We start from the raw sequence: 225,140 nt of genomic DNA on the forward strand, positions 1-225,140 counted from the left end.
TCGACGACTTCGGCCTGAAGACCCTCGACGAGCTGCCGCCGATGCACGAGCTCAAGGACTTCGAGGAGCCCGGGTGGATGAGCGAGGACGAGGCGCCGCCGCCGCCCCAGCACGACCTGCTGGCCCAGGCCGATGCGCCCCTCGACGATGCGCCCCTCGACGATGCGTCCCTCGACGATGTGCCGGAAGAGGGCGAGCAGGCGGCAGGCACTACCGATCAGGAGGCATCGGCCGCGTCCGGTGCCACCGACGCGACGGCCGGGATGGCCGACGACAACCACGCCGGGACGGCGTCAGAACGGTCCGGCCTGAGCTTCGCCGAACTCGAGGCTCGCCTGACCGAACGTGCCCGGAGCCGCGTCGACGATGACGCTGCCCCGGGGGCGGAATCCACACCCAGTGAGAACGACTCATGAGCACTACCAGCGAAAAACTTCAGAAGGTCCTGGCCCGCGCCGGGCTGGGCTCCCGCCGCGAGATGGAGACCGCCATCGCCGATGGGCGGGTCAAGGTCAACGGCCAGGTGGCGACCCTCGGCGACCGCATCGAGATGCGCGACCGGGTGCTCTTCGACAACCGCCCGGTGACCCTGCGCGGCGCCGATGAGGTGCCGCGGCGGGTGATCATGTACAACAAGCCCGAGGGTGAGCTGTGTACCCGCAAGGACCCGGAGGGTCGCCGCACCGTCTTCGACCGCCTGCCGCGGCTCAAGGGTGAGCGCTGGATCGCCATCGGCCGCCTCGACATCAACACCAGCGGCCTTTTGCTGTTCACCACCGACGGTGAGCTGGCCAACCGCCTGATGCACCCCTCCACCCAGGTGGAGCGCGAGTATGCGGTGCGCGTCATGGGTGAGGTGACCCGGCAGAACGTGGTTGCCATGGTCCAGGGCGTGATGCTCGAGGACGGGCCGGCGAACTTCACCGACGTGCAGGAGTTCGGCGGGGAGGGCATCAACACCTGGTTCCACGTGGTGATCCTGGAGGGACGCAACCGCGAGGTACGCCGCCTGTGGGAATCCCAGGGGGTCACCGTCAGCCGCCTCAAGCGGGTGCGCTACGGCAACATCTTCCTCGACAAGCGGGCCAAGGCCGGCGAGTGGGTGGAGCTCTCCCAGGCGGAGATCGATGACCTGGCCGAGTTGGCCGGGCTGGAGTCACGCAAGGTGCCGGATCTCACCCCGGACGAGAAGAACCGCTGGAGCCGCGACAAGCACAAGCGCAAGCCGGTGCAGGCGATGCGCAAGCCCAAGACGCGCCGCTGAGCCGCGGCGGCGACAAAAGGCAAAAAAGTCCTTGCCAGCCAGGGGGCGGATCAGTAATATCTGCCCCCGTTCGGAAGGGTCGTTAGCTCAGTTGGTAGAGCAGTTGGCTTTTAACCAATTGGTCGTAGGTTCGAATCCTACACGACCCACCATCCGGACCTGCAGGCTTGTACGCAAGCATGGGTCGTTAGCTCAGTTGGTAGAGCAGTTGGCTTTTAACCAATTGGTCGTAGGTTCGAATCCTACACGACCCACCAGATTCGACGCCCCGGCCTCCCAGAGGTCGGGGCGTTCTGGTTTCTGGCCCGGGTGCCCGGTGAGGCGCGTCGTGAGCCGAACGGTTCGGCCCGCCGCGCGTCCAAGCGGAGCAGCGGCGCGATTTCTTCACCAGCGATTTCTTCACCAATAGTGGCCACGAACCCGGCCTCCTGGTCTAGAATAGGGTCCTTGCCGACGGTGGCGACAGACGCCCCAGGCAGCCGGCGCATCGTCCGCGCGGAGCGCGCGAGCCGCGATGCACCCGATCACGCAGGGGGAGCCCCTGCCAGTCACAGTGGTAGACACGATGACGATCATGACTTCCCGTGCGGAGGTACGCGAGTACCTGACCCGCACCTATTGCCCCACCCGCATTCCCGCCGAGGACGAGGCGCGCGTCGAGGAGATCAAGCGGCTCCTTGAGGCCAACAATGCCGTCCTGGTGGCTCACTACTACACCGACGATGCCATTCAGCAGCTCGCCGAGGAGACCGGCGGCTGCGTGGCCGACTCCCTCGAGATGGCCCGCTTCGGCGCCCGCCACGCGGCCGACACCCTGGTGGTGGCCGGGGTGCGCTTCATGGGCGAGACCGCCAAGATCCTCTCCCCGGAGAAGCGCGTGCTGATGCCCACTCTGGAGGCGACCTGCTCGCTGGACCTGGGCTGCCCGGCCGACGAGTTCGCCGCCTTCTGCGACCAGCACCCCGACCGCACCGTGGTGGTCTACGCCAACACCTCGGCGGCGGTGAAGGCGCGCGCCGACTGGGTGGTCACCTCGTCGATCGCCGTGGAGGTGATCGAGGAGCTCCAGGCCCGCGGCGAGAAGATCCTGTGGGCCCCGGACAAGCACCTGGGCGGCTACATCCAGAAGAAGACCGGCGCCGACATGCTGCTGTGGGACGGTGCTTGCATCGTCCACGAGGAGTTCAAGGCCAAGGGGGTCGAGGAGCTCAAGGCGCTCTACCCGGAGGCCGCGGTGCTGGTGCACCCGGAGTCGCCGGCCTCGGTGGTGGCGCTGGCCGACGTGGCGGGCTCCACCTCCCAGCTGATCAAGGCCGCCCAGGCGCTGCCCAACGACAAGCTGATCGTGGCCACCGACCGCGGCATCTTCTTCAAGATGCAGCAGGCGGTGCCCGGAAAGACCCTCTTCGAGGCGCCCACCGCCGGCAACGGTGCCTCCTGCAAGAGCTGCGCCCACTGCCCCTGGATGGCCATGAACGCCCTGGACAACCTGGCCGACGCCCTGCGCCACGGCTCGGGCGAGATCCTCGTCGATGACGCCCTGCGTCAGGCGGCGCTGAAGCCCCTGGAGCGGATGCTCAACTTCCAGCGCTGATCCACGGCGCTGGGCGCTAGAATTTCTCCAGCGTCTCCCGATAGCCGATGAACGCCTCGCGGCGCTGCTCGATGCGAGCAGTGGCCGCGGCGTCTCCCTCCCGCTCGGCCACCTGCCGGGCCACCTCGAGCTGACGAATCCCCTCGCTGATGCGCCCGGTGAGCTGCAGCTGCTCGGCCCGGGCCAGGTGTCCCCAGGCCTCGCGTCCGCTGCGCCCGGCGGCTTCCGCCAGCAGGGTGAACACCTGCGGGTCCTCGTGGCGGCGCTCGGCGAGCTCGCGCAGTACCCGCCACGCCTCGTCGGGGTCGCGCTGCAGCAGCGCCTCGCCCAGGGTCAGGGTGGCGGGCAGGTGCCCCGGCATCAGCCGCAGCAGGCGGCGGCTGCGCTCGATGGCGTCGTCGTAGCGGCCGGCATCGAAGGCCACCTGGGCGGCGGAGGCGGGCAGCAGCCCCAGGTCGGGCTCCTGGCGGGCCAGGGCGTCGAGGGTCGAGAGGGCCGCCTCGACGTTGCCCCGGCGGGCCTCCACCAGGGCGCCCAGGTAGCGTCGGGCGGCTTCGGGCACGTCGTCCTGGGCGAGCCGGGTGATGGCCTGCTGGGGGTCGCGCTCGTGGATGGTCAGCAGGGCGCGGGCGCGCACCAGGTGGTACTGGAGGTCGTCGTCGCGGGGGGTGGCGACCGAGAGCTGGCCGGCGCGGTCCTGGGCGTCGCCGATGCGCGACTCGGTCACCGGGTGGGTAAGCAGGAACTCCGGCGGATTGCCGCCCTGCAGCCTGGCCATGCGCTGCATGGCCTGGAACATGCGCACCATGGCCTGGGGGTCGTAGCCCGCCTGGGCCATGGCCTGCAGGCCGATGCGGTCGGCCTCCTGCTCGAAGCGTCGCGAGTAGGCCAGCTGGTCCTGGATGAAGGCGGCCTGGGAGCCCATGGCCACGCCGATGCCGGCGTCGCCGCCGCCGGCGGCGGCGATCAGCATGCCGGCCAGCATGGCGGCCATGGCGGGCACCTGGGTCTGCTCGGTGCGGGCCTGGCCGCGGGCGTAGTGGCGCTGGGAGAGGTGGCCGAGCTCGTGGGCCAGCACCGAGACCAGCGCCGCCTCCTCCTCGGCGAAGGCGAACAGGCCGGCATTCACCCCGATGATGCCCCCCGGCACGGCGAAGGCGTTGAGCTGGCGGCTGTCGACCAGGGTCACCAGCGGCTGGCTGCCACCCAGCCCGCTGTGGGGCAGCAGGCGCGCGATCATCGACTCCACGTAGTGCTGGGCGATGGGGTCCTGCCACTGGGGGGCCCGCGCCTGGAACTGGCGCAGCCAGGCCCGCCCCAGGCGAAACTCCTCGCCGCTGGCGGCCTGGCTGTCGCCGCTGGCCAGGCTCGGCAGCCCGGCGGCGCTGTCCCACTGGGGCTGGGTCCACTGGGCGGCGGCGGGAAGGGCCAGCGCCAGGCACAGGGCGCCGGCGGCGAGTCGAGGAAAACGGCGCGGCATGCTCGGGGTCTCCTGTGGTGGGCCGGGGTGGCCCATGGTCTGACATTGATTCAGCCGGTAAAGTGCCTTTAAATCCCAAGGGTTTCCGTGTCGCGCGGCCAATCGTCGCCCGGCAGCAATCCGCCCCACCCCCATTGTTCCGGGAGAGATCATGGCTCTGCAACCCGATGACCTGCTCGACGCCCGCGGTCTTCCCTGTCCGCTGCCGCTGCTCAAGGCGAAGCAGGCGCTGGCGCGTCTGGCCCCGGGCCAGCTGCTCGAGGTGATGGCCACCGACGCCGGCTCCTGGCGGGACTTCGAGACTTTCACCGCCCAGAGCCCCCACGAGCTGCTGGAGCGAGAGGAGCGCGGCGACATCTACCACTACTGGATCCGCAAGGGCGGGGAGGGCAATTCATGACCCTGCGGGCGGTCTTCAAGAGCTGGATCGACCACTACTTCTCCGACGAGGAGGCGGTGATCCTGCTGGTGCTGCTGGTGCTCGGCTTCGCGGTGGTGATCCTCTTCGGCCGCATGCTGGCGCCCTTCCTCACCGCGCTGGTGATCGCCTTCCTGCTGCAGGGGGCGGTGGGCTGGCTGGAGCGGCGCCACGTGCCGCACCTGATGGCGGTGAGCCTGGTGTTCCTGGGCTTCATTGGCCTGCTGCTGGCGCTGGCCTTCATCCTGATGCCGCTGATCTGGAACCAGCTGGTGGGGCTGGTGCAGGAGACGCCACGCATGTTCGCCAGCGGCCAGCAGCTGCTCGACGACCTGCAGGAGCGCTACCCGCATCTGGTGACCCCCGACCAGATCCAGAACTGGATCGCCGTGGCCGGCCGCGAGATGACCCAGTTCGGGCAGCGCGCCCTGACTCTGTCGCTGGCGTCGCTGGGCAACGTACTGTCGCTGATCATCTACCTGGTGCTGGTGCCGATCCTGGTCTTCTTCCTGCTCAAGGACCGCGAGACGCTGGTGGGCTTCTCCCTTTCGTTGCTGCCCCAGAAGCGGGCCCTGATGACCCGCATCTGGCACGAGATGGACGCCCAGATCGCCAACTATGTGCGCGGCAAGTTCATCGAGATCATCATCGTCGGCACCGTCTCCTTCCTGACCTTTGCCTTCTTCGGCCTGCCCTACTCGGCGCTGCTGGCGGTGCTGGTGGGCTTCTCGGTGCTGGTGCCCTATATCGGCGCGGCGGTGGCCACCCTGCCGGTGGCGGCGGTGGCCGGCTTCCACTTCGGCATGACCAGCGAGTTTGCCTATGTGGTGGTCGCCTACGGCATCATCCAGGCCCTGGACGGCAACGTGCTGGTGCCGATCCTCTTCTCCGAGGCGGTCAACCTGCACCCGGTGTCGATCATCGTGGCGGTGCTCTTCTTCGGCGGCATCTGGGGCTTCTGGGGCATCTTCTTCGCCATTCCCCTGGCGACCCTGCTCAAGGCGCTGGTCTACGCCTGGCCCCGGGGGATACAGCGGCACAAGCGCGAGGAGGCCGAGGCCCTGGCGGAGAAGCAGGGGGGCAGCGGGGGCGGGGCGCGGGCGGCCCCGCCCGGGTAGCGCTCAGGCCTCCTTCAGGGTGCCGTCATGCAGCGCCTGGGCCGCCTCCAGCACCTCCTGGGCGTGGCCAGGCACCTTGACGCCGCGCCACTCCCTGGCGAGCCTGCCCTCGGCGTCGATCAGGAAGGTGCTGCGCTCTATCCCCAGGTGCTCCTTGCCGTACATCTTCTTGAGCTTGATGACGTCGAAGACCCCGCACACCGTTTCGTCCTTGTCGGAGACCAGCTCGAAGTTGAAGGCCTGCTTGGCCTTGAAGTTCTCCTGGGCGCGGATGCCGTCCCGGGAGACGCCGAGGATCACGGTGTTGGCGGCCTCGAAGTCCGCCTTGCGGTCGCGGAAGTCGCCCCCCTCGGTGGTGCACCCCGGGGTGCTGGCCTTGGGGTAGAAGAAGAGCACCACCTGCCGGCCCTTGAGCTCGGAGAGGGTGACCGTGGTGTCGCCGGTGGCGATGGCGGTAAAGTCGGGGACCGGCTGGCCTGTGCTCACGCTCATGGAAGTCTCCTGCGCGTTGGTGGGGGGAGCTTGATTACACGCAAGCGGCGCGGCGCTGTCAAAGTGGTGCGCCTCGCTGTACAGGCTCTGGCCGGCTGAGTACCATTTGACCCTTGATGCGGGCCACGGGCCCCACCCCCTGTCGACCCGGTGGTTACCGGGCCGTGGCGCAGCCGTCGAATCGAGAGGAAAGAACGGATGATCACTGGCAGTATCGTCGCCCTGGCGACGCCGATGAAGGTCAATGGCGACATCGACTGGGAGGCGCTGCGTCGCCTGGTGAACTTCCACCTCGACAACGGCACCGATGGCATCGTGGCCGCCGGCACCACCGGCGAGCCCACCACCATGTCGTTCGCCGAGCACTTCGACGTGATCCGCGCCGTGGTGGAGGAGGTCGATGGCCGCATCCCGGTCATCGCCGGCACCGGTGCCAACGCCACCTCCGAGGCCGTCGAGCTGGCCCGCTACGCCGGCGAGGTGGGGGCCGACTACTGCCTGTCGGTCTGCCCCTACTACAACAAGCCCACCCAGGAAGGTCTCTACCGCCACTTCAAGGCGGTGGCCGAGGGCAGCAAGCTGCCGGTGATCCTCTACAACGTGCCCGGCCGCACCGCCTGCGATCTCTACAACGAGACCGTGCTGCGCCTGGCCGAGGTGGAGAACATCGTCGGCCTCAAGGATGCCACCGGCAACCTGGAGCGCGCCGAGGACCTGATCTCGCGGCTCAAGGGCAGCGGGTTCATGCTCTACTCCGGTGACGACGCCACCGCCTGCGACTTCATGCTGATGGGCGGCCACGGGGATATCTCGGTGACCGCCAACGTGGCCCCCCCGGGCCATGCACGATCTGTGCGTCGCGGCGGTGGCCGGCGATGCCGACCGCGCCCACCAGCTCAACACCCGGCTGATGCCGCTGCACACCAACCTGGGCATCGAGTCCAACCCGATCCCGGTCAAGTGGGCGCTCTACCGCATGGGGCTCATCGAGCCGGGCATCCGCCTGCCGCTCACCTGGCTCTCGGAGAAGTACCACTCCACGATCAGCGAGGCCCTGCAGCTGGCCGGCGTGATCGAGGACTGATCATCGCTGTTCCGGCCCCCTGCGGTGCCGGAACCTGGAGAACTGGATGCAAGGTGGACGCATGAACTCTGCGCTGAAATGGCTGCCCCTGGTCGCGGCCATCGCCCTGGCGGGCTGTGCTCGCCCCGACGGCTACTACCACGACCGCAACGTCGACTACGCCGAGGCACGTATCGCCCCGGCGCTGACTCTGCCCGAGACCCGGGACCCCCAGCGCTACCGCGATGCCATGCCGGTGCCCCAGGCCGCCGGTGATTTCCAGGCCCCCGATGGCCGCTTCCGCGCGCCGAGCCCCCAGGCCCTGGGCGCCGGTCGCGCCGTGGAGCGCGACTTCGTCGAGCGCCGTACCATCGGCCGCGACGCCTGGCTGGTGGTGGGCGCCGACCCCGGCACCGTCTGGCCCCAGCTCGAGGACTTCGCCCGCAGCCGAGGCCTGGGCATCCAGGCCAGCGACTCCTCCCGCGGGGTGATCGAGACCGGCCAGGCGCGCCTGAGCGTGCGCCAGGGGCTGCGCGCCGGCGACAGCGAGGTGCGCTGCGACCAGGGCGGGGCCCCGGTGGGCGCCTGCCTGGACGCCCTGGAGTCCTTCTTCGACGCGCGCAGCGCCACCGCCAGCGCCTCGTCCCTGGCCGCCCAGCGCCTGGCCGGCGAGTCGCGCCTCAGCCTCGCGCAGCGTGGCGACGAGTGGCTCGTCGAGATCCCGCTGGAGCTCGATCGCACCTGGGCCGAGCTCGATCACCAGCTGCGCCAGGACTTCACCGTGGAGGAGCGCCGCGAACTGCTGGAGAGCGACCCGGCGAGTCACGAGTTCCTGATCAGCTACATGACGGTCACCGAGCGCAACCGCAATCCGCTGCAGATCGTCTTCAGCGCCGACGTGCGCCAGATGCACCAGCAGATCCGCCTGGTGCTGGAGTCCGAAGGCCCCCGGCAGACCGTGCTGCGGGCGGTGAACGCCAGCGAGCGCGGCTTCAGCCCCGAGGACCAGCGCGAGCTGCTCGAACGGGTATCGGGCCTGCTGCGCTGATGACGGAAGGGCAGCAGGCCGGGAGGCTGCGCTTCGCCTCCCTGGGCAGCGGCAGCAAGGGCAATGCGACCCTGGTCAGCGACGGCGAGACCCACCTGCTGGTGGACTGCGGCTTCGGCCTGTGCGAGACCGAGCGTCGGCTTGCCGACTTCGGGCTGCACCCGCGCCAGCTCGATGCGGTGCTGGTCACCCACGAGCATGGCGACCATATCCGCGGCGTCGGCCCCCTGGCGCGACGCCACGGCGTGGCGGTCTACCTGACGCCCGGCACCTGGGCCTCGGGGCGGCTCGGTGAGCTGCCGAGCCGCCACTGGATCACCCCCCAGGCACGCTTCGCGGTCAAGGGGCTGACCATCGACCCGGTGACCGTGCCCCACGATGCCCGGGAGCCGGTGCAGTTTCGCGTCCACGGCGGGGGTCGCAGCCTGGGGGTGCTCACCGACCTGGGCCACCCCACCGAACACGTGGCCGAGGCCTTCGCCGGCTGCGACGCCCTGGTGCTGGAGTGCAACCACGATGTGCAGATGCTGGCCGATGGCCCCTATCCGCCACGGTTGAAGCGCCGGGTGGGCGGCGACTGGGGGCACCTGGCCAACGTCCAGGCCGCCGCCCTGCTGCCGCGCCTCGGCCTGGACCGCCTGCAGCACATCGTCTGCTCGCACCTGTCGGAACACAACAACCGCCCCGAGCTGGCCCTGGCGGCCCTGGTGCCGCTGCTCGACGGCGACGACTCACGGCTCAGGGTCTCCTGCCAGGAGGCGGGCCTGGCGTGGCAGGCCATTGCCTGACCCTTGCCCTGCGCTTCCCCTACTACCACCTACCCCAAGCCTCCGGAGGCTTCCATGGAAAAGCGTCAAGAACTCTATGCCGGCAAGGCCAAGTCGGTCTTCGCCACCGATGACCCTTCCCGGGTGATCCTGCAATTCCGCGATGACACCAGCGCCTTCGACGGCGAGCGCATGGAGTCGCTGGCGCGCAAGGGCATGGTCAACAACTGCTTCAATGCCTTCATCATGGAGAAGCTGGCGGCGGCCGGCGTGCCCACCCACTTCGAGAAGCGCCTCTCCGCCACCGAGAGCCTGGTCAAGTCGCTGAAGATGATTCCGGTGGAGTGCGTGGTGCGCAACATCGCTGCCGGTGGCCTGGTCAAGCGCCTGGGGGTCAACGAGGGGCAGGCGCTCACCCCGCCCACCTTCGAGCTGTTCCTGAAGAACGACGCCCTGCACGACCCGATGATCAACGAGTCCCTGGCCGAGACCTTCGGCTGGGCCACGCCCGAGCAGCTGGCCGAGATGAAGGCGCTGACCTTCAGGGTCAACGAGGTGCTCAAGGCGCTGTTCGCCGACGGCGGCCTGCTGCTGGTGGACTACAAGCTGGAGTTCGGCCTCTTCGAGGGGCAGATCGTGCTGGGCGACGAGTTCTCCCCGGACGGCTGCCGGCTGTGGGATGCCAAGACCCGCGAGAAGCTCGACAAGGATCGCTTCCGCCAGGGGCTCGGCGGCGTCATCGAGGCTTACGAGGAGGTCAGCCGCCGCATCGGCGTCGAGTTCGACTGATCGCTCGGCGGCTGCCGCCTGAACGACGAAGGGCCCCTCGGGGCCCTTCGTCGTGTCTGGTGCCGCGCTCAAGCCGCCACGATCGCCACCACCTCCATGCGGGTGCTCTCGCCGGCGGCGAGGGCGCGGAACCGCACGTCCACGTCGCGCAGGCGCACGCCATAGGTGCGCGCTTCGCCCTCCTTGCGCCCAGTGCTGTGATAAGCGGGGCGCGGGTCCTGGGCCAGCACCTGGCCGATCAGCTCGCGCAGGGAGTCACCGTCGGGGCGTTCGGCCAAGGTCGCGGCTGCCTCGTCGTTGAACGCCACCGCCAGCTGTGGCGGGGCCTCGGGGGCGAAGCCGGCGCGGGCCTCGGGGCGAGACTCCGCCCAGGGCAGGTAGGGCTTGATATCGAGCACCGGCGTGCCGCTGACCAGGTCGGCGCCGGCCAGGGTCAGGCGCACGCCGCGGCGGGTGTCGATCGCGAGGAGCTCCACCAGCGACAGGCCCAGGCGATTGGGGCGATGGGTGCTGCGGCTCGCGAAGACCCCCACCTTGGCGTTGCCGCCGAGGCGCGGCGGACGCACCAGCGGCGTCCAGCGCTCGGGGCTCTCGTGAAAGACGAAGGTGAGCCACAGGTGGCTGAAGGCCTCGAGGCCACGCACCGCCAGCGGGTCGTCGAAGGGGGGTGCCAGCACCAGGCTGGCCCGGGCCGCCGGCGCCAGCCCCGGCTGGCGGGGAATGCCGAACTTGTCGGGGTAGTCGCTCTCGATGACGCCGATCGGCGACAGCGTGAAGGCGTCGGGGAGGGGGAGTTCGCTCATGGGCGGATTATGCCCGGCGCCGGCGCCGGCGGCGAGGGGATTGGCGCCCGGGGCCGGCTTGTGTAGTCTCCCCGCAACAGCCAGGTTTCGACAGGATCGCCATGAGCCAGATCGCCAGTGCCCCGACGGCCGCCACGGCCCCGCCCCGGGGGCCGCGCATACGCTACCGCCAGGCCCTTTCCCGTGATGCCGCCGACCAGGCCGAGGTCTTCCATCACGCCGTGATGCAGGGCGCCATGGCCCACTACAGCGTCGCCGAACGCGAGGCCTGGGCATCGGCCCTGCCGCGGGATGCCAGCGCCTGGGCGGCGCGCCAGGCGCTCTTTACCACCCTGGTGGCCGAGTGCGATGGCCGCTGCGTGGGGTTCCTGGAGCTGGACCTGCCGCGGGGTCGCATCGAGACGCTCTACGTCTGGCCGTCGCTCGCCCGCCGCGGCATCGGCTCCACCCTGCTGATTCATGCCGAGCGCCTGCTGATGGAGCAGGGCCATGCGCGGGCCCGGATCGAGGCCAGTCTGGTGCTGACGGAGCGTCTGGTGCGACGCGGCTGGCAGGAGGTGGGCGAGGAGTGGGTGGAGCGCGGCGGCGAGCGGCTGTGCCGCAAGACGCTGGAGAAGCGCCTCGCCGCCGTGGAGACCTGAGCGCCGCCTTCTTTCGCCTTCCTTCAGTCGATGATCCGCATCGAGAGGTCGATGGCCTTGACGTCCTTGGTAAGGGCGCCGCTGGAGATGCAGTCCACGCCGGTCTCGGCGATGGCGCGCAGGGTGCTCTCGTCGACGTTGCCCGAGGCCTCCAGGGTCGCCCGCCCGGTGGTGCGCCGGACCGCCTCGCGCATCTCGTCGAGGCTGAAATTGTCCAGCATGATGATATCGGCCCCCGCCGCCAGCGCCTGCTCCAGCTCCTCGAAGGTCTCCACCTCCACCTCCACCGGCGCCTCGGGCGCGATGTCGCGTGCCTCGCGGACGGCCGCCTCGATGCCGCCGCAGGCGGCGATATGGTTCTCCTTGATCAGGAAGGCATCCCACAGGCCGATGCGGTGGTTGTGGCCGCCGCCGCAGGTCACCGCGTACTTCTGGGCCAGGCGCATGCCGGGCAGGGTCTTGCGGGTGTCGAGCAGGCGCACGCCGGTGCCCGCGATCAGATCCACGCAGTGGCGTGTGCGGGTGGCGGTGGCGGAGAGGGTCTGCAGCAGGTTCAGCGCCGCACGCTCGCCGGTCAGCAGGCTGCGGGCAGGGCCCTCGAGCTCCAGGAAGGCCTGGCCGGCCTCGAGGCGGTCGCCATCGGCGGCGCCCCAGCGAAGCGTCACGGCAGGGTCGAGTCGGGCGAACAGCGACTCGACCCAGGCCACGCCGCACAGCACGCAGGCCTCGCGGGTGATCACCCGGGCCCGCGCCGTCGCCTCGGCGGGGATCAGTCGGGCGGTGATGTCGCCGGAACCGACGTCCTCGGCCAGCAGGCGGGCGGCGGCGCTGCGGATCTCTTCGTCGAGCTTCTGGCGGTAGGGCAGGGCGTCCTGGTAGTCCATGCGGGGCACTCTTGGGGTGGCAGCCGGCGCGGGGTGGCCGAGGTGAGCGGAGGCGTCCATTATAGGGAATCCATGCCGATCACGTCAGGGGAGAGCGATGCCGATCACACGGGGATGGCTTGAGGGCGCGCGGCGGGTGCCGTCACCCAACTGCGATGAGCGACCCGACGGTGAGGTGTCGCTGCTTCTGCTCCACTCCATCAGCCTGCCGCCCGGCGAGTTCGGCGGCGAGCATATCGAGCGCCTCTTCACCAACCGCCTGGACCCCGCTGCCCACCCTTTCTTCGCCGAGATCCACCAACTGCGGGTCTCCGCCCACCTGCTGATTCGCCGCGACGGCGAGTGCGTCCAGTTCGTGCCCTTCGATCGCCGCGCCTGGCACGCCGGGCGCTCCCGCTGGCGCGACGGCGAGCGGGAACGCACGGCGCTCAACGACTTCGCCATCGGCATCGAGCTCGAGGGCGACGAGGTCTCGCCCTACGCCCTGGCCCAGTATCGCGCCCTGGCGCGGGTCGTGGCCGAGCTCGTGGCCGCCTATCCGGCGCTGGACGAGACGCGCATCACCGGCCACGCCCGGGTGGCGCCGCTGCGCAAGTCCGACCCCGGCCCGGCCTTCGACTGGGCCTTCTTCCGGCAGCGGTTGGCACTGCAATGCACGGAAAGCAACGAACATTTCGCTTCCCGGCCCGCTGGCGTCGACCCTTTTTGAGAGTGTCGATAATCAAACGGTAGTTCGGCTACAAGTGGCTGTTATTGCCCGGGGTGGCGTCGCGCAGAGTGCGGCAACCCCTTGTGCTGCGGTGCAATGTCAGGTCTGTGGAATAAGCTTCCATTTAATCGTTAATTGGCACCCGCGGGTGTTTGCGGTATCTTTCGGCTACCAACGGCAGATCGATCGCGTCGTCTTGTAAAACTACTACACAAATCCCTGCGCACGGTGGATGCGCCTCTCCAGAAGAGAGGCCGTCGCGATCGCCGTATTGCGGGGCGCACGACACCCTATCGTCACTTGGAGAGACGTCATATGAGTCTGGAGGCAAGAGAGGATCTCGATCCGGTCGAGACCACGGAGTGGCTGGAATCCCTGGAGTCGGTGCTGGATCGCGAGGGCGAGGAACGCGCCCGGTTCCTGCTGACACGCCTGGCGGATCGCCTGCGCCGCGACGGGACCCAGGCTCCCTTCTCGGCAACCACGCCCCACCGCAACACCATCCCGGTGCACCGCGAGGCGCCGATGCCGGGCGATCTGTTCATGGAGCGCAAGATCCGCTCCCTGATCCGCTACAACGCCATCGCCCAGGTGATCCGCAACAACCGCGCCAATCCGGGGCTGGGCGGCCATATCGCCAGCTTCATGTCGGCGGCGACCCTCTATGACGTCGGCTTCAACCACTTCTTCCGCGCCCCCAACGGCGACTTCGAGGGTGACCTGGTCTATATCCAGGGCCACGTGGCGCCGGGCATCTACGCCCGCGCCTACCTGGAAGGCCGCCTGACCGAGGAGCAGATGGACAAGTATCGCCAGGAGGTGGACGGTGACGGCCTGTCATCCTATCCGCACCCCTGGCTGATGCCGGACTTCTGGCAGTTCCCCACCGTCTCCATGGGCCTCGGCCCGATCCAGGCCATCTACCAGGCCCACGTGATGAAGTACCTGCACTCACGTGAAATGAAGGACATGCACGATCGCAAGATCTGGTGCTTCATGGGCGACGGCGAGTGCGACGAGCCCGAGTCCCTCGGCGCCATCCACCTGGCCAGCCGCGAGAAGCTCGACAACCTGATCTTCGTCATCAACTGCAACCTGCAGCGCCTCGACGGCCCGGTGCGCGGCAACTCGCGGATCATGGACGAGCTCGAGGGCGTCTTCCGCGGTGCCGGCTGGAACGTGCTCAAGGTGGTCTGGGGTCGGCTGTGGGATCCGCTCTTCGAGAAGGACAAGAAGGGCGTGCTGCAGAAGATCATGGACGAGTCGGTCGACGGCGAGTACCAGAACTACAAGGCCAACGACGGCGCCTATACCCGCAAGCACTTCTTCGGCAAGTACCCCGAGACCGCCGAGATGGTCAAGGACATGTCCGACGAGGACATCTGGAAGCTCAACCGTGGTGGCCATGACCCGTTCAAGGTCTATGCGGCCTACCACCAGGCCACCCAGAACGCCAATGGCCGACCCACCGTGATCCTGGCGCACACCGTCAAGGGCTACGGCATGGGCAGTGGCGACGGCGAGGCGGCCAACGAGGCGCACCAGGTCAAGAGCATGGAGCTCGAGGCGCTGAAGAAATTCCGCGACCGCTTCGGCATTCCGCTGACCGACGAGCAGCTCAAGGAAGTGCCCTACTACAAGCCGGCCGATGACTCTCCGGAGCTGCGCTACATGCACCTCCAGCGCGAGCGCCTGGGCGGCTACCTGCCGCAGCGCCGCAGCGACTTCGAGGCCCTGCCGATCCCCTCGCTGGAGGACAAGACCTTCGCCTCCCAGATGGGTGGCTCCAAGGGGCGTGAAGTCTCCACCACCATGGCCTTCGTGCGTGTCCTCAACGGCCTGGTGAAGGACAAGCAGATCGGCAAGCAGGTGGTGCCCATCGTGCCCGACGAGGCGCGTACCTTCGGCATGGAGGGGATGTTCCGCCAGCTCGGCATCTACACCTCCGAAGGCCAGAAGTACGAGCCCCAGGACAAGGGCCAGATCATGTTCTACCGCGAGGACAAGAAGGGCCAGATCCTCGAGGAGGGCATCACGGAGGCCGGCGCCATGTCGGCGTGGATCGCCGCGGCCACCTCCTACAGCAACCACAACCTGCCGCTGCTGCCGTTCTACATCTACTACTCGATGTTCGGTTTCCAGCGCATCGGCGACCTGGCCTGGGCGGCCGGCGACCTGCAGGCACGCGGCTTCCTGGTCGGCGGCACCGCCGGACGCACCACGCTCAACGGCGAGGGGCTGCAGCACCAGGACGGCCACAGCCATCTGCAGGCCTCCACCATCCCCAACTGCCGCAGCTACGACCCGACCTACGCCCATGAGGTGGCGGTCATCGTCCAGGATGGCCTGAAGCGCATGTTCGCCGACAAGGAGAACTGCTTCTACTACCTGACGGTGATGAACGAGAACTACGAGCACCCCGAGCTCGCCGAGGTCCCCGTCGACGACATCGTCAAGGGCATGTACCTGCTGCGCGAGACCGAGGGTGACAAGGGCCGCGTCCAGCTGCTGGGTTCCGGCACCATCCTGCGCGAGGTCGAGGCCGCCGCCGAGCTGCTGCGCGACGACTGGGGCGTGGGCGCCGATATCTGGAGCGTGACCAGCTTCAACGAGCTGCGCCGCGAGGCGCTGTCGCTGGACCGCGAGGCCTTCCTCAACCCCGAGGCGGAGCCGGGCAAGCCCCACGTGACCCGCTGCCTGGAAGGGCGCACCGGGCCTGCCATCGCCTCTACCGACTACATGCGCCTGTTCGCCGATCAGGTGCGTGCCTGGGTGCCGACCGACTACCACGTGCTGGGCACCGACGGCTACGGCCGCTCCGATACCCGCCAGAAGCTGCGCCACTTCTTCGAGGTCGATCGCTTCTTCGTGACCGTGGCGGCCCTCAAGGCGCTGGCCGAGCGTGGCGAACTGGATCGCAAGGTGGTGGGCGAGGCCCTGAAGAAGTACGGCATTGACCCGTCCAAGCCCAATCCGCTGACCGACTGATCCGCGAGCGGCGGGCCCGCGGGCCCGCCCCAGGCACGAGTTTGAAGGAGCGCGACCTTGAGTAGCGAAATCATCAAAGTTCCCGACATCGGCGGCAGCGAGGATGTCGAAATCATCGAGATCGCGGTGTCCGAAGGTGACGTGATCGCCGCCGAGGACACCCTGATCACCCTGGAGTCCGACAAGGCCAGCATGGATGTGCCCTCGCCCAAGGGCGGCAAGGTCATCCGGGTGCTGGTGAAGGAGGGCGACACCGTCTCCGAAGGCGACGAGATCGTCGAGCTGGAGGTCGAGGGTGCCGGCGGTGGCCAGAGCGGCGGTGGCGAGAGCGAGGCCCCGGCGAAGGCCGAGCCTGCCCCCGAGAAGGCCGCCGAGCCCGCCGCCCAGACGCCCGCGGCCAAGGCCAGCGGTGGCGGCAAGCGCACGGTGGAGATCAAGGTGCCCGACCTGGGTGGCTCCGACAACGTGGAGATCATCGAGGTGGCCGTGGCCGAGGGCGACGAGGTCGAGGAAGAGGCGACCCTGATCACCCTGGAGTCCGACAAAGCCTCCATGGACGTGCCGAGCCCCCACGCCGGCCGGCTGGTGTCGCTGACGGTGAAGGAGGGCGATACCGTCTCCGAGGGCGACGTCATCGGCACCATGGAGATCGCCGGCGAGGGAGGAAACTCCGAGCCGGCCCCCGCCGAGCCCGAGCCTGCCGCGCCCGAGCCCGAGCCTGCCGCCGAGCAGGAAGAGGCCGCCTCCGGCGAGCCCGAGCGCCGCGAGATCCGCGTCCCGGACCTCTCCGGCTCCAGTGACGTGCCGATCATCGAGATCGCCGTCGCCGCCGGCGACGAGGTCAACGAGGAAGATCCGCTGATCACCCTGGAGTCCGACAAGGCCTCCATGGACGTGCCGAGCCCCTTCAAGGGCAGGCTGCTCGAGCTCACCGTCAAGGAGGGCGACACCGTCTCCGAGGGTGACCTGATCGGCTACATGGAGGTGGCGGGGAGCAAGCCGGCACCCAAGGCGCCGGCCAAGGAGCCGTCAAGGGCCGAGGCCCCGAAGGCCGAGAAGCCGGCGCCGACCCCGAGCGGTTCGCCGAGCCCCGAGGCCCAGATGGCCGCCCACAAGCCCCGTGACGGCAAGCTGGTGCACGCCGGCCCGGCGGTGCGCATGCTGGCCCGGGAGCTGGGCGTCGACCTGGCACTGGTCAGGCCCAGTGGCCCGAAGGAGCGCGTGCTCAAGGAGGACGTCCACGCCTACGTCAAGCAGGTGATGGCCAATCAGGGCAAGGCCCAGGCCTCCGCCGCGGCCCCGGTGGCCGGCGCCGGCATTCCGCCGATCCCGGACCAGGATTTCAGCCAGTTCGGCGAGGTGGAAGAGAAGCCCATGGGGCGCCTGATGAAGATGGGCGCCACCAACCTGCATCGCAGCTGGGTCAACCTGCCCCACGTCACCCAGTTCGACGAGGCGGACATCACCGAGCTGGAGGCCTTCCGCAAGTCGATGAAGGCCGAAGCGGAGGCCCAGGGCGCCAAGCTCACGCCGCTGCCCTTCCTGATCAAGGCCTGTGCCTTCGCGCTGCGCCAGTACCCGCAGTTCAACGTCAGCCTGAAGAGCGACGGCGAGACGCTGGTGCACAAGAAGTACGTGCATATCGGCATCGCCGTGGATACGCCGGACGGCCTGATGGTGCCGGTGATCCGCGACGCCGACAGGAAGTCGCTGATCGACCTGGCCAAGGAGTCGGTGGAGCTGGCCAAGAAGGCCCAGACCAAGAAGCTCAAGCGCGAGGAGATGACCGGCGGCTGCTTCACCATCTCGAGCCTGGGCTCCATCGGCGGCACCGCCTTCACGCCCATCGTCAACGCCCCGGAGGTCGCCATCCTCGGCGTCTCCAAGGCGTCGATGAAGCCGGTGTGGGACGGCAAGGCCTTCGAGCCGCGGCTGATGATGCCGCTGTCGCTCTCCTACGACCACCGGGCGGTCAATGGCGCCGATGCGGCGCGCTTCACCGCGCTGCTGGCCCAGCTGCTGAGCGATATCCGTCGCCTGCTGCTGTGACCCCGGCCGGGCCCTGCCCGGCGGCTTCGGCCACCCCACGACGGCGCCTTCGGGCGCCGTCGTCCTTTGCGGCGCGGCTTTCGCGTCATGCCCGGCGGGCGGGGGGGGGAAGGGTCGCCAGACCAAAGTGCTATTCGGCCCGAGGTGGTTGATCTCCAACGCCTTTTGGGCAGAAAGGAGGGGCGCGGCAGGGGGCGGCGCTTGTGCCCGACCCGGGCCGCGGTTATCGTTCCCCTCCAACCATTTCTTCACTACTGACAGCCACTTGTAATTGAGGACAACAACATGCGTTTGATCCTGTTGGGCGCCCCGGGTGCCGGCAAGGGCACCCAGGCCCAGTTCATCTGCGAGCGCTTCAATATTCCGCAGATCTCCACCGGCGACATGCTGCGCGCCGCGGTCAAGGAGGGCAGCGAGCTGGGGGTCAAGGTCAAGGAGATCATGACCAGCGGTGGCCTGGTGTCCGACGACGTCATCATCGCCCTGGTGAAGGAGCGGATCGCGCAGCCCGACTGCCAGAACGGCTTCCTGTTCGACGGTTTCCCGCGCACCCTTCCCCAGGCCGATGCCATGAAGGAGGCCGGCGTCAAGCTGGACCATGTGCTGGAGATCGCCGTGGAGGACGAGGAGATCGTCAAGCGCCTGGCCGGCCGCCGCGTGCACCCGGGCTCCGGCCGCGTCTATCACGTCGAGTACAATCCGCCCAAGGAAGCCGGCAAGGATGACGTCACCGGCGAGGCGCTGATCCAGCGCGACGACGACCGCGAATCCACCGTGCGCAACCGCCTGGCGGTCTACCACGAGCAGACCGCACCGCTGGTCGACTACTACCAGGCCTGGGCCGAGCAGGAGCCGGAGCTCGCCCCGACCTACCACCGGGTGGAAGGCGTCGGCAGCGTCGACGATATCAAGGGACAGGTGCTCAAGGCCCTGGAGGGCTAAAGTCGGAAGGCATCTGAAAGCTGACGCCGGTGGTTGCGGGGCGCCGGGGAAAGGTCTGGAGGGGGTCCTACGCCAGGGGTGAGGAGCACTGCTCCGAACGGGCTGGCTATGGATGGCCAGCACCGGACCTGCAAGCGGAGCGGGACGCGAGAGCGAAGCAGGGCGTCGGTAGCAATGGGATGGAGTCCTCCCCACCCTATATCGGCGTCATTGCGCCACACTGGTGGGCAGGAACACCAACCAGCCTGAGGGTGAGGAGAACTCGTCATGAACATTACCCGTGTCGGCGTCGATATCGCAAAGTCTGTTTTTCATGTCCACGGCGTCGATCGCCATGATCAGGTGCAGTGGCAAGGTAAGTACACCCGCGAAAAATGGCTGGATGAGGTCAGCAAGCGGGTGCCGGCGGGAGCCGAAATCGGCATGGAAGCCTGTGCCTCGTCTCACTACTGGGCGCGGGCCTTGCAGGAGCGAGGCTATCGCGTCAAGTTGATCGCCGCACAGTTCGTGACGCCCTACGTGAAGAGCAACAAGAATGACCGGGTCGACGCCGAAGCGATCTGTGAAGCCATGGGGCGGCCCAGCATGCGCTTCGTGGCCGTCAAGAGCGTCGCTCAGCAGGATACCCAGGCGGCACACCGCATTCGTGAAGAGCTGGTACGGCAGCGCACGGCCAAGGCCAATCAGATACGTGGGCTGGTGGGGGAGTATGGCCTGGTCGCTCCGGTGGGTATCGGTCAGTTGCGTGCCGCCCTGCCTCGCTGGCTGGAAGAGGCAGACAACGGGCTGACGGATGCCTTTCGTGTCCTGCTTGCCGGCCTTGCCGAGGATCTGCGACACCTGGATGAGCGCATCGCGACGGTCACGGCGAGCCTCGAGCGACAGGCCAAGGCAGACCCCGTGGCCAAGCGGCTGATGACGCTGCAGGGTATCGGTCCACTGACCGCCACCGCGCTGGCCGGCGCCCTCGGCGATGGCAAGAGCTTTCGGCGCGGGCGAGATTTTGCCGCCTCGCTCGGCTTGACGCCTCGACAACACAGCACCGGGGGGCGAGACCGCCTGCTGGGCATCAGCAAACGCGGCGACAGTTACCTGCGCAAGCTACTGGTGCATGGTGCGCGATCGGTGCTCCGGCATGTGGGTACCAAGGACGACGGCCTGAGCCAGTGGGTCAGGCACCTGGCCGAGCACAAACATGCCAATGTGGCGGTCGTCGCACTGGCCAACAAGACGGCACGTATCGCCTGGGCGGTAACCCGCCATGAGAGCGCCTATGATGCGTCGCTGGCGTCCCGGCTTTCGGCATGAAAAACCATTGGATTTAGCACGTTAATATAATATTGAGCACCGTCCACCACGATTGCTGAGCATGCTGCAGGATGGCGAACAGGTCGAACCGACGTCAGACAACCCCTTCTGGACGCTGAGCCTTTTGAGCTCGAGGTAGCGATTGGGAGCTGACGTGCGGATAGCCCATCAAGGTCCGATGTTCATGAGAGCATCATTACTGAGACCGGATATACGTGTGCAGTCGTACCTACCGACCATCGTGCCTCGTGCTTGCAAACGGGGAGGACTCCATATACGCCCAGGGAAGGGTTCACAGCGCCCCCGAACAGTCCTTTCGCCGGATCAGCCCCGTACCTGCCTGCCCAAGCGACGTCTGTACCCTTCTGATGGCCCGCCCCCGGCGGGCCATCGTCGTTGTGCGCCAGGCATGGCGCGTAGCACCGATAGGTGCTGTTCCCGAGGGTGGTGCCTCGGGATGACTTGGGGGTGAAAGTCCCCTGCGGACCCTGATAGCGGGAACCGCTAGCCGAACAGCAAGGGTGTCCGCCGCGAGGCGGAATCTGAAGGAAGCTGAAGGCAAACTCCCGGCCTGACGAACAGGAATCGCATATGAGGCAGCCACATCTGGGCGAGAGGGCAATGACACTCGAAGCCCAATAGCTATCCGGAAGATGTGGAGGTAAATGCGGCGGGTAGATGGGAGGAAGGTCGCGCGTCTTACCCTGGGAGGTCTGGTGGTCTGCCACGGTGCTACCGGCGCCGAGAGGCGACGGGATGGGCCACCAGACGTCAGCAGAGGCCATAGTAAGTGCTGGTTCACCGCGGCACCAAGGGCCGAACATGAAGAACCGCGAGTAGGCGATGATGTCTCGAGGATCGATCATGAAGGCAGAAAGTGGCGCTGATACCGCCACCCACCCAGAGGGGCAGGGGCGGAACCCCGAGTCCCAGCCGGTGGGCGTCGAGACGATCCCGGCGTCGTCATCGTGGACGAAAGCGGAGCCCGCCCCGCTCATGGAGGCCGTGGTAGATAAGGCCAACATGGAGCGGGCTTACCGAAGGGTGGTCGCCAACAAGGGGGCGCCGGGTGCCGACGGCATGACGGTCCACCAGCTGGCCGACCACCTGAAGGAATGCTGGCCAACGCTGCGCGAGCGGTTGCTGGCCGGTGAGTACCACCCCAGTCCAGTCCGAGCCGTCGAGATCCCCAAGCCCAAGGGCGGGACGCGACAGCTCGGCATCCCCACGGTCACTGACCGGCTGATCCAGCAGGCGCTGCTGCAGGTGCTGACGCCGATCTTCGATCCGGGGTTCTCCGCATCGAGTTATGGCTATCGGCCCGGGCGCAGTGCCCAGCAGGCCGTCTCGGCGATGAAGGCCCATGTCACCGCCGGCCACCGCTGGGTGGTCGACCTCGACCTGAAAGCCTTCTTCGACCGGGTGAATCACGACCTGCTGATGGCGCGGGTCGCGCGCCGCGTCCGCGACAAGCGAGCGTTGCGCTTGATCCGGCGCTATCTGGAAGCCGGGATGTTCCAGGACGGCCTGGTCGCGCCACGCCGGCAGGGCACGCCCCAGGGCGGACCACTCAGCCCGCTGCTGGCCAATATCCTGCTGGATGACGTGGACAAGGAACTGGAACGCCGCGGCCACCGCTTTTGCCGCTATGCCGACGACCTGCAGGTGTATGTCAGGAGTCGGCGAGCGGGCGAGCGCGTCATGGCCAGTCTGAGTGATTTTCTCGAGAGCTCACTCAGGCTGACGGTCAATCGCAACAAGAGTGCGGTGGATCGACCCTGGCACCGGGGGTATCTGGGCTACACGCTGACCCGGCACAAGCGGCCGAAGCTGACGCTGGCCAAGACCAGCCTGCAGCGCCTGATGCAGCGTGTCCGCGAGATCCTCAAGCGTGGCAGGGGGCGCAACATACGGCGCGTTATCGAAGAGTTGACCCCGGTCCTGCGGGGCTGGGCCAACTACTTCTCCTTCGTCGACGTAAAGCGCCCGCTGGAAGCGCTGGAGGGTTGGATACGTCGCCGACTGCGTTGCGTGATCTGGCGGCAATGGAAACGCCCGCGGACACGGCGCCGCAAGCTACGGGCGCTGGGTCTGGACGACCATCGGGCGTGGAAGTCAGCGGGAAACGGGCGAGGCCCTTGGTGGAACGCCGGCGCCTCGCACATGAATCAGGCCTTGCCACGGAAATGGTTCGAGCAGCAGGGCCTGATCTCGGTACTCGATACGGTCAAGAGGGCTTAGTCGTTCTTCGTGAACCGCCGTGGTACGGAACCGTATGCCCGGTGGTGTGAGAGGACGGGGGAGGCGACTCCCCCTCCTACTCGATTGTGGCCCCGGCGCGTATAATGGCTGCCACTTTTCTCTCCTGCGATGGTGCTGCCATGTCGATCCTGCTGGCCCTGGATGCCTCCTCGAGCGCCTGCTCCGCCGCCCTGCTGCGCCGCCGCGCGGGCGCCGAGGATGAGCTGCTCTCCCGCTTCGAGATGACGCCTCGCGAGCATACTCGGCGCCTGCTGCCCATGGCCGACGAGGTGCTGGCCGAGGCCGGCATTGCCCCCTCGGCGCTGGACGCGGTGGCCTACGGCCGCGGGCCGGGCTCGTTCACCGGCCTGCGCATCGCCGCCGGGGCCGCCCAGGGGCTCGCCTATGGCCTCGATCGCCCGCTGCTCGGGGTCTCCACCCTGGCGGCCCTGGCCCTGGGCGCCCACCGTCGCCATCACTTCCGCTGGCTGGTCACCGCCCTGGATGCCCGCATGGGCGAGATCTACGTGGCCGCCTGGCAGTGCCGCGACGGCCTGCCGGAGCCCCTCCTCGAGGAGGCCGTGATGCCTCCCGAACGGCTGCGCCTGCCGGTCGGCCACGATGACCACGACTGGGTCGGCATCGGCTCCGGCTGGGGCCTCTGGGAGCAGATGCCCGTCGAGGTGCAGGCGGGGATGAGCCAGCGCCTGCCGGAGGCCGAGGCCGCTGCCGCCGACATGGCGCTGCTGGCCATGGCCGAGCTGGAGGTGGGTGGCGGGCAGCCGGCGCATCTGGTGCAGCCGGTCTACCTGCGCAACGAGGTGGCCTGGAAGAAGGCCAGGTGAGCGCGCTGCCGCCGGTGGCGGTGCGCGGCGAGGCGCTCACCGCCCTGGCCGAGCGCCTGGGGCTGCCCGTCGAGGGCGAGGCCGAGCTTCATCTCGAGCAACGCGACGGTCACCTGGTGCTGGCCGGCGACGAGAAGCGCTACGGGCATCCGCTGGCCGTGGAGTTCACCTCCGGGAAGGCGGCCCATCGACGTCGCTTCGGCGGCGGGCGCGGTCAGCTCATCGCCCGGGCCTGCGGTTTCGCTCAGGGGGTAACGCCCTTGGTGGTGGACGCCACGGCGGGCCTGGGGCGCGATGCCTTCGTGCTGGCGAGCCTCGGCGCGCCGGTGCTGCTGGTGGAGCGGGTGGCGGCGATCTTCGCCCTGCTCGAGGACGGCCTGGCCCGCGCCCGGGCGGACGCCGAGACCGCCGAGATCGCCGCGCGCATGCGCCTGGTGCATGGCGATGCGGCGGCGGAGCTCGCCGCCCTGGTGGCGGCGGCCGATGTCCCGCCCCAGGTGATCCACCTGGACCCGATGTTTCCACATCGCGACAAGTCGGCGCTGGTCAAGAAGGAGATGCGCCTGTTCCGCACCCTGGCCGGGGACGACGCGGACGCCCCGCGCCTGCTGGAGGCGGCCCTGGACGTGGCCACCCACCGGGTGGTGGTCAAGCGCCCGCGCAAGGCGCCCCCCATCGCGGGGCCGGCCCCGCGTCACGTGATCGAGGGCAAGACCAGCCGCTACGACCTCTACGTGCACCGGGCGCTCAAGGCGAGCTGATCAGCCCCGCCGGGTGACCAGCTGCAGGCGGTGGCGCAGGGCCGGGTCGAACAGCCGGTGCGACTGCAGGGCCGCCTCGTGCAGCCGGTCGTCGAAGGCCAGGCGCCCCGCCTCCTGCCAGAGCCACCCCTCCCGCTCCAGGCTCTCCACCAGGCTGATGAACAGCCGGGTATCGAAGAACTCCGGGGCGTCCAGCCCCGATAGCAGGGCCAGTCGCTCGGCCAGCTGCCGGCTCTGGCTTGCCAGCTCATCGGCGGTGAGGCGGCCCGGCCCGGCATCCAGCAGCACGCTGAGCAGCAGGTAACCGCGCTCCAGCGAGGGCTGCATCAGCTGGCCGAGCAGGTCGAGGCACTCGCCGGCCTCCAGCGGCTCGTCCCTCCGACGCCAGCACTCCCCCTCGCGCTCCAGCAGGCCCAGGTCGCCCAGCACCGCGAGCATCTCGGCCAGGCCCGCCTGCAGCGAGGCCGGCGGCGCCACCATCAGCTCCCGGGTCAGGATCGGCCAGGCCGGCGCCAGCAGAGTCTCCAGCGCCTCCGGGTGGTGGCTGGCCTGGTGGCGGAAGGCGAAGGCGGTGAGGCCCGCCAGGGCGAACAGGTGCAGCACGTTGTTGCGGTACCAGCCGAGCAGGGCGGCCCGGGCGGCATCGGCGACGATGATGTCGCCGAGCGGGTGGGCACGGCGCTCGACCATGCCGAGACCCACCGCCTGGTCGATCCAGCCGGCCGGCTCGCCCTCGGGCAGGCTGGCATGGGCCCCGCCGGGGAGCCGCCGCTGCAGCTCGGCGAGCAGGGCCAGCTGGCGCTCCAGCAGGCTGGCCTCGATGGCGTGGTGGGGCGTGGCCAGCAGCGCCAGGGCCACCAGGTTGACGGGGTTGAGGGCGGCGGCGGCGTTGATTCGCCGGCAGAGGCTCTCACCGAGACGCGGCACCACCTCGCCAAGCCAGGCCGGGCGCGTCTCCCGGGCCTGCCGCCAGTCGCGGCCCAGCTCGTCATCCAGGAAGTCGGCCAGCAGCAGCGGCTCGCCCACGTTGACCGAGACCCGGCCGAAGGGCTGGCGCAGCTGGCCCAGCACCCGCAGCAGGGCCAGCGGGCTTTCCTTGCGCTTCCTGCCGCCGCGCAGTTCGCGCTGGTAGCTGGCGTTCTCGATGATCCGTTCGTAGCCGATATGCACCGGAATGAAGGCCAGTGGCTGGTAATGGCCGCCCGCGGCGCTGCGCAGGAAGGAGCGCAGGGTCATGGCCAGCATGCCGGGGCGCGCCGGCAGCATGCGACCGCTGCGCGAGCGGCCCCCCTCGATGAAGTACTCCAGCGGGTGACCCCGGGCGATCAGCCGGTGCAGGTACTCGTTGAATACCGCGCCGTAGAGGCGGTTGTCGCGGAAGCTGCGGCGCAGGAAGAAGGCGCCGCCGCGGCGCAGCAGCGGGCCGACCAGCGGCATGTCCAGGTTGCGCCCGGCGGCGATGTGCGGCGGCATGAGGCCGTCGCGATAGAGCACGTAGGAGAGCAGCAGGTAATCGATGTGGCTGCGATGGCAGGGTACGTAGACGAGGGTGTGGTCGCCGGCCAGGGCCTTGACCCGCTCAAGCCCGCGCACCTCGACGCCGTCGTAGAGACGATTCCACAGCCGGCGCAGCAGGCCGTCCATGAAGCGCAGCACCGGGTAGGTCATGTTCGAGGCGATCTCCCGCCCGTAGCGCAGCGCGCGGCGCTCCAGCCGCGCGGGGGAGGGCCGGCCGTCGGCGGCGAGTTCGCCGATCACCCGGCGCACCTCGGGGCTGGCGGCCACCCCCTCGATCAGGGTGCGGCGGTGGGAGAGGTCGGGGCCGAGCACGCGGGTGCGCAGACGGCGGAAATGGACCCGCAGCAGGCGGGCCGCCTTGCGGTTGGTCTGGGCGCTGTCGGGCGCCCCGTCGGCCTCCGCCAGGAGGTCGCCGAGGCGCAGCGGGGCGCCGAAGTGGATCTCCACGCTCTTGCCGTTGACCAGCACGGACAGCGCCCGGCGCAGCCGGCCGGTGAGCCGCCAGCTGTCGGCGGAGAGCATCTTCCAGAAGCCGAAGCGCTTGCCCGGTGCCCGGCCCCAGAAGATGCTCACCGGCACCAGCTGCACCTCCTGATGGGGGTTGGCGAGGCGCTGCTCGATCAGCGCCCGGAAGGGCGCCTCGGGGCGCTGCTCGCGCCGCCACAGCCGACGGCGCTGTGCCGGCAGGGCCACGCAGGCGGGCAGTGTCACCTCGCCGACCCGTCGTCGCCCGGCCGCGAGGGGCAGCTCGTGCCGGCGGGTCAGCGAGGCCAGCAGCCAGGCATCACTTGCGGCCGGGCGGGGCAGTACGTAGATCACCGGCAGGCTTGGCTCGAGCGCCAGCGCGTCGGGGGCGGGCTCGATCAGGCGCGGCCGGACCCAGGCGGCGATCAGCCGGGTCATCAGCGCGCGCAGGGGGGTGGTGAGTGGGTGGTGCAAGGCCATCCGTTTGCCCCGACGCAGGAAAGGAAAGGGAAAGGCCAGTATAGTCTCCGGGAAGGCCTCGGGTCAGGCCAGCGCCCCAGGACAGGGAGTCTGCCATGCACGGGATCTGGAGAGACGGCAATCACTTCGAGCTGCTGCCCGAGGCCAGCCGCTTCCTGCCGGCCATGTTCGAGGCGCTGGAGCAGGCCGAGTCGTCGATCCTGATCGAGCTCTACCTGATGGAGTCGGGGCGGCTGGCCTCGGCGCTGATCGGCGCCCTGGTGAAGGCCTCCGAGCGCGGCGTCACGGTGATGCTGCTGCTGGATGGCTACGGCGCCATGGGGCTCGCAAGCGAGGATCGCGAGCGGCTGGAGGCGGGCGGCGTGGCGCTGCGCTTCTTCAACCCACTGGGCTTCCACTCCCTGGCCCGGAACCTGACCCGGGACCATCGCAAGCTGGTGGTGGTGGACGGGCGGGTCGCCTTCACCGGCGGCTTCGGCGCCGTGGACGAGTTCCTCGACGCCTGGTACGAGGTGGCCCTGCGCATCGAGGGACCGGTGGTGGCCGACTGGGTGCGCCTGTTCTGCCGGCTGTGGGACTCGCCGCTGACCCGGGGCAGCGGGGCCGCGGGACTGGTGCATGGGCTGTTGACCGAGACCCGTCAGGCCGAGGGCTACCGGGGTATGACCGGGCGGGTGGTGTGGGGGCAGGGCTATCGCTACCAGGCGATACGCCATTCGCTCTATCGGCAGGTCTCCGGGGCACGCAAGCGCATCTGGATCTGCACCCCCTACTTCGTGCCCACCTTCAGCCTGCGCCTGCGCCTGGCCCGGGCGGCACGCCGCGGCGTTGACGTGCGCCTGCTGCTGCCCGGTGAGTCCCATGACCATCCCGGGGTGCGCTACGCCGGTCAGCGCTTCTACGGCCGTCTGCTTCGGGCCGGGGTGCGCATCCACGAGTTCCAGCCCACCTTCATCCACGCCAAGTTCTCGCTGGCCGACGACTGGGTCAGCCTCGGCTCCTGCAACTTCGACCACTGGAGCCTGCACTGGAACCTGGAGGCCAATCAGGAGGTGGCCGACCGGCGCCTCGCGACCGAGGTGGCCGAGCTGTTCGAGCGCAACTTCGCCGCCAGCCACGAGATCGACCGCGAGGCCTGGTCCCGGCGCCCGCGTTGGCAGCGACTCAAGGAGTGGCTGTTCGGCAGCCTGGACGGCATGCTGACGCGGCTGCGGTAGCGTTCGCTATCGCCGGCGCCCCTTGCCGGCGGGCTTCTTCTTGCGCGGCATCGGCTTGGGGGTCTCCGGCGGCACCCGGTAGTGCAGGTAGAGGTCCAGCACCAGCTCGGGGAGCTGGCGCACCAGCGCCTCCAGACGTGCCCCGTCGCCGATGAATTCGGCCATGTCGGGCTCGTCGTCGAAGAGCCCCGAGAGGGCCATGAAGGGCAGCAGCAGGGTGGCGGCGGCTTCCTCGTCCTCCTCGAACCAGGTGGCCTCGTCCAGGAAGACCCCCTCCATGAAGCCGGCGCACCAGTCACCGATGGGCGTCTCCTCGGCGGGCAGGCCGTCCAGGGTGAGCTCGAAGGGCAGCTCCGGCAGGAGCCCCTGCTCCAGGGCGGCGATGGCGTTGCGGCGCAGCTGGTCGAGCAGGCCGAGGATCTCCTCGCGCTCGCGGGCGTCATGGAACTCCGGCTCGCCCTGGAACAGCTCCGCCACCCAGGCGGCCGGGTCCGCCTCGCAGGGCGCCACCGCCAGGGCCACCAGGAAGCCGTGGCTGCTGATCAGGTCCAGGGCGTCCTCGCCGACCCGCTCGGAGGCCAGGAAGTCATCCAGGCGGTCGAGCTGATCATCGTCGAGCAGGGGTTCGGGCTGGGGGGTGTCGGACATCGTCACTCTCACGGACAGGAGGGCAGGAAGGGCGCTTTACGCCTGGCGGGCGAGAGGCCATTCTAGCACCCCATGAAACGACCCGCGCTGCCCACCCCGGATCCCGACCGCCTCGCGGCCCTCGACCGCGAGGCGCTGCTGGCTGCCCTGCACGCGCGGGTGGACGCCGCCTGGCGGCTCTGTCGCGAGGTGCATCCGACGCTGCCGCGCCCGGCGGTATGGTGCGACCTGCGGGGCAAGTGTGCCGGCCAGGCCCACTTCGGCCGCGGCGGCCTGCGCTTCAATCCGGTGCTCTATGCCGAGAACCGCCTCGACTTCCTGGTCGAGGTGGTGCCCCACGAGATGGCTCACTGGCTCGTTCACCACCTGGAAGATGGCCCCCGGGTACGCCCCCACGGCCGCGAGTGGCAGACGGTGATGCGCGAGCTGTTCGGCCTGGCGCCCCGCACTACCCACCGCTTCGATACCGGCCGTGCGAGCCCGGCGCCCCACCGCTACGCCTGTGACTGCCGCGAGCATGCCTTCAGCGCTCGTCGCCATGCGCTGGCCCGGCAGGGGCAGCGTTATCGCTGCCGCCACTGCGCTCAGACCTTGGTCTATCTTGGCCTGGAGGTGTTTGAAAGTGCCACTTAACCATATGTTTTTAAAAAGAAAATTGTTCATACCAATGTCTAAGGGGAAGTGGCGCCGGGCGAGAGTATGCTGAGTCCACCTTAAATGGCGTCGGGCGTCCCCACACAATCCCAACGTACGGTTGCCCGGCATCACTCACCTGACGGGGCCATCCCAAGGACAGAGGCACTTCCATGAGCGATCAGCAGAACGTCTATCCGGTGCGCGACGACATCGCCGCCAAGGCCTGGGCCGACAAGGCGAAGTACGAGGCGATGTACCAGCAGTCCGTGGACGACCCCGATGCCTTCTGGGCCGAGCAGGCCAAGCGCATCGACTGGGTCAAGGCGCCCACCAAGATCAAGCACACCAGCTTCGATCCGCACAACGTGGACATCCGCTGGTTCGAGGACGGCACCCTCAACGCCAGCGCCAACTGCCTCGATCGCCACCTGGAAACCCGCGGCGACCAGACCGCCATCATCTGGGAAGGCGACAGCCCCGATGAGTCCGCCCACATCAGCTACCGCGAGCTGCACGCGCGTACCTGCCAGCTGGCCAATGCCCTGAAGGAGCTGGGCATCGGCAAGGGCGATGTGGTCACCCTCTACATGCCGATGATCCCCGAGGCCGCCGTGGCCATGCTGGCCTGTGCCCGCATCGGTGCGGTGCACTCCGTGGTGTTCGGCGGCTTCTCCCCGGACGCCCTGGCCCAGCGCGTGATCGGTGCCAGCTCCAAGCTGGTGATCACCGCCGACGAGTCCGTGCGCGGCGGCAAGCATGTGCCGCTCAAGGACAACGTCGATGCGGCCCTGACCCGCAAGGGCACCGAGGTGTGCGAGAAGGTGCTGGTGGTCAAGCGCACCGGCGGCGAGATCGAGTGGAACGAAGGGCGTGACGTCTGGTACGGCGACCTAGTCGACAAGCAGTCCACCGACTGCGCGGCCGAGGAGATGAACGCCGAGGATCCGCTCTTCATCCTCTACACCTCCGGTTCCACCGGCGCGCCCAAGGGCCTCAAGCACACCACCGGCGGCTACCTGGTCTACGCCAGCCTCACCCACCAGTACGTCTTCGACTACCAGGACGGCGAGATCTACTGGTGCACCGCCGACGTGGGCTGGGTCACCGGCCACAGCTACATCGTCTACGGCCCGCTGGCCAACGGCGGCACCACCCTGATGTTCGAGGGCGTGCCGAGCTATCCGACCCATGGCCGCATGGGCGAGATCGTCGACAAGCACCAGGTCAACATCCTCTACACCGCGCCCACCGCCATTCGCGCCCTGATGGCCCATGGCGACAGCGTGATGGACTCCAGCCAGCGCGACAGCCTGCGCATCCTCGGCTCGGTGGGCGAGCCCATCAACCCCGAGGCCTGGGAGTGGTTCTACCGTGTGATCGGCAACTCGAACTGCCCGATCGTCGACACCTGGTGGCAGACCGAGACCGGCGGCATCATGATCGTGCCGCTGCCCGGTGCCACCCCGCTCAAGCCGGGCTCCGCCACCCTGCCGTTCTTCGGCGTGCAGCCGGCGCTTTACGACAGCGAGGGCAACACCCTCGAGGGCGCCGTGGACGGCAACCTGGTGATCACCGACTCCTGGCCGGGGCAGGCGCGCTCCATCTGGGGCGACCACGAGCGCTTCATCCAGACCTACTTCTCCACCTACAAGGGCGTCTACTTCACCGGCGACGGCTGCCGCCGCGACGAGGATGGCTACTACTGGATCACCGGCCGCGTCGACGACGTGATCAACGTCTCCGGCCACCGCATGGGTACCGCCGAGATCGAGTCGGCGCTGGTGGCCCACGAGGCCGTGGCCGAGGCCGCCGTGGTGGGCTTCCCCCACGACATCAAGGGCCAGGGCATCTACATCTACGTGACCCTGACCGGCGACGTGGAGCCCACCGACGAGCTCAAGAAGGAGCTGACCCAGTGGGTGCGCAAGGAGATCGGTCCGATCGCCTCGCCCGACGTCATCCAGTGGGCCCCGGGCCTGCCCAAGACCCGCTCCGGCAAGATCATGCGCCGTATCCTGCGCAAGATCGCCGCCAACGAGTGCGACGGCCTGGGCGATACCAGCACCCTGGCCGACCCGAGCGTGGTGGATGACCTGATCGAGAACCGCGCCGTGCGCTGATTTCCGCGCCAGCGCTGTACCGTCGAGCCGGCCTTCGTGGCCGGCTTTTTTGATCCGTTGGCCAATGTTGTCGACAATGTGGCCGGAGCGCTTGGGAATCGGCTCTGCCATGGGGTAACATGCCCCACAGTCATACAAGAGCCCGAGTGGCGGACGATGCCCGCTGCCAGAGGAACCGGAGGAGAATCCATGGCCTTTGCCCAGAAATTCATCGTCGCCGATGACCATCCGCTGTTCCGCGCAGCCCTCACCCAGGCGCTGCGTCAGCTGGCCCCCCAGGCCGAGATCGTCGAGTCCGACACCATGGAGGCGACCGCCGAGGTGGTCACCCGCCATCCGGATGCCGACCTGATCCTGCTCGACCTGCACATGCCCGGCGCCCACGGCTTCTCCGGCCTGATCCAGCTGCGCGGCCAGACCCCGGATATCCCGGTGGCGGTGGTCTCGGGCAGCGACGAGCCCTATGTGGTGCGCCGCGCCATCGACTACGGCGCCTCCGGCTTCATCCCCAAGTCCTCCTCGCTGCAGCTGATCGCCGAGGCGGTGGGCGAGATCCTCGACGGCGAGGTGTGGCTGCCCGCCGAACTGGCCGCGGCCATGGGCGAGGCCAACGAGGAAGAGACGAAGTTCGCCGAGGCGATCGCCTCGCTGACCCCGCAGCAGTTCCGCGTGCTCAACATGCTCACCGAGGGCCTGCTCAACAAGCAGATCGCTTATGAGCTCAGCGTCTCCGAGGCCACCATCAAGGCCCACGTCACCGCCATCCTGCGCAAGCTCGGCGTGCACTCCCGCACCCAGGCGGTGATCGCCGCCCAGAAGCTCGAGGTGGAGCCGCCGAAGGTGGAGTCCTGACGCCAGGCGCCAAGGCGCAAGCCTAAAGGAAACGCAAAAGACCCACCAATCGGTGGGTCTTTTGCGTTGGTGCCGTATTCAAATGGCTGGCGCAGGCGGCCGAGCTTTCGGGGCTGATCTGGCGGCAAGCCTGCGAGGAGGCGCTGTGAATACTTCCCTGTACGTATATGGAGTCCTCCCCGTTTGCAAGCACGAGGCACGATGGTCGGTAGGTACGACTGCACACGTATATCCGGTCTCAGTAATGATGCTCTCATGAACATCGGACCTTGATGGGCTATCCGCACGTCAGCTCCCAATCGCTACCTCGAGCTCAAAAGGCTCAGCGTCCAGAAGGGGTTGTCTGACGTCGGTTCGACCTGTTCGCCATCCTGCAGCATGCTCAGCAATCGTGGTGGACGGTGCTCAATATTATATTAACGTGCTAAATCCAATGGTTTTTCATGCCGAAAGCCGGGACGCCAGCGACGCATCATAGGCGCTCTCATGGCGGGTTACCGCCCAGGCGATACGTGCCGTCTTGTTGGCCAGTGCGACGACCGCCACATTGGCATGTTTGTGCTCGGCCAGGTGCCTGACCCACTGGCTCAGGCCGTCGTCCTTGGTACCCACATGCCGGAGCACCGATCGCGCACCATGCACCAGTAGCTTGCGCAGGTAACTGTCGCCGCGTTTGCTGATGCCCAGCAGGCGGTCTCGCCCCCCGGTGCTGTGTTGTCGAGGCGTCAAGCCGAGCGAGGCGGCAAAATCTCGCCCGCGCCGAAAGCTCTTGCCATCGCCGAGGGCGCCGGCCAGCGCGGTGGCGGTCAGTGGACCGATACCCTGCAGCGTCATCAGCCGCTTGGCCACGGGGTCTGCCTTGGCCTGTCGCTCGAGGCTCGCCGTGACCGTCGCGATGCGCTCATCCAGGTGTCGCAGATCCTCGGCAAGGCCGGCAAGCAGGACACGAAAGGCATCCGTCAGCCCGTTGTCTGCCTCTTCCAGCCAGCGAGGCAGGGCGGCACGCAACTGACCGATACCCACCGGAGCGACCAGGCCATACTCCCCCACCAGCCCACGTATCTGATTGGCCTTGGCCGTGCGCTGCCGTACCAGCTCTTCACGAATGCGGTGTGCCGCCTGGGTATCCTGCTGAGCGACGCTCTTGACGGCCACGAAGCGCATGCTGGGCCGCCCCATGGCTTCACAGATCGCTTCGGCGTCGACCCGGTCATTCTTGTTGCTCTTCACGTAGGGCGTCACGAACTGTGCGGCGATCAACTTGACGCGATAGCCTCGCTCCTGCAAGGCCCGCGCCCAGTAGTGAGACGAGGCACAGGCTTCCATGCCGATTTCGGCTCCCGCCGGCACCCGCTTGCTGACCTCATCCAGCCATTTTTCGCGGGTGTACTTACCTTGCCACTGCACCTGATCATGGCGATCGACGCCGTGGACATGAAAAACAGACTTTGCGATATCGACGCCGACACGGGTAATGTTCATGACGAGTTCTCCTCACCCTCAGGCTGGTTGGTGTTCCTGCCCACCAGTGTGGCGCAATGACGCCGATATAGGGTGGGGAGGACTCCATCCCATTGCTACCGACGCCATCCCTGGCGTAGGACCTCCTCTTCGGCTTGCCCCCAGCGCCCCTCCCAACACTTCGCCCAATAACGCTTGGTTGTGTCGCGACTACTGCGCCGCCCGGCTGGCCTGAAGCGTGCGGGTGAGCAGGGCGCGCAGGGCAGCGGGGCGTACCGGCTTGAGTAGCAGTTGGTAGCCGGCACGGCGGATCTCCTCGGCGACCTCCTCGGTGCGGTCGGCGGTAATCACGATCCCCGGCACCGCGCCCTCCAGCCGCTCGGAGAGCGCCTCCAGCGCCATCAGGCCGGTCACCTCGTTGTCCAGGTGGTAGTCGGCGAGTATCGCGTCCGGGTCGCCATCGAGGTGGCGCAGCACCGACTTGGCACCGCCGATGCTGGTGGCGGTGAAGACCTCACAGCCCCAGCCGGAGAGCATCGCCTTCATGCCCTCCAGGATCAGCGTCTCGTTGTCGATGCACAGGATCCGGGTGCCGACCAGCTTGTTGCCGGCGCGCTTGGGCGAGGCGGCCTCCTCGGCCTGTTGTGCCTCGCTGCGCGCCGCCACCATCGGCACACTGACCGAGAACATGGTCCCCGAGCCCTCCTTCGAGCGCACCGTGATGGGGTGGTCGAGCACCCGGCTCATGCGGTCGGCGATGGAGAGCCCGAGCCCCAGCCCCTTCTCGCTCTCCTTGTGGCGCGAGGCCTGGTCGAGGCGGCGGAACTCCTGGAAGATCTCCGCCTGCTTGGATTCGGGAATGCCGGGGCCCGAGTCCCACACCTGGATGGAGAGGCGGTCGCCGCGGCGACGGCAGCCTAGCAGCACGCGGCCCTCCTGGGTATAGCGGATGGCGTTGGAGAGGAAGTTCTGGATGATCCGGCGCAGCATCTGGGCATCGCTGTCGACCCAGGCCCGGGTCGGCACCACCATCAGGTCGAGGCCGCGGTCCTCCGCCATCACCTCGAACTCGGCGCGCAGCGGCCGGAAGATGTCGGCCAGCGCGAAGTGGCTGCGCCGGGGGGTGAGGGCGCCGGCATCGAGCTTGGAGATATCGAGCAGGGTGCCGAGCAGCTCCTCGGCGGCCTGCAGCGAGTTGTCGATATGGCCGATGGTGCGCTGCATGGTCTCGGGCTCCATCTCCTGGGAGAGCGCCGAGGTGAACAGCCGGGCGGCGTTGAGCGGCTGCAGCAGGTCGTGGCTGGCGGCGGCCAGGAAGCGGGTCTTAGAGGCGTTGGCGTCCTCCGCCAGCTGCTTGGCCTGGCGCAGCGCCAGCTCGGCCTCGGCGCGCACGAGGTTCTCCTGGCGCAGGGCGGCGTTGGCCTCGGAGAGCGCCTGGGTGCGCTCGCGGACCCGCTCCTCCAGGGTCTCGTTGGTCTCCTTGAGGGCAATCTCCGCCAGGCGCCGCTCGGTGATGTCCTGATAGAGGGCGAAGAAGCCCAGGATCGCCCCGCTGTCGCCGAAGTGGGGGGTATAGGTCACCAGCATGTAGCGGCGCCCCTCGGGCAGCCGGATCGACACCTCGAAGCTGACCCGCTCGCCGGCCAGCGCCCGTTCGATCCAGGGTTCGCGCTCGCGGGCCATCTCCGGCGGCACCACGTCCTGGACCTGCTTGCCGATCACCGCGTTGCGGTCGATGCCGAAGGCCTGCTCGTAGGCGCGGTTGGTGAAGAGGTAGCGGCACTCCTTGTCGAAGTAGGCAATCAGCGCGGGCACGTTGTCCGTGTAGATGCGGATGTTGTTCTCCGAGCGGATCAGCGCCTCCTCGATGCGCTTCTGCTGGGTGATGTCCTGGTAGGTGTAGACGAAGCCGCCGCCGGGCATGGGGTTGCCCTGCACCTCCAGCACGCTGCCGTCCTGGCGGTAGCGCACGTAGCGGTGGGGCTGGCCCTCGCGGATATTGTCGAGCAGCAGCTGGACGTGCTCTTCGGGGTCGCCGGGGCCGTACTCCCCGTTGTGGGCGTTGTAGCGGAAAATCTTGTCCATCGGCGCGCCGACCCGGATCAGGTGGTCGGGGAAGCGGAACAGCTCCAGGTAGCGCTGGTTCCACACCACCAGGCGCAGGTTCTGGTCGACCACGCTGATGCCTTGGTTGATGTTCTCGATGGTGGCCTGGAGCAGAGCGCGGTTGAACTCCAGCACCTGGGAGGCCTCGTCGACGATGGAGATTACGTCGGAGATGCCGATGCCGCGGCCCTGCAGCGCCGAGTTCACCACGATGCGTGCCGAGGAAGCGCCGAGCACCGAGGCGAGGAAGCGCTCGGTGAACTGGATGACGTCGATGGAGGCGCGGGTGCCGTCCTCCAGCGGCTTGCCGTTGCGCCGCGCGTAGTCGTCGAAGGCGCGCTGCACCTGGCCGGCGCCGAGGAAGCGTTCGCACAGCACCTTGAGGTCGCCGACCGTGGTGGCGCCGGTCCAGGGGCGGTTCACCGAGGTCTGGCGGGTTTCCACGCTGTCCACGAACAGCGAGGCCTGGATGCGTTCCACCACCCGCTGGGAGGTGATCTGGGAGACAAAGATGTAGCAGAAGAGGTTCACCCCCAGGGAGAGCATCACGCCGTGGGTGAAGCTGTCCCCCACGTTGAGGCCGAACAGCGAAGTGGGGGAGAGCCAGGCAACGCCCAGGGGGCCGCCGTCGATCCAGTGGGCGGGCAGTACCCCGGCGGTGATCATGGCCGGCATCAGCAGGCTGTAGGCCCAGATGGCGAAGCCGGCGTTCATGCCGATGATCACCCCCAGGCGGTTGCCGCGCTTCCAGTAGAGCCCGCCGATCAGCGCCGGGGCGAACTGGCCGGCGGCGGCAAAGGAGAGCATGCCGATGGAGGCCAGCGAGGTGAACTCGCCGATCAGCTGGTAGAAGCCGTAGGCCATGGCCAGCACCGCGGCGATGGTGAGGCGCCGGGCGCGCAGCACCAGGCGACCGTAGTCGCGGGCCTTGGTGTCGAACCAGCGCAGGCGGAACAGCGCCGGGATGACGATCTCGTTGGAGATCATGATCGAGACGGCCACCGCGGCCACGATCACCATGCCGGTGGCCGCCGAGAAGCCGCCGATGAAGGTGAGCAGGGTCAGCCACTCGCTGCCCGCTGCCATGGGCAGCGCCAGCACGTAGGTGTCCGGCTCGATGCCGCTGTCGGCGAACAGGGTCAGGCCGGCGGCGGCCAGCGGCAGTACGAAGAAGGCGAAGAGCACCAGATAGAGGGGGAAGAGCCAGCGCGCCTTGGCGGCATCGTCGCGGTGGGTGTTCTCCACCACCGCCACGTGGAACTGGCGGGGTAGGCAGAGCACCGCCAGCATCGCCAGCAGGGTCTGGGCCCAGAAGCTCTGGCCGAAGTCCTGCTGGACCAGCTGGCGCTGCAGCTCCAGCTGTACCTCGGCGTGGGCGAAGAGCTCGGCGAGGCCCCCGAACATGCCCCAGGTGACGTAGGCGCCGAGGATCATGAAGGCCAGCAGCTTGACCAGCGACTCGAAGGCCACGGCGTGGATCAGCCCCTCGTGGTGCTCGGTGGCGTCGGTGTGCCGGGTGCCGAAGAGGATGGCGAAGGCGGCCATCACCACCGCCACGTAGAAGGCGGTGTCGGCGAACAGCGGCGTATGGGTGGGGTCACCGGCAGCGGTGAGCACGCTGAAGGAGGTGGAGACCGCCTTGAGCTGCAGGGCGATGTAGGGCAGGGCCCCGATCAGCGCCACCAGGCTGGCGAAGGCCGCCAGGGACTGGGTCTTGCCGTAGCGCGAGGCGATGAAGTCGGCGATGGAGGTGACGTTCTGGTGCTTGGCGACGCGGATCATCTTGGCCAGCACCGGCCAGAACAGCAGGAAGGTGAGGATCGGCCCCACGTAGATGCTGGCAAAGGACCAGCCGCCGGTGGCGGCCTGGCCGACGGCGCCGTAGAAGCTCCAGGAGGTGCAGTAGATGGCCAGCGCCAGGCTGTAGATGATCGGCCGGCGATGGCTGGCACCGCGCTCCTTGGCCCGGCGATCGCCCCGCCAGGCGATGCCGAACAGCACGGCGATATAGAGCAGCGATATGGCAACCAGCAGCCAGCCTGAGAACATGGGCTTTCTCCCTCGAGTCTGGCGCCCATTCTAGGGCAATGTGACCCGGGAAGGCAGGCGGCGGGGCCTCAGGTCTCCCGGCAGAGCGCCTGGTAGAGGGCATCGTCCTCGTCGAGCGCTCGCATCGCCTCGAAGCGCGGCCGGCGCTCCTCGCCGATCAGGGGCAGCGTCTCGCGGGTGGCGCAGTTGATCAGCCAGGCCTGATGGGTGACCAGGTCCACGTGCTGCTTCTCGAAGCGGTAGCGGATGTACTCCACCAGCCGCTCGCCGTTTGCATCGCGCACGGCCATGCTGTCGCGATCCACCACGCTGAAGGCGTTGGCCATGGGGAAGGCGTAGGTCCAGGGGCGCCAGAACATCGAGCCGTGCTCGACCTCGACCACGCTGGCGGTGGCCGGCAGCTGCGCCTGCTTGTGGGAGAACCACGAGTACTCGTAGTGAATCTGGTAGCCGAGCATGCCGAGCCCGCCGAACACCGGGATGATCCAGGTCGGCAGTCGCTTGCCGCTGGCCATGCGCAGCAGCATGCCGATGCCGGCGGCGCCGAGGCCGGCGAAGACCGCCGCGATCAAGTGCCAAATCATGAAGTGTCCTTGCTCAAAGCGATCGGGCTTCCCTAGGGAAGCCCGATCGGTGGAGGTTGACTGGCCCGGCGAACCGGGCCAGGGGGCCATTATGGCCCAGAAAGCCTCGGGAGGTTAGTGGTCGACGGCGGTACCCGCACCCTTGGGATAGCGCACGCTCTCCACCAGGTCCTGGATCTCCTGCGGGGGCTCCTTGGTCACGCTGGAGAGTGCGAAGGCCACCGCGAAGTTCATGATCGCACCCACCGCACCGAACGACAGCGGGGAGATGCCCAGGATCCAGTTGTCCGGGGTGTTGGGCAGCATGTTGGTGCCCGGCACGAAGAACCAGCCCAGGTAGGTGAAGATGTAGAGCAGGGTGGCGATGAGACCGGTCAGCATGCCGGCGACCGCACCCACGTTGTTCACCCGCTTGGAGAAGATCCCCATCATCAGCGCCGGGAACAGCGAGGCGCCGGCGATACCGAAGGCCAGGGCCACCGTCTGGGCGGCGAAGCCTGGCGGGTTGAGGCCCAGGTAGGTGGCCAGCAGGATGGCACCGCCCATGGAGATCCGCGCCGCCAGCATCTCGCCCTTCTCGGTGATGTTGGGGTTGATCATGGTCTTGATCAGGTCGTGGCTAATGGCCGAGGAGATGGCCAGCAGCAGGCCTGCCGCGGTGGAGAGGGCCGCCGCGATGCCGCCGGCGGCGATCAGGCCGATGACCCAGCCCGGCAGGTTGGCGATCTCGGGGTTGGCCAGTACCAGGATGTCGTTGTTGACCGACAGCTCGCTGCCTTCCCAGCCGCGTGACTCGGCGGTCTCGGCGAACTCCGGGTTGGCATCGTTGTAGAACTGGATGCGCCCGTCGTTGTTGAGATCGTTGAAGGTGATCAGGCCGGTCTCCTCCCAGGTGCGCACCCAGTCAGGCCGCTCCTCGTAGAGGATCGGGTTGGCCGTGGCCGCCTCGTAGTCCTCGACCTGGCCGGACATCTCCGGATAGACGGTGGTCATCAGGTTGAGGCGTGCCATGGAGCCCACGGCCGGTGCGGTCAGGTAGAGCAGGGCGATGAACACCAGGGCCCAGCCGGCGGACCAGCGTGCGTCGGCCACCTTCGGCACGGTGAAGAAGCGGATGATGACGTGGGGCAGGCCCGCGGTACCGACCATCAGCGACAGGGTGAACAGCACCATGTTGAGCTTGTTGTCCACGTCGGCGGTGTAGTCCCGGAAGCCCAGGGCACTGACCACTTCGTCGAGCTTGGCCAGCAGCGGCACGCCGGACTCGGTGTGGGTGCTGAACATGCCGAACATCGGAATCGGGTTGCCGGTCAGCTGGAAGGCGATGAACACTGCCGGGATGGTGTAGGCGATGATCAGCACGATGTACTGGGCCACCTGGGTGTAGGTGATGCCCTTCATGCCGCCGAATACCGCATAGAGGAACACGATGAAGGCCGCGATCCAGATGCCCCAGGTGTTGGAGACCTCGAGGAAGCGCGAGAAGGCCACGCCGGCACCGGTCATCTGGCCGATGACGTAGGTCACGGAGGCCACGATCAGGCAGATGACGGCCACCAGGCGCGCCGCCTTGCTGTAGAAGCGGTCACCGATGAAGTCCGGCACGGTGAACTTGCCGAACTTGCGCAGGTAGGGCGCCAGCAGCATGGCCAGGATCACGTAGCCGCCGGTCCAGCCCATCAGGAACGTTGAGTTGGCGTAGCCGCCGGAGGCCAGCAGGCCGGCCATGGAGATGAACGACGCCGCGGACATCCAGTCGGCCGCCGTGGCCATGCCGTTGGTGATCGGGTGGACGCCGCCGCCCGCCACGTAGAAGTCCTTGGTGGAGCCCGCTCGGGCCCAGATCGCGATGCCGATGTAGAGGGCGAAGGAGGCCCCTACGAACAGCAGGTTGATGGCAAATTGGCTCATGCTGGCTTACTCCCCCAGACCGAATTTCTGATCGAGCTTGTTCATCTTCCAGGCGTAGAAGAAGATCAGCACGATGAAGGTGAGGATGGAGCCCTGCTGGGCGAACCAGAAGCCCAGATCGGTGCCGCCCACGGGAATGCCGGAGAGCAGGGGCCGGAACAGGATCGCCATTCCGTAGGAGACGAAGGCCCAGACGATCAGGCATCCCGTGATCAGGCGCACGTTCGCCTTCCAGTATTCGGACGAATCGACTTTCTCTTCTGCCATTGTCGTGTTCTCCACTTGTTATTGGTGGGGTTGGGAACTGGGGGTCTGTCGGTTGCGGGTCACCAGGGCAATCGCATGTCGTGTGTCAGGCCCTTGCGAGCCCGGGGGCTGATCCCGATGGGCGTGGTCCAGATCCCGCCGGTATCGGCAGGCATCGTTGTCGTGCGATTGCCCTGCATGATGCATGGTGGATAGTGGGCAATGAGTGGCAAAAATGAATCCCAGACTTTCGTATCATGAGAAAAATACGATTCAATGCGGTGTCAACGAATCCTTGTCAATCAAAAGGATGGGGGCGTGTTTCTGCTGAGTTACACGAGGTACGTCAGCCAGGTTAGGACGATGGTATAGGGGGTGTGAGAGGGGCGGTCGGGGGCGGGCGCGACACGGCTTGGACGATCGTCTAAGGAGGCGGAGGAAGACCAAAGTCGCAGGGTCGCTGCGTTCGCGGGCGAGGCTTGGACGATCGTATAGGGGGCCAAAGGGGGAGACGATCGTCTAGCTTATAAGGGCGACAGGGAGGTTGCTATGCTGCCACCAGTCCTACGAGACCCAACAACAACCCCAACAATCATCTGGTGGCGGCCACAACGCCGTTTTCCTCTCCGGCCCCCTCGTCTGTCGATCGCCTGCTGGCGGTGGCGCGACAGGGAGGCCCGAGTCGGGATGCCGCCCGCGAGGTCTGCGCCATGGTCGAGGTCGATCTTTCCCAACCGCCGTTCACCCTGCTCGACGAGGCAGGCCGCGAGCGGGTTCGCCAGGGCGTGGACCTGGCCTACTTCGATCGCGACGAGATCATCCTCGAAACGGGGCAGGCCGGTGAGAACCTCTTCCTGATCCACAAGGGGGAGGTGGCGGAAGTCGACCCCACCCTGCCCGCGGCCCGCTCGCGCATCGGCCACTACACCCGCGGCGACCTGTTCGGCGCTATCAGCATTCTCAACGGCAAGAGCCGCTACCGCTTCCGTGCGGAGCAGGAGAGCCTCTGTTACCTGCTGCCCAAGGCGCTCTTTCTCGAGCTCTGCGATGACTGTCCCCCCTTCGCCGAGTTCTTCCGCCAGACCCTGGCCCACAAGGCGCGCCTGCTGACCGAGCAGCGTGCCGAAGGCGGGGTGACCATGGCCGGCTTCATGCTGGCCCGGGTCGACGAGTGCATGCGTGAGCCGCTGATCGTGCCGGCCGCCACGACCATCGCCGAGGCGGTGACCACCATCAACGAGCGCCATGCCGACAGCCTGCTGGTGGCGGGTGATGCCGGCCCCGGCATGATCACCAAGACCGACCTGCTCAACGCCCTGGTGGTGGAGGAGCGCGACCGCGACAGTGCCCTGGACGGGATCGGCAGCGCCGAGCTGATCACGGTGGGGCCGGGGCAGTACCTGTTCGAGGCGCTGGTGGTCATGACCCGCCACAAGGTGGAGCGGGTGGTGGTGGTGGAGAAGGGGGCGCCGGTGGGGGTCGTCGAGCTCACCGACGTGCTCAGCTACTTCTCGAGCCGCAGCTACGTGGTCAGCCTGCAGGTCGAGCAGGCCGAGAGCCTCGAGGCCCTGGCCGCCGCCAGTCGCCGCACGCCCGAGCTGGTCAAGGCGCTGATGGCCCAGGGGGTCAAGCTGCGCTTCGCCATGGGCCTGCTGGCGGCGCTCAACGGACGGATCATGCACAAGGCCTGGGGCTTCCTGGTCGACGAACGCTACCACCGCGACAGCTGCCTGATGGTGATGGGCAGCGAGGGGCGCGGCGAGCAGATCCTCAAGACCGACCAGGACAACGGCCTGATCCTGACCGACGATCTGGAATGGCCCAACTGCGCCGAGCAGATGCAGCGGCTCACCGAGACCCTGATCGAGCTGGGCTACCCGCCCTGCCCCGGCAACATCATGGTCTCCAACCCCGAGTGGGTCGGCACCGTGACCCAGTGGCGCGAGCGCATCGCCCGCTGGGCCGAGAAGCGGGACGGCGACAGCCTGATGAAGCTGGCGATCATGCTCGACTCCCATGCGGTGGCCGGCAACCCGGCCCTGCTCGACCGGGTGCGCGACGAGCTGTTCGCGCGCTGCTCCGGCGACGAGCTGCTGCTCTCCTACTTTGCCCGCACCATCCTGCGCTTCTCCACGCCGCTGACCCTGTTCGGCTCGCTCAAGCGGCCCCAGCATGGCATCGACATCAAGAAGGGCGGCATCTTCCCCATCGTTCACGGGGTGCGGGTGATGGCCCTGGAGCGGCGCATCCGGCCGACCTCCACTCTGGAGCGGCTGGACGCCCTGGCGGCGGATGGCCGCCTGGAGCCGCGCTTCGCCGAGGACCTCGGGGAGGCGCTGTCGCTGTTCACCGAGCTGCGCCTCAAGCAGCAGCTCGCCCATCTGGACAGCGGTGGCGAGCGCAAGCCCGACCGCGTGGTGGTGCAGGAGCTCTCCTCGCTGGAGCGCGACCTGCTGCGCGAGGCGCTGCATATCGTCAAGGACTTCAAGCAGCGCCTCTCGCACCGCTTTCATCTGGAGTATTCGTGACGGCCTGAGCTTGCACGAAGGCATGACGATGCACGAAGGAACGACAATCACAACAGGAGACCCCTCATGCTCAAGGTCCTGCGGCGCGCTGCCGACCGAAGACGGCACGCCAACGGCGACTACGCCTGGCTCTTTCACCCCTATACCGGTGACGAGATGGTGGTCATCGATACCGAGACCACCGGGCTCGATACCCGCAGCGCGGAGCTGGTCTCCATCGCCGCCGTCAAGGTGCGTGGCGACCGGGTGCTGACCAGCGAATCCCTGGACCTGCGCCTGGCGCGCCCGGCCTCGCTGTGTGGCGATTCGATCCGCATTCACGGCCTGCGCGGCATCGACCTGGAGGGCGGCATGGCGGTGGACGAGGCGCTGGAGCGCCTGCTCGACTTCGTCGGCAATCGCCCGCTGGTGGGCTGGCAACTGGACTTCGACCTGGCGATCCTCAATCGCGAGCTGCGCCCGCGCGTCGGCTTCGAGCTGCCCAACGCCACCATCGACGTGGCCCAGCACTATCTGCGCCGCCTGCGCCGCCGCCATCCCGAGGTGGAGTCGGCGCCGCGCTTCGAGAAGGTGGCCGAGCTGCTGGACGTGCCGGTGATGGGGCGCCATACGGCGCTGGGGGATGCGGTGACCACGGCGCTGATCTTCCTGCGCCTGGAGCGCGAGGCCAGTGCCCTGCGGGGCGATGCCTGAGGCGTGACGGCGTCGCCTGACGTCGCCGGCGATGGTAGGATGGGCGCCCGTCATTTTTGCCCGCACTGGCAGCGCCGACCGACATGCAAGACGCCGTGATCTTCGACCCCCGCGACACCGACGCCGAGGCCCCCGCCGGGGGCTCCCCGCAGCAGGAGGCCCCCTCGCCGCTCCTCGATGCCCTGGATGCGCGGGGCAGGCGCGAGTTCAACAAGCTCCAGAAGCGCCTGCGCCGCCAGGTCGGTAACGCCATCATCGACTACGGCATGATCCACGAGGGCGACCGAGTGATGGTCTGCCTCTCCGGCGGCAAGGACAGCTACACCCTGCTCTCGATCCTGCGCAGCCTGCAGCGCAACGCCCCGATCGACTTCTCGCTGGTGGCGGTCAACCTCGACCAGAAGCAGCCCGGTTTCCCCGAGCAGGTGCTGCCCGAGTACCTCGAGTCCATCGGCGTCGAGTACCATATCCTCGAGCGCGACACCTACTCGGTGGTCAAGGAGAAGACGCCGGAGGGCAAGACCACCTGCGCGCTCTGCTCGCGGCTGCGCCGCGGCTCCCTCTACGGCTTCGCCGAGGAGATCGGCGCCACCAAGATTGCCCTGGGCCACCATCGCGAGGACATCCTCGAGACGCTGTTCCTCAACCTCTTCTTCGGCGGCAGCCTCAAGGCCATGCCCCCCAAGCTGCTCTCCGACGACGGCAAGAACATCCTGATCCGCCCGCTGGCCTACTGCCGCGAGGCGGATATCGCCGAGTTTGCCCGGCTGATGGCTTTCCCGATCATCCCCTGCAACCTGTGCGGTTCCCAGCCCAACCTGCAGCGCCAGGTGGTCAAGGAGATGCTCGCCGAATGGGAGAAGAAGCACCCCGGGCGCCTGGAGAGCATGTTCAAGGCGGTGACCAACGTGGCACCGTCGCAGCTGGCCGACCGCGAGCTGTTCGACTTCGCCGGGCTCGAGGAGGCGCAGGCGCGGCGGCAGGCCAGCCGCATCGAACTGCTGAACGAGTAGCCCCGACACCGGCGCCAGGGTTCGGGAACTCATGGCTCGACAACCAGAAACCCCCATCGGGCACTCGCCTGATGGGGGTTTCTGTGTGAGGGGTTCAGGCCAGGCGGCCCGGGGCTACTTGGCCCCTTCCTCCTCGGCGACCAGGATCAGTGACTCCAGGTCGAGGATATGCACCTCGCGGCCCGAGACCTCCACCAGGCCCTGGCTCTGGAAGCGGCCCAGGATGCGACTGACGGTCTCCACCGCCAGGCCCAGGTAGTTGCCGATATCGGCCCGGGACATGGAGAGCCGGAAGCTGTAGGGGGAGTAGCCGCGCCGGCGGAAGCGGTCGGAGAGGCTGGTGAAGAAGCTGGCCAGGCGCTGGTCGGCAGTCTTGCGAGAGAGCAGGCGCATCATGCGGCGGTCGTCGCGCAGCTCCTTGCTCATGCTGCGATAGAGCTGGCCGCGTAGCTCGGGCAGGGACTCCGACAGCTGGTCCAGGCGATCGAAGGGGATCTCGCACACGGTGGTGGTCTCCAGGGCCACGACCGTGCCGGGATACTGCTCCTCGTCGATGCCGTCCAGCCCCACCAGTTCGCTGGGCAGGTAGAAGTTGGTTAGCTGGTCGTCGCCGCTGCCCTCGGTGGTCACCTGCTTGAGGCTGCCCGAGCGCACCGCATAGACGCTGGTGAAGGGGCTGTCCTGGCGGAACAGGGTCTCGCCCTTCTTGAGGGGCGCGCGCCGTCGGATGATGGCGTCGAACTGGTCCATGTCCTGAACCTCGAGGGCCAGCGGCAGGCAGAGCGAACTCAGGCTGCAGGTCTGGCAGCGAGTCTCGTGCAGTACAGAGCGCCGCCGTCCGGTCAGGCTATCGGGCATGGCCGCCTCCTCCTTGATCATGATCATGTCGACCATTATGGAGGAAACTTCGGGCAGGGCAAACCACCTCCAAGGAGGTAGGCCCGCCCGGCCTGGCTTACGCCACCGGGGTGGCCTGGGGATCGAAGGCGGCGAGCAGGTGGGTCAGGCCCCAGAGCCCGTCGGGGGTTACCCGCAGGCACTGGCCGTGGCGCTCGAGCAGCCCCGCCCGGCAGAAGGGGGCGAGGCGCTCGAGGGCACCGGCCAGGGCCGCGCCGGCGTCGAGCCCATGGGCCTGCGAGAGTGCGGCCAGATCCAGCTCGCGGCGACAGGCGAGCGCCTCGATGGCATCCCGGTGCAGGCGTTCGACCGCGTCCAGCCGGTAGCCGGCGCTGGCGGGCAGCTGGCTGGCGTCCAGCGCCGCCTCGTAGTCGGCCAGGCTCAGGGCGTTGCGGGCCAGGGTATCGCCGACCCGGCTGAGGGCGGCGACCCCGAGGCCGAGCTGGTCGCCGGGCGGGTAGTGGGTGTAGCCCTGCAGGCCGCGGGCCAGGCGACCCTCCCCCAGGGCCTGGGCCAGGCTGTCATCGGGGCGGGCAAACTGGCCGAGCCCGATGTGCACGTAGCCGGCGTCATCTAGCCGCTCGCGAGCCGCCTCGAGGATCGCCAGCCGGGTGGCGGCGTCGGGCAGATCCTCGGCGTCGATCTCGCGCTGGGGGCGGTAGCGCTCCGGCAGGTGGGCGTAGCGGCGCAGGGTGATGCGCGCCGGGGTCATGGCGATCACCTGCTCCACGGTTTCGCCGAAGCCCCGGGGGGTCTGCAGCGGCAGGCCCACGATCAGGTCGAGGTTGAGGGAGTGGAAGCCGAGGCGTTCGGCCTCGTCCACCAGGGACTCGGTCAGCACCCGGGGCTGGACCCGGTTGATCGCCTTCTGGACGCGCAGGTCGAGCTCCTGGACGCCGAGGCTCAGGCGGTTGAAGCCCAGCGCCTGAAGGTGGCGCAGGGTGAAGACATCGGCCTCGCGGGGGTCGATCTCGATGCTGAAGTCGCGCCCTCGGGCGCCGGACAGCCCGAAGCGGGCGTCGAGGCGGTCGAACAGGTCGCCCATCTGGTCCAGCGAGAGGAAGGCGGGGGCACCGCCGCCCCAGTGCAGGCGCTGCACGGCCGGGAGGCGGCCCAGCAGGCGGCTCACCAGCACCATCTCGCGGTCGAGCCGCGTGAGGTAGGGCTCGGCCTGGCGGCTGTCCCGTGAGGGCACCCGCTGGGAGGCGCAGAAGCGACAGGCCTGCCGGCAGAAGGGCAGGCGCACGTGCAGCGCCAGCGGCGCGCCGGGGGAGCGCTCGGCCAGGGCCCGGGTCAGCGCCGCGGGGCCGTCCCCCGTCGCCAGGCGGGCGGCGTCGGGGTAGGTGAGGTAGTGCGATCCGTCGTGGTCATGGTACTGCATCGAGGGCCTGCCTCCGGCAGTCCAGGATGGCCCGGCGCGATCGTTGCGTTTCGCCTGAACGGGCATGACGGCGCTCCCGGCTATGGATGTGCTCTCCATGCTAGGGCGGCTAGACGCCGGCGGCGTTGAGCTGCGTCAATCCGGCGTGGAATAGTGCCGAATCAGCCGTGACCCTGAGCGGGCAGCATCAGCCACAGCTGCCACAGGGCGAAGGCGATGATCGACAGCGCGGCGATGCTGCGGGTGGCCCGGTGGCGAATCAGCCCCCCCAGCTGGCGCGCCGCCAGGCCGGTGGCGAGCAGCGCCGGCAGGGTGCCGAGGCCGAAGGCGCCCATCAGGGCGGCGCCCTTGAGGGGGTCGGCCGTGGCTAGGCTCCAGGCCAGCATCGAGTAGACCAGCCCGCAGGGGAGCCAGCCCCAGACCGCACCCAGCGCCACGGCCTGGGGGACCCTCACCACCGGCATCAGCCGCCTGCCCACCGGCTCCAGGTGGCGCCACAGGCGCTTGCCCGCGGCCTCGACCCGCAGCAGCCCTTTCCACCAGTCGGCGATATAGAGCGCCATCAGGATCAGCATGACGGCGGCAAGGCCTTGCAGGGCGATGCGCATGCCGGGGGTGAGGCTGAGCAGGGTGCCGAGGGCGGCGACCAGGGCGCCGGCCACCATGTAGCTTGCGATGCGCCCCAGGTTGTAGCCCAGCAGCAGGCCCGCGAGGCGCGCCGGGGAGCGCATGCTGGGGGGCACGGCGAAGGTCAGGGCGCTCATGATGCCGCCGCACATGCCGATGCAGTGGGCGCCGCCGAGCAGGCCGAAGACGAAGGCCGCCGCGAGGGGTGGCAGGCCGAGTCCGGTGGGATCCATCAGGGCTCCGGGTCGGTGTTGCGGCGCTCCTGGGCGGCGCGCTCGCGGGCCTCGCGGCGGCGCTGGCGCTCCTCGGGGGGCAGGTCGTTCTCGTCCTCGTCGAAGAGGATGCGGTGGGCGGGGCCCTCCAGGTCCTCGAACTGGTCGTTTTTCACCGCCCAGAAGAAGGCCCAGACGGCCAGGCCCAGCAGGATCAGCGACAGCGGGATCAGCAAGTAGAGAATGCTCATGGGGTCACCCGGCTCGGTTCAGGGGATGGCGTGGGCAGGGGGGTGGCGGCGGGCATGGCGCGGCTGCGGAAGCGGTTGAGACGCAGGGCGTTGCCCACCACCACCAGGGAGCTGGCCGACATGCCCATGGCGGCCAGCCAGGGGGGCACCAGGCCCACGGCGGCGATGGGCATGGCGGTGAAGTTGTAGCACACCGACCAGATCATGTTCTGGCGCATCACCCGGCGGGTGGCGCGGCTGATCTCGACCGCCTCGACGATGCGTGACAGGCGCGGGCTGAGCAGGATGGCATCGGCGCTGGTGCGGGCCAGGTCGGTGGCACCATTCATGGCGATGGCCACGTCGGCGCCGGCCAGCACCGGCACGTCGTTGATGCCATCGCCCACCATGGCCACCTTCTCGCCGGCCGCCTGGCACTCGCGGATGCGCTCGAGCTTCTCCTCGGGCGTGGCACCGCCGCGCCAGGTGGGGATGTCGAGGCGTCGGGCGAGGTCGCCGGCGGCCGCGGGGGTGTCACCGGAGAGCAGCTCGACCTCGAGGCCCAGTCCCTTGAGCGCCGCCACGGTGTCGGCGGCATCCTCGCGCACCCGGTCCTGCAGGGCGAACCAGGCCCGCGGCTCGCCCTCCTCGGCGAGCAGCAGCCACTGCCCCTCGCCGGGTGCGGCGGGCGTCGCGTCCGGAGCGGCGAACTCGGCCTTGCCGAGCCGCCAGCGTCGACCGTCGAGGATGCCCTCGAGGCCCTGGCCGGTGCGGCTGGCCACCTCGGAGGCGTGCACCGTAGCCAGCCGGTAGGGATGGAAGGCGCGGGCGATGGGGTGCTCCGAGCGCGCCTCCAGGGCGGCCGCCAGGGTGCGGGCCCGCTCGGCGTCGAGGCCGGCCAGCGGGCGCGTCTCCACCAGCGTCATCTGGCCGCTGGTCAGGGTGCCGGTCTTGTCGAGGATCACCCGGTCGATCTGGGAGAGCGACTCGATGGCATCGGCGCGGGTCACCAGCACGCCGCGGCGGCGCAGCTGGCCGTGGCCGGCGGTGAGCGCGGTGGGGGTGGCGAGTGCCAGGGCACAGGGGCAGGTGACCACCAGCACCGAGAGCATGATCCAGGGCATGCGCGCCGGGTCGATGAACCACCATGCGATGGTGACCACGGCGGTGACCACCAGCAGGCGCAGCACGAATAGGTGGGCCATGCGCGCGGCCATCTGAGCCAGACGCGGGCGGCTGGCGAAGGCGCGATCGGTGAGGTCGACGATGCCGGCGACGCGAGCGTCGCGCCCGGCGTGGGTCACGCGCACCACCAGGGGGCTCTCGATGTTCTGGCTGCCGCCGGTGACGGTGTCGCCGAGGCGCCGGGTCACCGGCAGGTACTCGCCGGTGAGCATGGACTCGTCGAGGCTCGACTCGCCGTCCTCGATCATCCCGTCGGCGGGCACGCCGTGGCCGGGCTTGACCAGCACGCGGTCGCCGGCGGTCAGCTCGCTGGCCGGCAGGATGCGCTCCTCGCCCTCGTCGGTGAGGCGAATGGCCGAGAGCGGCAGGGCGCCGGCCATGGCGTTGCCGCTGTGGCCGCTGCGGCGTCGGGCCCGGGCCTCCACGTAGCGCCCGAAGAGTAGGAAAAAGGTGAACATGGCCGCCGAGTCGAAGTAGACCTCGCCCTTGCCGGTGATCACCGCATAGCCGCTGGCGGTGTAGGCGAAACCGATGGCCAGGGAGACCGGCACGTCCATGCCCAGCACCCGGGTGCGCAAGTCGCGCACGGCGTTGCGGAAGAAGGGCGCCGCCGAGAAGAACACCACCGGGGTGGTCAGGGCGAAGGAGAGCCAGTGGAAGAGGGCGTGGAAGTCCTCGCTGATGCCCTCGGGGCCGGCCACGTAGATGGGGATGGAGAACATCATCACCTGGGCCATGCCCACCGCGGCGATGATCAGCCGGCGCACGTTCATGCGCTCCTCGTGCTGCAGGCGCGCCTGGGCCTCGTCCGGCTCGTAGGGCTGGGCCTGGTAGCCGATGGCGGCCATCTCGGCCAGCAGTCGCGACAGCTTGACCGCCTCGGGGTCCCAGCTCACCCGCACCCGGTGGTGGCTGAGGTTGACCGCGCTGGAGTCGACCCCCTCGATGGCATTGAGACGGTGCTCGATCAGCCAGGCGCAGGCCGCACAGGTGATGCCGTCCACCGCCAGGGTGGCGTGGACCCGGCCGCTGTCGTCGCCCTCCGCATGCACGAACTGGCGCTGCAGGCCGGGGTCGTCGAACACCGCCCAGGTCTCGGAACGCACGCTGTTGTGTTCGTCGGGGCGCTCCGGAAGCTCGGTGCGGAAGCGATAGTAGCTCTCCAGGCCGCCGTCGACGATGGCGTGGGCCACCGCCTCGCAGCCGGGGCAGCAGAGCGGCTGGCGGGTGTCATCGAGGGTGATCGACCAAGGGGCGCCGGGGGGGACCCGGCTGCCGCAGTGGTAGCACTCTGCCGAGCCGACAGCGACGGCGTCACTCATGGGCGCAGGATACCTCGCCGCTCAGGCATGTCAGGAGTCGGTGTCGGGCGCGGCCCGGCCGGGAGTCAGGCGCACGGCCTCCTCCTCGGGGAAGCGTCCCTCGCCCACCAGGCGCCACTCGGGCGCGTCACCCTGGGGCTGAACCTGCAGGTACCAGCGGTAGCGCAGGTTGTCGGGGGCCTGGCCGAGGTAGCGACCGTCGCGCACGTGTTCCAGGGTAAGCTCGATATCGCGATCGTCCTGGGTGGGGAAGATCAGCTCGAAGTCGAGCCTCTCGGGGAAGCCGTCGCCCCCCTCCAGGTCCAGGATCACGTCGCTGGTGAGCGGGTCGATGCGCAGGCTGGCGGAAAGGCCCAGTTCGGCGGCACGCTCCTGCTTGGCCAGTACCATGTTGATGGCCCGGCCGTGCTCGTAGTAGTCCTCCTGCACCATGCCGTCGGCGCTCTTCACGGCCAGGTAGGCGAAGGTCGAGCTGACGCTGATGGAGAGCATCAGCAGGCCCATCAGGAACCAGGGCCAGAATTGCTTGTACCAGGGGGGCACGGGGTGGGACATGTCATCTCCGGATCTCGCCGATGAAGCGGGTCTCGCGCTCCATGGCGATGCGTGGGTGGTCATCGGCCTCGATGCGCAGGGTGATGGGGTGGCTGGGGCGCTCGATCACCGCCGGGTCGGCGGTGATCGTCACCACGGCGCGGCGGCTGTCGCCGGCGGGTACCGTGAGGCGCTCGGTGTCCAGGGTCAGCCCCGGCAGGCCCGAGGCCTCCAGGCGATAGCTGTGTTCCTGGCCGTCCAGGTTGCGCACCATCAGCACATAGACGTTGCTCAGCCGGCCTTCGCGGGTCAGCTGGTAGAGCTGGGTACGCTCGCGCTCCACCTCGAAGCCCAGCGGCATGCGGTCGGCCACGGCCCAGGCGAAGACCCCGATCATCACCAGCAGGGCCGCCAGGTAGCCCATCAGGCGTGGCCGCAGGATATGGGTGGGCTTGCCCTCCAGGGCGTTCTCGGTGGTGTAGCGGATCAGGCCGCGGGGGTAGCCCATGCGGTCCATCACGCTGTCGCAGGCATCGATGCATGCCGCGCAGGTGATGCATTCGTACTGCAGGCCGTCGCGGATGTCGATGCCGGTGGGGCAGACCTGCACACAGAGGTCGCAGTCGATGCAGTCGCCGTGGCCGGCGGCCCGGGCCTGCTCGTGGGTGAGCGTCTTCTTGCGCGCCCCGCGCGGCTCGCCGCGCGCCGTGTCGTAGGAGACGATCAGGGTGTCGCGGTCGAACATCACCGACTGGAAGCGGGCGTAGGGACACATGTAGATGCACACCTGCTCGCGCAGCCAGCCGGCGTTGAGGTAGGTGAACACCAGGAAGAAGCCGGTCCAGAAGTAGGACCAGCCGTGGGCCTGCAGGGTCGGCAGGTCGATCACCAGCTCGCGGATCGGCGTGAAGTAGCCGACGAAGGTCACCCCGGTGGCCAGGGCGATGACCAGCCAGATGGCGTGCTTGGCACCCTTGCGCCACAGCGTGTCGGCGCTCATGGGCTGGTTGTCGAGCTTGATGCGCCGGTGGCGGCTCCCCTCCAGGCGGTGCTCGAACCAGATGAACAGGAAGGTCCAGACGCTCTGCGGGCAGGTGTAACCGCACCAGACGCGGCCGGCGAACACCGTGATGAAGAAGAGCCCGAAGGCGCAGATGATCAAGAGCCAGGAGAGCAGCATGAACTCCTGGGGATAGAAGGTGGCGGCCAGGATATGGAACTCGCGTCCGGGCAGGTCGAACCAGATCGCCGGACGGTCCCCCCAGGGGACCCAGGGCATCACGAAGAAGAGCAGCATCAGGGCCCAGTTGGCGCCGCGCCTCACGCGCTGGAAAAGCCCCTTGATCTCCCGCACGTAGATATGACGACGCTTCGCGTACATCTCCTGCTGCACCGTGGCGCCGGGCACATGGTGCTCGACCGGTGACGGTGTGACATCGCGAACGGAGATCTTGTCACTCATGGCAGGCTCACGGCAGGGAGGGGAGGGGGGCGGCGCTGATCTTGCGGCGCTCATTGTATCGAGTCGCCGGTCCAACGAGAAAGGGTGCGACCTGACGCCGCACCCTTTCGCTGGTTCCTGGCTCTCGGGTCAGTCCCGGAAGCGCAGGCTGTAGACGTAGGCGGCCACCAGGTGGACGCGCTCCTCGCCGATGTAGGCTGCCTGGGCCGGCATGTGCCCGTTGCGGCCGTTGCGCAGGGTCTGGCGCACGGAGTCCGCCACGCTCTGACCGGGCGCCTGGTAGAGCCAGATGTCGTTGGTCAGGTTGGGCGCACCCAGCGCCTGGTTGCCGGTGCCGTCGGGCATGTGGCAGGCCGCGCAGACCGAGGCGTAGGTGGCGGCGCCGCGCTCGGCGCGCTCCTCGTCATGCTCCAGGCCGGAGAGGGCGAGGACATGCTGGGTGACGTTCTCGATGTTGGTCTCGCCGAGCTGCTGCCAGGAGGGCATCAGGCCATTACGCCCACGCACCAGTGTATGGAGGATCTGCTCGGGCTCGCCGCCGTAGAGCCAGTCGTCGTTGGTCAGGTTGGGGAAGCCGTAGCCGCCCTGGGCGTTGGAGCCGTGGCACACCGCGCAGTTGTTGAGGTAGATGCGCTCGGCCACCTGCATGGCGTCGGCATCGCGAGCCAGCTCGGGGATCGGGATCTCCTGGTACTGGGCGAAGATCGGCGTGAAGCGCTCCTCGGCGCGGGCGACCTCCTCTTCCCACTGCCCCTCCTGGGTCCAGCCCAGCACGCCGGCGAAGTTGCCGAGGCCGGGGTAGAGCACCAGGTAGCCCAGCGCGAAGATCACGGTGCCCACGTAGAGCTGGAACCACCAGCGCGGCAGCGGGTTGTCGTACTCCTCGATGCCATCGGCGGCGTGTCCGGTGGTCTCGATGTTGCCATCGGCGTCGGGGATCTTGTCGGTCTTGCGGTTGGCGTAGAGCAGCCAGAAGGCAAGGCCGATGGAGCCCAGCGTGATGACGATGATCCAGGCGCTCCAGAACCCGGAAAGGGAGTCACCCCAGAGATTGTTCATGTGTTCCTGTCTCCCTTGCTCTTGCGGGAATCCGCCCCGTTCGGCGAGGCGCTCCTGTCACGGTTCGGTTGCTCATCATCATCGGCGAAGGGCAGGTGGGCCGCCTCGTCGAAATCCGGCTTGCGCCGCTTCGAGTAGGCCCACCAGGTGATGCCGAGGAAGGCCACGATCAGCAGACCGGTGATAATGCCGCGGAAAGTCCCGGTATCCATGCTCAGCGGGTTCCCTCGAGTACCGTGCCGAGCTGCTGGAGGTAGGCGATCAGCGCGGTGATTTCCTGCTGGCCGCGCACCTCGCGGGTGGCGTTGGCGATGTCCTCGTCGGTATAGGGCACGCCTACCATGCGCAGCGCCTCCATCTTTCTCGGCGTGCTGCTGCCGTCCAGGGTGCGCTCGAAGAGCCACGGGTAGGCGGGCATGATCGACTCGGGCACCACGTCGCGCGGGTTGTACATGTGGGCACGGTGCCAGTCATCGCTGTAGCGGCCGCCGACGCGGGCCAGGTCCGGGCCGGTGCGCTTGGAGCCCCACAGGAAGTTGTGGTCGTAGACCGACTCGCCGGCCACGCTGTAGTGGCCGTAGCGCTCGGTCTCGGCGCGGAACGGGCGGATCATCTGCGAGTGGCAGCCGACGCAGCCCTCGCGGCGATAGATGTCGCGGCCTTCCAGCTCCAGGGCCGAGAGCGGACGCAGCCCGTCCACCGGCTCCGTGGTCTGCTTCTGGAAGAAGAGCGGCACGACCTCGGCCAGGCCGCCGAAGCTGATGACGACAAGGATCAGCACGGCGAGCAGGCCAACGTTCTTTTCGACAATCTCGTGTTTCATTGGTGTCGGTATCCCCGGTTGGCTCAGGCAGTCTGCGGAAGCGGCTGACGAGCGCCTTCGCCGCGCTTGACGGTCATGGTGACGTTGTAGGCCATGATCAGCATGCCCACGACCCAGCACAGGCCGCCGATCAGGCGCACGATGTAGCCCGGGCCGCTGGCCTCGACGGACTCGATGAAGGTGTACATCAGGGTGCCGTCGGGGTTGATGGCGCGCCACATCAGGCCCTGCAGGATGCCGTTGACCCACATGGAGGCGATATAGAGCACGGTGCCGATGGTGGCCAGCCAGAAGTGCACGGCGATCAGGCCCACGGAGTGCATCTCGGTGCGGCCGAACAGGCGCGGGATCAGGTGATACATGGAGCCGATGGTGATCATCGCCACCCAGCCCAGGGCGCCGGCGTGCACGTGACCGATGGTCCAGTCGGTGTAGTGGGAGAGGGCGTTGACGGTCTTCACCGCCATCATCGGTCCCTCGAAGGTGGACATGCCGTAGAAGGAGAGGGCCACCACCAGGAAGCGCAGGGTCGGGTCGGTGCGCAGCTTATGCCAGGCGCCGGAGAGGGTCATCATGCCGTTGATCATGCCGCCCCAGGAGGGCGCGAGCAGGATGATCGACATCACCATGCCCAGCGACTGGGCCCAGTTGGGCAGGGCGGTGTAGTGCAGGTGGTGCGGCCCGGCCCACATGTAGACCATGATCAGCGACCAGAAATGCACGATGGAGAGACGGTAGGAGTAGACCGGACGCTCGGCCTGCTTGGGCACGAAGTAGTACATCATCCCCAGGAAGCCGGCGGTCAGGAAGAAGCCCACCGCGTTGTGGCCGTACCACCACTGCACCATGGCGTCGATGGCGCCGGCGTAGATGGAGACCGAGTACATGGCGGTGACCGGGATGGCGGCGTTGTTGACGATGTGCAGCACCGCGACGGTCAGGATAAAGGCGGCGAAGAACCAGTTGGCCACGTAGATGTGGGAGGTCTTGCGCTGCTTGATGGTCATCAGGAAGACGAGGGCATAGGTGACCCACACCACGGCGATCAGGATGTTGATCGGCCACTCCAGCTCGGCGTACTCCTTGGTGGTGGTGTAGCCCAGCGGCAGGGTGATCACCGCGGACAGGATCACCGCCTGCCAGCCCCAGAAGGTGAAGGCGGCCAGCTTATCGGACCACAGGCGGGTTTGACAGGTCCGCTGAACCACGTAGTAGGAGGTGGCGAACAGCGCGGAACCCCCGAAGGCAAAGATCACGGCATTGGTGTGCAGCGGCCGCAGGCGGCCGAAGCTGGTCCAGGGCAGATCGAGGTTGAGTTGCGGCCATACCAGTTGTGCGGCGAGGATGACGCCGAGGAGCATGCCGACGATGCCCCACACTACTGTCATGATCGCGAACTGCCGAACTACCTTGTAGTTGTAGGTCGGGTGTTCAAGTGCTGTGCTCATGTCAGGTTCCCATCGAACGCGGTAGCGGGTTTGAAGCTGCGTCAGTTTGCCACGGACCCAGCGCCCCCAGGATGATGCAGGTCAAGACGGTCGGGATTCTATCGCAGCCCGCCTCAATCCTGAACACGCCAATCGGTGTAGTCGGAGAACTCACGGGGAGATCCCTTGTCACATTATGCCGCTCAGGATTACGAGCCCATTACCTCGGTCCTCTGTCGCGAGCGCCTGCTCGAGGGGGAGCGTGGCCGCTGGCAGTTGCCCGAGGGCCCTCTGGAAGTGCGCGGCGAGGCCCGTGTCGGACGCCTGCTGATGGCCCATGGCGCGGGCGCCGGCCAGGATTCCACGTTTCTGGAACGCCTCCGCGATGCCCTGGCCGAGCGCGGGGTCCAGACCCTGGCCATCGAGTTCGCCTACCTGCAACAGATGCGCCGCGAGGCGCGCCGTCGGCCACCCCCGCGGGTCGAGCGGCTGGTGGAAGAGCTGGCCCGCTGGTGCGACATTCTGACACCCCATGCGCTTCCCCCGCTGTGGCTCGGCGGCAAGTCCATGGGCGGCCGCGTGGCGAGCCTGCTGGCGGCCCGCGATGGTGCCCCGGGGTTGATCCTGTGCGGCTACCCCTTCCATCCGCCGCGCAAGCCAGAGTCGCTGCGTCTCGCCCACTGGCCGCTGATTGCCTCTCCCACCCTGGTAGTGCAGGGCAGCCGCGACCCCTTCGGCAGCCGCGACGAGATCGCCGGCTACGACCTGGGTGGTGCCCGGGTCCACTTGCTCGAGGATGGCGACCACGACTGGCAGCCGCGGCGCGCCAGCGGGCGTACCCAGGTATCGCTGATCGACGAGGCCGCCGAGGCGATCGCCGGGTTCATGGCCGAGCACGCCTGACCTTGGGCTTGTCGAGGGGCAAGTCGATGAAATGCCGGCAAATGGTGGTTGCCGAGGGGGTGGGCAAAAAGCGTTGACATTGGCCGGCACCCCTGTAGAATGCAGCGCCACGTGACCAGGGGTGGTTAGCTCAGCTGGGAGAGCACCAGCCTTACAAGCTGGGGGTCACAGGTTCGAACCCTGTACCACCCACCATTGCCCTCGGGCGGTCGTGGATCACGTAGAAAGCACGCAGCGGACCGGTAGTTCAGTTGGTTAGAATGCCGGCCTGTCACGCCGGAGGTCGCGGGTTCGAGTCCCGTCCGGTCCGCCAACGTGTTTTCGCCAGGTGTCATCTTGCGGACCGGTAGTTCAGTTGGTTAGAATGCCGGCCTGTCACGCCGGAGGTCGCGGGTTCGAGTCCCGTCCGGTCCGCCACGATGATGGCCTGACAGCAGTAGAAAGTTGCAGCACGCTTTGCAGTTCACGTGGGTGATTAGCTCAGTTGGTTAGAGCACCAGCCTCACATGCTGGGGGTCACTGGTTCGAATCCGGTATCACCCACCACGCGGACCGGTAGTTCAGTTGGTTAGAATGCCGGCCTGTCACGCCGGAGGTCGCGGGTTCGAGTCCCGTCCGGTCCGCCAACTGCTGCAAGTGTTTCTGCCCGTGCATGTTCATGCACACGACTTCTCGAAGCCCCGAGCCCAGCCGCTCGGGGCTTCGTCGTTGTGCGCCAGGCATGGCGCGTAGCACCGATAGGTGCTGTTCCCGAGGGTGGTGCCTCGGGATGACTTGGGGGTGAAAGTCCCCTGCGGACCCTGATAGCGGGAACCGCTAGCCGAACAGCAAGGGTGTCCGCCGCGAGGCGGAATCTGAAGGAAGCTGAAGGCAAACTCCCGGCCTGACGAACAGGAATCGCATATGAGGCAGCCACATCTGGGCGAGAGGGCAATGACACTCGAAGCCCAATAGCTATCCGGAAGATGTGGAGGTAAATGCGGCGGGTAGATGGGAGGAAGGTCGCGCGTCTTACCCTGGGAGGTCTGGTGGTCTGCCACGGTGCTACCGGCGCCGAGAGGCGACGGGATGGGCCACCAGACGTCAGCAGAGGCCATAGTAAGTGCTGGTTCACCGCGGCACCAAGGGCCGAACATGAAGAACCGCGAGTAGGCGATGATGTCTCGAGGATCGATCATGAAGGCAGAAAGTGGCGCTGATACCGCCACCCACCCAGAGGGGCAGGGGCGGAACCCCGAGTCCCAGCCGGTGGGCGTCGAGACGATCCCGGCGTCGTCATCGTGGACGAAAGCGGAGCCCGCCCCGCTCATGGAGGCCGTGGTAGATAAGGCCAACATGGAGCGGGCTTACCGAAGGGTGGTCGCCAACAAGGGGGCGCCGGGTGCCGACGGCATGACGGTCCACCAGCTGGCCGACCACCTGAAGGAATGCTGGCCAACGCTGCGCGAGCGGTTGCTGGCCGGTGAGTACCACCCCAGTCCAGTCCGAGCCGTCGAGATCCCCAAGCCCAAGGGCGGGACGCGACAGCTCGGCATCCCCACGGTCACTGACCGGCTGATCCAGCAGGCGCTGCTGCAGGTGCTGACGCCGATCTTCGATCCGGGGTTCTCCGCATCGAGTTATGGCTATCGGCCCGGGCGCAGTGCCCAGCAGGCCGTCTCGGCGATGAAGGCCCATGTCACCGCCGGCCACCGCTGGGTGGTCGACCTCGACCTGAAAGCCTTCTTCGACCGGGTGAATCACGACCTGCTGATGGCGCGGGTCGCGCGCCGCGTCCGCGACAAGCGAGCGTTGCGCTTGATCCGGCGCTATCTGGAAGCCGGGATGTTCCAGGACGGCCTGGTCGCGCCACGCCGGCAGGGCACGCCCCAGGGCGGACCACTCAGCCCGCTGCTGGCCAATATCCTGCTGGATGACGTGGACAAGGAACTGGAACGCCGCGGCCACCGCTTTTGCCGCTATGCCGACGACCTGCAGGTGTATGTCAGGAGTCGGCGAGCGGGCGAGCGCGTCATGGCCAGTCTGAGTGATTTTCTCGAGAGCTCACTCAGGCTGACGGTCAATCGCAACAAGAGTGCGGTGGATCGACCCTGGCACCGGGGGTATCTGGGCTACACGCTGACCCGGCACAAGCGGCCGAAGCTGACGCTGGCCAAGACCAGCCTGCAGCGCCTGATGCAGCGTGTCCGCGAGATCCTCAAGCGTGGCAGGGGGCGCAACATACGGCGCGTTATCGAAGAGTTGACCCCGGTCCTGCGGGGCTGGGCCAACTACTTCTCCTTCGTCGACGTAAAGCGCCCGCTGGAAGTGCTGGAGGGTTGGATACGTCGCCGACTGCGTTGCGTGATCTGGCGGCAATGGAAACGCCCGCGGACACGGCGCCGCAAGCTACGGGCGCTGGGTCTGGACGACCATCGGGCGTGGAAGTCAGCGGGAAACGGGCGAGGCCCTTGGTGGAACGCCGGCGCCTCGCACATGAATCAGGCCTTGCCACGGAAATGGTTCGAGCAGCAGGGCCTGATCTCGGTACTCGATACGGTCAAGAGGGCTTAGTCGTTCTTCGTGAACCGCCGTGGTACGGAACCGTATGCCCGGTGGTGTGAGAGGACGGGGGAGGCGACTCCCCCTCCTACTCGATTCTGCCTCCTCCCTCGTTCCTGCCCCCTTGTTCCTCTGCCGTTTCCTGCATCGGGCTTTGCGCCTTCGCGCCCGCTGTCATACAGTTGTTTGAATTTGGATCAAGAACAAGGAGCATGCCGTGACTGCCTACCCTCATCTCTTCCGTCCCCTGACGCTGGGCCACCTGACGCTGCCCAATCGGGTGCTGATGGGCTCCATGCATACCAACCTGGAGGAGGCACCCGGCGGCTTCGAGCGCCTGGCCGCCTTCTATGCCGAGCGGGCCCGGGAGGGGGTGGCGCTGATCGTCACCGGCGGCATCGCCCCCAACCCCGAGGGTGCCGTCTTCCAGGGCGCCGCCACCCTGGAGCGGGAGGCGCAGCTGCCCGATCATCGCCGCCTGGTGGAGGCGGTTCACGCCGAGGGCGGGCGTCTCTGCCTGCAGATCCTGCATGCCGGGCGCTACGCCTATTCGCCGGAGCTGGTGGCCCCCTCGGCGATCCAGGCGCCCATCAACCCCTTCACGCCTCGGGAGCTCTCCGCCGACGAGGTGGAGCAGCAGATCGCCGACTATGTGCGCTGTGCCAGCCTGGCGCAGCAGGCCGGCTACGACGGCGTGGAGGTGATGGGCTCCGAGGGCTACCTGATCAACCAGTTCGTCTGCCGTCGCACCAACCGGCGCGATGATGCCTGGGGCGGGGCCTTCGAGAATCGCATCCGCTTCCCGGTGGAGATCGTGCGGCGCATGCGCGCGGCGGTGGGCGACGATTTCCTGATCATCTTCCGCCTCTCCATGATCGACCTGGTGGAGGAGGGCAGCACCCATGAGGAGGTGGTGGCCCTGGGGCGCGCCATCGAGGCCGCCGGCGCCAGCCTGATCAATACCGGTATCGGCTGGCACGAGGCGCGGGTGCCGACCATCGTCACCAGCGTGCCGCGGGCGGCCTTCACAGAGGTGACCCGCCGGCTAAAGGCCGAGCTCTCGGTGCCGCTGATCACCACTAACCGCATCAACATGCCGGAGGTGGCCGAGCGGGTGCTGGCCGAGGGTCATGCGGACATGGTCTCCATGGCGCGCCCATTCCTGGCCGACCCGGCCTGGGTCACCAAGGCCGCCGAGGGCCGGGCCGAGGAGATCAACACCTGCATCGCCTGCAACCAGGCCTGCCTGGACCATACCTTCGAGGGCAAGGCGACCTCCTGCCTGGTCAATCCGCGCGCCGGCCACGAGACCGAGCTCGTGATCGAGCCCGCCCGCGCGCCGCGGCGCATCGCCGTGGTGGGGGGCGGTCCGGCGGGGCTGGCGGCCGCAGTGACCGCTGCTCAGCGTGGCCATGCGGTGACCCTGTTCGAGCGCGGTTCCGAGCTGGGCGGGCAGTTCAACTACGCGCGCCGTATCCCCGGCAAGGAGGAGTTCGACGAGACCCTGCGCTACTTCCGGGTGATGCTCGACAGGCACCGGGTGCAGGTGCGCCTCAGCTGCGAGGCGGATCTCCAGGCGCTGCGCGCCTTCGATGCGGTGGTGCTGGCCAGCGGGGTGCGCCCGCGCGCCCTGGCGCTTCCCGGCAGTGACCACCCCAAGGTGATGGGTTATCCCACGGCGATCCTGCACCCGGAGCGGGTCGGGCGGCGGGTGGCGATCATCGGCGCCGGCGGGATCGGCTTCGATGTGGCGGAGCTGCTCACCCAGGGCGCGTCCTCGTCGCTGGACCGCGAGGCCTGGTGCGACGAGTGGGGCGTGGATCTCTCGGTCGCCATGCCGGGCGGGCTCAAGGCGCCGCGCCGCCCCGAGGTGCCACGCCAGGTCTTCCTGCTGCAGCGCAAGGCCTCCAAGCCCGGGAAGGGTCTCGGCAAGACCACCGGCTGGGTGCATCGCGCCTCCCTCAAGCACCGTGGCGTCGAGACGCTGGCCGGCTGTGAGTACCTGGGCATCGACGATGACGGCCTGCATCTCCGCCAGGAGGGCGAGGTCCGCCTGCTGGCGGTCGACAGCGTGGTGGTCTGTGCCGGCCAGGAGCCGGTGCGCGAGCTGCTCGACCCGCTGCAGGGGGCGGGCATCGAGGTGCACCTGATCGGCGGCGCCGAGGAGGCCGCCGAGCTGGATGCCAAGCGCGCCATCGATCAGGGCACCCGGGTGGCAGCCGCCCTCTAGATCCTTGCCCGAGTGCTTCGTGCCTCCCTCCAGGGCCCGCCGAGACGTCTCGGCGGGCCCTCGCCATCTTGCGTTGGCAAAACTGCCTCCCTGCCAACGAACCCTTGGTCGTCCACAGGCTCTTAGGGGATAAGGTCCAGCGTTGATTCGATGTCCGCTAATGCTGTGCCGGACTGTCCTACGCTGTGATTGCCACGACCCGGGGCGCCCCGGACGAACCAGGCGCCGAATCATCGGGCTTTAAGGAGGCATCGATGAGCATCTTCGACCATGTGCAGAACCGTTACGAGCGCGTCCAGCAGGAGGAGCTGACCCTGCAGGAGTACCTGGAACTCTGTCGACGGGAGCCATCGGCCTACGCATCTGCCGCCGAGCGGATGCTCGAGGCCATCGGCGAGCCCGAGGTGATCGATACCGCCAGGGATCCACGGCTGTCGCGGATCTTCTCCAACAAGGTCATCCGCCGCTACCCGTCGTTCTCGGAGTTCTACGGCATGGAGGAGGCGATCGAGCAGATCGTGTCGTTCTTCCGCCACGCCGCCCAGGGCCTCGAGGAGCGCAAGCAGATCCTCTACCTGCTGGGCCCCGTGGGGGGCGGCAAGTCGTCGCTGGCCGAGCGCCTCAAGCTGCTGATGGAGAAGGTGCCCTTCTACGCCATCAAGGGCTCGCCGGTCTATGAATCGCCGCTGGGCCTGTTCTCCCCCGAGGAGGATGGCGAGCTGCTCGAGAAGGAGTTCGGCATTCCGCGGCGCTACCTGAAGAGCGTGATGTCGCCCTGGGCCGCCAAGCGCCTCAAGGAGTACGGCGGCGACATCTCCCAGTTCCGGGTGGTGCGCCTCTACCCCTCGCGCCTCAACCAGATCGCCATCTCCAAGACCGAGCCCGGCGACGAGAACAACCAGGACATCTCCTCGCTGGTGGGCAAGGTGGATATCCGTCAGCTGGAGATGTACTCCCAGGACGACCCCGACGCCTACAGCTTCTCAGGGGGGCTGTGTCGCGCCAACCAGGGCCTGATGGAGTTCGTCGAGATGTTCAAGGCGCCGATCAAGGTGCTGCATCCGCTGCTGACCGCCACCCAGGAGGGCAACTACAACCCTACCGAGGGCATGGGGGCGATCCCCTTCGAGGGCATCGTGCTGGCGCACTCCAACGAGAGCGAATGGCAGGCGTTCCGCAACAACCGCAACAACGAGGCCTTCCTCGACCGCGTCTATATCGTCAAGGTGCCCTACTGCCTGCGCGCCTCCGAGGAGGTCAAGATCTACCAGAAGCTGCTCGAGCACTCCTCGCTCAGCCAGGCGCCCTGCGCCCCGGATACCCTGCGCATGCTGGCCCAGTTCACGGTGCTCTCGCGGCTCAAGGAGCCGGAGAACTCCAGCGTCTACTCGAAGATGCGCGTCTATGATGGCGAGAACCTCAAGGACACCGACCCCAAGGCCAAGTCGATCCAGGAGTATCGCGATACCGCCGGGGTCGACGAGGGCATGGACGGGCTCTCCACCCGCTTCGCCTTCAAGATCCTCTCCAAGGTGTTCAACTTCGACAGCCACGAGGTGGCGGCCAACCCGGTGCACCTGCTCTACGTGCTGGAGAAGCGCCTGGAGCAGGAGCAGCTGCCCCGCGAGACCTTCGAGCGCTACCTGCGCTACATCAAGGAGTACCTGGCGCCGCGCTACGTCGACTTCATCGGCAAGGAGATCCAGACGGCCTACCTGGAGTCCTACTCCGAGTACGGTCAGAACATCTTCGACCGCTACGTCACCTACGCCGACTTCTGGATCCAGGACCAGGAGTACCGCGACCCGGAGACCGGCGAGCTGTTCAATCGCCAGTCCCTCAACGAGGAGCTGGAGAAGATCGAGAAGCCGGCCGGCATCTCCAATCCCAAGGACTTCCGCCACGAGGTGGTCAACTTCGTGCTGCGGGCCCGGGCCCAGAACAACGGCATGAACCCGAGCTGGCAGTCCTACGAGAAGCTGCGCGGGGTGATCGAGCAGAAGATGTTCGCCAACACCGAGGAGCTGCTGCCGGTGATCTCCTTCAACGCCAAGGCCTCCCAGGCGGACCAGAAGAAGCACGAGGACTTCGTGGCCAGGATGGTGGATCGGGGCTACACCGAGAAGCAGGTGCGCCTGCTCTCCGAGTGGTACCTGCGGGTGCGCAAGTCGCAGTAGGCCGAGGAGGTCTTCCATGACCTATTTCATCGATCGACGGGCCAATGCCAAGCACAAGAGCGCGGTCAACCGGCAGCGCTTCCTCGACCGCTATCGCACCCATATCAAGCGCTCCGTGGAGGAGGCGGTGAACCGCCGCTCCATCACCGATATGGAGCGCGGCGAGAAGGTGTCGATCCCGAGCCGGGATATCTCCGAGCCGGTGTTCCAGCATGGCCCGGGGGGCAGGCGCAGTATCGTGGCGCCCGGCAACCGCGAATTCGTCGAGGGCGACCGCCTGCGTCGCCCCGGCGGCGGGGGCGGTGGCGGGGCCGGGGAGGGCAGCGCCTCCGACCAGGGCGAGGGCATGGACGAGTTCGCCTTCACCCTCTCCCGCGAGGAGTTCCTCGACTTCGTCTTCGACGGCCTCGAGCTGCCCCACCTGGAGCGCAAGGCGCTGGTGGACCTCGACGAGGTGAGGCCGGTGCGGGCGGGGGTGTCGAAGGAGGGGGTGCCGGCACGGATCAATATCGTGCGCTCCATGCGCGAGGCCCAGGCGCGACGCATTGCCATGCGGGCGCCCATCCGCCGCGCCCTGCGCGAGGCGCGCGAGGCCCTGGAGGTCGAGGAGAGCAAGGACCCGGTGCTGCGCAACCCGGCGCGCATTGCCGAGCTCAAGGTGGAGATCGAGCGCCTGGAGAAGCGCCTCGAGGCGGTGCCCTTCATCGATACCTTCGACCTGCGCTACAACAACCTGGTCAACCAGCCGATGCCCTCCAGCAAGGCGGTGATGTTCTGCATCATGGACGTCTCGGGCTCCATGACCCAGGCCCACAAGGACATCGCCAAGCGCTTCTTCCTGCTGCTCTACCTGTTCCTGGAGCGCAGCTACGAGAAGGTCGAGCTGGTTTTCGTGCGTCATCACACGGCCGCCAAGGAGGTGGACGAGGAGGAGTTCTTCTACTCCCGGGAAACCGGCGGCACCATCGTCTCCAGCGCCCTGACCCTGGTCGACGAGATCATCGCCAAGCGCTATCCCCCCGGCCAGTGGAACCTCTACGTGGCCCAGGCCTCGGACGGTGACAACTGGGACGACGACTCCGTCGCCTGCCGCGACCTGCTGCTGAAGCGCCTGATGCCGCGTCTGCAGTACTACACCTACGTGGAGATCACCCCCCATGCCCACCAGGCGCTATGGGAGGAATACGAGACGGTGGCCGCCGAGTTTCCGTCGCGCTTCGCCATGCGCCAGATCGTCGAGGCCGGGGACATCTATCCGGTGTTTCGCGAGCTGTTCAAGCGGCGCGCCGCTGGCGGCTGAGCGCCGACGCGGCGCCGAGGAGGGACCATGACACGACGCAAGCCCATTGCCACCGGCTCCGACTGGAACTTCGAGACCCTGACCGAATTCGAGCGCGAGATCGCCCGGCTGGCCGATGAGTATCGCCTCGACACCTATCCCAACCAGATCGAGGTGATCACCACCGAGCAGATGATGGATGCCTATGCCAGCGTCGGCATGCCGGTGGGCTACCACCACTGGTCCTTCGGCAAGCAGTTCCTGGCGGTGGAGCAGGCCTATCGGCGTGGCCAGATGGGCCTGGCCTACGAGCTGGTGATCAACTCCGACCCCTGCATCGCCTACCTGATGGAGGAGAACACCCTGATGATGCAGGTGCTGGTGATGGCCCACGCCTGCTACGGTCACAACTCCTTCTTCAAGGGCAACTACCTGTTTCGCACCTGGACCGATGCCAGCTCGATCATCGACTACCTGATGTTCGCGCGGCAGTACGTGGCCGAGTGCGAGGAGCGCCACGGCGTGGCCGCGGTGGAGCAGCTGCTGGATGCCTGTCACGCCCTGCAGAACTACGGCGTCGACCGCTACAAGCGCCCCTCGCCGATCTCCGCCGCCGAGGAGTCGCGCCGCCAGAAGGAGCGCGAGGCGTACCTGCAGTCCCAGGTCAACACCCTGTGGAGCACCATCCCCGGGCGGGCGCCCGCGGGTGTGCTGGCCGGCGATCACGACGAGGAGGACCCGCTGGGGCTGCACGCGGGCGGGCGCTACCCCGCCGAGCCCCAGGAGAACCTGCTCTACTTCATCGAGAAGAATGCGCCGCTGCTGGCGCCCTGGCAGCGCGAGGTGGTGCGCATCGTGCGCAAGCTGGCCCAGTACTTCTACCCCCAGCGCCAGACCCAGGTGATGAACGAGGGCTGGGCGACCTTCTGGCACTACACCCTGATGAACCGCCTCTATGAGGAGGGCCTGGTGGACGAGGGGCTGATGCTGGAGTTCCTGCAGTCCCATACGGCGGTGGTGCATCAGCCCGCCTTCGACAGCCCCTGGTACAGCGGGATCAATCCCTATGCGCTGGGTTTCGCCATCTTCAGCGACCTCAGGCGCCTGTGCGAGGCCCCGACGGAGGAGGATCGCCAGTGGTTTCCGGATATCGCCGGCAGCGACTGGCGGGAGACCCTGGAGTTCGCCATGAAGAACTTCAAGGATGAATCCTTCATCCAGCAGTTCCTGTCGCCCAAGGTGATCCGCGACCTCAAGCTGTTCATGGTGGTGGACGACGACCAGGAGGAGATGCTCGAGGTCAGCGCCATCCATGACGAGCGCGGCTACCGGCGGGTCCGGGAGGCGCTGGCCACCCAGTACGCCCTGTCGCTGCGCGAGCCCAATATCCAGGTCTACTCGGCGAATATCCGCGGCGATCGTTCGCTGACCCTGCGCCACGTCCAGGACAGCCGTCGTCCCCTGGCGCGCAGCGTCTACCCGGTGATTCGCCACCTGCACCAGCTGTGGGGCTTTCCGGTCACGCTGGAGTCGATGGAGGGAGACGAAGTGGTGCGGCGCTATCAGTGGCCGCTGCCGGACGAGGCGGCCAGGACCTGAGGCCGCCGCCATCCCTTGAACGACAGGACCTGAAACGACGAAACCCGCGCCGAGGCGCGGGTTTCGTGTACAGGGGCGGCGAAGGGTTCGCCGCTCGTGGGCTCAGGCCTGGGCGGTCCAGGATTGGCACCATCCCTTGGGCTCGACGCTGTTCTGCGGGAACAGCTGGCAGCCTTCGCTGTCGGCCTGCCAGAACATGCAGTTGTCGCACACCTCGCCATCCTCGTAGGCCGGGTGATCGGCGGCGTCCTCGGCGACTTCGACGTAGTTCAGGGCCTGGGCCTGGTCGCTTTCCGGATCGAGGCGCGGCAGGGTGTCGGCGAAGGCGGTCTTGGAGAGGATGCCGGCGCCCAGCGGCAGGGCGGCGAGGCCCAGCAGGCTGTTGCGCATGAAGTCACGACGGCTATGGTTGGCCATGGGATCTCCTTTTCGTCACGGTTGCAGGAAGAGTTCCTGTTCTTCTTTCTCTTTCTATCTATGTCTCTGGGTGGTGAACCACCTCTTGCTCCGACAGGGGCTGCCCTGAGGAGTTCGCTGCTCTATGGTAGTAGAGTGCCTTTAGCGTTGCGAACCAGCCATTGGCCGTGCGGCAATCTGTCGCGCGTCAGGCGGGAGTCCAGGAGGACCGATGATCTTTACCCGTTTTACCTCCCCCCTCGGCGAGATCCTGCTGTGCGCTGAGCCCGCGGGGCTGTGCCGGCTCACCCTGGCCGCCGAAGGGGAGCCCGACCCCGAGGCGGCTCGTCGCGACGATGACGCCCTGGCCGAGGCCCGTGACCAGCTGCTCGCCTACCTGGAGGGGCGGCGCCATGGTTTCAGCCTGCCCCTGGCGCCCGGCGGCAGCGACTTCCAGCGTGAGGTGTGGTCGGCGCTGCTGCGCATCCCCTGGGGCGAGACACGCACCTACGGCGAGCTGGCGCGCCGGCTCGGCCGCGAGGGGGCGGCGCGGGCCATCGGCACCGCCAACGGCGCCAATCCGCTGCCGCTGCTGATTCCCTGCCACCGGGTGGTAGCCGCCGACGGGCTGGGCGGCTACAGCGGTGGCCTGGCGCTCAAGCGTCGGCTTCTCGAGCTGGAGGGCAGCCTTCCCGGCTGAGCCGCGATTCTGCCGGGCTGCCGGCGCTGCTATACTCGCGCCATCGCCGGTCGCCGCCGGCCGGACAACCACCAGGCCCCGCGGGGCCTTCGCAGGGAGAGTGCCCGATGCAGAATGCCGTGATCCTGATCAATGCCGAGAAGGGCCAGGTCAAGGCCGTGGCCGAGCGCCTGGCCGACGTGGAGGGGATCAGCGAGGTCTACTCCACCTGCGGGCGCTACGATCTGGTGGCCATCGCCCGCACCCGCGACTTCGAGAGCCTGGCGGAGCTGGTCACCGAGCGGCTGAACGCCGTGGAGGGCATCCGCGACACCGAGACCCTCAACGCCATGCAGGTGCACTCCCGACACGACCTGGAGACCATGTTCTCGCTGGGCTGGTAGTCCTTCGCGCCACCCCCTCCGGCCGCCGGCATCGGTCGGGCGGCCTTGCCGTCCGCCCACCTGGTGGCTCGTTCGTTCCCCTCCGCTGGAAGCCGCTTCAAGGATGAGTCGTCGTCGTTCCCCCCTCCCGCGCTGGCGCCGCCAGGTGCGCCGCTTCGGTATCACCCTGGTGTTCGTGCTGGTCACCTCCGGCCTCTGGTATGGCCAGGAGCGCCAGGTGCGCGACCAACTGGTCTGGATGGGGGTGCCCGAGTGGCAGAGCCCCACGCCCGCAAGCCTGCATCGGGTGCTGCGCAACGAGGGGTTTCTGGTGGGCTGGTCCGATGTGCGGGTCAATCCGCTGTGGGTCAGCTATCGCCTGTATGCCGTCGATGACCCCGCGGCGGGGCCGCGGCCGAACTTTCAGCGCGACTGGCGCACCCTCTGGCCGATCGGTACCGACCACTACGCCGGCAGCGGCTACGACCGCGGCCATATGGCGCCCAACTATGCCATCGCTGTGGTGCACGGGCCGGATGCCCAGCGCGACACCTTCACCATGAGCAACATGTCGCCTCAGCGTCCGGATCTCAATCGGCGGCTGTGGCAGCGCCTGGAGGAGGTGGTGATCGACCACTTCGTGCCGCGCTTCGGCGAGGTGCAGGTAATCACCGGGCCGGTCTTTCCGGAGCGCTTTCTCGACAACGTGCTCAACCGGGTGGGCTTCGTGGAGATTCCCGAGGCCTTCTACAAGATCATTGCTGTGCCGGGGGAGGAGCCGCGCGTGCTGGCCTTCATCATGCCCCAGGAGGTGCGTGGGGATGAGCCGCTGGACGACTACCTGGTGAGCGTGGACGAGATCGAGGCGCGTACCGGGCTCAACTTCTTTCCCAACCTGCCCGAACCGGTCGCCGAGGCGCTGGAGGGGGAGGTGGTGACCCGCGGCTGGGCCCTGGAGGAGGTGGCGCGCCGGCCGGGTCGCTTCTGACGGGGCGGGCGTAGCGGACAGGCACAAAAAAGCCGCGATCTCGGTCGCGGCTTCTTGTGCTGGTCTTGCAGGGATGCTCCTGCTGGGTGCTCTTGTCTGGATCAGTCGGCATGAAGCGATATGAAGTGGTGCCCAGGAGAGGACTTGAACCTCCACATCCGTAAGGATACTAGCACCTGAAGCTAGCGCGTCTACCAATTCCGCCACCTGGGCGCATCATGCATCTCGTCGTGTTCGCGGGTTTCCCGAAGGATGGTGCCCAGGAGAGGACTTGAACCTCCACGTCCTTACGGACACTAGCACCTGAAGCTAGCGCGTCTACCAATTCCGCCACCTGGGCGAACACGAGCGAGTCGAGCTGATAAAGAGCAGGGGAGCGGACTCCCGATCATCGATCCCGAGGGAGCGATGGTGCCCAGAAGAGGACTTGAACCTCCACGTCCTTACGGACACTAGCACCTGAAGCTAGCGCGTCTACCAATTCCGCCATCTGGGCAAGCGACGCGTATGTTACCCGATTCCATCGCCATTGCAAGAGGGCCGGGAGCGCTTCGCGGGTTTTTTTCGCGACGCCTTTCGCCACCGTGCCGGGGCCTGGCGGCATGCCGAGGTTGGGTGGTGGCGCCCGCAGCGCTATACTGCGGCCATGACAATAGACCCTATCAGCAAGATTCCATGCCCGCGGCGCTCGTGCGCCTTCTCCTTCCTGCCGTCCCCGACCCTGCCAAGGATGCTCTCCGCATGACCCACTGGACGCTCAGCGACGACCCGCACGCCAGCCGCGAGGCCCACAAGTACGACAATCCTGCTCCCAGCCGCGAGTACCTGCTCGCCCGGCTCGAGGAGTATGGCAAGCCGATCACCCACGAGAAGATGAGCCGCCTGCTGGGCCTCGATGACGAGGACCTCGAGGAGGCGGTCCGCCGCCGCCTGGCCGCCATGGAGCGTGATGGCCAGGTGCTGCGCAACCGCGCCGGTGCCTATGCGCTGATCGACAAGCTCGACCTGATCCGCGGTAAGGTGCTCGGCCACCGTGACGGCTTCGGCTTCCTGATCCGCGAGGATGGCAAGAAGCCGGATCTGGTGCTGCCGCCGCGCCAGATGCGCCGGGTCTTTCACGGCGACTACGTGCTGGCGCGCATCAGCGGTCGCGACCGCCGTGGCCGCGACGAGGCGACCATCGCCGAGGTACTCTCCCACAACACCCAGACCATCGTCGGCGTCTACCGCGAGAACACGCCCGAGTTCGGGGTGCTGATCCCGGAGAACCCCCGCATCACCCAGGAGGTGATCATCCCGCACAGCGCCTGCGGCGGGGCGAAGGATGGCCAGGTGATCTCGGCAAGGATCGTCCAGCAGCCCGAGACCCGGGTGCAGCCGGTGGGCGAAGTGGTCGAGGTGCTCGGCGAGCGAATGGATCCCGGGATGGAGATCGATATCGCCATCCGCAGCTACGAGATTCCTGCCGAGTTCCCGCCGGAGGTCCACGACCAGATCGCCGGCATGTCCGCCGAGGTGGTGGACGCGGACAAGCACCACCGCATCGACCTGCGCGACGTGCCGCTGGTCACCATCGACGACGAGAGCGCCAAGGACTTCGACGACGCGGTCTGCGCCTGGAAGACCAAGTCCGGCAGCTGGAAGCTGCTGGTGGCCATCGCCGACGTCTCCCACTACGTGCGTCCGGGCAGTGCCCTGGACCAGGAGGCGATTCGCCGCGGCAACTCGGTCTACTTCCCGGGGCAGGTGGTGCCGATGCTGCCGGAGCTGCTCTCCAACGGGCTCTGTTCGCTCAACCCGGCCGTCGACCGCCTGGCGCTGGTCTGCGAGATGAACATCTCCCAGAGCGGCACCATCAGCCGCTACCGTTTCTATGAGGCGGTGTTCCAGTCCCATGCGCGCCTCACCTACAACAAGGTGGCGGCGATCCTCGACGAGGACGATTCCGCAGGGGATGCGCTGCGCGAGGAGTACCGGGAGCTGGTGCCCTCGCTCAAGAACCTGCACGCCCTCTACCGGGTGCTGCGCGAGGCGAGGGAGGCCCGCGGGGCCATCGACTTCGAGACCACCGAGACCGCCATCGTCTTCAACGAAGAGCGCAAGATCGAGAAGATCGTGCCGCGCAGCCGCAACGACGCCCACAAGATCATCGAGGAGTGTATGCTGGCGGCCAACGTGGCCACGGCGCGTTTCCTCGACAAGCACGACCTGCCGGCCCTCTATCGCATCCACGAGCGCCCCTCGCCGGAGCGCCTCGACAAGCTGCGGCTGTTCCTCGCCGAGCTCGGGCTCTCGGTGGGTGGCGGCGACGAGCCGACTCCCCAGCACTACCGTGACCTGGCCGAGGCGATTCGCGGCCGGCCGGACGCTGACGTCATCCAGACGGTGATGCTGCGCTCCATGAGCCAGGCGGTCTACTCGCCCCAGAACGAGGGGCACTTCGGCCTGGCCTACCCGGCCTATGCCCACTTCACCTCGCCGATCCGCCGCTATCCCGACCTGCTGGTGCACCGCGCCATCCGCTCGGTGATCCGCGGCCCGCGTCAGACCAACACGGTGCTGCGTGCCGATGACGCCAAGGTGGAGCCGCCCAGCAAGTGGTGCCCCTACACCTTCGAGCAGATGCTCGAGCTCGGCGAGCACTGCTCCATGACCGAGCGGCGCGCCGACGATGCCACCCGCGACGTCGAGGACTGGCTCAAGTGTGAGTTCATGTCCGACAAGCTCGGCGATGTGTTCGACGGCACCATCGCCTCGGTCACCCAGTTCGGCATCTTCGTGCGCCTCGACGAGGTCTATGTCGAGGGCCTGGTGCATGTCACCTCGCTGCCCTCCGACTACTACCACTATGAGCCGGAGAAGCACCGCCTCAAGGGCGAGCGCAGCGGCATGAGCTACCGGCTGGGCGATGGCGTCAGCGTTCAGGTGGCGCGGGTCGACCTCAACGATCGCAAGATCGACTTCGCCCTGGCCGACGACAAGCCGCGCCCCAAGCGTGCGCCGCGACGCCGTGGCAAGGGCGATGAGGCCCCGGACAAGGGGCACGCCCGGGTCGGCGGCAAGCCGGCCGCGGCGGATGCCGGCCCGGCGGCCCGGGGGGAGGAGGGCGCCGGCAAGAAGCGTGGGGGCGGCCGCCGCCGCCGCTCGCGCCGCTGAGCGAGTCCTGTCCGCGAGGGGCGCCGGCGGCCTGCCGCCGGCGCCCCTGCTCGTTTCCCTGAGTGGATGAATGCGATGAAACAGAAGCGATCCCGCCGCCCCGCCGGCGGCAACTCCGGCACACCCGGGGGGCTGGAGGCCGTGTTCGGCGTGCACGCGGTGCGGGCCCTGCTCGAGCGCGGCGAAGCGCCCCGGGAGCTGTGGGTCCAGGAGGGTAGCGCCGGCGGCCGCCTCGCCGAGCTGGTGGAGGCGGCCGTCGGTCGCGGCGCCCGCATCCAGGCCCGCCCTCGCGACGACCTGGACCGGCTGGCCCAGGGGGCGGCCCACCAGGGCATCGTCGCCTTCGCCACCCCGCTGGCCTTCGCCGGCGAGGCGGAGCTGTGGTTCCGCCTCGAGGCCTGGTCTCGGGAGGAGCCGCCGCTGCTGCTGGTGCTGGATGGCGTCACCGACGTGCACAACTTCGGGGCCTGTCTGCGCAGCGCCGATGCCGCCGGGGTGCACGGCGTGATCGTGCCCAAGGACAAGGCGGCGCCGCTCAATGCCACGGTGCGCAAGGTGGCCTGTGGCGCCGCCGAGAGCGTGCCGGTCTACCAGGTCACCAACCTGGCCCGTGCCCTGGCCAGGCTCAAGGAGCTCGGCGTCTGGATCACCGGCACCGCCGGGGAGGCCGAGGCGCTGGTCTTTGAAGCCGACTTTGCCGGCCCCACCGCCCTGGTGATGGGCGCCGAGGGAAAGGGGATGCGCCGCCTCACCCGGGAGGGCTGCGACCAGCTGGTCAAGCTGCCCATGGTCGGCAGCGTGTCGAGCCTCAACGTCTCGGTGGCGGCCGGCATCTGCCTGTTCGAGGCGGTGCGCCAGCGTCGTGGCTGACGCGCCGCCGCTTGCTATATCGCCCCGCACTCCCTAGAATACCTGCGCCCGTTCGTCCATCGAGCGGGCGCTCGTGTTTTTCCGTTATCACCTCCTTGCTTCCCCGGAGCTCAGGTCTCCCGCGGAAGCTGCCAAACCGCAAGGAGATTCCATGCGTCACTATGAAATCGTGTTCATGGTCCACCCGGACCAGAGCGAGCAGGTTCCCGCCATGGTCGAGCGCTACACCAGCCTCGTCACCGAAAACGGCGGCACCGTGCATCGTCTCGAGGATTGGGGCCGTCGTCACCTGGCCTACCCGATCAACAAGATCCACAAGGCCCACTACGTGCTGATGAACGTCGAGTGCGAAGGCGAGACCCTCGACGAGATCGAGAACATCTTCCGCTTCAACGACGCCATCCTGCGTAGCCTGGTGGTTCGCTGCAAGGAAGCGATTACCGAAGCGTCGCCGATGATGAAGCCGGTGGAAGAGAAGCGCGCGCGTCGCGACGACCGTGACGAGAAGCCCCGCGACGAGAAGCCCCGCGCCGCAACCGCCTGATCTCACCCATCGTACCGCTGAAGGAGTCTTCACATGGCACGCTTTTTCCGTCGCCGCAAGTTCTGTCGTTTCACCGCCGAAGGCGTGAAGCAGATCGATTACAAGGATCTGGACACCCTCAAGGCCTATATCACCGAGACCGGCAAGATCGTTCCCAGCCGTATCACCGGGACCAAGGCTCGCTATCAGCGCCAGCTGGCCACCGCCGTCAAGCGCGCCCGCTACCTGGCCCTGCTGCCCTACACCGATAGCCACCAGTAAGCGCCTGGCGTGATGCTCGCGATCGCCCGCTGGATGATGCGGGGCACGCCCTACGCCGTCGGCGGGGCCGCCCTCGCAACGCTCATCCCCTGGCTGTTCTGGCTGGGGGCCGCCATCGCGGCCCTGGTCACCCTGCGTCGCGGCCTGTCGGCGGCGCTGCCGGTGATCGTGGCGGCCGGCGTGCCGGCCGGGTGGTGGTGGGCACAGGGCGACGTCATCCCGTTGACCAGCGTGCTGCTGGTCACCCTGATGGCGGTCGTGCTGCGCTCCCGCATGCGCTGGAGCGAGGCGCTGATCACCGGCGCCCTGGTCGGCGCGGGGATGATCCAGCTCGGCGTCTTCCTGCCCCCGGGCGGGGCCGGCCCCATGCTGGAGCAGCTTCGCCAGGGTTCGCCCGAGGTGGAGCGCCTGCTCAGCGAGTTGACCAGCCAGGGGCTCGATACCGAGCAGCTGGCCGGGATGCTGATCGGTGGCATCACCGGGCTCGTGGTGCTGGTCGCCGCCGTGGCCTGCCTGGCCCTGGCGCGCAGTTGGCAGGCGGGGCTATACAACCCCGGGGGCTTCCGCGAGGAGTTCCACGCTCTGCGCCTGACGCCCCGCGAGCTCGCCGTGCTGGTGGTGCTCGGGGTGGTCGGCGGCGTGATGGGCCTCGTTGGCCTGGGCATGCTGCTGTGGATCCCGCTGCTGGTCGCCGGCATCGCGCTGGTACACGGCTATATCGGACTGAAAGGGATGAACGGGCTGTGGCTGATCCTCTTCTATGTGCTGCTGATCACCACCTGGCCCATGATTCTGATTGTGCTGCTGCTGGCCTTCATCGACGTCTTCGCGGATATCCGCGGGCGCCTGGCCAGCCGCAACTGACAAGAGGTTAACGAGATGGAAGTCATTCTGCTCGACAATATCGGCAAGCTCGGCGGCCTGGGCGACCAGGTCACCGTCAAGCCTGGCTACGGCCGTAACTACCTGGTGCCCTACGGCCTTGCCGTGCCGGCCACCAAGGACAACATCGAGGCCTTCCAGGCCCAGCGCGCCGAGCTCGAGGCCCAGGCCGCCGAGCGCAAGGCCGAGGCCGAAGCGCGTGCCGCCCAGCTCAACGAGATCGAACTCTCCCTGGTCGCCAAGGCCGGCGACGAGGGCAAGCTGTTCGGCTCCATCGGTCCCCGCGACCTGGCCGAGGCCATCGCCTCTGCCGGCTTCGATGTGGCCAAGAGCGAAGTGAAGATGCCGGAAGGCCCGATCCGCGCCACCGGCGAATACGACATCCACCTGCAGCTGCATGCGGAAGTCGACGCCACCGTGCGCGTGGTGGTCGTGGCCGAGTAACACCGGCCCGCCATCGCCCTGCGGGGCGACACCAGGGGCGCGAGGAGAGATCCTCGCGCCCCTGCGTCTTTTTCGGCCGCTGGCAGAGCCAGCGGCCTGGGGTAGAATGAGCTCCCCGCGTTACCCAGGTGCCCCTCGCCATGAACGAGCTCCTCGAGCACGACAAGGAAACCGCCGCCCTCAAGGTGCCGCCCCACTCGCTGGAGGCGGAGCAGTCGGTGCTGGGTGGCCTGATGCTCGACAATCAGGCATGGGACAACGTCGCCGACCGTCTGGTGGCCGACGACTTCTACCGCTACGAGCACCGGCTGATCTTCAACGTCATGGCGGGGCTGGCCGAGGCGGCCCGCCCGCTGGACGTGGTGACCCTCTCCGAGGCGCTCGAGGGGCGCGACCAGCTCGATACCGTGGGGGGGCTCGCCTACCTCGCCGAGCTGGCCCGCAACACGCCCTCGGCCAGCAACATCCGCGCTTACGCCGATATCGTTCGCGAGCGCGCCACCCTGCGCAAGCTGATCCGCGCCGCCAGCCAGATCGCCGACGGCGCCTTCAGCCCCCAGGGGCGGCCGGCGGACGAGCTGGTCGACGAAGCCGAGCGGCTGGTGTTCCAGATCAGCGAGGAGCGCCCCAAGTCGGGCGGGCCCATCGGCATGAGCGAGCTGCTCGCCAAGGCGGTGGATCGCATCGACGAGCTCTTCAACATGAAGGGGGAGATGACCGGGCTCTCCACCGGCTTCCGCGACCTGGACGAGATGACCTCGGGCCTGCAGCCCTCGGACCTGGTGATCATCGCGGGGCGGCCCTCCATGGGCAAGTGCATCATGGCCGGCTCTCGGCTGGTGGATCCGGGAAGCGGGGCGCTGGTGACCATCGATGAGCTGGTGGCCCGTCAACAGGCCGACCTGTTCTCCCTGAGCGATGACTTTCGCCTGGTGCCGGCGTGCGCCAGCGCCTTCGTGGATGATGGGCTCAAGCCCGTCTTCCGGGTTCGCACGGCGCTGGGTCGCGAGATCTGCACGACCCTTACGCACCCCTTCTTGACGGGCGAGGGCTGGCAGCCCCTGGAGCGCCTCGCGGTAGGGGAGCGCGTTGCCGTGCCGAGGCGTCTGCCGGTCTTCGGCCAGGAGCGCCTGCCTGAGCATCAGGTGAAGGTGCTGGCCTACATGATCGCGGACGGCGGCACGACTCAGACCAATGCGCTCTTCACCAATGCCGACCCGCGCCTGCGCGAGGAGTTCGCCGAGGCGGTGGCGGCCTTTCCCGGTCTGGTGTGTCGGCCGGTGGAGAGCGGCGGGCGCACGCCGGCGCTGCGTGTGAGCCGTGAGCCCGAGGCTCTGGTGACAGCGCGCCAGGCCTTCGGCAAGGCGCTTCGAGGGGCGCTGGCTCGGGCCGGGATGAGTGGGGAGGCGCTGGCGGGTGCGCTCAACGTCAGCAAGGCGGCGGTCAGCGGCTGGTGCCAGGGTCGGGCCATGCCCGCCGAGGCGACGTTCGGACGGCTATGCCACTTACTGGAGGTTCCGCCGGCCGAGCTCGAAGTGGGCGACTACGCCCGTGCGTCGAAGAATGCCAGCAGCCCGATGCGGCGCTTCCTGGAGGCCCACGGGGTGTGGGGGATAAAGGCCACTGGAAAGCGGATACCAGCCGGCGTATTTCGGCTCGAGAAACCGCTGCTGGCACTGTTCCTCAACCGGCTCTTCGCCTGCGACGGCAGCGCCTTCGTGCAGGCCAACGGCCAGGCCAGGATCAGCTATGCCTCCTCCAGTCGCGAGATGATCCGGGAGGTGCAGCACCTGCTGCTGCGCTTCGGTATCCTGGCCAAGGTGCGTGAGAAGCCTCACGCCCAGGCCAGCCCTTCCTGCTTGCCCTGGGAGCTGGAGATTCTCGATCGCTCAAGCCTCGAGACCTTTGCCGGCGAGATTGGGATCTTCGGGAAGGAGTGTCGGCTTGCCGATGTCGTGTCCTGCCTGGCGGGCAAGCGCCGTCATAGCAATCGCGACAGCCTGCCGCGCTCTGTCAATCGCTATGTCAAGGCGATCAAGGGTGAGCGCTCCTGGCGCCGCCTGTTCGAGGCGGCCGGCCGCCAGCTGCCGGAGGGCGGCAACCTGCACTTCAGTGGCGGCAGCGAACGCTGCCTGTCACGGGCGCGCGCGGCGGAGCTCGCGGCGGTGCTGGAGGATGAGTACCTGGCGAACCTGGCCGACTCGGACCTCTACTGGGACGAGATCGTCGAGATCACGCCCCTGGGACTTCAGCAGGTCTATGACCTGACCGTAGAGGGGACCCACAACTTCGTTGCCGAGGATGTCTGCGTCCACAACACCACCTTCGCCATGAACCTGGTGGAGCACGCGGTGATCGCCAGCGACCGCCCGGTGATGGTCTTCTCCATGGAGATGCCCGCCGAGTCGCTGATGCTGCGCATGCTCTCGTCGCTGGGGCGCATCGACCAGACCCGGGTGCGTACCGGCCAGCTGGAGGACGAGGACTGGCCGCGGCTCACCTCGGCGGTCAACCTGCTCAAGGACAAGCAGCTGTTCATCGACGACACCGCGGCGCTCTCGCCCAACGAGATGCGCTCGCGTATCCGGCGGGTGGTGCGCGAGCACGGCAACATCGGCCTGGTGATGATCGACTACCTGCAGCTGATGCAGATCCCCGGCTTCTCCGAGAACCGCACCGGCGAGATCTCCGAGATCTCCCGCTCGCTCAAGGGCATGGCCAAGGAGTTCGGCTGCCCGGTGGTGGCGCTCTCCCAGCTCAACCGCTCCCTGGAGCAGCGCCCCAACAAGCGGCCGGTGATGTCGGACCTGCGGGAATCGGGCGCCATCGAGCAGGACGCCGACGTGATCGCCTTCGTCTATCGCGACGAGGTCTACAACCCGGACAACCCCGACAACCAGGGGCTCGCCGAGCTGATCATCGGCAAGCAGCGTAACGGCCCCATCGGCACGGTGCACATGGCCTTCATCGGCAAGTACACCCGCTTCGAGGACCTGGCCCCGGACAGCTACGGCGACACCTTCGGCGAGTAGGCCGAGGCGCCCGGCTTGAGCCCGGCGAGCGGGGCCGTATAATGCCAACCCCCCAGGCCCGGGCACATCGAGCCGGGCAGAGAGAATCGAGGAGGCAGCATGGCAGGCGGATTTCGGCGCGGCAATCGGCAGCGCACCCCCAAGCTACAGGCGCGCGGCGAGCTCCAGTCCCTGGAGCGTGAAGGCCCCTTCAAGGAGTGGCTGGGCATGCCCGACCTCTATCGCTACCACCTGGTGGTGGAGGGCGAGGCCTACAGCTACCAGACCGAGGACGCCGAACTGCCGGTGCAGGTCGGCGACAGCGTGGTGTTCCGTTACAAGGAGACCAAGGCGGGCAAGTGGATCGACCGCAACTCGCTCGGCAAGGCCATCGATCCCTCCAGCTACCAATAGCCTGTAATCAGTCACTTGCGGAACCCTCCGGGGTGTCGAGGGTCATAGCCTCGACACCCAGTCGTCACCATGGCGTCATCTGCAGGCGCTAGACTGCGTGACACTGCAACCACAAGATCTCCCTGGAGGGAACCATGGAATTCAAGGACCTCAAGGCCTTCGCGGCCCATCACGACAACTTCGAGATCCGCGTCATCGGCCACGCCGGCAGCCGCTTCTACCAGGTCGAACTGGAAGATATCGAGGGCCAGCGCCATATGCTGACCCGCCAGGGCAAGCCGGTGCTCTACCGCTCTCTGGACGATGTCTACCTGGAGCTCAAGCGTGCCGGTATCCATCGCGCCTACCTGGTGCAGCACGTACCCCACGACGAGGTAATCGGCCGCGAGGCGCACTACCACGACCCGCTCACCTCGCGCATGCCGCTGGTGTTCTGAGCCGGGTGCCGGCCGGCGCTATCGGCGAGCCGCACGGCGGTGCCCGGTCACTCACCGCCTCCCTCTTCCCCCCCTTTCCCCCTTCATTTCCTCCGCCGCCCCTCGAGCCAGCGTCCCAGGCGCACCAGGCGGCGGGCGAACCAGCGGTACCCCGCATCCATCAGCGGTGCCACGCCTGGCAGGCAGCTGAGCCAGACCAGCCGACGGTAGCCCAGTACCGCATAGAGCGCCCGGCTGGCGTCCATGCCGATGAACCAGCGTCCCTCGGCGTCCTGCAGGTGCAGCCTGCCCATCATCGCCTCGAAGGTGCGCCCCAGCGCCTCGGCATCGAACTCCGCTGCCTGGATGTCCACCAGCGCCACGCGCTCGCGCCGCGGGTGGCGCGCCAGCCAGGCCACCTCCCGCTGGCAGAGCGGGCAGTGCCCGTCGTGGTAGAGGGTCACCGGAGCGAGGGCCTCTAGGGTGTCGCGTCGGCTCATGGGCTCTCCTCCCGGGGAGTGTGTTCCGCTGCGTAGCCGGCCAGGTGGAGGGCGCGCTGTCCTGCAGCCTCGGCGTGCCAGGCCGTCGTGCGCGGCAGCCGTGCCAGGAAGCGTTCGGCCTGGTCGCGGATGGCGGCCCGCTTGTCGTCGCTCATGCGCCGGAGCGAGCCGTAGATCAGCTTCATGCGCGGGTTGGCGGAGAGCGTCTCGGCGTGACGCTCCAGGAAGCGCCAGTAGAGGCTGTTGAGGGGGCAGGCGCCCTCGCCGGTCACCCGCTTCGGGTCGAAGCGGCAGTGGCGACAGTGGTCCGACATGCGGTCGATGTACCTGCCCGAGGCGCAGTAGGGCTTGGAGCCCATCAGGCCGCCGTCGGCGTGCAGCACCATGCCCAGCACGTTGGGCAGCTCCACCCACTCGCAGGCGTCGGCGTAGACCGCCAGGTACCAGTCGCAGAGCGCCTCGGGGGAGACATCGCAGAGCAGCGCGACGTTGCCGGTCACCATCAGTCGCTGGATGTGGTGGGCGTAGGCGTTGTCGCGGGTCATCTCGATGGCCCGGCGCAGGCAGCGCAGTTCGGTGTCGCCGTTCCAGTAGCAGGCGGGCAGCGCCTGGCTCGCCCCCAGGGCGTTGCCGCGCTTGTAGGCGGGCATGCGCGTCCAGTAGAGACCGCGCACATACTCCCGCCAGCCCAGGATCTGGCGAATGAAGCCCTCCGCCGAGTTGAGAGGCGCGCGCCCCTCGAGGTACTCGCGCTCGGCGGCCTCGCAAACCTCCCGGGGGGAGAGCAGGCCGATATTGAGCGCCGCGGCGAGCCGCGAGTGAAACAGGAAGGGCTGGGCGTCGCTGATGGCGTCCTGGTAGCGGCCGAAGTCCGGCAGCAGCTGGGCGAGGAAGTGGCGCAGGTCGACCAGCGCCTGGCGCCGCGTCACCGGCCAGTGGAAGCCCTCGAGGCGGCCGAAGTGCTCGCCGAAGTGCTCGGCGACCAGGGCGAACACCGCCTCGGTGGTGGCATCGCGACCGTGGCGTGGCGGCTCGGGGACCACCAGACCGGTGTCCACCGGCTCGCGGTTGTCGTGATCGTAGTTCCAGCGCCCCCCCGGCGGGCGCATCGCCCTCCATCAAGAGGCCGGTGCGGCGGCGCTGCTCGCGATAGAAGTATTCCAGGCGCAGCGACTTGCGGCCCGCCGACCAGGCGGCGAACTCGTCCGGGGTGGTATAGAAGCGGTCATCCTCCAGCAGGCGCCAGGGCAGGGCGGCGGTCTCCCGCTCCTTCATCGCCTGCCAGAGCCGCCACTCCCCCGGGCGCACCGCGCGGATCTCATCGCAGCCGTAGAGGGCGGCCAGGCGTTCGGCCTCCGGAATCAGCGCCTGCAGGTTGTCGGGGTCGTCCAGGGCGCTGTAGTGAACCCGGAATCCGCGTTCGCGCAGTTCGCCCGCAAAGTGGCGCATGGCGGCCAGGATCAGGGCGATCTTCTGGGGATGATGGGGCACGTAGGTGCCCTCGGCGGCCACCTCGCACAGCGCCACCACCGCATCGCCGGGCAGGTCGCGCAGGCTGGGCAGATCCAGACTCAGCTGGTCGCCGAGGAGCAGTACCAGGGGGCGGGGCATGGACTCACCTGAAGCTGTACAAATATTGTCGATAGTACAACTTGATGCCCCGCGCGGCGAGCGGCCTGATACACTAGCCGCATCTCATCACTTCGTGTGCATCGATCAAGGAGCCCGCCCATGAGCACTGAGACCAAGGATTCGGCCAGCGCGGCCATGGACCGTCCCGGCGAGGGTCGCCTGGCCCATGCGCCCAGCGACCACCCGCCGGTGCCGCGTGCCCGGGTGGGGGTGGTGCTGGCCAACCTGGGCACCCCGGATGCCACAGACTATTGGTCGATGCGCCGCTACCTCAGCGAGTTCCTCTCCGACAAGCGGGTGGTCGACTACCCGAGCTGGAAGTGGCAGCCGCTGCTGCAGCTGATCATCCTCTCGCGGCGCCCCTTCAAGTCCGGCGAGGCCTATCGGAGCATCTGGAACACCGAGAAGGACGAGAGCCCGCTTTTGACCACGACCCGGGAGCAGACCCGCAAGGTGGCCGAGGGGCTCGAGGCGCTGTTCGGGGGCCAGGTGATGGTCGACTTCTGCATGCGCTACGGCAACCCCTCCACCGACAGCGTGCTCAAGCGGATGCAGGCGGCGGGCTGCGAGAAGATCCTCTTCTTCCCGCTCTACCCCCAGTACGCCTCGCCCACCACCGCCACCGCCAACGACCACGCCTTCCGTACCCTGATGACCCTCAAGTGGCAGCCCGCCCTGCGCACCGTGCCCGCCTACTTCGAGCACCCGCGCTATATCGAGGCGCTGGCCAACACGGTGCGCGAGGGCTACGCCGCCGCCGAGACCCCGCCGGAGGTGCTGGTGGCCTCCTACCACGGCGTGCCCAAGCGCTTCCTGATGGAGGGCGACCCCTACCACTGTCAGTGCCAGAAGACCACGCGGCTGCTGCGCGAGGCGCTGGGCTGGGAGGGCGAGGCGATCCAGACCGCCTTTCAGTCCCAGTTCGGCCCCGAGGAGTGGGTCGGCCCCCAGACCGTGGAGCACGTGGCCGAGCTGGCCCGTCAGGGGAAGAAGCATATCGCGGTGATCTCGCCGGCCTTCTCCGCCGACTGCGTCGAGACCCTGGAGGAGATCGAGGAGGAGATTCGCGACGCCTTCATCGAGGCGGGAGGCGAGACGTTCACCTACATCCCCTGCCTCAACGACCGCGACGACCATATCACGGCGCTGCTGGCGGTGATCGAGAACGAACTCGCCGGCTGGGTCAGCCGCCGGCCCTGAGGCGTGACGCCTGCCCCGTCAGCGGGGCAGGCGTCCCCTGCGCTTCTGGCGGCGGGAGCGCCAGGGGTGGCGTGCCTTGGCCGGGCGCGCGACCCGGCTCTGGCCCACGTCCTCGTCGCGGAACTCCGGCACCGAGCCCCGGGTGCCGGTGGTGAAGCGCAGGTGCATGTGCAGGCCGGTCTTGGCCAGCATATGGCCGGTCACCGGGGCGGTGATGAACAGGAACAGGGTGATCAGCAGCTCCTGGACGTGAAACTCGCCCTGGGTCACCGTGAAGTAGAGCATGGAGGCGATCAGGGTGCAGCCGATCCCCAGGGTGGTGCCCTTGGTGGGGCCGTGCAGGCGCATGAAGAAGTCCTTGAACTGCAGCATGCCCAAGGAGCCGGTAAAGGCGAAGATGCCGCCCGCCACGAGCAGGAAGGCGACCACGGCTTCGGCCAGTAGATAGAGGTTCATGGTCGGCTCCTTACTCGATGATGTCGCCGCGCAGCAGGTAGCGGCAGATGGCCATGGTGCCCACGAAGCCGAGCATGGCGATCAGGATCGCGGCCTCGAAGTAGGTCTTGGTGTTCAGCCAGAGCCCCAGCAGCACGATCAGCGCGATGGAGTTGACGTAGAGGGTGTCCAGGGCCAGCAGGCGGTCCGGGACATCGGGCCCCTTGGCCAGGCGAAAGACATTCATGGCCATGGCCATCACGATCAGCGACAGGCTGATCATCAGCGCGATCTCTAGCATTCGAAGATCTCCTTGAGCGGGCGCTCGTAGCGCTCCTGTATCTCGCGTACCAGCGCCTGCTCGTCGTGCATGTCCAGCACGTGGATCAGCAGCGAGGAGCGGTCCAGGCGGACATTGGTGGAGACGGAGCCCGGCGTCATGGTGATGGTGTTGGCCAGTAGAGTGATGGTCAGCGGGTCCTTGACCGAGAGCGGGTACTCCACGAAGCCGGGGTGGGGCTCACGCTTCGGCGAGAGGATCAGCAGGCTGACCTGAACGTTGGCCTTGACGATATCGTAGAACACCACCAGCACGAACCGGGCCAGCTTGATGGGGTGCCTGACCTGGGGCAGGGGCTCCCAGAAGCCTCGGGTGAGCAGCGGAATTACCACGGCCAGGACGGCGCCGAGAATCAGCTGGCCGGGTGCGATGCTGCGCACCAGCAGAAGCCAGGTGATCAGCAGCACCAGCGACAGGGTAGGAGTGGGCAGCAGGCGACCCATGGCTTTCATCGTGACTCTCCCTCGATGGTGAGCCGTCCGAACTGGAGGGCGGGGGATTCGCCGAGCAGCCGGGCGATCACCGCCTGGGGCTCGGCCAGCTGTTCGGCGGTGGCCTGGGTATAGCCGCTGACCGGCCCGGCGAAGGCGACCAGCAGGGGGGCGCTGGCCAGCAGCCAGAGCACCCCGGCCAGCTGGGGCCGCGAGACACGGCCGCTGTCGACCTCGCCCTTGTAGCTGGCCCAGAAGAACACCGAGCCGGCCCGGGACATGGCGATCAGCGCGCAGAGGCCGGCCAGCAGCAGCAGCGGCCAGAGCCACAGCCGCGCCGACCCCTCGGCGGCCTGCATCAGCAGGGCCTTGCCGAGCGCCCCGGCCAGGGGCGGCAGGCCCGCCACCGCCACCGCCGCCACCAGGAACATGCCGCCGAGCAGGTGGCGCTGGTAGAGCCGCCTGGCGCGTACCAGGCGGGTGCCCGCCTTGCCGCGCTGCTGGCCGATCATTTCGGCGATCAGGTAGAGGGCGCCGCAGATCAGGGTGGTGTGGGGCAGGTAGTAGAGCAGGGCGCCGATGGCCTCGATGGAGCCCAGCGCCGTGCCGGCCATCAGGGTGCCTACCGAGACCAGCACCAGGTAGGCCACCAGGGTGCGCAGGTCCCGGGCCGCCAGCACGCCGACGGCCGCCAGGGCGATGGTGGCGAGCCCGGCCCACCACAGCCAGGCGGTGATTGCCTCGGCCACCGGGGTGTCCGCGAAGATCAGCGACTGCACGCGCAGGATGGCGTAGAGGCCGAGCTTGGTCATGATGGCGAACAGGGCCGCCACCGGCGCGGGTGCCGCGGCATAGGTGCGCGGCAGCCAGAAGTAGAGGGGTAGCAGCGCCGCCTTGAGGCTGAACACCACGATCAGCAGCAGGGCGCCGGCGGTGACCAGGGCGGTCTGGTCGCCAGACATCTGGGCCACCCGGCGCGCCATGTCGGCCATGTTGAGGGTGCCGGTGGCGCCGTAGAGGACCCCCAGTGCCACCAGGAAGAGCGCCGAGCCGGCCAGATTGAGGATCACGTAGTGCAGGCCGGCCCCGATGCGTTCCTTGCCGCCGCCGTGCATCATCAGGGCGTAGGAGGCGAGCAGGGTGATCTCGAAGAACACGAAGAGGTTAAAGAGGTCGCCGGTGAGGAAGGCGCCGTTGAGCCCCATCAGCTGCAGCTGGAAGAGGCCGTGGAAGTTGCTGCCCCGGGCGTCCTCGCCGGCGCAGGCGAACAGCACGCTGCCCAGTGCCAGCACGGCGGTCAGGGTCAGCATCAGCGCCGAGAGGCGGTCGAGCATCAGCACGATGCCGAAGGGGGCGTGCCAGTTGCCCAGCGCATAGAAGAGCATCTCGCCGCCGCCCGCCACCGCCAGCAGCCAGGCCGCCACCAGCACCTGGGCCACGCAGAGCGCGCTGCTGACCTGGCGGCGTCGGGTATCGCTGGCCTGGCTGGCGATCAGCAGGGCCAGCGCGCCGATCATGGGAATCAGGATCGGCAGGATGATCAGGTGCTGGCTCATTTGGTGTCCCCCGTCTCGCCGGACTGGCCGTCCACATGGTCGCTGCCCAGCTCGCTGCGGGCGCGGATCGCCAGGATCACCACGAAGGCGGTCATGGCGAAGCCGATCACGATGGCGGTGAGCACCAGCGCCTGAGGCAGCGGATCGGCCGGGCTGATCGACTCGCCGATCACCGCGGCGGCGTGGGTGTTGAGCCCCCCGGTGGAGAACAGGAAGAGGTTCACCGCGTAGCCGAGCAGGGCCAGGCCGATGATGACCGGGAAGGTGCGTCCGCGCAGCAGCAGGTAGATGCCGCTGGCGGTGAGCACGCCGACCACCAGGGAAAAGAGGGCTTCCATCAGCGTTCCTCCAGCGTCGGGCGGTGGATCGTGGTGACCCGGCCCAGGTTGATCAGGATCATCAGGGTGGCGCCGACCACGGCCAGGTAGACCCCGAGGTCGAAGAGCATGGCCGAGGCCAGCTCGATCTCGCCGATCAGCGGAATGTGGAAGTGGCCGAAGGCCGAGGTCAGGAAGGGGTAGCCGAACAGCCAGCTGGCAAGGCCGGTGGCCACGGCGATGATCAGGCCGGAGACCGCCACCACCGGGTAGGAGATCGGCAGCCGCTCCCGAGTCCAGTCGTGGCCGCGAGCCATGTACTGCAGGATCAGCGCCACGGCGGTGATCAGACCGGCGATGAAGCCGCCTCCGGGCTGGTTGTGGCCGCGCAGGAAGATGTACACCGACACCAGCAGCGCCAGCGGCAGCAGGATCTGGGCGATCACGGCGAGGATCATCGGGTAGCGGTGGCGCGACCAGCGGATCCCCTCCAGGTTGCCCGCCGGCATGAACAGCTTCATGCGGTTAAGCAGCTTGAAGGTGGCCAGGCCCGCCAGGGTCAGCACGGTGATCTCGCCCAGGGTATCGAAGCCGCGGAAGTCCACCAGGATGACGTTGACCACGTTGGTGCCGCCGCCGCCGGGCACCGCCTCGCGCAGGAAGTAGTCGGCGATGGAGATCGTCTCCCGGGTCAGCAGGGCGTAGTTGAGCATCGCCACCGCCAGGCCCAGGGAGACCGCCAGCACCAGATCGCGCAGGATGCGCCGCTGGGAGACCAGCAGCGGCGGACGCTGGGGCAGGAAGAAGAGCGCCAGGATGAAGAGGATCATCGAGACCACCTCCACCGAGAGCTGGGTCAGTGCCAGGTCGGGGGCGGAGAAGCGCACGAAGGTGAGCGAGACGGTCAGGCCCACCACCGAGAGCATCAGCAGGGAGACCAGCCGCCAGCGGTGGCTCAGGGCGCTGCCGATGGCGCCGAAGGTGATCAGTGCCGCCCCGAGCACCAGCATGCCGTCCACCGGCTGCTGGCCCAGGGGGCCTGTCAGGCTCTCCAGGTTGGCCAGGCCCAAGCCGATCATGGCCAGGGCGCACAGCGCCAGGAGCGCCTGGTAGCGCTGCAGCGAGCCGTTCTCGAGGCGCAGGGTCAGCCAGAGGGTGGACTTGATCACCCGAAGCACCGCCGCCTCGAAGATCAGGCTGGCGTCGCGGCCGGGGAAGAGGGCGGCGAGACGTGCCAGGTGGCGATGCTGGCGCACCAGCAGAACGCCGCCGACCATCGCCACCAGGCTCATGGCCAGGGGCAGGTTGAGCCCGTGCCACAGGGCCAGCGAGATCGGGGGCGTGGCGTCACCCTGGACGGCGAGGCTGGCGGCGTTGACCAGCGGGGCGGCCAGGGTCATGGGGAAGAGGCCCACCGCCAGGCTCATGGCGGCCAGGAAGAGGCCCGGGGCCAGCATGCCCCGGGCCGGGTCATGGACGTGCATGGGGGGCTCGGCCTTCTGCTCCCGGGTGAGCTTGGGGGCGGCGAAGAAGAGGCTCCAGATCAGGCGCACGGAGTAGGCCACCGAGAGGGTGGCGGCCACCGTCACCAGCAGCGGGATCAGGCCGCTGAGTGCGCCCAGTACGCCGTTGGCCAGGCTCTGCTCGAAGAGCATCTCCTTGGAGAGGAAGCCGTTGAAGGGCGGAAAGCCCGCCATGGCGGAGCCCGCCAGGATCACCATGGTGCCGGTCAGCGGCATCATCGACCAGAGCGCCCCCAGGCGGTCGATGTCCCGGGTGCCGGTCTCGTGGTCGATGATCCCGACGCTCATGAACAGCGCCGCCTTGAAGGTGGCGTGGTTGAGGATATGGAAGACTGCGGCGACGATGGCCAGCGGGCTGCCCAGCCCCAGCAGCAGGGTGATCAGCCCCAGGTGGCTCACCGTGGAGAAGGCCAGGATCCCCTTGAGGTCGCGCTGCAGCAGGGCGAACCAGGCGGCGTAGAGCATGGTGGCGAGGCCCACCAGGGAGAGCGATACTGCCCACAGCGTGCTGTCGCCCAGCGCCGGGGTGAGCCGGGCCATCAGGAAGACCCCGGCCTTGACCATGGTGGCCGAGTGCAGGAAGGCGGAGACCGGGGTGGGCGCCGCCATGGCGTGGGGCAGCCAGAAGTGGAAGGGGAACTGGGCGGACTTGGTGAAGGCGCCGAACAGCACCAGCGCCAGGATCAGCGGGTAGTGTGCCGAGGCGCGGATGACGTCGCCGGCGGCCAGCACGTCCGCCATGGCGAAGCTGCCCACCACGTTGCCGATCAGCAGCAGGCCGGCGAGCAGCGCCAGGCCGCCGGCGCCGGTGACCGCCAGCGCCATGCGCGCACCGCGGCGGGCGTCGCTCCTGTGGCCCCAGAAACCGATCAGCAGGAAGGAGGAGACGCTGGTCAGCTCCCAGAAGAGCCACAGCAGGATAAGGTTGTCCGCCATGGCGATGCCGACCATGGCGGTCATGAACAGCATCATGTAGGAGAGGAAGCGACCGTCGTCCTCGTCGGCGCTCAGGTAGTGGCCGGCGTAGAGGAGGATCAGGCTGCCGATGCCGAGGATCAGCAGCGCGAACAGCAGCGTCAGGCCGTCGATGCGCAGCGCCAGGTCGAGGCCCAGCAGGGGCATCCAGGCAAGGGAGGCGCGGACCACCTCACCGTCGATCACCGCCGGGGCCTGGGCAAGCACCAGGCCCAGGGCGAGCAGGGGAGCGATCAGGGTGGCGAGAACGCAGAGGCGTCGACCGTGGCGAGAGGTGGATATCGGCACCAGGGCGCCGAGCAGGGTGAGGAGGGGAATCCACATCAGTGCCATCGGTTTGCTCATCCACGCAATGGCGGGGGCACAACTGGCCAGGCCGGGCACCGGGGGAAGAGGGTGCGCTGTGGCCCGGGCAGCCACGTCACCGCCCGGCTCGTGTTCATCTCGATGCCCCGGAGGGGGATCGAGGCGCTGGTGTGCGGCAACCGGGCGCGGCCGAAAATCGCATGGTAATCATTCACTAATGATATGATGTCGACTTCCGTTTAAGGTAAGGCGCAGCCCGTTCTTGCCACTCGCCGGCGAGAGTCTATAGGCTTTCTCTATTGATAAACAGGCTCCGGGGTGCTGCGCTGCGTCATCCATTAGGCGAATGCTGATCCAGATCAGGCCGCCTGCCATGCGCCCTTGGACCCTAGGACGAACACGACCAGGAGAGCCCCCTTGATCCAATTTGCCGTGCTGTCGGGATTCCTGCTGGCCGCCCTGGCGCCGCTCTTCCATCGCTGGTTCGGCGATCGCACCAGCTTCTTCCTGGCCGCATTCCCCGCCTCCCTGGCGCTCTGGTTCCTGACCCAGCTGCCGGCGGTGATGGCCGGCGAGACCCTGGTGTTTGCCATGGAGTGGGTGCCGTCGCTCGGCATGAGCCTGACCTTCGTGGTCGACGGCCTCTCGATGCTGTTCGCCCTGCTGGTGACCGGCATCGGCACCTTCGTGCTGATCTACGCCGGGGGCTACCTGAAGGGGCACCCGGACCTGGTGCGCTTCCACCTGGCGATCCTCGCCTTCATGGTCTCCATGCTGGGGCTGGTGCTGGCCGACGGCCTCTTCACCCTGTTCGTCTTCTGGGAGCTGACCAGCATCACCTCCTACCTGCTGATCGGCTTCAACCACACCGATCTGGAGGCGCGCAAGTCGGCCCGGCAGGGGCTCTTCGTCACCGTGGCGGGGGGGCTGGCGCTGATGGCGGGCCTGGCCATGCTGGGGGTGGCCGGGGGCAGCTGGTCGCTCGCCGAGCTCAACGCCATGGACGATGTCCTGCGCGAGCACGACCTCTACACGCCGCTGCTGATCTGCCTGCTGCTCGGTGCTTTCACCAAGTCGGCCCAGTTTCCCTTCCATTTCTGGCTGCCCAACGCCATGGCCGCGCCTACCCCGGTCTCGGCCTACCTGCACTCGGCCACCATGGTCAAGGCGGGCATCTACCTGCTGGCGCGCCTGCAGCCGAGCCTGGGCGGCACCGAGATGTGGACGGTGACGCTCTCGGTGGTGGGGGCGCTGACCATGTTCACCGGTGCCTTCCTGGCCATCCGCCACACCAACATCAAGAAGCTTTTGGCCTACTCCACGGTGATGGCGCTGGGCACCCTGACCATGCTGCTTGGCATCGGCACAGAGGGGGCGCTGATCGCCTTCGTCACCTTCCTGCTCGCCCACTCCCTCTACAAGGGGGCGCTGTTCATGGTGGCCGGCATCCTCGACCACGAGACCGGCACCAAGGACGTCACCGCCATGGGCGGCTTGAGGCCGCTGATGCCGATCACCGCGGTGGTGGCCATGGTGGCGGCGCTGTCGCTTGCCGGGGTGCCACCGCTGTTCGGCTTCATCGGCAAGGAGCTGATGTTCGAGTCGGTGCTCGAGGCGAGCGCCTGGCGGTGGCTGATCCTGCTGCTTGCCTTCTCCGCGGCGATCCTGACCATCGCCGTGGCGGCCATCATTGCCCTGCGCCCCTTCTTCGGCCAGCGACGCCAGACCCCGCGGGTGGCCCACGAGGCGCCGGCCTCCATGCTGCTGGGCCCGGCGGTGCTGGCCACGCTTTCGCTGCTGTTCGGGCTGCTGCCGTCCCTGGCCGGCAGTGGCCTGCTCACCGCGGCCGCCTCGGCGGTGGTCGGTGCGCCGGTGGAGGTCAAGCTGTCGCTGTGGCACGGCATCAACCTGCCGCTTTTGATGTCGCTGGTGAGCCTGGCGCTGGGCTACCTGCTCTTCAAGCGCTGGGATCGCGTGCGGGCGCGCCTGGCGCGGCTCGACCCGCTCATCGCCCGGGGCCCGGAGGCCGGCTACGACGCCTTCATGGATGGCGTGGTAGTGGTCGCCGAGTGGCAGACCCGGGTGCTGCAGAACGGCTACATGCGCAACTACATCCTGGTGATGATCGTCACCCTGATCGCCCTGGTCGGGAACTCGCTGCTGCTGCGCCATGCGCCCCAGTTCCATGTCGCCCTGGACGTGCAGTTCCACGAGGCGATCGTGGTGGGCACCATGGTGCTGGGGGCGCTGTTTGCCGCCATCTCCCGCTCGCGGCTGGGTGCCGTGGTGTCGGTGGGCATCATGGGCTTCTCCATCGCCCTGACCTTCATCCTGTTCAGCGCGCCGGATCTGGGCATCACCCAGCTGCTGGTGGAGACGCTCACCGTGATCCTGCTGGTGCTGGTGCTGTTCCGGCTGCCGCGCTTCTCCAGCCTCTCCACCCCGATCGAGCGGGTGCGCGACGTGGCGGTGGCCGGCACCCTGGGGGGGCTGGTGACCCTGCTGGTGCTGACCTCCTGGAGCATCGATCAGTTCGTGCCGATCTCCGACTACATGATCGCCAACAGCGCGCCCCTGGCCCACGGGCGCAATATCGTCAACGTCATCCTGGTGGACTACCGCGCCCTCGATACCCTGGGCGAGATCTTCGTGCTGGCCCTGGCCGCCATCGGCGTCTTCGCCATGCTCAAGCTGCGCGCCCCGGAGAAGCCGAAGAAGTCCGTCCCGGCCAAGGAGAACGCCGATGGTTAAGTCCGGCACCATCATCCTCAATACGGCGGCGCGGTTGCTGATGCCGCTGCAGCTGCTGTTCTCGATCTTCCTGTTGCTGCGCGGCCATGACGAGCCCGGCGGCGGCTTCATCGCCGGCCTGGTGGCCGCCGGTGCCTTCACCCTCTACCTGTTCGCTTTCGGGGTCAGCGCCACCAAGGAGGTGCTGCGTATGATCGACCCCAGGGACCTGATCGGCATGGGGCTGCTGCTCGGCATGATCTCGGTGGTGCCCGCCTGGTTCGTCGGCGAAGCCTTCCTCACCGCCCAGTGGTGGGAGATTCCCGGCATCGACTTCAAGGCCTCGACGCCGCTGATCTTCGATATCGGCGTCTACCTGGCCGTGCTCGGCTCGGTGCTGACCATGGTGATGACGCTGATGGAGGTGGACAAGGATGAGCCCTGAGAACGCCGCCCACCGGACAGGAGATGCCCCATGGAACCCGTGATGGCGCTGGCCATCGGCATGATGTATGCCGCCGCGATCTTCCTGATGCTGCGTCGCTCCATCGTCAAGCTGGTGATCGGGCTGACGCTGCTGTCGAACGCCGCCAACCTGCTGATCTTCACCTCGGCGGGCATGACCCGCGGGGCGCCGCCGCTGATTCCCGAGGGCATGCTGGCGCCCGCCGGGGCGGTGGCCGACCCGCTGCCCCAGGCGGTGGTGCTGACCGCCATCGTGATCGCCTTCGGCGTGCTCGCCTTCGCCGTGGTGCTGATTCGCCGGGCCTACGAGATCGTCAAGGCCGATGACCTGGACAAGATGAAGGATACCGACACGTGAGGCCCGAAGTCGCACTTCCCGTCCTCCTGCCGCTGCTGTCGGGCGCCATCTCGCTGCTCTTCTGGCGCTCGCGGCCCATGCAACGCTTCACCGCCGTGGCCGGCAACCTGGCCCTGCTGGTGGTCTCGCTGTGGCTGTTCACCTCGGTGCACCAGGATGGCTACGTGACCATCCAGATGGGGGGCTGGGAGGCCCCCTATGGCATCACCCTGGTGGCCGACATGCTCAGCGCGGTGATGATCGTGCTCACCGCCCTGATCGGCCTGGCGCTGGCCGTCTACTCGCTGGCCTCCACCGGGCCGGATCACGAGAAGTTCGGCTACTACCCGCTGATGCACCTGCTGCTGGCCGGGGTCGCCGGCGCCTTCCTCACCGGCGACATCTTCAACCTCTACGTCTGGTTCGAGGTGATGCTGGTGGCGAGCTTCGCGCTGCTGATCCTCGGCGGCGAGAAGGCCCAGATGGAGGGGGCGATCAAGTACGTGACCCTCAACCTGCTGGCCTCGGTGATCTTCCTGACCGCCATCGGCCTGACCTACGGCATGGTAGGCACCCTCAACATGGCCGACATCGCCCTGCGCTTCCACGAGGCGGAGCACCAGGGCATGGTGGAGGTGCTGGCGGTGATGTTCATGGTGGCCTTCGGCATCAAGGCGGCGGCCTTCCCGCTGTTCTTCTGGCTGCCGGCCTCCTACCACACGCCGCCGGTGGCGGTGTCGGCGCTGTTCGCCGGCCTGCTCACCAAGGTGGGGGTCTACTCGCTGTTCCGGGTCTTCACCCTGATGTTCGACGAGACCCTGGACTACACCCAGGACCTGCTGATCTGGGGCGCGGCCCTGACCATGGTCACCGGGGTGCTGGGGGCGGCGGCCCAGTACGAGTTCCGCCGCATCCTGTCGTTCCATATCGTCAGCCAGATCGGCTACATGATCCTGGGCCTGGCGCTCTACACGCCCCTGGCCATCGCCGGCGGCATCTTCGCGGTGATGCACAACATCGTGGTCAAGACCAACCTCTTCCTGATCAGCGGCATCACCCGGCGCCTGCAGGGCACCTACCAGCTCAAGAAGATGGGCGGGCTCTACAAGGAGCGCCCCTGGCTCGCCGTGGCCTTCTTCCTCTCCGCCTTCTCCCTGGCCGGCATCCCGCCGCTGTCGGGCTTCTTCGCCAAGTTCGTGATCGTGCGCGCCGGCATCGAGGCCGAGGCCTACGTGGTCACCGGCATCGCCCTGGCGGTGGGCTTGATGACCCTCTACTCCATGGTCAAGATCTGGAACGAGGTGTTCTGGAAGGCGCTGCCCGAGGAGAACCTGGTGCCCGAGCAGGAGACCGTGGTGGGCGACGATGGCCGCATGGTCAAGCCCAGCCTGTGGCTGATGACCCTGCCGGTGGGGGTGCTGGCGGCGCTGTCGCTTTTGATCGGCGTCTTCGCCGAGCCGCTGATGGGCCTGATGAACACCATCGGCGAGCAGCTGATGAACCCCCAGGGCTACATCGAGGCCGTGCTGGGCGGTAACGTGGATGTCAGCGAGGCCCTCATTGAGGCGCCGGCAAGCGAGGAGGCAAGCCCATGACCGGAGCCATCTGGAACCTGCTGCTGGCCCTGGCCTGGGTCGTGCTGAGCGGCGACTTCACCGGCCTCAACCTGGTGGTGGGGCTGGTGTTCGGCTACATCGCCCTGGTGCTGATCGAGCCCCAGGTGGAGGCCCTGCAGGGCTATCCCGCGCGTATCCCGAGGATCCTGGGCTTCATCGGCTTCTTCATCAAGGAGCTCTTGATGGCCAACCTCAAGGTGGCCTTCGACATCCTGACCCCGCCCTGGCACATGAAGCCCGGGGTGATCGCCATGCCCCTGGAGGCGCGTACCGAGCTCGAGATCACCATGGTGGCGAACCTGATCTCCCTGACCCCCGGCACCCTGAGCCTGGACGTCTCCGACGACCGCAAGGTGCTCTACATCCACGCCATGTTCCTCGACGATGAGGAGGAGCTGCGCCGCAACCTCAAGGAAATGGAATACCGTGCCCTGGAACTGTTTCGCTGAGCCTGGCCGCGAGGTACCCGCATGGATATCGTGATACTGATCAGCCAGGTCATCATGAGCCTCGCCCTGATCCTCTGCTTCGTGCGCGTGGTGCGCGGGCCGAGCCTGCCCGACCGGGTGGTGGCCCTGGAGCTCTTCGCCAGCATCGTCGTGGGCCTGGTGGGCGTCTACGCCATCAAGTCCGACGTCTCGAGCTTCATCGATGCGGCCATCGTCATCGCCCTGATGGGCTTCCTGGCCGCCATCGGTTTCGCCCGCTTCCTGGAACGTGGAGGACCGCGCGATGATTGAGTTCATCAAGGGCACCTTCGTCATCGCCGGCGCCCTGCTGATGCTGCTGGCGTCGCTGGGCATCCTGCGCCTGCCCGACCTGTTGACCCGCATGCACGCCACCACCAAGGCCGCGGCCCTGGGGGTGATCCTGGTCATGCTGGCGGTGGCGATGCACTTCGCCGAGGTGGGGGTGGCGGCTCGCGCCTTCGCCATCATCGTCTTCATCCTGATGACCGCCCCGGTGGCGGCCCACATCATCGGCCGAGCCGGCTACTTCGTGGGTTCCAAGCTGTGGAGCGGCACGGTCAAGGATGAGCTGCGTCCCAACTATGACCCGCTCACCCACGAGCTGAAGAGCGGCCACGAGACCGAGGCCAACGCCCGGCGCGAGCCGAAGGAGAGCGACCCCTCCTGATCCATGCTGACGCTGCCCGTCGAAGGCCGCCTCCGGGCGGCCTTCTGCCGTGAGGAGGGCAGGCGGGCTTTAAGTTATACACTTGTTGTACGATAATGAGGCTCTGTCCATGAAGATGGGCCCCATCGTGCACCTCAAACCTCACCTGCCCAGCAAGACCTGCGGCCACTGCCAACGACCCTTTGCCTGGCGACGCAAGTGGGCGCGCTGCTGGGCGGAGGTGCGCTTCTGCAGCGAGCGCTGCCGCCGCGAGGCGCGCCGCGCGGGGAGGGCCACATGAGCCTGACCCTTGCCTGGCTGCGCCACGACCTGCGTCTCGCCGACAACCCCCTGTTCCAGTTCGAGACCCCGCCCGAGCAGCTGCTCTGCGTCTACGTGCTCGATCGGGCCTGGCTGGAGACCCTGCCTGGCCTCGAGGCGGCGTGCATCGGGCCGGCCCGGCTGCGGTTCCTGTGGGAGAGCCTGATCGCCCTGCGTGGGGAGCTGCTCAGGCGCGGCAGCGACCTGCTGGTGCGGGTGGGCGACCCGGTGATGGTGGTCGCCGAGCTCGCCGACCGGCACGGGGCCAGTCAGGTGCGGGTTCGCCGCGATGCCGGGCGGGACGAGGCCCAGCAGGTACACCGGCTGGCCGAGCGCCTGGGGGAGGGCGTCGCGCTGTGCCAGCCCGACAGCGGGCTGCTGCTGGACGAGGCGAGCCTGCCGGTCCCGGTGGCGGCCCTGCCGGGGAGCTTCTCGGCCTTTCGCCGCAGGGTGGAGCGTGCCGGGGCGGTGTCGGCGGCGCTGCCGGCCCCCGTGACCCTGCCGCCCTGGCCCGAGGCGGCCCCCCGCGGCTTCCCGCCCCTGGGCAAGGTGTGCAGCCGGGCGGCGTCCTGGACCCCCGACAAGCGCACGGCCTATCGCTTCGTCGGCGGCGAGGCCGAGGGGCTGGCGCGCCTGGATCACTACCTGTGGCAGAGCGGCGCCGTGGCTCGCTACAAGCAGACCCGCAACGGCCTGCTGGGCGCCGACTTCTCCACCCGGTTCTCGGCCTGGCTGGCCCACGGCTGCCTCTCGGCGCGCCAGGTGCACGATGCGGTGCGGGCCTGGGAGGCCCGGCATGGCGCCAATGAGTCGAGCGGCTGGGTCATCTTCGAGCTGCTGTGGCGCGACTATTTTCACTGGGCGGCCCGCCAGGAGGGGGCGGCGCTCTTCGGCCCCCGCGGGCTTCCCCCGGAGAGTGACGCCTTCCGGGCCTGGTGCGAGGGGCGAACCGGGATGCCCTTCATCGACGCGGCCATGCGCGAGCTCGCCGCCACCGGCTGGCTCTCCAACCGGGCTCGCCAGAACGTGGCCAGCTACCTGGTCCATGAGCTCGGCGTCGAGTGGCGGCTGGGGGCGGCCTGGTTCGAGCATGCGCTGATCGATTTCGATGTGGCCAGCAACTGGGGCAACTGGCGCTATGTGGCCGGCGTCGGCCGTGACCCCCGCGGGCACCGTTTCGATGTGCTCTGGCAGGCCGCGCGCTACGATCCCGACGGGGCCTACGTGGCGCACTGGCTGCCCGAGGTCGCCGTGCTGCCCCCGGGCAGCGGCCGGCATCGTCCCTGGACGGTGGCGCCCGAGCACTTTGCACCCCCCCTGGCGGAGGCGCCCGGCCTGGGGGGACAGGCAGGAGCGCGCCAGAGTGGCTGAGGCGCCCGTCCAGCTGGTGTGGTTCAAGCGCGACCTGCGCAGCCACGACCACGGGCCCCTCGCCGAGGCCTGCGCCGCGGGGCCCGTGCTGCCGCTCTACGTGATCGAGCCGTCGCTCTGGCAGCAGCCTGACAGCGCCCAGCGCCACTGGGACTTCATCGCCGAGAGCCTCGAGGCGCTGGCCGATGCCCTGGCCGAGTTCGGCCTGCCGCTCTGCGTGCTGGAGGGGGAGGCGGTCGAGGTGCTGGAGCGGGTGGTCGCCCTCCTTGGCCCCTGCGTGCTGCGCTCCCACCAGGAGACCGGCAACGCCTGGAGCTTTGCCCGCGACCTCGCGGTGGCCGACTGGTGCCGGCGGCGGGGCGTGCCCTGGCACGAGACCCGCCAGCACGGCGTGATCCGCGGGCTGGGGCATCGCCGCGGCTGGGCGACCCAGTGGGAGGCACTGATGGCCGAGCCACTGGCGGCCCCGCGCCCGGCCCGCTCACCCGAGGGGTGGCAGCGGTTGGCTCCGCTGCCCCGCACTCACTGGCGGGCCCGCCAGCTCGGTGCGGGCCGCGAGGCCTGCCCGGGGCGCCAGGCCGGAGGCCGGCCCGCGGGGCTCGACACCTGGCACTCCTTCCTGGCGGGGCGAGGGGTGCGCTTCCACCGGGACATCGGCAGCCCCGACCGCGCCCGTCGTGCTGGCTCCCGGCTATCGCCCCACCTCGCCTGGGGCACGCTCTCCCTGCGCGAGGTGGTGCAGGGGCTGCGCCGGGCCAGGGGCGAGCGGCGCGGCGACGCCGAGTGGTCCCGGGCCCTGGCCGCCCTGGAGTCGCGGCTGCACTGGCACTGCCACTTCATCCAGAAGCTGGAGAGCGAACCCACGCTGGAGCAGCGCACCCTGCACCCCGCCCTGCGCGGGCTGCGCGAGACACCCGCCCCCGAGCGGTTGGCCGCCTGGTGCGAGGGGCGAACCGGCGTGCCCCTGGTGGATGCCTGCATGATCTCCCTGCGGGAGACCGGCTGGCTCAATTTCCGCATGCGCGCCATGCTGGTCTCCTTCGCCACCTTCGGGCTGGGGCTGCCATGGCGTGACCCGGCCCTGCACCTGTCGCGGCTCTTCGTCGACTACGAACCCGGCATCCACTATTCCCAGGTGCAGATGCAGGCGGGGCTCACCGGCACCAACGCCCTGCGGGTCTACAACCCTCTCAAGCAGGCCGCGGAGCGCGACCCCGAGGGACGCTTCGTGGCACGCTGGCTGCCCGCCCTGGCGGGGCTGCCAACGATCTGGCGACACCGCCCCTGGGCCCTGCCGGCCGCCGAGCGTGCCGCCCTGGGCTTCCTCCCGGGGCGGGACTACCCGCTGCCGATCCATGACTTCGAGGCGGAGGCGCGACGCTGGAAGCGCGAGCTCCACGCCGCCCGGCGGGCCCCCGGGGCGCACGAGGCCAGCGAGGCGCTGCTGGAGCGGCTCGCCAGCCGCCGGCCCGGGCGGCGCCCCGGCACGCCGGCCGCCTCGCCCCAGCTCTCGCTCTTTTCGGAACCCGACCAGGAGACGCCATGACTGCCGCTCGCCTTCCTCGACTTCCCCTTGGCCTCGGCCTCGCCGGGCTGCTCCCGTTCCTCGCGCTGGCGGGGAGTGCCTGGCTGGCGCCGCTGGCCTGGCAGCTTGTGGCCATTCCGGCCTTCCTCTACTACAGCGCCGTGATCCTCTCCTTCCTGGGCGGGGTGCAGTGGGGCGTGGCGATGTCCCTGGAGCCGGACGACAGCGCCGGCTTCCGGAGGCGGCTGGCCCTGAGCATGGCGCCGAGCCTGATCGCCTGGCCGGCGCTGCTGCTGCACCCGGCCACCGGGGCCTGGGTGCTGATCGCCGGCTTCCTGGTGGTGCGCCTGCACGAGTGCGGCAGGACGAGCCGCGAGCTGCTGCCCACCTGGTACCAGTCGCTGCGCACCCTGCTGACCGTGGTGGTGGTGGCCTGCCACGGGCTGGTGATCTGGCGCCTCGCCGGCGGCTAGGGGGGGGTGGTGGTGGTGCCGATTCTGCGCGATGATCGGCCTGAACCATCCCCCCTGAACCTCGCCATGGAGAGCGCAAGCGTGATGAAACGGACACTGACCCTCGGCCTGATGCTGGGCCTGCTTGCCGGCTGCCAGAGCGGCCCGGCCCGGGACGCCCAGGCGGCGGATGAGCCTGCCGCCGACGCCACCCCGACGGCGGCCGAGGCGACCGCCAGCGAGGCCGAGCCGGCCCCGCCTGCCAACTTCGACGCCTGGCGCGCCCAGTTCCGCCGGGAGGCCCGCCAGGAAGGTATCTCCGAGGCGACCCTGGCGCGGGCCCTGGACGGCGTCCGCTACCGGCCGCGGGTGATCGAGCTGGATCGCTCCCAGCCGGAGTTCGTGCGTCCCATCTGGCAGTATCTGGACAGCGCCGTCTCCGCCCAGCGGGTCACCCAGGGGCGCGCCAAGCTGGCCGAGCATCGCGACACCGCGCGGCGCATGGAGCAGCGCTACGGCGTGCCCGCCGAGGTGGTCGTGGCGATCTGGGGCATCGAGAGCAACTACGGCGGCAACTTCGGCAGCTTCTCGACCCTCGACGCGCTCTCCACCCTGGCCTTCGACGGTCGCCGTCGCGACTTCGCCCGCGGCGAGCTGCTCGCCGCCCTGCGCATCATCGAGGCCGGCGACATCGCCCCGGATCGCATGGTCGGCTCCTGGGCCGGCGCCATGGGCCACACCCAGTTCATTCCCTCGAGCTTCGAGGCCTACGCCGTGGACGGCGACGGCGACGGACGCCGCGACATCTGGGGCAGCATTCCCGACGCCATGGCCTCCACCGCCAACTACCTGGCTCGGGCCGGATGGGTCACGGGCCAGCCCTGGGGCGTGGAGGTCGTGCTTCCGGACGACTTCGACTACGCCCGGGCGGAGCTCGCCAACCGGCGCTCGGCCCAGGAGTGGGCCGACCTCGGCGTGCGCCCGCTCGGCGGCGGTCGCCTGCCCGACTTCGACGCGGCCTCGGTGATCGTGCCCGCCGGGGCCCGCGGCCCGGCCTTCCTGGTGGGTCCCAACTACCGGGCGATCCTGCGTTACAACAACGCCACCAGCTATGCCCTGGCGGTGGGGTCCCTGGCCGACCAGATCGCCGGCCGCGGCGGCATCCAGGCCGGCTGGCCCCGGGATGAGCAGCCGCTGAGCCGTGATCAGGTGCGCGAGATGCAGCGCTCGCTCAACGCCCGCGGTTTCGATGTGGGAACCCCGGACGGCATCATGGGCCCCAACACCCAGCGCGGGCTGCGGGCCTACCAGCAGTCGATCGGCGTCACGCCGGACGGCTTCGCCACCCTGCGGCTGCTGGAGCGCCTCCAGCGCTGAGGGCGGCCCGGTGCGTCAGGCGGGGAACCCCCGGCCCTCTATGCGGTCCATCTGCACGTTTTGTGTATTTTTTTCTGCCCCAGAAAGGAGATCACCCATGGACTTCGCTGCCTCGACGCGCCGCATGGTGCGCCCCCTCGCCCTGGCTGCCGGGCTCCTGGCCGGCATGGCCCAGGCCGGCGCCGACGACAAGGTGTTCGGCTGGGTCGAGCGCGCCACCATCGAGCCCTGGGGCGTGGCGGTGAAGGCCAAGCTGGACAGCGGGGCGCTGACCTCGTCGCTGGATGCCCGGGAGATCGAGACCTTCGAGCGCGACGGCGAGGAGTGGGTGAGCTTCCGACTCAAGCTGGAGGATACCGCAAGCAGCGAGGCCTTCACCGAGCAGCTCGAGCTGCCGCTCTATCGCGACCTGCGCGTGCGCGGGGCCGGGGGGCGCGACGAGCGTCCGGTGGTGCTGATGAAGGTCTGCCTCGGCGATACCGTCTATGAGGAGCAGTTCAGCCTGCGCGACCGCGAGGAGATGAACTATCCGCTGCTGCTGGGGCGGCGCACCATCTCCCACCTGGGTCTGCTGGACGTGCGCGAGACCTTCCTGCAGCGCCCGAACTGCAGCGAGGAGTCACCGCTTCTCGAGCATGAGCCGGACGAGATGGGCGAGGGCCACGACGGCTGACGCCACCCCCCGGGTCAGAACAGCCGGGCCAGCAGGGCGGTCACCGCGGTCTCCACGCGCAGGATGCGCGGCCCCAGGTGGATGCCCTCGCAGCCCGCCTCGAGCAGCTTCTCCACCTCCCAGGGAATGAACCCGCCCTCCGGCCCCACCAGCAGCAGGGTGGGGTCGGCTATCCCCCGCGGGCAGGCCTGGGCCATGCCGGGGTGGGCCAGCAGGCCGCGCCGCCCCTCGAGCAGGCCGGGCAGGCGCTCTTCCACGAAGGGGCGAAAGCCCTTCTCCAGGGTGACCGTGGGCAGCAGGGTGTCGCGGGCCTGTTCGAGCCCCAGCACCAGGTGCTGGTGGATCTTCTCCGCGGCCAGCTCCGGCGACTGCCAGTAGCTCTTCTCCACCCGGCGGGTGTGCAGCAGGGTGATAGCCTTCACGCCCAGCGCGGTGGCATGCTCCAGGCTTCTCGCCAGCATGCGCGGCCGCGGCAGGGCCAGCACCAGGTGTACCGGCAGGGCCGGGGGCGGCGGCTGGTCGAGGCCGTCCAGGCTGAAGGTGGCTTCCCGGTCGTCGAGGGCGAGCAGCTCGCCCTGGCCGATGCCGCCACCCAGTACCCCCAGCGTCAGGCGGTCGCCCGGCGTGGCGCGATGCACCTCGCGCAGGTGGCGCAGCCGGCGCGGGTCGGTGACCCGGGCCAGGCGGTGGTTCTCGATATCCTCCGGAGCAAGCAGGATCAGGTTCATTGGTGCCTCGCGTTGGCGGCAATGTCGTGCATGGCCTTGCATGGATGGTGTCGCGGTGCACAATAGCCGTACAGGGGCACACGCCCCCACATCGACCGAGGAGCAGCGCCGTGCGCGTGATTCGCAAGTATGCCAACCGCAGGCTCTATGATACCGAACAGAGCCGCTATGTGACCCTCGAGGATCTGCGCCAGCTGGTGCTCGATGACGTGCCCTTCCGCGTCGAGGACGCCAAGAGCGGCGAGGACCTGACGCGCACCATCCTGCTGTCGATCATCATCGAGCAGGAGCAGGCCGACGGTGATGCCGAGGTGTTCTCCAACGACCTGCTGGCCCAGTTCATCCGCGTCTACGATATGGCTCAGCCGCTGCCCCTGGCCCGCTATCTGGAGCAGGGGACCCGGCTGATGATGGAGCAGCAGCAGCGCATGCAGGATCAGTGGCAGCAGGCCATGCGCCACTCGCCCATGGAGCTGATGCGCGAGCTGGCCGAGGAGAACATGAAGTTCTGGCAGCAGACCATCGGCCAGGCCGGCGGCAAGAACGATGATGAGACGAAGTAAGGCCCGGGCGCAGGCGCACGCTTTCTGACATAATGCCGCCTCGTTACGGCTCGTCGAGCTTTCGATTCGCAGAATGCAGGTGGAACGAATGAAGGTGCTGATCATCGGCGGCGGTGGCCGCGAACATGCCCTGGCCTGGAAGGTCGCCCAGTCGCCCCTGGTGGCACAGGTCTTCGTGGCGCCCGGCAATGCCGGAACCGCCCGAGAGGCCGGCCTGGCCAACGTCGACATCGCGGTGGATGACCTCGACGGCCTGGTGGCCTTCGCCCGGGACGAGGGCATCGACCTGACCATCGTCGGTCCGGAGGCGCCGCTGGTGGTCGGTGTGGTCGATCGCTTCCGCGAGGCGGGCATGGCGATCTTCGGCCCCACGGCCGGCGCCGCCCAGCTCGAGGGCTCCAAGTCCTTCACCAAGGACTTCCTGGCCCGCCACGCCATTCCCACCGCCGACTACCGCACCTTCACCGAGGTGGCGCCGGCGCTTGCGTACCTCGCCGAGCAGGGCGCCCCCATCGTCATCAAGGCCGATGGCCTGGCCGCCGGCAAGGGCGTGATCGTGGCCATGACCCTCGACGAGGCCGAGGCAGCGGTGCGCGACATGCTGGAGGCCAACGCCTTCGGCGACGCCGGCGCGCGGGTGGTGATCGAGGAGTTCCTCGACGGCGAGGAGGCCAGCTTCATCGTCATGGTGGACGGCGAGACCGTGCTGCCCATGGCCACCAGCCAGGACCACAAACGGGTGGGCGAGGGCGACACCGGCCCCAACACCGGGGGCATGGGCGCCTATTCCCCGGCCCCCGTGGTCACCGACGAGGTGCATCGCCGCATCATGGAGCGGGTGATCCTGCCCACCGTGAAGGGCATGGCGGCCGAGGGGCACCCCTACACCGGCTTCCTCTACGCGGGGCTGATGATCGACGCCGAGGGCAACCCCAAGGTGATCGAGTACAACTGCCGCTTCGGTGACCCCGAGACCCAGCCGATCATGCTGCGCCTCGTGTCCGACCTCGCCGAACTCTGCCTGGCCGGCGCCACCGGTGCGCTTGCCGGCAAGGCGTGCGACTGGGATCCCCGCGCCGCGGTGGGCGTGGTGCTGGCCGCCGGCGGCTATCCCGGCAGCTACCGCAAGGGCGATGTGATCGAGGGCATCGAGGCCGCCGAGGCCACCGGCTGCAAGGTCTTCCATGCCGGCACAGCGGAGCAGGACGGCCAGCTTGTCACCGCCGGCGGGCGGGTGCTCTGCGTCACCGCCCTGGGCGAGGGGGTCTCGGCCGCGGCCGAGCAGGCCTACCGCGGCGTCGACGCCATCCGCTGGGAAGGCGTGCTCTGCCGTCGCGACATTGCCTACCGGGCCATTGCCCGGGAGGGTGTTTAAGGAGGTGCCCATGGAGCGCGTCAGGCTCGAGTTTCCCGAGACGGCCATCGTGCACCGTCATCCGCTGACGGTGCGCGTCACCGACATGAACTACGGCCGCCATCTGGGCCATGACACTCTGGTGTCGCTGCTCCACGAGGCGAGGATCCAGGCCTTCGGTGCCCTGGGCCTCACCGAGTGGGACCTCGGCGGCTACCCGAGCGTGGTGGCGGACCTCGCCGTGCAGTACCAGTCCGAGGCGCGCTGGCCCGATGCCCTGGTCGTGGAGACGGCGATCCCGACCCCCGTCGGGCGGGCGATCACCGTCTACCACCGCGTGCGCCACGCCGAGGGCGGCCGCCCCGTGGCCACCGCCCGGCTCAACGTGATGCTGGTCGACCCGGCCACCGGGCGCCCGGTGGCGGTGCCCGAGGCCGTGGTCGCGGCGCTTGCCGGAGCAGGGGGCGCCTGATGTCCCGCGAATATCCGATCATCGCCGTGACCGGCTCCTCCGGGGCCGGCACCACCACGGTCAAGCGTTCCTTCGAGCGCATGTTCGCCCGCGAGGACGTCCATGCCGCCGTGGTCGACGGCGACGCCTTCCATCGCTATACCCGGGAGGAGCTGGCGCGGATCTTCCGCGAGGAGCCCGAGCGCAAGGACGAGCTCTCCCACTTCGCCGTGGAGGCCAACCTGCTCGACGAGCTCGAGGCGCTGTTCCAGGAGTACGGCGAGCAGGGCAGTGGCACCTATCGCCACTATATCCACGCCGAGGACAAGCGGATGATCGAGGCCGGCTACCGGGTCGGCACCTTCACCGAGTGGCAGCCGCTGCCCTACGGCACCGACCTGCTCTTCTACGAGGGGCTCCACGGCGGCCTGGTGACGCCCGAGCACGACATCGCTCGCCATGTGGATCTGCTGGTGGGGGTGGCGCCCACCATCAACCTGGAGTGGATCCAGAAGATCGTGCGCGACACCAAGCTGCGCGGCCACTCCCAGGAGGCGGTGATCGACACCATCCTCGGGCGCATGGACGACTACGTGCGCTACATCCAGCCGCAGTTCTCGCGCACCCACATCAATTTCCAGCGAGTCCCCACGGTGGATACCTCCAACCCCTTCGAGGTGCAGGATATCCCCACCGATGCCGAGTCCTTCGCGGTGATCCGCTTCCGCGATCCCGCCACCGTGGACTTTCCCTACCTGCTGGCGATGATTCCGGATTCCTTCATGAGCCGTCCCCATACCCTGGTGGTGCCAGGGGCGCGGGTGTCGCTGGCCATGGAGCTGATCCTCGCGCCGCTGGTGCGCCACCTGCTGGCCCAGCGCCGCTTCCGCTGAGCCCCACCCTCCAGAGCTCCGACCAGGGAGAGACGCCATGGCCTGCCTGTTCTGCCGGATCGTCAACCGCGAGATCCCCGCCACCATCGTCTTCGAGGACGACGAGGTGCTGGCCTTCGAGGACATCGCTCCCCAGGCCCCGACCCACCTGCTGGTGATCCCCAAGCGCCATATCGCCACCCTCAACGACCTCGACGAGGGCGACCGCGCCCTGGTCGGCCGGCTGCCCATCGTGGCCGCCGGGCTGGCCCGCGAGCGGGGCTGCCATGAGGCGGGCTACCGGGTGGTGATGAACTGCAATGACGACGGCGGCCAGACGGTCTACCATATTCATATGCACCTGATGGGCGGTCGACGCTTCACTTGGCCGGCTGGCTAGCCGGCGCCCTGCGGGCAACCGCGCAAGCCCAGGCGTTCGACGCATCGGGTGCAGCTTCTTTCGACGCCACCGCCAGGTGGCGTCGGCCGTTCAGGGCGGTGCTTCAGGCGGCAGGGGCCCTCGGCTACAATGGGGCATCCATTCCGGACCGAGGCGCGAAGAGATCGTCATGAACCGCAAGCTCTCTCCCAGCGACAACCTGATCCACCAGTTCGATACCGTGCTGCGCACCCTGGTGCCCCATGCCGCCCAGGCGTCACGGCCGTCTCCGGCGACCCCCGAGGTGCAGGATGCGCCCATGGACGAGGAGGAGCGCCGCCATGCGGCCGGGCTGATGCGCATCAACCACACTGGCGAGGTGTGCGCCCAGGCGCTCTACCAGGGCCAGGGGCTGACCGCGAAGCTGCCCGATGTGCGTGACCAGATGGAGGAGGCGGCCAGGGAGGAGATCGACCACCTGGCCTGGTGCGACGAGCGGCTCCAGGAGCTGCACGACCGCCCCAGCCTGCTCAACCCGCTCTTCTATGCCGCCTCCTTCGGCATTGGCGCGGTGGCCGGAGCCGTGGGCGACCGCGTGAGCCTCGGCTTCGTGGCCGCCACCGAGGAGCAGGTGGGCCGCCATCTGGAGGACCACCTGGTGAAGCTGCCGGCGGGGGATCAACGCTCTCGGGCGGTGCTGCGCCAGATGGCCATCGACGAGGCCCACCACGCCCAGCTGGCGCTGGAGGCCGGTGGCGCCCGATTCCCCGCCCCGGTCAAGTTCGGCATGACGCTGATGTCCAAGGTGATGACCAAGAGCGTCTATCGGGTCTAGGCGCCGAGCGCCAGGAACCAAGGATCAAGGGCCACGATTCAGCGGGAGGCGCCGGTGGTAGGCCGAAGAGGAGGTCTGAGGACCAGGGATGGCCGAAGTAGCGTACAAGGATGTATTCACAGCGCCTCCTCGCAGGCCTACTTCCGGATCAGCCTCCTGCGCAGGCTTATTCCTCAACAATGGTATAAGAGTGCGTCTCTTCTACCTTGCTATCTAGTGCATTGATATATAGGCGTTTTATTTATGGTGGGTCGAAATACCCGCCATAATGTCCCCCCTTTGAAAAACGCTTGCAGACTAGCCCCACGGGGGGAGTCACCGCAACGATATTGCCTCGGCCTTCCCCCGGCGCTTGTGCTTCTCTTTCCACTCGCCCAACCGCAAATCGTCGTGGATCTCAGGCACTGCCCGATTCATGGCGCCAGTGTCGAAGCGGCGGCCACTGTCCAGCGCCTGAATCATGGCGTCACCTATCCGGCCTGGGTCAGCGTCCAGGGGCTCCAGCAGGGCGGCGAGTAGGCGCCTGTCGCTGGTCAAATCATCCAGGGACTCGAGGTCGGCAGTCTTGATGCCACGCATGGCGGATTGCGCGTCGCGGAAATACACTCCCACGGCCGCCAACCACATCTCAGCACAAGCACGGGCCAGCTCCTGCCGGCCGTGCTCGCCGTCGCTGTTTATCGCCAGCGCCCGGTCATCCCACCACTGGGCGCCCACCTCCAGGGCGGCACCCATGCTTAGCCCTCCAGCAGGATGCCACGCTCGAAGCGCCGACTCTCGGCAGTGTTCTGGATGGGGTCCAGGGCCATGATGCGCCGCACGGTGCCCGCGTCGACACCAATTTTCCCAGCACCACCATGGCCGGCTGCCTGCTTATCGCGGGAGATCTCCTTACCCATGCGGGCAAGCTCCCCGACAAGGCGTCGGTATTCCTGATAGGCGGCCTCTGCCTGCTCCAGTGTGGTGCCAATATCGGCCCTCACCCCGTCGGCGTTTCTAATGGCGTCGCGGGCGCGGGCGGCCTGCATGGCATCGGTCAACCGGCGGTACAGGACGGTGAGAATGCCGCTCATTTCTTGGCGTTCTTCCATCGCGGCCTTCAGCTCTACCAACTGTTCCCGGCTGGTCGCCAGGTGGGGCTCGATGCGGGGTTGCTTGTCCAACTGGCGTAGCTCATCGTTCACGGCGGTACGGGCTTCGATGATTTGATCGACGCTAGCCTCGGGGTCGCCAAGCACAGCATTGGCGGCGATTACGGCGGCGGGGTCTTTAACTTCATCAGTCATGTCGGGTAATCCTCAGTGCAGTCTAGTTCCGGCGGGGCGGGTTTCGTTGGTGGCGACCAGGGTTTCGGTCAACCGGCGGATCTCGGCCACAGCGCCCTCGAGCCGGCGGGTGTATTCCTCCTCGAGCCGGTCGTGGTGCCGCTGGATCAGCTCGAGGATCTGCTCGGGTGTGGCGTGGTCTTTGCAGTCTTTGCAGGCCATGGACTAGCCCTCCTTAGTCGGTCGGCAGGTTGTCGAAGTGCCGGCTGGTAATGTCGCTCGGCATCCGGCGCCCGTTGGAGCCGTTGGTAGCAGGCGCGGCAGGTGCGTCGCCGTCGGGCAGGGTGTCCCACTCGTCACCTTTGGGCAGTCCATCAAAGTGCCGGCTCGGGCTGGTCAGGTCATCGGCGCGGATCTTGCGACCGTTCGAACTGGCGTTCGCCTTCATTTCATTGGCCACAGCCTCACCAATGGTCGGTGCGATCATTTCAGCCACACGGGCGGCGATACGCTCCAGGGCCTTGTCGGCATCGGCTTTGTTGGCGGTCACGAACTCTCGTTTTTTACTCATTTGCGGTGCCCTCCCGGGCGCGGTGGTAGATCTTGCGTTGTAGACGGGGCTCCAGGCTGGCGAGAAGGTCGCCGGCCGTCTGGCCTGGGGTTGGGTAAGGAATGTCCACGCCAAGCGCCCAGATGGCCTTCCAGGCATCGGCGGCGGGTGCCTCGCTGGGCATGGTCAGCAAATCGTCACGCATGGATGGTCCTCCAGCGGCGGGGTAGCAGGATGCCGGCGGTTGCTCGCTTGGCTTTGGTGCCGCCGGTAATGGCGCCCATTGCAGCGTTGGCGGCGTCATCATTACCGCCTCGAGGGTGGTCTACGCTGTCACGGCCGCCGGATCGGGAGCGGCGCTCGAGGTTGGCAAGCTGGTTTAGCAGGGTGTCGGAGTCCAGCAGCTCGGCACGCTTGGCGGTCAGCCTGGGCAGGGCGTCGAGGTAGATCTCGGAGCGGTTCAACTCGCTGGGGTGATACTTCAGGCCGGCCGCCTCGAACTGCTCCACCACCCAGCCGGCCCCGTATTGGTCGCCTCGAACTTCGGTGATGCCGTAGCGGCGAAGGTCGGCGGCGCAACGCTCTACCGCATCCGCTGGGCTAAATGGCGGTTTGATCTCGCCCAGCAGGTCGAGAATGTCGGTTCCATCCTCGGTATGGGCCACAGCCCAGCAAAACGAGTCGGAGCGGCCGCCTGAGACGTCCACAAAGGCGCGGTAGCGGTGGGCAGTATGCGGGGGGCGCTCAGTGATACCAGGCGTTACCAGGGCCTCGAGAACGTCACGTGAGACGTAGCTGGCCACGTCGTCGCGCCATTGGGCCAGGTACTCGGCACGGGCGGCGGCTTCATCCTCTGCCAGCGCTTCATCTACTACCGCCTGGGGCAAGCGCGGGTTAAGGCGTCGGCTCGGGGCTTGCACCACAAGGGAGGGCGCGTCGGCCTTGCGATAGTGGCGCTTCCATCGGGAATACATGACGCCTTGCCGCGCATGGGGCGTCGATATGCCTAGCAATAGCCCATCGGTCAGGGATAGCGCAGGCTCGGCCGCTCGCAGGATCTCGGCATCGGGTGACTCGCCTTCCGTTCGCCAATGGCACAGCTCGTCGGCCACCAGACAGGCGAACGAACGGCCGCGAATCGAGCGATGCGAAGCGGTCATCACCGCAAGCTCTGAGCCGTTGGAAAGCTCGATGCCCTCGGAATTGTCCTTGACCACCAGGGAGCGCAGCATCTCGGACGCCTCCAGCCCCCCGCGAAGGTAGCGCAGCGCCTGCCCTGCCTGACGTCGATCAGCGGCCACCAGGGCGCCCACGATAAGCTCCCCCTTGGATGCAATGCCGCTCCAGTCGCGTAAGGCGGTTTCGTACAGCGTCAGGGCGGCGGCCATTTGGGTCTTGCCCCCACGGCGGCCGCACAGCAGGTAAGCGGCTCGGCTGGGCTTCAGGGGCACGGGCCGGCCGGTCAGCTCCCGCCACACCTGGGTATCCCTCCCGGTCATCGGCAGGGCGTACATGCCTTTGACGATGGCCAGCCAGGCATCCCAGCTCCCGTCATGGACTCCCGGCAGCATCGGGGCCAATAGGTTGTCATCGGTCAGGGCGGTGATGGGGTCCACCAGGGCGGGCGCGGTCATCGGCTGCCCCCTTTGGCGGCGAGGTAGTCGGACAGGCTCGGAACGTCACGCGCCTTACGCTCGAGCCCCAGCTTGGCGGCGAGCCCACTAGCGGCGTTCACCGCCTGGGTATACCGGCCAATATCGACTTCCTGCCCCTCGGCCAGTGCTTGCTCCTGGGTTTGAATCCAGAACTCCTGCCACAGATACCGGCTCACCAGCGAACGGGTCAGGTATGACAGGTCGCCGCCCAGATCCGCGCTCACTTCATCGAAGCGGCGGCGCATCTCTTGGGCAACTGCGGTGCGGCCGTCCAGGGCGGTCAGCCATTGGGGCTCGAACTGTCGCGGTGGGGCTTTCAGCTTGGCCATACAAGGCGCCTATCTCAGGGCTATCTATAGGGTAATTATAGCATCTTTGGCGGGTATTATGGCGGGTATGATTCTCGTCATGGCTACAGGGCTTGCGGCCTAGAGGGTTGTCGAGGATGGCGTATCCTCTACCGGCTCGCCGGCAGGGGGTAGGGCTTGGGGTGGGGTGCAGGCTTCGGGCCGCTGTAAACGCCTCTCCTTTACCATGGTTTACCAGTGCTGCGCGGTAACTTGCTGGGGTGGGTTAGCCCTTCGGGTGTCGGCATTGTCGTACGCGCGCGCGAATGGTTTAAGAGAGAAGAAAAGGGGGTGTTTGAAGGGGAGAGAGAGAGAAACGCCAATTCCTCTTCCTGCGCGCATACGACATTTACGACATTTTGGGGCGGCAGGGCTGTACCCTGCATGATATGGGGCTTCCAGGGCGTCGGCTTTGACAGCCGCCCGGTGACATTTACGACATTTCGGGAAGGGGCGGTGACATCTACGACAAAAAAGCCCCCAGCAGGGCTAGGGGCTTCGGTGCGGGTGCGGCCGGGGCTTACTCGGTGCCAGCGTATCCGCTTGGGTGCCGGATCCAGAATGTCGCGTCACCTATACGCGCTTCTGTGGTGCTGTCCTTCACCTGACATAGCACAAGGCTATTAGCCCCTCGATCCACAGCGCGTTCAAATGCCCCTCGGGCGTCTTCGGAGTCGCGGTAGTATCCATCCATCGCCCCGGTGGTGGTATCGACGATGATCCACCAGTTTGTGATATCTAAATATCTGCTCATCCTGCAAGCTCTCCCATAAGCTTTGCCACTTCCTCGCGGCGCTCTCTCTCTTTGTCGGCTTCGGCCTTGAAGCGCTCATGTACTAGGGGGTTGACCTGATACGCTGCCGGACGGCCGCGCTCGTTTAGTTTGCCGACTACGGGGAGGATCCAGCCAAACGACTCGAGCCGCTGCATTGTTTCGTCGACCTCCCACGGCTTCCACTTCCTCGAGGCTCTCATGTATCGGTCAAGGTCACGCTTTACGGTGAAGCGCTCCCAGCCCCTCGCCAGGACCAGGCCGGCCACGGCGCGGGCTTTGTCGCCCACCTCGTCCAGCTCCTGATAGAAGCGCACCGCATGGACTAGCAGACAATCCCATAGCAGGCTGGCCACGTTCTCGGCAGTCTCTTTGTTGACGCGCTCTGCGCTCGGGTGAACGCCTCGCTCGGCGCACTCGATAACGTGGAAGGTCAGCAACAGGCGCGCGTAGGTGCCTTTCCACTTCCCCAGCGCGGCGACAAGGTAAGGGTTAGGGTGAAGCTTCACGGCTGCCGTTATCTTGCTCCAAAGCGCCTCTTTGGCGGCGTGGGCCTCTTCTGACAGCTTTACGGGTTCGCTGCCGGCCGTGATCCCCACGATATGCTCCACCAGATCCTCGTATCGCTGTTTTGCATCCATGTCGGGCCAGCGGTCTACGCCTTCTTCCGCTGGCCTTGCGAAGTACACGATAAAGCGTTGGAGCATCCCGTCGTGGTTGGTGACTTTAGCGTAGTCCTGAATCACGCTTGGCTGGATCCCGCCCAGAACGCAAGCGCTCCAGTTTTCCACATAGGTCGAGCCACGCTTTACGCGGTCTATGCTTTTCGGCCCCCCGTTGTATGCCTCGAGCCAGGCGGCGCGATCCTTACTGCCCCCGTTCTTGTAGGCGTCCATGCTGGAAAGCCAGCCGCTCAGTTCGTCGTTGAATACCAGGGCACCGCGCGGGCTATACATGGCCAGCAGGTCGCCCAGCTTCTCTACAGTCGTATCCTCATAAATCAGGCGATTCATGGGCGGTAGTTCAGGCGCGGGGCCGGGGTCGTCCTCCTTGGCGGCCCGCTTTTCCCACTTGGCATGCTCGCGTTGGTACTTCTTGTAGGCTTCATCGCCCTCCTTCCTCCACTTCGCGTCGATCTTTTTGGCGGGGTTCATCGCCTTGGCAAGTGCTGGGGACTTCATTGCCGACGGGTCGCCAACGGGAGCCGACCATATCCGCGCGCTTTCCGTCCATGTCGGGTCGAAGCGCTTTGGCTGGATCCTGATTCGGTCGTCGATACATGCGGCGATAACGGTTAGGCCGGCCATGCCGATGATGCCGGGGTCGACCCCTAGCAATTCGGCTTGGTCGGCAGTGTAGGCGGCCAAGCTTCTCGGCAGGCGGTGGACGGGGAAGGCCGGCGGCTCCAGGGTGCCAAAAATGTCGACGGGTTCGGGCTTTTTCTCGCCTTCCTGGTCGCCGTCCGCATCCTCACACCCAGCAGGGCTAGAAAAGTCTGAGCCAGCATTGATGCGCGCCTGCTCCTCCATATGGGCGCGCTGATTGTGCTTCGTGATCGTCACGCCGCCGATGGTGAACATATCTCCAGCCGCCTTCAGTGCTGCCGTGAAGTCGCCCCCATGCTGGAAGTGAACGAATACATCGAAGGCATCGCCCCAGCAGCCCCCGGCCGCCCGGTCTGGCGTCCCTATGCCTGCCTCCCGGTCGCTGCCGTGGTGCGAGTGCCATAGCACGCCATCGGAAGAGAACGTGATAGCGGGGCTCCCTGAGTCGCTCAGTGGTGACAATGCCCGGCGGCCTTTCATGCGAGCGCCTACACTTTCCCATGCTTCCTGGGCGGTGTAGTTGTCGCGGAAGGTCTGGATGGGCGAAACCTGCCCGGCGGTGTATTGGGCCTCCCGCTGTTTCCGCTTCTCTACCAGCGCTTCCCGGCGCTTCTCGAACTCGGCTTCCTGCTCTGCCAGTTCGCGCTCCTTCGCTGCCAGCTCTTCCGCGAACTCGGTTCGCCAGTCGAGCGGACCATTCCAGTCGATGGCGGTGTGTTCGTACAGCTCGCCACGGTTGGGCAGGTAGCAAAGCTGGCCAGCGCGCTCGGTCACGCGGTCAGGCACCAGGCCGGCAGCTTCTAGCCTATCGTTGATGCACTCTTGCAGCAGCTCATAGCGGCGGCCGTCGATAGGCTCTACCAGGGGCAGCAGAACGCGGCACTTCGGCTTTTCCTCGGTGGCGCTCCGGCTCGAGTAGGCGTGAACGTCGCTGTTCGTTGCCTGGGTCGCAGCATGGGCGGCCGCGTCTACGCCTGGGGCATTCTCGTCGAAGTCGTGCCACGAGACATAGAACTTGCCCTGTTCGCGTTGCTCTGCAAAGACACGGCTCGGCAGGGTGGAGAAAATCGCCCATTGTCCCTGGGCCTTGTCTACCTGGGGCGGGTTCTCGATCATCTCGAGGATCCCTTGCCAGGCGATGCCGACATAGGGGCGCGCATTGCGTTCGGCCTTGGCGCTATGCGTCTGGCCATAGCCTGAGCAAAAGTCCACCAGCTCGAAGGTTGCTACCAGGGGCGCCCCTTGCTCGGCCAGATCCTCGCCGTCGCTTGTCTGCCAGAACGCGGCACCGCCAGCACCCACGGTGAGGGGGTCGTGTAGCTTGGTCATGCGCGGCCCCCTTACTGGCTAGCCAGCTCGAAGGCGACAATCTCGGACAGTCTCCAACGCGTGGAGCCGCCAATGGCGACGGGGCGGGGCAGCTTGCCGTCCCTTACCCAACGCCAAATGGTGTTCCGGTGGATCCCGTACCGTTCGGCTAGGTCGGTGTCGCGTAGGAAGCGCTCGTCAACGGCGGCGCGGATCTCGGCGGGTGTTAGAATTGCGGCGGAAGCCATGGCGGATAATCCTTATTCCATGGCGGGGCATTGCGGTATCGGCTCGGTGTGCCGATAATAATGGCGTGAGTCGAGTTGGCGCTCGGTTCACGGCCCGCGGCCCCGCGGGTATTAGCTGTTGAAGCCCCCTAGCGTTTGCGGCGCTATGATGGGGGCTTCTCTTTTGCCCCCTGGGGCTTCGTTTCATACCGATGGTTAGCGTGGTGCCTCACCTATGCGGTATGTGCACTATTCTACCCTGAGCAATGGTTCCACCAGCCCGTGGGGCGCCCGTGGGCCCCGTATGCATCCGCCAAAGCCCGCGCCATGGCACCACCAGCCCCACCAATAGGTTGATCTTGTAGTAGTCGGCCATGGTGCGAGCATGCCCATGAAGTACCATGCGGCGCGTCATGGCTTCCCCTTGGATGCCGCGTCGATAAGGTCGCGGCGCTCGTCTACCAGGTCGGAAAGCTCCAGCAGGGCGCGGCCCACGATGTAGCCGGCCTGGGCTAGCTCCCGCGCTTCCTCGATATGTCCGGCCGCCTCGAGCCGCTGCGCGAAGTACGTCACCTCGCCACGGGCTAGCCACAGCTCGCGCATGGTGTTCTGAATGGTCAGCATGAGGTCACCTCCAGACGCGCCAGACGGGCGGCTAGGGCGACAATGGCGGGGTTTAGGGGCTCTGCCCGGTATGCCTCGAGAATGGCCACCAGGCGTGCTAATTGAAGCCCAGACAATGGGCCTATATGATTCGCTTGCATGTCGGCAGCTCCTGTACAGTTGCCGGTATGTAGCCCCTGGGCCGGTTGCAGCCAGCCCGGGGGCACCTCTCTTTAGCCCTCCTGGGCTCTGATAGGCGTCACCACAGCGGGTGCCGCCTCTCCTTCCTTGCAGAACTTACCCCACGCGTCCATTAGCTGCCGGCGCTTCTCCAGCAGGTCGCCGCGCGCGTAGGCCGCTTGTGTGGCATCGCCCACGCTATGCGCCAGGGCCATCTCGATAACGTGGACGGGGTAGCTGGTACGCTCTCCGGCGAAGTCGCGGAAGCTCGAGCGAAAGCCGTGGGGCGTGGCGATGGTGCCGGCCTTCGGATCCTTGTACCCGGTCGGTTCCTCGCCGGCCGCTTCCTGCTCTTTGGCGCGCTCGGTGTGCATGCGGCCGATAATGGTGCGAGTGCTGTTTATCCCGATCATGCGTCGGCTGTTGCCGGGGAATACCAACTCGCCCGGTTCACGGGGCAGACCCCCCAGCAGGGCTAGGGCCTCTTTTGACAACGCCACGCGATGCTCCCGGCCCGCCTTCATGCGTCCGGCGGGTATCGTCCAGGTGCCGGCCTTGAAGTCGATTTCAGACCATAGGGCGCCCCGCGCTTCGTTGGGGCGAACGCCGGTCAGGATCTGGAACTCGAGGCACCGCGCAGGCATGCCGCCACGCTCGCGAAGGTCGGCCATGAAACTCGGCACTAGGTCGATGGGCAGGGCGGCATAGTGCTTAGGCGCGGTGTCCAGCTTGGACAGCTTGGGCAGGCGCTCTTTCAGCCCCCCACGCAGGCGGGCCGGGTTGTCGCCTTCACGGTGTCCGCCAGCGGTGGCCCAATCCAGCACGCGCTCGATACGGTTGCGAACGTCGCGCGCGGTCTTGTTGTGCTCCCGCCAGAAGTCATCAGCCAGCAGCAGCTCCTCTATATGCCGCATCTGGATCTCGTCTACTGGCATGCTGCCGATATGGGGCAGGGCGTGAAGCTCTACACTCCGGCGCCACTGCTTGCGGTGACTCTCGGAGAATGAGGGGCCATCATTGGCCATGACGCGCTCGAACGCCTGCTCGAAGGTCAGGCGGCGGGCCTGCTCGTCCTTGAGGCGCTGCCGTATGGCCCGGCGCTCTTCCACGGGGTCGATGCCTTGGCGAACCTTGGCGCGCGTCTCGCGGGCTTCCTCGCGGGCTTCGGCCAGGGTCACGCCAGGGAAACCACCTAGACCGATCTCCCGGCGGCGGTCGCCCACCTTGACGCGCAGCAGCCACGACTTAGCCCCGCTGGGGGCAATTTGCAGCTTCAGGCCAGGCACGCCGCCAACGCTATACATGCCGGGCGACTTTAGGTCGCGAACGGCTTTCGCGCTCAGTTCCTTGGCTATTTTTGGCATGTACAGCACCCCTCTTACCCGCCATCAATCTTGTTATTGGATGCTAGGCGATGGGCAGAGATGATGCAAGAGATTTTGTAAGATGCTGTTTTTGTTTGGTGTTTTGCGTAAGCGTGGGGCTTATGCTTCTACAATAGTGAAGGAGTGCGTCACCTCGACGCCGCCCTTCACCAGCATGATGGAGGCGCTGCAGTACTTCTCCGCGGAGAGCTCCACGGCGCGCTGCACCTGCTTCTCCTTAAGCCCCTTGCCGGTGACGGTGAAGTGCACGTGGATCTTCGTGAAGACGCTGGGCACCTCATCGGCGCGCTCCGCCTCCAGGCTCGCCACGCAGTCGCTCACCGGGGCGCGGGACTTCTCGAGGATCTCCAACACGTCGAAGGAGGTGCAGGCGCCCAGGCCCATCAGCAGCATCTCCATGGGGCGCGGACCGGTGTTGCGGCCGCCGTGGTCGGGCGGGCCGTCGATCACCACGCTGTGGCCGCTGCCGCTTTCGGCAACGAACTGACGTCCATCGGTCCATTTCACGCTGGCTTTCATGGCAAGGGTTCCTTTTCGATTGTCGGTTAACGATGGCTAGCATACAGGTGGTTCGCAGCTGCCCATAACGAGAGGCGCCGGGGACAGGTCGGAGAGGGGGGCCTTCAGCCCCGCAGGCGGCGGTCGAGTTCGGCCAGCCGTTCGGGGGTGCCCACGTCGACCCACTCGCCGCGATGGTGGTGGCCGCCCACGCGCCCCGCGGCCATGGCGCGGCGCAGCAGCGGTGCCAGGGCGAAGGCGCCGCGGGGCTCGTCGGCCACCAGCGCGGGATGCATCAGGCTGATGCCGGCGAAGGTGAGGCGCGGCTCGCCCTCGGCGTGGACGCGGCCGGAGGCATCCAGGTGGAAGTCGCCGGCCGGGTGGTGGTCGGGATTGGTCACCAGCGCAAGGCACGCCAGGTCGTCGCCCAGGGCGGGCAGGTCGGCCGGGTCGAGGTCGCACCAGATGTCGCCGTTGACCAGCAGGAAGGGCGCCTCGCCGAGCAGCGGCAGCGCCTGGCGGATGCCGCCGCCGGTCTCCAGCGGCGCCTCCTCGCGGCTCCAGGCGATCCGCACCCCGTACTCGGCGCCGTCGCCCAGGGCGGCGATGATCTGCTCGGCGCGGTAGCTCACGTTGATCACCACCTCGGTGATGCCCGCCACCCGCAGCCGCGCCAGGTGGTGGACGATCAGCGGCCGGCCGCCCACCGGCAGCAGCGGCTTGGGGCAGCGGTCCGTGAGCGGGCGCATGCGGGTGCCGAGCCCCGCGGCCAGGATCATTGCCTTCATGCCGCGCCCTCCAGGCGCGCCGCCAGGGCCGGGCGGAAGGTGTTGGCCATCCAGGCCTTGATGTCGGCGTGCCCGTCGAGCCCTGCCAGGCTCTCTTCCAGATGGGCCAGGAAGTGGGGCAGGCGCTCAAGGTAGCCGCTCTTGTGGTCGCGCAGGGTCAGCCGGCAGAAAATCCCCAGCACCTTCAGCGAGCGCTGGGTGGCCATGGCCTGAGCCTGGGCCAGGAAGGTGGCCGTCTCCACGCCGGCGGGCAGGCGGCCATCGGCCTGGGCGCGGCGGTGGAAGGCCTCCACCCAGGTGGCGAAGCGGTCGGCGTCGAAGCGGCAGTAGCGCCCGCGCAGCAGCGAGATCAGGTCGTAGCTGAGCGGGCCGGCCACCGCGTCCTGGAAGTCGATCAGGTGCAGGGTGTCGCCGTGCACCATCAGGTTCATGGCGTCATAGTCGCGGTGCACCGTGACCACCGGCTGGGACAGGGCCGAGGCGATCAGTGCCTCGCGCAGGTCGCCCCACCCGGGTGGCGGCGCCAGGTCCAGCCACTCGCCCAGGCACCACTCGGGGAAGAGGTCGAGCTCGCGGCCCAGCAGGGCCCTGTCGAAGCGGGGCAGCGCGTCCGGGCCGGCGCGGTTCTGCAGCTCATGGATCAGGGCAATGGCCCGCTCATGCCAGGCCAGGGTGGCGGCGTCGTCCTCGTGGCCGAAGCAGGCCTGCAGGGGGGTATCGCCCAGGTCATCGAGCTCCAGGAAGCCGCGGGCAAGGTCCTCGCCGTGAAGACGCGGCACCGGCAGGCCGGCGGCGGCCCAGCGCCGGGCGATGGCCACGAAGGGGTGGCTGTCCTCCTGCTCCGGCGGGGCGTCCATCAGCATGCGGGTGACGCCACCCGGCAGCGACAGCCGGTAGTAGCGGCGAAAGCTGGCGTCGCCGGCGGCCAGGCGCAGGTCGATCTCTTCGGCCGGCAGGCCGTGGCGCTCGGCGGCCCACCGGCTGAGCAGCGCGAGGCGCGAGGGGGCGGCGTCGGACATGGTGGCTGGCTCCTGGGTGACGTGAAGGGTCCGGCGGCGGGTCGGTTGACGGCCGCAGGGGCTCGCCGCATGCTGGGCGCTGCGTGGTCCGCCGGCAGCACTGGCGCGGTGCGGCCTGTATAATACCGATTCACCCCGCCAAGGACATCGAGGAACATGGGCAAGCGACTCTCATGGACGGCCCTGGCCGGCCTGGCGACCCTGAGCCTGGCCGGCGCTCCCTATGCGGCGGCCTCGCCCGCCTCCCTGCCCGCCGAGTCGCTGGACTTCCGCCCCTGGGGCGATGACCGCCCCGCCGGCGCCCTGTGCCGCGGCGTCTACGTGATGCCCGACTACCGCCTTGCCGAGCCGCCGCCGGGCCGCGTGGCCAGCGAGTCGGACAGTGCCAGCTACGGCGAGGATGGCGAGACGATCCTGCGCGGCGAGGTGGTGCTGCGTCGCGATACCGCCCAGCTCGAGACCCCCCAGGTACGAGTGCCCGGCAGCCGCGAGCGCGCCTTCGCCGAGGGTCCCCTGGCGCTGCGCGACCAGAACCTGCTGGTGCGTGGCGAGGCCGCCGAGCTGTCGCTGGTCAGCGATGCGGCGCGCATCGACAACGCCCACTACGTGGTCCACGACCGCCACCTGCGCGGCGATGCCCTGCAGCTGGAGCGCCTGGAGGATGGTCGCTATCGGCTCTCCTCGGCGAGCTTCACCACCTGCGACCCCGGTGACAACCTCTGGCGCCTTGTGGGGGGCGACGTGGTACTCGACCGCGAGAGCGGCTTCGGCACCGCTCGCAATGCAAGGCTCGAGGTGGGGCGGGTGCCGGTCTTCTACTGGCCCTGGGTGCGCTTTCCCATCGACGATCGCCGCCACACCGGTTTCCTGTGGCCGGCCGTGGGGATCTCCAGCGATGCCGTGGACTACGCCCAGCCCTTCTACTGGAACATCGCGCCCAACCACGACGCCACCATCACGCCGCGCTGGATCACCGATCGGGGCCTGCTGCTGGGCGGCGAATACCGCTACCTCTTCCCCAGCGATGCCGGCCAGATCGAGGGGGCCTATCTGAACCGGGACGACGGCGGCAGCAGTGACGACCCGAACGCTGCCTCGCGCCGCTACGAGGGCGAGGACCGCTGGTATATCGACTACCGCCACGCCGGCACCCTCAATCCGCGCAGCCGCTACCAGCTGCGCTACGGGGCGGCCAGCGACGGACGCTACTTCGACGACTTCGGCAGCGACTTCGCCGAGCAGAACACCTCCGCCATGCCGCGCCTGGCCCAGATCGACTACCGCGGCGACGTCTGGCGCCTCGACGCCCGGGCCCAGGGCTTCCAGAGGCTCGACGACCCCCTGGCCGACCGTGACAAGCCCTTCTACCGGCTGCCGAGTCTCTCCGCCAGTGCGCGCTGGAACCAGGGGGGCTTCTACCAGCAGTGGGGCTCCAACTACACCTACTTCTGGCGCGACGTGGACGAGAACAGTATTCCCTTGGAGAGGGAGTCCGCCATCGGCTCTCGGCTGCATCTGACGCCGGCGATGGGTTGGCGCTTCGACGAGAGCTGGGGGCACCTGGAGCCGCGCCTGGAGTGGCTGGCCACCGCCTACGAGCTCGACTATGGCGAGCGGGAGACCGACCGCGACACCTCCCTGACCCGCGAGGTGCCGGTGGCCTCCCTCGACGGCGGCCTGGTCTTCGAGCGCGAGCTGGAGCTGGGGGGGGCGCGGCTACCGCCAGACCCTGGAGCCCCGCGCCAACTACGCCTATGTGCCGGCCCGGGACCAGTCGGAGTTCCCGGACTTCGATACCAGCGAGCGCGCCTTCTCCTGGGGCCAGCTCTGGTCGCCCCATCGCTTCTCCGGCAGCGACCGCGTCGGCGACCTCAATCGCCTCTCGCTGGGGGTCGACTCGCGGCTCTTGGAGGATGCCCGCGGCCGCCAGCGTCTCGCCGTGGGGGTGGGCCAGGCCTACTACTTCGAGGATCGCACCATCGACATGAACGGCGATCCCGATACCCTGCCCGGCAACTTCATCGATCGCTACCGGGCCACCCGGGACCGCTCGCCGGTGGTGGCGCGGGCCGACTGGCAGATCACCGACCGCTGGCGCACCCGCTGGCAGTGGCTCTACGACGACAACTTCGAGCAGACCGAGCGCACCTCCCTCGACCTGCAGTATCGCTCGCCCGCGGGCCATGCATTGAACCTCGGCTACCGCTGGGAGCTCCAAGGCTTCGATCCGAATACCACGGATGAGACCACGGACGAGTTCCGCGACTTCAACCGCGAGGAGTACGACCTGTCGTTCGCCTGGAAGGCCAGCCACCGCGTCGACCTGATCGGCCGCTTCCTCTACGACCACACCAACGACCGCTCCCTGGAGCAGCTGGCGGGTGTGCAGTGGAACGACTGCTGCTATGGTCTGCAGCTGGTCTGGCGGGAGTGGGTCGACGACAACGACACGGCCCGGGTTGAGGACGACTTCACCGATCGCGGGATCTTCCTGCGCTTCGTGTTCAAGGGTCTCGGCGGCGTGGGCCGCGAGGCCGACAGCTATTTCGAGGAGGCCATCCCGGGCTATCGCTCCACCGCCTTCTGACCCGGGTGCCCCCCGCCGTTGCCAACTTCCAGAGAGGAAAGATGACACATAAGCAGACAGTGAGCCGCCGGCGCACCCACCTGATGGCCGCCGGCCTGGCCCTGGCGCTGGGGCTGGCCGCCGTGCCGCTGAGCCTCCAGGCCCAGGAGTTCCAGCCGATTCAGCGCCAGTCGCTGGATCGCATCGTGGCGGTGGTCAACCAGGGCGCCATCATGGCGAGCGAGCTGGAGGAGCGCGTGGCCCAGACCCGCAGCCAGCTCACCGCCCAGCAGATCGACCTGCCCCCGGAGCGGGTGCTGCGCGAGCAGCTCCTCGAGCAGATGATCCTCGAGGAGATCCAGCTGCAGATGGCCCGCGAGGCCGGGCTCTCCATCGACGACACCGAGCTCAACCGCCAGGTGCGGGCCATCGCCGAGAGCAACGGCATGAGCCTGGAGCAGTTCGCCGATGCCCTGGAAGCCGATGGCCTGGCGCTGGCGACCGTGCGCGAGGAGATTCGCCGCGAGATGGTGCTGCGCGAGCTGCAGCAGCGTCGGGTGGGCAGCCGGGTCAACCTCTCCGAGCGGGAGGTGGAGCGCTTCATGGAGCAGGAGGGCGCCAGCCGCCAGCAGGCCCAGCAGGCGCTGTTCCAGCGTCGCGCCAACGAGGAGCTGGAGGTCTGGCTGCAGGAGATCCGCTCCCAGGCCTTCGTCGACAACCGGCTCGACGGCCGCTGATGGCGGTGGCCGAGCCCCCGCTGCTGGCGCTGACCACCGGCGAGCCGGCCGGCATCGGCCCGGAGCTGGCCGTGATGCTGGCGGCACAGCCACTGCCGGCGGCCCGGGTGGTGGCGGTGGGGGACCCGGGGCTGCTGGCCGAGCGCGCCGCCGGGCTTGGCATTGCGCTCGAGCTGCTCGAGTTCGCCCCCGGCCAGGCGGTGCCCGAGGCCGCTCCCGGGCGCCTGCCGGTGTGGCCGGTGGCCCTGCGGGCGCCGTCCCGCCCCGGCGAGCTGGACGCGGCCAACGCCGCATACGTGCTCGAGACCCTGGACGTGGCGATCGCCGCCTGTCGCGCCGGCCACGCCGCGGGGATGGTCACCGCGCCGCTGCACAAGGGGGTGATCCTCGATGCCGGCCACGTCGGCTTCACCGGTCACACCGAGTACCTGCGCGACGCCTGCGGGGTGGAGGAGGTGGTGATGATGCTCGCCACCGACCGCGCCCTGCACGCCACCCGGCCCGGCTGGCGGGGCTCGCCGGCGCTGCGGGTGGCGCTGGCCACCACCCATCTGCCGCTGCGCGAGGTGGCCGATGCCATCACCGCCGGGCGCCTCTCCCGGGTGCTGCGCATCCTCGATGCGGAGCTGAAGCGCTGGTATGGCCTCCCGGCGCCGCGCATCGCGGTGTGCGGGCTCAACCCCCACGCCGGCGAGGGTGGCCACCTGGGCCGCGAGGAGCTCGAGGTGATCGAGCCGGCGCTCGCGGCGCTGCGCGCCGAGGGGCTGCGGCTGGACGGCCCGCTCCCCGCCGATACCCTGTTCACGCCGCGTCACCTCGAGGGGGTCGACGCGGTGTTGGCCATGTATCATGACCAGGGCCTGCCGGTGCTCAAGTACGCCGGCTTCGGCAGCGCGGCCAATATTACCCTCGGGCTGCCCTTCGTGCGCACCTCGGTGGATCACGGCACCGCCCTGGATCTCGCCGGCACGGGGCGCGCCGACCCCGGCAGCCTGCGCGTGGCCGTGGCGCTGGCCGCCGAGATGGCCTGGCGCCGCTCATAAGCCGGTCGCCGGAAAGCTCCGTTTCCATGCAAGAATTCAAGATCCTAGCGATAGAAGGACACCCCTGAATGTCATCTCGCCCCCCGGTTCACCGGGCCCGCAAGCGCTTCGGCCAGAACTTCCTGCGTGACCGCGGCATCATCTCGCGCATCGTGCGCGCCATCGGGCCGCGTCCCGGCGAGCGCCTGGTGGAGATCGGCCCCGGCCAGGGCGCCCTCACCGAGCCGCTGCTGGAGGCCGCCGAGGGTCATCTCGAGGTGATCGAGCTCGACCGCGACCTGATCCCCGGGCTGCGGGTGCAGTTCTTCAACTACCCCGGCTTCGTGATCCACGAGGGCGACGCCCTCAAGTTCGACTTCCGCGCCCTGCGAGGCGAGGGCGAGCGGCTGCGGGTGGTGGGCAACCTGCCCTACAACATCTCCACCCCGCTGATCGCCCACCTGCTGCAGTCCGGCGATGCCATCGCCGACATGCACTTCATGCTGCAGAAGGAGGTGGTGGAGCGCCTGGCCGCCGAACCGGGCGGCCCCGACTGGGGGCGGCTCTCGGTGATGGCCCAATACCGCTGCCGGGTGGACTCGCTGTTCGTGGTGCCGCCCGAGGCCTTCGTGCCTCGGCCCAAGGTGGACTCCGCCATCGTGCGCCTGACGCCCCATGCCGAGCTGCCCCATCCGGCCACCGACGAGGCGCTGCTCTTCACCCTGGTGCGCGAGGCCTTCGGCCAGCGTCGCAAGACCCTGCGCAACAACCTCAAGGGGCGCATCACGGCGGAGGCGCTCGAGGCGCTCGGCATCGATCCCGCCCGCCGCCCCCAGACCCTCACCGTGGAAGAGTTCGTGCGCATCGCCAACCACCTGGCCCAAAGCGGCGCCGAGGCGGGCGAGGAGGTGCCGGAATGAGGCCGGTGCTGCCCGAGGCCCTGCAGGGCCAGATCAGGGTCGAGGTGGAGCCCGAATTCCGCGAGGAGGAGTCCGCGCCGGGCGAGGGGCGCTACGTCTTCAGCTACACGGTGACGGTGCACAACGCCTCGCGCCACAGCATCCAGCTGATGGCCCGCCACTGGAAGATCACCCAGGGCAGCGGCAAGGTCCAGGAGGTGCGCGGCAAGGGGGTGGTGGGCCAGCAGCCGATGATCGGGCCGGGGCAGCAGTTCCGCTACACCAGCCGGGCGATCCTCGATGGCCCCGTGGGTGTGATGGAGGGCGACTACACCTGCGTGGATACCGCCTCCCAGCGCCCCTTCGAGGTGGCCATCGCCCCCTTCCGCCTGGCCGGCCCCAACCAGGTACACTGAATCCACTGTTTCACCCTTGCCGGGAGCGCCATATGACCACCTATGCCATCGGCGACCTCCAGGGCTGTCACGCCGAGTTCGTCGAGCTCCTCGAGGCCCTCGACTTCGATCCCCGCCGCGACCGACTGTGGCTGGCCGGCGACCTGGTCAACCGCGGCCCGGGGTCGCTGGCCTGCCTGCGCGAGGTGATGGCACTGGGTGAGGCGGCCCGGGTGGTGCTCGGCAACCACGACCTGCACCTGCTCGCCGTGGCCCGCGGCGGCGCGGCCCTCAACCGCAAGGACACCCTGGACGCCATCCTCGCCGCACCGGACCGCGAGGCGCTGCTGGACTGGCTGCAGTCGCGGCCGCTGCTGGTGCGCGACACCCTCGGGCAGGACACCCTGATGACCCACGCCGGCCTGCTGCCCCAGTGGTCGCTGGACCAGGCCGCCGGCCTGGCCCGGGAGGTCCAGGCCGTGCTCGGCGGCGAGCACGCCGGGGCCTTCCTCGAGCGCATGTACGGCAACGCCCCGGCGCTGTGGCGCGACGACCTCGATGGCGTTGACCGGCTGCGGGCCATCGTCAACGTCTTCACCCGCATGCGCTTCATCGATGCCGAGGGAAGGCTCGACTTCTCCGCCAAGGAGGGACTCGACAGCGCCCCGCCGGGCTTCGCTCCCTGGTTCCAGTACCCCCGCGGCGACGGCGCCCGGCTGCTGTTCGGCCACTGGGCGGCCCTGCAGGGGTCGACCCCGCACAGTCGCGTCGATGCCCAGGCCCTGGATACCGGCTGCGTGTGGGGCGGGGCGCTCACCGCCCTGGCCCTCGAGAGCGGCGAGCGCGCAAGCGTGCCCAGCCGGCGGCGCTGACGCCGGCGATAACCTTCAAGCCCTGACGCACGAGAGGCCACCATGAGCTTCCAGCATCTCGATATCCCGACCCTGCAGGCCTGGCTCGACGAGGGCCGCGAGGCGGCGCTGGTCGATATCCGCGACCCCATGAGTTACGCCCAGGGGCACATTCCCGGCAGCCGGCGCCTGGACAACGACAGCGTCGGCGCCTTCCTCGGCGAGACCCCGGCCGAGCGGCCGGTGGTGGTGGTCTGCTATCACGGTCACTCCAGCCAGCAGGCTGCCGCCTGGCTGGCCGGCCAGGGGCTGTCCGAGGTCTACAGCCTCGACGGCGGCTTCACCGAGTGGCAGCTTCGCCACCCCGACCGCGTGGAGGCCTGACCCATGGACGTGACGCGGGACCCCGCCGTGGAGGGCCTCGAGGTCTTCTGCGTGGGCGGGGCGGTGCGCGATGCGCGTCTGGGCTGGCCGGTCTACGACCACGACTGGGTGGTGGTGGGGGCCACGCCGGAGGAGATGCGCCGCCGCGGCTTCAAGCCGGTGGGGCGCGACTTCCCGGTCTTCCTGCATCCCGAGACCCACGAGGAGTATGCCCTGGCGCGCACCGAGCGCAAGGCCGGCCACGGCTACACCGGCTTCGTGGTGCACGCCAGCCCCGAGGTGACCCTGGAGGAGGACCTGGCGCGCCGCGACCTGACCCTCAACGCCATGGCCGAGAGCCCCGCGGGGGAGCTGATCGACCCCTACGGCGGCCTGGCCGACCTGGAGGCGCGAGTGCTGCGCCATGTCTCGCCGGCCTTCGTCGAGGACCCGCTGCGGGTGCTGCGGGCGGCGCGCTTCCTGGCACGCTATGCCGGGCTCGGCTTCACTATCGCCGAGGAGACCCGGGCGCTGATGCGGGAGCTGGTGGCCAGCGGTGAGATCGGCCACCTGGTGGCCGAGCGGGTCTGGACCGAGACCGAGAAGGCGCTCGCCGAGCCCTGGCCGGAGGTCTACTTCCAGGCGCTGGAGGCGTGCGGTGCCCTGGCGGTACTGATGCCGGAACTCGCGGCCGACCCCGAGGCGCTGGACGAGGCCCTGGGCAGGCTCCATTGCCTGCCGGAAGAGCTCGATGGCGAGGCGCTGGCGCGCTGGCGCTGGGCGCGACTGGTGGAGCACCTGGACGAGGCGGCGCGAAGCGCCCTGGCCGAACGGCTGCGCCTGCCCAGGGCCCATGCCGCCCTGGCTCGCCAGGCGGCGCTGACCCGGGAACTGTGTCGGGAGGCGCGCGAGGGGGCGCTGCCGGGGCAGCGGATACTGGGCTGGCTGGATGCCATCGATGCCTGGCGGCGCGGCGAGCGGGTGGCCCCGCTGGTGAGCCTGGTGAGCCTCGAGGCGCCGGCGCTGGCCGACGACCTGGCGCTGGCCTGGCGGCTGGCGGCCCAGGTGCTGCCGACGACGCTGGTGGAGGAGGGCTTCCAGGGGCGCGCGCTGGGTGAGGAGCTGGCCCGGCGGCGGTGCGAGGTCATCGAGGCGGCGCTGGCGCCCCCGGCGTCCTGAGCCGGGTCAGTGGGCCCGGGAGATCATCCGCCCGGCCCAGTGGAACTCGATTGCCCACAGGCGCTGGCTGCCGGCCTCGAAGCCGGCCCACAGCGCCGCATAGGTCTCGCCGCTCTCGGGGTGGCGGGCCTCGGGCAGCAGCTCGGCCAGGGGCTGCAGCACGAAGGCGTGATGCCTGATCTCGTCGCGGGGAAGCAAGACGCCGTCATGCTCGCCGGTCAGTTCCCCCACGGTGAGCAGGTCGATGTCCAGGGTGCGCGGGCTGAACTTGGGGCTCGCCTTGCGCCGGCCGTTGGCGAACTCCAGGCGCTTGCACCAGGCCTGCAGCTCCCCCACCGTCCAGTCGCTGTCGAAGGCCGCCACCAGGTTGTAGAAGTTGCGCCCATCCTCGAAGCCCACCGGCTCGCTCTCGAACACCCGCGAGATCCGGAGCTCTCCGAAGGTCTCCGCCAGGGCATCCAGGCAGGCGTGCACGTGGCGGTCGCGCTCGATATTGCTGCCGATGCTCACCGTGACCAGGGCCATCAGCTCGCCTCCGGGCGGCTGCCGCGTTCGATCCGAACGCCGACGGCCGCCGCGGCGGGCACCGCTCCCGGCTTGCGCACGGTCAGCCGCAGCCAGGGAATGGCGAACTCCTCGCGCAGGGTGTCGGCCAGCCGCTCGGCGAAGGTCTCCACCAGGGCGAAGTCGTGCGCGGCGGCGAAGGCCTGGATGCGCTCGCTGATGGCGGCATAGTCCAGCGTCAGGGTGATGTCGTCCGCGGCCGCGGACGGGCGGATATCCGTGGCCAGCGCCAGGTCGAGCACCAGGCGCTGGGTGATGGTGCGCTCCCAGTCGTAGACCCCGATGACGGTGTCGACGCCGAGGGACTCGATCAGCACGAGATCCATGGTGGAGTTACTTCCGCAGTCAGAGGGTGGGCGCCGCAGTCGTCGAATCGCCTGCGGCAGGCGTGGCGGGATTGTACGCGAGCCGCCCGCTGGCGAACACCGCAGGCGCTGGGCGCGCCTCGCTGTGCCTGGCAGAATGGGGCCTGTTCCTTCTCGGGAGGCCGGCCATGGAAGCGCCGCTCATCTTGTCGCTGCCGCTCTGGGCCCCGATGCTGCCGCTGGTAGCGCTGGGCTATCTCAGCGGCAGCTGGCTGGGTGCCCTGACCGTCTGCCGGCTGGCCGGCGTCGGCGACCCCCGCCTGGATGGCTCCTTCAATCCGGGGTTCTCCAACGTGCTGCGCCTCCACGGGCCCCGCCTGGCGCTGGCCACCCTGCTGGTGGATGCCGCCAAGGGCATGCCGGTGCTGCTGCTGGCGATCCTGCTGGGCATGCCGCCCTGGGCCCAGGGCCTGGTGGGGCTGGCGGTCCTGCTGGGCCACAGCTACCCGCTCTGGCACCGCTTCCGGGGCGGCAAGGCGGTGGCCAGCGCCTTCGGGGTGATGCTGGTGCTGACCCCGGGGGTGGCGCTGGTATGCGCGCTGCTCTGGGCGCTGCTTGCCTGGCGCGTGCGCACCGCCGCGGTGGCGTCGCTGGCGAGCGCCGCCGCCGCGCCCCTCGCCAGCCTGTGGCTGGCGCCGGATCATGTGATCGTGGTGATCGCCTTCACGCTGCTGGTGCTGGTGCGCCACGTGCTCAATATCCAGCGTCTGGGCCGCGGCGACGAACCGGGGCTTTAGCTTTGTCTGGTGTGTGCCGAGGACGGCCGGGTAACGAAGCGAAGCGATATCTACCCGGGGGCGCTGGCAACGAGCGCCGCCGCGCACGTCAATCGACAGGGATGTCGATTGAGGGGCACCCGTGAAGGATTATGTTGTGCCCCGACGTGCAAGCGGCAAGCGAAGTGGCAGGGTTTCGCCCCCGGGATCGCGAGTCTCGTTACCCGGCGTTCAGGCGTAGGCTTTAAGGCGCTTTCAGCGTATCCATCGGCCAGCGCGGCACCGCCTTCATCACGCCCTGCTCGTCGCGCTCGCCGGCCAGCAGCCGCTGTGCCCCCACATAGGCGATCATCGCGCCGTTGTCGGTGCAGAAGCGCCCGCGGGGGTAGTAGGCCCGGGCGCTACGCTTGGCGCACTCGTGCTCCAGCCGCTCGCGCAGCCGCGCATTGGCGCTGACCCCGCCGGCCATCACCAGGCGCTTGAGGCCGGTCTGATCCAGGGCGCGGCGGCACTTGATCACCAGGGTGTCCACCACCGCCTCCTCGAAGGCGCGGGCCACGTCGGCGCGGGCCTGATCGTCCAGTTCGCCCGCCTCCTCCAGCTGGCGGATGGCGGTCAGGGTGTGGGTCTTGAGGCCCGAGAAGCTGAAGTCGAGCCCCGGGCGGTCGGTCATCGGCCGCGGGAAGCGGAAGCGCTTGGGGTCTCCTTGCTCGGCCAGTCGCGCCACCTGGGGACCGCCGGGGTAGTCCAGGCCGAGCATCTTGGCCGCCTTGTCGAAGGCCTCGCCGGCGGCGTCGTCCACGGACTCGCCCAGCAGGGTGTAGTCGCCAAGGCCCCTCACCTCGACCAGTTGGGTGTGGCCGCCTGAGACCAGCAGCGCCACGAAGGGGAACTCGGGGCGCTCATCCTCCAGCATGGGCGCCAGCAGGTGGCCCTCCATGTGATGAACCCCGAGCACCGGGATGCCCAGCGCCCGGGCCATGCCATGGGCGGTGGCGGCGCCCACCATCAGGGCGCCCACCAGGCCGGGCCCCGCGGTGTAGGCGATGGCGTCCAGCTCGTCGCGGGAGAGCCTCGCCTCGTCGAGCACCTGCTGGATCAGCGGCAGCAGGCGCCGGGTGTGGTCGCGGGAGGCCAGCTCCGGCACCACGCCGCCGTATTCGGCGTGCATGGCCACCTGGCTGTAGAGCGCATCGGCGACGAGGCCGTGCTCGGTGTCGAAGAGGGCGACGCCGGTCTCGTCGCAGGAGGTCTCGATGCCCAGTACGCGCATGGTGTCGGCTCGGTTGTGCGGAACAGCCCGGCATTCTACGCGGTTTGGGGGTGGAAAGCATTTGCAAAGGGTGGGGGGCACGACTAGACTACTGTGCGCTGCAAGACTGGGTCGTGCACCCAGGTGGCGATTTCCCGCGACCGTTTTCGCCTTCCGGCTCGCCTCCCGGCGTTCCGGGTGCTTTCTCGTCGCGAAAGCTGCCACCCGCAGGGGTGTGCGTACTAACCGAACTCTAGTTACCTAAGGTAGGTGAGTGCTTAATGCCTTCTGTCAAAGTACGTGATAACGAGCCGTTTGACGTCGCACTGCGTCGCTTCAAGCGTTCCTGCGAAAAAGCCGGTGTTCTCTCCGAGGTACGTCGTCGCGAGTCCTACGAGAAGCCCACCGCAGAGCGCAAGCGCAAGGCGGCGGCTGCCGTCAAGCGTCACGCCAAGAAGGTCCAGCGTGAGCGCAAGCGTTTCGAACGGCTCTATTGATCCGTGCTGGAGATAGTCGGGGCTCCGGACCCGGCCGTCTCAGGAGGACGCCAAGCGGCCGCCATCCGGTGGCCGCTTGTTTTTTCCTGGGTGGCGGTACCCAGCGGGTGCCGACGCCCTGAAGCGATCGCATCGCGGCTCGTCGAGGTGATCCGATTCCATGGCAGGACAGATTCCCCAGCGCTTCCTCGATGACCTGCTGGCCCGCGTCGACGTGGTCGAGGTGGTGGGCGAGCGGGTCAAGCTGAAGAAGGCCGGCCGCAACTACTCCGGGCTCTGCCCCTTCCATCAGGAGAAGACGCCGTCGTTCACCGTCAGCGCCGACAAGCAGTTCTATCACTGCTTCGGCTGTGGCGCCCACGGCAACGCCCTGCGCTTCCTGATGGAGTACGACAAGCTGCGCTTCCCGGAGGCGGTGGAGCAGCTCGCCGGCCGGCTGGGTCTGGAGGTGCCTCGCGAGGGCGCCGATGACCCGCGGGCCCAGGCGCGGGAGCGCAAGCGCAAGGAGGGGGTCAACCTGCTCGAGCTGGCCGCCAGCTTCTTCCGCGAGCGGCTGAAGATGCCCGAGGGCCAGGGCGCCCGGGGCTATCTGGAGCGGCGCGGCCTCTCGCCGGAGGTACAGCAGACCTTCGGCATCGGCTATGCCCCGGACGACTGGGAGGCGCTCAAGCGCCACCTGACCGAGCGGGGCATCGGCGAGGCGGTGCAGGTGGAGTATGGCCTGCTGGTGCATCGCGAGGAGAGCGGACGCACCTACGACCGCTTCCGCGACCGGGTGATGTTTCCGATCCGCGACATCAAGGGCCGCACCATCGCCTTCGGCGGCCGGGTGCTGGGCGATGCCAAGCCCAAGTACCTCAACTCGCCCGAGACCCCGGTGTTCCACAAGGGGCGCGAGCTCTACGGCCTCTTTGAAGCCCGCCAGGCCGACCATCGCCTGGAGCGCCTGGTGATCGTGGAGGGCTACATGGACGTGGTGGCCCTGGCCCAGTTCGGCATCCGCAATGCGGTGGCCACCCTGGGCACCTCCACCAGCGAGGAGCACCTGATCCGGCTGTTCCGCCTGGTCAGGGAGGTGGTGTTCTGCTTCGACGGCGACCGCGCCGGGCGCCAGGCCGCCTCAAGGGCACTGGAGACGGTGCTGCCGCTGATGATCGACGGGCGCCAGGCGCGCTTCCTGTTCCTGCCCGAGGGCGAGGATCCGGACACCCTGGTGCGTCGCGAGGGGGCCGAGGCTTTCCAGGACCGCATCACCTGCGCCAGCCCGCTGTCGGAGTTCCTCTTCGACCAGGCGGCGGCGGGGCGCGACCTGGCGAGGATCGAGGATCGCGAGCGCTATGCCAGCCAGGTGCTGGCGGCGCTGGCCCGCCTGCCGGAGGGGGTGCTGAAGTCGCTGATGCTCAGCGAGCTCTCGCGGCGTACCGGCGTCGAGGCGGCAGACTTCAGCGCTCTGCTGGCGCGCTCGGCCGCCGCCGAGCCTGCGCCGGGGCGGGAGGTGCCCGGTGCGGGTGCGCCGCTGGACGAGCCCGCCGGCATGTCCGAAGCGCCGCCGCTGGGGGAGAGTGCGGCCCCGGTGGCGCCCTCCGGCGGGGCGCTGAGCCTGGTGGCCCGCGCCCTGCAGTTGCTGGTTCACGAGCCGGCGCTGGTGGCGCGGCTGCCGGAGGAGGACGACTGGTGCCCGGAGGAGGAGCCCGACGGCCGCCTGTGCCGTGAGGTGATTCGCCTGCTGCGGGCCGGTCGCTATCGCAGCGCCCAGGTGCTGCTGGCTCACTTCCATGGCAGCGCCGAGGGCGAGCGCCTCGCCGCCCTGGCGCGCCGCGAGCTGCTGATCCCGAGGGAGGCGCGTGGCGCCGAGCTGGAAGGGCTGGTGGCTCACTTTCGCAGGACGCGGCAGCGGCGCTCTCCCCAGGAGGAGATCGACGCCCTGCTGGCCAGGGAGAGGAGCGGGGAACGGCTTTCGCGGGAGGAGAAGCAGCGGCTGATGGTCCTGCTCACCGAACTGCATGGCTGACCGGAAGGTCAACTAGCATTATTCAGGTTGGCGCCAGGGTTGATTTTTCTCCTACCATCACCACATAGGAGAGAGCGCCACCCAAGGGGCAACCTGACAACCTAACACACCTGATTGACTGCGCAAATAGAGCGAACTGGCAGAAAGGGGCGTTACGGCGCTATACTGTTCGGCTTCACGAGTTTTCTCCACCGAGCGCTTCAGGTGCTTCATTCTTCTTCGTCGAGATAGGGTTTCTATGGCTGGAAATGCGCAGCAGCAGTCACGTCTGAAGGAGTTGATCGCGCGCGGCAAGGAACAGGGCTACCTGACCTATGCCGAGGTCAACGACCATCTACCCGAGGATATCGCCGACCCCGATCAGGTGGAAGACATCATCGGCATGATCAACGACATGGGTATCAGCGTCGTCGAGGAAGCCCCCGATGAAGATACCCTGATGATGTCGGATCACTCCACCGACGAGTCTGCCGCCGAGGAGGCCGTGGCGGCCCTGGCGGCGGTGGAGAGCGACGTGGGCCGTACCACCGACCCGGTGCGCATGTACATGCGTGAGATGGGGACCGTGGAGCTGCTGACCCGCGAGGGCGAGATCGAGATCGCCAAGCGCATCGAGGAGGGGACCCGCGAGGTGATGTCCGCGCTGGCCTACCTGCCCGGTGCCGTCGACTCCATCCTCGAGGCCTACGACGCCACGCAGGATGAGGAGGCGCCCGGTCGCCTGTCGGACCTCTTCTCCGGCTTCATCGATCCCGACGAGGGCATCCCCGGGGTGGCCGAAGCCGAGGTGCCCGAGCCCGAGGTCAGCGACGAGCTGGACGAGGAGAGCGACGGCGCGGACGACGAGGACGAGGAAGACACCACCAGCAACGAAGGCGGTCCGGACCCGGAGGAGGCGCGCGCGCGTTTCGAGCAGATCCGCGAGCAGAGCGCCGCGGCTCAGGCCGCCATCGAGGCCCATGGACGCGGCTCAAAGCAGGCCCAGGAAGAGCTGGCGCGCCTGGCCGAGCTGTTCTCGCCGATCAAGCTGGTGCCCAAGCACTTCGAGCGCCTGGTCAACCAGGTGCGTATCAGCGTCGAGCAGGTGCGTGCCCAGGAGAAGGCGGTGATGCAGCTGTGCGTCAAGAAGGCGCGCATCCCCCGCAAGACCTTCATCAAGTCCTTCCCGGGCAGCGAGTCCGACCCCGAGTGGCTCGACGCCTTCGGGCAGGAGTTCCCCAAGTACGCCGACCGCCTCGAGCCGCTGCGCACCGACATCCAGCGTGCCCAGCGCAAGATCGCCTTCGAGGAGGAGATGGTTCGCCTGCCGGTGCAGGAGATCAAGGAGGTCAACCGTCGCCTCTCCATCGGTGAGGCCAAGGCGCGCCGTGCCAAGAAGGAGATGGTCGAGGCCAACCTGCGCCTGGTGATCTCCATCGCCAAGAAGTACACCAACCGTGGCCTGCAGTTCCTGGACCTGATCCAGGAGGGCAACATCGGTCTGATGAAGGCGGTGGACAAGTTCGAGTATCGCCGCGGCTACAAGTTCTCCACCTACGCCACCTGGTGGATTCGTCAGGCGATCACCCGCTCCATCGCCGACCAGGCGCGCACCATCCGTATTCCGGTGCACATGATCGAGACCATCAACAAGCTCAACCGGGTCTCCCGGCAGATGCTCCAGGAGATGGGCCGCGAGCCCACCCCCGAGGAGCTGGGCGAGCGTCTCGAGATGCCGGAAGACAAGGTGCGCAAGGTGCTCAAGATCGCCAAGGAGCCGATCTCCATGGAGACCCCCATCGGTGACGACGACGACTCGCACCTGGGCGACTTCATCGAGGACAGCACCATGATCCTGCCCATCGACTCCGCCACCGGCGAGGGGCTGATCGAGGCGACCCGCAACGTGCTCGGTGGCCTCACCGCGCGCGAGGCCAAGGTGCTGCGCATGCGCTTCGGCATCGACATGAACACCGATCACACCCTCGAGGAGGTCGGCAAGCAGTTCGATGTCACACGCGAGCGAATCCGCCAGATCGAGGCCAAGGCGCTGCGCAAGCTGCGCCACCCGTCGCGCTCGGAGCCGCTGCGCTCCTTCCTCGACGAGTAGGGTCAGGGAGCAGGCTCGGGGCGAATGTCCCGCCGCAACGAAGAAGCCCCGCAGGCACAGCCTGCGGGGCTTCTTGCTTTTCGCGACGTCCGGCTCAGCCGTTACGGCGGGCCAGGGCCCAGCGCCGGGCGAGCAGGGTCAGCTCGATCACCGCGATCAGGATCAGCGCATAGCCGAGCAGCTCCACCACTTCCTCGGCGGCATCCTTGAAGGTGCGCACATAGTGCTCCTGAAGGATGGCCTCCCAGAAGGCGCCGCGGCCGTAGAGGCGCGAGAAGACATAGGTCACCAGCACCCCGGCGGCGAAGAAGCCAAAGGAGAAGCTGTTGGCGTAGCTGGCGAACTCCTCGACGAAGCGCCGGCGCTCGCGGATCACCCAGAAGAGTATCGGCAGGATGACCAGGGCGACCAGCACCTTCCAGGTGTGATACGCCACCCGGGTATCCAGGAAGTAGTCCTGCTCGCGGATGAAGGAGCTGAAGGTGAAGGCGAACATCAGCAGGGTCACCGTGGGCAGCACCCTGAGCACCTGACGGGTGTAGAGCAGCAGCAGCGAGGCCGCGAGCAGCACCGCGCTCTGGGCGAGCTCGGTGAAGCCGTACTCCGAGAAGCGCACCTCGGGGTAGTGCAGTGCCTCGATGTAGGCGCCCTGGGCAAGCCCCGCGATCAGCAGGATATAGAGGGTGGCGCGCAGACAGGTGGCGGTGAAGCCGATCGGCCAGGGCTGGCCGGGAGGGGGAACGGGGGTCATGGATGGCTCGGTTTCGGGATGAACATTCAGCGGTGCATGTCATTCTACCGGTTTGGCCTCTCGCTGCCCATGCCGGCCGACTTGCGACTGCCACCATGCTGGCCCAGCACTGGGCTTCCCCGCGCGTTCCCGGGCCTGCCAGGAGGGGCATGGCGCTTCATCCGGAAAATATCATGTGCATCAAGGCGCTATCGCCCCGGTAGAGTTTGTTCGCAAACTACTGAAAAGCCAGGCTCTACGCCATTGGTCGAGTCATGCCCATCGGGCTATTGCCGAGCCGCTTCGACTCCTCTAGCTTACGTTAACGTAAAGTGCCGGAGCGCCCTGATCCACAAGCGCCCGGCCAGTCCGATGCCGAGATGGCCAGAACAACGACAACGGCACACAACAACGACAACAGCACCAACGGCGGATCGCTCGCGCGATCCAGAGAGGACGTCACATGACCCAGGACTTCATTCTGGAGACTCGGGGGTTGACCAAGGAATTCCGCGGCTTCACCGCCGTGGACGATGTCAACCTGCAGGTCCAGGAGGGGCATATCCATGCCCTGATCGGCCCCAACGGGGCGGGCAAGACCACGGTCTTCAACCTGCTCACCAAGTTCCTGCCGCCCACCCGCGGCGAGATCCTCTACCGCGGCAAGCCGATCACCGGCATGAAGGCCAACGAGATCGCCCGCCTGGGCCTCGTGCGCTCCTTCCAGATCTCCGCGGTGTTCGGCCACATGACCGCCATGGAGAACGTGCGCGTGGCGCTGCAGCGTCCCATGGGCACCTCCTTCCACTTCTGGAAGTCCGAACGCACCCTCGACCACCTCAACGACCGCGCCATCGAGCTGCTCGAGGAGGTGGGGCTTCGCGAGTACGCCGACGTGCTCACCGTGGAGATGCCCTACGGCCGCAAGCGGGCCCTGGAGGTCGCCACCACCCTGGCCATGGACCCCACCATGATGCTGCTCGACGAGCCGACCCAGGGCATGGGCGCCGAGGACGTCGACCGCATCGTCGAGCTGATCCGCCGGGTCGCCCGCGGCCGCACCGTGCTGATGGTGGAGCACAACCTCAGCGTGGTGAGCCGGCTGTGCGATCGCATCACCGTGCTGGCCCGCGGCGCGGTGCTGGCCGAGGGCGACTACGCCACCGTCTCCGCCGACCCGCGGGTCAAGGAGGCCTACATGGGCAGCGAAGCGGCGGAAGAGGAGACCACGGCATGAACCAGGCAGCCCAGACGATGCAGGACCCGGCACTGCAGTACCACGACCGCGACGGCGCAGAGATGCTCCGGGTCAGCGACCTGCACGCCTTCTACGGCGAGTCGCACATCCTCCACGGCGTCGATTTCAACGTGAAGCGCGGCGAGCTGGTGACCCTGCTCGGGCGCAACGGCGCCGGGCGCAGCACCACCCTCAAGGCGATCATGAACATGGTCGGCCGGCGCACCGGCTCGATCATGATCAACGGCAACGAGACGCTGGGCATGGCGGCCCACCGCATCCCGCGGCTTGGGATCGGCTACTGCCCCGAGGAGCGTGGCATCTTCGCCAGCCTCGACGTCGAGGAGAACCTGCTGCTGCCGCCCACGGTGCGCTCCGGCGGGATGTCGATCGACGAGATCTACGAGATGTTCCCCAACCTCTACGAGCGCCGGCGCAGCCAGGGCACGCGGCTCTCCGGGGGCGAGCAGCAGATGCTGGCCATGGCGCGGATCCTGCGTACCGGGGCGCGGCTGCTGCTGCTCGACGAGATCACCGAGGGGCTGGCACCGGTCATCGTCCAGAAGCTGGGCGAGGTGCTGGTCAAGCTCAAGGAGCGCGGCATGACCATCGTGCTGGTGGAGCAGAACTTCCGCTTTGCCGCCCCCTTGGCCGACCGCCACTTCGTGATGGATCACGGACGCATCGTCGAGGAGATCTCGGCGGCCGAGCTGCCGAGCCGGCGCGAGCACCTGCACACCTTGCTGGGGGTGTAGGCCGGGCCAGCGTCGCAGCGCCACCGCAATTCACAACACCGAATCCCAACAACACGCCGCAACACCACATCGCAACACCACATCGCAACAACAACAAGAGCCCCGCTTCGGGGCAGAGGAGATCAGCATGACCTTCATCAAGAAGAGCCTCACCGCCGCCGTTGCCCTGGCCGCCACCGCTGCCATGGCTACCACCGCCCAGGCCGAGATCAGCGACGGAGAGGTGCGTATCGGCTACCTGGCCGACATGTCCGGCACCTACCGCGACCTGGCCGGCCCCGGTGGCCTCGAGGCCCTGCGCATGGCCGTGGAAGACTTCGGCGGCAACGTCAACGGCGCCCCGATCCAGGTGTTCAGTGCCGACGACCGCAACAGCGCCGACGTGGGCGCCAACACCGTGCGCGAGTGGTTCGATACCCGCAACGTCGACCTGGTCTCCGGCATGGTGGCCTCCTCGGTGGTCATCGCCGCTACCCGGGTGATCGAGGAGAACAACGGCCTGGGCATCATCTCCGGCTCCGCGGCCTCCAGCATCACCAACGAGCACTGCACCCCGAACCATATCCACTGGGTCTATGACACCTACCCGCTGGCCAACGGCACCGCCAAGGCGATCGTCGAGCAGGGTGGCGACACCTGGTTCATGCTCACCGCCGACTACGCCTTCGGTCACGCCCTGGAAGGCGACGTGACCCGGGTGGTCGAGGAGGCCGGTGGCCAGATCGTCGGCGGCGTGCGCCACCCGTTCCCCACCGACGACTTCTCCTCCTACATCCTCCAGGCCCAGGGCTCCGGGGCCAAGATCATCGGCCTGGCCAACGCCGGTGCCGATACCGTCAACGCCATCAATACCGCCAGCCAGTTCGGGGTGGTGGAAGCGGGCCAGCAGCTCGCCGGCCTGCTGGTGTTCCTCAACGATGTCTACGCCATGGGCCTCGAAACCACCCAGGGCCTGCTGCTGACCACCGGCTGGTACTGGAACATGGACGACGAGTCCCGCGAGTGGGCCGAGCGCTATTACGAGCGCGTGGGCCGCATGCCGACCATGGTCCAGGCCGGCATCTACTCCAGCACCATGCACTACCTAGAGACCGTGGCCGAGCTGGGCACCGACGACCCGGTCGCGGTGCGCGCAGCCATGGGCGAGAAGCCGATCAACGACTTCTTCTCCCGCAACGGTCGCGTCCGCGAGGACGGCCGCATGGTCCACGACATGTTCCTGGCCCAGGTGAAGTCGCCGGAGGAGTCCGAGCACGAGTGGGACCTCTACGAGATCCTCGCCACCATCCCCGCCGAGGAAGCGTTCCGTCCGCTCTCCGAGAGCCAGTGCAAGCTGGTGCAGAACTGAAGCGAGCAAGACCGGCGGCGGCCTCGGCCGCCGCCCCCTCTGACGGGAGATTCCTGACATGACGATGATATTCGGGGTGCCGCTGGCGGTGTTCCTCGGCCAGCTGCTGCTCGGCCTGATCAACGGTGCCTTCTACGCCCTGCTCAGCCTGGGCCTGGCGGTGATCTTCGGCCTGCTGAAGATCGTCAACTTCGCCCACGGCGCCATGTACATGCTAGGGGCCTTCGCCACCCTGCTCGGCATGCGCTACCTGGGCATCAACTACTGGGCGGCGCTGCTGCTCGCGCCGCTCTTCGTCGGCCTGTTCGGCATGCTGCTCGAGCGCACCCTGCTGCGCCGCATCGCCCACCTGGACCACCTCTACGGCCTGCTGCTGACCTTCGGCCTGGCGCTGATTTTCGAGGGGACCCTGGTCAACTTCTTCGGCGTCTCCGGGGCCCGCTACCCGACCCCCGAGGCCCTGCAGGGCGGCTTCCAGCTCGGCTTCATGTTCCTGCCCAAGTACCGCGCCTTCGTGCTGGTAGCGGCCATCGTGGTGTGCCTTTTCACCTGGTACATGATCGAGCGCACCCGCCTCGGCGCCTACCTGCGCGCCGGCACCGAGAACCCGGCGTTGATGCAGGCCTTCGGCGTCAACGTGCCGCTGCTGATCACCCTCACCTACGGCTTCGGCGTGGCGCTGGCCGCCTTCGCCGGGGTGCTGGCCGCACCGCTCTATCCGGTGTCGCCCACCATGGGCTCCAACCTCTTGATCGTGGTCTTCGCGGTGGTGGTGATCGGCGGCATGGGCTCGATCCTGGGCGCCGTGCTCACCGGGCTTGGCATGGGCCTGATCGAGGGCCTCACCAAGGTGTACTACCCCGAGGCGGCCAACACCGTGATCTTCCTGGTGATGATCCTGGTGCTGCTGCTGCGACCCGCCGGCCTGTTCGGCAAGGAGGCATGACCATGTCCGCGACCCAGACCCAGACGCTGACTCCCTCCATGAAGCGTCAGCGCCGCGCCGATATTCGCCGCAACGTCTTCTACCTGGTGCTGATCGGCATCGGCCTGGTGGCGCCCTTCGTCGCCTACCCGGTGTTCCTGATGAAGGTGCTGTGCTTCGCGCTCTTCGCCTGCGCCTTCAACCTGCTGCTCGGCTACGCGGGGCTGCTCTCCTTCGGCCACGCCGCCTTCCTGGCCACCGGTGGCTACATCACCGGCTACCTGCTGGCGAGCTATCCCGGGTTGACCCCTGAGCTCGGCATCATCGCCGGCACCCTGGTCGCCGTGGCGCTGGGGGCGGTGTTCGGGGCGCTGTCGATCCGTCGCCAGGGCATCTACTTCGCCATGGTGACCCTGGCGCTGGCCCAGCTGGTGTTCTTCGTCTACGTCCAGTCGCCCTTCACCGGCGGCGAGGATGGCCTGCACGGGGTGCCGCGGGGCGAGCTGTTCGGCATCATCAGCCTGCGCAACAACCTGGCGATGTACTACTTCGTGTTCGCCGTCTTCCTGTTCGGCTTCGCGGTCATCCAGCGCGCCGTGCACTCGCCCTACGGCCAGGTGCTCAAGGCGATCCGCGAGAACGAGCCGCGGGCGATCTCGCTGGGCTACAACGTCGACGCCTACAAGCTGGTGGCCTTCGTCCTCTCCGCGGGCCTCGCGGGCCTGGCCGGCTCCACCAAGACGGTGGTCTTCCAGCTCGCCTCGCTGACCGATGCCCACTGGCACATGTCCGGCGAGGTGATCCTGATGACCCTGCTGGGCGGGGTGGGCACGCTGTTCGGCCCGGTGGTCGGCGCCGGCATCGTGGTCAGCCTGCAGCACCTGCTGGCGCAGTCGCCGCTGGGCAACTGGGTGGGGCCGATCCTCGGGGTGATCTTCGTGGTCTGCGTGCTGAGCTTCCGCAGCGGTATCGTCGGCGAGATCCTCAAGTCCTACCGCAAGAACTTCAAGTAGTCGGCAAGGGGCGTCCGGTCGCGCAACGCCGAGGCCCCGACCATACTCTTCACTTCTACCTTCAGGCGCCCCCCGGGGCGCCTTTTTTGATGCGCCTGGCGCGGCGCTCACCGGTGCCAGAGAAAGCTCGAGGCCATCACGCCGCTGCCCGCACCGGTGCCGGTTCGTCCTGGCAGGCTGCTGGGCAGATGCGCCACCAGATGATCGATGAACTGGCGTACCTTTGGGGAGCGCTGGCGGTGGCGTGGAAAGACCGCCCAGACGGCAGTATCGTCATGGCGATAGGCGTCGAGCACCGAAATGAGGGCGCCGCTGGCCAGGTGCTCCTCCACGTAGTAGTCGGGCAGCTGGGCCAGGCCCAGCCCCTTGAGGGCGGCATCCAGCAGGGCAGGACCCGAGTTGGCGCGCCATGCTCCGGATACCCTTACCTCGCGACGTACGCCTTCCACGGCAAAGCGCCAGTGGTCTCGGGTGCCGATCAGACAGCGGTGGCGGGAGAGCTCCGCCAGGGCGTGGGGCTGGGAAACATGGGCGAAGTAGGCTGGTGCTCCCACCACGTACTCGCGCCGCTCGCAGAGCCGACGGGCCACCAGGCTCGAGTCCTCCAGCCGCCCCATGCGGATGGCGATATCGAAGCCCTCGTCGATGATGTCCACCTGGCGGTTGGTGAAATGCATGCGCACCTCGAGGCGCGGGTGGGCCAGCAGGAAGTCGTTGACCAGGGGGGCGATGAAGCGTTCGCCGAAGGTGGTGGCCGAGGTGAGGCTGAGCAGGCCCCGAGGGCGCTCCTGGAGGTCGCTGAGAGCCGCCTCGGCCTCGCGGAAGCCGTCGAACAGCTGGCGGCAGTGGGTGAAATAGAGCCGCCCCTCGTCGGTCAGGTGGGTCTGGCGCGTAGTGCGGTAGAGCAGGGCGGTACCGAGCTGCTGCTCGAGCTGGGCCACAAGCCGGCTGACGTGGGAGGGCGAGACGGACAGCTCCCGGGCGGCGGCGGCGAAGGTGCCCAGGCGCACCACTTCCACGAAGGCTTCGATACGATCCCAGCGCTGCATGGCAGGTTCCTCGTTGATTATTGCCTCACAGCAATAATGTCATGCATTTGGTGCAGTTTATCCCAGGCCGGTGCTTTGCCTACACTGTTCCCACTGCCTGTTCATCGTCAACGAGGATATCGCCATGAAATCACGCGCCGCCGTCGCCCTGGAAGCGGGCAAGCCCCTCGAGCTGGTCGAGATCGACGTCGAGGGCCCCAAGGCCGGCGAGGTGCTGGTGAAGATGGCCGCCACCAGCGTCTGCCATACCGATGCCTATACGCTGTCCGGTGCCGACCCGGAGGGCAACTTCCCGGCGGTGCTGGGCCATGAGGGCGCCGGCATCGTTCAGGAGGTGGGTGAGGGGGTGACCAGCGTGCGTCCCGGCGACCACGTCATCCCGCTCTATACCGCCGAGTGCGGCAAGTGCAAGTTCTGCCTCTCCGGCAAGACCAACCTGTGCGGCGCCGTGCGCGCCACCCAGGGCAAGGGCCTGATGCCCGATGGCACCAGCCGCTTCTCGCTGGACGGCAAGATGCTGCACCACTACATGGGCACCTCCACCTTCAGCGAGTACACCGTGCTCCCCGAGGTGTCGCTCGCGGTGGTCTCCAAGGAGGCGCCCCTGGACAAGATCTGCCTGCTGGGCTGCGGCGTGACCACCGGCATCGGCGCGGTGATGAACACCGCCAAGGTGGAGCCGGGCTCCACCGTGGCCGTCTTCGGCCTCGGCGCCATCGGCCTGGCCGTGATCCAGGGGGCGGTGATGGCCAAGGCGAGCCGGATCATCGCCATCGACGTCAACCCGGAGAAGTTCAAGCTGGCCGAGCAGTTCGGCGCCACCGACTTCGTCAACCCCAAGGACTACGGCGACCCCATCCAGCAGGTGATCATCGACCTGACCGACGGCGGCGTCGACTACTCCTTCGAGTGTATCGGCAACGTCAACGTCATGCGCTCGGCGCTGGAGTGCTGCCACAAGGGCTGGGGCGAGTCGATCATCATCGGCGTGGCCGGTGCCGGCGAGGAGATCTCCACCCGCCCGTTCCAGCTGGTCACCGGGCGGGTCTGGAAGGGCTCCGCCTTCGGCGGCGTCAAGGGGCGCTCGGAGCTGCCGGGCTACGTCGAGCAGTACATGAAGGGGGAGCTCAACATCGACGACTTCATCACCCACGACATGCCCTTCGAGAAGATCAACGAGGCCTTCGAGCTGCTGCATCGGGGTGAGAGCATCCGCACCGTCCTCCATTACTGATGCGCCGGGGGCCGTATCGCCCTTGACCCCTGACAGCGCGGCCGGGACAGCAGTCCCGGCCGCCCGGAGATTTCCCATGACCATGACCGAGAACCTGGAGCTGGTGTCGGCCAACAAGAGCTTCGGCGGCTGGCACAAGCGCTACCGCCACCGCTCCCGGGCGCTGGACTGCGAGATGGTCTTCGCCATCTACCTGCCTCCCCAAGCCGAGACCGAGCGGGTGCCGCTGCTGTGGTGGCTCTCCGGCCTGACCTGCACCGACGAGAACTTCATGCAGAAGGCCGGTGCCCATCGCCTGGCGGCGGAGCTGGGTATCGCCATCGTCTGCCCCGACACCAGCCCGCGGGGCACCGACCTGCCCGGCGAGCATGACAGCTATGACTTCGGCAGCGGTGCCGGTTTCTATGTCAACGCCACCCGGGAGCCCTGGAAGAAGCACTACCGCATGTACGACTACGTCACCGAAGAGCTCCCCTCGGTGGTGCGCCAGCACTTCCCGGTGAACGGGCGCGAGTCGATCAGCGGCCACTCCATGGGCGGCCACGGGGCACTGATCATGGCCCTGCGCCGGCCCGGCCACTACCGCTCGGTGTCGGCCTTCGCCCCCATCGTCAATCCGTCGGAGTGCCCCTGGGGCCAGAAGGCCTTCGGTGGCTACCTGGGCGAGGACCGCGGCAAGTGGACCCAGTACGATGCCTGCGAGCTGGTGGCCCGCGGTGCCTCCAGCCAGCCGCTGTTCATCGACCAGGGCGAGGCCGACGACTTCCTCGACGAGCAGCTCAGGCCCGAGCGGCTGGAGGCGGTGTGCGCCGAGCACGACCACCCGCTCACCCTGCGTCGGCAGCCCGGCTACGATCACAGCTACTACTTCATCGCCTCCTTCATCGAGGATCACCTGCGCTATCACGCCGAACGGCTGCACAAGAATCTCTAGCGCGTTGAGGCTGGCGCGTTGAGGATGCGCCGGCCGCTCGCCTCCCTTGCCGCGATGCGAGCCCGTATACTGGTCGTCTGGCGTCGGGTTCGCAGGGGCGAGTGGTCGTGGGTCGAGCGATAGTGAGAAGAGGAATGGTCAGGGCATGGGGCCGCCGGCTGTGGGGCTGGCTGTGGCGCGTCGTGCTGGGCTTCGTGGTGCTCTCGGTACTGCTGGTGCTGCTGTTTCGCCAGGTGCCGGTGTTCGGTTCCATGGTGATGGTGGAGCGCAAGGTGCAGTCCTGGATCTCCCGGGAGCCCATCGAGCTTCGCCACCAGTGGCGCCCCTGGGAGGCGCTCTCCGACCACGCCAAGCTGGCGGTGATCGCTGCCGAGGACCAGCGCTTTCCCGAGCATCGCGGCTTCGATCTGGTGGAGATGCGCCGCGCCTGGGAGTCCAACCGTGCCGGGGGGCGGCTGCGCGGGGCCAGCACCCTGAGCCAGCAGACCGCCAAGAACCTCTTCCTGTGGACCGGGCGCAGCTGGGCGCGCAAAGGGCTGGAGGCATGGTTCACCCTGCTGATCGAGACCCTGTGGCCCAAGCAGCGCATCCTCGAGGTCTATTTGAACATCGCCGAATGGGACAGCGGCGTGTTCGGCCTGGAGGCCGCGGCCCAGCACTACTTCGGGGTCTCTGCCGGCCAGCTCACGGCCGTGCAGGCCAGCCGCTTGGCGGCCATCCTGCCCAACCCGCGGGGTTGGGATGCGGCGCGCCCCAGCCCTCACGTGGAGCGGCGCAGCGCCTGGATCCGCCAGCAGATGAACAACCTGGGCGGGCCGGCCTATCTTGAAAGACTCTAGCCTCGTCTGCCCGCCGACTCCGGGAGCCCGCCATGACCGAATCGACCGTCAACCCCAAGCGCCGCCTGCGCGGCAAGACCCGCGGCCGTGAACTGGCGCCGGTGGCGCTGGCCGCCCTGCGCGTGCTGCTCGGCGACGAGCGTGAGGCGCCGGAGCTGCGCCGTCGCGACAGGCTGATCGAGCACCTGCACGCCATCCAGGATGCCCACGGTCACCTCTCCCTGGTGGAGCTCAGGGCGCTGGCCGCCTACATGAACCTGCCCATGGCGGCCATCTACGAGACGGCCACCTTCTATGCCCACTTCGACGTGGTCCACGACGGCGAGGCCCCGCCGCCGGAGGTCACCGTGCGGGTCTGCGATTCGCTCTCCTGCCAGTTGGCCGGCGCCGAGGCCCTGCGCCAACGGCTGGCGGCGGGCCTCGACCCGGAGCGGGTGCGGGTGGTGCGTGCCCCCTGCATGGGACGCTGCGACACCGCCCCGGTGGTCGAGGTGGGCCATCACCACCTGCTCTACGCCACCCCGGAGGGGGTCGAGGCGGTGGTGGATACCAACCACACCCATCCCGAGGCGATCCTCTGGCAGCGCCTGGCCGACTACCGCGTCGGTGGCGGCTACTCGCTGCTGACCCGGTGTCGCGCCGGCGAGGTGGGCGTCGAGGTGCTGATCGATGAGCTCGAGCGCGCCGGCCTGCGCGGCCTGGGCGGGGCGGGCTTCCCCACCTTCAAGAAGTGGCAGGCGGTGCGCGCCGAGCCCGGCCCCCGCTACGCGGTGATCAACGCCGACGAGGGCGAGCCCGGCACCTTCAAGGACCGCCTCTATCTCGAACGTGAGCCGCACCGCTTCCTGGAGGGGGCCCTGGTCAGCGCCTGGGCGGTGGAGGCCAGCGCGCTCTACATCTACCTGCGCGATGAATATCCCGGGCTGCACCGTGTGCTCACCGAGGCGATCGCCGAGCTCGAGGCCGCGGGCCTGGTCGCCCCCGGCTTCGTGGTGCTGCGCCGCGGCGCCGGCGCCTACATCTGCGGCGAGGAGTCGGCGCTGATCGAGTCCCTGGAGGGCAAGCCCGGCAAGCCGCGCCACCGGCCCCCCTTCGTGGCCCAGCGGGGGCTCTTCGGTCGGCCGACCCTGGTCAACAACGTCGAGACGGTCTACTGGATCCCGCTGATCCACGAGAAGGGCGCCGACTGGTTCGCCGGCCAGGGCCGGCACGGGCGCAAGGGGCTGCGCAGCTTCTCGGTCTCCGGCCGGGTCAAGCGGCCCGGGGTGCACCTGGCCCCCGCCGGCATCACCCTGGCCGAGTTGCTCGAGGAGTACTGCGGCGGCATGGCCGATGGGCACCGCCTCGCCGGCTACCTGCCCGGTGGCGCCTCCGGCGGCATACTCCCGGCCGGCAAGGCGGATATCCCGCTGGACTTCGATACCCTGCAGGAGCACGGCTGTTTTATCGGCTCGGCGGCGATCATCGTGCTCTCGGACCAGGACGATCTGCGTGCGGTGGCCGCCAATCTGCTGGCCTTCTTCGCCGACGAATCCTGCGGCCAGTGCACCCCGTGCCGGGTGGGCACCGAGAAGATGCTGACCCTGCTCGAGCGTGATGCCTGGGACGTCGAGGCGCTCGAGCGCCTCGCCCGGGTGATGATGGACGCCTCCATCTGCGGCCTGGGCCAGGCGGCGCCCAATCCGGTGCTGAGCCTGCTGCGCGACTTCCGCGGCGAGCTCGAAGCTCAGAACCTCATCGTGAAAGGGTAGGGAGGCAGACCATGCAGACCACGCAGACCCCGAACCCCGAGACCTTTATCCTGACCCTGGACGGCGTCGAGGTGAGCGCCCGTCCCGGCGAGACCCTCTGGCAGGTGGCCAAGCGTGCCGGCGAGACCATTCCCCATCTCTGCTTCAAGGACGCCCCGGGCTATCGGGCCGACGGCAACTGCCGCGCCTGCATGGTGGAGATCGAGGGGGAGCGGGTGCTGGCGGCCAGCTGCCTCCGCGAGGCGGCCCCCGGCATGGTGGTGAGGAGTGCGAGCTCCGAGCGCGCCCGCGAGGCGCGGGAATCCGTGCTGGAACTGCTGCTCGCCGACCAGCCCGAGCGGAAGGCGAGCCCCGACCGCGCCAGCCATCTCTGGGCCATGGCCGAGGCGCTGGCCATCGATGCCACGGCGGTGAGCGAGCGGCTGCCCGCCCGAGCGGAGCGCGCCGCGCCCACCGTTCACCATGTGCGCCCGCGGGAGGCGCAGCGCTTCCAGGATGCCTCCCATACCGCGATGAACGTCAATCTCGACGCCTGCATCGAGTGCGGGCTCTGCGTGCGCGCCTGCCGCGAGGTGCAGGGCAACGACGTCATCGGCCTGGCCCATCGCGGTGCGGCGGCGAAGATCGTCTTCGACTTCGACGACCCCATGGGGGAGAGCACCTGTGTGGCCTGCGGCGAGTGCGTCCAGGCCTGCCCCACCGGGGCGCTGATGCCGGCGACCCTGATCGACGAGGCGGGCCGCGGCGACTCCGCCGTGGCCGACCGCACCGTGGATTCCGTCTGCCCCTACTGCGGGGTGGGCTGCCAGCTTACCTACCATGTGAAGGATGACGTACCACACGTCGAGGAGCGCCGGGGGCAGGACGAAGGGGAGGTCCGAGGACCAGGGATGGCCGAGGTAGCCTCCATGGAAGGACTTGTAGCGCCTCCCCGCAGTCCTGTCGCCGGAACAGCTCCGGGGCCTGGGCGCATTCTCTTCGTCGAGGGCCGGGACGGCCCCGCCAACCAGGGGCGGCTGTGCGTCAAGGGGCGCTTCGGCTTCGACTACCCCAATCACCCGGCACGCCTGACCAGGCCGCTGATCCGCCGGCCCGGCGTGGCCAAGGGGCTCGATCCCGACTTCGATCCGGCAAGGCCGCTGACCCACTTCTTTGAAGCGAGCTGGGAGGAGGCGCTGGAGATGGCCGCCACCGGGCTCGTCGACCTCAAGGCGGCCCACGGCCCCGGGGCGCTGGCCGGCTTCGGCAGCGCCAAGTGTTCCAACGAGGAGGCCTGGCTCTTCCAGAAGCTGGTGCGTACCGGCTTCGGCTCCAACCACGTGGACCACTGCACCCGGCTGTGTCATGCCAGCTCGGTGGCCGCACTGATGGAGTGCCTGGGCTCCGGCGCGGTGACGGCGTCATTCATGCAGGCCCTCGAGGCCGACGTGGTGATCCTCACCGGCTGCAACCCGGCGGTGAACCACCCGGTGGCGGCCACCTACTTCAAGCAGGCGGCGAGAAACGGCACCCGGCTGATCATCCTCGACCCCCGGGGCCAGGCCCTGGACGCCTACGCCTGGCGCAGCGTGCGCTTCTCCCCCGGCGGCGACGTGGCGCTCTACAACGCCATGCTCAATGTCGTCGTCAGCGAAGGCCTGTATGACGAGGCCTATATCGCGGCGCATACCGAGGGCTTCGAGGCGCTCAAGCAAAGCGTGGTGGACATGACCCCCGAAGCCATGAGTGGCCTGTGCGGCGTGGCCCCCGAGACCATCCGCGAGATCGCCCGGGCCTACGCCACCGCCGAGCGGGCGATGATCTTCTGGGGCATGGGCATCTCCCAGCACGTCCACGGCACCGACAACGCCCGCTGCCTGATCTCCCTGGCGCTGGCCTGCGGCCAGACCGGCCGCCCCGGCACCGGCCTGCACCCGCTGCGCGGCCAGAACAACGTCCAGGGGGCCTCGGACGCCGGCCTGATCCCCATGGTGCTGCCCGACTACCAGCCGGTGGGCGATGCCCAGCTGCGCGCCGCCTTCGAGGAGCTGTGGAACAGCGAGCTCGACCCCGAGCCGGGGCTCACCGTGGTGGAGATCATGGACGCCATCCTGGCCGGCCAGATCCGCGGCATGTATATCCTCGGCGAGAACCCGGCCATGTCCGACCCGGACCTCCATCACGCCCGCCAGGCCCTGGCCGCCCTGGAGCACCTGGTGGTGCAGGACCTCTTCGTCACCGAGACCGCCCAGTTCGCCGACGTCATCCTGCCGGCCACCGCCTGGCCTGAGAAGGACGGCACGGTGACCAACACCAACCGCCAGGTGCAGCTGGGCCGCGCCGCCGTGGCGCCGCCGGGAGAGGCGAAGCCCGACTGGTGGATCATCCAGGAGATCGCCCGGCGCTTCGGCCTGGCCTGGGACTACGCCCACCCTCGCGAGGTGTTCGCCGAGATGAAGCGGGGCATGCACTCCCTCGATCATATCGCCTGGGAGCGCCTGGAGCGGGAGGGCTCGGTGACCTACCCCTGCCCGGCCGACGATGCTCCGGGCCAGGACGTGGTCTTCTCCGACGCCTTCCCCCGGGCCGGCGGTCGGGCGAGGTTCTCGCCAACCCGGCCGCTGCCGCCGGACGAGCCGGTGGATGAGGCCTATCCCACGGTGCTGACCACCGGGCGCCAGCTGGAGCACTGGCACACCGGTGCCATGACGCGCCGCGCCAGCGTGCTCGACGCCCTGGAGCCCGAGGCGACGGCCAGCCTCTCCCCCGGGGAGCTCAACCGCCTCGGGGTGGCGCCGGGGGAGGCGATCACCATCGCCACCCGCCGCGGCGAGATCACCCTGACGGCCCGGGTCGACCCGGGGATGCCCGACGGCATGGTCTTCGTGCCCTTCGCCTACGTGGAGGCGGCGGCCAACCTGCTCACCAACCCGGCGCTGGACCCCTTCGGCAAGATCCCGGAGTTCAAGTACGCTGCCTGCCGGCTGGCGAAGGCTGCCCCCTGACCACCAGCACCACCCCGGCGATGGCGACGGCCATGCCGGCAAGCGACACCGGCGGCAGCGCCTCGTCGAAGAGCCACCAGGCCTGCAGGGCGGTGACCGGCGGCACCAGGTAGAAGAGGCTCGCCACCCGCGAGGCCTCGCCGCGCCTGATCAGCGCCATCAGCAGCAGGATGGCGGCGATCGACAGCACCAGCACCAGCCAGCCCAGGGTGAGGGCGAAGGTGGGTGTCCAGGTCACGCTGCGCTCCTCGAAGAGCAGGGCCCCGAGCCCCAGCACCGCGCCCGCCGCCAGGTACTGCACCACGGTGCCGGAGAGCAGCGGCATGCCGGTGCAGTGGCGCTTCTGGTAGAGGGTGCCGCCGGCGATTCCCAGCAGCGCGATCAGGATGGCCAGCAGGGCGCCGGCGCCGAAGCCCTGGAAGAGCGCCTCGCCCGGGTCGAGCTTGCCGCCCAGCACCAGGGTGACGCCGACGAGCCCCAGCACCAGCCCCAGCCACTGGCGCCCGCCCAGCCGCTCGCCCAGCAGCGGCCCGGCGAGCCCGGCGGTGAGCAGCGGCTGCAGACCCACCAGCAGCGAGGCGAGCCCCGCCGGCATGCCCAGGTAGATGCCGTAGAAGACCCCGCCCAGGTAGGCGCCGTGCACCAGCAGACCGGAGACGGCGATATGCCCCCACAGCCGCGCACCCCGGGGCCACTCCCCGGAGAGCCAGTGGGCCAGGGGGATCAGCAGCGCCAGGGTCAGCGCGAAGCGGATGAACAGGAAGGTGAAGGGCTCGGCGTAGGGCAGGCCGAACTTGGCACCGATGAAGCCGGTGCTCCACAGCACCACGAACAGCAGCGGCATGGCGGCGAGCCAGAGGCTGGCGGTACGGGAGTCGGCGGTAGGGAAGGCCATGGCGAACATCCGTGTCGTCGTTGAGGGAGCCCCTGACCATACTGCGCTGCTCGGGTTTCGCCTAGTCCCCGTGCAGGAGGCGTCGGCTCGCTGGGAGAATGAGTGTCATTCCCATTGTGCCGGTCTGTGCCGAGCGCGCCAGCGGCGGGCCCTGTGCCGAAGCGTCCGCTCAGGTGTCTCCTGATGGCTACGGATGTGGTCTTTTACACACCCTATGTTGCTAACTTTTACACGAAAATTCTGAACGCGGGCCGCACGCTGCCGTCACAGTCCCCACATACACGCAACGCCTTCCTGGAGGTATTCATGAAACGGATGACTGCTCTGTTCTCTGCTGCCCTGCTCAGCGCCGGCCTGATGTCCGCTACCGCCCACGCCCAGCAGGATCCCGCGGCCGCCCCCGAGCAGCCCCAGGCCACCGCCCCGGCCATGGACTTCTCCGACGAGCAGCTCCAGCAGTTTGCCGACGCCTCCCAGGAGATCGCCGTGATCTCCCAGGAGTACACCGAGCGTCTGCACTCCGCCGAGGACGAGGCCTCCCAGCAGGAAGTTCGCATGGAAGCCAACGACAAGATGGTCGAGGTGGTCGAGGATAGCGGCCTCGATGTGGATACCTTCAACGCCATCGGTCAGGCGATCCAGCAGGATCCCGAGCTGATGCAGCGTGTTCAGGAGATGGCCCAGTCGTAAGCCGGTCCTGACTCCACGCCGACTCCCATCGGCAGCGTGAACGGCCACCCCTCTGGGTGGCCGTTTGCATGTGTGCCGGCTTTACAGCGCCGCCGGCAGCTCCCAGACTTCCGGCATGTGACCAGCCGGACGGGAGCGCGACTCATGGAAGTGGAACTGCTGGAAATCCGCCAGCATATGGGGCGCTTCCCGCCCTTCGATGCCCTCTCGGACGACCTGCTCGACGAGATCGCCGGCCAGGTCGAGGTGGCCTACTACCGTGCCGGCAGCGAGATCCTGCTCCTCGATCAGGAGATCCACGAACTGGGCTACATCCGCAGCGGCGCCGTGGAGGTCTATCGCCGCAACGGCGACCTCTACGACCGCCGCGGTGAGGGCGATATATTCGGCCACTTCAGCCTGCTGCGGAATCACCGGGTCCGCTACCCCGTGCGGGCGCTGGAGGACAGCCTGATCTACTTCCTCCCGGATGCGCTCTTCCAGCGTCTCTGCGAGGAGGATGAGCACTTCGCCGAGTTCGTGGAACTGGAGCGCCCGCGCCTCGAGTCGGCGGTGGAGCAGCACAAGAAGCAGAACGACATGATGATCACTCGGGTGCGCAAGCTGCTGACCCGCTATCCGGTGATGGTGGTGGCGAGCACCACGGTGCAGGAGGCCGCGCGCCTGGTGGGCGACCTCGGCGCCTCGGCGGTGCTGGTGTTGGATGCCCCCGGCGACAACCCCCGCTACACCTTCCGCGACAGCGAGGAGCGCGCCTGGCAGGTGCGCGGCATCCTCACCGACAGCGACTTCCGTCGGCTGGTGGCCGAGGGGCGCCCGTCCGACACGCCGGTGGGGGAGATCGTGGTCGACCGGCTGGTGGCGATCCAGTCCGACGAGTCGGTCCACGAGGCGATGCTCACCATGCTGCGCAACAACATCCACCACCTGCCGGTAATGCATCGCCGCCACCCGGTGGGCATCGTCCACCTCTCCGACATCATCCGCTACGAGACCCACTCCAGCCTCTACCTGGTCAGCAACATCTTCAACCAGTCCACGGCGGAGGGCCTGGCCAAGCTGGCCCCGGACGTGCGTGCCGCCTTCGTGCGCATGGTGGAGGATGGCGCCGACTCGCGGATGATCGGCAGCGCGCTCTCCACCATCGGGCGCAGCTTCACTCGGCGCCTGCTGGAGCTGGCCGAGGAGGCGCTGGGGCCGCCGCCGGTGCCCTACTGCTTCATGGCCATGGGCTCCATGGCGCGCAACGAGCAGTCCATCGTCACCGACCAGGACAACGCCCTGGTGCTGGATGACGCCTTCGACCCCGAGGTCCACGACGCCTACTTCCTGGAGATGGCCAGGATCGTCAGCGACGGCCTGCACGCCTGCGGCTACACCTACTGCACCGGCGATATCATGGCCACCAACCCGCGCTGGCGGCAGCCGCTGTCGGTGTGGAAGGGCTACTTCGAGGACTGGATCCACGACCCGACCCCGGAGCGGCTGCTGCACAGCTCGATCTTCTTCGACCTCGATGTCGTCCACGGCGAGAACGTCTTCGTCGAGCAGCTGCAGGACCTGGTGGCCGAGCAGGCGCCGAAGAGCCCGCTGTTCCTGGCCGCCATGGCGCGCAATGCCCTCAATCGCACCCCGCCGCTGGGCTTCTTCCGCACCTTCGTGATGGAGAAGGATGGCAAGCAGAACAACTCCATCAACCTCAAGCGGCGCGGCACCGCACCGCTCACCGACCTGATCCGGGTGCATGCCCTGGCCTGCGGCTCCCGGGCCCAGAACAGCTTCGAGCGCCTCGACGACATCGATCGCACCCAGCTGCTGGCGCCGGGGGTCAGCGACAAGCTGCGCTACGCCCTGGAGTTCCTCGCCATGGCGCGCATTCGCCATCAGGTGTTCGACCTGCAGCAGGAGCGCACCCCGGACAACAACATCGAGCCGGAGAACGTCTCCGACGCCGAGCGCCACACCCTCAAGGACGCCTTCCAGGTGCTCAGCAACGCCCAGAAGTTTCTCAAGTTCCGCTATCCGGTCCCGGCCAGCGCGGCGCGTCGCCCGCGAGGGACCCGGTGATTCGGCTGCCAGGCGCGGTGCGCCAGCAGACACCCGGCTGGCCCGAGTACCTGGCTGATCGCGCCGCCCGGGTCCAACACAGGCTGCTCAAGGACTATTTCGCCACGGGCTGCCCGGACCCGGCCACGCCCATCGGCGAGGTGCCAATGGTGGCGCTCGACATCGAGACCACCGGGCTCGACTCGCGCCGCCATGCCATCGTCAGCGTCGGGGTGGTGCCCTTCACCCTGGCCCGGATTCCCCTGCGCGAGCGACGCTATTGGGTGCTCAAGCCGGTCCAGGAGCTCACCGAGCAGTCGGTGATCCTGCACCGCATCACCCACGGCGAGGTGGAGAACGCCCCCGATCTTGCCGCGATCCTGCCGGAGCTGCTCGAGGTGCTGAAGGGGCGGGTGGCGGTGGTGCACTACCGCCATATCGAGCGGCCCTTCCTCGACGCTGCCATCCAGTCCCGGCTGGGGGAGGGGCTGCGCTTCCCGGTGATCGACACCATGTCGCTGGAAGCGCGGCTGCACCGCCAGCCGCTGTGGGCACGCTTCCGGCGCTGGCTGGGGCGCCCGCCGGTCTCGATCCGCCTGCACAACAGCCGCGCGCGCTACGGCCTGCCCGCCTACCAAGGGCACCACGCCCTGGTGGACGCCCTGGCCACTGCCGAGCTGCTGCACGCCCAGGTGGCCCGCCACTACTCCCCCGACACCCCGGTGGGCCAGCTGTGGAGCTGATGCCAGGGGGTCACGCTTCGTCGAACGTCAGCTCCTCGAGCGGAGCCGGTCGCCGGAAGTGGTAGCCCTGGAAGGCCCGGCACCCCCGCGAGGCGAGCCAGTCGAGCTGCTCGGCATGCTCCACGCCCTCGGCGACCACATCCAGGCCCAGGCTCGCGGCCAGCGTCAGGGTGGTCTCCACGATGGCGGCATCCGAGGCGTCTGCGGGCACGCCCATCACGAAGCTGCGATCGACCTTCAGTTCATCCAGCGGCAGCCGCTTGAGATAGTTGAGCGACGAGTAGCCGGTGCCGAAGTCATCCAGTGCCAGACGAATGCCCAGGTCACGCAGCTCGCCCAGGGTCACGCGTACCCGCTCCGGGTCCTCCATCAGCAGCGACTCGGTGACCTCCAGGGTCAGCCGCTCGGCCGGCGCCCCGGTCTCGCGCAGCACGTCCTTGATCAGGTCGATGAAGTCGGGCTGGTGAAACTGCACGGCGCTGACGTTGACCGCGACGCGCAGGTCGGCCCTGGAAGAGTCCGCCCAGCTGGCAAGCAGTCGGCAGGCGCAGCGCAGCACCCAGTGGCCGATGGGTAGGATCAGGCGCGTCTGCTCGGCCAGGGGAATGAACTCCACCGGAGAGATCATGCCGCGCTGCGGATGCTGCCAGCGCAGCAGTGCCTCGACGCCGATACAGCGTCCGTCGGCGCTTACCTGAGGCTGGTAGTGCAGCAGCAGCTCGTCGCGGGCCAGGGCCCGCGCCAGATCCTGCTCCATGCGCACCCGGGCCATCACCTCGCGGTGGATCTCCTCGCTGAAGAAACGCAGGGTGTTGCCCCCGGCGGTCTTGGCCCGGGCCAGCGCCATATCCACCTGCTGGATCACGCTGCCGGCATCGGGCTTGCCGGCGGTGAACAGGGTCGCGCCGATGCTGGCAGTGGTCTGCGGCGCATCCTGGCAGGGGGCCAGGGATGACACCGCCGCCAGCAGGGTCTCGGCGAGGTGCTCGACACGATGTGCCGCCGCCGTCACCGGCAGGTCGATCTCATCGATCATGATGGCGAACTCGTCGCCGCCCAGGTGGGCCAGGAAGCCGGGCTCGTCGAGGGCTCGCTCCAGCGCCTCGGCTACCTGTTGCAGCAGGCGATCTCCCGCCTCGTGGCTGTACAGGTCGTTGACCAGCTTGAAGCGGTCGAGATCGAGCAGCATCAGGGCGCCGTGCCGCTCCTGCCATTCATGGCGATGCTGGGCGGAAATCGCCTGTTCCAGCTGTGCGATCAGCCGACCGCGATTGGGTAGCCCGGTGACCGGGCTGAAGTGGGCCAGGCGGTAGTTGCGCGCCTGGACCTCCTGGTATTGGGCGGTACGCGCCAGGATGCGGTGGCGCAGCAGCAGGCTCAGGCCGGCGGCCAGCGACAGCATGAACAGCAGGCCGCCGAGCCCCCACCACAGCAGCGGGGGAATGTGGAAGCGGTCGTCGCTCTCGACGCTCCAGCGGGCCAGCGCCCTGTGGTAGGGCGAGCGGGCATCGGGTTTCCAGAGCCCCATGTAGTGGTCGATCCGCGCCAGGACCTCCTGTCCCGCGCCGGCTGGTGCCGCAAAGAAGAGCCTGGCGGGCTGGAACATGATGGGAGTGACCTCGAGGCCCTGGGCATTGGCCTGCCAGTCGCCGTAGTGGCGATTGACCACCGAGGCCTCCGCACGGCCGTCGCGGACCGCCGCGAAGCCCTCCTCGAAGCTGCTGACCTCGACCGGGAGGGGCGTGACACCGAAGCTGTCGGTGAGCTGGTCGAGGAACTGGCGCTGGATCGACCCCTCCAGCACCGCCACGCGGTGCCCGTCGAGGTCGACGATGGCATCCAGCGACAGCCCCGGCCGCTGGTAGACCTGGGACCAGCTGTGCATCACCGGCTCGTCGTGGAAGGCGAAGATCTCGTTGCGCTCCTCCGTCCAGGCCACATCGGGCAGCAGGTCGAGCTCGCCGGCCTCGAGGGCCGTCAGGCAGGCCTGCCAGGTGCAGGGCACTGCCTCCAGCTGCCACCCCTCCTGTGCCGCCATGGCCAGCAGCAGGTCGCCCAGGATACCGCTGGGCTGCCCCTGCTCATCCGGCATCAGCTTGGGCGGATTGTGGTAGACACCGACGCGCAGACTCTCCGCCAGGGCATCGGCGGGCTGTGTCAGCAGCAGGGCGACGGCGAGCAGGGCCCGGTGTGGCAGCGGGGTGTCTTGAATCGTCACGAAATGGGCATCCATTCACCAGTTGACGTGCTTCCACCGGGAGGCGGTCATCGGCGTGTCACCCTAAGCGTAGACACCCGACCACCAAAAAGGGCGGCCCGATGGCCGCCCCTGGGCTGCGTCGAGGAGAAACCTCAGCGCGGTTCGCTCATCAGCCCCTTGATGATGGCGTAGCAGCCCACCAGCAGGACCAGGGTGAAGGGCAGGCCGGTGGAGATCACCGCGGCCTGCAGCGCCGCCAGGCCGCCGCCGATCAGCAGGCCGATGGCGATGGCGCCCTCGATGATGGCCCAGAAGATTCGCTGGGGCTTGGGCGCGTCCACCTTGCCGCCGGCGGTGATGGAGTCGATCACCAGGGAGCCGGAGTCTGAGGAGGTGATGAAGAACACCACTACCAGCACGATGGCGATGAAGGAGGTGATCTCGGTGAGCGGCAGCCCGGCCAGCATCACGAAGAGCGCATCCGCCTCGCCCTCGAAGGTACCGGCCAGCAGCTGGCTGATGCCGGCGCTGCCGAAGGAGGTCATCCACAGCACCGAGACCAGCGACGGCACCAGCAGCACGGCGATCAGGAACTCGCGCACGGTGCGCCCGCGGGAGACCCGGGCGATGAACATGCCGACGAAGGGCGACCAGGAGATCCACCAGGCCCAGTAGAAGGCGGTCCAGCCCTGGCTGAAGTTGGCGTCCTCGCGCCCGAAGGGGTTGGAGAGCGCCGGCAGGTAGCTGAGGTAGTGGCCCAGGTTCTGGAAGAAGCCGGTGGCGATCATCAGCGTCGGGCCCACCAGGATGACGAAGGCCAGCAGCAGGAAGGCGAGCCCCATGTTGAGCTGGGAGAGGCGCTGCACGCCCTTGTCGACGCCGAGGGTGATGGAGCCGATGGCCACGATGGTGATGGCGACGATCAGCAGCACCATGGTGACGTTGGTATCGGGAATGCCGAAGAGGTCGTTCAAGCCGTTGGTGGCCTGCTGGGCACCGAGGCCGAGCGAGGTGGCCAGGCCGAACAGGGTGGCGAACACCGCCAGGATGTCGATCACATGCCCCGGCCAGCCCCACACGCGCTCCCCCAGGATCGGGTAGAAGATCGAGCGCATGGTGAGCGGCAGGCCCTTGTTGAAGGAGAAGATCGCCAGCGACAGCGCCACCACGGCGTAGATGCCCCAGGGGTGCAGGCCCCAGTGGAAGATGGTGGCGGCCATGCCCAGCGCCAGGGCGCCGGCCTCGTCGCCCTCGGCGCCGCCCAGCGGCGACCAGTCGGTGCGCGCGCCGCCTTCGCTGCTGATGCCGCCGAGCGCCGCCTGGAAGTGATCCATGGGCTCGGAGACGCCGAAGTACATCAGGCCGATGCCCATGCCGGCGGCGAACAGCATGGAGAACCAGCCCGCGTAGCTGAAGTCCGGCTTGGCATCGGCCCCGCCGATGCGCACCTTCCCCAGGGGCGTGAAGATCAGCACGATCGACAGCAGCACGAAGATGTTGGCGGCCAGCAGGAAGAACCAGGCCATGTTGCCGGTCAGGAAGTTGAAGGTGCTGGTGAACAGCGGACCGACCTGGTCCTGCAGGGCCAGGGTGATGATCACGAAGAACATCACCACGATGGCCGACACGGCGAATACCTTGCCGTGCAGGTCCACGTCGATCCCCATGGGCGAGGCGGAAATGTTGTCCTGGCCGATCACGTAGTCGGTATCGATCAGGTTGGCGGGCCCCTCCGGGGCCGGAATGCCCTCGGAAGCCTGCGGCTTCTCGGGGGCGTTCTCGTCATTGGCCATAGTGGCTGTCTCCCTTGCGTAGCGTCTTGGGGGTATCCGGGCGGGTGGCTCAGGTCGTGGGCGGGCGCACCATGAACACCGAAACATCGGTGTGGGTCGCCACCTTGCCGCCGTGGGCTGGCATTTCCTCAGTGCCTTCAAAGCCTAGCTTCGCTTCGTGGAAAGCGATTCAACGCCCGGCTGGCGTCACGGGGAGGCGACTATACCTTCGTATAGCGTTGATTCCGAACCGACCCGACTCCTTCCGGCGGGTAATCCGGGGCGCATGTGTCAGATCTGACCACCCGATGCGCGGGTGTCGGCACGCGACTCGTCGTCGCCTATTGTTTTTTAAGTCATTGATTGTCTAGTTTTTTATTGGCGGTTGGCCAGGAGTGGCATGGCGACTGCTCCTCTCTTGGTGAAGTCAATGAACCCAGGAGATGTCAATGCCTCAGCAAGCACCGTCCAGCCAGGTGGAGTCTCGACAAGGTCATGCCTCCCGCTCGCCCCGAGGGCGTCGCCTGAAGGCGCTGGCGGCCATCGCCGCCCTGTCGCTCGGCAGCCTGGCGCTGGCCGGCTGTGGCAACGGTGATGATGAGCTGCCCCCCATGGAGCCGGCGGACCCGCCCATGGAGGAACCGGCCCAGCCTATGGAGGATGAGCCTGGCATGGGCGATGAGCCTGCGATGGGCGACGAGCCCGGCATGGACCAGGCCCCCGCCCAGAGCGACGACCCCATGGATCCCATGGAAAGCCAGGAACCGATGATGGACGAGATGGACGACGAGGAAGCGGGCAACTACTGACCGCAAGTTCGTCCCGATACGACGAAGGATGATCCGAAAGGAAAGGAGCGAAGCATGATGTCACAGGAGCTGTTGAAGAAACTGGGCGTTCTCGGTGTCTCTGTCGGCCTGCTGGCCAGCCCGCTGGCCTTCGCCGATATGCATGACCCTGCGGCAGGCGATCCTGCGGCAGGCGACCCTGCGGCCGGCGACCCGGCGGCCACCCAGCCCGCAGATCCGGCCACTCAGCCTGCCGATCCGGGTGCCCAGCCCGCCGACCCCGGTGTCGACTCCATGAGCGATCCCATCAATGACCCGGCGGCCGATCCGGCGGGGGGTGACCCCATGGCACCGGCGGAGCCGGGCGGCGCGACTGACGAACCCGGCTTCGGCAGCGGCACCGAGCCCATGCCCAACGGCGAGCCGGGTGCGGCCCAGCCGGATGCGGCCCAGCCCGGCGGCGAGGATGACGAGTGGGAGATGCCGCAGGAGTAAGGCCCGTCATGGTGGTGTTCCCCGGCGCGGCCGGCCGATGCTCTCTCCTATCCCCTCGGCATCGGAAGCCGGACCGCGCCCTTCAACCCCTGCCAGGTGCAGGGGTTTTTTCTGCCTGTCGGTTTTTTGCCTGTCTGGTTCGTTCTGTCTGTCTCCCGGTCGCATTCAGCCGTCGTCGAGGCGGCGATAGAGGGTGCGTCGGGCGATGCCCAGGATGTCGGCGGTGCGGCGCTTGTTGCCGCCGGTGGCGTCCAGCACCTTGCGGATATAACGCTTCTCGACCTCCTCGAGGCTTGGCCAGGCCTGCTGCGGCGTGCTGGGGGCCAGGCTGCCGGCCACGACCTCGCCGCTCTCGCGGCGGGATGCCTGGGCCTGCTCGCGCAGGCGCTCGGGCAGGTCGGCGTGGCGAATCTCGCCCGAATCGGCCAGGGTCACCGCGCGCATGATGGCGTTCTCCAGTTCGCGCACGTTGCCCGGGTAGCCATAGGCGAGCAGCGCCTGCAGGGCAGCGGGCTCGATGCCCTCGATGCGCTTCTGCTGGGCGTCGGCGTGCTTGTCGATCAGCGCCGTGATCAGCCGCTCCAGGTCGCCCTCGCGCTCGCGCAGCGGGGGAATACGCAGCGAGAAGGTCTCCAGGCGATAGAAGAGGTCGCTGCGGAAGTTGCCCGTCTCGATGGCCTGCTCCAGGTCGCGGTGGGTGGCGGCGATGATGCGCACGTCCACCGGCTCCTCCCGCTCGCCGCCCACCGGTCGCACGGTCTTCTCCTGCAGGGCGCGCAGCAGCTTGGCCTGCAGCTCCGGCGACATCTCGCCGATCTCGTCGAGGAACAGGCTGCCGCCCCGGGCCGACTGGAACAGCCCCTGGCGATGGTCGCTGGCGCCGGTGAAGGCGCCCTTCACATGGCCGAAGAACTCGCTCTCCATCAGCTCGCCGGGGATGCTGGCGCAGTTGACCGCCACGAAGGGGCCCTCGGCGCGCGGGCTCTCGGCGTGTATCGCCCGGGCCAGCAGCTCCTTGCCGGTGCCGCTCTCGCCGAGCACCAGGATCGGCGCATCGCTCTTCGCCAGCCGGGCGGCGTCGTGGAACAGCGCCTGCATCGGCTCGCTCCCGCCGACGATGCCGTGGAAGTGGCCGGGCGGCGCGTCGCGCTGGAAGCGCTCGGCCAGGCGGCGGTGCTCCAGCACCCGGAACACGGCCTCGCGGACGTTCTCCAGGTCCAGCGGCTTGGTCAGGAAGTCATCGGCGCCGAGCTTGAGCGCCTCCACTGCCTGGTCGATGGTGCCGAAGGCGGTGATGACGATGAAGCCGAGGGTGCTGTTCTCGGCGCGCAGCTGCTCCAGCAGGGCCAGGCCGCTCATGCCGGGCAGGCGCACATCGCTGATCACCAGGGCCACCGGGCTGTGGCTGAGGGTGGCGAGGGCCTCCTCGGCGCTGGCAGCGCCCAGGGTGGCGTGGCCGGCCTCCTGGAGCTCCTCCTCGAGCAGCTCCAGGATGGCGGGGTCGTCCTCGACGATCAGGATCGGGCAGGGTGGCACGGCGTCCTTGGGGGTCACGATTGGCGTCCTCGCGTTGCCGGGTGGTTGGGGGTAACGGCTTCGTTCTCTCCCGCTTCCAGAAGGTCCTCCAGCGGCAGGGTGATGGCGAACCCGGCCCCGCCGAGCTCGCTGTCGAACACCCCGATGGTACCGCTATGGTCGTTGACGATGCGGTGGACCATGGAGAGGCCGAGGCCGCTCCCCTGGCCCACCGGCTTGGTGGTGAAGAAGGGATCGAAGACCTGGGACTTGTCGGCCTCGAGGATGCCGCTGCCGTCATCCTCGAGCCTCAGGTGCAGCTGATCGCCACGGGACTCGGCGCTTAGCCTGACGCGGCGGGTGCCCTCGGCCTGGGCGGCATTGCGCAGCAGGTTGGTGAGCACCTGGGTCAGCTGCTGGCCGTTGGCCAGCAGCCGCGGGGGCCTGGGGGGAAGCTCGGTGTCCAGGCGGATGCCGCCCTGCTCCAGCTCCTCCTCCACCAGCTGGCGGGCCCCCTCCACCAGGGCGTCCAGGCGGACCCACTCCTTCTCGACGTTGTGGCGCCGCCCCAGCTCCATCAGCTGGCGCACGATCTCGACGATGCGCGCCACCTCGCCGCGGATGCGCCCGAGCCGGGCGCGTTCATCCTCGCCGATCACCTCGCGGCGGGCCAGGCGCTGGGCCTGGCCGTTGATCACCGTGAGCGGCGCGCCGATCTCGTGGGCCACGCCGGCGGCCAGCACGCCAAGCTCGGCCAGCTTGCGGGACTTGCGCAGGCGCTTCTCGAGGGCGATCTCGTTGAGGCGGCGCGCCTCGATGTCGGCATCCTTCTCGGCCATGGCGTCGAGCATGCCGTTGAGGGCCACCGCCAGGCGGCGGTACTCCTCCGGCCCGCGGGGCGCAGCGCGCTGCTCGCGGTCGCCCCCCTCGACCCGGGCCATCACCTCCAGCAGGCGGTTGATGGGGCGCTCGATATGGCGCCGGAAGCCCCACCAGATGCCCAGCACGATGCCGGTGGAGCCGATCAGGAAGGCCAGGCCGGCCACCAGGGTCAGGAAGCCGGTGTAGTTCTCGATGCCGGTATTGAGCCGGTTGACCTGCAGCACGCCGCGCAGCTCGCCGTCCGGGGTGGTCAGCGGCATCAGCGCCGAGTAGTAGGTCCAGCCATCGTGCTGGCGGTAGTCGCCGGTGGGTTCGCCGGCCTCCACCACCTCGCGGATCTCCGCGGGTTCGAAGAGCGACTCGCCGAGCCCCAGGCCGTAGATCTCCTGGCCCTCGCGGTCGAACACGTAGGCCCCGTAGATGCGGTGGAAGGAGAAGGCCGCATGCAGCGACTCCTCCAGGGATTCCGGCGAGTCGCGGGCCATGGCGTAGCCCAGGGAGGTGCCGATGGCATGGGTGATGATCTGGACCTCGGTCTGCAGCTTGGAGCGGACGTTGTCCTCCAGCGAGTGGATCGCCACCAGGCTGAAGACCACCAGGATCAGGAACAGCGGCACGATGACGGTGAGGATGATCAGGTTGCGCAGTCGCATGCTGGGTCCCGTGGCTGGCGCAGGCCGGCCCCGCCGCGGCAGCAGCGGGGCCGGTGATGGAAGTGCCGGGCCGATGCCCGGTGCGATGTCAGTCCGCCGGCACCAGCCGGTAGAGGCTGCCGCGGGCGTCGTCGTCGAGCAGGTAGAGGGCGCCGTCGCGGCCCTGGCGCACGTCGCGGATGCGGCCGATCTCGCCGTCGAGGATCACCTCGCTCTCGGCCATGCCGTCGCCCTCCAGCACCAGGCGCTTGAGCAACTCGCTGCGCAGGCCGCCGGCCAGCAGGTTGCCCTGCCATTCGGGGAAGTGCTCGCTCGTTACCTCAGCGAGCCCCGAGGGGGCTTGGGTGCCGTCGAAGACGTGCACCGGATCGCGCATCCCGGGCAGGGAGTCCGCACCGATGGGCTGCCGGGTGGAGTAGTCCACGCCGAGGCTCACCTCGGGCCAGCCGTAGTTCTCGCCGCCCTCGATCAGGTTGAGCTCGTCGCCACCCCGGGGGCCGTGCTCGGTGGCCCAGACGCGGCCGTCGGCGGTGACGGTCATGCCCTGGATATTGCGGTTGCCGATGCTGAAGAGCGCCTCCAGGGCGTCGCCGTCATCCAGGAAGGGGTTGTCGTCAGGCACGCTGCCGGTCTCGGTGAGGCGCAGCACGCTGCCGGCATGGTCGCCCTTATCCTGTGCCCGCGGCGGATGGCTGCCGCGGTCGCCGATGCTCATCAGCAGGGTGCCGTCGGGCCGCCAGGCCAGGCGCGAGCCGTAGTGGCGGCCGGGGCCGGAGAAGCGGTCCTGGACGAAGAGCTCCTCGACGTCGGTCAGGGCGTCGTCGCCCAGGCGCGCCCGGGAGAGGGTGGTGGCGGTGCCGTCGCTGCCGGCCTGGCTCCAGGTGAAGTAGACCCAGTCGTGCTCGCCGTCGCCCGTGCCGAAGTCGGGATGCAGCACCACGTCGAGCAGGCCGCCCTGGCCGCGGGCGTTGACCTCGGGCACGCCTTCCAGGTGGGAGATCTCGCCCGACTCGCTGACGTGGGCCAGGCGGCCGGGGCGTTCGCTGACCAGGAAGCTGCCATCGGGCAGCTGGGCCACGGCCCAGGGGTGTTCGAACCCGGTGGCCACGCGCTCCAGGCGCAGGTCATGGTGCTCGGTCTCGATCCGCTCGACGACTGTCTCGGGCAGGGTCTCGGCGGCCAGCGCCTGGCCGCCGACGGCCAGCCCCCCCAGCAGCAGGGCGGCAGGCAGTCTGCGAAGTGGTGCAGGCATCGTGTTCTCCCCTCGTTGGCTCGTTCATCGAATGATGAGGCATCTACCAGCATAGGGACTTTTCGGCGGCGGGCGCGTTCCCTGTCGCCATCTGGCGACGCCGGCCCGCTCGATGGCGCTACATCAGCCAGGCCAGCAGCAGGGGCAGATAGAAGAGCGCCAGCAGGGTCGAACAGAACACCAGGCTGGCCACGTAGGCGGGTTCGCGGCCGGCCTTCTGGGCGAACAGGTAGTTGAAGACCGCCACCGGCATGCTCATCTGCAGCACCAGGATGCTCTGGGCCAGCGGGGGCAGCCCCAGCAGGGCGCCGATGCTCCAGGCCAGCCCCGCCGCCACCGGGATGCGCACCAGGCTGAAGCCGACCCCGGACTTGAGGCTCCTGACCTGGATGCTGGCCAGGGAGACCCCCAGGGTGATCAGCATCAGCGGCACGGTGAAGCCGGAGATCAGGTCGACGCTGTTGTCGAGCCAGCGCGGCAGCGAGGTGTCGGTGAGCAGCAGCGCCAGCGAGATCACGATGGCGTAGACGGTGGGGGTGCGCGCCAGGGTCTTCAGCGCGTTGCCCTGGCTCGCCATGACCGAGCCCACGGTGAACTGGAACAGCGACACCGTGACCATCACCGTGATGCCGAAGGCGAAGCCGGCGCTGCCGAAGGCGTAGAGCACCACCGGCAGGCCCATGTTGCCGGTGTTGGGGTACATCATGGGGGCGAGCACCACCCGCCAGTCTCGCCGGAGCAGCCGCGCCATCAGCGGGGTCGCGGCAGCCATGGCGATCATCACCAGGGCGGTGGCCAGCATGGTGCGCCCGACGCTGCCGGCGTCGATCTCGGCATTGGCCAGCGAGGCGATGATCAGCGCCGGGGTGCCGATATTGAAGACCAGGCGGGTGACGAACTCCACCGGGTAGGGCTGGCCCAGGCGAATCCAGGTGTAGCCCAGGCCGGCGCCGGCCAGCACCGGGGCCATCACGGCGAAGAGTTCGGCGATCATCGAGAGGTCCTCGTGGGGCGGGGCGCGCCATTGTCCTGAATCGCCCGGTGGGCTGGCAAGCGCCGGCGCCTCTCTCTCGAGGGCTCAGGCCGCCCTGGCGGGGGCCTGCCAGGCGCTGGGCACCGCCTGGCGCAGGCAGTCGAGCAGGGCGGTCACCCGGCGTGGCTGGTGGCCAAAAGGATAGAGCAGGGTGATCGGCAGCGGGGCGGGCTGCCACGCCGGCAGGCAGGCCACGAGCTGGCCCGGGTGGTGATGCGCGTGGCGCTCGACCATCCAGTGGGGTAGCAGGCCGATGCCCTGGCCGCGACTGATGGCGTCCATATGCAGCACCGGCAGGTCGACCCTCAGCCGCGAGACGGGCGGTAGGAAGTGAAAGGGTGCCTGGTCGGGGTGGTGCAGGGTCAGGCCCTCACGGCTGGTGCCCAGCAGGTCGATCCAGGCATGGCCGGCCAGCTCGCGGGGATGTTCGGGCGAGCCATGGCGGGCCAGATAGTCGGGGTGGGCATGCAGGCCGCGGGTCAGCGCGCCCAGCGGCTCCTGACGCAGCCCCGATTCCGGCACCTCGCCCAGCCAGACGTGCACGCCCTGGCTCTCCGGGCCGGTGCAGGGCGCATCGCCCGTCTGCAGGGTCAGCGCGATGCCGGGATGGCGGGCGAGGAAGGCGTCCAGGGTCGGCGCCAGCCAGCAGCGGGCCAGAGCGCAGTGCACCGTCACGCAGAGCTCGCCGCTGACCTCCTGGCGCAGCTCGTCCAGGGCCGTTCGGCTGCGCTCGGCCAGGGCGAGCATCTCGCGGCAGTGGTCATGGAACAGCAGGCCGGCCTCGGTGGGGATCAGCCGGTTGGCCTGGCGGCGCAGCAGCGGCTGGCCCAGGCGGCTCTCCAGCTGGCTGACGCGCCGGCTCAGGGTCGACTTGGCGAGCCCCAGCTCACGAGCGCTGCGGGTCAGGCTGCCGGAGGCCATGATGGAGGCGAAGGCGATCAGTTCATCGAAGTCGTGCATGGAAGCGACTCATGGCGGGTGTCCTTGACCAGCGCAGTATGCCAGCTAACCATGCGGATGAAAATCATTAACAATTGAGTCTGTGTCTCATGGGTCGCCATGGCCATGTGAAAGCCCCGGCGGTGCCGGGGCGAAGATCAGGATCGAAACAGTGCCGTCGGGCGACAGCGCTGCCGGGCGCCAGGCGGCCTAGAAGTCGTAGCTGGCGGAGAGCCAGAAGCTGCGGCCGTCCAGGGCCACGCCGTCGGTGGAGCGTCCGGTCTGGGTGAAGCGATAGGCCTGGTAGGTGTCACCCTGCCACTCGTAGCTGTCGGCGCGGCCGAAGTCCTTGTCGAGGAGGTTGTAGACGGTGCCGGTCAGGCGCACGTTCTGTGCCAGCTGGTAGGAGCTGCGCAGATGGAAGAGCTCGTAGCCGTCCAGCTTGTTGCCCACCTGCTCGAGGAGCGCGAGGTTCTGGCCCGAGTCCGGCAGGCCGCCGGAGAAACGCTCCCGGGAGGAGTAGTACTCGCCGTCCAGGCTCGTGCTCCAGCGGTCGTTGATCTGCCAGGTGACCCCGGCGGTGAGCTTGTGCCTGGGTGCGTTGGTCAGCTGCAGTCCCTCGTTCTCGCCGGAGGTGATCTCGGTCTCCGTGAAGGTATAGCCGCCGCTCAGGTACCAGGAGGGAGTCAGTTCCATCCGGGCGCTGAGCTCGATGCCCTGGGTCTCGGCGCGGTCGATATTGACCAGCTGGCCGAAGCTCTCCTGGGCGGTGAAGTTGCCCACGCTCAAGCAGTTGGCCAGGTCGGCGTTGGGGGTGGTGCCATTCACCTCATATTGACAGTTGGGGATGTCCGCGGCGTCGGCGATGCGGTCGGTGAAGCGGGTATGGAAGGCGGTGGCGCTCGCCGTGAGCCCCTCGCCGCTGTCGTAGCTGGCGCCCAGCTCATAGTTGGTACTCTTCTCCGGCTTGAGGTCCGGCGAGCCGATGGTCACGGTCTGGCCCTGAGCGGTGAAGCCGGTCACGCCGTCGTGAAGCTGGTTGAGAGTCGGCGTCTTGTAGCCGCGGCTGACGCCGCCCTTGAGGGTCCAGTCGTCGCTTGCGCTCCACACCAGATAGCCGCGGGGGCTGAAGTGGCCGCCGAAGGCGTCGTGGTTCTCGTAGCGCCCGCCCAGGGTCAGGGCCAGGTCCTCGGCAAGCCACCACTCGTTCTCGGCAAACAGCGCCCAGCTGTCCTGGCGGAAGACCTGGTTGCCCGCGGCGCCATCCTCCAGCCGGGAATCGATGGCCTGGCCGCCCAGGGTCAGCATATGGTCGCCCAGCGGCATCACGAATTTCGTATCGAGGGTGATATCGCGGTTCTCCAGCAGGCGTGGCTCGCCGCCCTCGGCTTCGTAGCCGAAGTCGGGCGCGCTGCCCGCCGGTAGGGTGCGGCCCAGGGTCTCGGTGGTGCTGTGGGTCAGGCTGCTCTCCAGGGTGCCCGCCGGCAGCCGTGCGGTGTGGCCGATAGCCACCTGGTCGCGGTTGAAGCGCAGCTCATCCTCGTAGCCGAAGACTCGCTCCGGGGTGTCCAGGTTGCCCAGCCTGCCGTCCGCGTTGTCGTAGACCTGCCGGGAGCGCTCCAGGTCCAGCCACAGCTCGTTCGTCTCGTCCGGGGTGGCGTTGAGACGGCCGCCGATGGAGGTGATGCGCGCCTCGCTGGGACGAGGGTCGCGGCCGGTGCCGTCTTCGATGAGGCGCTCGGAGGCGTCGCGGTCATAAAGGCGGCCGCGCAGCTGCAGCCCGAGGCGCTCCTCCACCAGGGGGCCTGCGGCATAGAGGTTGAGAGTCTGGGAGTTCCCCGCGTCGCGGTCCTGCTGGAAGGTGGTGTCCACGGCGACAGAGCCGCTCCACTCACTGGCCACCCGGCGGGTGATGATATTGATCACCCCGCCCATGGCGTCGGAGCCGTAGAGGGTCGACATGGGCCCGCGGATCACCTCGATGCGCTCGATGGCGGAGAGCGGCGGAATAAAGCTGGTGCCGGTCTCGCCGAAGCCGTTGGGGGTCACGTCGCCGGAGGCGTTCTGGCGCCGGCCGTCGATCAGGATCAGGGTATAGGACGCCGGCATGCCGCGAATGCTGACGTTGAGCCCGCCGGTCTTGCCGGTGCCGGAGCGCACGTCGACCCCGGGCACGTCGGCGATCGCCTCGCCGATATTGGAGAAGCGCTTGCGCTCAAGTTCCTCCCGGGTGACCACCGAGATGCTGGCCGGCGCATCGCGCAGCGCCTGCTCGAAGCCGGCGGCGGTGACCACGATGTTCTCCAGGCGAGCGCTCCCCTCGGCCTGGGCCTGGGCGGGTAGGGCGGCAGCGGCGGCCAGGGCGATGGCGCTGGCCAGTGCCTTGGAGGGGAAGGGCAGGGCAAGACGAGGCGGGAGTGAGCGAAGCATGACGTCCTCTTGAATGAGTTTGATTCTCAGTTGCGGAGAGAATTCTAGGCCCGGAAGTTCCCCGGCGAACAGCGGCGAGGCCGCAACGGAGCGTTGCCGAAGACGCAACGCCGTCGGTTGCGCAGGGCCGAACATGGCGTTCCGGCGCGGGCGATATGACCTGATGATGAGAATCATTACCATGCATTGCTTTCATCCTGTCCGGGAGTTCTCCATGCAACGCCAGCCCTCGTCCCTATCCCTGATGCCCTCCCTTCGCCTGCTGCTCGGTGGGGCATCTCTGGTCCTGGCGCTGGGGGCCCAGGCGCACAGCGTCGAGACGGCCAATGGTCCCGTCGAGGTGCCCGAGTCCCCCGAGCGGATCGTCACCCTCTATGAGGGCGCCCTGGATGCCGCCCTGGCCACCGGCCGGCTGCCCGTGGCGGCGGTGACCACCCGCGGCGGCGACGGCGTGGCCCGCTATATCGAGTCCCACCTGGAGGCGCAGCACCCCGGCGCCGAGCTGGCCATCGTCGGCGTGGTGAGGGAGATCAACCTGGAGGCGGTACTGGCCCAGCGCCCGGACCTGATCCTGGCCGCGCCGCAGCTCAGCGCCGAGCAGTACGCCCTGCTGTCGCGCATCGCTCCCACCGTGGTGCCCACGACTCGCCCCCTGGCGGCGGACAACTGGGAGGCCGAGGCGCGCCTCTTCGGCGAGGCCCTCGGCCAGGCCGACGCCATGGAGGCGGCCATCGCCGAGGTCCACGCGCGCAGCGCCGCCCTGGCCGAGGCGCTGGAGGAAGCCGATGGCCTGGGCAGCGCCAACCTGATCCGTTGGATGCCCCAGGGCCCCATGGTGATGTCGGAGCGGCTCTTTACCTCCGGGCTGATCGCCGAGGCGGGCCTGGATCTCAGCGACGCCGGCCTGGTGCGCGATGGCGTGGTGCACAGCGATACCCTGAGCCTGGAGAGCCTGTCGCGACTGGACGGCGACTGGCTCTTCCTGGCCACTCTCAATGAGGAGGGCCAGGAGGCGCTGGACGCGGCCCGCCGCTCCCCCGCCTTCGCCCGCCTGCCCGCGGTGGCCGCCGACCGGGTGGTGCCGGTGGACGGTCAGCTCTGGACCAGCGCCAACGGCCCCCTGGCCGCCCTGGCGATCCTCGACGAGCTTGAAGCGGCGCTGCTGCCCTGATGGCGGGAGTGGCGGTCCCTTTAGCCCCGCACGGCCGGCGGTCCCTGGCCGGGATGACGGCGCTGGCCAGCGTCCTGCTGCTGCTGGCGGTGCTGACCAGCCTGCTGCTGGGCGCCGGTGATGTCGGCCCGGCCCGGGCCCTAGCCGTACTGCTGGGGGCGGGTGACGAGGAGGCACGCTTCGTGGTGGGTTCCTTGCGGCTGCCTCGCACCCTGATCGGTATCGGGGTGGGGCTGGCGCTGGCGGTCTCCGGGGCGCTGCTCCAGGCGGTATCCCGCAACCCCCTGGCCGAGCCGGGGCTGCTCGGCGTCAGCGCCGGGGCCGCCTTCGCCGTGGGCGTGGCGCTCTGGCTGGGCGCCAGCACCGCCACCCTGCGCGTGGCCGTGGGCCAGCTCGGCGCGCTGCTCGGCTGCGCCGCCGTGCTCAGCGTGGTACGCCTGCGTGGCGTGGGCAGCGACCCGGTGCGCCTGGTGCTGGCCGGGGCGGCGCTCTCGGCGCTGCTCGCCTCGCTGACCGCACTGCTGCTGCTGTTCGATCAGCGCAGCGCCGACGAGATTCGCTTCTGGGTGATCGGCAGCCTCTCCGGGCGGCGCCTGGAGGACCTGCTGGCGGTGCTGCCGAGCCTCGCCCTGGCCCTGGGCCTGACCCTGTGGCTGGCCCGCCCCCTGGCGGCGCTGGCCCTGGGCGAGCGGGTGGCCGCGGGCCTGGGGCACCATCCCGGCCGGGTGCGCCTGCTGGTGGTCCTGGCGGTGGCGCTGCTGGTGGGTGCCGCCACGGCCATCGCCGGCCCCATCGCCTTCGTGGGCCTGGTGGTGCCCTTCGCCGCCCGGGCCCTGGCCGGCCCCGATATCCGCCGCACCCTCTGGCTCTGCCTGCCGCTGGGCCCGCTGATGGTGCTCGGCGCCGACGTCGCCGCCCGGCTGCTGGTCAGCCCCGCGGAGATGCCCCTGGGCGTGCTGACCGCGCTGCTCGGCGCACCGGTGCTGGTGGCGGTGGTGCGCGCCCGCCGCCTGCCGACGCTCTAGGAAAAGGAAAAGACGATGGAGACGCAGCGCCTTCGGGGGCAGTCAGCGGCGGCGGGGCAGGACTCGCAGGGCGATAGCCAGCCGCCTTCCGGCTACTGGCACCTGACCGCCGGCCGGGCCAGCCTGCTGCTCGAGCGCCGCGCCCTGGCGGTGAACCTGCTGCTGCTGGCGCTGCTGCTGGCCGCCTCCGCCGCCTACCTGATGGCCGGCAGCATCCCGGTGAGCGCCAGCGAGCTTATCCGGGCGCTCGCCGGCGACGGCGAGGTGGTCACCGCCTTCGTGATCCACGACCTGCGCCTGCCGCGGCTGGCGGCCGCCTGGCTTACCGGCGCCGCCTTCGCCGTGGCGGGGTGCCTGATGCAGACCCTGGCCCGCAACCGCCTGGCCACCCCCGGCATCATCGGCATCGACAACGGCGCCACCGCCTTCGCCGTGGCCTCCGTCGTGGGCCTGGGGGTCTCCCTGGCGCCGCCGGCCATGGCCCTCACCGGCGCGGCCACGGCCGCGGCCATCACCTTCGGCCTGGCCAGCGGCGGCGATACCCGTGGCTACCGCTTCATCGTGGCCGGCATCGGCATCGGCGCGGTGTTCGGCGCCATCACCCAGCTGCTGCTGGCCCGGGTGCCCATCGACACCGCCAACGCCGCCTACCCCTGGACGGTGGGCACCCTCAACGCCCGCTCGGGCAGTGCGGTCGGCGTGCTCGCCCTGGGCCTGGCCGTGGGCTTGCCGCTGGCTCTGGCGCTGGGCCGCTCGCTCTCGCTGATGCGCTTCTCCGACGCCGTGGCCGCCGGGCTCGGCGTCAGGCTGCGCCGCCGCCGCGCGCAGGTGCTGGTGCTCTCGGTGCTGCTGACGGCGCTGGCCGTGGCGGTGGCCGGCCCGGTGGGCATGGTGGGGCTGATCGGCCCGGAGATCGCCCGTTCGCTGTCGTCGTCCCGGGGCGTGCCCCTGGCCGCCTCGGCGCTGGCCGGCGCCCTGGTGATGGTGCTGGCCGACCTGGCCGGCCGCGTGCTGCTGGCCCCCATCGAGCTGCCGGTGGGCATCGTCACCGCCATCGTCGGCGGCCCCTGGCTGCTGTGGATCCTGCTGCGACCCGCCTCGAGGAGGCTCTCATGAATGCGCGAACCCTGCCGCTGCAGCGCCTGGAGGCCGAAGCGCTGCGTCTCGCCCACGGCCGCACCCCGGTCATCGACGGCCTGGATCTCGCCCTGCCGCCGGGCCGGGTGACCGCCATCGTCGGGCCCAACGGCTGCGGCAAGTCGACCCTGCTGGCCGGCCTGGCCCGGCTGCACGCCCCGGACGGGGGCGCGGTGCTTCTCGACGGCGGCGATATCCGCAAGCTGCCGGCCCGGGAGCTTGCCCGGCGCATGGCGCTGCTGCCCCAGGAGGCCAGCGCGCCGGAGGGGCTCACCGTTCGCGACCTGATCCGCTTCGGCCGCCAGCCCCACCAGGGCTGGCTCAGCCAGTGGTCGGCGGACGACCAGCGGGCGGTGGAGGAAGCGCTGGCCGCGGCCGGGCTTCAGGCCCTGGCCGAGCGCCCCCTGGAGGCGCTCTCCGGCGGCCAGCGCCAGCGCGCCTGGATCGCCATGACCATCGCCCAGCAGACCCCGCTGCTGCTGCTCGACGAGCCCACCTCGGCCTTGGACCTGGGCCACCAGCTCGAAGTGTTCGAGCTGGTGCGCCGCCTGGCCGCCGCCGGCCGCACCCTGGCCCTGGTGCTCCACGACCTGGCCAGCGCCTGCCGCTACGCCGACCACCTGGTGGCCATGCGCGAGGGGCGCATCATGGCCCAGGGTGCTCCGGCGGAGGTGGTCACCGAGGCGCTGGTGCGCGAGCTCTACGACGTCGCCTGCACCCTGCTCCACGACCCGGTCACCGGCACCCCCATTCTCACCGACCTGCGGCGGCTCTCGCCCGGCCGCTGAGGCGGCGCTGGTCGCGCGCTGTCTGCCTGCTCTTTCTCCACCGATAAGGAAAATCGCCATGTCATCCGCCTCCTCCCACGCCCTGCGCCTGCTGCCCCTGGTGGCGCTGGTCGCCTCACCCCTGGCCCTGGCCGCCGAGCCCCTCAAGGTCTTCTCGCCGCGGCTGGCCGACCCCGAGGCGCCGATCTACACCACCTTCACCGCCGAGACCGGCATTCCGGTCGAACTGGTGGAGATCTCCATGGAGGCGTTCACGGACGGCATGCGGGCGGCGGCGGAGGAGGGCGCCACGCCGCCCGCCGACGTGCTGATGGTGGTGGACTCCGCGAACATCCATCGCCAGCGGGAGGCCGGCTGGTTCCAGCCCTTGGAATCCGAGACCCTGGAGGCGCGGGTGCCTGAGGCCCTGCGCGACCTCGAGGCGGGCTGGAGCGGCTATGCCACCCGGGCCCGGGTGATCGTGGTCAACGAGGCGAAGCTCGACTGGGTGCCGGAGAGCTACGAGGCGCTGACCGACCCGCGCCTGGCCGGCAGGCTCTGCCTGGGCGGCGGCGCCTCGGCCTACAACACCTCCCTGGTCAGCGCCATGGTGGCGCACCACGGTGCCGAGCAGGCTGAGGCCTGGGTCGAGGGGCTTGCGGCCAACCTGGCGCGCCCCGCCGGTGGGCGCGACGGCGAGCTCTTTGCCGCCCTGGCCGAAGCGGGCGACTGCGCGGTGACCGTCGCCAACCACTACTACCTGCTGCGCATGCTGGGCGGCGAGGAGGCCGAGCAGCGCGAGCTGGCCGAGTCCCTGACCCTGGTGTGGCCCAACCAGGCCGGCGAGGGGCTGGAGGGACGCGGCGCCTACCGCAACGTCGCCGCCTTCGCCGTGGCCCGCGGCACCCCCAACGCCGACGCCGCCCGGCTGTTCCTGGAGCACACCGCGTCCGACGCGGTGCAGCAGGACGTGGCCGAGGGCATCTTCTACCCGGTGGTGGCGGATATCGGCCCGATCGAGGCCGTGGCGGTATTCGGCGAGGCGACCATGGATGCGCTCGCCATCACCGCCATGGGCGAGCAGGCCGAGACCGCCCGGGAGATCATGGCGAGGGCCGGCTGGGAGTAAGCTGCCACGCACCTCATTCCGCTCAAGGCTTTTCCGGCGATAGGTCTGCGAGGGGGCGCTGTGAATACTTCCCTGTACGCTACCGACGCCATCCCTGGCGTAGGACCCCCTCTTCGACCTATCCCCGGCGCCTTTCGCTGCGTCCGCTAACCTAGCTGGCCAGCAACAGTGGCATTGGCCGGGGGCGGGCGCCCTCGGCTATGCTTCGCTGGCTAAGCACAAGGACGCCTCATGACCATCTCCGCCTTATCCGCCAGTGCCTCACCCAACAGCTTCCAGGCGCTGGTGCGCCTGCTGCGCTACGCCCGGGGCTATCGGCGGCGCATCATCGCCGCCACCAGCTGCTCGATCATCAACAAGATCTTCGATATCGCCCCGGAGATCTTGATCGGCGTGGCCATCGACGTGGTGGTCAACCAGGAGCGCAGCTTCGTGGCGCGGCTGGGCTTCACCACGCCCCAGGAGCAGATCATGATCCTGGCCGTGCTCACCTTCTTTATCTGGGCCGGCGAATCGATCTTCGAATACCTCTACAAGATCCTGTGGCGCAACCTGGCCCAGCGGCTCCAGGCCGACATGCGCCTGGACACCTACGAGCACGCCCAGCGCCTTGACATGGCCTACTTCGAGTCGAAGAGCTCGGGGCAGCTGGTGGCCACCATGAACGACGACGTCAACCAGCTGGAACGCTTCCTGGACGGCGGCGCCAACTCGCTGATCCAGGTGGGCGTCACCGTGGTGGCGGTGGGCGCGGTCTTCTTCGTGATCTCGCCCCTGATCGCGCTGCTCGCCTTCACTCCCATCCCGCTGATCATCTGGGGCGCCTTCTTCTTCCAGCGCAAGGCCGGCCCGCTCTACGCCGACGTGCGCGAGAAGGTGGGGGATCTCGCCAGCCGGCTCTCCAACAACCTGGCCGGCATCGCCACCATCAAGAGCTTCACCAGCGAGGCCCGGGAGGCGGCGCGGCTGCGCGAGGTGAGCGAGGCCTACGTGGAGGCCAACCGCCGGGCGATCCGCGTCAGCTCAGCCTTCATCCCGGTGATCCGCATGGCGATCCTCGCCGGTTTCCTGGCCACCTTCACCGTGGGTGGCATGCTCGCCCTGCGCGGCGACCTCAACGTGGGCGCCTACGGGGTGCTGGTGTTCCTCACCCAGCGCCTGCTCTGGCCGCTGACGGGCCTGGCCGAGGTGATCGACCTGTTCGAGCGGGCCATGGCCAGCACCCGGCGCATCCTCGACCTGCTGGCGGTGCCGATCACCGTGCGTGACAACCATGACGCCCCCCTGGCCGAGCCCCTGCGCGGCGAGGTGAGCTTCGAAGGGGTGAGCTTTCGCTATGCGGCAAGCGAGGTCGGTGTGGAGAACATCAGCCTGCAGGTGCCCGCCGGCCATACGCTGGCCCTGGTGGGGGCCACCGGCTCCGGCAAGTCGACCCTGATCAAGCTGCTGCTGCGCTTCTACGACCCCAGCGCCGGGCGGGTGCTGATCGACGGCCAGCCCATCGATCAGGTAAGCCTCGCCTCATTGCGCGGCGCCATCGGCCTGGTGAGTCAGGACGTCTACCTGTTCGAGGGCAGCGTTCGCGACAATATCGCCTACGGGAAACCGGATGCCTCGGGGGAGGCCATCGTCGCGGCGGCCAAGACCGCCGAGGCGTGGGAGTTCATCCAGGCGTTGCCCCAGGGGCTCGACACCCCGGTGGGGGAGCGGGGCATTCGCCTCTCCGGCGGCCAGCGCCAGCGGCTCTCGCTTGCCCGGGCGCTGCTCAAGGACCCGCCCCTCCTGGTGCTGGACGAGGCCACCAGCGCCGTGGACAACGAGACCGAGGCCGCCATCCAGCGCTCCCTGCGCAAGATCGCCCACGGCCGCACCGTGATCATGATCGCCCACCGCCTCTCCACCATCGTCCACGCCGACGAGATCGTGGTGATCGAGGGTGGCCGGGTGGTGGAGCGCGGCACCCATGCGCAGCTGCTCGAGGCCGATGGCCGCTACGCCGCCCAATGGCGGGTGCAAACCGGGGCGCTGATGGAAGGCGAGCCGCTCGGCTGAGGTGCTGCCGGGGGCGATTCGCTGCGTCACGACGCCGTCACTGCATCCGACACTTGCTGAAGCCCAGCCCTCATTGCGACATGCACAGGCGGCTGGGTATCAACAGTCCAGTCGAGAACTGTTCTCACCACTTGGTGTTATGTTATAAAGTTGCGTTTTTTGCTTGCGCCGCCCATTTCAAGGAGCCCTTGCATGCCCTCCCCTCGACACCTGTTCGCCGGCCTGGCCCTGGCCACGGCCCTGATCTCACCGCCCCTGCTGGCCGAGTCGCGCCCCCTGTCGGTGGTCGCCCCCTGGGAGATCACCGGCAGCGACCCCGCCACCTCGGGATATATCTTCGCCCGCATGGGCATCGCCGAGACCCTGGTGGAGGTGGACGCCGAAGGGCGGCCGGCGCCGGGGCTGGCCAGCGCCTGGGCGGTCGACGAGGACGGTCTGAGCTGGCGCTTCGTGCTGCGCGAAGGGGTCGTCTTCCATGATGGCTCGCCGCTGACCGCCGAGGCGGTGGCCGACAGCCTGCGTCACGCCTGGGCCAAGCCGGGCATGCTCGGCTCGGCACCGATCGCCGCCATCGAGGCCGAGGGCGATGCCGTGGTGATCACCCTGGAGGCCCCCTTCGCGCCGCTGCCGGCGTTGTTGGCCCACTCCACCACCCTGGTCCTGGCCCCCGCCGCCTATGCGGAAGATGGCCGGGTCACCGCGCTGATCGCCACCGGGCCCTATCGGCTGACGGAGCTGGCGCCGCCCCAGCGCCTTCGCGCCGAGCGCTTCGCCGACTACTGGGGTGCGACGCCGGCCATCGAGCACGTCAGCTACCTGGCGGTGGGGCGCGGCGAGACCCGCGCCCTGATGGCCGAGAGCGGCGACGCCGATATCGTCTTCACCCTGGACCCCGCCAGCCGTGGCCGCCTGGCCCGCCAGGATCGGCTCAGCCTGCACGCCGAGCCGCTGCCGCGCACCATCGTGCTCAAGGTCAATGCCGGTCACCCCTTCCTGGCCGACGAGGAGGCCCGTCGAGCCCTGAGCCAGGCCATCGATCGCCGCGGTATCGCCGCCGGCCTGCTGCGCGACCCGGACGCCGCCGCCGCGGAGCTCTTCCCGGCCAGCCTCGGGCCCTGGCACCTGGGGGTGGACGACGAGGCCGCCGGCGACCTGGCGTCGGCCCAGGCGCTGCTCGAGGCCCTGGGCTGGGAGGCCAATGGCCAGGGGCCGCGGGAGCGCGACGGCGAGCCCCTGCGCCTGACCCTGACCACCTTCGCCGACCGTCCCGAGCTGCCGCTGGTGGCCACCGCCCTGCAGGACCAGTGGCGCGACCTGGGTATCGCGCTGGAGGTGGCGGTCACCAACGCCAGCGCCATTCCCTCCGGCCACCGGGACGGCAGCCTGGAGCTGGGCCTGGCGGCGCGCAACTATGGCCTGGTGCCCGACCCCCTGGGTACCGTCCTGGATGACTTCGGTGGCGATGCCCAGAACCCGGGCGGCGACTGGGGCGCCATGAACTGGTGGGATGCCGAGGTCACGGCCTGGCTCGATACCCTGCGTCACGAGGCCGACCCGGCGACCCGGGACGAACTGGCCGGCCGGGTGGCCACACGCCTCAACGAGGCCATGCCGGTGATTCCGGTGGCCTGGTACCAGCAGACCGCTGCGGTGAATGCCGAGCTTGAGGGCTTCTCCATCGACCCGCTGGAACGCAGCTACCGCCTGGAGGAGCTCTCGTGGACGCCATAAGTTCCCGGCGCTTTCCGGCCCTGGCTAGCGGCCTGGGCCGGGTGCTGCTGCCGCGGCTCTTCCAGGCCGGCCTGGTGGCCTGGCTGGTGGGCACCCTGACCTTCGTGCTGACCCGCACCCTGCCCGGCGACATGGCCTACCGCATCGCCGCCGGTCGGTACGGCCACGACATGGTCAATAGCGCCGCCGCCGAGGCGGTGCGCGCCGAGCTGGCCCTGGACCAGCCGGCGCTGCTGGCCTACCTGCACTGGCTGGGGGATCTGCTGCGCTTCGATCTGGGAAATTCCCTGGTCAGCGGCGAGCCGGTGATCCATGAGTTGAGCCATCAGCTCGGCCACTCCCTGGGGCTGGCGCTGGTGGCGGTGCTGCTGTCGCTGCTGCTGGGGCCGCCCCTGGGCCTGGCGGCGGGGCTGCGCCCCGGCGGCTGGTGGGATCGTATCAGCGAGGGACTGGCCAGCCTGCTGCGGGCGCTGCCGCCCTTCGCCCTGGGACTGCTGCTGATCCTGCTCTTCTCGGTGAGCCTGGGCTGGCTGCCCGCCGCCGGCCATGGCCGCGCTGCCCACTTCGTGCTGCCGGCGCTGACCCTGGCCCTGGCGCTGGCCGCGGTCTCCAGCCGGGTGGCCCGTAACGCCATGGTCGAGGTCTCCGGCTCCGCCTACTACGCCTTTTCGCGCACCAAGGGGCTGGGCGAGCGCCTCAGTTTTCTGCGCCATGGCCTGCGCAACGCCGCGGTGCCCATCGTCGCCTACCTGGGGGTGCAGTTCGTCTACCTGATCGAGGGCGTGGTGGTGGTGGAGACCCTGTTCGCCTGGCCCGGCATCGGCCATGCCCTGGTGCACGCCATCGTCGCCCGGGACGTGCCGATGATCCAGGGTACCGCCCTGGTGATGGGGCTGATGTTCGTGGCCCTCAACACCCTGGTGGACCTGCTCTGCCATGGCCTCGACCCCAGGAGACGCCAGTCATGAGTGCGACGACGCTTTTCGCCGCGGGCCGCGCCGGGCGGCGGCGCCTCGCCACCCGCCAGCGCCTGGGCCTCGGCCTGCTGGGGGGGCTACTGGCCATCGCCTGGCTGACCCCCTGGCTGCATGACGCCGACCCAGCCCGCCAGCAGCTCGCCCGCATCCTCGAGTGGCCATCGCTGGCCGCGCCCCTGGGTACCGACCACCTGGGGCGTGACCTACTGGCGCGCACCGCCTCGGCGCTGCGGCTGTCGCTGGGCATGGCACTGCTCAGCGTGGTCAGCGCCGCGGTGCCTGGCATCCTGCTGGGGGTGATCGCCGGCTGGCGGGGCGGCTGGGTCGACCGGGTGCTGGGTAGCCTGGCCGACGCCTGTCTGGCCCTGCCGGGGCTCCTGCTGGTGCTGCTGCTGGTGGCCATCGCCCCGGGCAACTTCTGGGCCCTCTACGTCGGCATCGCCCTGGTGCTCTGGATCGAGTATTTCCGGGTGGTGCGTGCTCGCACCCGGGTGCTGGTGGCCTCGCCCCAGCTGGAGGCCAGCCGTCTGCTGGGCTTCGGCCCCGGCTACCTGTTCCGTCGCCACCTGTGGCCGGAGCTGGCCCCCCAGGTGCTGACCCTGGCCGCCTTCGGTGCCGCCAGCGCCATCCTGGCCATGGCCGCCCTGGGCTTCGTCAGCGTCGGTCTGCGCCCGCCTACCGCCGAGCTGGGGCTGATGATGACCGAGCTGTTGCCCTACTACCACGAGGCGCCCTGGGCCATGGCCCAGCCGATCCTGGCGCTCTGCCTGCTGGTGCTGAGCCTCAACCTGCTGGCCGGAAAGGACCCGAGATGAGCGACCCTCTGCTGCAAGCCGCTAACCTGAGCATCCACGGCGAGGGCGTCAGCATCGACCCCGTCGATTTCTCCCTGGCCCCCGGCGGTCGCCTGACCCTGCTGGGCGAGACCGGCTCCGGCAAGAGCCTGATCGCCCAGGCCATCATGGGCACCCTGCCCAAGGGGCTGAGTGCCCAGGGCGAGCTCACCATCGAGGGGCAGGGCTATGCCGCCGCCGAGGGCGTCGCGCGGCGTGCCCTCTGGGGGCGTCGCCTGGCGCTGCTGCCCCAGGAGCCCTGGCATGCCCTGGACCCCACCATGGCCTCCGGGGCCCAGGTGGCGGAGAGCCATCGCTACCTGGGCGGGCTGGGGCGTCGCCGAGCCCGGGAGGCGGCCCGGCGCGATCTGGCCGGCCTGGGCCTGGCGGGCGCCGAGGGCCGGTTACCCGGCGAGCTCTCCGGGGGCATGGCCCAGCGTGTCGCCTTTGCCGCGGCCAGCGCCGGCGGCGCCCCCATCGTGATCGCCGATGAGCCCACCAAGGGGCTCGATGCCCCGCGCCGCGACGCCGTGGTGGAACTGCTGGCCGGTACCCCGGCACGGGGTGGGGCCCTGTTGACCATCACCCACGATATCGAGGTGGCCAGGCGTCTGGGCGGCGAGGTGATCGTCCTGCGTCAGGGCGGGGTGGTGGAGCGCGGTCCTGCCGAGCAGCTGCTCAGTGCGCCGCGCAGCGACTACGCCCGGCGCCTGCTGGAGGCCGAGCCGGCCCGCTGGCCGGCGCCACCACCGTCCCCGGCCGCGGGCGGGGAGCCTGTCGTCGAGGCCCGGGGGCTGGCCAAGCGGCGTGGCGACCGCGAGCTGTTCCGCGACCTGGACCTGAGCCTCAAGCCCGGCGAGATCGTCGGCGTGGTGGGGCCCTCCGGCTGCGGCAAGAGCACCCTGGGCGACCTGCTGCTGGGCCTGACCGGAACGGATGCCGGCGAGGTCACCCGTGCCCCGGGCCATCGACTGGGTTTCCAGAAGCTCTATCAGGATCCGCCGGCGGCCTTCTCGCCCCACTGGACCCTGGCACGGCTGCTGGAGGACCTGGTGCGTCGCCATCGCCTGGATCGCGTCGCCATCGCCCCGCTGATGGCCCGGTTGGGCCTGGACCAGGCCCTGCTTGAGCGCCGCCCCGGCGAGATCTCCGGCGGCGAGCTGCAGCGCTTCGCCATCCTGCGGGTCCTGCTGATGGAGCCGCGTTTCCTGTTCGCCGACGAACCCACCTCTCGCCTCGATCCCATCACCCAGCGCGATACCCTGGCCCTGCTGGTGGAGCTGGCCCGGGAACGCCACTGCGCGGTGATGCTGGTCAACCACGACCCGGCCTTGATCGAGCGGGTCTGCGACCGCCGCCTGGTGCTGGGCCGCGAGGAGACCAAGCTTGCGGTCGAGGGCCTTCATGCCCAGGTGGTGTGACCAGCGGAGCTGACCGAGAGAGCGTCGGCAAGCTGCCACTGAGGCCCGCCGATCGGATGAGGCTGGCTCTGTTCGAGGCCCTTCAGCCCTATGGCCAAGGGCTCTGCGCGGTGAGTTTTTTATGGAAAGCCGGGTGCCAATCGCCAACACTCGAGGCTGACAGGATCGGTGGAGGAGTCAGCATGGCCCTGGAGTGCAACGCGAGACGTTCAGCCAGACAGATAGGCAATCGTTTTCAGCGGTGGGCCGGTGCGGCAGCGGCGATCTGGCTGTCGGCCCTGGCCTCCCAGGGACTGGCGTCGACGCCCTTGCCCACGGCGGCGGAGTCCGATCCGGTGGCGCTCGGCTGGATGCAGGGCTTCCCGCCGCCTCCCGAGAAGATCATCGGCCAGCCTGACAGCGACTACTTCAGCTTTCCCAAGCTGCGCTGGACGGTGTGCCACTTTCGGGAGCTGCTGCCGACCCGGCGGGTGAGTCGCGGCCTCGAGGCGCCGCGACACTTGCCCTATGCCCTGGATCCGAACATCGACGCGGTCACCTTCACCCCGCTGGGGGGCGGCGAGCCGATGACCTGGGAGGCGGCCTTCGACGCCAACTACACCGACGGCCTTCTGGTGTTGCACGAGGGGCGGGTGGTCCACGAGCGTTACGCGGGCTGTCTGGACGAGGCCGGCGTGCACGGCGCCATGTCGGTGACCAAGTCGGTGACGGGGCTCCTGGCCGAGATCCTGGTGGCCGAGGGGGCGCTGGACGAGACGGCCCTGGTGGCGGAGATCCTGCCAGAGCTTGAGGAGAGCGCCTTCGGCAACGCGACCGTGCAGCAGGTCATGGAGATGACCACCGGGCTCGACTTCAGCGAGGACTACGCCGACCCCGAGGCGGAGATCTGGACCTACAACGCGGCGGCAAGCCCGCTGCCCAAGCCTGACGACTACGAAGGGCCTCGCAGCTACTACGAGTTTCTGGCCACGGTGCAGCCCGAGGGCACCCACGGCGAGGCCATCGGCTACCGTACCGTGAACTCCGATGCCCTGGGGTGGATCATCGCCCGCACCGCCGGCCGCTCGGTGGCGGACCTGGTCAGCGAGCGCTTCTGGCAGCCCATGGGCGCCGAGCAGGATGCCTATTCACCGTGGACGCCATCGGTACGCCCTTCGCCGGCGGTGGGCTGAGCGCCGGCCTGCGCGACCTGGCGCGACTAGGCCAGCTGGTGCTGGAGGGCGGCGAGCTCGATGGTAAGCGGCTCTTCCCCGAGGCGGCGGTCGAGCGCATCCGCCAGGGCGGCGACCGCGACGCCTTCGCCCGGGCCGGCTACGCGAACCTGCCCGGCGGCAGCTACCGTGGCATGTGGTGGGTGCTGCACAACGAGCATGGCGCCTTCGCCGCCCGGGGCGTGCATGGCCAGACGATCTACATCGACCCCACCGCCCGCATGGTCATCGTGCGTTTCGCCTCCCACCCGGGGGCGGGAAACGCGGCCAATGACGCCACCTCGCTGCCCGCCTATCAGGCCCTGGCCGAGTACCTGATGGGGCGTGAGGTGGAGTAGCAGACTCGGATTGCCCGTGCCTACCGGCGTCCCAGGCCCCACATGAAGTAGGCGCCGCCCAGCAGCGAGGCCACCAGGCCGGCGGGAATCTCCGCGGGGAACAGCAGCTGGCGGCCCAGCCAGTCGGCCAGCACCATCAGCAGGGCGCCGATCAGCGCGGCCCCGAGCAGCTGCGCCCGCGCCCGGGAGAATCCCGCCAGCCGGGCCATATGGGGTGCCAGCAGGCCGACGAAGGAGAGCGGCCCCACCACCAGAGTGGCGCAGGCGGTCAGCAGGGCGACCAGCAGCAGCAATGCCAGGCGCGCCCGCTCCACCCGCACTCCCAGCGCCGCGGCCGTGGTGGCCCCCAGCGGCAGGATATCCAGCCAGCGGGCGAAGGGGCGTGTCGCCAGGGCCAGCGCCACGGCAAGGCACGCCACCAGCGTCGCGCTGACGGGGTCGACGTAGTAGGTGGAGCCCGAGAGCCAGGCGATCACCTGCTGGCCGCGGGGATCGCCGCCGGCCAGCACGATGGCGCGCACGGCGTCGAACAGCGCGGTGATCGCCACGCCGCTGAGCAGCAGCCGTTCGGGCACGAAGCCGCTGCGCCGGTTGATAAGGACCAGCACCGTCAGGCTAGCCAGCGCCCCCAGGGTGCCGGCGGCGACCAGGGTCAGGTTGCCAGGGGCGGGCAGCAGGAAGATGGCAGCCATCAAGGCGATGGCGCTGCCGCCGCTGATGCCCAGCACCTCGGGGCTGGCCATGGGGTTGGCGGTGAGGCGCTGGATCAGGGTGCCGGCGATGGCCAGCATCACCCCGCTGCCCGCGGCGGCCAGCAGCCGTGGCCAGCGCCATGCCAGCACCGCCTCCTCAACAGTGGTGTACCAGCCACCGGCCGCCTGGCCCAGCAGCAGGGCGAGCAGAATGGCGGCCATGAGGCCCAGGCCCAGCCCTGCGGCCAGGCGCCCGGGGGCGGGGTGGCGCGGGGCCAGCGCGGTGGCGGCGCCGGGCGGGCTACCGGCCTCCAGGCGCAGCCGGGGAATCAGCCACAGCAGCAGCGGTGCGCCCAGGGCGGCGGTGGCGGCTCCGGTGGGGATCAGGGTCGGCAAGGTGCCGGCGAAGCGCTGCAGAAGCAGGTCGGTGGTGGCCAGCAGCAGGGCGCCGAGCAGCGTCGACCAGAGGAGTCGCGGCCCCAGCCGACGCGCGCCGGCAAGGCGCACGATATTGGGCGCCGCCAGGCCGATGAAGCCGATCACCCCCACCACGCTGACCACGCAGGCGGTCAGGAAGACCGCCAGCCCCAGCCCCGCCAGGCGCAGGTGCTTCAATGACACGCCAAGGCTCCTGGCGCTGGCGTCGTCGAGTTCGAGCACCGCCAGCGGACGCAGCAGCAGCCAGGCCGCCAGGCCGCCCAGCAGCAGGCGCGGGGCCAGGAAGGCGGCGTCATGCCAGCCGTGCTGGGAAAGCGACCCGGCGCCCCAGATCAGCAGCCCCTTGAGGGTCTCCTGGTGGAACAGCAGCAGCACCATGCCCAGGGCCCCGGCATAGAGATTCACCACCAGGCCGGCGAGGACCACCACCGCAGGCGAAAGCGCGCGGCGCCAGGTCAAGGCGAAGACCAGCGCCATGGCGCCGGCGCCACCCGCCAGGGCCACCCATTCGCGCCCGGCCAGCAGCAGGCCGGGGGCGAGCAGGGTGGCGGCCATCAGCGCCAGGTTGGCGCCGCTGGCCACCCCCAGGGTGGTAGGCGCGGCCAGCGGGTTGCGCAGCACCTGCTGCATCAGCACCCCGGCCAGGGCCAGGCCGCCGCCGGCCAGCAGCGCCATGGCCAGGCGTGGCCACCAGCTGTAGTGGCGCACCAGCGACTCGGCGTTCGCCGGCGTCACGGTCGTCAGGGCGCGCAGGCCATCGAGGAGCCCCTGCTCGGCAAGCGAGCCGAGCACCAGGGCCAGCAGCGCCAGCCCCGGCAGCAGGCAGACGAGGGCAGGGGCGTGGCGGCGGGAGGCCTCAGTCGTCATGGGATGCCTCCTCCAGGGCGGCCACCAGATGCTCGGCGAAGCGTATCGCCGAGGGCAGAGCGCCGAAGCTCCACACCGGGGGCAGGGTGATCAGGCTGTCATCGCGTACGCTGGGCTGCTGCTGCCAGAGGCCACTGCCGGCCAGTGCCGTCTCGACGCCCACCGGATAGGGTTCCACCACCACCAGCCGGGCCGTCAGGCCGGCCAGCTGCTCCAGGCCCACCAGCGAGAAGCCCCAGGCGTTGGTCTCGCCGTGCCAGGCGTTCTCCAGCCCCAGGCGGGCCATCACGGCCTGGTAGAGGCCTCCCTCTCCGAACACCCGGACATGGCGCTCGTCCATGAACTGCACCACCAGCAGCGGCGGCACCCGCTCGGGAAGCCGCTGCCGCAGGGCCGCCAGTCGCGCCTCCGTCTCGGCGATCAGTCGTTCGGCGGCCGCTTCCCGCTCGGCCAGGCGGCCCACCTGGTGGGTCAGCTCGTGCAGCTGGGGCCAGGTCTCACGGCCCGGAGTATAGAGCGGCACTGTTGCCACCGGGGCGATGTGCGACAGCCGCGGCGCCAGATTGGCGAACATCGGTGAGATCAGGATGTGATCGGGTGCCAGGTTCGCCAGCAGCTCCAGGTTGGGTTGGCTGCGCAGGCCGAGATCGACGCTGGCCTCGGGCAGGTGCGGCGCGCCGACCCAGGCATGGTAGGCCTCGACCTGGGCGACCCCGACCGGTGTCACGCCCAGCGCCACCAATGTCTCGGCCAGGGTCCAGTCGAGGGTGGCGATGGCCGGCTGGGCCAGGGCGCGAGGTGACCCTGCCAGGCCCAGGGCCAGCAACAGGACGAGGAGAGCGCGGCGATGCCACCAGGCAGGTGATCCCGCAGCGGTCACGGCAGTGCACAGGCAAGAGACAATCATCGAGGCGCGGGATTTCGAGTCTAGAGAGGGGGGAGTCGAGGCCATGGGGGCGTCAGGCATGCACCAGGGCGACGGGATGGTGGCCAACGGGGTGAGGCAGCACCCGCATGGGGATGCCGTAGATGGCCTCGAGGGTGGCCTCGTTCATCAGCTCGGCCGGCGACCCTTGCGTCAGCACGCGCCCACCGTGCAGGGCGACCAGGTGGTCGCAGTAGCGCGCCGCCATGTTGACGTCGTGCAGCACGATGACCACGCCGAGCCCCAGGGTCTGGCTGAGCTCGCGGATCAGCGCCAGCACCTCCACCTGATGGGCGATGTCCAGCGCGGCGAGGGGTTCGTCGAGCAGTAGGAAGTCGCTGCCCTGGGCCAGTAGCATGGCCAGCCAGACGCGTTGGCGTTCGCCACCGGAGAGGGTATCGACCAGGCGGTCGCCGAAGGCCTCGGTGCCGGTCGCGGCGATGGCGCGCTCGATGGCGGCCTCGTCCTCGCGGGTGTGCCTGCCCAGCAGGCCGCGCCAGGGGTAGCGGCCCATGGCCACCAGTTCGCGGCCAAGCAGGTTTTCGGTGGCCGGCAGCTGCTGGGGCAGGTAGGCCACCCGGCGGGCGAACTCGCGATGCCCCCAGCGGGAGAGGGGGCGACCGGCGAAGTACAGCTCACCCCGGCTCGCCGGCTGCTGGCGGGCCAGCAGCTTGAGCAGGGTCGACTTGCCCGAGCCGTTGTGGCCGATCAGGCCATGCACTCGGCCGCTCCCGAGGGCCAGGTCGGTGGCGGCGAGCAGGGGCCGGTTGTCGACGGAAAAACCGGCACCGCGAAGTTCGAACATCCAGGGCGCTCCTCCGGCGGGCCCCGAACGGGGCAGCGATGGGCGCTACCATACCCATAGTGATAATGAGTATCAATGAGTTTTGTTTCTAAGAAAATAGGAAATAATTAGAAGCATTTCTACTTGATAGCCTTAAATGATATTGATTACCATGCGCATCCAGTCCGCATAAGAAACGAAGGCTTGCTCACCCATGTTCCAGACTCCCGCCCGCCCCTTCGGGGTCGATCCCCTGACCCTGGCCGTTCGCCGGGCCCTTGGCCTGGCCACTGCCGGTGCCTTCATGCTCTGGTCGCCGGCCCTGCTGGCCCAGCAGGCCGAGCCCGCCGAGGCACTCGAGACGGTGACCATCGAGGCCGAGGCTCTTTCGATCATCACCGAGGGCTCGGAGCGCTACCGGGTGCCGCTCACCAGCACCGCCACGCGACTCGACCTGACGCCCCGCGAGACGCCCCAGTCCGTCTCGACCGTGACTCGGGCCCAGATCGACGACTTCAAGCTGGACACCACCAACGACATCCTGGAGAGCACCCCCGGGGTGACGGTGGAGCGCCTGGAGACGGACCGCACCTATTACACGGCCCGGGGCTTCGAGATCTCGAACTTCCAGGTCGACGGAGTGCGCGTACCGATGCCTTACAACAACGTGCATGGCGACGTGGACACCGCGATCTACGACCGGGTCGAGGTGGTGCGGGGCGCCACCGGGCTGATGTCCGGCTCGGGCAATCCGGCGGCGACGGTCAACTTCGTGCGCAAGCGACCCACCCTCGAGCCCCAGGCCTCGGTGTCGGCGACCGTCGGTTCATGGGACCAGCGCCGTCTGGAGGCCGATGTGGCCGGGCCGCTGGATGCCCAGGGGCGTGTCCGCGGTCGCCTGGTGGCGGCAGGGATGCAGAGCGACTCCTATCTGGACCGACTCAGCCGCGAGCGGGGACTGCTCTACGGCGTGGTGGAGGCCGATGTCACCGACACTACCCTGGTGACGCTTGGCCACACCTGGCAGCAGAACAACACCGACGGCAACATGTGGGGCTCGCTGCCTCTTTACGATTCCGCCGGCAACCCTACCGACTACGATGTCTCGACCACCTCGGCGCCCGGCTGGTCCTTCTGGGACGTGGAGACCCGGCGCAGCTTCCTAGAGGTACAGCAGGCCCTCGGTGACCGCTGGTCGCTGAAGGGGACCCTGACCCACCTGGACATGCTCTCCGACACCCAACTGCTGTATATCTGGGGCGTGCCGGATGCCGCCACGGGCACCGTCGACAGCAGCCAGCTGTTCATCAGCCAGTACGACCGCCACCTGGAGCAGTGGGTGGCCGACCTGCACGCCAAGGGCGACGTCGATGCCTTCGACCGTACCCACCAGGTGGTGATGGGCACGGACTGGAGCCAGAGCCGCAACCAGCAGGAGTCTCGCTATCCCGGATCGGCACTGACCCAGGGGCTTCCGCCTCTCGGCGAGTGGGATGGCCGCTATCCGGAGCCTGATGCCTGGATCGCCTACCCGACGACCGTCGGCGATGCCACCATCAAGGAGCGCAGCTTTTATGGCGCCGCCAAGCTGGACCTCGCCGAGCGCTGGACCGCCGTGGCCGGTGCCCGCCTGAGCTGGGCCGACACCACCGGCGAGCAGTACGGGGTGTCCCAGGCGAGCGATCACGATCGGGTGCTGACGCCCTACGCCGGCCTGATCTACGACGTCACCGACTGGGCGTCCCTCTACGCCAGCTACACCGAGATCTTCCAGCCCCAGACCGCCATCGACCGCAACGGCGACTATCTCGACCCCGTCGACGGGGTGAGCCAGGAGGTCGGCCTCAAGGCCGAGCTGTTCGACGGCGGCGCGGATGCCTCGCTGGCGCTGTTCCGCACCGAGCAGAACAACGTGGCCCAGCCGGCGGGTACCCGGCCGGATGGCACCGCCTTCTTCACGGGCGGGGACGGCATCACCAGCGAGGGCGTGGAGGCCACGCTCGCCGGCGAGCTGGCCCCGGGCTGGCAGGCCAGCGTCGGCTACACCTACCTGGAGGTCGAGGACGCCGAGGGCAACGCCACCAACACCTATATTCCGCGCCATCTGGTGCGCGCCACCACCAGCTATCGCCCGGCGTCCCTGGATGCCCTGAAGGTGGGGGCACGGCTGCGCTGGCAGGATGAGATCGAGCGCGATCGCGACTTCGCCGACGGCAAGACCCGGCAGGGGGCCTACGCCCTGGTCGACCTGATGGCGAGCTACGACTTCAGCGACAGCCTGACCGGTTCGCTGAACATCAACAACGTCACCGACGAGAAGCATCTCACCAGCCTCAAGTGGGACCAGGCCTTCTACGGCGCTCCACGAAACGTCATGCTCAACCTGACCTGGCGCTACTGAGTCCCGGCGCCAACAGGCACATCAGACAGGCCCATCCCGGCAACGGAGTGGGCCTTCGCCTGTATGGGGTCAGGATGCCTCGGTGGTGCGGGCCTGGCGCCGGCAGGCCAGCGGGCAGTTGCCGCAGACGCCGAGCTCTTCGATCAGATAGCGGATGCAGCACAGGCGGCGCACCCGGCGAGGTGTCTCGGCCTCTCCCTCGATATAGTGCACCGGGCGATAGAGCGGATTGCGACGTCCATCGGGCAGGGTGCGGCTCGCCAGCAGCACCCTGGCGGGTTCAGCGACGTCCGGCGCGGCCATGGGATGGTCGGCCAAAGCGACGGCGAAGTGCTCGAAGTAGTTGCCGGCGTTGCTCCAGAACACCTTCGGGGAGGCGCCGGTGGCCGCGGCCAGGGCCTCGATCAGCGGCCCCAGATGGCCGTCGAGCAGGGTGGCGAAGCGCCGACAGGGATCGAGGTCGGCCAGGGGACGGCCGGCATGCCGCAGCGCCAGGCCGGTAGTCTGCCCCTCGGGGGACTGCTCGAGGTGCAGCTCGTCGAGCCCCAGCGGCAGGTCGCGCTCGAGCAGCAGGTTGGCGGCCAGGCAGTGGGCCGCCAGGGCGCTGAAGTGCCACTTGGACCATAGCGAGGCCACCGCCCGGCGGTCGCCATGGCCGTAGCGGGCGCCGAAGCGCGTGAGCAGCGCGTCGAGGCAGGCCGGGTCGAGCAGGTCTCGGGCCGGCATGCCGAGTGGTGCTGCTAGCGGCCCGATCGACGGCGGAGCCAGGTGCTTAAGAGGGCCGACGTATAGCCGGGCCAGGGGAGAGGGCATGGCGAGACCACCGGATCCGTGGAAAGTCTCATTATACAAATAATAATCATTATCAAAAATAGGCGGGGAGATGATGCCAGGAGCGCGCTCCGTCGCGAGGGCGCCTCAGCGTCTCACCAGCACCGCATCCAGACTCACCGGCACCTCGTCGCCGATCTGCTCGTAGCCGAGCAGCAGCAGCACCGAGCGCAGCGTCGGGTCGGCCATCAGCTCGCGGCCGTCCAGCGCCACCCGCTCGGCGTTGGTGACCCGCACCCGCGCAGGCGATTCCCGAGTGAAGCGCACCGCCAGGGGCTCACTGCGGGTGCTGTTGCCGGTCTGCACCGAGAGCATGAGCACCTCCACCAGAGATTCGCCCACGGCCAGCCGCTCCAGACGCTCCGGTGGGAAGCGGGTGGTCAGGGTCGCCATGGGGCGCTCGGTGAAGCCCGAGAGCCAGGGCGGCAGCGGCCCCATGCGCTCGATCACGTCGCTCTGGGCCAGCCGCAGCGGCAGCACCAGGGTGCCGTCCGCCTCGGTGGTGCCGCTGAGCCGGCGCACCTCGTGCTGGCGGGGGATGGGGCCCTCCGGGGCGATCTGCACCACGGTGGCGGCGACCCGCGACTGGGCGGGGTCCAGCTCCCAGGCGGCGGCCGCTGCCGCCGGCAGGGCAACCAGGGGCGCAGCCAGCAGGGCGACCAGGGCAGCGCTCAGGGCGGAGGGCCGGAGAAGAGAGCGGACAAGAGAGCGCTCAACAGAGCGGGCAAGCGAGCGAAGAGGCACCGGCGGATCTCCAGAAGGGGCGGGCCCAAGGAAGACCGCGGCGGAGGGAGAAGGTGCCATGGAGGCCGCGAGCGGCGCGCGGGCTATGGCCACCTTCATCGCCATTCGCTATGATACGCCGGCGCTCTGCCGCACCTTCCTCTGAAAGGGCCTATAGCTCAGTTGGTTAGAGCAGGGGACTCATAATCCCTTGGTCGCTGGTTCGAGTCCAGCTGGGCCCACCATTCTGGCTGTTTGTCATCTCGTTGGTTACCCCCTCGCTGTGTATGATGGTTCGCACTTATTACCATCAGTACCAAGAACGCGGGGAAGCATCGTGAACACGGAGAGTCACTCTCAGCTGGCGGCCTTCATCTGGTCCGTGGCGGACCTGCTGCGCGGCGATTTCAAGCAGTCCCAGTACGGCCGCATCATTCTGCCCTTCACCCTGCTGCGGCGCCTGGAGTGCGTGCTGGAGCCCACCAAGGCCGACGTGCTGGATGCCGCCCGGGCGCATCAGGCCAAGCCCGACGCCGTGCGCGAGAAGCTGCTGCTGCGCGCCGCCGTCCAGCCCTTCTTCAACGCCTCACCGCTGACGCTGGGCAGTCTCTCCGACACCCAGACTGCCGACGACCTGATGAGCTACGTGCAGTCGTTCAGCCAGAACGCCCGGGAGATCTTCGAGCACTTCGAGTTCGAGGGCTTCGTCCAGCAGCTGGCGGCCAACAACCTGCTCTATCAGGTGGTTCAGCGCTTCGCCGCCATCGACATGAGCCCGCAGCGGCTCTCCAACTACGGCATGGGCCTGGTGTTCGAGGAGCTGATCCGCAAGTTTGCCGAGAGCTCCAACGAGACGGCGGGGGAGCACTTCACCCCGCGTGACATCGTCCACCTGACCACCTCATTGGTGCTCACCGGCCAGGACGACAAGCTGCGCCCCCACCGCATCGTCACCGTCTATGACCCGACGGCCGGCACCGGCGGCTTCCTCTCCGAGAGCGACGAGTACATCCAGGAGCTCAGCCGCGACGTTACCGTCTCGCTGCACGGCCAGGAGCTCAACCCCGAGTCCTACGCCATCTGCAAGGCCGACATGCTGATCAAGGGCCAGGCGGTGGAGCAGATCAAGCTCGGCAACACCCTCTCCGACGACCAGCTCCCCGGCGAGCACTTCGACTTCATGCTCTCCAACCCGCCCTTCGGCGTGGAGTGGAAGAAGGTGCAGAAGCAGGTCACCGACGAGCACAACCACAAGGGCTATGACGGCCGCTTCGGCCCCGGCCTGCCGCGGGTTTCCGACGGCTCGCTGTTGTTTTTGATGCACCTGGTGAGCAAGATGCGACCCCGCCAGGAGGGCGGCTCGCGCATCGGCATCATCCTCAACGGCTCGCCGCTGTTCACCGGAGGTGCCGGCAGCGGCGAATCGGAGATCCGCCGCTACCTGCTGCAGCATGATCTGGTGGAGGCCATCGTCGGCCTGCCCACCGACCTCTTCTACAACACCGGCATCGCCACCTACGTGTGGATCCTCTCGAACCACAAGCCCGCCGAGCGGCGCGGCCAGGTGCAGCTGATCAACGCCACCGGCCGGGCCAGCAAGATGCGCAAGTCGCTGGGCAGCAAGCGCCAGTTCGTCGCCGACCGCGACATCGAGGAGGTCGTGCGCCTCTACGGCGCCTGCCAGGAGAGCGAGGAGAGCAAGCTGTTCCCGGTGGAGGCCTTCGGTTACCGGCGCATCACCGTGGAGCGCCCGCTACGCCTCAACTTCCAGGCGAGCCCCGAGCGCCTCGCCCGGCTCGATGACGAGAAGCCGCTCCAGAAGCTCGCAGAGGGCGAGCGCGAGGCGATCAAGGCCGCCTGCGCCACTCTGGACCCAGCGCAGCGCTTCACCAACCGCGACGCCTTCACCAAGGCGCTCAATGCCGCCCTAAAGGGTGCAGGCCTCAAGGTCGGCGCCCCGGTGCAGAAGGCGATCCTCAGCGCCCTCTCCGAGCGCGACCCGGAAGCGGACGTCTGCCTCGACAAGAAAGGCAACCCCGAGCCCGATACCGGCCTGCGCGATAACGAGAACGTGCCGCTGGGCGAATCCGTGTTCGACTACTTCGAGCGTGAGGTGAGGCCACACGTCCCCGACGCCTGGATCGACGAGGAGAAGCGCGACCCGCTGGACGGCCGCATCGGCATCGTCGGCTTCGAGATCCCCTTCAACCGACACTTCTATAAATTCACGCCACCGCGCCCGCTGGAAGAGATCGACGCCGACCTCAAGGCCTGCACCGACCGGATCAAGCAGATGATCGAGGAGCTGTCGGCATGAGCTTTCCGCGGTATCCCGAGGTCAAGGTCTCCGGCGTTGAGTGGCTGGGCGAGGTGCCGGCGCATTGGGATATATTTCCCATGAAGCGTGACTTGGAGTTTCTCACAAGTGGATCTCGGGGTTGGGCATCACATTACGCGGATGACGGAGCGGCATTTATCCGCATTGGAAATTTGACCCGCGATCATATCCATCTGGATTTGACTGATCTGCAGCGTGTCAATGTCCCAAATGGCTCAGAAGGCGAGCGCACCAAGGTCAAGGCAGGTGATGTGCTGTTTTCGATTACTGCCTACCTTGGTTCAGTTGCAGTGGTCTCGGATGGCATTGAGACAGCATATGTCAGCCAGCATGTAGCCCTTGCGAGACTCTTCAAGAGAAGGCTGTTGCCTGGCTGGGTTGCCTATGTGACGTTATCAGATGTCGGGAAGAACTATTTGTCCTCCCAAGGTTATGGCGGGACGAAGATTCAGCTCTCACTTGAAGATGTGGCTGATCTCTTGGTGACAGCGCCTCCTCTATGTGAGCAAGCCTCCATCACTTCCTTCCTCGACCACGAAACCGCTCGCATCGACGCCCTGATTGAGGAGCAGAAGCGCCTTATCGAGCTGCTTAAAGAGAAGCGCCAGGCGGTGATCTCCCATGCCGTCACCAAGGGGCTGGATCCCGATGTGCCGATGAAGGACTCCGGGGTGGAGTGGCTGGGGGAAGTGCCGGCGCATTGGAAAGTTGGTCGCGTGAAAAATGTAGCCTCATTCATAACTTCTGGTCCGCGGGGCTGGTCTGATTATCTTACCGAATCTGGCGAGGAGATTTTTGTTCAGAGCGGTGACCTAGATGATCATATTGGCGTCAACTTTGAGAATGCGAAACGTATACGCTCACCCATGGGTGCTGAAGGAGCTAGGACTCGAATAAACTGTGGTGATGTGCTTGTTTGTATAACCGGCGCCAACACCGGGCGAGTAGCAGTATCTGACCTCCCGCCAGTCTCAGCCTTCATAAATCAACACCTGTCTCTTGTTCGGCTTGATCAGGTTGGTGCTTTACCTGAATTTTTGGGCTATGCGTTGTCTTCAGAATCAACTCAGTCGTTTTTTAGGCTGGAGCAGTATGGTTTGAAGGAAGGGCTAAGCCTGAGCGACGTTGCTGATGCCCCTTTGGTGCTTCCTCCGAAATATGAGCAAGAGCTGGTAATAAAATACCTAAAAGACCAGACCCAGCGCCTGGATCGTCTAGCTATAGACGCGGAACGATCTGTTGAATTGCTCCAAGAACGCCGCTCCGCCCTGATTTCCGCCGCCGTCACCGGCAAGATCGATGTGCGCGGCTGGCAGCCGCCGGAGCTTTCGTCGGCACATGTAGGGGCCGCCCAGATGGAGGGGGTGTGATGATGGAACGCGACTCTGCTTATCTGAGCGGCCTGCTTAAGGAGCTGTGCAAGCTCCCAGCGGAAACTCCATGGCTGGAGTTCAAGAGAAATAACGCTGATCCAAAAGAAATTGGAGAGTATATTGCGGCGCTTTCAAATTCAGCTGCTCTAGAAGGAAAAAGTTCCGCTTTCATGATCTGGGGTGTGGACGACGAAGCTCACCAGATCGTCGGTACCACTTTTGATCCGGCGCAGGCCAAGAAAGGAAATGAAGAGCTTGAAAGTTGGTTGGTCAGGATGCTCAGTCCAAGATTGCACTTCAGGTTTCATAAGATTGACCATGACGGGAAGCCCGTGGTGATGCTGGAAGTGCTTCGTGCGCATGCGAAGCCTACCAGCTTTTCGGGGAAAGAGGTGGTGCGAGTTGGATCAAACAAGAAACCGCTCAAGGACTACCCTGAAATCGAGAGAAGTCTCTGGAGGATCTTTGACACTACCCCTTTTGAAGAGCTACCCGCGGCAAGCGATCTGAGCGCAGAGGATGCTCTCGCTCTCTTGGATTATTTTGCATATTTCGACCTCCTGGATTTGCCTTTGCCCGCGGAGCAGGCTGGAATTTTGAGCAGGCTGCAAGAAGATGGCATGTTGCGCCGGGATGATGCAGGAAGGTGGGAGGTGACCAATTTAGGGGCGATCCTTTTTGCGCGAGAGTTTCAGAACTTTAAGGGGCTGGCCAGAAAGGCAGTCAGGCTGATTGTCTATAAGGGGAAAGGGCGCCTTCATACTATCAGAGAGCAAGAGGGAAGAAAGGGGTATGCGTCCGGGTTTGAAGGGTTAATCGAGTATTTATCAGCCTTGTTGCCGAGGAATGAGGTGATAGGGAAAGCATTGCGGCAGGATGTTCCCATGTATCCTGATCTGGCAGTGCGTGAGTTGATTGCGAATGCTCTCATTCATCAGGATTTTTCCATCGGCGGGACGGGCCCGATGGTGGAGATATTTGATGATCGCCTCGAAATAACCAATCCCGGTGAGCCCTTGGTTGAAATTGAGCGTTTTCTGGATAGCCCGCCTCGCTCTCGAAATGAGGACTTGGCATCTTTCATGCGGAGGGTCGGTATTTGTGAAGAGCGAGGCAGTGGTGTCGATAAGGTAGTGTTTGAAACTGAGTTTTATCAACTCCCTCCGCCTCGCTGGGAGCGCCCGGATGGCTCGCTTCGAGTTGTTATTTTTTCTCACCGTGAACTCAGGAGCATGGATAAGCAGGAAAGGGTTCATGCCTGTTATCTCCATGCTTGTTTAAAATACGTAATGCGTGAGCAGATGACCAATACCTCTCTTCGCGAGAGGTTCGGTATCGAACCCAGAAACAGCGCTACGGCATCAAGAATCATCCGTGATGCACTGGAAGCCAAGGTGATAAAGCCCTATGACCCTGAGCAAGGCAAGAAAAATGCTCGCTACCTCCCTCACTGGGCGTAATGGGGGCTTTCATTGATGGGTATTTGACAGGAGGCGGTGGCTCGATGATGGGTGGTAGGAAAAAGATATAAAAATCAATGGCTAATGCGCATACCCTTTGGGTTGGTTTATTTGATGGGTATTTGATGGACCGCGCTCACGACCCCGGCAGCAAGGCTACGCTGACCGGCCAACGGCTACAGAGTGGGCAACAACACCCCCCACGCCCCTCACAGAAGCGCACCTTGGGGGGGGGACTTTTTGTGTGCTAAGCGCGGACGTCGTAGGCTAAGGAAAATGTAACTATTCAGGTGGCTGCGGATGGGATATCGCCAACCAGCTGATTTTTCTGGCATAGTGCACAGCATCATTCGGCACACCTATGCGGTGATATGACCATCAGCGATATCAACGTCGACGAGGCCCTGGAGCGGGTCCGGCAGCAGCTCAAGGAAGACCAGACGGTCTCGCCGTCGCTGCGTGCCGCCATCGATGTGCTGATGCTGCTGGTCAAGCTCATGGCCGATCGCCTGGCCACCAGTAGCCGCAACAGCAGCAAGCCACCGTCCCAGGATCCCAATCGCCAGCGCCGCTCGCGCGCCAAAGGCGAGCGGCGCCCCGGCGGACAGCCAGGGCATGAGGGTAAGACGTTGGCGCCGGTGACGGACCCCGACGAGGTGGTCAAGCTCCGTGTCGATCGTCGGCAACTCCCCAAGGGGCGTTCTTACCGCCCGGTCGGCGTCGAAACGCGCCAAGTGCAGGACATCGTAATCCAGGCCGTGGTCACCGAATATCAGGCTGAGGTCCTCGAAGATGATCAGGGGCAACGCTACGTGGCGCCATTCCCCGAGGGCGTGACTCGCCCCATCCAGTATGGCCCTCGCCTCAAGGCGCATGTCGTCTATCTCTCCCAGTATCAGCTGTTGCCCTATGCGCGTATCCGCGAGTTGCTCACCTCGCAGTGCGGCCTGTCGCTGAGCACCGGCACCCTGTTCGCCTTCAACCAGGAGGCCTACCAGCGGGCCGAGGCGTTCGCCGAGTGGGTGATCCCGGCGCTACGTGAAGCAGCCACCGTCCATGCCGATGAAACCGGAATGCAGGTCGGTGGCAAACGCTACTGGCTACACAGCGCCTCCAACGAGGCCCTGACCTGGTTGGCCCCGCACCCCAAGCGCGGCCAGGAAGCGATGGACGCCATCGGCGTATTGCCCTTCGTGCGTGGCGTGCTGGTGCATGATCACTGGAAGCCCTACTACCGCTATCCGGATTGCCGGCACGCGCTCTGTAATGCGCACCACCTTCGGGAGCTGACAGCGGCCTGGGAGAACGATGGCCAGGCATGGGCCAAGGCCTTGCATGACCTGTTGTTGGAGATGCATCGCGCCGTGGAGGTGGCCGACGGCTGCCTCTCGGCCGATGAGACCCGAGCCTGGCGGCAGCGCTATCGAGATTGCCTGGCGAAAGGGGACGCCGAGTGCCCCCCGCCGGTGAAACCGCCACCTGGAACGCGAGGCCGGGCCAAGCGCACCAAGCCGCGCAACCTCCTGGAACGCCTCCAGGCGTACGAGGACGACGTGTTGCGCTTCCTCGACGACCCTGCCGCTCCCTTCACCAACAACCAGGGGGAGCGCGATCTGCGAATGACCAAGGTCCAGCAGAAAATCTCGGGCTGTTTCCGCTCCTGGGAGGGTGCTGAGATCTTCTGCCGCATGCGTAGCTTTCTCTCGACCGCCGTCAAGCAAGGGGTAGCGGCGCATACCGCACTGGAGCAACTGTTTGCGGGGGAGGTGCCAGCCTTCATGCAGCAAGAAGCCCCGACTCAGCCAACCGGTGCTGAATAGTTACGATGATTTTTGGGGTGTGAATGAACTGGATAGATAAAGTTATAGTTGAAGGGTTCTGGGGAGATCGCTCAATAGAGTTCGATTTTTTCGATGATATGAATTTTATCATAGGGATTAATGGGTCGGGGAAAACGACAGCTGTGAATCTTGTTGTTGCTGCTTTGACTGTGGATTTTACAGAGCTTGATAGGTTGGAGTTTTCAAGGATTATTGTAAAGCTTAAGTCCAGGATTAGTCGTAAGAAGCCCTCTGTTATAATAAATAAGAAGGTAAGCAAAAAAAGCCCTTTTGCATCAATTGAGTATGAGGTCAAAGAGTCCGCCAGTGATAAAGGTATCGTGTTCTCGCTTGATGATTACGAAGAGCAGATGATGTTAAGAGGGTTTCCCCGACAGATTATGGAAAGAGAGGTTTATCGTAGGCATGGGCGGAGCGTTCAGTCAACTTTGCAAAGTTTGGTTAATGTGAGTTGGCTTTCAGTCCATAGGGCAAGTATGGAGAGAAATAGCTATGAGGATGAACATTATGAGTCAACAGTAGACAGGAAGTTGAAAGAGCTTTCAAACAGGCTTGTTAGATACTTTTCTACACTTGGCAAGGCGGGGTCCGAGCAGCTAGAGGCTTTTCAAAAAACGGTTTTTTTGTCAATGCTTCATAGAAAGAGCAGTAAGCCGCTGTTTTCTGTTGCGAAAGAGATAAACCTTAATGAAGAAAAAGCGGCCCTGGAAGGGATATTCAAACAATTTAAGGTGGCCTCTAAGGACTTCCAAGGTCGGCTAGATGGTCATTTTGAAGCTCTTTCAAAAGCTAAGGATAAGCTTTATGGAGATGATGTCCCTGGGCTTACTACAACTGATATATCGGTTCTTATTGGTACAGAGAGAATAGATTATATTGTTGATGAGTGGAATAAGCTTTTGGAGAGGCGTCAGGCAATTTTTGAGCCAAGAGATACTTTTCTAACTATAATAAACTCCATGATGCGGAAAAAAGAAATATCAATAAACTCTCAGAATGAGCTGAAGGTTACTACGCAGTCAGGGAAGAACTTGCCAATAAATAGGCTGTCTTCTGGTGAAAAGCAGTTGTTGATTGTCTTGGGTGAAGCCCTTCTTCAAGAAAAGAATACTTGGGTGTATATTGCTGATGAGCCAGAACTTTCTCTTCATGTCCGTTGGCAAGAAAGTCTTGTTGAGAACTTGAGGTCAATTAATCCTAATGCGCAAATTATATTTGCAACACATTCTCCTGATGTCGTTAGTGTTTTTGGGGGGCGGGTTTTTGATATGGAGAAAGTTGTCTGATGTCTTTTATTAGAACAAGGTCGGGAATCTCTAATTTGCATTTGTTTTATGGTGCAGAGGTTGTTGTTTTTACTGAGGGTGGTGAGCAAAGCTTGTCGCTAAGTGAGGTGGATGAAGGAAGTCGAAATACTAAGTCGGTGGATGTAAAGTTTTGGAGAGATGTTTTAAGAGTGAACGGCTTTGATGTGAAGTCGGAGTTTAGGCCAGTAGGTTCAAAAAAAACACTAAAACAGTTATGCGAGAGAGTCGTTAGTGGAGAAGTTGATAATGTGGTAGTGGCGATGGATCGTGACATGGATGGAATGTTAGGGAGGACTTTTGATTCGCCTCGTATTCTGTATACAAAGGGCTATAGTTGGGAAAATGATGCGTTTTCTCAAGATTTAACTAAGAGTCAAATTGATGCTATGATGATGTTAGTTGAGAATCCTGAAGAGATAGAAGAAGGTATTAATAAAGTATATGAGGACTTTAAAAAAATTGGAAGGCACCTGATTGTGCTGGAGTTTGTGTTTAGGAGGAAAGGGGTTAGGTTCTTATCTGGATTCAATGGAGAGAGGTTTTTTAATAGTAAAAGAAGTCCGTTTATAGATAAGGTTCAAGTTCATTCTGTCTTGCGAGAAAAAAAGAATGAGATAGACCGCCCCGTTATAAATGGTTCTTCGTCGTTTCATGTGGATTTGGCCTGATCGAGCAGGAGGCCCACCGGGCTGCCAATTAGGTAGATCATGGCGATGAAGTTGGCCTCGTTCCGGTAGCCGCGAGCGCGTGACCTTGCCGCCTGGAACAGGCCGTTCATCCCTTCCAGTCGTGCGTTCGTCAGTCCCGAGATCCAGCGCCTAACCACTGCATCGGCATGGCGCTCCAGCGTTGCCAGAGCCTTCCCCATCGGCTTCAGCAGTGGCTTCGCCGAGACGGCCGCCTTCATGACCTTGAGGTAGTGCGTGATGCGCCACCGAGCCGCTCGCGGCGTCGGGGCCTTCTGGATCCAGCGCAGCTTTTCCTTGATCACCCAGGCATCGGCGGTAGCGCTCTGGTCGGCCACCAGCTCCTCGAGCGCCGCCAGCTGCTTGGGTGTCAGGTTCTCGTTGTCCAGGCTCTTCAGCAGAGCCCAGCGCAGCGACTTGGGGTGTCCCTGCTCCCGGCGCTCCTTCTTACGCACTTCGTCCAGCCGCTTGGTGAAGGTCTGCACGATATGGAACCAGTCGACCGTGACCTCGGCCTTGGGAAGGTGCTCGGCCACCCCGCTCAGGAAGGCGTTTGACATGTCGCAGACGACTTCGACCACGTTGTCCGGGTCGCCGCCAGGAAGGCGCTGAAGGTCTCGATGGCCTCCTTGCCGTGGCCTGGGACGGCAAAGATCACCGGCTCCCGCTTGCGCTGCATGTCGAGAAACACCGTCACGTAGCGCTGGCCGCGCCGGGACGCGGTTTCGTCGACGCCGACGGTGGCTACGTTGCTCAAATCCAGCTCCCCGAGCATGCGGCCAACGTAGTGGTGGACGATGCGCCACAGTCGCTTGTCGGAGATCTCCAGCTGCCGGGAGACGGCCAGTACCGGCATCTCCTTGACCAGCGACATGGCGGCTTGCTCGAACAGCAGGGTGAAGTCACTGCCCGGCCGCGCCCAGGGCACCTCGATGCGCTTGACGCCATGCTCGGGGCACTTGGTGCGAGGCACGCGGGCATGCAGGTAGCAGTGATGCTGGAAGAAATTCAGGTGCCGCCAGGTCTTGTCGGCGAAATCGTGAGCCGGACAGGCCTGGCCGCACTCAGGGCAGGGGTAGAGGCTGCCTCGCTCGGCCTCGGCGTAGAGATCCAGCCGATGGGGAGATACGGAAGTATCCAGGTGCTGATCCTTGAGGATCCAGGGCGCTTGCAGGCCCAGGCCGAGGGTCAGAATCTGGGTGCCGTCCATGCCATGCCTCCTGTCGTCGTGGAGGCCATATCCTGGCCCAGCTCAGGGGGCGAATTCCACACCCAACGACGAAGAGCCTTATAAATGCAGTGAGAAGATTTGATGTTTGTCCGCTTATGGGTGTCTATGGGAAGTTGGTTACGGCTCTTTCAATGACGGTGGTAAATTATGTTTGCCGAATTTATGGGGGGGTGAAGTCAATTCCGCAAGAGTTTTTGGTTTGTTCAATGTTGGAAAGGTTCGTTTTGAAAATTTCCGACAATCCTGATGATTATTATTCTCATATAACTCGGGCTCTTTTGGATGACTTAGGTGCTCATGGCTGAAAAGTGAAATGCTCTTTTTGTCTGTACAAAGACAGTATTCACCTGACACCGGCTCCCCATGGCTGCCAGTGCGCAGGAAGCGTAGAGTCGTCCTCAGCGAGTTCACCTAGCCATGTTCGGCGTATCCAGGGGATTCAACGCCAGCTGAGCCCCACTACCACAAGAATCGAGCTTGCCATCCCCTGACTCAGCGCAACGGATCTGCGATACCGTGGTGCGATACTTCCGCGCCTACAGGTCCATACCCAGCCAGGTCAGAGGAGGTAGGCAGCCCATGTCACGGCGCAGTCGCCCCGATATCCGCACCGCCATGCTTAACATGAGTAAGCGCTCCACCAACCCCACCTGTTGCGGCCTGAGTTAGACCGGTAGCGTGTCTTTCCAGCACCAGGGCAGCAGCGTGCCGAGGTCGTCATCCTCGCCGAGAGTTGGCAGGGTCTCGAACACGAACTGCAGGTACTCGTAGGGCGAGAGGCCGTTGGCCTTGGCCGTCTCGATCAGGCTGTAGATTGCCGCGCTGGCCTGGGCACCGCTCGGTGTGTGGCTGAACAGCCAGTTCTTGCGGCCGACGACGAAGGGGCGAATGGCGTTTTCGGCCGGGTTGTTGTCCAGCGGGATCAGCCCGTCATCGAGGAAGCGGGTCAGGCGCTGCCACTGGCCATCCAGATAGTGCAGCGCCTTGCCCAGTGCGCTCTTCGGCAGCACCTGGGTCAGCGACTTGTCGAGCCAGGTGCGCAGCTGGGTGATCAGCGGGCGGCTCTTCTGATCGCGCAACGCCTGGCGCGCCTCGGGCCCCAGCGCCTTGGCCTGCGTCTCCACGGCGTAGAGCTTGCGGATCTGGTTGAGGGCCCAGTCGGCCTTGCCGGTCTTGCCCTTGGGCTGCACTTTCTGGGCCTCGACGAACTTGCGACGAGCGTGCGCCCAGCAGCCGGCATGGGTGATGCCGTTCTTTCGCACCACCTCGGCATAGCCTTCGTAGCCGTCGGTGACCAGGCGACCGGCGTAGTTACCCAGCAGGCGCACGGGCACCCGGCCGGCTCGGCTGGCATCATAGTCGAACAGCACCACCTGTTGGCCCGGCGGGCCACCACGCTGCAGCCACATGTAGGATGTTGAGCTCGCCGGTCGGTCGGCCTCGGCGTTGACCTGTAGCGTGGTCTCGTCCATGTGAATCAGCGGGGCCTGCAGCAGGTGCTGTCGCAGGGCCTCGACCAACGGCATCAGCCGCTCGCCGACCTGCACCATCCAGCGGGCCAGGGTGTTGCGCGGGATCTCGATGCCGTGCCGGGCAAAGATCTGGCTCTGCCGATAGAGCGGCAAGGCATCCTGGTACTTGGCGGTGGCCACGTAGGCGAGCAGGGTCGGGCTGGCATTGCTCTTGGGCAGCAGCTTGGCCGGTGCCGGGGCGATCTGCACGCCCTCTTCACAGTCTGGGCAGCCGTACTTGATGCGCACATGGCGGATCACCTCGATCCGCGCCGGCACGACGTGCAGTTCCTCGCTGATCTCTTTGCCGATCTCCTTGAGCTCGGTGCCGTCGTGGTGGCAATGACGGGCATCCTCGGGGAGCTCATGGATCACTTCGACGCGGGGCAGTTCGGGGGGTAACGCCACGCGGCCGCCACAGGTACGGCGCTTGGCCGGCTGGAGGGGGGCGGCCGGCGCGTCAGCCGTGTCATCCTGGGCGCTGGCCTCTTCCTCATCGACCGCCACCTCGGCCTCGTTGATGAGCAGATCACCCTGTTCGACGCGGTACTTCTCGGTAGAGGGACCGAACCGGCCTTCAATGGCCAGCTTGAGTTGCTCAAAAAGGGACTGCTTGGCGGCTTCCCACTGAGCCTCCTTCTTCTCCATCAGGCGATGAAGACGCGCAATCTCCTCCTGCTGAGCGCGCACTTGGCGCTGCAGTTGGGAGACGCTGACGGAAGGTGTCGAGGCCGGTGAGATCATGCCGCCATTTTACCAAGCGGCGCCGCTGAAAGCAGCAGAAAATCAGCCAACCGCCTGAAAATCCAAGGCCTTATGGGGGCGCATGGCGCTGAGGTCATAGCCATCCAGAAGCCAGTTCAGCTCCTGGCCCGAGAGCGTGACGGTGTCGCCCTCCAGGCGGTCCGGCCACTTGAAGCGCTCCCGCTCCAGGCGCTTGTACCAGACCACGAAGCCGTTACGCTCCCAGAACAGCAGCTTCACCTTGTCGCGCTGGCGGTTGCCGAACACGAAGACCGCCTCCTCGAAGGGGTTGAGCTCCATGGCCTCCTGAACCAGCAGGGCCAGTCCATCGATCTGCTTGCGCATGTCGACCGGCTCGCGACACAGGTAGACGCGCAACCGGGTGTCCGGCCGGATCATCGGGCCACCTCCACGGCGACGAAGCGCAGCGGCCGGTGGCGAGGTGGCACGGGCACGCCCTGTACCTCCAGGCGCTGCTCCCACGCCAGCAGTGACGCCAGTTCCAGTCCTTGCTCCTCGGCGTATTCACTCAGCGCCAGTTGCCGGGAAGAGGCATGGAACAGGTGGCCCAGCCAGTAGGCCTGTGTCGAGGTCAGGTCGGTCATGGTGTCCTCCTTGCTATCGAATGACACCAGTCTGACGGACACTACTCAGCGGCAGAAGATGGGGTTTGTGGAGCGCTTACTAACATGATCCACGAGATCCGGGCGCAGGTGCCCTTCGACACGCCCGAGTCGAGCCTCTGTCGTGGGCCCTGCCGGGGGTGCTCCAAGAAGCTGTTGGAGTTCCTCGATACCGAGCTCGAGGAGTGGGAGGGCCGGCTCGAGGAGGGCGAGGTGCCGCGCTTCGGCGACCTCAAGCGCCTGGAGAAGTTGGCCACCAAGGTGATGACGGCGTTGCGCAGAAACGGCTTGGTCGCTTGAACGTCAGCCGAGACCCGGGTTGGCTCGAGGGGAGAAGCCATTCCCGAATCGGGCGCGATGCTGCCCTGGCGTCAGTCCCGTGTGCTTGATGAACATCTTGCGAAAGGCGCTGGTGTCCTCGTAGCCCACCGCCAGGGCGACCTGCTCCACGCTGTCCCGGCGGTTCTCCAGCAGCTCCCTGGCCCGCTGCAGCCGCAGCTGCTGGAGATACTCTCCGGGGCCGAAGCCGGTGGCCTGGCGGAAGCGGCGCATCAGGGTGCGCTCGCCGAGACCCGCGGTGGCGGCCATCTCGGCGGTGGACTGGCGGCGGGTGAAATGCGCATGCAGGTGGTGCTGGAGCCGAAGGATCGCCCGGTCGCCGTGGGTCATCTCAGGGGTGAAGGCGCGGTAGTAGCGCTGCTGGCGCTCGCCGGTGTCGATGACCAGGAAGCGGCCCAGCGCCTGCACCACGGAGGGCGGCACGTGGCGTGCGACCAGGTGCAGGCCGAGGTCCATCCAGGCCATGACGCCGCCTGCCGTCACCAGGTCGGCCTCCGGCACCAGCAGCGCATCGGTATCCAGGGCGAGGTGAGGGTAGTAGGCCCGAAACGCCGCCTCGAGCTGCCAGTGGGTGGTGGCCCGGCGCCCCTCGAGCAGGCCGGCCTGGGCCAGCAGGAAGGCGCCGGCACAGACGGAGCACACCACCGTGCCCCGTGCGTGCCACTCCCGCAGCGTCCGGCAAAGCTCGGGCTGGGTACTCAGGTAGGCGTCACCCTCCAGGATCGGCGGCACGATGGCGATCTCGGGGGGCGCGGTGGGTGTGCTGTCCGCCGGCAGCAGTTCCACCGCAAAGAGCGCCTCGGGCGCTGGCTGCAGCTCCTGCAGGATGCGGTTGGCGGTACCGAACAGGTCCTGCAGGCCATATATGGCCGATTGGGCGCTGCCCGGCAGGGTCGGGATCGCGATCCGGATACGGCGGGGCCGCGTGTCACTTCTTGCCTGCATTGTGTCACTCCTGCCACCCGACCCCATGGCCGGGACCTGCCATGATGCTGGCTTCATCCGCCAAGGAGAAGCGCCTCATGCGCCATACCGCCCTGATCATCGTGGATCTGCAGAACGACTACTTCCCGGCCGGCAAGTGGCCGCTGGTGGGCATCGAACAGGCCGCCGAGAAGGCCGCGGCCGTGCTCGGGCATTTCCGCGAGCACTCGCTGCCCATCGTGCACATTCGCCACGAGTTCCCCTCCGATGAGGCCCCCTTCTTCGTGCCAGGCAGCGAGGGGGCGCGCATTCATGCCTCCATGGCGCCGCAGGAATCCGCCGGCGAGGCGGTGATCCTCAAGAACAGCGTCAACGCCTTCCTGAATACCGGGCTGCACGAGCACCTGCAGAAGCAGGGCATCGAGCAACTGGTGGTCGTCGGCGCCATGAGTCACATGTGCATCGATGCCGCCACCCGGGCCGCCTCCGACCTGGGCTATTTGGTCACGGTGCTGGAGGACGCCTGCGCCACCCACGATCAGGCGTTCAACGGGGTGACGGTGCCGGCCGCCCAGGTGCACGCCGCCTTCATGGCCGGGCTCGCCTTCGCCTATGCCGAGGTCACCGATACCACCGCCTGGCTTGATCGGCACAGGTAATGGGGTAGGGTGGCGGGAACCGATGAAGAGCGAGGGGGCAGGGGTGATCGCCAGTGCGTGAACTCATGGAGCGCCACCAGTCCTGGGTCTACCTGGTCGCGATTCTCGCCGGTCTGGGGCTCGGGCTTGCCTCGCCATCCGTGACCGGGTCACTGGATCGGCTGCTGTGGCCGCTGCTCGGTCTCCTGCTCTATGCCACCTTCACCCAGGTGCCGTTGACGCGGCTCTCCCTGGCGTTTCGGGATTGGCGGTTTCTGGGCGCCCTGCTCACTGGCAACTTCGTGATCATCCCGCTGATGCTGGGCGTCATGGCGTGGTGGCTACCGCTTGCGCCGGCCGTTCTCGTCGGGGTGTTGCTGGTGCTGCTGGTGCCCTGCACCGACTGGTTCATCAGCTTCACCCACCTCGGCAAGGGAGACACCGGCAGGGCCATCGCCGCGGCGCCGATCCTGCTGCTCGTCCAGATCGTCGCCCTGCCGGCCTACCTCTGGTGGTTCCTGGGCAGTGACTGGCTGCGGATCGCGATCAGCGGCCAGCTGCTTGGCGCCTTCGCTGGGCTGATCCTGCTGCCCCTGGCGCTGGCCTGGCTGACCGAGCGGCTGGCGGCTCGTCACCCGAATGCCCGGCGCCTGGTCCACGGCCTGGGGTTCCTGCCCGTTCCCCTGCTCGCTAGCGTGGTGTTCCTGATCGCGGCGTCCCAGGTGAACCGGGTGGCCGGCCTGACCGGGGTCCTGGCGCAGGTGCTGCTGATCTTCGTGGCCTACCTGGCCCTGGCCGCGCTGCTGGGCAGGCTGCTCGGCCACGGCTTCAGGCTGCCTCCGGCGTCGGCCAGGACCCTGACCTTCAGCTTCGGCACCCGCAACTCCTTCGTGGTCCTGCCCATCGCGCTGACGCTGCCCGAGGCCTGGCACGTCGCCGTGGTGGTCATCGTCTTCCAGTCGCTGGTCGAGCTGTTCGGCATGGTGGCCTACATGGCCTGGGTGCCCAGCCGGTTGATTCCCGACCGCGATGGCAGGTGAACCCCTCAGGCCAGGTCGAAGAGCAGGAGCTCCGCCTCCGTTACCCCTACCACCTCGATGGTCTCCCCCGGCTGGAAGGCGGCGGCATCGCCGGCCGAGAGCCGCTGCCCGTTGATCTCCGCCTCGCCGCGCACCAGGTGCAGCCAGGCATGGCGCACCTCCGGGGTTGGTACCCGCTCGCCGGCAGCGAACAGGCCGACGTAGAGGTTGACGTCCTGATTGATGCTCACCGAGCCATCGCGCCCCTGCCGAGAGACCACCAGCCGCCACTCGCCCTGGCGCTGCTCGGCGGGAAAGGCTTTCTGCTCGTAGCCGGGGGCGATGCCTCGCGCCTCCGGCTCGATCCAGATCTGCAGGAAGTGCAGCTCCCGGTCGGGGGCGTTGTTGAACTCGCTGTGGATCACCCCGGTGCCGGCCGACATGCGCTGCACATCGCCAGGGCGCATGATCGCACCGTTGCCCATGCTGTCCTTGTGGGCCATCTCGCCTTCCAGCACGTAGGAGAGGATCTCCATGTCGCGGTGGGGGTGAGCGCCAAAGCCACTGCCGCCCGTGACCCGGTCCTCGTTGATCACGCGCAGCGTGCGAAAGCCCATGTGGTGCGGGTCGAAGTAGTCGGCAAACGAGAAGGTGTGGCGCGACTTCAGCCAGCCGTGGTCGGCGTAGCCGCGCTCGTCGGCATGACGAATGATCATCGGGTTTTCCTCCAGGGTTGTTCCCTCAGGGGGTGGCCGCCTCCACCTTCGCCTGGTCCCTGGCGAGCTCCTCGCGCTGGCTGCGGCGGCGGTAGTAGAAGGTCAGGAAGGTGGAGGTGATGACGATGAACAGCGAGTACATCACCGGGATCAGCAGCATCTGCTGCTGGATCTCGCCGGCAAACGAGAGGGTGACGATCAGCACTGCGAGCGGCCCATTCTGGATGCCGGTTTCCAGCGACACGGTGCGCGCCTTCTGCGGGTTGAGCCGCGCCGCGCGGCTGAACCAGTAGCCGATCAGGAAGCCGCAAAGGCCCAGGCCCACCGAGGCCAGGTAGACCTCGGCGCCGGTGGTCATCAGCAGCTGCCAGTTGCGCGGCACCCAGGTCGCGATCAAGAAGACGATCACCACCACCCCGAGGATGCCGCCCATCAGCTCGGTGCAGGCGCCCACGTTGGCGTTGCGCCGGCGCAGCCACATGCCGAGCAGGGTGGGGACCAGCAGCACGCCCAGCACCGCCACGATATTACCCGAGGGGATCTGGAAGGCGGCGTCGATGCCGCTGGTGTAGAAGGCCAGCACCAGCGGCACCATCACCACCGCCAGCAGGGTCGAGCAGACCGTCATCAGGATGGAGAGCCCGAGCAGGCTCTTCGAGAAGTAGGCGAAGATGTTGGAGGTGGTGCCGCCGGGCACGCAGCCCATCAGGATCAGGCTGACCGCCTGGATGGGGGGCAACTGCAGGGCGCGGCCGATCAGGAAGGCGAGCAGCGGCATGAACAGGTACTGGGAGGCGAAGCCGATGCCGATCGCCTGGGGGTGGCGCATGGCGATACGGAAGTCCTTGAAGGTCAGCGACGACCCCATGCCCAGCATGATCACGGCCATCATGATGGCCAGCAGGGTCTCCTCGAGTGGGCTCAGCATGATGGGCTCCCGTCAGTGGCGGCGTCCGGATGATCCTTGAGGTACTGGGCGCGCAGGTCCTTGCGCAGCACCTTGCCGATCGGGCTCTTGGGCAGCTCGTCGACGAAGGCGATCTGCTTCGGCACCTTGTAGCGGGCCAGCTGCTGCCGGCAGTGGGCCTTTACCGTGTCGCGGTCGAGCTCGCCGCGGGTGACGATGTAGGCGCGCACCGCCTCGCCGGTGTCGGGGTCGGGCACGCCGATCACCCCCACCTCGTGCACGGCGTCGAGCAGGGCGATGCAGTCCTCCACCTCGTTGGGGTAGACGTTGAAGCCGCTGACCAGGATCAGGTCCTTCTTGCGGTCGACGATGCGCAGGTAGCCGTCCTCGTCCATGGCAGCCACATCCCCGGTGTGCAGCCAGCCGTCGCGCAGGGTCTCGGCGGTGGCCTCGGGCTGCTGCCAGTAGCCCTGCATCACCTGGGGGCCGCGGGCGGTGAGCTCTCCAGGCTCCCCCTGGGCCACCGGCGCGCCGGCGTCATCGACCAGGCAGATCTCGGTGCCGGGTACCGGAATGCCGATGCTGCCCGGCTTGCGCACCCCCACCAGGGGGTTGAAGCTGATCACCGGCGAGCTCTCGGTGAGGCCATAGCCCTCCACCAGCGGGGTGCCGGTGATCCGCTCCCAGCGCTCGGCCACGGCGGCATGCAGCGCCGTGCCGCCGGCCGCCGCGGCGCGCAGCCGGGGCGGCGGATAGAGGGTGAACCACTCCTCGTTGAGCAGGGCATTGAAGAGGGTGTTCACCCCGCTGATCCAGCTGACGGGGTAGTTCTCGATCGCCCGCTGCAGGTTCTGGATCGGCCGCGGGTTGGGCACCAGGACGTTGTGGGCGCCGTGCTTGAAGAAGGCGAGCAGGTTCACCGAGAAGGCGAAGATATGGTAGAGCGGCAGGGCGGTGAGCACGCACTCCTCGCCGTCGCTGATGTGCGAGCCGGCCATCGCCTCGATCTGCGACACGTTGGCCAGCAGGTTGCCATGGCTGAGCATGGCCCCCTTGGCGATGCCGGTGGTGCCGCCGGTGTACTGCAGCGCGGCGAGGCTCTCCGGCCCCAGGTCGCGCCAGTAGTCGGCGACGCTGATGCCCTGCCCGAGTCGCCGGCCCTCGGCCAGGGCCTGGCCAAGCGGGGTCGCCTTGACCGGGCAGGGCGGGATCACCCGGTTCCAGTAGCGCAGCACCGCCTGCACCACCTGGCGCACCACGGGGGGGAAGAACTGCGCCAGGCTCGTCACCACCACGTGGCGGATGGCGGTGTGGGGCAGCACCTCGGGCAGCTTGTCGACGAACATGTCGACGATCACCAGCGCCTCGGCGCCGCTGTCGCGGAACTGGTGGATCATCTCCGAGACGGCGTAGAGCGGGTTGGTGTTCACCAGCACGCAGCCGGCCTTGAGGATGCCGAATACCACCACCGGGTAGCTCAGGCAGTTGGGCAGCTGCACCGCGACGCGGCTGCCGGGGGTGAGACCCAGCCCCTCGCGCAGGTAGACGGCGAAGGCGTCGGAGGCCTCGTCGACCTGGGCATAGCTGAGCGCGCCGTTCATGCCGTTGGGCATGCAGCTGGTGAAGGCGCGCCGGTTGGCGAAGCGCTGGGCGCTCTCGTTGATCAGCGCGGCCAGGTTGGGGTGCGCGGGGGGCGGCAGCTCGGCCGCTATGCCGTCGCGGTAGTGACGCGTCCAGGGGCGGGAAGCCTGGGCGTGAGGGGTGGCGGCATCCTGCGGTGACTCCATGGGGCTCCTCCCCGAGGGGCGATTGTTATTTTAGTGTCTTCTTGATAGCGGGAAACGGCCGCCACTGCACCCCTTTTCTGGCCGCCTGGCGCACGCTCTTTCCACGCCCCGGGCTCACCGCCCCTCGGGCGAGAGGTCCACCACCACCGGGTCATGGTCCGAGGAGCGGAAGGGATCGGGGCGGATGAGCTCCGCGGCGCTCTCCGGGCCGTCGTAGCCGAGGAAGGGGGGCTCGTCGGCGTTGATGGGCCAGGGGTGTACTGCCGCCACGGACGCGGCCAGGGCGGGGCTCGCCAGGGCGTGGTCCAGGTAGCCCGACTCGCCGTGGAACACATAGGTGTAGCGCCGCTCCGGCGGCAGCTCCCTGGCGATCAGGTCGACCAGGCCGGTGTCGGTCAGGGTGCGGATCGGCTCCTCGGCACCATAGGCGTTGAGGTCGCCGACCAGCAGCAGCCGCTCGCTTCCCTCGGTAGCGAGGCGCTCGAGGAAGGCCGCCATCGCTTTCGCCTGGGCCACCCGGCGCTCGTTCCAGCAGCCTTGGCCCTGATCGATATCGCCGCGGGCGGGGCAGCCGCTCTTGGCCTTGAAGTGAGCGGTCACCACCCCGAAGGCCTCACCGCCCTCCCGGGGTTGGAAGAAGGCCGCCAGCGGCGGGCGATGGTGCACCGGGTCGTTGTCGGCATGGAGCTCGCTGATCGCCTCCACCCGGTCCGGCCGGTAGAGCAGGGCGAGCTTGATGGCATCGGAGCCGCGGTCGGCGCGGCCGCCCACCGCCCGGTAGGTCACGCCGGTGCGAAGGCTAAGCTGCTCGACCAGGTCGGCCAGCGCCCCCGGGGTGTTCTGAACCTCCACCAGCGCCAGGATATCGGCCTTCAGCCCCGCCACCGTGGCGGCGAGCTTGGCCCGCTGGCGCTCGAGCTCCTCGGCGTTGGCCGCGCCGCGCTGGCCCAGGGTGGTGAAGTAGTTCTCGACGTTGAAGGCCGCCACCCTCAGGCGCTCCCCCGGTTCGTCCAGCGGCGCCGGGCGCGGGTTGGCATCCAGGAAGCGCGGCGTCTCGGTGGGGTGCAGGCGCCAGGCATCGAAGGCGTGGGTCAGCACCCCGGTCAGCCCCGCGACCCGGCTTCCCACGCGGCGGGTCCCGTCGTCGTTCAGGTAGGGAATGGGGCTCGGGAAAGCGCGGTAGCTGCCGTCGTCGAGCATCAGCACGGCGCGCTCCTGCGCATCGTCCGGGGCGTTGGTGGGGCGAAAGAGGCGCTCGTTGGCGAGCCTCAGGGAGCCATAGCGCCCAAGCTCGTAGTTGCCGGTGACGGTAAGGGGCTCGGCGAAGGCGACCAGCCGCCCCTCCAGCGTTTCCAGCTCTGATTCATCGAGCGGCCAGGCCAGCGCCTCGGGCTCCGGCAGCCGGTCGCGGGCGCAGATCTCGACGCGCTCGACCCGCTGCAGCTGGACCCGGCCGCGGTACTCGCCGGTGCGGGCGTGAAGCTGGACGTGCTTGCCCGGCACGAGGCGCTCGGCGTCGCGCTCGGTGGCCCCGGGCATATAGACGAAGAGCCCCACCGGGCCCTGCTCGGTGGCCTGCTGCAGGTAGAAGCCGTTGAGGCGGTCGCGACCCAGGAAGGCACCGGTGACCACGCCCTCGGTCACCACCGCCTGGCCTTCGGGCAGGGCCGGCGCAGCGCCGGTTCCCTTGATGGCGGCGAGGTCGGCGGTGGAGGATTCGGGGCAGCTGGCTGGGGCCTGCGCGGCCACCAGCAGCAGGGCCAGCAGCAGATAGCGCCCGATGCGCCGGGTGCCCAGCAGGCGGGGGGCGCCGTCGGAGGCGGCACTCAGCCGTGCAAACAGGGCGAGATTTTGCCTGGGTTTCATGGGGATGATGTCGCTGCCCTGAAGATTGCCAAGTCCAAGATAGTGTCATGACGACGAGCCGTGACTCTAGGGTGCGTTAACAATTGCTGATGGAGATCGGGCTGATTTAGAATATCAGCATTTTTCGGTGATCTATGCCTCGGCTAATGCTACGTGATGACCAATGGGAGCGCATCGAGCACATGCTCCCCGGCAAAGCTTCAGATCGCGGGGTGACGGCCAAGGACAATCGCTTGTTCGTGGAAGCCGTCCTGTGGATCGCCCGGACAGGCGCTCCCTGGCGTGATCTGCCCGACGCCTTCGGTCGCTGGCACACTGTCTACATGCGCTATAACCGGTGGTCTAAGAAGGGGGTCTGGCAGCAGGTTATCGACACATTAGCCGATGATCCCGACATGGAGCAGCTGATGATAGATGGCAGTATCGTCAAAGTTCATCAGCATGGGGCGGCAAAAAAACGGCTCAGAGCACCGAAGCCATGGGGAAATCGCGTGGGGGATTGAGCACCAAGATCCACGCGGCGGTCGATGCCCTCGGCAACCCGGTACGGCTAATCCTCACACCGGGCCAAGCGTCTGAGTACGGAGCCGCCCCAGCGTTACTGGCGGGCTTTTCTCCAGCGGCGGTGCTTGGCGACAAGGGGTATGATTCCACCGCTTTGAGGGACATCATTCGAGCGGTGGGCGCCGAGCCGGTGATTCCGCCGAGAAAGAATCGCTTGGAATGCCCCGAGATAGATTGGCACTGTTACAAGGATCGCAACCTGGTAGAAAGGTTCTTCCAGAAAATCAAGCAGTTCAGGCGGCTGGCAACACGCTATGAGCGACTGGCGAGAAACTACCAGTCGCTACTCAACCTTGTATCCGCCGTCATATGGCTGGCCTAATTGTTAACGCTCCCTAGCGAGGTTTGTCGTGCACTCCAAGGGCGAGCGCAGGGCAGGGGGCCTCTGGCCGGTAGGTCAAGCACTGCGCCACCCTTCGTCAGGGGGATCGGGTAGACTCGTGCTGCACGAGGACCATTGAGACGCGACCGAGGGGGGAGCATGGGGATCGGAGCATCCGGCCTGTTGCTGGTAGCACTGGGCGGCGCGCTGGGCGGCATGGGCCGGCTGGCGGTGACTAACCTGTTCAGCCACTGGCTGGGGGCGCGCTTTCCCTGGGGCACCCTGGCAGTCAATCTAAGCGGTGCGCTGGTGGCGGGCTGGTGGGCCGCGCGGCTGGGGATCCCCACCAGCCTGGAACTCTCGTCGGCCTGGCTGGCGCTGGTGGTGGGGCTGCTCGGTGGCTACACCACGGTCTCCTCCTTCAGCCTGCAGACCCTCACCCTCTGGCAGAGCGGCCACCCGCGCCGCGCCGTGGCCAACGTGCTGGCTACCTGCCTGGCGGGCCTCGCCCTGGCGGCGCTTGGCTGGTGGCTGGCAGGAGGTGGCGCATGAGCCGCGGGTATTCCCCTCTGTTCCCCTATGCCGCGGTGGGGCTCGGCAGTGCCCTGGGCAGCCTGCTGCGCTACCTGGTCTCCATAGGGTCGCTGGCGCACTTCGGCCCGCTCTTCCCCTGGGGTACCCTGGCGGTCAATGTCGTCGGCTCCTGGCTGATCGCCTGGCTGGCCACCCTGGGTGGGCGCTACACCCACGGCCGCATGGCGCGCTGGCAGCCCTTCCTGGTGGCCGGCTTTTGCGGCGGCTTCACTACCTTCTCGCTGTTCAGCCTCGAGACCCTTCATCTGATCACGCTCGGCCGCCCCTGGCTGGCCGTGGCCTATGTGGCTGCCAGCCTGCCGCTCTGGTTCGCCGCGGCCTGGCACGGGCAGCGGGTCGCCAGGACGATGCGCCAGGCGCGGGGGCGGCGTTGAGCATGATCAGCACCGCCACGACGGTGGCCAGCACGGCCGAGAGGCCCAAGCCGATCAGCCAGATCCTGGATCCCTTTGTCATTCACTCTCCCCGGTCGCTGGCGTCATGGGCCGCTGCATTCTGCCAAGCGTGACACCCTAGCATGATGCCATCGCCGGGTGGACGGGAACCGGGGTATCGCTTCTGCGCGTCAGTCGCTATGGGCCGGACGGAAGCCACTTCAGGTGGCCATCGAGACGGGGTAGGCTGTAGGCCGACAGGATGAGTCGAGAGGTGTACGGCGTGAGCCAGGGAGTGGTGACCTATCAGGTGAGAGAGGAGGCGCTGGCGCGGCCCGAGGAGGTTCGGCTGGGGTCGAGTTCGCCGTCGTTCCTGCGGCCGCTGCTGGGCCGGGCCCATCGGCGGCGGAGCCTGCTGGCGAGCGGGGTGAACTGGGAGCGCATCCTGTTCATCGAGGTCGACGGCGAGGTGGCCGGCTATCTCCAGTTCTATCTGGGTGGCGAGGGCCCGCATCGTCTCGGCCATGAGGACCTGCGCGCCGAGTTCGGTGCCGCCAGCGCGGCCTGGCGCTGGGCGCTCTACCGGCTGGTGCAGTGGCGCTTCCGGCGCTTCGACGCCTACCTCTATCGCATCATCATCGACGAGCGCTTTCGCGCCCGGGGCCACGGCCGGCAGCTGCTGGAGCGCTGGCTGGCGCTGCTGGCCGAGCAGGGCGTGCGGCGGGCGGATCTTGAGGTGTGGGGCAACAACCCGCGGGCCGAGGCCCTCTATGCGGCGCTGGGGTTCCAGGTGAAGCGACGTCGCCGGCTGCCACTGCGCGCGAGCTGGCTGCGTGATCGCAAGCTGACCCACATGATCAAGCGATGGTAGGGCCGCCATGTCGGTGAGCGGTTTCGTCGATCGCGTGTGGGCCGAGGGGGTCTCGGGGTGGAGCCCTGCGCCCCGGGTACTGGTGTCGGTCAATGGCGCCGCGGTGGGCAGCGTTGCCTGCACGAATCCGCGCCCCGATGTGCAGGCGGCAGGGCTATCGGCCGATGGCCGCGTCGGCTTTCGCGCCCCGCTCGCGCTCGCCTGGGGGGATGTCGTCCGGGTGACCACGCCCCAGGGGCAGCGAAACTGGAGCTCGAGGAGGGCCCGCGGGTGGCGCGTTTCGGCGTGGCCCCGCGCGACGCCGATCTCCTTCAGCACTTTCATGACCGGGTGCTGGGCCCCGCGGGTGTCGCCAGCCCGGCGCTGCGCCAGCGGGTCGCGCTGGACCGGCGCCAGGCGCTGATCTTCGATTTCTTCCCGGGCCAGCCGCTCGATCGCTGCGGCCCCGGCTGGGAGGCCTGGGTGCCGGCGGTGATGGCGGAGCTTTCTCGCCTGCAGCAATTCAACGCGTCGCAGCGCCCGGGGCTTCGCGTGGGTGCCGGCCCCGGTCGCCCCCTGCTCCATCGCCTCATGCGCCAGGCCCTGGGAGACGCCCTGTCCCCGGGGCGCGCCCGCGGCGAGCGCCACTTCCTGCTCTGGCTGCTGGCGCGTCTCTGGCGCCTGCCACGGGTGCTGTCACACGGTGATCTGCATCGGGAGAACGTGCTGGTGGATGCCGAGCGGGGCGAGCTTGCCCTGATCGACTGGGAGCGCTGGGGCCAGTTGCCCATCGGCTTCGATCTGGCCCTGCTGATGCGCGGTCTTCCTGGGGAGGTCGCCGAACCCCTGGCCGGCGGTGGCCGGGCCCAGCGTCTGGGCGTGGCGGGCTTTACCTATCTCTTCCAGCGGCTCGACCGGCCTGGCCTGGTGCAGACGGAGGAGGGCAGGGCGCTGCGTCGGCGCTGCCGGGAGCTGGCCGGCCACCGCTGATCGCCGAGATAGCTTCCTTGATGCCGGCGACGGGGGGAGCGTCGGAGTACTCAGGTGAAGTCGGGGTCGCTGGTCCTGACGATCAGGTCGCTCTCCTCGCCGGGCAGGGTCACGGAGAACTCGCCGGCGCCCAGGTAGGTCACCGGGTGCCCCTCGCGGGTGCGCAGGGCGGGCTCGCCGCTGACCGGGCCGGCGCGGGTGAGTTCGCCAAGCTCCTTCACGCTGACCAGGATGTCGATCATCACCTCTCGACCCTGGTCATCGAAGGCCATGATGGTGCGTTCGTGTTCGCTCATGGAGTGGCTCCGGGGGCTGATGGGGCTGCCTCCAGTATCGGCGCTTGAGCCGGGAGTGGCGAGTGCCGGAATGCCGCGGGACGGACAGGGTGGCAGCGCTCAGCGCTCGACCCAGCCTCGGCTGATCAATGGCGCGAACAGCAGGTGATAGAGCCGCCTCGCCACGTGGTGATAGAAGGGCAGGATCAGCCAGCTGCGACTGACGCCGACCAGCGCGGCCACGCCGGCGGCCAGCAGCAGGGCGCCCAGCATGTCCTGGGGGAAGTGCACGCCGAGAAAGACCCGCGCCCAGGCGACCGGCACGGCCAGCAGCAGCAGGTAGCGGCCGATGCGACGGGTGCCGGCATGCAGCAGCAGGCTGAAGCCCATGGTCAGCATGATGGTGGCATGGTTGCTGGGGAAAGCGGGCGTCGCCGCATGCTCGAGGAAGGTCTGCCCCACCGGCATCATGAAGGGGCGCGGCGTGGGCCACCAGTACCCGATCAGCCAGCTCGCGGCCAGGGCGAGCAGGGTGGCGATGAACGCCTCGAGCAGCGGACGCTTCAGGCGGTCGCTGCCGCGCAGCCAGCCGATGACCAGCAGGGCCGGCACCAGCCAGATCAGATAGACCGCGGCGAGCTCGGCCAGCAGCAGCAGGGGAGGATCGCTGTCCGGTGCGGCATTCAGCTGGGCGAACAAGGCGAGATTGAGCGTCTTTTCCGTGAGCATGAGGTGTCGGGGCGTCGTCCTTGAGGGGGGCGCAGGTCCGCACCGGCGGGTGACCCGGTGCGCGGCCTTTCTGCAGTGTGTGACAGGAGTATGACGATGCGCCCGGGCGGGGACAATGGGGCGACCATGAGGTCGCCCCTTGCCCGGGCGTCAGGCGGGCAGGCCGAGTACCGCGGTGGCGATGGCGAAGTAGATCAGCACGCCCACGGCGTCGGCGATGGAGGTCACCAGCGGCGCGGAGGCGGTGGCCGGGTCCCAGCCCAGGCGATTGAGCAGGAAGGGCAGGATCATGCCGATCAGGCTGCCCATGATCACGATCAGCACCATGCTCATCGCGACCACCATGGCGATCTCGGTGCCGGCGCGGAAGATCCCCACCACCGAGACGGCGAGTGCCATGGTCAGGCCCAGGGCGATGGCCACGCTGACCTCGCGGCCGAGCAGTCGCGCCCAGTCCCGAGTGCGCACATCGCCGGTGGCCATGCCGCGCACCATCAGGGTCGCCGCCTGGGAGCCGGCGTTGCCGCCGCTGTCCACCAGCAGGGGCAGGAAGAAGACCAGGGCGATATAGGCCTCGATGGTCTCCTCGAAGTAGGCGATGCCGGCGCCGGAGAAGATGTTGGCGAACACCAGCAGCACCAGCCAGACGATGCGCTTGCGGTAGAGGTCGAAGAGGCTGGCGCTGCGCAGGCCGCCCTCCAGCTTGCCCACCGAAACGCTCTTGTGCATGTCCTCGGTGGCCTCCTCCTCGGCCACGTCCATGGCGTCGTCATAGGTCACGATGCCCACCAGGCGCTCGCCGCCGTTGGTCACCGGCAGGGCCATCAGGTCGTAGCGCGAGATCAGCCTGGCCACCTCTTCCTGAGGGGTGTCCACCTTGGCGACCACCAGCTCCTCGACCATCAGGCTGGCCAGGGTAGCGTGGGGATTGGCCAGGATCATCTCGCGCAGCGACAGGGTGCCGGTCAGGCGGCCTTCGTCGTCGACACAGTAGATCTGGTAGATGGTCTCGGCGTTGGGGCCGGTGCGGCGCACCTTCTCCAGGGCGGTGGCCACGTCCATCTCGGCCGGCACGGCCACGTACTCGGAGGTCATCAGGGCTCCGGCGGTGCCTTCCTCGTAGCTGGCCAGCTTGCGGATGTCCTCGCGCTCGGCGTGGGCCAGGCGGCGCAGCAGCCCCTGCTGGCGGGCCTCGTCGAGCAGCTTGAAGAGGTCGGCACGCTCGTCGGCGCTCATGTGGTGCAGCAGCTCGGCGAGGGTGGCGTCGTCCATCTCGGCGGCAAGCGCGCTCTGGGTCTCCTCCTCCAGGTAGCCGAAGGCGCTGGCGCGTTCGTCCAGGGGCAGGTAGTCCAGCAGGGAGAGGGTGGTGTCCTCCTGCTCGTGCTGGATGAACTCGGCGAGGTCGGCCAGCTGCATCTCGGCGACCAGATGGCGGATGGCAGCGGTGTCCTGCTGCTCGATGGCGCTGCGCAGGTCGGCAGCGAGCTCGATGTAGCTCATGGTGTGGCTCCTTGGCGCGCGTCAGGCGGGCACGCAGGAACCAGGGCCTAGGGGGTAGGCGCGGGCGGGCTCCGGCGCACCACGACGGTCGACGCGGCGCGGTCGATCAAGTTGTCGGTCGTGTAGCGACTCGGAGGTTCCATTGATTCCTCAAGGGGGTTTCGCTGCCATGCAGCAGCGCCGGCATATTAGCCGCGAGTCAGATGAGGGTCAATTGAGATCGATTGGCAATTGCCGTTATCGCAAGGCGCCTCGTATGGAGGCCTCCTCGGCGTTTGCCGGGCCAGGCCGGGACCGATGGCCGCCGCGATCTCCGCCACGCTAGTGGGGGACAGACCACCAGCGTGTAGTCGTGGCGCAGCACCCGCGCCAGCAGGTCGAAGACCACTCGAGACTCATTCCCCCTCCTGCCAGTTCCACTGGCTGCGCGCCACGGCGTCGTGGGCGTGCAGGCTCTCGGCGTGCACCACGCGCAGGGAGAAGCCCTCGAGGCCGGGCTGGTCGCGCAGGGTGTGGTGCAGGCGCCGGGCGGCATCCTCGCAGAACATCAGGTTCTGGCCGTTGGCCAGGGCGAAGGCCTGCTCGTCCACGCGCTTCACGGCGGTCTGCAGGGCGGTGCCCAGCGCCCGCTCCACGCGGTCGACCAGCGCCAGCAGCGGCAGCGCCGCCTGATCGGCGTCGAGGCGCACGGCCAGGTGCGCCTGGCTGCGCTGGCTGTGGGGCGTGGCCAGCACGCCCTTGTCGCTGCCCAGCCAGGCCCGCACCGCCTCGCGGGTCACCGGTATCTCTGTGAAGTCCTCGTCGAAGGCCTGCTGGATCAGCTGGCGGGCCAGGGCCGCCGAGCAGGGGCAAGTGGAGGAGTAGCCCACGCTCAGCTCGAGGATGGCGTGCAGGCCCTGGGCGTCGCGGCGGCAGCACAGGGTGAAGGGGTAGGTCTTCCAGCCTGACAGGGGGCTGATCAGCGCCGGGCGGCGCAGCAGCGCTTCCCCTTCCAGGTCGAGAAAGGCGCGCTTGGCGAGACCCTCGTGGCTCTCCAGAAAGGCGTCGAGCACCGCGGCCACCCGGGGCAGCGAGAGCTCCTGATCTTCCAGCTCGGCCAGCGCTAGGTAGAGGCGCGACATATGAATGCCGCGGGCGGTGGGGTCATCGAGGCTGACGCCCGCCGAGGCGCGGCCGGCGATGGCCTGGCCGGCCACCTTGAGCGGCAGGGCGATGCCCTCCATGCCCACCCATCTCAGGGTGCCGAGGCGGGTGGAGGGCGAGGCCGCGATATCTTCCAGAGGTTGCTTGTTCATGAAGGGCTCATTCGGTGATTGCAGCTGCAAATGTTATAACATAACATTTTGCGTCGACCGATCACCAGTCAAAGGCCTGCCCGAGGTACACCATGTCGCGTCACGCCAGCTCGCTTCCATCGTCTGCCGACCCGGCCGGCGGTTTCCACCGGCTGAGAAGTTTCCTGACCCGCCACCGATGGCGGCTGGGCGGTCTGGCGCTGCTGGTCATCGTGGCCGCGCTGCTGATGCAGCTGGGCGTGATGCGCGGCCTGAGCCTGCAGATCCTGGCCTGGCAGCGCGAGCTTCACCGGGCGCTTACCCTGGCGGTGAGCGGCTGGTCCGAGACGCCCAGCTGGGCCACCGCCGGCTGGCTGCTGGCGCTGAGCTTCGGCTATGGGGTCTTCCATGCCGCCGGTCCCGGCCACGGCAAGGCGGTGCTCTCCACCTATCTGGTCTCCCAGGGGGGTAGCCTCAAGCGCGCCCTGGGGCTCTCGTTCAGCGCCGCCCTGCTGCAGGGCATGATGGCCATCGCCATGGTACTGGTGCTGGTTCAGGGCCTGGGCTGGCTGACGCGTCGGGCCATGGGCAGCGTGGCGAGCCTGGAGATGGCGAGCTTTCTGATGGTGGCGCTGCTGGGAGCCTGGCTCTGCCTGAGGGCCTGGCGGCTGCTGCGGCGCACGCGGGCCGGCGGCGATCACGGCCAGCATGATCACCACCACGCCCATCACCTCGATCATCACCACGACCACGGCCACCAGCGGGTCCACGGTCATCGGCACGCTCAGGGGCCCGAAACCGACCACGGTCATGCGCATGCTCACCGCCATGCCCATGACCACAGCCATGAGCACGACCATAGTCACGAGCACGACCACAGTCACGAGCACGCCCACAGCCACGCCCACGCTCATGGGCACGCTCCCGACCACCGGCACGATGGCTGCGGCTGCGGGGCGCGCCACCATATCGCCCCGGAGGAGGTGGGCAACTGGCGTACGGCGCTGGCCACCGTGGTGGTGATCGGCCTGCGCCCCTGCACCGGCGCGGTGCTGATGATGGGGGCGGCCAGCCTGCTGGGCCATGCGGCCCTGGGGGCTGCTGCGGTCATGGTGATGGCGCTGGGCACGGCGATGACGGTCTCGGCCCTGGCGCTGGCCAGCGTGCTGGCCCGGGACTGGGTCATGCGTCACTACGGCCGGTTCGCCGGCGGTGGGGGCGCGGCGCGCCTGGGGCGGCTGAGTGGCTGGCTGGCCATGGGAGGCGGCCTGGCGATTCTGTGGCTCGGGGCCTCGCTGGCCTGGCAGGCTGGCAGCGTACCGACGGGCGGGCTGCCGCTGTTGTCGTGATGCAGTGGTTGCCTGCCAGGGTCGACAGGCCCCCCACCCGCCACGGCCGCGACCTGGACGCCTGATCTATTAAGGTTGGATAGTCTCCTGGGGTTGCGGCGCCTGGAAGTAGTCGAACAGCCGGGTCACGGCTTCGGGCGCCACGCCATTAGTGATAAAGACGAAGCGCGAGACCCCGTCTGGGCAGGCCTCCGCCGGCAGCGTCACCGGCGGGTGGAAGATATTCTGCACGCCGTGCAGCGCCAGCGGCTGCTCGCGCCCGGCAATCTTCACAATGGCCTTCACCCGCAGAATCTTCTCGCCCAGCAGCGACATCAGCAGGTCCAGCCAGTCCTCCAGCACCTCAGGTTCGATGGGGTGCTCGAAGGTGAAGCAGAAGGAGCGGATCTGCTCGCCGTGGCGGGTGAGCGTCGGGTAGGACGCGGGCGCCATCATCGAGACCAGGGCGCCCTGTGTCGGTGGTGAGATGCCCGCGGTGGGTGAGACCTGAGCGTAGGACGCCGCGCGCAGCCAACGGTCGGCGCGCCGCCCCTGTGCAGGCAAGCCGCCGCCGATGACATGCTCGGCCGCCAGCTCGCCATGGCGTACCTGCAGCTGCTCGGCGGCCGGGTTGATCGTCGCCAGCTGGCAGGCCAGCCGTGACAGCTGTTCCTCATCCACCAGGTCCGTCTTGGTCAGCAGCAGCCGGTCGGCCACCGCCGCCTGGCGCTGGGATTCGCGATGGGCGTTCAGGGTCGAGACGCCGTTGGCCGCATCCACCAGGCAGACCACGCCGTCCAGGCGAAAGCGCTGGGCGAGCCAGTGGTCGGTCATCAGGGTGTGCAGGATGGGCGCCGGGTCGGCCAGGCCGGTGGTCTCGATGATCATCCGCGAGATCGGCCGGCCCCCGTCGTGCTCGATCGCCTCCCAGGCCTGCTGGACGCTTCGGCTCAGGTCGCCGCGGATGGTGCAGCAGAGACAGCCGCTGCTCATCTCCACCACGCTGTGCTCGTCGCCCTTGGCGACCAGCCGATGGTCGAGCCCGATATCGCCGAACTCGTTGATCACCACCAGCGAATCGCGCATGGCGGGCTGGCGCACCAGGTAGTTGAGCAGGGTGGTCTTGCCGCTGCCGAGAAAGCCGGTCAGCACCGTGACCGGCGTGAGGTCTGCGTCGTGCATGGGTTACTCCCAGGCGGGGAAGGGGTCTGGCAGCGCCTGCCAGGCGTCCTTGCCGGCCAGCAGCTCCTCCTCGCTGAGCAGGCAGGCGTCCAGGGCCTGGCGGATGCGCGCCTCGTCGAGGTTCTGGCCGATGAAGACCAGCTCCTGGCGCATGTCGCCGAAGGGCTCCTGCCACTTGTCGAGGATGGCGGTGCGGTAGTCGGGGTCCTCCGGCCAGCGCGACTCGGGTACCGCCTTCCAGAACATGCCGGCAAAGCCGTAGTGGGCGATGCCGCCTGCCTGGCTCCACTGGCCGGCGAACTGCGGCCGGGTGGCGAGCCAGAAGAAGCCCTTGGAGCGCAGCAGCTTGCCGCCGAACCAGTCGCCATGCAGCAGCTCGAAGAACTTCTGCGGGTGGAAGGGGCGCCGGGCATGGTAGGCAAAACTCGAGATGCCGTACTCCTCGGTCTCCGGCACGTGCTCGCCGCGCAGTTCCTTGAGCCAGCCCGGCGCCTGCTGGGCGCGCTCGAAGCTGAAGCGGCCCGTCTCCAGCACCTTCTCCAGCGGCACCTGGCCGTGAGTGATGGGGATCAGCTCCGCCTCGGGGTTGAGCGAGCGCAGCACGGCGGTGAGCTCGTCGAGCTGGGCCGGCGTGAGGAGGTCGCTCTTGCTGATCAGCAGCACGTCGCAGAACTCGATCTGGTCCACCAGCAGGTCGGCGACGTTGCGCTCGTCCTCCTCGCCCAGGCTCTCGCCCGCCTCGGCCAGGGAGTGCGCCTCGCGGTAATGGGTAAGGAAGTTGGCGCCGTCGACCACGGTGACCATGGTGTCGAGGCGAGCGACATCCGAGAGGCTCCGGCCCTCTTCATCGGCGAAGGTGAAGGTCTCGGCCACCGGCAACGGCTCGGAGATGCCGGTGGATTCGATCACCAGGGTGTCGAAGCGCCCCTCCTCGGCGAGCCGGCGCACTTCGATCAGCAGGTCCTCGCGGAGGGTGCAGCAGATGCAGCCGTTGCTCATCTCCACCAGCCGCTCCTCGGCGCGGTTGAGGGTCACCTCCTCCTCGTCGCCGGGGGCGCCGCGCACCAGGGCGGCATCGATGTTGACCTCGCTCATGTCGTTGACGATGACCGCCACCCGGCGGCCTTCGCGGTTGGCGAGAATATGGTTGAGCAGGGTGGTCTTGCCGGCGCCCAGAAAGCCGGAGAGCACGGTCACCGGCAGGGGCGTGTGCAGGGATGTCATCAGCCTTCACCTCGGGTCTTGCGGTAGTGGTTCTCGCGCTGTTCCTGGCGCTCCTTGGCCTCCAGGCAGAGCTTGGCGGTGGGTCGCAGCAGCAGCCTGGGGAGACCGATCGGCTCGCCGGTCTCCGCGCAGTAGCCGTAGTCGTCCGCGTCGATACGGCGCAGGGCCGCCTCGATATTGGCCAGCAGGCGGGTCTCGCGGTCGGCCTGGCGCAGCTGCAGGCGTAGCTCCTCCTCGAAGGCCGCCTGGTCCAGCTCGTCGCTGTCGCGCTCATGGGAGGCCATGGCGGCGCGCACCTCGCGCAGGTGTTCTTCCACCTGCGCCTTCTCCTCGAGCAGTCGATCGCGGAAGAAGGACAGCTGCTCGTCGTTCATGTAGTCGTCGTCGGGCATCGCCAGCAGGCGCGCCTCTTCGGGGGTATAGGGCATGGGAGTCTCTTGCCGGCGTCAGGCGGGGTCGATGGTCAGCAGCAGGCGCTTCTGCCCCTCGATCAGCGCGGGGCTGCGGTGCACCAGGGCGCGGTGCTCGTTGCTCTCCCAGCCGCCCCCCTTGAGCAGGGCCAGGTCGCCCGCCTCGAGCCGCTGGATGGCACCGGGGTCGCGCACGATCTCCGGCTTGCTCGCCGAGGGGGCGCCCAGGCCTTCGCGGTTGACGGCCTCCTCGGGGAGCCACTCGCTGCCCGGGCCGTGATAGGTGGTCACCAGGCGCACCGGCAGGTTGTCGACGTGGAAGCGCGGGCACATGGCGGCGTCCAGCAGGCGCAGGCGGATGCCCACCGTATCGGTATCGAACAGGTAGGCCATGGCCTCGGCCAGCAGTTGGACGTCCTCCACCAGGGCGCCGGCCGCCTCGGGAGCGGGCAGCCGCTTGAGCAGATCGGCGCGCAGATCGTCACCGGGTTGGCCCAGCCAGGCCAGCTGCCAGGCGCGCTCGGTCTGGCACTGGGCCTGGACGCTCTGCTGCAGCGCCGCCGAGAGGCGCCGGCGCATGACGGCAATGTTGATGTCGTCCTCGAAGATGCGCGGCAGGACATCGATTTCGTCACCCAGGGCCAGGTGGCGGGTAAACCCCGCATCGGAAAGGGGAGCGGAGAGAGCGGGTGTCGGCATGAGATGACTCCACGGCGCCAAAATTTAGAGATGTTATAACGTATCTTTTTTGGGCGTCGAAGCCAAGCGCGCAGTGTGACGGTAACCGAGATGAAAGAGCGCCCGCCATGCAGGGCATGGCGGGCGCTCGGTGTGGCCGGTGGGGCGCGGTTCAGTAGCCCAGCAGCGCCGAGGGCAGGCCGGTGATCAGCACCGGGAAGAAGGCCATCAGCATGCAGGCCAGCACGATCAGCGCCACGAAGGGCAGCACCGCCTTGTAGAGATCGACGATCTCCACCCCCTTCGGCGCCACCCCCTTCATATAGAAGAGCGCATAGCCGAACGGCGGGGTGAGGAAGGAGGTCTGCAGCACCACCGCCACCATCACCACGAACCACAGCACGTCGACGCCCAGCTGCTGGACGATCGGCAGCATGATCGGGAAGCTCAGCAGCACGATGCCGGTCCAGTCCAGGAACATGCCCAGCAGGAAGACCAGGAACAGCATGAAGATCAGCGCGCCCACGGTGCCGCCGGGCATCGCCATGACCAGATCGCTGATCACCGTCATGCCGCCGCCGCGGGAGAAGACCCCGGTGAAGGCGGTGGCGCCCACCAGCACCAGCATCACCATGGTGGTGGTCTTGCCGGCATCGATCAGCGTCTTGAAGCAGGTCGATAGCTTGCGGTCGCCGAAGATCAGGAACAGCAGGAAGGCGATGCCCACGCCGATGGCCGAGGCCTCGGTGGCGGTGGCCACGCCGGTGAACAGCGCGCCCAGCACACCGAGGATCAGCGACATGGGCGGCAGCACGTACTTGGCCAGCATGACCAGCAGCTGCCCGGTGGAGACCTCGGCGCGCTCCGCGGCGGGCACCGGCGGGCCGTAGCTCGGCTTGACGAAGCAGATCACCAGCACGTAGAGGGCGTACATGGCGCCCAGCATCACGCCCGGCACCAGGGCGCCGGCGAACAGCGCGCCCACCGAGACCGGCGAGTAGCTGGCCATCAGGATCAGCATGATGCTCGGCGGGATCAGGATGCCCAGGCAGCCGCTGGCCATGATCACCCCGGTGCTGAGCTCCTTGTTGTAGCCGTGCTTGAGCATCGGGGCCAGGGCGATCATGCCCATCACCGCGATGGAGGCGCCGACGATGCCGGTGGTGGCGGCCAGCAGCACCGAGACGATGACCACGGTGAGCGCCAGGCCGCCGCGCAGGTTGGCCAGCAGCAGGCGCATCACCGCGAACATCTTCTCGGTGACGCCGGAGTCGTTGAGGAAGCGTGCCATCAGCACGAACAGCGGAATGGCCACCAGGACGTAGTTGTCCATGGCGTTGCCATAGATGTTGTTGATGATGGTGCCGAGCACCCGCTCGCCGGGGCCCAGGTAGGCGCCGATGACGGCGACGCCGCCCAGCACGAAGGCCAGCGGGTGGCCCATGAACAGGCCGATCAGCAGCCCGCCGAACATCACCAGGGTGAGCAGTTCGGGACTCAGGTTCATGCGGCTCTCTCCTCGCGCAGCTGCTGGATGGCGCGGATGACGATGGCAACGGCCTGCAGGGTGATCAGGAAGGCGGCCACCACGATGACGCCCTTGATCGGGTAGACCGGGATCGACACCACCCCGTAGGTGGTCTCGCCGCGGCTGAAGGAACGCATGAAGAAGCTCCAGCCGAGCGTCAGCAGCATCCAGCTGAAGGGCACGAAGAAGATCAGGTAGCCGAGCAGCTCGACCACCGCCTGCTTCCTTCGCGAGAGCAGGCGCTTGAGCACGTCGACCTCGACGTGGGCGTGATGGCGTAGGCCGTAGGCAGCCATCAGCATGAAGTGGGCACCGAACAGCATCTTGGTGATGTCGAAGGCCCAGTCGCTGGGGCGTCCGGCAAAGTAGCGCAGGCCGATGTCATAGAGGACGATCAGCGTGATCACGGCGATCAGCGGCGCGATGAGTCGCCCGAGCGCCTCGTTGAGCGTATCGATCGCCTTGGCAATCGCATTCATGGGAACAGTCTCCGACGTCGGAACGCAGGCCGCCCCGGTGGGGTCACCGGGGCGGCGGCAGGGGCCTTACAGGCAGGCTTCGATCTCTTCCAGAGACGGCAGGTTGTCCATGGTGCGGCTCATGTTGTAGGGCGCGGAGAGATCACGCCAGTTGGCGTAATGGTCCATATAGCTCAGCATCGAGTGCAGCACCTTGGCATAGGTGGGATCCTCGCAGGCGCCGCGCAGATAGACCTCGTTGGTGATCTCCTGGATCCGGGCCAGTTCATCCTCCGAGAGCTGGGAAATCTCGACGCCGGCCTTCTGGAAATTCAGGGTCCCTTCGGTGGCGCTCTGTTCGAAATGGGAGATCGACCACGCCAGGTTGGCCTGGGCGGCGAGCTCCAGTTTCTCCTGAGTCTCCTCGGAGAGGGCGTCCCAGGCGTCCTTGTTGATCATCACGCCCAGCACGGTGGCGGACTGGTGCCAACCGGGGGTGGACCAGTAGTTCGCCACCTCGGCAAAGCCCGCCTGATAGTCGACGCCAGGGGACGAGAATTCGGCCCCGTCGACCACGCCGCGCTCGATGGCCTGGTAGATCTCGCCGCCGGCCAGGGTCACCTGGGAGCCGCCGAGCTGCTCCAGGATGCGGCCCTGATCGCGACCGCCAAGACGCAGACGTTTGCCCTCGAAGTCGGCCAGGGTCTCGATCTTGGTACGCCCGATAAAGCCGGTCTCGTTGTTGAGAATGGCGTAGGGAAGGTAGTGGATATTGAACTGGTTATAGACCTCCTGGTAGAGCTCATAGCCGCCCCAGTGCTGGATCCAGTTCAGGTAGTCGACGGCGTTGAAGAGGCTCGCCGTGGTGCCCAGCAGGGCGAAGGCGGGGGAGCGCCCTGCCCAGTAGACGCCGGTCTCCCCGGCGGCTTCGATGCTGCCGGTCTCGGTGGCATCGAACACCTCGCCGGGCGGCATCAGGGTGCCGCCGGCGCGGAATTCGATCTCGATGTCGTCACCGGCGATCCGGTGCACGGTATCGACCCAGCGGCGGTCCGCCTCGATCAGCGCCAGGCTGTCCGGCCAGGTGGTGGTCATGGTCCAGCGCGCCTTGTCGGCGACGGCCTGGGTGGAAACGGTGGCGAGCGCCATGGCGGCAGCCAGAGAGCAGGTGGCAAGCAGGTGAGGGTGCTTGTTCATGACGTGATCCTTGTAATTATTGGGTCGGTAACGGGTGACATTGGCGGGCCGGTTGGCCTGCGTTTCACGCCTGGTTCTCATCCTAGGCAGCGGTACCCCGCGCTGATATACGTAGTACTACGTACCGGGCTGCGTAGATGGTCCTGCCTCGTCGGTGCGCTTCATCGTCATGAGAGCTGGATGATGCGTGAGACCATCTCCGCGGTGTTGCGGCAGTCGAGTTTCTTCATGATGCGCGCCCGGTGGGTCTCGACGGTGCGATGGGAGATGCCCAGCTCCCGGGCGATCTCCTTGCAGGTCAGACCGTTGGCGATGAAGCCGGAAATTTCCCGCTCGCGCATGGAGAGCTGGTTTTCCGCCTGGGGGCGCACATCGATCTTGATGAAGGTCCACACCGCCAGATCGAACGGCGCCTCCGGCGTCAGGGTGCGCCCGCGGGTCTTGGCCCAGAAGACCTCCCCCGAGCGGGTCTGCATGAAGCGCTCGTCGGCGTAGTTGGGCGTCCTGAGCATCTCCTTGTAGCCGCGATCGCCGATCGTCTTGAAGTCGGCGAAGCTCGGGTAGAGCTTGAGCATCAGCTGGCCGATCAGCTCGCTGCGCGGATACTCGAAGAGCTCGCAGAAGGCGTGGTTGCACTCCAGGATGCGACGCTTCTGGGTGACCACGATGGCGCTGGCCGAATGCTCGAAGGCCAGCGCCATCAGCTCGCGCCCCATGGGCGGTGAGGTCGTCATTGGGCGTGGTACCTCCCCTGGCGGTGATGCGCTAGACGCAGGTCCAGCCGCCGTCGATGGGCATGGCGGTGCCGGTGATGTGGCGGGCCGACTCGCCGCCCAGGAACAGCGCGAGTTCCGCCACGTGGGCCGGGGGAATCAGGCCGCCGTCCGGCTGCTTCTC

198 protein-coding genes, 11 tRNA genes and 6 pseudogenes (2 of these 215 only partly in view) are annotated in these 225,140 nt (G+C 67.9%); 125 read left to right on the plus strand and 90 right to left on the minus strand.

Annotation, left to right across the window (positions count from 1 at the left end):
- The 5 genes from scpB to nadA form a co-directional block, all read left to right on the plus strand.
- Nucleotides 1-416 carry the end of an SMC-Scp complex subunit ScpB gene (scpB, locus tag HIR79_RS05050; protein ID WP_169957501.1) on the plus strand. Its footprint begins 475 nt before the window's first position, so only the last 416 of its 891 coding nucleotides appear in the window; the start codon falls outside the window, past its left edge; the stop codon is at nt 414-416.
- Complete coding sequence (rluB, locus tag HIR79_RS05055; RefSeq protein ID WP_119022008.1) at nt 413-1,264, plus strand: 23S rRNA pseudouridine(2605) synthase RluB; 852 nt, start codon at nt 413-415, stop codon at nt 1,262-1,264. The genes scpB and rluB overlap by 4 nt, the downstream gene beginning before the upstream one ends.
- 76 nt (nt 1,265-1,340) lie before the next feature.
- A tRNA-Lys gene (locus HIR79_RS05060) sits at nt 1,341-1,416 on the plus strand.
- Nucleotides 1,417-1,445: 29 nt separating this feature from the next.
- Nucleotides 1,446-1,521, plus strand: a tRNA-Lys gene (locus HIR79_RS05065).
- A 308-nt stretch (nt 1,522-1,829) separates the two neighbouring features.
- Complete coding sequence (nadA, locus tag HIR79_RS05070; RefSeq protein ID WP_169957502.1) at nt 1,830-2,858, plus strand: quinolinate synthase NadA; 1,029 nt, start codon at nt 1,830-1,832, stop codon at nt 2,856-2,858.
- Nucleotides 2,859-2,874: 16 nt separating this feature from the next.
- Here the strand turns inward: nadA and HIR79_RS05075 are convergent, their stop codons facing one another.
- Entirely contained in the window at nt 2,875-4,338 is a 1,464-nt protein-coding gene (locus tag HIR79_RS05075; RefSeq protein ID WP_169957503.1) for a M48 family metalloprotease, read from the minus strand.
- Between the two features lie 151 nt (nt 4,339-4,489).
- Here HIR79_RS05075 and HIR79_RS05080 point away from each other — a divergent pair, with 151 nt between their 5' ends.
- On the plus strand, nt 4,490-4,738 hold the full coding sequence (locus tag HIR79_RS05080; RefSeq protein ID WP_169957504.1) for a sulfurtransferase TusA family protein: 249 nt from the start codon (nt 4,490-4,492) through the stop codon (nt 4,736-4,738).
- Nucleotides 4,735-5,874, plus strand: coding sequence for an AI-2E family transporter (locus HIR79_RS05085; RefSeq protein ID WP_169957505.1), 1,140 nt, complete (start codon nt 4,735-4,737; stop codon nt 5,872-5,874). Before HIR79_RS05080 ends, HIR79_RS05085 begins: the two co-directional genes overlap by 4 nt.
- Before the next feature lie 3 nt (nt 5,875-5,877).
- On the opposite strand, the gene HIR79_RS05090 is transcribed toward HIR79_RS05085, so the two are convergent.
- The gene (locus tag HIR79_RS05090; RefSeq protein ID WP_169957506.1) at nt 5,878-6,366 is read right to left on the minus strand and encodes a peroxiredoxin; all 489 of its coding nucleotides are present in this window, start codon (nt 6,364-6,366) and stop codon (nt 5,878-5,880) included.
- A 198-nt stretch (nt 6,367-6,564) separates the two neighbouring features.
- Here HIR79_RS05090 and dapA point away from each other — a divergent pair.
- The 4 genes and pseudogenes from dapA to purC all read left to right on the plus strand — a co-directional run bounded on the left by dapA (nt 6,565) and on the right by purC (nt 10,033).
- Nucleotides 6,565-7,450, plus strand: a pseudogene (gene dapA, locus HIR79_RS05095) (4-hydroxy-tetrahydrodipicolinate synthase).
- 61 nt (nt 7,451-7,511) lie between these two features.
- Nucleotides 7,512-8,477, plus strand: coding sequence for a lipoprotein, NlpB (locus tag HIR79_RS05100; protein ID WP_169957507.1), 966 nt, complete (start codon nt 7,512-7,514; stop codon nt 8,475-8,477).
- The gene (locus tag HIR79_RS05105) at nt 8,477-9,265 is read left to right on the plus strand and encodes an MBL fold metallo-hydrolase (protein WP_169957508.1); all 789 of its coding nucleotides are present in this window, start codon (nt 8,477-8,479) and stop codon (nt 9,263-9,265) included. Before HIR79_RS05100 ends, HIR79_RS05105 begins: the two co-directional genes overlap by 1 nt.
- A 54-nt stretch (nt 9,266-9,319) precedes the next feature.
- Nucleotides 9,320-10,033, plus strand: coding sequence for a phosphoribosylaminoimidazolesuccinocarboxamide synthase (gene purC / locus HIR79_RS05110; RefSeq protein WP_110068456.1), 714 nt, complete (start codon nt 9,320-9,322; stop codon nt 10,031-10,033).
- A gap of 68 nt (nt 10,034-10,101) precedes the next feature.
- On the opposite strand, the gene tsaA is transcribed toward purC, so the two are convergent.
- On the minus strand, nt 10,102-10,836 hold the full coding sequence (tsaA, locus tag HIR79_RS05115; protein WP_169957509.1) for a tRNA (N6-threonylcarbamoyladenosine(37)-N6)-methyltransferase TrmO: 735 nt from the start codon (nt 10,834-10,836) through the stop codon (nt 10,102-10,104).
- A gap of 101 nt (nt 10,837-10,937) precedes the next feature.
- Between tsaA and HIR79_RS05120 the strand changes: the two genes are divergently transcribed.
- On the plus strand, nt 10,938-11,477 hold the full coding sequence (locus HIR79_RS05120) for a GNAT family N-acetyltransferase (protein WP_169957510.1): 540 nt from the start codon (nt 10,938-10,940) through the stop codon (nt 11,475-11,477).
- 23 nt (nt 11,478-11,500) lie between these two features.
- On the opposite strand, the gene nadC is transcribed toward HIR79_RS05120, so the two are convergent.
- Nucleotides 11,501-12,361 (minus strand): carboxylating nicotinate-nucleotide diphosphorylase, encoded by an 861-nt coding sequence (nadC, locus tag HIR79_RS05125; RefSeq protein WP_169957511.1) that lies wholly within the window; start codon nt 12,359-12,361, stop codon nt 11,501-11,503.
- Between the two features lie 97 nt (nt 12,362-12,458).
- Here nadC and ampD point away from each other — a divergent pair, with 97 nt between their 5' ends.
- From ampD to HIR79_RS05165, 8 genes are all read left to right on the plus strand, one after another.
- Nucleotides 12,459-13,070 carry a 1,6-anhydro-N-acetylmuramyl-L-alanine amidase AmpD gene (gene ampD / locus HIR79_RS05130; protein WP_169957512.1) on the plus strand — a complete coding sequence of 204 codons (612 nt, stop codon included), beginning with the start codon at nt 12,459-12,461 and terminating at the stop codon, nt 13,068-13,070.
- 315 nt (nt 13,071-13,385) lie between these two features.
- Nucleotides 13,386-16,058, plus strand: a complete 2,673-nt coding sequence (gene aceE, locus HIR79_RS05135; RefSeq protein WP_169957513.1) for a pyruvate dehydrogenase (acetyl-transferring), homodimeric type — start codon at nt 13,386-13,388, stop codon at nt 16,056-16,058.
- A 57-nt stretch (nt 16,059-16,115) separates the two neighbouring features.
- On the plus strand, nt 16,116-18,107 hold the full coding sequence (gene aceF / locus HIR79_RS05140; RefSeq protein ID WP_169957514.1) for a pyruvate dehydrogenase complex dihydrolipoyllysine-residue acetyltransferase: 1,992 nt from the start codon (nt 16,116-16,118) through the stop codon (nt 18,105-18,107).
- 285 nt (nt 18,108-18,392) lie between these two features.
- Nucleotides 18,393-19,049, plus strand: coding sequence for an adenylate kinase (gene adk, locus HIR79_RS05145; RefSeq protein WP_169957515.1), 657 nt, complete (start codon nt 18,393-18,395; stop codon nt 19,047-19,049).
- Between the two features lie 267 nt (nt 19,050-19,316).
- Entirely contained in the window at nt 19,317-20,357 is a 1,041-nt protein-coding gene (locus HIR79_RS05150) for an IS110 family RNA-guided transposase (protein ID WP_169957516.1), read from the plus strand.
- An 864-nt stretch (nt 20,358-21,221) separates the two neighbouring features.
- Nucleotides 21,222-22,598: a group II intron reverse transcriptase/maturase gene (gene ltrA, locus HIR79_RS05155; protein ID WP_211620701.1), complete on the plus strand. Its 1,377-nt coding sequence runs from the start codon at nt 21,222-21,224 to the stop codon at nt 22,596-22,598.
- Nucleotides 22,599-22,738: 140 nt separating this feature from the next.
- Complete coding sequence (gene tsaB, locus HIR79_RS05160; RefSeq protein ID WP_169959472.1) at nt 22,739-23,443, plus strand: tRNA (adenosine(37)-N6)-threonylcarbamoyltransferase complex dimerization subunit type 1 TsaB; 705 nt, start codon at nt 22,739-22,741, stop codon at nt 23,441-23,443.
- 44 nt (nt 23,444-23,487) lie between these two features.
- Nucleotides 23,488-24,204, plus strand: coding sequence for a class I SAM-dependent methyltransferase (locus HIR79_RS05165; RefSeq protein WP_502708671.1), 717 nt, complete (start codon nt 23,488-23,490; stop codon nt 24,202-24,204).
- Here the strand turns inward: HIR79_RS05165 and plsB are convergent, their stop codons facing one another.
- Nucleotides 24,205-26,667 (minus strand): glycerol-3-phosphate 1-O-acyltransferase PlsB, encoded by a 2,463-nt coding sequence (gene plsB / locus HIR79_RS05170; RefSeq protein WP_502708662.1) that lies wholly within the window; start codon nt 26,665-26,667, stop codon nt 24,205-24,207.
- 95 nt (nt 26,668-26,762) lie between these two features.
- Between plsB and HIR79_RS05175 the strand changes: the two genes are divergently transcribed.
- The gene (locus tag HIR79_RS05175) at nt 26,763-27,884 is read left to right on the plus strand and encodes a phospholipase D-like domain-containing protein (RefSeq protein ID WP_169957518.1); all 1,122 of its coding nucleotides are present in this window, start codon (nt 26,763-26,765) and stop codon (nt 27,882-27,884) included.
- Nucleotides 27,885-27,890: 6 nt separating this feature from the next.
- Here the strand turns inward: HIR79_RS05175 and HIR79_RS05180 are convergent, their stop codons facing one another.
- Nucleotides 27,891-28,532 carry a YecA/YgfB family protein gene (locus HIR79_RS05180; RefSeq protein ID WP_169957519.1) on the minus strand — a complete coding sequence of 214 codons (642 nt, stop codon included), beginning with the start codon at nt 28,530-28,532 and terminating at the stop codon, nt 27,891-27,893.
- A gap of 72 nt (nt 28,533-28,604) precedes the next feature.
- Here HIR79_RS05180 and HIR79_RS05185 point away from each other — a divergent pair, with 72 nt between their 5' ends.
- From HIR79_RS05185 to HIR79_RS05195, 3 genes are all read left to right on the plus strand, one after another.
- Nucleotides 28,605-29,165, plus strand: a complete 561-nt coding sequence (locus tag HIR79_RS05185; RefSeq protein ID WP_169957520.1) for a SprT family zinc-dependent metalloprotease — start codon at nt 28,605-28,607, stop codon at nt 29,163-29,165.
- Between the two features lie 173 nt (nt 29,166-29,338).
- On the plus strand, nt 29,339-31,288 hold the full coding sequence (acs, locus tag HIR79_RS05190; protein ID WP_169957521.1) for an acetate--CoA ligase: 1,950 nt from the start codon (nt 29,339-29,341) through the stop codon (nt 31,286-31,288).
- A gap of 189 nt (nt 31,289-31,477) precedes the next feature.
- Nucleotides 31,478-32,140, plus strand: coding sequence for a LuxR C-terminal-related transcriptional regulator (locus tag HIR79_RS05195; protein WP_119021986.1), 663 nt, complete (start codon nt 31,478-31,480; stop codon nt 32,138-32,140).
- A 441-nt stretch (nt 32,141-32,581) separates the two neighbouring features.
- On the opposite strand, the gene HIR79_RS05200 is transcribed toward HIR79_RS05195, so the two are convergent.
- The 5 genes from HIR79_RS05200 to HIR79_RS05220 form a co-directional block, all read right to left on the minus strand.
- Nucleotides 32,582-33,622, minus strand: a complete 1,041-nt coding sequence (locus HIR79_RS05200; RefSeq protein WP_169957516.1) for an IS110 family RNA-guided transposase — start codon at nt 33,620-33,622, stop codon at nt 32,582-32,584.
- A gap of 189 nt (nt 33,623-33,811) precedes the next feature.
- On the minus strand, nt 33,812-37,756 hold the full coding sequence (locus HIR79_RS05205) for a hybrid sensor histidine kinase/response regulator (protein ID WP_169957522.1): 3,945 nt from the start codon (nt 37,754-37,756) through the stop codon (nt 33,812-33,814).
- Between the two features lie 68 nt (nt 37,757-37,824).
- Complete coding sequence (locus HIR79_RS05210) at nt 37,825-38,340, minus strand: hypothetical protein (RefSeq protein ID WP_169957523.1); 516 nt, start codon at nt 38,338-38,340, stop codon at nt 37,825-37,827.
- 114 nt (nt 38,341-38,454) lie between these two features.
- The gene (locus HIR79_RS05215; RefSeq protein WP_169957524.1) at nt 38,455-40,251 is read right to left on the minus strand and encodes a sodium:solute symporter family protein; all 1,797 of its coding nucleotides are present in this window, start codon (nt 40,249-40,251) and stop codon (nt 38,455-38,457) included.
- Nucleotides 40,252-40,257: 6 nt separating this feature from the next.
- Nucleotides 40,258-40,518, minus strand: coding sequence for a DUF4212 domain-containing protein (locus tag HIR79_RS05220; RefSeq protein ID WP_119021982.1), 261 nt, complete (start codon nt 40,516-40,518; stop codon nt 40,258-40,260).
- Between the two features lie 689 nt (nt 40,519-41,207).
- Between HIR79_RS05220 and HIR79_RS05225 the strand changes: the two genes are divergently transcribed.
- The 3 genes from HIR79_RS05225 to ttcA all read left to right on the plus strand — a co-directional run bounded on the left by HIR79_RS05225 (nt 41,208) and on the right by ttcA (nt 44,731).
- Nucleotides 41,208-43,025 carry a putative nucleotidyltransferase substrate binding domain-containing protein gene (locus HIR79_RS05225; protein WP_169959474.1) on the plus strand — a complete coding sequence of 606 codons (1,818 nt, stop codon included), beginning with the start codon at nt 41,208-41,210 and terminating at the stop codon, nt 43,023-43,025.
- A gap of 66 nt (nt 43,026-43,091) precedes the next feature.
- The gene (locus tag HIR79_RS05230) at nt 43,092-43,718 is read left to right on the plus strand and encodes a 3'-5' exonuclease (protein WP_169957525.1); all 627 of its coding nucleotides are present in this window, start codon (nt 43,092-43,094) and stop codon (nt 43,716-43,718) included.
- Between the two features lie 83 nt (nt 43,719-43,801).
- Nucleotides 43,802-44,731, plus strand: coding sequence for a tRNA 2-thiocytidine(32) synthetase TtcA (ttcA, locus tag HIR79_RS05235; protein WP_169957526.1), 930 nt, complete (start codon nt 43,802-43,804; stop codon nt 44,729-44,731).
- A gap of 114 nt (nt 44,732-44,845) precedes the next feature.
- Here ttcA and fnr read toward each other — a convergent pair whose 3' ends face one another.
- From fnr to ccoN, 11 genes are all read right to left on the minus strand, one after another.
- Nucleotides 44,846-45,589 (minus strand): fumarate/nitrate reduction transcriptional regulator Fnr, encoded by a 744-nt coding sequence (gene fnr / locus HIR79_RS05240; protein ID WP_169957527.1) that lies wholly within the window; start codon nt 45,587-45,589, stop codon nt 44,846-44,848.
- A 97-nt stretch (nt 45,590-45,686) separates the two neighbouring features.
- Entirely contained in the window at nt 45,687-47,009 is a 1,323-nt protein-coding gene (hemN, locus tag HIR79_RS05245) for an oxygen-independent coproporphyrinogen III oxidase (RefSeq protein WP_169957528.1), read from the minus strand.
- Nucleotides 47,010-47,170: 161 nt separating this feature from the next.
- Nucleotides 47,171-47,869 (minus strand): sulfite exporter TauE/SafE family protein, encoded by a 699-nt coding sequence (locus tag HIR79_RS05250; RefSeq protein WP_169957529.1) that lies wholly within the window; start codon nt 47,867-47,869, stop codon nt 47,171-47,173.
- On the minus strand, nt 47,869-48,099 hold the full coding sequence (gene ccoS / locus HIR79_RS05255; RefSeq protein WP_169957530.1) for a cbb3-type cytochrome oxidase assembly protein CcoS: 231 nt from the start codon (nt 48,097-48,099) through the stop codon (nt 47,869-47,871). The genes HIR79_RS05250 and ccoS overlap by 1 nt, the downstream gene beginning before the upstream one ends.
- A complete protein-coding gene (locus tag HIR79_RS05260) occupies nt 48,096-50,585 on the minus strand; it encodes a heavy metal translocating P-type ATPase (RefSeq protein ID WP_169957531.1) in 2,490 nt (829 codons plus the stop codon). Before HIR79_RS05260 ends, ccoS begins: the two co-directional genes overlap by 4 nt.
- Nucleotides 50,586-50,615: 30 nt before the next feature.
- Complete coding sequence (locus HIR79_RS05265; protein WP_169957532.1) at nt 50,616-51,140, minus strand: FixH family protein; 525 nt, start codon at nt 51,138-51,140, stop codon at nt 50,616-50,618.
- Nucleotide 51,141: 1 nt separating this feature from the next.
- The gene (gene ccoG, locus HIR79_RS05270) at nt 51,142-52,581 is read right to left on the minus strand and encodes a cytochrome c oxidase accessory protein CcoG (protein WP_169957533.1); all 1,440 of its coding nucleotides are present in this window, start codon (nt 52,579-52,581) and stop codon (nt 51,142-51,144) included.
- Nucleotides 52,582-52,710: 129 nt separating this feature from the next.
- Complete coding sequence (gene ccoP, locus HIR79_RS05275; RefSeq protein WP_169957534.1) at nt 52,711-53,640, minus strand: cytochrome-c oxidase, cbb3-type subunit III; 930 nt, start codon at nt 53,638-53,640, stop codon at nt 52,711-52,713.
- Entirely contained in the window at nt 53,637-53,852 is a 216-nt protein-coding gene (locus HIR79_RS05280) for a cbb3-type cytochrome oxidase subunit 3 (RefSeq protein ID WP_110068484.1), read from the minus strand. The genes ccoP and HIR79_RS05280 overlap by 4 nt, the downstream gene beginning before the upstream one ends.
- Nucleotides 53,853-53,854: 2 nt before the next feature.
- Entirely contained in the window at nt 53,855-54,463 is a 609-nt protein-coding gene (gene ccoO / locus HIR79_RS05285) for a cytochrome-c oxidase, cbb3-type subunit II (protein ID WP_110068485.1), read from the minus strand.
- Nucleotides 54,464-54,486: 23 nt separating this feature from the next.
- Nucleotides 54,487-55,911, minus strand: a complete 1,425-nt coding sequence (gene ccoN / locus HIR79_RS05290; RefSeq protein ID WP_119021970.1) for a cytochrome-c oxidase, cbb3-type subunit I — start codon at nt 55,909-55,911, stop codon at nt 54,487-54,489.
- A gap of 165 nt (nt 55,912-56,076) precedes the next feature.
- Here ccoN and HIR79_RS05295 point away from each other — a divergent pair, with 165 nt between their 5' ends.
- The 11 genes from HIR79_RS05295 (at nt 56,077) to HIR79_RS05345 (ending at nt 66,619) form a co-directional block, all read left to right on the plus strand.
- A complete protein-coding gene (locus tag HIR79_RS05295) occupies nt 56,077-56,793 on the plus strand; it encodes an alpha/beta family hydrolase (RefSeq protein WP_249322256.1) in 717 nt (238 codons plus the stop codon).
- A 119-nt stretch (nt 56,794-56,912) separates the two neighbouring features.
- Nucleotides 56,913-56,988: transfer RNA gene (locus tag HIR79_RS05300), tRNA-Val, on the plus strand.
- A gap of 41 nt (nt 56,989-57,029) precedes the next feature.
- A tRNA-Asp gene (locus HIR79_RS05305) sits at nt 57,030-57,106 on the plus strand.
- Nucleotides 57,107-57,133: 27 nt separating this feature from the next.
- Nucleotides 57,134-57,210, plus strand: a tRNA-Asp gene (locus tag HIR79_RS05310).
- A gap of 52 nt (nt 57,211-57,262) precedes the next feature.
- Nucleotides 57,263-57,339: transfer RNA gene (locus HIR79_RS05315), tRNA-Val, on the plus strand.
- Nucleotides 57,340-57,342: 3 nt separating this feature from the next.
- Nucleotides 57,343-57,419: transfer RNA gene (locus HIR79_RS05320), tRNA-Asp, on the plus strand.
- Between the two features lie 550 nt (nt 57,420-57,969).
- Complete coding sequence (gene ltrA, locus HIR79_RS05325; protein ID WP_211620692.1) at nt 57,970-59,346, plus strand: group II intron reverse transcriptase/maturase; 1,377 nt, start codon at nt 57,970-57,972, stop codon at nt 59,344-59,346.
- Between the two features lie 205 nt (nt 59,347-59,551).
- A complete protein-coding gene (locus HIR79_RS05330) occupies nt 59,552-61,564 on the plus strand; it encodes an FAD-dependent oxidoreductase (protein WP_169957535.1) in 2,013 nt (670 codons plus the stop codon).
- Between the two features lie 254 nt (nt 61,565-61,818).
- Entirely contained in the window at nt 61,819-63,741 is a 1,923-nt protein-coding gene (locus HIR79_RS05335; RefSeq protein ID WP_110068488.1) for a PrkA family serine protein kinase, read from the plus strand.
- A 16-nt stretch (nt 63,742-63,757) separates the two neighbouring features.
- On the plus strand, nt 63,758-65,041 hold the full coding sequence (locus HIR79_RS05340) for a YeaH/YhbH family protein (RefSeq protein WP_110068489.1): 1,284 nt from the start codon (nt 63,758-63,760) through the stop codon (nt 65,039-65,041).
- Nucleotides 65,042-65,068: 27 nt separating this feature from the next.
- Complete coding sequence (locus HIR79_RS05345; RefSeq protein WP_169957536.1) at nt 65,069-66,619, plus strand: SpoVR family protein; 1,551 nt, start codon at nt 65,069-65,071, stop codon at nt 66,617-66,619.
- Between the two features lie 102 nt (nt 66,620-66,721).
- On the opposite strand, the gene HIR79_RS05350 is transcribed toward HIR79_RS05345, so the two are convergent.
- Entirely contained in the window at nt 66,722-67,036 is a 315-nt protein-coding gene (locus tag HIR79_RS05350) for a high-potential iron-sulfur protein (protein ID WP_110068491.1), read from the minus strand.
- A 211-nt stretch (nt 67,037-67,247) separates the two neighbouring features.
- On the opposite strand from HIR79_RS05350, the gene HIR79_RS05355 reads away from it, so the two are divergent.
- The 3 genes from HIR79_RS05355 to HIR79_RS05365 all read left to right on the plus strand — a co-directional run bounded on the left by HIR79_RS05355 (nt 67,248) and on the right by HIR79_RS05365 (nt 69,065).
- Nucleotides 67,248-67,715 carry a methylated-DNA--[protein]-cysteine S-methyltransferase gene (locus tag HIR79_RS05355; protein WP_169957537.1) on the plus strand — a complete coding sequence of 156 codons (468 nt, stop codon included), beginning with the start codon at nt 67,248-67,250 and terminating at the stop codon, nt 67,713-67,715.
- A 107-nt stretch (nt 67,716-67,822) separates the two neighbouring features.
- The gene (locus HIR79_RS05360; RefSeq protein WP_110068493.1) at nt 67,823-68,098 is read left to right on the plus strand and encodes an Lrp/AsnC family transcriptional regulator; all 276 of its coding nucleotides are present in this window, start codon (nt 67,823-67,825) and stop codon (nt 68,096-68,098) included.
- Between the two features lie 103 nt (nt 68,099-68,201).
- A complete protein-coding gene (locus HIR79_RS05365) occupies nt 68,202-69,065 on the plus strand; it encodes a DNA/RNA non-specific endonuclease (protein WP_169957538.1) in 864 nt (287 codons plus the stop codon).
- A gap of 126 nt (nt 69,066-69,191) precedes the next feature.
- Here HIR79_RS05365 and HIR79_RS05370 read toward each other — a convergent pair.
- The 3 genes from HIR79_RS05370 to HIR79_RS05380 all read right to left on the minus strand — a co-directional run bounded on the left by HIR79_RS05370 (nt 69,192) and on the right by HIR79_RS05380 (nt 69,561).
- Nucleotides 69,192-69,278 (minus strand) — tRNA-Leu (locus tag HIR79_RS05370).
- Between the two features lie 40 nt (nt 69,279-69,318).
- Nucleotides 69,319-69,405, minus strand: a tRNA-Leu gene (locus HIR79_RS05375).
- A gap of 69 nt (nt 69,406-69,474) precedes the next feature.
- Nucleotides 69,475-69,561, minus strand: a tRNA-Leu gene (locus HIR79_RS05380).
- 245 nt (nt 69,562-69,806) lie between these two features.
- On the opposite strand from HIR79_RS05380, the gene rnr reads away from it, so the two are divergent.
- From rnr to HIR79_RS05425, 9 genes are all read left to right on the plus strand, one after another.
- Nucleotides 69,807-72,221, plus strand: coding sequence for a ribonuclease R (gene rnr / locus HIR79_RS05385; protein WP_169957539.1), 2,415 nt, complete (start codon nt 69,807-69,809; stop codon nt 72,219-72,221).
- Between the two features lie 75 nt (nt 72,222-72,296).
- Complete coding sequence (rlmB, locus tag HIR79_RS05390; protein ID WP_169957540.1) at nt 72,297-73,091, plus strand: 23S rRNA (guanosine(2251)-2'-O)-methyltransferase RlmB; 795 nt, start codon at nt 72,297-72,299, stop codon at nt 73,089-73,091.
- Nucleotides 73,092-73,242: 151 nt separating this feature from the next.
- Nucleotides 73,243-73,635: a 30S ribosomal protein S6 gene (gene rpsF / locus HIR79_RS05395; protein ID WP_169957541.1), complete on the plus strand. Its 393-nt coding sequence runs from the start codon at nt 73,243-73,245 to the stop codon at nt 73,633-73,635.
- Nucleotides 73,636-73,668: 33 nt separating this feature from the next.
- Complete coding sequence (gene rpsR / locus HIR79_RS05400) at nt 73,669-73,896, plus strand: 30S ribosomal protein S18 (protein ID WP_023004506.1); 228 nt, start codon at nt 73,669-73,671, stop codon at nt 73,894-73,896.
- A 12-nt stretch (nt 73,897-73,908) separates the two neighbouring features.
- Nucleotides 73,909-74,760 carry a hypothetical protein gene (locus tag HIR79_RS05405; protein WP_169959476.1) on the plus strand — a complete coding sequence of 284 codons (852 nt, stop codon included), beginning with the start codon at nt 73,909-73,911 and terminating at the stop codon, nt 74,758-74,760.
- A gap of 15 nt (nt 74,761-74,775) precedes the next feature.
- On the plus strand, nt 74,776-75,222 hold the full coding sequence (rplI, locus tag HIR79_RS05410) for a 50S ribosomal protein L9 (protein ID WP_169957542.1): 447 nt from the start codon (nt 74,776-74,778) through the stop codon (nt 75,220-75,222).
- Between the two features lie 140 nt (nt 75,223-75,362).
- On the plus strand, nt 75,363-78,254 hold the full coding sequence (gene dnaB, locus HIR79_RS05415; protein WP_169957543.1) for a replicative DNA helicase: 2,892 nt from the start codon (nt 75,363-75,365) through the stop codon (nt 78,252-78,254).
- 99 nt (nt 78,255-78,353) lie between these two features.
- A complete protein-coding gene (locus HIR79_RS05420) occupies nt 78,354-78,647 on the plus strand; it encodes a hypothetical protein (protein WP_110068501.1) in 294 nt (97 codons plus the stop codon).
- 134 nt (nt 78,648-78,781) lie between these two features.
- Nucleotides 78,782-79,084, plus strand: coding sequence for a DUF6482 family protein (locus HIR79_RS05425; protein ID WP_119021956.1), 303 nt, complete (start codon nt 78,782-78,784; stop codon nt 79,082-79,084).
- Between the two features lie 83 nt (nt 79,085-79,167).
- Here HIR79_RS05425 and HIR79_RS05430 read toward each other — a convergent pair whose 3' ends face one another.
- On the minus strand, nt 79,168-79,563 hold the full coding sequence (locus tag HIR79_RS05430) for a thiol-disulfide oxidoreductase DCC family protein (RefSeq protein WP_169957544.1): 396 nt from the start codon (nt 79,561-79,563) through the stop codon (nt 79,168-79,170).
- Nucleotides 79,560-81,174 (minus strand): annotated as a pseudogene (locus HIR79_RS05435) (cryptochrome/photolyase family protein). The gene HIR79_RS05430 and the pseudogene HIR79_RS05435 overlap by 4 nt, the downstream one beginning before the upstream one ends.
- A 120-nt stretch (nt 81,175-81,294) precedes the next feature.
- Here HIR79_RS05435 and hemH point away from each other — a divergent pair.
- Entirely contained in the window at nt 81,295-82,395 is a 1,101-nt protein-coding gene (gene hemH / locus HIR79_RS05440) for a ferrochelatase (protein WP_249322257.1), read from the plus strand.
- 18 nt (nt 82,396-82,413) lie between these two features.
- On the opposite strand, the gene HIR79_RS05445 is transcribed toward hemH, so the two are convergent.
- The 6 genes from HIR79_RS05445 to HIR79_RS05470 are packed head-to-tail and all read right to left on the minus strand — an operon-like array spanning nt 82,414 to nt 88,305.
- Nucleotides 82,414-82,851: a Na+/H+ antiporter subunit G gene (locus HIR79_RS05445; RefSeq protein ID WP_169957545.1), complete on the minus strand. Its 438-nt coding sequence runs from the start codon at nt 82,849-82,851 to the stop codon at nt 82,414-82,416.
- 10 nt (nt 82,852-82,861) lie between these two features.
- Complete coding sequence (locus tag HIR79_RS05450) at nt 82,862-83,131, minus strand: K+/H+ antiporter subunit F (RefSeq protein ID WP_169957546.1); 270 nt, start codon at nt 83,129-83,131, stop codon at nt 82,862-82,864.
- Complete coding sequence (locus HIR79_RS05455) at nt 83,125-83,622, minus strand: Na+/H+ antiporter subunit E (protein WP_169957547.1); 498 nt, start codon at nt 83,620-83,622, stop codon at nt 83,125-83,127. The genes HIR79_RS05450 and HIR79_RS05455 overlap by 7 nt, the downstream gene beginning before the upstream one ends.
- Nucleotides 83,619-85,157 carry a monovalent cation/H+ antiporter subunit D gene (locus HIR79_RS05460; protein WP_169957548.1) on the minus strand — a complete coding sequence of 513 codons (1,539 nt, stop codon included), beginning with the start codon at nt 85,155-85,157 and terminating at the stop codon, nt 83,619-83,621. Before HIR79_RS05460 ends, HIR79_RS05455 begins: the two co-directional genes overlap by 4 nt.
- Complete coding sequence (locus HIR79_RS05465; protein ID WP_110068508.1) at nt 85,154-85,495, minus strand: Na+/H+ antiporter subunit C; 342 nt, start codon at nt 85,493-85,495, stop codon at nt 85,154-85,156. The genes HIR79_RS05460 and HIR79_RS05465 overlap by 4 nt, the downstream gene beginning before the upstream one ends.
- Nucleotides 85,495-88,305 carry a monovalent cation/H+ antiporter subunit A gene (locus tag HIR79_RS05470; protein WP_169957549.1) on the minus strand — a complete coding sequence of 937 codons (2,811 nt, stop codon included), beginning with the start codon at nt 88,303-88,305 and terminating at the stop codon, nt 85,495-85,497. The genes HIR79_RS05465 and HIR79_RS05470 overlap by 1 nt, the downstream gene beginning before the upstream one ends.
- 393 nt (nt 88,306-88,698) lie before the next feature.
- Between HIR79_RS05470 and HIR79_RS05475 the strand changes: the two genes are divergently transcribed.
- The 13 genes from HIR79_RS05475 (at nt 88,699) to rloA3 (ending at nt 100,261) form a co-directional block, all read left to right on the plus strand.
- Nucleotides 88,699-91,029, plus strand: a complete 2,331-nt coding sequence (locus HIR79_RS05475) for a putative monovalent cation/H+ antiporter subunit A (RefSeq protein ID WP_169959478.1) — start codon at nt 88,699-88,701, stop codon at nt 91,027-91,029.
- Nucleotides 91,022-91,453, plus strand: a complete 432-nt coding sequence (locus HIR79_RS05480; RefSeq protein ID WP_169957550.1) for a Na+/H+ antiporter subunit B — start codon at nt 91,022-91,024, stop codon at nt 91,451-91,453. The genes HIR79_RS05475 and HIR79_RS05480 overlap by 8 nt, the downstream gene beginning before the upstream one ends.
- A 30-nt stretch (nt 91,454-91,483) precedes the next feature.
- The gene (locus HIR79_RS05485) at nt 91,484-91,831 is read left to right on the plus strand and encodes a Na+/H+ antiporter subunit C (protein WP_169957551.1); all 348 of its coding nucleotides are present in this window, start codon (nt 91,484-91,486) and stop codon (nt 91,829-91,831) included.
- Entirely contained in the window at nt 91,828-93,405 is a 1,578-nt protein-coding gene (locus HIR79_RS05490; protein WP_169957552.1) for a Na+/H+ antiporter subunit D, read from the plus strand. The genes HIR79_RS05485 and HIR79_RS05490 overlap by 4 nt, the downstream gene beginning before the upstream one ends.
- Nucleotides 93,402-93,875: a Na+/H+ antiporter subunit E gene (locus HIR79_RS05495; protein WP_110068513.1), complete on the plus strand. Its 474-nt coding sequence runs from the start codon at nt 93,402-93,404 to the stop codon at nt 93,873-93,875. The genes HIR79_RS05490 and HIR79_RS05495 overlap by 4 nt, the downstream gene beginning before the upstream one ends.
- 21 nt (nt 93,876-93,896) lie before the next feature.
- The gene (locus HIR79_RS05500) at nt 93,897-94,166 is read left to right on the plus strand and encodes an MrpF/PhaF family protein (protein WP_110068514.1); all 270 of its coding nucleotides are present in this window, start codon (nt 93,897-93,899) and stop codon (nt 94,164-94,166) included.
- Nucleotides 94,159-94,563: a monovalent cation/H(+) antiporter subunit G gene (gene mnhG / locus HIR79_RS05505; RefSeq protein ID WP_110068515.1), complete on the plus strand. Its 405-nt coding sequence runs from the start codon at nt 94,159-94,161 to the stop codon at nt 94,561-94,563. Before HIR79_RS05500 ends, mnhG begins: the two co-directional genes overlap by 8 nt.
- Nucleotides 94,564-94,672: 109 nt before the next feature.
- Nucleotides 94,673-94,843 (plus strand): DUF2256 domain-containing protein, encoded by a 171-nt coding sequence (locus tag HIR79_RS05510; RefSeq protein WP_249322258.1) that lies wholly within the window; start codon nt 94,673-94,675, stop codon nt 94,841-94,843.
- Nucleotides 94,840-96,234, plus strand: a complete 1,395-nt coding sequence (locus HIR79_RS05515) for a DASH family cryptochrome (RefSeq protein ID WP_169957553.1) — start codon at nt 94,840-94,842, stop codon at nt 96,232-96,234. The genes HIR79_RS05510 and HIR79_RS05515 overlap by 4 nt, the downstream gene beginning before the upstream one ends.
- Nucleotides 96,227-97,780: an FAD-binding domain-containing protein gene (locus HIR79_RS05520; protein ID WP_169957554.1), complete on the plus strand. Its 1,554-nt coding sequence runs from the start codon at nt 96,227-96,229 to the stop codon at nt 97,778-97,780. Before HIR79_RS05515 ends, HIR79_RS05520 begins: the two co-directional genes overlap by 8 nt.
- On the plus strand, nt 97,777-98,232 hold the full coding sequence (locus HIR79_RS05525) for a DUF3429 domain-containing protein (protein WP_169957555.1): 456 nt from the start codon (nt 97,777-97,779) through the stop codon (nt 98,230-98,232). The genes HIR79_RS05520 and HIR79_RS05525 overlap by 4 nt, the downstream gene beginning before the upstream one ends.
- A gap of 84 nt (nt 98,233-98,316) precedes the next feature.
- Entirely contained in the window at nt 98,317-99,588 is a 1,272-nt protein-coding gene (locus HIR79_RS05530; RefSeq protein ID WP_169957556.1) for a lytic murein transglycosylase, read from the plus strand.
- Nucleotides 99,589-99,685: 97 nt separating this feature from the next.
- Nucleotides 99,686-100,261: a retropepsin-like aspartic peptidase RloA3 gene (gene rloA3, locus HIR79_RS05535; protein WP_169957557.1), complete on the plus strand. Its 576-nt coding sequence runs from the start codon at nt 99,686-99,688 to the stop codon at nt 100,259-100,261.
- Between the two features lie 14 nt (nt 100,262-100,275).
- Here rloA3 and HIR79_RS05540 read toward each other — a convergent pair whose 3' ends face one another.
- A complete protein-coding gene (locus HIR79_RS05540) occupies nt 100,276-100,989 on the minus strand; it encodes a 16S rRNA (uracil(1498)-N(3))-methyltransferase (RefSeq protein WP_169957558.1) in 714 nt (237 codons plus the stop codon).
- A gap of 110 nt (nt 100,990-101,099) precedes the next feature.
- Here HIR79_RS05540 and phaR point away from each other — a divergent pair, with 110 nt between their 5' ends.
- The 6 genes from phaR to coq7 all read left to right on the plus strand — a co-directional run bounded on the left by phaR (nt 101,100) and on the right by coq7 (nt 105,443).
- Complete coding sequence (gene phaR, locus HIR79_RS05545; RefSeq protein WP_110068518.1) at nt 101,100-101,552, plus strand: polyhydroxyalkanoate synthesis repressor PhaR; 453 nt, start codon at nt 101,100-101,102, stop codon at nt 101,550-101,552.
- An 88-nt stretch (nt 101,553-101,640) separates the two neighbouring features.
- Nucleotides 101,641-102,927: a phosphoribosylamine--glycine ligase gene (gene purD / locus HIR79_RS05550; protein ID WP_169957559.1), complete on the plus strand. Its 1,287-nt coding sequence runs from the start codon at nt 101,641-101,643 to the stop codon at nt 102,925-102,927.
- A gap of 10 nt (nt 102,928-102,937) precedes the next feature.
- The gene (locus HIR79_RS05555; protein ID WP_110068520.1) at nt 102,938-103,378 is read left to right on the plus strand and encodes an acyl-CoA thioesterase; all 441 of its coding nucleotides are present in this window, start codon (nt 102,938-102,940) and stop codon (nt 103,376-103,378) included.
- Nucleotides 103,378-104,250 (plus strand): phosphoribulokinase, encoded by an 873-nt coding sequence (locus HIR79_RS05560; RefSeq protein WP_119021933.1) that lies wholly within the window; start codon nt 103,378-103,380, stop codon nt 104,248-104,250. Before HIR79_RS05555 ends, HIR79_RS05560 begins: the two co-directional genes overlap by 1 nt.
- A gap of 37 nt (nt 104,251-104,287) precedes the next feature.
- On the plus strand, nt 104,288-104,629 hold the full coding sequence (locus HIR79_RS05565; protein WP_169957560.1) for a histidine triad nucleotide-binding protein: 342 nt from the start codon (nt 104,288-104,290) through the stop codon (nt 104,627-104,629).
- Nucleotides 104,630-104,798: 169 nt separating this feature from the next.
- Nucleotides 104,799-105,443 carry a 2-polyprenyl-3-methyl-6-methoxy-1,4-benzoquinone monooxygenase gene (gene coq7, locus HIR79_RS05570; RefSeq protein ID WP_211620945.1) on the plus strand — a complete coding sequence of 215 codons (645 nt, stop codon included), beginning with the start codon at nt 104,799-104,801 and terminating at the stop codon, nt 105,441-105,443.
- 315 nt (nt 105,444-105,758) lie between these two features.
- Here the strand turns inward: coq7 and HIR79_RS05575 are convergent, their stop codons facing one another.
- The 14 genes from HIR79_RS05575 to HIR79_RS05640 all read right to left on the minus strand — a co-directional run bounded on the left by HIR79_RS05575 (nt 105,759) and on the right by HIR79_RS05640 (nt 117,365).
- Nucleotides 105,759-106,178: a hypothetical protein gene (locus HIR79_RS05575; protein ID WP_169957561.1), complete on the minus strand. Its 420-nt coding sequence runs from the start codon at nt 106,176-106,178 to the stop codon at nt 105,759-105,761.
- Nucleotides 106,179-106,180: 2 nt separating this feature from the next.
- Nucleotides 106,181-106,729 (minus strand): hypothetical protein, encoded by a 549-nt coding sequence (locus HIR79_RS05580; RefSeq protein WP_169957562.1) that lies wholly within the window; start codon nt 106,727-106,729, stop codon nt 106,181-106,183.
- Between the two features lie 12 nt (nt 106,730-106,741).
- Nucleotides 106,742-106,930 carry a hypothetical protein gene (locus HIR79_RS05585; RefSeq protein ID WP_169957563.1) on the minus strand — a complete coding sequence of 63 codons (189 nt, stop codon included), beginning with the start codon at nt 106,928-106,930 and terminating at the stop codon, nt 106,742-106,744.
- Nucleotides 106,931-106,943: 13 nt separating this feature from the next.
- On the minus strand, nt 106,944-107,279 hold the full coding sequence (locus HIR79_RS05590) for a hypothetical protein (RefSeq protein WP_169957564.1): 336 nt from the start codon (nt 107,277-107,279) through the stop codon (nt 106,944-106,946).
- Complete coding sequence (locus HIR79_RS05595) at nt 107,272-107,463, minus strand: hypothetical protein (RefSeq protein ID WP_169957565.1); 192 nt, start codon at nt 107,461-107,463, stop codon at nt 107,272-107,274. Before HIR79_RS05595 ends, HIR79_RS05590 begins: the two co-directional genes overlap by 8 nt.
- Nucleotides 107,456-108,892, minus strand: coding sequence for a terminase large subunit domain-containing protein (locus tag HIR79_RS05600; RefSeq protein ID WP_169957566.1), 1,437 nt, complete (start codon nt 108,890-108,892; stop codon nt 107,456-107,458). The genes HIR79_RS05595 and HIR79_RS05600 overlap by 8 nt, the downstream gene beginning before the upstream one ends.
- Nucleotides 108,889-109,242, minus strand: a complete 354-nt coding sequence (locus HIR79_RS05605) for a hypothetical protein (RefSeq protein WP_169957567.1) — start codon at nt 109,240-109,242, stop codon at nt 108,889-108,891. Before HIR79_RS05605 ends, HIR79_RS05600 begins: the two co-directional genes overlap by 4 nt.
- Before the next feature lie 768 nt (nt 109,243-110,010).
- On the minus strand, nt 110,011-112,686 hold the full coding sequence (locus HIR79_RS18355) for a DUF3987 domain-containing protein (RefSeq protein ID WP_211620948.1): 2,676 nt from the start codon (nt 112,684-112,686) through the stop codon (nt 110,011-110,013).
- Between the two features lie 11 nt (nt 112,687-112,697).
- Nucleotides 112,698-112,913: a helix-turn-helix transcriptional regulator gene (locus HIR79_RS18765; RefSeq protein ID WP_169957568.1), complete on the minus strand. Its 216-nt coding sequence runs from the start codon at nt 112,911-112,913 to the stop codon at nt 112,698-112,700.
- 390 nt (nt 112,914-113,303) lie between these two features.
- Nucleotides 113,304-113,516, minus strand: coding sequence for a hypothetical protein (locus HIR79_RS05620; protein WP_169957569.1), 213 nt, complete (start codon nt 113,514-113,516; stop codon nt 113,304-113,306).
- Nucleotides 113,517-113,728: 212 nt separating this feature from the next.
- The gene (locus tag HIR79_RS05625; protein ID WP_211620951.1) at nt 113,729-115,039 is read right to left on the minus strand and encodes a tyrosine-type recombinase/integrase; all 1,311 of its coding nucleotides are present in this window, start codon (nt 115,037-115,039) and stop codon (nt 113,729-113,731) included.
- 120 nt (nt 115,040-115,159) lie between these two features.
- Nucleotides 115,160-115,579: an OsmC family protein gene (locus HIR79_RS05630; protein ID WP_169957570.1), complete on the minus strand. Its 420-nt coding sequence runs from the start codon at nt 115,577-115,579 to the stop codon at nt 115,160-115,162.
- Nucleotides 115,580-115,683: 104 nt separating this feature from the next.
- Nucleotides 115,684-116,346 carry an N-acetylmuramate alpha-1-phosphate uridylyltransferase MurU gene (gene murU, locus HIR79_RS05635; RefSeq protein ID WP_169957571.1) on the minus strand — a complete coding sequence of 221 codons (663 nt, stop codon included), beginning with the start codon at nt 116,344-116,346 and terminating at the stop codon, nt 115,684-115,686.
- Nucleotides 116,343-117,365, minus strand: coding sequence for an aminoglycoside phosphotransferase family protein (locus HIR79_RS05640; RefSeq protein ID WP_169957572.1), 1,023 nt, complete (start codon nt 117,363-117,365; stop codon nt 116,343-116,345). The genes murU and HIR79_RS05640 overlap by 4 nt, the downstream gene beginning before the upstream one ends.
- A gap of 156 nt (nt 117,366-117,521) precedes the next feature.
- Here HIR79_RS05640 and HIR79_RS05645 point away from each other — a divergent pair.
- The 8 genes and pseudogenes from HIR79_RS05645 (at nt 117,522) to HIR79_RS05680 (ending at nt 125,377) form a co-directional block, all read left to right on the plus strand.
- A pseudogene (locus tag HIR79_RS05645) lies at nt 117,522-119,952 on the plus strand (LPS-assembly protein LptD).
- 41 nt (nt 119,953-119,993) lie between these two features.
- On the plus strand, nt 119,994-120,668 hold the full coding sequence (locus HIR79_RS05650; RefSeq protein WP_169957573.1) for a SurA N-terminal domain-containing protein: 675 nt from the start codon (nt 119,994-119,996) through the stop codon (nt 120,666-120,668).
- Nucleotides 120,668-121,711, plus strand: a complete 1,044-nt coding sequence (pdxA, locus tag HIR79_RS05655; RefSeq protein ID WP_169957574.1) for a 4-hydroxythreonine-4-phosphate dehydrogenase PdxA — start codon at nt 120,668-120,670, stop codon at nt 121,709-121,711. The genes HIR79_RS05650 and pdxA overlap by 1 nt, the downstream gene beginning before the upstream one ends.
- Before the next feature lie 68 nt (nt 121,712-121,779).
- A complete protein-coding gene (gene rsmA, locus HIR79_RS05660) occupies nt 121,780-122,610 on the plus strand; it encodes a 16S rRNA (adenine(1518)-N(6)/adenine(1519)-N(6))-dimethyltransferase RsmA (protein ID WP_169957575.1) in 831 nt (276 codons plus the stop codon).
- A complete protein-coding gene (apaG, locus tag HIR79_RS05665; protein ID WP_169957576.1) occupies nt 122,607-123,005 on the plus strand; it encodes a Co2+/Mg2+ efflux facilitator ApaG/CorD in 399 nt (132 codons plus the stop codon). The genes rsmA and apaG overlap by 4 nt, the downstream gene beginning before the upstream one ends.
- Nucleotides 123,006-123,037: 32 nt before the next feature.
- Nucleotides 123,038-123,856, plus strand: a complete 819-nt coding sequence (locus HIR79_RS05670) for a symmetrical bis(5'-nucleosyl)-tetraphosphatase (protein ID WP_169957577.1) — start codon at nt 123,038-123,040, stop codon at nt 123,854-123,856.
- Between the two features lie 42 nt (nt 123,857-123,898).
- Nucleotides 123,899-124,219, plus strand: coding sequence for a thiosulfate sulfurtransferase GlpE (glpE, locus tag HIR79_RS05675; RefSeq protein WP_110068532.1), 321 nt, complete (start codon nt 123,899-123,901; stop codon nt 124,217-124,219).
- Between the two features lie 3 nt (nt 124,220-124,222).
- A complete protein-coding gene (locus HIR79_RS05680) occupies nt 124,223-125,377 on the plus strand; it encodes a tRNA nucleotidyltransferase/poly(A) polymerase-related protein (protein WP_169957578.1) in 1,155 nt (384 codons plus the stop codon).
- A gap of 6 nt (nt 125,378-125,383) precedes the next feature.
- On the opposite strand, the gene folK is transcribed toward HIR79_RS05680, so the two are convergent.
- On the minus strand, nt 125,384-125,902 hold the full coding sequence (gene folK / locus HIR79_RS05685; RefSeq protein WP_169957579.1) for a 2-amino-4-hydroxy-6-hydroxymethyldihydropteridine diphosphokinase: 519 nt from the start codon (nt 125,900-125,902) through the stop codon (nt 125,384-125,386).
- Nucleotides 125,902-126,267, minus strand: a complete 366-nt coding sequence (gene folB, locus HIR79_RS05690; RefSeq protein ID WP_169957580.1) for a dihydroneopterin aldolase — start codon at nt 126,265-126,267, stop codon at nt 125,902-125,904. The genes folK and folB overlap by 1 nt, the downstream gene beginning before the upstream one ends.
- 167 nt (nt 126,268-126,434) lie before the next feature.
- Here folB and plsY point away from each other — a divergent pair, with 167 nt between their 5' ends.
- Complete coding sequence (gene plsY / locus HIR79_RS05695; RefSeq protein WP_249322259.1) at nt 126,435-127,043, plus strand: glycerol-3-phosphate 1-O-acyltransferase PlsY; 609 nt, start codon at nt 126,435-126,437, stop codon at nt 127,041-127,043.
- A gap of 223 nt (nt 127,044-127,266) precedes the next feature.
- Here the strand turns inward: plsY and tsaD are convergent, their stop codons facing one another.
- Nucleotides 127,267-128,295 (minus strand): tRNA (adenosine(37)-N6)-threonylcarbamoyltransferase complex transferase subunit TsaD, encoded by a 1,029-nt coding sequence (tsaD, locus tag HIR79_RS05700; RefSeq protein ID WP_169957581.1) that lies wholly within the window; start codon nt 128,293-128,295, stop codon nt 127,267-127,269.
- A 260-nt stretch (nt 128,296-128,555) separates the two neighbouring features.
- On the opposite strand from tsaD, the gene rpsU reads away from it, so the two are divergent.
- The 3 genes from rpsU to rpoD all read left to right on the plus strand — a co-directional run bounded on the left by rpsU (nt 128,556) and on the right by rpoD (nt 132,871).
- Nucleotides 128,556-128,771: a 30S ribosomal protein S21 gene (gene rpsU, locus HIR79_RS05705; RefSeq protein WP_110068537.1), complete on the plus strand. Its 216-nt coding sequence runs from the start codon at nt 128,556-128,558 to the stop codon at nt 128,769-128,771.
- A 160-nt stretch (nt 128,772-128,931) separates the two neighbouring features.
- Nucleotides 128,932-130,782: a DNA primase gene (gene dnaG / locus HIR79_RS05710; RefSeq protein WP_169957582.1), complete on the plus strand. Its 1,851-nt coding sequence runs from the start codon at nt 128,932-128,934 to the stop codon at nt 130,780-130,782.
- A gap of 238 nt (nt 130,783-131,020) precedes the next feature.
- Nucleotides 131,021-132,871, plus strand: coding sequence for an RNA polymerase sigma factor RpoD (gene rpoD / locus HIR79_RS05715; RefSeq protein WP_169957583.1), 1,851 nt, complete (start codon nt 131,021-131,023; stop codon nt 132,869-132,871).
- 94 nt (nt 132,872-132,965) lie between these two features.
- Here rpoD and HIR79_RS05720 read toward each other — a convergent pair whose 3' ends face one another.
- Nucleotides 132,966-133,622, minus strand: a complete 657-nt coding sequence (locus HIR79_RS05720; RefSeq protein ID WP_169957584.1) for a hypothetical protein — start codon at nt 133,620-133,622, stop codon at nt 132,966-132,968.
- Between the two features lie 442 nt (nt 133,623-134,064).
- Here HIR79_RS05720 and HIR79_RS05725 point away from each other — a divergent pair, with 442 nt between their 5' ends.
- The 5 genes from HIR79_RS05725 to HIR79_RS05745 all read left to right on the plus strand — a co-directional run bounded on the left by HIR79_RS05725 (nt 134,065) and on the right by HIR79_RS05745 (nt 138,879).
- Nucleotides 134,065-134,838 carry an ABC transporter ATP-binding protein gene (locus HIR79_RS05725; protein ID WP_169957585.1) on the plus strand — a complete coding sequence of 258 codons (774 nt, stop codon included), beginning with the start codon at nt 134,065-134,067 and terminating at the stop codon, nt 134,836-134,838.
- 17 nt (nt 134,839-134,855) lie between these two features.
- Nucleotides 134,856-135,593 (plus strand): ABC transporter ATP-binding protein, encoded by a 738-nt coding sequence (locus tag HIR79_RS05730; protein ID WP_169959484.1) that lies wholly within the window; start codon nt 134,856-134,858, stop codon nt 135,591-135,593.
- Nucleotides 135,594-135,720: 127 nt separating this feature from the next.
- A complete protein-coding gene (locus HIR79_RS05735) occupies nt 135,721-136,941 on the plus strand; it encodes an ABC transporter substrate-binding protein (protein ID WP_169957586.1) in 1,221 nt (406 codons plus the stop codon).
- Nucleotides 136,942-136,999: 58 nt separating this feature from the next.
- Nucleotides 137,000-137,887, plus strand: coding sequence for a branched-chain amino acid ABC transporter permease (locus HIR79_RS05740; protein ID WP_169957587.1), 888 nt, complete (start codon nt 137,000-137,002; stop codon nt 137,885-137,887).
- A 2-nt stretch (nt 137,888-137,889) separates the two neighbouring features.
- The gene (locus HIR79_RS05745) at nt 137,890-138,879 is read left to right on the plus strand and encodes a branched-chain amino acid ABC transporter permease (RefSeq protein WP_249322260.1); all 990 of its coding nucleotides are present in this window, start codon (nt 137,890-137,892) and stop codon (nt 138,877-138,879) included.
- A gap of 107 nt (nt 138,880-138,986) precedes the next feature.
- On the opposite strand, the gene HIR79_RS05750 is transcribed toward HIR79_RS05745, so the two are convergent.
- Entirely contained in the window at nt 138,987-139,928 is a 942-nt protein-coding gene (locus tag HIR79_RS05750) for a LysR family transcriptional regulator (RefSeq protein ID WP_110068545.1), read from the minus strand.
- 124 nt (nt 139,929-140,052) lie between these two features.
- On the opposite strand from HIR79_RS05750, the gene HIR79_RS05755 reads away from it, so the two are divergent.
- The 5 genes from HIR79_RS05755 (at nt 140,053) to HIR79_RS05775 (ending at nt 147,670) form a co-directional block, all read left to right on the plus strand.
- On the plus strand, nt 140,053-141,162 hold the full coding sequence (locus HIR79_RS05755) for an S-(hydroxymethyl)glutathione dehydrogenase/class III alcohol dehydrogenase (RefSeq protein ID WP_169957589.1): 1,110 nt from the start codon (nt 140,053-140,055) through the stop codon (nt 141,160-141,162).
- 76 nt (nt 141,163-141,238) lie between these two features.
- Nucleotides 141,239-142,096, plus strand: a complete 858-nt coding sequence (gene fghA / locus HIR79_RS05760) for an S-formylglutathione hydrolase (RefSeq protein WP_169957590.1) — start codon at nt 141,239-141,241, stop codon at nt 142,094-142,096.
- Between the two features lie 134 nt (nt 142,097-142,230).
- The gene (gene mtgA, locus HIR79_RS05765) at nt 142,231-142,935 is read left to right on the plus strand and encodes a monofunctional biosynthetic peptidoglycan transglycosylase (protein WP_169957591.1); all 705 of its coding nucleotides are present in this window, start codon (nt 142,231-142,233) and stop codon (nt 142,933-142,935) included.
- A gap of 32 nt (nt 142,936-142,967) precedes the next feature.
- Complete coding sequence (locus tag HIR79_RS05770; protein ID WP_169957592.1) at nt 142,968-144,686, plus strand: NADH-ubiquinone oxidoreductase-F iron-sulfur binding region domain-containing protein; 1,719 nt, start codon at nt 142,968-142,970, stop codon at nt 144,684-144,686.
- Between the two features lie 11 nt (nt 144,687-144,697).
- On the plus strand, nt 144,698-147,670 hold the full coding sequence (locus tag HIR79_RS05775) for a molybdopterin-dependent oxidoreductase (RefSeq protein WP_169957593.1): 2,973 nt from the start codon (nt 144,698-144,700) through the stop codon (nt 147,668-147,670).
- On the opposite strand, the gene HIR79_RS05780 is transcribed toward HIR79_RS05775, so the two are convergent.
- Nucleotides 147,630-148,565 (minus strand): DMT family transporter, encoded by a 936-nt coding sequence (locus tag HIR79_RS05780; RefSeq protein WP_169957594.1) that lies wholly within the window; start codon nt 148,563-148,565, stop codon nt 147,630-147,632. The genes HIR79_RS05775 and HIR79_RS05780 overlap by 41 nt on opposite strands.
- A 306-nt stretch (nt 148,566-148,871) precedes the next feature.
- Between HIR79_RS05780 and HIR79_RS05785 the strand changes: the two genes are divergently transcribed.
- From HIR79_RS05785 to HIR79_RS05795, 3 genes are all read left to right on the plus strand, one after another.
- On the plus strand, nt 148,872-149,255 hold the full coding sequence (locus HIR79_RS05785) for a DUF4168 domain-containing protein (protein ID WP_169957595.1): 384 nt from the start codon (nt 148,872-148,874) through the stop codon (nt 149,253-149,255).
- Nucleotides 149,256-149,399: 144 nt separating this feature from the next.
- The gene (locus HIR79_RS05790; protein ID WP_169957596.1) at nt 149,400-151,322 is read left to right on the plus strand and encodes a DUF294 nucleotidyltransferase-like domain-containing protein; all 1,923 of its coding nucleotides are present in this window, start codon (nt 149,400-149,402) and stop codon (nt 151,320-151,322) included.
- On the plus strand, nt 151,322-152,044 hold the full coding sequence (locus tag HIR79_RS05795; protein ID WP_502708672.1) for a 3'-5' exonuclease: 723 nt from the start codon (nt 151,322-151,324) through the stop codon (nt 152,042-152,044). The genes HIR79_RS05790 and HIR79_RS05795 overlap by 1 nt, the downstream gene beginning before the upstream one ends.
- Before the next feature lie 10 nt (nt 152,045-152,054).
- Here HIR79_RS05795 and HIR79_RS05800 read toward each other — a convergent pair whose 3' ends face one another.
- Nucleotides 152,055-154,262, minus strand: a complete 2,208-nt coding sequence (locus HIR79_RS05800; protein WP_249322261.1) for a putative bifunctional diguanylate cyclase/phosphodiesterase — start codon at nt 154,260-154,262, stop codon at nt 152,055-152,057.
- A 134-nt stretch (nt 154,263-154,396) separates the two neighbouring features.
- Complete coding sequence (locus HIR79_RS05805; protein WP_169957598.1) at nt 154,397-156,037, minus strand: BCCT family transporter; 1,641 nt, start codon at nt 156,035-156,037, stop codon at nt 154,397-154,399.
- Nucleotides 156,038-156,465: 428 nt separating this feature from the next.
- Between HIR79_RS05805 and HIR79_RS05810 the strand changes: the two genes are divergently transcribed.
- Both HIR79_RS05810 and HIR79_RS05815 read left to right on the plus strand, forming a co-directional pair.
- Nucleotides 156,466-156,825 carry a hypothetical protein gene (locus tag HIR79_RS05810; RefSeq protein ID WP_169957599.1) on the plus strand — a complete coding sequence of 120 codons (360 nt, stop codon included), beginning with the start codon at nt 156,466-156,468 and terminating at the stop codon, nt 156,823-156,825.
- 54 nt (nt 156,826-156,879) lie between these two features.
- Nucleotides 156,880-157,299, plus strand: coding sequence for a hypothetical protein (locus HIR79_RS05815; protein ID WP_169957600.1), 420 nt, complete (start codon nt 156,880-156,882; stop codon nt 157,297-157,299).
- Between the two features lie 165 nt (nt 157,300-157,464).
- Here HIR79_RS05815 and HIR79_RS05820 read toward each other — a convergent pair whose 3' ends face one another.
- From HIR79_RS05820 to HIR79_RS05845, 6 genes are all read right to left on the minus strand, one after another.
- Nucleotides 157,465-158,853 carry a sigma-54-dependent transcriptional regulator gene (locus HIR79_RS05820; protein WP_169957601.1) on the minus strand — a complete coding sequence of 463 codons (1,389 nt, stop codon included), beginning with the start codon at nt 158,851-158,853 and terminating at the stop codon, nt 157,465-157,467.
- The gene (locus HIR79_RS05825) at nt 158,850-160,349 is read right to left on the minus strand and encodes a sensor histidine kinase (RefSeq protein WP_169957602.1); all 1,500 of its coding nucleotides are present in this window, start codon (nt 160,347-160,349) and stop codon (nt 158,850-158,852) included. The genes HIR79_RS05820 and HIR79_RS05825 overlap by 4 nt, the downstream gene beginning before the upstream one ends.
- Nucleotides 160,350-160,437: 88 nt before the next feature.
- Nucleotides 160,438-161,601 carry a PQQ-dependent sugar dehydrogenase gene (locus HIR79_RS05830; protein ID WP_169957603.1) on the minus strand — a complete coding sequence of 388 codons (1,164 nt, stop codon included), beginning with the start codon at nt 161,599-161,601 and terminating at the stop codon, nt 160,438-160,440.
- A 118-nt stretch (nt 161,602-161,719) separates the two neighbouring features.
- Nucleotides 161,720-162,595, minus strand: a complete 876-nt coding sequence (locus HIR79_RS05835) for an AEC family transporter (protein WP_169957604.1) — start codon at nt 162,593-162,595, stop codon at nt 161,720-161,722.
- An 84-nt stretch (nt 162,596-162,679) separates the two neighbouring features.
- Nucleotides 162,680-163,594 carry a LysR family transcriptional regulator gene (locus HIR79_RS05840; RefSeq protein WP_169957605.1) on the minus strand — a complete coding sequence of 305 codons (915 nt, stop codon included), beginning with the start codon at nt 163,592-163,594 and terminating at the stop codon, nt 162,680-162,682.
- Between the two features lie 189 nt (nt 163,595-163,783).
- Nucleotides 163,784-166,003 (minus strand): TonB-dependent receptor domain-containing protein, encoded by a 2,220-nt coding sequence (locus tag HIR79_RS05845; protein WP_169957606.1) that lies wholly within the window; start codon nt 166,001-166,003, stop codon nt 163,784-163,786.
- Nucleotides 166,004-166,217: 214 nt separating this feature from the next.
- On the opposite strand from HIR79_RS05845, the gene HIR79_RS05850 reads away from it, so the two are divergent.
- The 11 genes and pseudogenes from HIR79_RS05850 (at nt 166,218) to HIR79_RS05900 (ending at nt 179,795) form a co-directional block, all read left to right on the plus strand.
- Nucleotides 166,218-167,174 (plus strand): ABC transporter substrate-binding protein, encoded by a 957-nt coding sequence (locus HIR79_RS05850; protein WP_502708665.1) that lies wholly within the window; start codon nt 166,218-166,220, stop codon nt 167,172-167,174.
- A gap of 53 nt (nt 167,175-167,227) precedes the next feature.
- Nucleotides 167,228-168,199, plus strand: a complete 972-nt coding sequence (locus HIR79_RS05855) for a FecCD family ABC transporter permease (RefSeq protein WP_169957607.1) — start codon at nt 167,228-167,230, stop codon at nt 168,197-168,199.
- Nucleotides 168,200-168,214: 15 nt separating this feature from the next.
- Nucleotides 168,215-169,315, plus strand: a complete 1,101-nt coding sequence (locus tag HIR79_RS05860; RefSeq protein WP_169957608.1) for a FecCD family ABC transporter permease — start codon at nt 168,215-168,217, stop codon at nt 169,313-169,315.
- Complete coding sequence (locus HIR79_RS05865; protein WP_283241856.1) at nt 169,312-170,124, plus strand: ABC transporter ATP-binding protein; 813 nt, start codon at nt 169,312-169,314, stop codon at nt 170,122-170,124. Before HIR79_RS05860 ends, HIR79_RS05865 begins: the two co-directional genes overlap by 4 nt.
- Before the next feature lie 58 nt (nt 170,125-170,182).
- Nucleotides 170,183-171,232: an extracellular solute-binding protein gene (locus HIR79_RS05870; protein WP_169957609.1), complete on the plus strand. Its 1,050-nt coding sequence runs from the start codon at nt 170,183-170,185 to the stop codon at nt 171,230-171,232.
- A gap of 231 nt (nt 171,233-171,463) precedes the next feature.
- Complete coding sequence (locus tag HIR79_RS05875) at nt 171,464-173,284, plus strand: ABC transporter ATP-binding protein (RefSeq protein WP_169957610.1); 1,821 nt, start codon at nt 171,464-171,466, stop codon at nt 173,282-173,284.
- 192 nt (nt 173,285-173,476) lie between these two features.
- Nucleotides 173,477-175,015: an ABC transporter substrate-binding protein gene (locus HIR79_RS05880; protein WP_169957611.1), complete on the plus strand. Its 1,539-nt coding sequence runs from the start codon at nt 173,477-173,479 to the stop codon at nt 175,013-175,015.
- Nucleotides 175,003-175,983, plus strand: coding sequence for an ABC transporter permease (locus HIR79_RS05885; RefSeq protein WP_249322262.1), 981 nt, complete (start codon nt 175,003-175,005; stop codon nt 175,981-175,983). The genes HIR79_RS05880 and HIR79_RS05885 overlap by 13 nt, the downstream gene beginning before the upstream one ends.
- Nucleotides 175,980-176,807: an ABC transporter permease gene (locus HIR79_RS05890; protein WP_169957612.1), complete on the plus strand. Its 828-nt coding sequence runs from the start codon at nt 175,980-175,982 to the stop codon at nt 176,805-176,807. The genes HIR79_RS05885 and HIR79_RS05890 overlap by 4 nt, the downstream gene beginning before the upstream one ends.
- On the plus strand, nt 176,804-178,246 hold the full coding sequence (locus tag HIR79_RS05895; RefSeq protein WP_169957613.1) for an ABC transporter ATP-binding protein: 1,443 nt from the start codon (nt 176,804-176,806) through the stop codon (nt 178,244-178,246). The genes HIR79_RS05890 and HIR79_RS05895 overlap by 4 nt, the downstream gene beginning before the upstream one ends.
- Nucleotides 178,247-178,812: 566 nt before the next feature.
- Nucleotides 178,813-179,795 (plus strand): annotated as a pseudogene (locus tag HIR79_RS05900) (serine hydrolase domain-containing protein).
- Nucleotides 179,796-179,815: 20 nt separating this feature from the next.
- Here HIR79_RS05900 and fhuB read toward each other — a convergent pair.
- The 3 genes from fhuB to HIR79_RS05915 all read right to left on the minus strand — a co-directional run bounded on the left by fhuB (nt 179,816) and on the right by HIR79_RS05915 (nt 183,522).
- Nucleotides 179,816-181,792 (minus strand): Fe(3+)-hydroxamate ABC transporter permease FhuB, encoded by a 1,977-nt coding sequence (gene fhuB / locus HIR79_RS05905; RefSeq protein ID WP_169957614.1) that lies wholly within the window; start codon nt 181,790-181,792, stop codon nt 179,816-179,818.
- The gene (locus HIR79_RS05910; RefSeq protein WP_249322263.1) at nt 181,782-182,672 is read right to left on the minus strand and encodes an ABC transporter substrate-binding protein; all 891 of its coding nucleotides are present in this window, start codon (nt 182,670-182,672) and stop codon (nt 181,782-181,784) included. The genes fhuB and HIR79_RS05910 overlap by 11 nt, the downstream gene beginning before the upstream one ends.
- A 79-nt stretch (nt 182,673-182,751) precedes the next feature.
- Nucleotides 182,752-183,522, minus strand: coding sequence for an ATP-binding cassette domain-containing protein (locus HIR79_RS05915; RefSeq protein WP_169957616.1), 771 nt, complete (start codon nt 183,520-183,522; stop codon nt 182,752-182,754).
- Nucleotides 183,523-183,715: 193 nt separating this feature from the next.
- Here HIR79_RS05915 and HIR79_RS05920 point away from each other — a divergent pair, with 193 nt between their 5' ends.
- Nucleotides 183,716-185,902 carry a TonB-dependent siderophore receptor gene (locus HIR79_RS05920; RefSeq protein ID WP_211620955.1) on the plus strand — a complete coding sequence of 729 codons (2,187 nt, stop codon included), beginning with the start codon at nt 183,716-183,718 and terminating at the stop codon, nt 185,900-185,902.
- Between the two features lie 69 nt (nt 185,903-185,971).
- Here HIR79_RS05920 and fhuF read toward each other — a convergent pair whose 3' ends face one another.
- The gene (gene fhuF, locus HIR79_RS05925) at nt 185,972-186,628 is read right to left on the minus strand and encodes a siderophore-iron reductase FhuF (protein WP_249322264.1); all 657 of its coding nucleotides are present in this window, start codon (nt 186,626-186,628) and stop codon (nt 185,972-185,974) included.
- A 192-nt stretch (nt 186,629-186,820) separates the two neighbouring features.
- Nucleotides 186,821-187,477 (minus strand): hypothetical protein, encoded by a 657-nt coding sequence (locus HIR79_RS05930; protein WP_249322265.1) that lies wholly within the window; start codon nt 187,475-187,477, stop codon nt 186,821-186,823.
- A gap of 147 nt (nt 187,478-187,624) precedes the next feature.
- Here HIR79_RS05930 and HIR79_RS05935 point away from each other — a divergent pair.
- From HIR79_RS05935 to HIR79_RS05965, 7 genes are all read left to right on the plus strand, one after another.
- Nucleotides 187,625-187,701, plus strand: a tRNA-Ile gene (locus HIR79_RS05935).
- Nucleotides 187,702-187,793: 92 nt separating this feature from the next.
- Nucleotides 187,794-189,773 carry a type I restriction-modification system subunit M gene (locus tag HIR79_RS05940; protein ID WP_169957618.1) on the plus strand — a complete coding sequence of 660 codons (1,980 nt, stop codon included), beginning with the start codon at nt 187,794-187,796 and terminating at the stop codon, nt 189,771-189,773.
- Nucleotides 189,770-191,164 carry a restriction endonuclease subunit S domain-containing protein gene (locus HIR79_RS05945; protein WP_169957619.1) on the plus strand — a complete coding sequence of 465 codons (1,395 nt, stop codon included), beginning with the start codon at nt 189,770-189,772 and terminating at the stop codon, nt 191,162-191,164. The genes HIR79_RS05940 and HIR79_RS05945 overlap by 4 nt, the downstream gene beginning before the upstream one ends.
- Complete coding sequence (locus HIR79_RS05950) at nt 191,164-192,627, plus strand: ATP-binding protein (protein ID WP_169957620.1); 1,464 nt, start codon at nt 191,164-191,166, stop codon at nt 192,625-192,627. Before HIR79_RS05945 ends, HIR79_RS05950 begins: the two co-directional genes overlap by 1 nt.
- A 371-nt stretch (nt 192,628-192,998) precedes the next feature.
- The gene (gene tnpC / locus HIR79_RS05955) at nt 192,999-194,447 is read left to right on the plus strand and encodes an IS66 family transposase (RefSeq protein ID WP_154487592.1); all 1,449 of its coding nucleotides are present in this window, start codon (nt 192,999-193,001) and stop codon (nt 194,445-194,447) included.
- Nucleotides 194,448-194,470: 23 nt separating this feature from the next.
- Nucleotides 194,471-195,754, plus strand: coding sequence for an AAA family ATPase (locus HIR79_RS05960; RefSeq protein WP_169957621.1), 1,284 nt, complete (start codon nt 194,471-194,473; stop codon nt 195,752-195,754).
- Nucleotides 195,754-196,443 carry a hypothetical protein gene (locus tag HIR79_RS05965; protein WP_169957622.1) on the plus strand — a complete coding sequence of 230 codons (690 nt, stop codon included), beginning with the start codon at nt 195,754-195,756 and terminating at the stop codon, nt 196,441-196,443. Before HIR79_RS05960 ends, HIR79_RS05965 begins: the two co-directional genes overlap by 1 nt.
- Here HIR79_RS05965 and HIR79_RS05970 read toward each other — a convergent pair.
- The 4 genes and pseudogenes from HIR79_RS05970 to HIR79_RS05985 all read right to left on the minus strand — a co-directional run bounded on the left by HIR79_RS05970 (nt 196,425) and on the right by HIR79_RS05985 (nt 200,552).
- Nucleotides 196,425-197,671, minus strand: a pseudogene (locus HIR79_RS05970) (ISL3 family transposase). The gene HIR79_RS05965 and the pseudogene HIR79_RS05970 sit on opposite strands and share 19 nt — an antisense overlap.
- Nucleotides 197,672-198,357: 686 nt before the next feature.
- On the minus strand, nt 198,358-199,947 hold the full coding sequence (gene tnpC / locus HIR79_RS05975; protein WP_249322266.1) for an IS66 family transposase: 1,590 nt from the start codon (nt 199,945-199,947) through the stop codon (nt 198,358-198,360).
- Between the two features lie 42 nt (nt 199,948-199,989).
- A complete protein-coding gene (gene tnpB, locus HIR79_RS05980; RefSeq protein WP_044630798.1) occupies nt 199,990-200,346 on the minus strand; it encodes an IS66 family insertion sequence element accessory protein TnpB in 357 nt (118 codons plus the stop codon).
- Complete coding sequence (locus HIR79_RS05985) at nt 200,343-200,552, minus strand: hypothetical protein (protein ID WP_169957623.1); 210 nt, start codon at nt 200,550-200,552, stop codon at nt 200,343-200,345. Before HIR79_RS05985 ends, tnpB begins: the two co-directional genes overlap by 4 nt.
- An 84-nt stretch (nt 200,553-200,636) precedes the next feature.
- On the opposite strand from HIR79_RS05985, the gene HIR79_RS05990 reads away from it, so the two are divergent.
- Nucleotides 200,637-200,870 carry a hypothetical protein gene (locus HIR79_RS05990; RefSeq protein WP_169957624.1) on the plus strand — a complete coding sequence of 78 codons (234 nt, stop codon included), beginning with the start codon at nt 200,637-200,639 and terminating at the stop codon, nt 200,868-200,870.
- Nucleotides 200,871-200,873: 3 nt separating this feature from the next.
- On the opposite strand, the gene HIR79_RS05995 is transcribed toward HIR79_RS05990, so the two are convergent.
- The gene (locus HIR79_RS05995; protein ID WP_169957625.1) at nt 200,874-201,854 is read right to left on the minus strand and encodes a GlxA family transcriptional regulator; all 981 of its coding nucleotides are present in this window, start codon (nt 201,852-201,854) and stop codon (nt 200,874-200,876) included.
- A gap of 77 nt (nt 201,855-201,931) precedes the next feature.
- Between HIR79_RS05995 and HIR79_RS06000 the strand changes: the two genes are divergently transcribed.
- On the plus strand, nt 201,932-202,492 hold the full coding sequence (locus HIR79_RS06000) for a cysteine hydrolase family protein (RefSeq protein ID WP_169957626.1): 561 nt from the start codon (nt 201,932-201,934) through the stop codon (nt 202,490-202,492).
- A gap of 53 nt (nt 202,493-202,545) precedes the next feature.
- Nucleotides 202,546-203,511 (plus strand): arsenic resistance protein, encoded by a 966-nt coding sequence (locus HIR79_RS06005; protein WP_169957627.1) that lies wholly within the window; start codon nt 202,546-202,548, stop codon nt 203,509-203,511.
- 5 nt (nt 203,512-203,516) lie between these two features.
- On the opposite strand, the gene HIR79_RS06010 is transcribed toward HIR79_RS06005, so the two are convergent.
- From HIR79_RS06010 to HIR79_RS06025, 4 genes are all read right to left on the minus strand, one after another.
- Nucleotides 203,517-204,206 (minus strand): pirin family protein, encoded by a 690-nt coding sequence (locus HIR79_RS06010; protein WP_169957628.1) that lies wholly within the window; start codon nt 204,204-204,206, stop codon nt 203,517-203,519.
- A 25-nt stretch (nt 204,207-204,231) separates the two neighbouring features.
- Nucleotides 204,232-205,134, minus strand: a complete 903-nt coding sequence (locus tag HIR79_RS06015; RefSeq protein WP_169957629.1) for a bile acid:sodium symporter family protein — start codon at nt 205,132-205,134, stop codon at nt 204,232-204,234.
- Nucleotides 205,128-206,900, minus strand: coding sequence for an AMP-binding protein (locus tag HIR79_RS06020; RefSeq protein WP_169957630.1), 1,773 nt, complete (start codon nt 206,898-206,900; stop codon nt 205,128-205,130). The genes HIR79_RS06015 and HIR79_RS06020 overlap by 7 nt, the downstream gene beginning before the upstream one ends.
- A gap of 114 nt (nt 206,901-207,014) precedes the next feature.
- On the minus strand, nt 207,015-208,766 hold the full coding sequence (locus HIR79_RS06025) for an ExeM/NucH family extracellular endonuclease (RefSeq protein WP_169957631.1): 1,752 nt from the start codon (nt 208,764-208,766) through the stop codon (nt 207,015-207,017).
- A gap of 182 nt (nt 208,767-208,948) precedes the next feature.
- Here HIR79_RS06025 and HIR79_RS06030 point away from each other — a divergent pair.
- The 5 genes and pseudogenes from HIR79_RS06030 to HIR79_RS06050 all read left to right on the plus strand — a co-directional run bounded on the left by HIR79_RS06030 (nt 208,949) and on the right by HIR79_RS06050 (nt 212,460).
- Nucleotides 208,949-209,652 (plus strand): annotated as a pseudogene (locus HIR79_RS06030) (IS5 family transposase).
- Between the two features lie 159 nt (nt 209,653-209,811).
- Entirely contained in the window at nt 209,812-210,204 is a 393-nt protein-coding gene (locus HIR79_RS06035) for a fluoride efflux transporter FluC (protein WP_169957632.1), read from the plus strand.
- Nucleotides 210,201-210,620 carry a fluoride efflux transporter FluC gene (locus HIR79_RS06040; protein ID WP_169957633.1) on the plus strand — a complete coding sequence of 140 codons (420 nt, stop codon included), beginning with the start codon at nt 210,201-210,203 and terminating at the stop codon, nt 210,618-210,620. Before HIR79_RS06035 ends, HIR79_RS06040 begins: the two co-directional genes overlap by 4 nt.
- A 283-nt stretch (nt 210,621-210,903) precedes the next feature.
- Nucleotides 210,904-211,491 (plus strand): GNAT family N-acetyltransferase, encoded by a 588-nt coding sequence (locus tag HIR79_RS06045; protein WP_169957634.1) that lies wholly within the window; start codon nt 210,904-210,906, stop codon nt 211,489-211,491.
- A 270-nt stretch (nt 211,492-211,761) separates the two neighbouring features.
- Nucleotides 211,762-212,460: a phosphotransferase gene (locus HIR79_RS06050; RefSeq protein ID WP_169957635.1), complete on the plus strand. Its 699-nt coding sequence runs from the start codon at nt 211,762-211,764 to the stop codon at nt 212,458-212,460.
- Nucleotides 212,461-212,510: 50 nt separating this feature from the next.
- Here HIR79_RS06050 and HIR79_RS06055 read toward each other — a convergent pair whose 3' ends face one another.
- The 4 genes from HIR79_RS06055 to folE2 all read right to left on the minus strand — a co-directional run bounded on the left by HIR79_RS06055 (nt 212,511) and on the right by folE2 (nt 216,259).
- Nucleotides 212,511-212,756 carry a hypothetical protein gene (locus tag HIR79_RS06055; protein WP_119022843.1) on the minus strand — a complete coding sequence of 82 codons (246 nt, stop codon included), beginning with the start codon at nt 212,754-212,756 and terminating at the stop codon, nt 212,511-212,513.
- A gap of 99 nt (nt 212,757-212,855) precedes the next feature.
- The gene (locus tag HIR79_RS06060) at nt 212,856-213,464 is read right to left on the minus strand and encodes an undecaprenyl-diphosphatase (protein WP_169957636.1); all 609 of its coding nucleotides are present in this window, start codon (nt 213,462-213,464) and stop codon (nt 212,856-212,858) included.
- A 150-nt stretch (nt 213,465-213,614) separates the two neighbouring features.
- Nucleotides 213,615-214,964, minus strand: coding sequence for a magnesium transporter (gene mgtE / locus HIR79_RS06065; RefSeq protein WP_169957637.1), 1,350 nt, complete (start codon nt 214,962-214,964; stop codon nt 213,615-213,617).
- 395 nt (nt 214,965-215,359) lie between these two features.
- Nucleotides 215,360-216,259, minus strand: a complete 900-nt coding sequence (folE2, locus tag HIR79_RS06070) for a GTP cyclohydrolase FolE2 (protein WP_169957638.1) — start codon at nt 216,257-216,259, stop codon at nt 215,360-215,362.
- Between the two features lie 92 nt (nt 216,260-216,351).
- On the opposite strand from folE2, the gene HIR79_RS06075 reads away from it, so the two are divergent.
- Complete coding sequence (locus HIR79_RS06075; RefSeq protein WP_169957639.1) at nt 216,352-217,587, plus strand: nickel/cobalt transporter; 1,236 nt, start codon at nt 216,352-216,354, stop codon at nt 217,585-217,587.
- Nucleotides 217,588-217,656: 69 nt separating this feature from the next.
- Here the strand turns inward: HIR79_RS06075 and HIR79_RS06080 are convergent, their stop codons facing one another.
- From HIR79_RS06080 to HIR79_RS06120, 9 genes are all read right to left on the minus strand, one after another.
- The gene (locus HIR79_RS06080; protein WP_169957640.1) at nt 217,657-218,748 is read right to left on the minus strand and encodes a CobW family GTP-binding protein; all 1,092 of its coding nucleotides are present in this window, start codon (nt 218,746-218,748) and stop codon (nt 217,657-217,659) included.
- A 3-nt stretch (nt 218,749-218,751) separates the two neighbouring features.
- On the minus strand, nt 218,752-219,972 hold the full coding sequence (gene zigA, locus HIR79_RS06085; protein WP_169957641.1) for a zinc metallochaperone GTPase ZigA: 1,221 nt from the start codon (nt 219,970-219,972) through the stop codon (nt 218,752-218,754).
- Nucleotides 219,972-220,400 carry a TraR/DksA family transcriptional regulator gene (locus HIR79_RS06090; RefSeq protein ID WP_169957642.1) on the minus strand — a complete coding sequence of 143 codons (429 nt, stop codon included), beginning with the start codon at nt 220,398-220,400 and terminating at the stop codon, nt 219,972-219,974. Before HIR79_RS06090 ends, zigA begins: the two co-directional genes overlap by 1 nt.
- 18 nt (nt 220,401-220,418) lie before the next feature.
- Nucleotides 220,419-221,081, minus strand: coding sequence for a DUF1826 domain-containing protein (locus HIR79_RS06095; protein ID WP_169957643.1), 663 nt, complete (start codon nt 221,079-221,081; stop codon nt 220,419-220,421).
- A 151-nt stretch (nt 221,082-221,232) separates the two neighbouring features.
- Nucleotides 221,233-222,567 carry a TRAP transporter large permease gene (locus HIR79_RS06100; RefSeq protein WP_169957644.1) on the minus strand — a complete coding sequence of 445 codons (1,335 nt, stop codon included), beginning with the start codon at nt 222,565-222,567 and terminating at the stop codon, nt 221,233-221,235.
- Nucleotides 222,564-223,067 carry a TRAP transporter small permease subunit gene (locus HIR79_RS06105; protein WP_169957645.1) on the minus strand — a complete coding sequence of 168 codons (504 nt, stop codon included), beginning with the start codon at nt 223,065-223,067 and terminating at the stop codon, nt 222,564-222,566. Before HIR79_RS06105 ends, HIR79_RS06100 begins: the two co-directional genes overlap by 4 nt.
- Nucleotides 223,068-223,133: 66 nt before the next feature.
- Nucleotides 223,134-224,243, minus strand: coding sequence for a TRAP transporter substrate-binding protein DctP (gene dctP, locus HIR79_RS06110; protein ID WP_169957646.1), 1,110 nt, complete (start codon nt 224,241-224,243; stop codon nt 223,134-223,136).
- A gap of 167 nt (nt 224,244-224,410) precedes the next feature.
- Complete coding sequence (locus tag HIR79_RS06115; protein WP_169957647.1) at nt 224,411-224,977, minus strand: LuxR C-terminal-related transcriptional regulator; 567 nt, start codon at nt 224,975-224,977, stop codon at nt 224,411-224,413.
- 31 nt (nt 224,978-225,008) lie between these two features.
- Nucleotides 225,009-225,140, minus strand: partial view of an SDR family oxidoreductase gene (locus HIR79_RS06120; protein ID WP_211620958.1) — the end only. It continues 204 nt past the right edge of the window; 132 of the gene's 336 nt are visible here — the last part of the coding sequence; its start codon lies beyond the right edge, outside the window — the gene reads right to left on this strand; it ends in the stop codon at nt 225,009-225,011.

This window comes from Halomonas sp. PGE1, from assembly GCF_013000985.1.
Lineage (GTDB): Bacteria > Pseudomonadota > Gammaproteobacteria > Pseudomonadales > Halomonadaceae > Halomonas > Halomonas alkalicola.

Coding starts and splice junctions, on each gene's coding strand:
- rluB (WP_119022008.1), top strand. CDS start 413: ATGAGCACTACCAGCGAAAAACTTCAGAAGGTCCTGGCCCGCGCCGGG.
- nadA (WP_169957502.1), top strand. CDS start 1,830: ATGACGATCATGACTTCCCGTGCGGAGGTACGCGAGTACCTGACCCGC.
- HIR79_RS05075 (WP_169957503.1), bottom strand. CDS start 4,338: ATGCCGCGCCGTTTTCCTCGACTCGCCGCCGGCGCCCTGTGCCTGGCG.
- HIR79_RS05080 (WP_169957504.1), top strand. CDS start 4,490: ATGGCTCTGCAACCCGATGACCTGCTCGACGCCCGCGGTCTTCCCTGT.
- HIR79_RS05085 (WP_169957505.1), top strand. CDS start 4,735: ATGACCCTGCGGGCGGTCTTCAAGAGCTGGATCGACCACTACTTCTCC.
- HIR79_RS05090 (WP_169957506.1), bottom strand. CDS start 6,366: ATGAGCGTGAGCACAGGCCAGCCGGTCCCCGACTTTACCGCCATCGCC.
- HIR79_RS05100 (WP_169957507.1), top strand. CDS start 7,512: ATGAACTCTGCGCTGAAATGGCTGCCCCTGGTCGCGGCCATCGCCCTG.
- HIR79_RS05105 (WP_169957508.1), top strand. CDS start 8,477: ATGACGGAAGGGCAGCAGGCCGGGAGGCTGCGCTTCGCCTCCCTGGGC.
- purC (WP_110068456.1), top strand. CDS start 9,320: ATGGAAAAGCGTCAAGAACTCTATGCCGGCAAGGCCAAGTCGGTCTTC.
- tsaA (WP_169957509.1), bottom strand. CDS start 10,836: ATGAGCGAACTCCCCCTCCCCGACGCCTTCACGCTGTCGCCGATCGGC.
- HIR79_RS05120 (WP_169957510.1), top strand. CDS start 10,938: ATGAGCCAGATCGCCAGTGCCCCGACGGCCGCCACGGCCCCGCCCCGG.
- nadC (WP_169957511.1), bottom strand. CDS start 12,361: ATGGACTACCAGGACGCCCTGCCCTACCGCCAGAAGCTCGACGAAGAG.
- ampD (WP_169957512.1), top strand. CDS start 12,459: ATGCCGATCACACGGGGATGGCTTGAGGGCGCGCGGCGGGTGCCGTCA.
- aceE (WP_169957513.1), top strand. CDS start 13,386: ATGAGTCTGGAGGCAAGAGAGGATCTCGATCCGGTCGAGACCACGGAG.
- adk (WP_169957515.1), top strand. CDS start 18,393: ATGCGTTTGATCCTGTTGGGCGCCCCGGGTGCCGGCAAGGGCACCCAG.
- HIR79_RS05150 (WP_169957516.1), top strand. CDS start 19,317: ATGAACATTACCCGTGTCGGCGTCGATATCGCAAAGTCTGTTTTTCAT.
- ltrA (WP_211620701.1), top strand. CDS start 21,222: ATGAAGGCAGAAAGTGGCGCTGATACCGCCACCCACCCAGAGGGGCAG.
- tsaB (WP_169959472.1), top strand. CDS start 22,739: ATGTCGATCCTGCTGGCCCTGGATGCCTCCTCGAGCGCCTGCTCCGCC.
- plsB (WP_502708662.1), bottom strand. CDS start 26,667: ATGGCCTTGCACCACCCACTCACCACCCCCCTGCGCGCGCTGATGACC.
- HIR79_RS05175 (WP_169957518.1), top strand. CDS start 26,763: ATGCACGGGATCTGGAGAGACGGCAATCACTTCGAGCTGCTGCCCGAG.
- HIR79_RS05180 (WP_169957519.1), bottom strand. CDS start 28,532: ATGTCCGACACCCCCCAGCCCGAACCCCTGCTCGACGATGATCAGCTC.
- HIR79_RS05185 (WP_169957520.1), top strand. CDS start 28,605: ATGAAACGACCCGCGCTGCCCACCCCGGATCCCGACCGCCTCGCGGCC.
- acs (WP_169957521.1), top strand. CDS start 29,339: ATGAGCGATCAGCAGAACGTCTATCCGGTGCGCGACGACATCGCCGCC.
- HIR79_RS05195 (WP_119021986.1), top strand. CDS start 31,478: ATGGCCTTTGCCCAGAAATTCATCGTCGCCGATGACCATCCGCTGTTC.
- HIR79_RS05200 (WP_169957516.1), bottom strand. CDS start 33,622: ATGAACATTACCCGTGTCGGCGTCGATATCGCAAAGTCTGTTTTTCAT.
- HIR79_RS05205 (WP_169957522.1), bottom strand. CDS start 37,756: ATGTTCTCAGGCTGGCTGCTGGTTGCCATATCGCTGCTCTATATCGCC.
- HIR79_RS05210 (WP_169957523.1), bottom strand. CDS start 38,340: ATGATTTGGCACTTGATCGCGGCGGTCTTCGCCGGCCTCGGCGCCGCC.
- HIR79_RS05215 (WP_169957524.1), bottom strand. CDS start 40,251: ATGAGCCAATTTGCCATCAACCTGCTGTTCGTAGGGGCCTCCTTCGCC.
- HIR79_RS05220 (WP_119021982.1), bottom strand. CDS start 40,518: ATGGCAGAAGAGAAAGTCGATTCGTCCGAATACTGGAAGGCGAACGTG.
- HIR79_RS05225 (WP_169959474.1), top strand. CDS start 41,208: ATGGTCGAGGTCGATCTTTCCCAACCGCCGTTCACCCTGCTCGACGAG.
- HIR79_RS05230 (WP_169957525.1), top strand. CDS start 43,092: ATGCTCAAGGTCCTGCGGCGCGCTGCCGACCGAAGACGGCACGCCAAC.
- ttcA (WP_169957526.1), top strand. CDS start 43,802: ATGCAAGACGCCGTGATCTTCGACCCCCGCGACACCGACGCCGAGGCC.
- fnr (WP_169957527.1), bottom strand. CDS start 45,589: ATGCCCGATAGCCTGACCGGACGGCGGCGCTCTGTACTGCACGAGACT.
- hemN (WP_169957528.1), bottom strand. CDS start 47,009: ATGCAGTACCATGACCACGACGGATCGCACTACCTCACCTACCCCGAC.
- HIR79_RS05250 (WP_169957529.1), bottom strand. CDS start 47,869: ATGGATCCCACCGGACTCGGCCTGCCACCCCTCGCGGCGGCCTTCGTC.
- ccoS (WP_169957530.1), bottom strand. CDS start 48,099: ATGAGCATTCTCTACTTGCTGATCCCGCTGTCGCTGATCCTGCTGGGC.
- HIR79_RS05260 (WP_169957531.1), bottom strand. CDS start 50,585: ATGAGTGACGCCGTCGCTGTCGGCTCGGCAGAGTGCTACCACTGCGGC.
- HIR79_RS05265 (WP_169957532.1), bottom strand. CDS start 51,140: ATGTCCCACCCCGTGCCCCCCTGGTACAAGCAATTCTGGCCCTGGTTC.
- ccoG (WP_169957533.1), bottom strand. CDS start 52,581: ATGAGTGACAAGATCTCCGTTCGCGATGTCACACCGTCACCGGTCGAG.
- ccoP (WP_169957534.1), bottom strand. CDS start 53,640: ATGAACAATCTCTGGGGTGACTCCCTTTCCGGGTTCTGGAGCGCCTGG.
- HIR79_RS05280 (WP_110068484.1), bottom strand. CDS start 53,852: ATGGATACCGGGACTTTCCGCGGCATTATCACCGGTCTGCTGATCGTG.
- ccoO (WP_110068485.1), bottom strand. CDS start 54,463: ATGAAACACGAGATTGTCGAAAAGAACGTTGGCCTGCTCGCCGTGCTG.
- ccoN (WP_119021970.1), bottom strand. CDS start 55,911: ATGAGCACAGCACTTGAACACCCGACCTACAACTACAAGGTAGTTCGG.
- ltrA (WP_211620692.1), top strand. CDS start 57,970: ATGAAGGCAGAAAGTGGCGCTGATACCGCCACCCACCCAGAGGGGCAG.
- HIR79_RS05335 (WP_110068488.1), top strand. CDS start 61,819: ATGAGCATCTTCGACCATGTGCAGAACCGTTACGAGCGCGTCCAGCAG.
- HIR79_RS05340 (WP_110068489.1), top strand. CDS start 63,758: ATGACCTATTTCATCGATCGACGGGCCAATGCCAAGCACAAGAGCGCG.
- HIR79_RS05345 (WP_169957536.1), top strand. CDS start 65,069: ATGACACGACGCAAGCCCATTGCCACCGGCTCCGACTGGAACTTCGAG.
- HIR79_RS05350 (WP_110068491.1), bottom strand. CDS start 67,036: ATGGCCAACCATAGCCGTCGTGACTTCATGCGCAACAGCCTGCTGGGC.
- HIR79_RS05355 (WP_169957537.1), top strand. CDS start 67,248: ATGATCTTTACCCGTTTTACCTCCCCCCTCGGCGAGATCCTGCTGTGC.
- HIR79_RS05360 (WP_110068493.1), top strand. CDS start 67,823: ATGCAGAATGCCGTGATCCTGATCAATGCCGAGAAGGGCCAGGTCAAG.
- HIR79_RS05365 (WP_169957538.1), top strand. CDS start 68,202: ATGAGTCGTCGTCGTTCCCCCCTCCCGCGCTGGCGCCGCCAGGTGCGC.
- rnr (WP_169957539.1), top strand. CDS start 69,807: ATGACCCACTGGACGCTCAGCGACGACCCGCACGCCAGCCGCGAGGCC.
- rlmB (WP_169957540.1), top strand. CDS start 72,297: ATGAAACAGAAGCGATCCCGCCGCCCCGCCGGCGGCAACTCCGGCACA.
- rpsF (WP_169957541.1), top strand. CDS start 73,243: ATGCGTCACTATGAAATCGTGTTCATGGTCCACCCGGACCAGAGCGAG.
- rpsR (WP_023004506.1), top strand. CDS start 73,669: ATGGCACGCTTTTTCCGTCGCCGCAAGTTCTGTCGTTTCACCGCCGAA.
- HIR79_RS05405 (WP_169959476.1), top strand. CDS start 73,909: ATGCTCGCGATCGCCCGCTGGATGATGCGGGGCACGCCCTACGCCGTC.
- rplI (WP_169957542.1), top strand. CDS start 74,776: ATGGAAGTCATTCTGCTCGACAATATCGGCAAGCTCGGCGGCCTGGGC.
- dnaB (WP_169957543.1), top strand. CDS start 75,363: ATGAACGAGCTCCTCGAGCACGACAAGGAAACCGCCGCCCTCAAGGTG.
- HIR79_RS05420 (WP_110068501.1), top strand. CDS start 78,354: ATGGCAGGCGGATTTCGGCGCGGCAATCGGCAGCGCACCCCCAAGCTA.
- HIR79_RS05425 (WP_119021956.1), top strand. CDS start 78,782: ATGGAATTCAAGGACCTCAAGGCCTTCGCGGCCCATCACGACAACTTC.
- HIR79_RS05430 (WP_169957544.1), bottom strand. CDS start 79,563: ATGAGCCGACGCGACACCCTAGAGGCCCTCGCTCCGGTGACCCTCTAC.
- hemH (WP_249322257.1), top strand. CDS start 81,295: ATGAGCACTGAGACCAAGGATTCGGCCAGCGCGGCCATGGACCGTCCC.
- HIR79_RS05445 (WP_169957545.1), bottom strand. CDS start 82,851: ATGAACCTCTATCTACTGGCCGAAGCCGTGGTCGCCTTCCTGCTCGTG.
- HIR79_RS05450 (WP_169957546.1), bottom strand. CDS start 83,131: ATGCTAGAGATCGCGCTGATGATCAGCCTGTCGCTGATCGTGATGGCC.
- HIR79_RS05455 (WP_169957547.1), bottom strand. CDS start 83,622: ATGAAAGCCATGGGTCGCCTGCTGCCCACTCCTACCCTGTCGCTGGTG.
- HIR79_RS05460 (WP_169957548.1), bottom strand. CDS start 85,157: ATGAGCCAGCACCTGATCATCCTGCCGATCCTGATTCCCATGATCGGC.
- HIR79_RS05465 (WP_110068508.1), bottom strand. CDS start 85,495: ATGGAAGCCCTCTTTTCCCTGGTGGTCGGCGTGCTCACCGCCAGCGGC.
- HIR79_RS05470 (WP_169957549.1), bottom strand. CDS start 88,305: ATGGCACTGATGTGGATTCCCCTCCTCACCCTGCTCGGCGCCCTGGTG.
- HIR79_RS05480 (WP_169957550.1), top strand. CDS start 91,022: ATGGTTAAGTCCGGCACCATCATCCTCAATACGGCGGCGCGGTTGCTG.
- HIR79_RS05485 (WP_169957551.1), top strand. CDS start 91,484: ATGGAACCCGTGATGGCGCTGGCCATCGGCATGATGTATGCCGCCGCG.
- HIR79_RS05495 (WP_110068513.1), top strand. CDS start 93,402: ATGACCGGAGCCATCTGGAACCTGCTGCTGGCCCTGGCCTGGGTCGTG.
- HIR79_RS05500 (WP_110068514.1), top strand. CDS start 93,897: ATGGATATCGTGATACTGATCAGCCAGGTCATCATGAGCCTCGCCCTG.
- mnhG (WP_110068515.1), top strand. CDS start 94,159: ATGATTGAGTTCATCAAGGGCACCTTCGTCATCGCCGGCGCCCTGCTG.
- HIR79_RS05510 (WP_249322258.1), top strand. CDS start 94,673: ATGAAGATGGGCCCCATCGTGCACCTCAAACCTCACCTGCCCAGCAAG.
- HIR79_RS05515 (WP_169957553.1), top strand. CDS start 94,840: ATGAGCCTGACCCTTGCCTGGCTGCGCCACGACCTGCGTCTCGCCGAC.
- HIR79_RS05525 (WP_169957555.1), top strand. CDS start 97,777: ATGACTGCCGCTCGCCTTCCTCGACTTCCCCTTGGCCTCGGCCTCGCC.
- HIR79_RS05530 (WP_169957556.1), top strand. CDS start 98,317: ATGAAACGGACACTGACCCTCGGCCTGATGCTGGGCCTGCTTGCCGGC.
- rloA3 (WP_169957557.1), top strand. CDS start 99,686: ATGGACTTCGCTGCCTCGACGCGCCGCATGGTGCGCCCCCTCGCCCTG.
- HIR79_RS05540 (WP_169957558.1), bottom strand. CDS start 100,989: ATGAACCTGATCCTGCTTGCTCCGGAGGATATCGAGAACCACCGCCTG.
- purD (WP_169957559.1), top strand. CDS start 101,641: ATGAAGGTGCTGATCATCGGCGGCGGTGGCCGCGAACATGCCCTGGCC.
- HIR79_RS05555 (WP_110068520.1), top strand. CDS start 102,938: ATGGAGCGCGTCAGGCTCGAGTTTCCCGAGACGGCCATCGTGCACCGT.
- HIR79_RS05560 (WP_119021933.1), top strand. CDS start 103,378: ATGTCCCGCGAATATCCGATCATCGCCGTGACCGGCTCCTCCGGGGCC.
- HIR79_RS05565 (WP_169957560.1), top strand. CDS start 104,288: ATGGCCTGCCTGTTCTGCCGGATCGTCAACCGCGAGATCCCCGCCACC.
- coq7 (WP_211620945.1), top strand. CDS start 104,799: ATGAACCGCAAGCTCTCTCCCAGCGACAACCTGATCCACCAGTTCGAT.
- HIR79_RS05575 (WP_169957561.1), bottom strand. CDS start 106,178: ATGGGTGCCGCCCTGGAGGTGGGCGCCCAGTGGTGGGATGACCGGGCG.
- HIR79_RS05580 (WP_169957562.1), bottom strand. CDS start 106,729: ATGACTGATGAAGTTAAAGACCCCGCCGCCGTAATCGCCGCCAATGCT.
- HIR79_RS05585 (WP_169957563.1), bottom strand. CDS start 106,930: ATGGCCTGCAAAGACTGCAAAGACCACGCCACACCCGAGCAGATCCTC.
- HIR79_RS05590 (WP_169957564.1), bottom strand. CDS start 107,279: ATGAGTAAAAAACGAGAGTTCGTGACCGCCAACAAAGCCGATGCCGAC.
- HIR79_RS05595 (WP_169957565.1), bottom strand. CDS start 107,463: ATGCGTGACGATTTGCTGACCATGCCCAGCGAGGCACCCGCCGCCGAT.
- HIR79_RS05600 (WP_169957566.1), bottom strand. CDS start 108,892: ATGACCGCGCCCGCCCTGGTGGACCCCATCACCGCCCTGACCGATGAC.
- HIR79_RS05605 (WP_169957567.1), bottom strand. CDS start 109,242: ATGGCCAAGCTGAAAGCCCCACCGCGACAGTTCGAGCCCCAATGGCTG.
- HIR79_RS18355 (WP_211620948.1), bottom strand. CDS start 112,686: ATGACCAAGCTACACGACCCCCTCACCGTGGGTGCTGGCGGTGCCGCG.
- HIR79_RS18765 (WP_169957568.1), bottom strand. CDS start 112,913: ATGGCTTCCGCCGCAATTCTAACACCCGCCGAGATCCGCGCCGCCGTT.
- HIR79_RS05620 (WP_169957569.1), bottom strand. CDS start 113,516: ATGCTGACCATTCAGAACACCATGCGCGAGCTGTGGCTAGCCCGTGGC.
- HIR79_RS05625 (WP_211620951.1), bottom strand. CDS start 115,039: ATGCCAAAAATAGCCAAGGAACTGAGCGCGAAAGCCGTTCGCGACCTA.
- HIR79_RS05630 (WP_169957570.1), bottom strand. CDS start 115,579: ATGAAAGCCAGCGTGAAATGGACCGATGGACGTCAGTTCGTTGCCGAA.
- murU (WP_169957571.1), bottom strand. CDS start 116,346: ATGAAGGCAATGATCCTGGCCGCGGGGCTCGGCACCCGCATGCGCCCG.
- HIR79_RS05640 (WP_169957572.1), bottom strand. CDS start 117,365: ATGTCCGACGCCGCCCCCTCGCGCCTCGCGCTGCTCAGCCGGTGGGCC.
- HIR79_RS05650 (WP_169957573.1), top strand. CDS start 119,994: ATGACACATAAGCAGACAGTGAGCCGCCGGCGCACCCACCTGATGGCC.
- pdxA (WP_169957574.1), top strand. CDS start 120,668: ATGGCGGTGGCCGAGCCCCCGCTGCTGGCGCTGACCACCGGCGAGCCG.
- rsmA (WP_169957575.1), top strand. CDS start 121,780: ATGTCATCTCGCCCCCCGGTTCACCGGGCCCGCAAGCGCTTCGGCCAG.
- apaG (WP_169957576.1), top strand. CDS start 122,607: ATGAGGCCGGTGCTGCCCGAGGCCCTGCAGGGCCAGATCAGGGTCGAG.
- HIR79_RS05670 (WP_169957577.1), top strand. CDS start 123,038: ATGACCACCTATGCCATCGGCGACCTCCAGGGCTGTCACGCCGAGTTC.
- glpE (WP_110068532.1), top strand. CDS start 123,899: ATGAGCTTCCAGCATCTCGATATCCCGACCCTGCAGGCCTGGCTCGAC.
- HIR79_RS05680 (WP_169957578.1), top strand. CDS start 124,223: ATGGACGTGACGCGGGACCCCGCCGTGGAGGGCCTCGAGGTCTTCTGC.
- folK (WP_169957579.1), bottom strand. CDS start 125,902: ATGGCCCTGGTCACGGTGAGCATCGGCAGCAATATCGAGCGCGACCGC.
- folB (WP_169957580.1), bottom strand. CDS start 126,267: ATGGATCTCGTGCTGATCGAGTCCCTCGGCGTCGACACCGTCATCGGG.
- plsY (WP_249322259.1), top strand. CDS start 126,435: ATGGAAGCGCCGCTCATCTTGTCGCTGCCGCTCTGGGCCCCGATGCTG.
- tsaD (WP_169957581.1), bottom strand. CDS start 128,295: ATGCGCGTACTGGGCATCGAGACCTCCTGCGACGAGACCGGCGTCGCC.
- rpsU (WP_110068537.1), top strand. CDS start 128,556: ATGCCTTCTGTCAAAGTACGTGATAACGAGCCGTTTGACGTCGCACTG.
- dnaG (WP_169957582.1), top strand. CDS start 128,932: ATGGCAGGACAGATTCCCCAGCGCTTCCTCGATGACCTGCTGGCCCGC.
- rpoD (WP_169957583.1), top strand. CDS start 131,021: ATGGCTGGAAATGCGCAGCAGCAGTCACGTCTGAAGGAGTTGATCGCG.
- HIR79_RS05720 (WP_169957584.1), bottom strand. CDS start 133,622: ATGACCCCCGTTCCCCCTCCCGGCCAGCCCTGGCCGATCGGCTTCACC.
- HIR79_RS05725 (WP_169957585.1), top strand. CDS start 134,065: ATGACCCAGGACTTCATTCTGGAGACTCGGGGGTTGACCAAGGAATTC.
- HIR79_RS05730 (WP_169959484.1), top strand. CDS start 134,856: ATGCAGGACCCGGCACTGCAGTACCACGACCGCGACGGCGCAGAGATG.
- HIR79_RS05735 (WP_169957586.1), top strand. CDS start 135,721: ATGACCTTCATCAAGAAGAGCCTCACCGCCGCCGTTGCCCTGGCCGCC.
- HIR79_RS05740 (WP_169957587.1), top strand. CDS start 137,000: ATGACGATGATATTCGGGGTGCCGCTGGCGGTGTTCCTCGGCCAGCTG.
- HIR79_RS05745 (WP_249322260.1), top strand. CDS start 137,890: ATGTCCGCGACCCAGACCCAGACGCTGACTCCCTCCATGAAGCGTCAG.
- HIR79_RS05750 (WP_110068545.1), bottom strand. CDS start 139,928: ATGCAGCGCTGGGATCGTATCGAAGCCTTCGTGGAAGTGGTGCGCCTG.
- HIR79_RS05755 (WP_169957589.1), top strand. CDS start 140,053: ATGAAATCACGCGCCGCCGTCGCCCTGGAAGCGGGCAAGCCCCTCGAG.
- fghA (WP_169957590.1), top strand. CDS start 141,239: ATGACCATGACCGAGAACCTGGAGCTGGTGTCGGCCAACAAGAGCTTC.
- mtgA (WP_169957591.1), top strand. CDS start 142,231: ATGGTCAGGGCATGGGGCCGCCGGCTGTGGGGCTGGCTGTGGCGCGTC.
- HIR79_RS05770 (WP_169957592.1), top strand. CDS start 142,968: ATGACCGAATCGACCGTCAACCCCAAGCGCCGCCTGCGCGGCAAGACC.
- HIR79_RS05775 (WP_169957593.1), top strand. CDS start 144,698: ATGCAGACCACGCAGACCCCGAACCCCGAGACCTTTATCCTGACCCTG.
- HIR79_RS05780 (WP_169957594.1), bottom strand. CDS start 148,565: ATGGCCTTCCCTACCGCCGACTCCCGTACCGCCAGCCTCTGGCTCGCC.
- HIR79_RS05785 (WP_169957595.1), top strand. CDS start 148,872: ATGAAACGGATGACTGCTCTGTTCTCTGCTGCCCTGCTCAGCGCCGGC.
- HIR79_RS05790 (WP_169957596.1), top strand. CDS start 149,400: ATGGAAGTGGAACTGCTGGAAATCCGCCAGCATATGGGGCGCTTCCCG.
- HIR79_RS05805 (WP_169957598.1), bottom strand. CDS start 156,037: ATGGCCAATGACGAGAACGCCCCCGAGAAGCCGCAGGCTTCCGAGGGC.
- HIR79_RS05810 (WP_169957599.1), top strand. CDS start 156,466: ATGCCTCAGCAAGCACCGTCCAGCCAGGTGGAGTCTCGACAAGGTCAT.
- HIR79_RS05815 (WP_169957600.1), top strand. CDS start 156,880: ATGATGTCACAGGAGCTGTTGAAGAAACTGGGCGTTCTCGGTGTCTCT.
- HIR79_RS05825 (WP_169957602.1), bottom strand. CDS start 160,349: ATGCGACTGCGCAACCTGATCATCCTCACCGTCATCGTGCCGCTGTTC.
- HIR79_RS05830 (WP_169957603.1), bottom strand. CDS start 161,601: ATGCCTGCACCACTTCGCAGACTGCCTGCCGCCCTGCTGCTGGGGGGG.
- HIR79_RS05835 (WP_169957604.1), bottom strand. CDS start 162,595: ATGATCGCCGAACTCTTCGCCGTGATGGCCCCGGTGCTGGCCGGCGCC.
- HIR79_RS05840 (WP_169957605.1), bottom strand. CDS start 163,594: ATGCACGACTTCGATGAACTGATCGCCTTCGCCTCCATCATGGCCTCC.
- HIR79_RS05845 (WP_169957606.1), bottom strand. CDS start 166,003: ATGCTTCGCTCACTCCCGCCTCGTCTTGCCCTGCCCTTCCCCTCCAAG.
- HIR79_RS05850 (WP_502708665.1), top strand. CDS start 166,218: ATGCAACGCCAGCCCTCGTCCCTATCCCTGATGCCCTCCCTTCGCCTG.
- HIR79_RS05855 (WP_169957607.1), top strand. CDS start 167,228: ATGACGGCGCTGGCCAGCGTCCTGCTGCTGCTGGCGGTGCTGACCAGC.
- HIR79_RS05860 (WP_169957608.1), top strand. CDS start 168,215: ATGGAGACGCAGCGCCTTCGGGGGCAGTCAGCGGCGGCGGGGCAGGAC.
- HIR79_RS05865 (WP_283241856.1), top strand. CDS start 169,312: ATGAATGCGCGAACCCTGCCGCTGCAGCGCCTGGAGGCCGAAGCGCTG.
- HIR79_RS05870 (WP_169957609.1), top strand. CDS start 170,183: ATGTCATCCGCCTCCTCCCACGCCCTGCGCCTGCTGCCCCTGGTGGCG.
- HIR79_RS05875 (WP_169957610.1), top strand. CDS start 171,464: ATGACCATCTCCGCCTTATCCGCCAGTGCCTCACCCAACAGCTTCCAG.
- HIR79_RS05880 (WP_169957611.1), top strand. CDS start 173,477: ATGCCCTCCCCTCGACACCTGTTCGCCGGCCTGGCCCTGGCCACGGCC.
- HIR79_RS05890 (WP_169957612.1), top strand. CDS start 175,980: ATGAGTGCGACGACGCTTTTCGCCGCGGGCCGCGCCGGGCGGCGGCGC.
- HIR79_RS05895 (WP_169957613.1), top strand. CDS start 176,804: ATGAGCGACCCTCTGCTGCAAGCCGCTAACCTGAGCATCCACGGCGAG.
- fhuB (WP_169957614.1), bottom strand. CDS start 181,792: ATGACGACTGAGGCCTCCCGCCGCCACGCCCCTGCCCTCGTCTGCCTG.
- HIR79_RS05915 (WP_169957616.1), bottom strand. CDS start 183,522: ATGTTCGAACTTCGCGGTGCCGGTTTTTCCGTCGACAACCGGCCCCTG.
- HIR79_RS05920 (WP_211620955.1), top strand. CDS start 183,716: ATGTTCCAGACTCCCGCCCGCCCCTTCGGGGTCGATCCCCTGACCCTG.
- fhuF (WP_249322264.1), bottom strand. CDS start 186,628: ATGCCGGCCCGAGACCTGCTCGACCCGGCCTGCCTCGACGCGCTGCTC.
- HIR79_RS05945 (WP_169957619.1), top strand. CDS start 189,770: ATGAGCTTTCCGCGGTATCCCGAGGTCAAGGTCTCCGGCGTTGAGTGG.
- HIR79_RS05950 (WP_169957620.1), top strand. CDS start 191,164: ATGATGGAACGCGACTCTGCTTATCTGAGCGGCCTGCTTAAGGAGCTG.
- tnpC (WP_154487592.1), top strand. CDS start 192,999: ATGACCATCAGCGATATCAACGTCGACGAGGCCCTGGAGCGGGTCCGG.
- HIR79_RS05960 (WP_169957621.1), top strand. CDS start 194,471: ATGAACTGGATAGATAAAGTTATAGTTGAAGGGTTCTGGGGAGATCGC.
- HIR79_RS05965 (WP_169957622.1), top strand. CDS start 195,754: ATGTCTTTTATTAGAACAAGGTCGGGAATCTCTAATTTGCATTTGTTT.
- tnpC (WP_249322266.1), bottom strand. CDS start 199,947: ATGATCTCACCGGCCTCGACACCTTCCGTCAGCGTCTCCCAACTGCAG.
- tnpB (WP_044630798.1), bottom strand. CDS start 200,346: ATGATCCGGCCGGACACCCGGTTGCGCGTCTACCTGTGTCGCGAGCCG.
- HIR79_RS05985 (WP_169957623.1), bottom strand. CDS start 200,552: ATGACCGACCTGACCTCGACACAGGCCTACTGGCTGGGCCACCTGTTC.
- HIR79_RS05990 (WP_169957624.1), top strand. CDS start 200,637: ATGATCCACGAGATCCGGGCGCAGGTGCCCTTCGACACGCCCGAGTCG.
- HIR79_RS05995 (WP_169957625.1), bottom strand. CDS start 201,854: ATGCAGGCAAGAAGTGACACGCGGCCCCGCCGTATCCGGATCGCGATC.
- HIR79_RS06000 (WP_169957626.1), top strand. CDS start 201,932: ATGCGCCATACCGCCCTGATCATCGTGGATCTGCAGAACGACTACTTC.
- HIR79_RS06010 (WP_169957628.1), bottom strand. CDS start 204,206: ATGATCATTCGTCATGCCGACGAGCGCGGCTACGCCGACCACGGCTGG.
- HIR79_RS06015 (WP_169957629.1), bottom strand. CDS start 205,134: ATGCTGAGCCCACTCGAGGAGACCCTGCTGGCCATCATGATGGCCGTG.
- HIR79_RS06020 (WP_169957630.1), bottom strand. CDS start 206,900: ATGGAGTCACCGCAGGATGCCGCCACCCCTCACGCCCAGGCTTCCCGC.
- HIR79_RS06025 (WP_169957631.1), bottom strand. CDS start 208,766: ATGAAACCCAGGCAAAATCTCGCCCTGTTTGCACGGCTGAGTGCCGCC.
- HIR79_RS06035 (WP_169957632.1), top strand. CDS start 209,812: ATGGGGATCGGAGCATCCGGCCTGTTGCTGGTAGCACTGGGCGGCGCG.
- HIR79_RS06040 (WP_169957633.1), top strand. CDS start 210,201: ATGAGCCGCGGGTATTCCCCTCTGTTCCCCTATGCCGCGGTGGGGCTC.
- HIR79_RS06055 (WP_119022843.1), bottom strand. CDS start 212,756: ATGAGCGAACACGAACGCACCATCATGGCCTTCGATGACCAGGGTCGA.
- HIR79_RS06060 (WP_169957636.1), bottom strand. CDS start 213,464: ATGCTCACGGAAAAGACGCTCAATCTCGCCTTGTTCGCCCAGCTGAAT.
- mgtE (WP_169957637.1), bottom strand. CDS start 214,964: ATGAGCTACATCGAGCTCGCTGCCGACCTGCGCAGCGCCATCGAGCAG.
- folE2 (WP_169957638.1), bottom strand. CDS start 216,259: ATGAACAAGCAACCTCTGGAAGATATCGCGGCCTCGCCCTCCACCCGC.
- HIR79_RS06075 (WP_169957639.1), top strand. CDS start 216,352: ATGTCGCGTCACGCCAGCTCGCTTCCATCGTCTGCCGACCCGGCCGGC.
- HIR79_RS06080 (WP_169957640.1), bottom strand. CDS start 218,748: ATGCACGACGCAGACCTCACGCCGGTCACGGTGCTGACCGGCTTTCTC.
- zigA (WP_169957641.1), bottom strand. CDS start 219,972: ATGACATCCCTGCACACGCCCCTGCCGGTGACCGTGCTCTCCGGCTTT.
- HIR79_RS06090 (WP_169957642.1), bottom strand. CDS start 220,400: ATGCCCTATACCCCCGAAGAGGCGCGCCTGCTGGCGATGCCCGACGAC.
- HIR79_RS06095 (WP_169957643.1), bottom strand. CDS start 221,081: ATGCCGACACCCGCTCTCTCCGCTCCCCTTTCCGATGCGGGGTTTACC.
- HIR79_RS06100 (WP_169957644.1), bottom strand. CDS start 222,567: ATGAACCTGAGTCCCGAACTGCTCACCCTGGTGATGTTCGGCGGGCTG.
- HIR79_RS06105 (WP_169957645.1), bottom strand. CDS start 223,067: ATGAATGCGATTGCCAAGGCGATCGATACGCTCAACGAGGCGCTCGGG.
- dctP (WP_169957646.1), bottom strand. CDS start 224,243: ATGAACAAGCACCCTCACCTGCTTGCCACCTGCTCTCTGGCTGCCGCC.
- HIR79_RS06115 (WP_169957647.1), bottom strand. CDS start 224,977: ATGACGACCTCACCGCCCATGGGGCGCGAGCTGATGGCGCTGGCCTTC.